Raw genomic sequence first — 189,356 nt, 5'->3', positions numbered from 1 at the left:
GGTTCGATTGTGACGGAACTGGTACGCAACCGGTTCGCAAACTGGTTCATAAACGGCCAAAAACCCTTATTTTAGTTGTTTTTAACTAAAAAAGAGGGGTTTGTTGGCTCCGACGGTAGGGGTCGAACCTACGACCAATTGATTAACAGTCAACTGCTCTACCACTGAGCTACGTCGGAACATGGGGGCGATATAGCAACTGGGTTTTGCGGCGTCCAGAGGGATTTCACTTAAAGTTGGAAAAAAATCATTCTGGCTTCATTTTCTAGAAAAACGACTGGAGATATCGAGCGGGTTTTCGCAAGAAATTTCGTTATTGTAATATAAATCAATGAGATGGGCGAAGGCGTTGCGGGCCGCAGCGAAAAGGAGCGTGGGCGGGGTGTCGTGGTAGGCTTTGGCGGTTATTTCAGTCACGCTCTGTGGTGTGGCGGTGAGTGCCGCGAAAATCTGGGCCTCGCGGTGTTTTCTATGGGCGAGGAGGGCGGTGAGTGTGGTTTCTGGCGAGTCGATTGGCGCGCCGTGGCCAGGGTAAAACCGCGAGAGGCCAATGTTTTGGAGACGGCGAAGCGAGGCACGGTATTGGGTTAAGTCGCCGTCGGGCGGCGAGATAAGCGTGCTGGCCCACCCCATGACGTGATCGCCGGAAAACAGCGTGTCTCCGAAACGAAAGGAGAGGTGATTACAGAAATGGCCGGGCGTGTGCAGGGCGGTGAGGGTGCCGTCAAGCCACGTGATGTCGGCGTTGTCCGCCAGATACATGTCGGGGGTGAAATCGAGGTCGACGCCTTCGCCTCCGGCCACGTTGGATGTGGCTGCGAGGGTCGCCATGCGGGCGGACCTACCGGCGGAACTGGTGCCATATCCCCAAACTTTGGTACCGACTTCAGCGGCAAGGATTGGCGCAAGCGGGCTGTGATCGAGGTGGCTGTGAGTGACGGCAATGGCGGCGACCTGCCGTCCGTCAATTGCGGCCAGAAGCGCCTTGAGGTGCGCTGCATTGTTGGGCCCCGGGTCGATCACAACAAGGCTGTTTTGCCCCACCAGATAAGTGTTCGTGCCCCAATAGGTCATCGCCGAGGGATTGGGCGCGAGGACGCGGGTTACATTGGCGGCGAGGGCATCGGGGGTGCCGATTGAGGGCTTCATAGGAGGGCTGGGCATTGGGGCTTTCTTCTCTGAAAGGGCAGGGGTAGAGTTTGGCATGAAATTTACTTGGCTTAAACGATATATGCCCCGTAGTTTGAACGGGCGGGCAACGTTGATCTTGTTGCTTCCTGTTGTCGTGGTGCAAATTGTCGTGTCGATTGTCTTTGTGCAACGCCTTTATGAAGACGTTACGCGGCAAATGACGGGAAACATTTCGATCGAGTTGCGTTTCTTGCTAACAGATATCAACGCAGCCCCCGATTTGGAGGGGGCGGAGAGCGTGGTTGCGGAATTATCGCGCGCGCTTGATTTCGCGGTCCTGCTGCCCGCGGCTTCAGAGCCGATCACTCGACGGGGGTATGTGGATCTGTCGGGGCGGCTGATTATTTCAACGCTTGAGAACAACTTTCCGGGGTTGATCCATGTTGATCTGCAGGAAGATCCGCGCCGCGTGCATGTCTGGCTGGACACTGATTATGGGCCAGCGAAGGTTATTTTTCACCGCAACCGTGTGTCGGCGCGCAATCCGCATCAATTGATCGTTTTGACCCTCTCGGCGTCGATTGTTTTGTCGATTATTGCGTATCTGTTTTTGCGCAATCAATTGCGTCCCATTCGGCGGTTGGCAAGGGCGTCGACGGCGTTTGGTAAGGGGCAGTCGATTAAATATCACCCTTCAGGGGCCTTAGAAGTTCGCGCGGCAGGGACGGCGTTTTTGAATATGCGCGCTCGGATTGAACGCCACCTTGAGCAGCGCACGTTGATGCTTTCTGGCGTGTCACATGATCTGCGCAGCCCCCTTACGCGGTTTAAGCTCGGGTTGTCGATGTTGGACCCGAATGAGGATGTGAAGGCCCTTGAGCATGATGTCGACGAGATGGAGAGCTTGCTGGATGCGTTTCTTGATTTCGTGCGGGCCGATGCGGGGGAAGAGGCCTGTGATACCGATCCGCTGGCCCTCATTAACGATATTGTAACTGATGCTCGTCGGGCGGGCATGGACGTCAAGCTGTTCAAAGTTGAAGGTGTCAGCAGTGGCTTGACGGTACGCCTAAGACCCGTTGCCGTGCGGCGGGCGATTGAAAATCTGGTTCGTAATGCGGTGCGCTATGGTGGGCGCGCGGAAATTCGTGTGGTCGCGACGGAGCGGGCGTTCCTGTTTTGCGTTGAAGATCCGGGGCCGGGGATTCCGCCCGTGCATCGGGAAGAGGCGCTAAAACCCTTTGCGCGGCTAGATCCCGCACGCAACCAAAACAAAGGCAGCGGTGTTGGCTTAGGTCTGTCCATTGCGTTTGATATCGCGCGTGCGCATGGCGGAAATCTGCGTCTGGGAGAGAGCGAACGTTTAGGCGGGCTTCAAGCCGACCTTGTGATTCCACGATAAAAAACGCTGCACCCACAGGGGGAGCAGCGTTTAATTTTTAAACGTATTCAATGTGTTACGCTTGGCGGACCACCGCGGCTTCACGTGCTCTAACTTGATTGCGCGCGGAATCGTAAGCGTGATCTTGGCTGTTTTCGAGGTGGGGAAAGAGGGTGTAAAGCTCCTTGCGCGCCTCGTCATCCGCCATACCAGACACCATACGTTCGGAGGGGTGGAAGCTTTCGGCTTCGATGCCGTCCGCATAAACGATCTCGTGGTTGTCAAACGCCATGTGAATATAGGTGACGGGGGCCGTTGGCCGCTCTTGGATGATAGTTGAGTCGTTGCAAAGCGTGAAGGCCGGAACCAGAACGCCTTCCTCGGAGCCAAACATCATTTCCGCCCGCCAATCGCGGACAAGAATACGGTGCTGGCGCGAAACGCGCAGATCTTGAGAGGGCAGGTCTTTGCCCAACGCGCCCTGTTTGATCAACACGGGACGCAGATTTTTATTGAGGTCCATGTGAACGGGCGGCAATTCTGTTGCCCCAACCCAGCGCACCTCTTGCACGCCATGGTCGCGCGTCACAACACGATTACCTGCAACCAAGGTTTCGATGGCAACTTCGCCCGTCGGGGTCAAAATCATCGTGCCTGGAGTGAAACAAATCACCAAGGCGATTTCGTGGACCGTGGTCACAACTTGCTCGCCGCTTCCAGGATTACTCGGGTCCTCTGCGAAGTAGGCTTCCACCGTGACTGTGATGTCTTGTGGGGATTGGAAGGCGGGGTCGAGGGTGTAATTCCCGATGGACCACCCTAATTGAGTCGACGTCACTTCTGGGTCGCCCTCATTGAATATGAGAACTTGTGTAAACGGATCGCCGTTTGCGTCGAGACCTTCGACAGTCACTTCAAAACGCAAGAAGTCGGCGTCGGTAAGTGGCTCTACAATGATTGCAAGGAGTTCTTCGCCTGAAAGGACTTGGTCGGCACCAGATGTGTTATCAAGTTGGTTCAGATCGTCGAGGCTTGAATTTCTGCCAACACCGATACCGCTAATCTGCGTGTTAAAACCGTTTTCGAGGTTGCTGGCCGCACCAGAAATATTCTGACCGCCCGGATAGGCTTCGCCGTCCGACAAGAAGACGAGAACGTTGGTGTCGGCTGGGTCAACGCCTTCGGCGGTCCATGCGTCTCCGACGGCATTTAAGCCTGCAACGTAATTGGTTTGTCCGTTAGAGCCCGCAGAGCCAATACTGGACAACGCATCAGTGAAGGCAGCGGAATCATTGAGGGTATACGTCCCAACGACGCGTGCACCCGAGGCATATGTGATGAGGGTTATCGAAATCTCGCTTGGATCATAACCTGCATCAACATAGGCATCAAAAAGTTCCTGAGCGGCGAAAATTTCGGCTTGAAGGATTGTCTCGTTACGCCCGTCGCCGTCAAAATCTGTACCGGAACTTCCAGAGGTCGACCCCGACGTATCAATCGCAATCGCAATATTGACCTGTTCGGTCACATTCGCACCAGTGAGGTTTACGGAAAGGTCAAACCCATCTTGGCCGACATCGCCGTTGTCTGTTGTTTGAAGTTGGGATGTTTGCACGACTGTAATTGGGTTGTTGCTGTCCGGGTCGATCACGGTGTCCGGCGAAGTTTGCTCGTCGTATGGCAGCGAGGTATCAACCATCGGTACTCTCCAATTTTAAAATACACTGAATGAATGCTAGCTAGCTACGCTCAAATGAATAATCGGTTGAGCAATGCATAAGTATTCATAAATACACCCCCCCTTACAGATCAGGAGGCTTTGGTATTTCTAGCAAGCTTGCTTTCCAACAAGCAAGCGTTTTGGAAGGCAAAACTAAGGCGTTAACCAAGGTATTTCCGGTTTAAACGCGTTAATCTTTGGTGATTGTGGGGATTGTCCCTTAGGGCGATACAATGGCGCAGTATTCGCGGCCTAGCCAAAGAATTCGGAGGCGCCTTTGATGCAGAAATATCTTAGACGGGAAGAATCAATCAAGAGCATGACCTGCCTTCCGAAGGCGGGGATGCGGCCCCGCAAGCGCTTTGCTGAGCTTTAGAAAGTTAGCTCGGAAAGAACCTCAGTGTTGCGGTTTTTTGGCGTAAAAAGGGCGGTCCAATTCGTGCATCATCCGTTGAAAATCGTTGATCGTGAAGGTATACTCGGCTACGAGAGAATTTTGGAAGTTCCTCATGTAAATTTTGTTCGAACCTAGATTTTCAGGGCATAAAGTTGGCAGAGAATCGTTTTATGGAAGGAATATTGGATATGTTTAGAGGCGTTTTAACTGATAAGTTCAACAAGCGGCGCATGCGCTCCCTCACCGCGGTTTGGCTCGGCGTTTTTGCCCTCGCAACGCCAGTAAGTGCGCAGAACTCAGACAGTGTCGACTTGGCCAAAAAAATGTCCAACCCGATTTCCAGCCTGATCAGTGTGCCCTTTCAATTTAATTCCAATTCTGGATACGGCCCAAATGAGGGCACGCAGAATTATGTGAATATTCAGCCGGTGATCCCATTTAGCCTGAACGATGATTGGAACGTGATTTCTCGCACGATTTTGCCCGTCATTTCCAACAATGGTAACATGCCCGGAGGCTCGGCATTTGGCCTCGGCGATACCGTGCAAAGCGTTTTCTTCTCTCCCAAAGCTCCGACGAGTGGTGGCCTTATTTGGGGGGCTGGTCCTGTATTCTTGTTGCCCACGGCGACGGAAGAATCCCTAGGTACCGGTAAATGGGGCGCGGGTGTAACTGCCGTCGCACTTAAACAGTCGGGCGCTTGGACCGTTGGGGGGCTAGGCAATCATATCTGGTCAGTAGCAGGTGATAGCGACCGGGCAGACGTGAATTCGACATTTCTACAGCCCTTCGTGTCCTATACGACCAAGAAAGCCACAAGCTTCACGTTGAACACGGAAAGCACCTATGATTGGGAAACAGAGCAATGGTCGGTTCCGATTAACCTCATGGTCAATCAAATGATCAAGCTGGGCAAAAAACAACCCGCACAAATCGGATTGGGTGTGCGCTATTGGGCGCAAGCGCCTGATGGCGGGCCAGAGGGTTGGGGCTTGCGTCTAAACTTTGCGCTGCTTTACCCAAAATAGACCTATGGGTTGACTGTGTCGGCAAGCTCGCCAGCTGTCGACACAGCGAATCCTGCGCTTAATATAGGCTTTCGCAGAACGAATTGCCGTTTCCCTTAGTGGTGGAAAACGAAGACTGGCGGAGGATAAAGGATGGCGTTTGGTAGGCCCGGCAGGTATTAAATGGCGGGGCGTAAGTCTTTGTATTTAAACAATTTAACAGATTGTTTTTACCCACTTTTTAAAAGTGGGTAATGTTGGTGGGAGGTTTTGTGGCCAAATTGGCTACTATTCACCAGATTTTTGCGACCTCTTTTTCAAACTCAATCATGCCTTTTTCCGCCAAATCCCTGCGCTTGTTCGTCTTTATATAGGTCCGGACCTGCTCGGCGCTCGTGTGGCCCAGAACTGACATGATTACGTCTTCTGACAGGCCAAGCTCGGCAAGTATCGTTCCTACAGATTTTCTTAGGCCGTGGGCTGTTCTGTCTTCCAAGCCCGCCTCTTTTGCCCAATGGCTAAATCTCATTGAGCAGCTTTTTTCTGAGTAGGGAGCGCCGTTGGCAGTCTGTAGCCAAATCAGGTCATTAAATTTGACGCCAAGTTCGGTGCGAAGCACGGGGCTGATCGGTATCTCAATTTCATTTCCAGTCTTTACCTGGCGACAGTTTAAGAACGTCCCTTTGACGTTTGTTCGTCCCATCACTCTCACATCACTTATGCGCTGCCCTGTAAAAAGCAGTATTGCCAAGCAAATTCGCGCGTTGTGTCCTTGAGGGTAAAAATCTTTCATTCTTTTCACGTCTTCAAGTGACCATACAGCGTGGCCCTGTGTCGCGCCGCTAGGAATTTTGACTTTGGCGGCTGGATTGTCCAACAGATAGTCGTTTTCGGCTTCTACGGCCCATGCAAAAACGGCGCGCATAGCTTTGACAAAGTTCCTTGCAGCAAAACGCCTCGATCCGAAGGTATCTCTAACATCTGCGATATCCTTCGCTGTGAGGCTAGAGGCTGACACTTCGCCATAAGCTCTGCAAAAGCGAGTGTAAAAATTTGATCGCTGAATCTGCGTGTTATGCGCCAGCGCCTTAAATGTGCCGCTCGCTTGATACTTTCTGATGAGCCACTCGATGCTATTAACTGTGACTTTTTGGGATGGCGCAATTTCGCCCTTTTCCCATTGGTTGAATAGCCAGAGGTATTCCTTCCGAAACTCGGAGGTTCCCTCTGCGTGTTTTAGGCGGGTCTTTGTGGACAGAGGGGGGCTGAAATACCAGCGAGAATTGCCGTGCCGATCCTTGTCCCTGTAAAGGTATTTTTGTCGCTTGGTCAAATCGGCATCCCGAAGTTCATCTTTTTGATTGGTTGACTCTCTTCTTGCATGGCTTTTTCCAAGTCAGAACGCAACCAATAGGTGCCACCCGAGTCTTTTTGTCCTTCTGGCCAATTTTCAAGTTCTACCGCTCGACGAAAGGCTGTTTCAGACATACCACAATAATGAGCAGCTGCCTTTGCCTTCATCCTAAACGGAGTGAAGTGAAAGTTCATTGTGCGCCTCCTTTCTCAGTTATTGCGCGGATTACGGCAACAACGGACTCTTATGCGGCTTGACCGTTCGGCGGTTTGGCAAGGAAACGCGTGGCAAGGGTGACTGCAAGAGCGAAGTCTTCGGGCGTGCCGAAGGATTTCAGGGTTTCGCAATGGGCGTGGACTGTTTTGCCGTCGATATCGGTGGGGCCACGCAGTGCGGCCCGGGCCTTCTCTACGCGCTCTTCCGTGTCGGCCAATCGACTGGCAGCGTTTATCCAGTTGCAAATTGCTTCGCCTATGAGGGTGCCAGTTCCTACTACCCCGAAAAGTTGCACAATAACCTGATTGCCCTTCTCGGGGATCACAGGCCAAGTGCCGCCCTGTTCGACAACCCAGCTCGCGAAATGAGAGGGGCGTTCATCATCGGTGCGCATTTGCAGTGAGCCAATACAGGTGCGGATTGTGAGGGCGTCGATCATGTGCGCAGCGCCGCTTCTTGAGCGCGGTAGGCGAGAAGTTCGCCGATGATGTCGGGCAGGTACATCGCGAGGGCGGCTTGGTCTTCCAAGGATATGACGCCGCACACACGCTCTGGGCCGCCTTGTGCGAGGGCTCGCAGCGCGGCGGCAGGAACGCGTTCTTCACTGCTCAGCGCTTTTTCTGGTGTCGCTAAGACCGCCTGCGCGGTGGCTCTGGGTAAATCGGCTAAAAACATAAAGACCTCCATCGGGTTGATGGAGAATGTTTTCCACAGGAGAACTTGCCAGTCAATCATTTTATTTTCTGACAGAAATCTTTTTTACTGATATTTGGTGTGAATCAAAAGGGCCCACAGTCCAGTGAGCCTTTTTGATTTAGTTCAGGTTTGAACTTGCCTAGTCGCTGGAAGTCAATTCGCGAAGGTACTTCTCGGCTGCAAGTAGCCCCTGAAACTCTTCTCCATTTGTTGAAACGAAGCCGTTTGCAGTTCTAATTATTTGGTATCCTTTGTAGGTCTTAATTGGCTGTCCAGACAGGTTGGTTGGACCCTTGGATGTAGCAGCGTTCGCTTTAGGTGTACTGTGGTCAAACTGCGCGACGGCCCGACTATTCGTTTGTTCAGATTTTAGAAGTAATACAATTTCTCTTGTGTTTTCGGCAGTCGCAATGACCGCAAAACTCATTTGGCTCATTGCAACAATTAAAATGCCTGCGACAGCAACTGATATCGTTGCAACTAGGCCCTGGAATCCGCTTGTTTGAAACCAAACCAATATTGAAGATGCTGCAAGGAGCCAGCCTATACCTGACGTTAATCCGAGTGCAATTTTTGCGGTACCAAAATTCTGTTCCATCAAGGCTCCAATTTTGTTTTTTGCTTAACGATTGTTCCTGATGTTCTAGTTGTTTTCACGCCAGCCAGTGTTTTCGTAGTGTCCTTTAATAATGGAGCGATTCCAAAGTGGTAGGCCGATAAAAAGACCGTTTGCAGTAAAAAAGCTGATAAAAGCCCAGCCCCATGCACCCTTTGCGGCATAATAGATAAAGCCAAACAAAAACGCCCAGAGACGATGAAGTCCGCCTAGTACTTTGCGTTCGACGCCGCTGGTTGCGTTGGTCATGTACATAATGTTCTCCGCTAAATTGTAATTACGTCTTCTTTTGAAATGTGTCGTCTTAATTTCGCGGCCCATTTTAGGCGCACGCCATATTCAGTTTGATTTGTATTGTTGGCGCTATGTAAGTCGAATGTGCCTTTTTCGCGTCCTAAAAGGATCTGTTTTACCAGAGCTCGTCCGTCTTCGGTTTCGCAAATTGAAACCTTACCGATTGCTGTTTCGTCGACCCCCCAGAAATGGCGGGTAAAGAGTAGAATGTCGGCGGATTGGATGAGTGGAACCATGGAGTCACCTTCGACTTCAACAGCGACGATATTGGTGGCTGGGAGATCGTCCGGGCACTCAATGTGAAATAGCCCGCCACCTTTAGCGTATGCGTCTACGAGTTCTACTGCGGCTCCAGCCCCAACGCGACCTGCTACGGCTATGGTGCGATCTTTCTGGTAGAGTGCCCCTATGTCCATATCAAGCGTGGTGGCAATTTTCTCTAATACTTCGAGGGATGGTGTTTTTTGGTTGTTGATTATGCTGCTGATATATCCAGGGGACATATCAAGAGTTTCAGCAAGTCGAGCTTGCTTCATGCCTCGCCGGTTTAGTGCTGATTTAATGTCGAGTTTCATACGGTCTATTTGACTTGAATTGCTTGGTCCGTCCATTAACTGAGAGAAAATGTTTTCTGTTGGGGAATAATTGTCTTGACTACTAAAGTTCCCTGACAGAGAACTATCTTTATGTTGAAGCATCATATCATCCAATCTGAGTTGTCACGCCAGCAATGGGCCACGCGATTGGGCGTGAGTAAGTCCTATCTCTCCATGCTGGAGAATGCGAAGAAAGTTCCTTCGCTGGTTCTGGCGGTAAAAATTGAAAATCTAACTGGCGGGAAAGTCCCCGCGGCAAGTTGGGTTTCCGATCCTGCCGTTGTTGGGGGCGAATAATGGTTGTTCAGGTTTCATTCTCAAAAGCTAGCGCAGGGCCGCATGGTAAGTCGTCAGGTTCTTGTTCCGGAAAGTTTTCCGAGCGTTCCGAGGTTCTGTCTTACAGGCAGGCGTTTGGGACTGTTTGGAGCGAATTGCTCCATGAGATGTTCGAAAGCCCTGTTGATGCCGCTCAGTTTTTTCGGGTGGATGCGTCGACGGCTGAAAAATGGTGGAAGGGGCTCAATGCTCCGCAAGGCTGGGTGATTGGTCGTGCTTTGGCGCATCCCAAGACCCGCGACGCCACGCTCAAAACATTGGTTGCTGCGCTATGATGCGGTTTTTGCTGAAGGTATTTAACGCCGAACTTTTGGCCGCGCTGCGCGTTCAGGCATTTGGAAAATGGTGGGCGTTTCGCGCTTATCGCCGTGCTGAAAAGGTCGAGGACCGCATTTCCGAGGGGGATGAATGATGGGTAGGGCGGCTGGACGGGCGAAGGACGCTAAGCGGGTTCGCGAAGAACTTGTTTTGCTGTTCATCGAGCTGCGGTGCAATGGGTGGTCCTGTCAGCGCATTGCCGACGCCTTTGGTTTTAAGCGCGGATACATCATAACTGCGACCAATTCTGTTAAAGTGGCCGACATTGCGCTTTGTGGTCCTTCCGTCGCGGAGGGTTACTGGTGACGGTGCGCGCGTTCCAAGAAATTACGATCGGCAATGCCCGGATGATCTATGGCGATTGTCGCGAGGTTTTACCCAAGCTCGGGGCCTGCGCAGATATGTTGTTTTGCGATGTTGCCTATGATTTGAGTTCAGGTGGCAACGCGCATCAATCCATGGGTGGTTTGTTTGCGCAGGACGCGTATGACAACAGCGGTAAGCTGATGCCAACCGTTGATTGGGAAGAACTTGGCGGGCCGTTTTTTCGCGCCTGCAAGCCAGATGCCGATGCCTACATCATGTCAAATGACAAGAACCTGTTTCGGGCCGGTGTTGCTTTTGAAGGGGCAGGGTGGAAGTTCCACAACCTTCTCGTTTGGGACAAAGTGCGTGCCACGCGCAATCGCTGGTACATGAAAAACCTCGAATTCACGATTTATTTCTGGAAGGGCAAAGCCGATCCCAAGGGCATTAACGATTGTGGGTCAAAGCAATCTTTCCAGTTGAACGCCAAAAAACTCACCAATCATCCGACCGAAAAGCCTGTCGAGCTGGCCCGCCACTATATCCTCAACTCCTCAAATCAAGGCGATCTGATTTTGGACCCGATGATGGGCAGCGGCACGGCGATCGTGGCGGCCATTCAATCGTCGCGGGGCGGTCTCGGGATCGAATGCGATTTCAAATGGTTTGAAGTGGCCTGCAACCGTGTTGCGGCTGCGCAGGATTTACCGCGCCCTGATCTTTCAGATTTCGTGATCGGTGAAAGGATTTTGGCATGAGTGTTGGCCTCGACCCTCTCCCGCCGAAATTTATCGCAGACGCCATCACCGTGGCAGGTGACGCCAAATTGGGCCGTCACGGCACGATTGCGCTGCTGCGTCTTGCGCGTGGGGCCCTGCGGGAAACGGCAAAAGGGAACGATGTTTCCGAGGCAATTTCCGAGTTTCTAGAAACGGTTTCAAACAATCCATTTGAAGCCGGTGAAAAGCTGCATTGCTTTCTGCTTGCTCAATTTCCAGCGCCCAACCCAGAGGCGCGCGAACCCCTCCATGATTGGCAGAAAAGGGCGGATTTAAGATGACGGAAAAGACACAAAAAGCCGAGCAACTTATGCTGTCGATGGCGGTGATGTTCGCCCTGCGCACGGTACCGCCAGAAAATCTCGCGATGTGGCTTGCTTGCCTGCGGGAAGTCCTTCCGAAGGTTGGGGAGACTAGCGAGGATATTATCGTAATTCGCTCCTATCTTGAGGCGTATATGAACGCTCAAGATGGCAGGGAAAGATCCTTGGCATTAGATAGTTTGGCCCTGCGCCTGCGGTCTTATTTCGAGCGCTCGTCTGCGGCGCGTTTGGAAAAGTTTCGAGATGAGTTAAGTGGCACAAAGGTATGAATATGCAAAACAAAACGCATTTCAAGCCGGACCCAAGGTTGGAAGAGGCAAAGGCCATTTCAACGGTTGAAGTTGCGCGGCGGCTGGAGGTGCCTAAGCTGATCGACAACGGCACTTGGAAGTCTGGACCCTGCTTCTCTTGCGGCGGGCGCGATCGGTTCAATATCCACAAGCAAGACGGCGGTTTCTTTTGCCGCCATAAATGCGGCGTTGGCGGAAATGACGGTATTGCGTTGGTCCAACAATTCCTCGGCGTTGATTTTCGGGCGGCCTTGACCTGGTTGTGCGGCGATAGCACGGCGGTTGTGGATCCAGCGGAATTGGAGCGTCGCAAAAAACGGCGTGAGGCCGAGGAATCCAAGGTAAAAGACTATGCTGAACGTGCGCGCATTCGGGCGCGGGCCGATGCGGATGCCATTTGGCGGCGCACGGTTCCTGCAAAAGGCACCTTGGTTGAGAACTATTTCGCGCTTCGTGGTTTGAATTTACCCGAAGTGCCAGCGGCCATTCGGTTTCTGCCGGATCATCCCTATGTCAAGAAAATGAACGGGCGATTTGAAACCTTGCACCGTGGCCCCTGCATGATCGCACGGATCCTTGACCCTCGGGGAATGGGCGTCGCGGTGCACCAAACATGGATCGATCTCTCAACGCCCAAAGGAAAAGCAGAAATACGTTTTGAGGGCGTCGATTACGTTGCCAAATTGGTGCGTGGTTCCATGAAAGGTGGCGTGATCCCTTTGCGAAAGCCAGTTGGCGCGCACACGCTGGTCATGGCCGAAGGGATTGAGACTACGTTGGCGGCGCTGGTGGCGGATTGCGTCCCTGATGCGGCCTATTTCAGTGGGATTTCGCTTGGCAACTTGTCCGGGCAAATGACCAAAGTGAAGGGCGTGGCGCATTCGGGGCAACCAAAACTGGATGACAAAACGGCGTTTGTACCTGGTCCATGGGTGCGGTCCCTTATTCTTGTCCAAGATGGCGATAGTGCGCCCAAAATGACCAGAGCAAAGTTAGAGGCCTGCATTCTACGTGCAAAGAGCCTTCGACCCGGCCTGCGCGGATTTATCGTCCACGCAGGAGTGGGCATCGATCTGAATGATTTACTACTTAGAGGGGCAGTCCGCGATGAATGACGGCATTGAGCAAGTTCGGGAAGTCTTCCAAGGCGCGGAAGAAGTTGGTGGCGCGGGCAATGACTCGACCGACTGGTCCCCACTAGAGGGCTTTGATGGCGGTGCGCGCGCGCCACGCCGCTCGATCGAGGAAATTCTGCCCGAGGGTTTTCCCATTATTCCACTGGGTCAGTCGGCTGGAAAGTTCTATTTCCTCTCGGCGCGGGGTGAAATTATTTCCCACGCGGCGGGCGCTTTGGGGATGCGCTCCAACCTTGTGGCCCTGATTTCGGGCGTCGATGATCCGATTTGGTGGCTTGGCAAGATTGCTATGCCCGGACCCAAGGACGATGGCTTTAAATCAACCACGGCGGCGGATGTTCTGATGGAGGCTGCGAGCTCGCTGCCACTCTTTGATCCCTCGATGCCGATGCGCAACTTTGGGACATGGCGGGCGGAAACGGGCATTCCCGTCGTGCATTTGGGAGAGACAATCCAATGCGGCAAGAATGAACCACGTCGCGGCCGGATGATCGGTAAGGCGCTTTATCCAGCGGTGCCCGCGCGCGCGTTCCCCTCGGACGTCAAGGCGTCGGCGGATGATTTGGACTGGATACGCGAGAGATTGCAGCGGTATTGGTCTTGGTTGGGCGACAATGATGCGGCCTTGATTATGGGGTGGATCGGTCAAGCGGCCTTGGGGCAGTTTCCAGATTGGCGCACCCATATGTGGATCAAAGGCAAGCAGGGCTCGGGAAAAACCACGCTGCTCGCCATCATTTCCGATCTGCTCGGTGGGATGTCGTCAGGTGTGCGCAACAGTACATCGGCGGCGGCCGTCCGACAGACCACCAACAGGCAAGCGCTCGCGCGGCTTTTCGATGAGGCCGAAACCGAAGGCGGTGCGGGGCAAATTGAGGAAGTGATCAAGCTTTTCCGTCTCATGTCTGGGTCCGAAGGGGCAAGTGTGGAGCGCGGAACCGCCGACCACGCGGGGATCCGCTTTGAATTGCACGGGGCAGGGCTGTTGGCTTCGATTATTCCAGGCGCCATGTCCCCACAGGATCGCTCGCGCTTTGTTATGTTGTCGGTAAACGAGGCTCCAAAGTCTGAATCGCCTGCCGATACGGCGGCCCGATTGAATGAGTTGCAGGTCGATGCAAAGGAGCTGGGTCCGAAGGTATGGCGGCGGATGCTCGATCTTGCCCCGCATCGATGGGACGAAGCCTTCCGTGTTTACAATAGTTTGGTGCAGCGGCTCGGCGCGCGCTCCCGATCAGGTGACACCATAGGCGCGATTTTGGCGGGTTGGGATCTCATGTTCTTTGACGACCCTGTGATTGACAAGAAAACGGGCGTTGCCAATCCCGATCGGATGGCCCGCGCCATCGAATTGGCACAACCTCTCATCGCTGTCGCATCGGAAGCAGAAGAGGAGGGCGAAGGCGAGAGATGTCTGCGCACTTTGTTTGCAGGGCTTATTCACAAGGATCATGGGGGTGTGGCGACGGTCAACGAAATCATCGAAAGTGCGATGAAAAACGGGACCACTGAGGACTATCAGGACAAGCTTCTGGGCCGGATTGGCCTGCGTTTCCTGAAGCGAGAAAAGAACACCCACGAACTGTTTATCGCCAACCCAGCCAACCCGCTCCTCGATCGGGTCTTTGCGGGCACGCGTTGGCGAGGCGGGGGGCACAGGGCGGCACTTGAGACGATTGCCTCGGTGTCACCGTCGCCGTCGCCCATTCGAGTGACAGGGCGGCCTACGCGTGGCTTGATCATCCCCAGTCGCCTGTTGCCCGGATTTGACGAGCCGGAGGTTGAACCCATTGATTTCTGAGGTGGCCCCATAAGCGTAACGTTTTCGACCTGACCGTTACGCTATCGTTACGGCAAGCGTTACGCATCCATCTAATTGAAAACATACGAGAAAAAGAAAGGGAACTTGGCAACGTAACGGTGTAACGGTGAAAACCGAATAGCCCCACTGTGGGTGCGCGCGTAAGGAGTATTCCTTTTGACCGTTACACCGTTACTTATAACTCTATCTTTATAAATAGAGTTATTAAAACAAAAGCTTAGCGGCGAAACGCTGAGCGTAACGATAGCGTAACGGTCGGCCTTTGAACGTTACGCTCAGATTTTTTGGCAAATGAGGCAGGGTGATACAATGGGGCACGTAACAATGACATTCGAAACACAGGCCGTCGCAAGCAAACGCCGTCTTTCAATCCAGCAAGCGCTGATCTGGACGTTCAGGGATGAATGCGCGTCCATCGATTTCGATGAGGTTGGAACCGAAACGGGCGCTAATGTTGGGTTGAGTATGGAAGCAAGGATGATCGAACAGGCGCGCCTTGGCTGTCGCGTTGATGGCGGCGGTCGATCTGATCCGCACCCGGATGCGGAATACATTTCTAGTACAGTTTCGGCATTGCCAATATCCGTTGGCGGGAAATGGATGGCTTGCCGGATTGCTGAGTTTGCGCGTGGGAATAGGGTTCCAGATTGGGGGCAAGGTCTAGCCCAGGTGATGTGTCCAGTTGAGATAGCTTTGAATCAACACGGCCAACACGCCAAGACAGCTGTTGCGCATTCATTTGATGCGTGTGGTTGGAGGCCTGAGGAACGGCGCACTCGGAAAGGCAAGATTGTTTTGGAGAATAGTCTTTGCTGCCCTGTGATGCTGCGTCCAACATCTTCGCAAATTGCAGCTTGGAGGCGTGCTTATTTGGATTGGTGGGGTGCGTTGTTAGAATTGGCTTCTTCATTTCGGGGATACATGGCGCTTTCGACGATCGACATCACCGATGCGATGCCGCCGATGACACCGTGGAAAAATAACGCTTGACGAAAATGTGCCTATATTGACATAGTGCCAACAGAATTATTGCGTCCACGGGAAACCGCTGGGCGCTTTTTCGTTTGCGGGGTGCGTTGTGATTTCAATTGATTTGGATTTGCGGGCAGTCGAACGGTCGTTTGATAAGTTGGAGCGTTCGCAGCTCCCCTTCGCGGCATCAATGGCAATCAATCAAGTTCTTGGCGAGATCAAGGATGCTGAACCGAAAGCCCTTGAGAAAGAGTTGGACAATCCAACGCCCTACACAAAGCGCGGCCTGTTCGTTTCCCGTGCCAATAAACGTAAGCTCAATGGCGTCGTTGGGTTCAAGGATAATCAAGCGGCGTATCTTCGGTATGCTGCGGGTGGCGGCAAGCGGTTGCCAGTCGGACGCGCGATTGTTGTTCCCGTCAAACAGCGGTTGAATAAATACGGCAACATGCCCAAGGGCGCATTGTCTCGTGCAAAGCTTCGCGGGGATACCTTTGCTGCCAGCAAGAATGATCCTCGCACTGCCCACTTGGCACCCGGCATTTATAAACGCGGCCTTACAGGAAAGCGGCGCAATGGTGGATCAGGGACAAAAGGAAACAACAGGATCAGCGGTTCGAGTAAGCGTTCGACCCTGACATTGTTGGCCGCGTTCCATTCATCGGCGCAGTATCGCAAGCAGCTCAACTTCGAAAAGCGTGGGGCGCGGCTGGTTGCAAAGAGATTTAGTCCCGTTTTGGCGGAGCAAATGAAGAAATCCATACGATCCGCGCGATAATAGGCGTTTGGGTCCTTCCCAGCCCTGATTTACATGCGGGTAATTCGCGCCCCGCGCTGTTTGCGTGTTTTCAAAAATAAAATCGTACAGATTAAGGTTGATGTTGTTGTTTGCGGCGGAGGCGCGGAATTGAGGTGCTTATGTCTTATCCCGAAAATATGAACGGTGATCGCACGACACTGGCGGAACCGCTTCTCAATAGATCGCAGATTGCTTCGATTTTTGACGTTTCGGAAAACACGATCGACAAGTGGCGGCAAAAAGGCATGCCAGTTGAGACTGAGGGTGGCAATGGTCGCGCGTACGAGTTTCTCTTCACCGATTGCAAAGCGTGGCGTGATGGTGAAATAGCCCGTGATGCGGCGGACAAATCCGCTGCTGACAAATTTGTCGCCCAACAGCGCATGGAATTTCTGGGCGTTAAGGTCGAAGATCGTCAGTACGGAATGACGCCGGCACAAATGCGTGACCTGTCCCAAGCAGAATTCCTTTGGATGAAAGCCGCAAGCGAGAGGCGGGCGTTGGTGCGAGTTGATGAGGTTTCTGACCTCATGGGCGAAATCTTTGTGCAGATCCGCGAGGGGTTGGATGGCTTCCCCGATTGGCTTGAGCGTGAGTTTTCTTTGGATGGCGATCAGGTGGAAATCGCGGTGGCTTATTGCGATCAGGTTTTGAAAAAAATGCAGGAGCAAATTGAATCGGCTCATTTGGTTGAGGGGGTTGAGGTTCCGCCTGTTGGGAGGTTGATTTAATGGTTGAGCTTCCCGCGCGGAAATTGGGCCAAGAGTTCACGCTCGGGCCTCTTCCGTCTTATACTTCAGCACAAGACATTCTGCGCACGTCGATTTCCTCACTCGCTCCTACGTCGCGCCAGCCCGTTTCCGAAGCGGCGCAAGAATATATGAAGGTGAATGCCAATGGTCGCTGGGTAGATTTTGATCCGTCGACCACGCCCTATGCGGTTGAGCCTGCAAATATGCTCAGTTCGCGCCGGTATCGTGAATGGATTTTGGCTGGCCCTGCGCGTGCAGGGAAAACAGTGATCCTTTTGCAGGGAGTTGCACATGGAATTGTTTGCGACCCTGGGGTGACGCATATCGTGCAAATGACAGATCGCGCGGCAGAGCTTTGGGTCGATGAAGAACTAACACCGATGATTGAAAACAGTCCGGCCTTGGCAAAACGTCAAGGCATGGGTGTTTCGGATCGGAATAAGATTTCTAAAAAGTTCATTGGCGGTGCCAAACTGACGATCGGTGTGCCAACGGTCTCCGGGCTTGCAAACCGCACGATCCGGTCCATCTACTTGACGGATTATGATCGGTTCAAGCTTTCTGTCGGCGGAGAAGGGGCTCCGTTTTATGTGGCGGCCAAGCGCACGGAGATTGCAAAATCGCGCGGCATGGCTGCGGCGGAGTCAAGCCCAGGACATGAGATCATGGATCCGGACTGGACGCCAAAAACGATCCATGAAGCTCCGCCCTGTGCGGGGATTTTGGACCTCTACAATGGCGGAACGCGGGGGCGCTGGTATTGGGATTGTTTGGATTGTGGCGAGGCCTATGAACCGCGGTTTGACTTGCTGCAATACGACAAGAAAGCCTCTCCCTTTGATGCGGGAGAGCAAGCGGAAATGAAATGTCCGCATTGCAAGGCGCTCTTGGGTTTTAGGCATCGCAATGAGGTGAACCGCAAAGGCTATTGGTTGCACGAAACAGCCGAGGGTGGGGTGGCGCGAATTGAGAGCGGCGACGTGCTGCGCTCGATGCGCGTTTCTTATTGGCTCAACGGCACGGCAGCGGCATTTACCACTTGGTCGCGGTTGGTGGAGAAATACGAAACCGCTTTGCGTGCGTTTAAGAAAACCGCCGACGATGAGGCTCTGAAAGTGACGATCAACACCGATCAGGGTTTGCCGTATCTATCGCGGGTTGCTTTGGATCAGGATCATTTGACTGAATCGGGGTTGAAGGCCAAGGCGCGGGTTTATCCGCAAGGGGTTGTGCCGTCCTGGGGCCGCTTTGTGGTTACGACTGTTGACGTTCAAAAGGGGAAATTTGTTGTTCAGGTCATGGCCTTTGGTGTCGATGGACAGCGTATCCCGATTGATCGCTTCGATTTGCATACTCCACCAGCGGATGCGCCTCGGTCCGGGGAGCGCACCTTAGATCCTGCAAGTTACCTTGAGGATTGGGAAGTGTTGCGTGAGCTGCTGACGCGGGCCTATCCGGTTGAGGGGGAAGAGTATGCCCTCAACGCGATGGCGGTTTGCTGTGACTTTCACGGCGAGCCGGGTGTTTCGGATAATGCCACCAAGTTTTGGCAGAAACGGCGATCAGAAGGTGAGGCGCAGCGCTTTTACATGGTGCGCGGTCACGGTGGATCAAAAACGGCGGATCGCGTTTGGTATAGCGCTCCGACCCGCAAGAGCGACGGCAAGAAGGCGCGAGATATTAAGTTGCTCAACATCGCAACGGATAAGCTCAAGACAACAGTTTATGCGGCCCTCAATCGTCCCGATGGCGGACCCGGCTCGCAGCTTGTGCCGGCATGGATGGCCCAAGAGCACGTCTTGGAATTTACCGCTGAGCAATTGACCAAAACAGGGTGGAAGAAGCGCCCCAATATGCTGCGCAATGAGGCTTTTGACTTGAGTGGATACGCGCAAGCCTATGCGGAATTTAAAGGCCTCAATCGACTGCGCCCGGATGCTTTGCCCTCATGGGCGGCGCATGGACTAACGAATGATTTTGCCGTGCCTCTTGAGGTCGCTGGTGAAGAGACGCCGATCAAGGCCAGTGCGCCGCCGATGCGCCGCAGAAAAATCAAATATTTGGAGTGATCTTATGGCGCTTTTCACGCAAGCGGATTTGCAAAATATTACTAAGGCGATTGCGAGCGGCGTTTTGACCGCAACGATCCATGGCGAAGCGGTTCAATATCGCAATCTCGCGGAGATGATCAAAATCAAAAATATGATTGAAGCGGATCTTGCTCCGGCGGGGTCCACAAGGCTTGGGTTTTCAACGCCTGTAGCTGGGCGGGGCGTATAATATGAAACATTTTTCTTCTGCGAATATGCTGGATCGTGCGGTTCTGGCCGTCTCTCCACAAAAAGGTTTGAGCCGGATTTCGGCGCGTTCAAAAGCGCGGATACTGATGAATTTCGATGCGGCCAGCAATGGGCCACGTCTGCGCAACTTCAAATCACCGGGCACGGATGCTGATGCCGCGTCGTCGGGTGGACGTCGCAAAATCCGCAATCGCTCGCGGGATCTTATTCGCAACGCGCCCTTTGCTACCCGTGCGCAATCGGTGGTGGTCAATAATGTGGTCGGTCGCGGCGTAATCCCGAAGGTTGCGGCGGAAAATGATGCGGATCAAAAGGCGGCGTCAGAAGCTATCCTTGGGCATCTGACGTCTAAAGATTTCGACAAATACGGTGATTGCAATATTTTCTCCCAACAGCGGCTTGTTATGGGCGGCGTGTTTGAAAGTGGCGAGATCCTCGCTGTACGTTATGATCGCCCGTCAACCTCGCGCCTTAAATTGCCCTTCCAAGTGGCGATACTTGAGATTGATTATCTGGATGATCGCTTGCAGGCATATGGTGGCAATGAAGTTGTTGATGGGATTGAATACGACGAAGAAGGTGTGGCGATTTTCTATCACATCTACCGCCAGCACCCTGGGTCTTTCTGGCGCCGCTTAACGATCAAGTCGGATCGGATTCCTGCGGATCGCGTTTTGCATATTCGCCGTCTTGATCGCGCCGGACAGAAGCGTGGTGTGCCTTGGCTCGCGCCAGTGATGCTCACGCTTGGCGAGATGCGCGACTATCAAGAAGCACAGATACTCAAACAAAAAATATCTGCGTTGTTTGCGGGTGTTGTGACTTTGCCGGATGACCAAAAGTTAGATGCCGACGAAAAAAAGGATTTTCTTTCCGGCATTGAGCCGGGATCTTTCTCGGTTCTAGAGCATGGTCAAACTGTCGATTTTAGCGATCCGCCAAAGGTCGATGATTATGATGCGGTTATGCGGCTGGGGCTGATGGCCGTGGCGATGGGCATAGGCATTACCTACGAAAGCATTTCGGGCGATCTATCGCGTGTGAATTTTTCCAGCATGCGGGCGGGTCGTTTGGAAATGGATGCCAACGTGGTGAGTTGGCAAACCCAAGTCATCCTCGATCAATATTGTGAAGGCGTGGCGCGATGGGCGCTCAATGCGTATCGGCTCCAATCATTAGGTAAAAGCGCAAGTCTTTCTTGGACGCCACAAGCGCGGCCTCTTGTCGATCCCAACAAAGAAATACCGTCGATGCTTAAGAGCGTCGAGGGTGGTCTGAAAAGCCGTGAGAGCTATCAGCGAGCCTGTGGTGACGATCCTGATCAAGTCCATCAAGAGCGCTTGGCGGATGCTGCGCGCGATGCGGAGGTTGCTCGGGCGACCGCTGTTGTTCCCGAAAACAAAGAAGGAAAAGTTAAATGAGCCGTCCAAATTTGATTACGAATGGAGCGATTCACCTCTTCGGAACGGTGATGAAGGACTCGTGGATTTACGACGACGACACGGGCTATTTCAGCTCTTTGATGTTGATCGACGCCCTCTCAAACTTCGCAGGCGATGTGACCGTGATGGTCAATTGTCAGGGCGGCGATCCTGAGGAAGGGGAAGCCATCCGCGCGGCGCTAATGGCGCATCCTGGCAAGGTCACTGTGAAAATTGCAGGTGCGGCACATTCGGCGGCTTCCCTGATGATCATGGGGGCTGATGATATCGAAATGTCAGCGGGTTCCACGATGCTGATCCACGATCCATCGGCGGATACTTACGGCAATGCTGCCGAGCTGTTGGGGGTTGTTGAGGCTCTCAATGCCTTGGCTGATGTTTACGCGTCTGTTTATGCCGCGCGCACAGGCAAGACCGCCGAAGAAATGCGCGCGATCATGGTGCAAGGTGTCACATTTACCGCCCAAACCGCCCTTGAGGCCGGATTGATTGACCGCATCACAGGCCTTGAAACTGTCGCGGCGGAGATGAAAGCCCCCGAAAAAACCGTCCATGAAGCGGCGATGGCGCTTTCCATGTCCGCTTTTGAGGCCGTTCTTTCTGCGAAACGCAAATTCGACTTGGCGGGTGGCGATGCTGCCGCGCCAGAACCAAACGGCGAAGCTGTTAACCCTGGGACCACAGAGGCCCTCAATTCCGGAGAACTTTCTATGACTAAACCAAATGGAGCTGCGCCAGTTGTTGTCGCACCAATTGCTGCACCTGACGTGCAGGCGATCACAATGCAGGCGCAAAAAGACGAGCGCGCTCGCGTTAAATCTATCCGCGAAATGTCCGCCCCTTTTGCTGCCGTAATGGCTGCGGGTGTGATTGATGGTCTGATTGATGATGGCTCAAGCGTTGATGACGCGCGGGTTGTGATCATGGATGCCGCTGCCCTTGCTCAACGTTCCGCCCCACGCGCGGTTATCACTCGCGACGAAGGCGACACAAAGATTGAGGGTATCGTGGGGGCTCTTATGCATGCGGCCGCACCTGCACGCCACAAGCTCGAAGGGCCTTCAATGGAGTTCCGCGGCATGCGGCTCAAATCGCTCGCGATGCATCTTGGCGGCACGACCGTAGGATTTAACCAAACGGATATGGTTAAGTCGGGCATGCGATCGGTTGCAATGACTGGCGGCGCGCATGGCGTTTCCGATTTCAGTTATCTCACGGCGCAAGTGATGAATCGCCTTCTGCGCTCCCAATATGATTTGGCGGCCCATACATGGCGCCAGCTTTCTCGCCAGCGTTCGGCTTCGGATTTCCGCAGCTTGTATTCGGTGAGCATGGGCACGGATCTCGCTCTTAAGCCTGTGGGCGAAAATGGCGAATATAAATCTGGTACGATCACTGATGAAGCCTCGGGCCTCAAGGTCACAAAATATGGCCGCGATATTAACCTGACGTTTGAAGCCATTATCAATGATGATATGGGGGCATTTGATCGTTTGCCAGGTGAGTTCGCGCGGAATGCGTCAAATCTTGAGGCTTCGATCATGTGGGAATTGATCCGCTCCAACGCGGTGATGGCGGATACTATTGCCCTTTTCCATGCGGATCACGGCAACTTGGCCGGTGCTGCCGCAATTAGTGCGGCCTCGGTTGGGGCCGGTCGCAAAGCGATGTTCGAGCAACGCGCCCCAGGGTCAACTGACAAAGATGATTTTGTACAAGTCATTCCGGATCTTCTATTCGTTCCGCCTGCGCTTGAAATCACGGCCTTGCAGTTCACAGCCCCAATCACCGCTGCGAAAAACGCCGATTCAAACCCTTACTCCAGCACGGTTACACCCGTCACTGAGCCCCGCCTTGGGGTTGCAGCTGGTGGCTCTGATAGCCGTTGGTATTTGTTCTCAAGTGCTTTGCCTCCTTTGGAGCACGCCTTCCTTGATGGCTATGAGGCGCCCACGATTACGACAAAAGAGGGGATGAACCCCGATGGCGTCAATATGGTCGCCCGCCATATCTTCGGCGGCGCGCCTGTCGACTTCCGTGGCGCATACCGCAACGGCTAATTCGACCTTGAAATACTGAGCAAAGGGGGCGCTTTTGAGTGCCCCTTTTGCGTTACCCCTTCGAAACTCTTTCCTCTAACAAAAGGCAAAATGATGAAAAATTATGTTCAAGCGGGGAACTCGATTTCCCTGACGGCCGCCGCCGCCGCCGCTTCTGGTGCTGGCGTTCTTGTTGGCTCCCTGTTTGGTGTCGCAAATAATGCCGCCGCCATTGGTGAGACAGTCACCCTCGTACGCAAGGGCGTGTTCACACTGCCCAAGGTTTCTGCTCAGGCATGGACTGTTGGCGTGAAAATCTATTGGGATGACTCGGCAAAGCTTTGCACCACAGTTGTAAGCACCAATAAACTTGTTGGCTGTGCTGTTGCTGTGGCTGCGGATCCGTCCGGCGAAGGCACGGTTCTGCTTGATGGCGCTGCGCGCTAAGGATGGCTCAAGGGCCGTTCTCTGGGATCGCCGGAGCGCTTACGGGCGTTTTTGGCGGTTCCGTTCAAGTCTCATTTATCGCAGGCGATACGCGCGAGATTGAGGCGATTTTTCGCAACTCTCCGACGCGCGTAGATACGCCTGGCGGGGTGCAAATCCTGACAAGCGAGCCAACTTTGCGCGCGCATCTGAGTGATGCAATCTTACTCACTGAGGGCGACCTGATCGACCCAGACGATGGTTTCTCTTACAGATTTCTATCGTATGAAAAGCCCGAGAGCCCAGCGGATGATCCCTTGGTTTGGTGCATTATCGAGGTGGCGGAATGAGTGCAACCCATGTGAATAAGCACGTTCGAAAACTGTTTGAAGCGGCTTTACTGGCGTCTCCTGCGACGATCTTGATAGGTGTGGACACGGTTCCTGTGGCGTTGCTGGACCGCGCACCGGCGGGTCTAAAAATCCCTGAGGACAAGTTGCCCGCGATCTATGTCTATGCCTCCGGAGAGCAGGTTCGGTCTGACGGACTGCAAACACACGAACGCAACTTGCAAATTGATGTGATCCTTTTAGCACGTGATGGTGTGGATCCGCGCGATCAATTGGATGATCTACAATTGCTGGTGGAAACGCGTATTTTGGCGGCCTCCGATCTGAATGCTCTTTGTCTCTCCGTCGATCTCTTGGGGGCATCTTTGGCCTCAGATCAGGGCCGCGTCATTTTTGGAGCCCGCACGCTTTCTTATGCTGTGGTGTTCCACGTCACGGCTTCCGATCCTTCGGTTTAGACCACCAGAAATCTCTCATAATTATTCTGATTTTTCCTGAGGCTCTCGGCCTTTGGTTTCGCGGGGTTGCGGTTTTCGCGACCTTTCATCTTCCTTAAAATGAAATGGAAAATAAAATGGCTTTCACAGTTGCAGGATCCGGCATGGGTTCGATCTTCTCTCTCGGCGACGGTATCCAAGGTGGATCAATCACCTATACCGATGTCGGCGAAGTGACCAACATCGACCCACCTTCTATCGGCTGGAATACAGACGACGCTACACATTTGCTTTCGACTAATAAGTTTGAAGAGGCAATAAAAACGACGATGACGTCGAGCGATGCCGGATTTGGGTTTAACTATGTGGCTTCGGCGAGTGACGTTCTTGTTGCGGCCGCCGTCCAAGGTGACGGTGACTTCCAATTGACCTACCCGAACGGCGTTAAGTTGCAATTTTCAGGCATCATTACTGAATTTAAGCCCGGCGCGCCTTCGACGGGCAAAATGGCGGGATCGATCACGATCAAGCCCACAAGCCTGCCAGTCTTCGTCGCGGCCTAAGAATATCGGCCCTGCAAATGTGGGGCCGATATCTTTCAATCCTTCTTCAAAATCTCAAAATAAGGGCCGAAAATCATGGCTAATTCTAAGCGCGGTATGATCGCGGTGAAATTCAAAGGCAAAGATTTTAATCTCGCCCTAACCACGAGCGCCATTTGTGCACTTGAGGATGAGGTTGATCAGTCTATCAACGAAATTCTGGCTCGTTTTCAAAATACAGACAAGCTTCGGATGAAAGAGATTTCCTCTTTATTTCGCGTGATGATGCTGAAAGAAAAGCCTGACGCAACTTTCGACGATGCCTGTGCGTTGGTGGACGAAATGCGTGGCAATCATCACGCCATCATGCTTTCGGCGGTTCAGGCTGCCTTTCCAGATCCAGTCAAGGGTGATCAGCCGGAAAAGTAGACGCGCCACGGCCTTGGGATTGGGCGGGGTTGCATCAAGATTTTATCAGCTACGGATTTTGTCCCACGCTGTTTTGGGAAATGACACCGCGCGAAGTCGTGCGGTGTTTTGATGCCGCGCGGGATCGTACCCGTTTGCAGTATGAGGCAAGCCTTTGGCAGGCATGGCACGCGGCGTATTTGGCGCGTGTGAAGGATTTCCCCGAATTCTCCGACCTTCTGCGCCCACGTAAAAAAGAACCCCAAGATGCTGCGGCGCAAACGTTAGCACTCAATCAACTATTTTTGGCCCTGGGCGGCAAGCCTGCGGATCTGGAAAAGATGAAGAAGGATCAACCCGATGAATGACCGGAATGTAAGCAATTTGCGGATTGGCTTGGGTGTGGATCCGAGGGAGATGAAAGCAGGATTGGCACGTGCGCAGCGGCATTTAAAGAGCTTCGCAGGCTTCGCCAAAAATATGGGTATTCTGAGCGCAGCGGCCTTTGGTGGTGCGGCGATTGGCTTGAGCGTGATGGCGAAAGCTGGCCTCGCGAATGTGGACGCACAGGCAAAAATGGCGCGATCTTTGGATGGATCGATTGACGGTCTGCGCGCTTTGCAGATCGCGGGTGAAGATGCTGGCGTGAGTGCCGAAGCTGTTGGCGCGGCGATGCAGAAAATGGGGGCGCGGCTGTCGGAGGCGGCGCGTGAAGGGAAGGGGCCTGCCCATGAAATGTTGCAAACCTTGGGGCTTGATGCGGAAAAGATGCTTGAACTGGACATCGATGAGCGTCTTGGTTTGATTGCCGATCGCGCAAAGAGTTTGGGGTTTTCAGCGGCACAAACCAGTGACGCCCTGAAAGAATTTGGGATCACTAATAAGGAAATGTCTTTGCTCGTTGTCCAGGGCGGCGATGCGATCCGTGCGGCGCGACAAGAGGTTGCCGATTATGGCATGTCTGTTGACGCTGTGAGTGCGGGCGCTGTTGAGCGTGCAAATGATGCCATGTCGCGGATGTCCATGGTTATGGAGGGTTTTCGCACGCAGCTCGCGGTTGCAGTCGCCCCTGCTCTTGAGGCGGCGGCGTTACAGTTTCGCGAGTTGGCGGCCTCGGGTGGTCCTTTGCAGGTCGCAGCAGGTGAAATCGCGGAGGCGTTTGGTGAATTGCTAGAAACTCTGGCTGATCCAGCATTTGTTGAAGCGGCGACGACATTTGGTGTCACGATTTTGCAGGCCGTGAGTGGGTTGGCGGACGTGATTACGTTCTTGGCGGATAACGCGGAAATCGCGGGGGCGGCGATGGTGGCTTTGGGCGGCGCGATGTTGTTCTTTTCGGGGCCGATTGGCCTTGCTATTGCGGCGGTCGCGGGCGGGTTGTTTTTGCTTTCCTCGGCTTTTGGCGATGCGGAAACGAGCGCCTCTGACGCGGATTTAGCGAGTGCGGAACTTGCTAAAACATTGGCAATTTTCACGAATACCAGTGCCCCGTTAGCGGGAAAAGCCGCAATTGATTTAGCCAACAACAATCGAATACTGGCGCAATCGGCCTACGAAGCGGCGGAGGCCGAACTTGCAAAAATAACATCTATGAACGCGGCCGCCGAAGCGCGGTTGAAAGAAGGCGGCGGCGTTATGCCCTTCGCAACGGCGGCGGGCTTAGATCTTGAAAATGAGGCGGCGGCGGCGTTATCCGCTCGGGCGGATGAATTGCGCCGCGCGAAGGCTGAATTGGAAAATGCTTTTAAAGTTGTTTCGGGTGGCCTGGTGGATCCTTCGGGCGTACTTGCCGCCCCTGGCCCTATTGTTGTCGAAGTGGAAACGCCGGATCCTGATATTCTCGCCGGCCAGCTTGATGCGCTTTTAGCGCGGATGGATCCGGCAATTGCAAAAACCAAGCAATACGACGCGGCGCTTGCCACCTTAAACGCTTCTTTGAACGCGGGCATAATTACGCAGGCGGAATACAACGCGCATATTGCAACATTGGATGCAAGTTTGAAAAGCGTGCCTACGGCGGCGGCGGCGGCGGTTGTGGGTGTTCAGGCTTTGCGCAAGGGCACGCTGGATGTGGCCGAGGAATCAAACGCGGTAAAGGATTCTTTCAAATCGCTCTTTGTCGCGATCGGGGATGGATCCCAAACCGCCGGCCAGGCTTTGGCGGGGTTGCTTGATAAATTAAATGATCTTTTGCTAAATTCTATGGCCGACAGTCTTTTGGGGAGTGATTTTGTCACGGGGATCTTTGACTCGATTGGCTTGAGCAAAAACGCGAACGGTAACGCTTTTGCCAATGGGCGGATCACGGCTTTTGCAAGTGGCGGGGTAGTCAATGGCCCGACATTTTTCCCCATGAATGGCCCAAAGACGGGTTTGATGGGGGAAGCCGGCCCCGAGGCGATTATGCCCCTCACGCGGATCGGCGGGAAGCTTGGCGTGCGCGCCGCCCCGGGAGGCGGCGGCGGAAACTCAAGTGTCAGCATTCATGTTGATGTAACCGGCGCGCGCGGCAACGCGGAAATTCAAGAAATGGTTTCCTCGGGTGTCAGCGCTGGCCTGCGCCAATATGACAGCCAAGTTTTGCCAAAGCGCGTGAACCAAATTTCAACGGATCCAAGGGGGATCGGCTAATGGCGATCACGTTTCCAATTTCATTGGCTAGTTTTTTTGATGGCCTGCGCGTGCGCTCTCGGGTGTTTAGCCTTGGCGAGGCTGTGGAAGTGAGCGAAACGGGCGGCGGCGAAGTATTGACCGCTGATTATGGCCCCCGGCTTTGGGGTGGCTCTATTGAGATTGTGCGGGCGGACGCCTCTATCCTGGCGCAGGCGATGGCGATGGCCGAAGTTTTGCGCGAGGCGGGGGGCAGTTTTTATATTTACGATAAGGCGCAACCCTTCCCCGCCGCCGATCTTGCCGGGGAGATTCTTGGCGCAACGGTGCCGACACTCTCGGCGATTGCCGCAAATAGAAAACAGATTTCATTGGCGGGGCTTCCCGCCGGTTATGTGGTTTCTGCGGGCGACAAACTCAGCTTTTCCTATGATGGCGGCCGGCGCGCTTTGCATAAGGTGATTGTCGGCGGCATGGCTACGGCGCTCGGCGCTCTGGCGTCTATCGAGGTGCGCCCGCATGTGCGGCCAGATGCGACGCTTGCTGTTGCTGTGAGCCTCGCAAAGCCCGCCTGTAAGGCGGTGCTGTTGCCGGGGTCTTATCAGGATGGATCGCGAGATTTAAGCCTCTCGGGCACGCCCTCCTTTTCTTGGGTGCAAACTTTAAGGTGATCTAATGCAATTTAATTCCGAAGCGATTACGCTTTTTAACTCGGGGCGGGGCATTGTCGCGCGCTGGTTGTTCTGGGTTGAGCCTAAGAACAGATCTACCGGCGCGATTGAAACGCTTGGCTTATGGACGGGCGAATATGATCGCACGTTTACAATCAACGGGCTTTCACGGTCTTACAGTGGCGCGGCGGGGCTGGTTGGTCAGTCTGACCCGACATATGAAACGGGCCTTGATGTGCGCACGCATACGGTGTCGCTTGGGCCTCTTTCGCCCGAGGTTGAGCAGCTTTTGCGCGGCTATGATACACGACTTGCGGCCGCTGAAATTCATCTTGCGATATTTGACCCGGATACGCTGGCGCTTGTTGATGTGGTGCGCACGTTTAAAGGCAGTTTTGACAGCGCGCCGATTACGACGCCAGAAGTCGGCGGCACGGCCACGGCAACAGCGGGGCTTGTGAGCGCGGCCCGGAATGGCACGCGCGGCCTTTCGCTCAAGAAGTCAAACGCGGCCCAAGAGTTGCGCGGCGGCGATCAATTTCGAAAATATGCGGATGTTTCGGGGAGTGTCCCTGTTTGGTGGGGCGGCGGTTAAAGCGCGCCCTATCCGACCGCGACCAGGCCCCGATTTTAGCCGTTAGCAGGGATCATAAAATGATTATTAGAAAACCAAATTGGCGCGCGGAATTGTTCGCCTATATCGCCTCTGCACGCGGCAAGAAGTTTCGGGCGGGGCGCAACGATTGCGCTTTGTTCTCGGCGGGGGCGGTCCATGCCATGACGGGCTTTGACCCTGCGCGGGGCTTGCGCAAGTATTCCTCGCTTAAGGGCGGGTGGGCGATGCTCTCTGAAATGGGCTTTGCCGATCATGTCGAATACGCGGCCAGCCTTTTCCCTGAAATTCCAGTTTTGCAAGCGTCGGTGGGTGACTTGGCTGTGATCAAGGGCGCGGATGATTTCGCAATCGGTGTTGTGCAAGGCCCGTCGATTTTTGTTCTCACACGGCAAGGCATGGGGGTGATCCCCCTCACACAAGCGGCAAAGGCTTTTCGCGTATGAAACTTTTACTCCCCATTGTTCTCGCAGTTATTTTCTGCGCCGCCCCCGCGCATGCCGGGCCGCTCCCCGCACTTATTGGGGCGGCTTTTACCGCCATTCAGGCTTCGACCATTGGGGCGTTTATTCTCAAAACTGTGGCAAGCATTGCCTTGTCTCGGATCGCGCAGGCTTTGCGCGGCAAGCCGCGCGCGCCGGGAATTAAAACCCAACACACGACCACGGGCGGGGTGCAGCCGCAAAGCTTTATTCTCGGGATTTACGCAACGGGCGGCAATCATATCGCCCCGCCGATGTCCCATGGCCAACATTTGGATTATTTAACCTATGTTATCGACGTGGGCGATGCGCCGAGCGGTGGCGTTAGCAGTATAGTGATTGATGGCGGCGCGGCGGCCTTTGGCGGCACGGCGCACGCGGATTATGGCCTTCCTGAAAATGGGAAATATGCGGGATCCCTTTGGCTAAAATCCTATGATGGAAGCCAAACGGCCGCCGACCCGGGGCTGATTAGAAACTATGGCGGCGCAAGCGAGCGGCCTTGGACTGCGGACATGATCGGCACAGGGATCCCTTATGTTATTATCACCGCGCGGCGGAATAATAACCTATTTCGTGGCGAACCCCAAATTCGCTGCATTGTTGAAGGTCTTAAGCTTTATGACCCGCGCAAGGATGGGTCGATGGGCGGCGTGGGTGCGCACCGTTTTGACACGCCTTCGACGTGGGAATTTACCCAAAATCCGCAAGTGATGATTTACAACATTCTGCGCGGGATTACCTTGCCGGATGGTTCAATTTGGGGCGTTCAAGCCGAGGCGCGGGATCTGGATCTTGCGACCTGGGCGGCGCGTATGAATGTTTGCGATGTGCTTGTGCGTGATGGGGATGGCCTTGATCATCCGCAATATATCGCGGGCATGGAAATCAGCGTGGATGAACAGCCGCTTGATGTGATCGATGAGATTTCAAAATCTTGCGGCGGCATGGTTGCCGAACTTGGCGGCGAATGGGTTTCGCAGGTCGGGGCGGTTGACGCCCCCCTTATGTCGATTTCCGACGAAGAAATATTACGCTCAAAGCCGCAAAGCCTGGACCCTTACCCGGGTCTTGCGGCGACATTCAACGGGGTTACGGCAACATTTCCTTCCCCCGAGGCCCTTTGGGAAAGCCGCGATGCCCCTGCGCGGTTTGATGCCGCTTGGGAAGCCTTAGACGGTGGCCGCCGCTTGGTCGCCGGCCTGAACTTGCACAATGTTCCGGCCCCTTGGCAGGTTCAACGGTTGATGAAATCCTATATTGAGGACGAGCGGCGTTTTCGTCGCCATACGATCACGCTTGGGCCTTGGGCTTTGCCTTTGGCCCCTTTATCTTCGATCTCTTGGACTTCGGCCCGCAACGGATACGACGAAAAGACGTTTGAAATTGGGTCGATGGTGATTAACCCCAAATCGCTCAATGTGACGCTTGAGCTGCGCGAGCGCGACCCGGGGGATTACGACTGGACCCCTTCGGATGAATTGGGCTTTGTGGATCCGTCGCCTGAAATTGAACCGCCGAGCGTTTTGGCTGTTGATGGGTTTGCAGCGCTTGGCGTAACCGTGCCTTATGGCTCGCAAGGCCGTGAACGCCCAGCTTTGCAGCTTACTTGGGATTCGGTGCCTTCGATCATCGATAATATTTCTTATATTGTGCGGGTAAAATCTAACGCTGAAATCGTTGCCCAGGGCAGTTTTTCCGATATTGACGCGGGAAGCCTCTATATCGCCGAGGGCATTATTGGCGGTATAGAATATGAGGCGCGCGTGCGGCCGATTAGTAACCGTCTGACCGCCTGGAGCGGTTGGGTTGCCGTGACCTCGCCTGATATCCGTCTCGGATATGTCGATCTAGCCCCTGCAATTGAAGCGGAAATCACCGCCGCGCAGGCCCAGGCTGATGCCGTTGCCCAAGGCGTAGTTACTCTACAAGGTGAGGTTACGGCGGTTCAGGACAATCTCGCCACGCAAATTGCAGCGAGTGATTTAGAGTTTGGAACGGTGAATTCTGAACTTGCCGCGACTGGGATTCTTGCCCAGGCCGCCGTTGCCGGGGGTGGTCTTATCACGGACCCATTCTTTGCAACCTTCGATGAATCTGAACCTGACGATTGGGAAAAGACGGGAGATATTGACCCTGTAGGCACCACAAATGAGGTGTTCCCACTTGGTAAAACTCTTACCGTGACAACCCTTCTAGGAGAGGATGGGGGAACCTACCTCAAGCACTCTGCAAGCGGCTGGACGGGCGGTATTGACCATGATGGGTATGTCGTTGAACTTACTTTTGAGGTGGCGGCTGGCGACCCTCAAAGTGCGGGGATGCGCTTATCGTGGATCGAACTTTCTTTTAAAAGCCATTATGTCAGCCTTCAAGACGCAAATAACGGCGTGGCGATCGAAGTTGGAAGGCTCTACACGGTCGCCTTTATTGTGGTTCGTCCCACAAGTGTCGGCAACCCTGTTACTGATATGGGGCTTTATCTCTACGGGAGTAAAGACAACTTTGGGGATGGTCTTAACCAGCCTAACACAACGAAATTCCACAGGTGCGCCATTCGGCCAGCCACTCCCGAAGAACTCGGCGGCGGGATTATTAACGCGGCGATTACGGCGGCGGTTAACACGGAAACACTTGCGCGGGTTAGTTCAGAAGCCGCTCTCGCAAATGCGACGCAAACCGTTCAAAGCAACCTTGATGATACTAACGCAACGGTATCCAGCCAAGCCACGACTTTAGCCGCGGTGGATGGTTTTGCCCAAGCTTCGGCGGGCCTCACAGTCACAACAAACGGCGGGAATATCGCGGGGTTTATCGCCACGTCCTTTTCCAACCCAAATGGATCGGGCGGATCCTTGCTTGAATTGCTTGGGTCGGTTGTGAAAGCGGGAACGATTGCCGCCAATAAACTGAGTGTCGGTTTCAACACCAACAGAATTGTGAACAGCAATTTCTTGGACGGTCTGACAAACTGGTTTTCTTGGGGTGGTGGGACTGCCCACTCGACAGGCTCCTATCAGGTTCGTGCGGCTGGTTTAAGTTATGCAGGGAAACTCTATCCAACATTTCAAATATCTTGCGGATCGGCGGGTCTTGACGGGTATCAAGTTTTCGAAAACAAGCCAGTAACATCGGCTGCGGGAATGGTTTCTTTTGGGATGCCAGTTTCCGCAGGTGATTGGGTTGAAGCATCTGCAAAATTATCAACGCATAGGTGTCGCCGCGTCATTCGTATTCGCTGGCGCGATTCTGATAACGTTTATCTTTCGGACTCTACGGTAGAAGATTTAAGCACAACAGGAATAATAGGGGGCGACTCCAACCCCGCCGACTGGCCTAAATATGGCGGTAAAGCGCAAGCGCCAGCTGACGCTGCTTATGCAACTTGGCAAATTATCAAATATGAAAATCTTGCGGGCACCTCAAGCTACGTCTTCGTCCATGAGCCAGTGCTATGTTTGACAACAGCCGACGCCACAGAACTGACAACATACAGTCCAGACGGAACCACGCTAATATCAGGCGGGGCAATCATTGCCGAAACGATCTATGCGTCCAATTTGAATACAGTTGATTTCGCCGCGACGGGCCTTTCTATGTTCGGTGGCGCTCTGAAAAGTACCAACTTCAACGGGGCGATTTCTGGCGACAATATCACAGGCGTCGGCACAACAGGGTGGGCGCTCGCTAAAAATGGCGAAATGATCCTAAATAATCTTGTGGTTCGAAATAGCATTGTCGGAGGCGCGGTTTCTAAAGGTGAAGATATGTTGGCATATATTAACAGCCCTGCGCACATAAGCTCTTTTGGCTCTCAGGTCGGCGCGACTGTTTCCTCTGGTGCGATGGGATCAAACGAACTTTGGATCATCGCTTTGCGCGGCGAATATCGGCACCAGAAATCGTTTTACGGGTCATACAATAGCGGCAATAACACAACTCCTTATTCAACTTATCGATCACAGCTAGAATTGTGGCAGCGGGAAAGATCAGTCGGCGGGTCTTGGGGTGGGTGGTACAAAAAAACGAACGGTGTCGATTCATCATCGACAACCGCTTGGTCAGTCTTTGAGCACTCTTATACGGTTATGGGAAAGGGGCTTGAGATGCAGTTTAAGTTGGTTTTTGGGTATGCTGGCGTCGATTCATCCGCTCCCCAATCTGGTGACCAATCTGGCTCTCCAGACGTCACCTATACTTGCATCCGAAACCTTGGACTTTCTGCAAAGGCGGTGGTGAAATGATTTTTGCGAAAATTGACCAAGTGTCGGGATGCGTTCTTAGTGCGCGTTTCACGAGTTACCCCTACACTCAAGCCGAATTGATTGAGGCTGGGCTTGTTGAGGTTGAAGGCTACTCGCTCGAATACCTTTCAACAGCCTACTTCGACGGTGCCGCCTTTGTGCCGCGACCTGAAACCCCTGAATTGGTGAAAGGGGCGGGCGGGTATTCAATGGAAAACCTGCCCGAGGGCACCGTGTTCACCGTCACAGATTTAAGCGACGGGGAGGCAATTTACACGACAACCTCAACTCCAGAAAATCACGCGGTTGAGTTTTCTTTGCCCGATGCGGGCCGGTATCAAATCGCGTTTGAAACGGCTGGCCTTTACATGGATCGGACTTACATTTTGGAGGTAAACAGTGCTTGAAATTAAAAGAACGGTTGTAAGCAAAGCGGCGCAAAAGGCCGCCGAAAATCGTGAAATTATGGACGCAATAAATTTGGAACGGGATCGGCGCATAAATCTTGGATTTGATTTCGCGGGCCAACATTTTCAAAGCGACCCCAAAAGCCTGTTGAATATTTCAGGGGCCGGGGCTTCGGCGGGCATTGCCTATATTTCTGGAAAACAAGCGGGCGATTATCGCTGGCACGGTGGCGATAGTGATTTTGCGTGGACGGTTGGCGACAACACGTCTTTTGTTATGGATGCGCAAACGACTTTCGCCATGTCGCAAGCGGCGATGGCGCATGTTGATTGGTTTATGAAGTCTAGCCGCGCCTTGAAGGATTTGGACCCGATCCCCCCTGACTTCGTAGACGATCAATACTGGTGAGCGCCCCGCGCGCCTTGCGGCCAATATAGCCTTCCCTTCCCCCTAAAAATTTAATGAGTCTTTTGCCCCGCCTGCGGGGGAAATTGTGACGAAAAAAGGATCTGCGATTTGGAACAATTCAGCGAAACGGAACGCGCGACCCTGGCCTCTGTGGCCGACATGTTTGCCGTAAAAAAGGACCGCGACGATTTTCGGGAATTGGTGCGCAGCGGCGCGACGGTGCGCGAAATGGTCCTGGCCTACCGCACGCAAAAACGCATGATTTCAACCCTTAAGGCGGTGGCCTCTTTGATCGCGGTCCTCGGGGCCGCCTATGCCGCCCTCAAGCAATTCGGTGTTTTCCCAAAATTATAATTTGAAAATTTGAAAGGTAAAAAAAATGAAACTAATACTAGGATGGCAGAAAGTTTTAACCGGGGCGTGGTCTTCGGTCTTGGCGATTATCGGCGCTTTGGCGATGGCGGCCGGCGCGGCGTGGGAATATTTCGCGCCCGAGGATCTCGGCTTGGAAAATTGGCAATATTTGGCGATCGCGTCTTTGCTTTCGGCGGGGGTGTCTGGTGCGCGGGTGACCCAGCAAGATGCCCTTGCCAAAAAGGTGGCGGAATATTTGAGCGCTACCGGCGGGGCGATCAAGCGGCGCGGCGTGGGGATCCTTGCAGCCAGTGCGGTGGCTTTGGCGAGTGCGGTGGGCTTTGTCGGCGGTTGGGAAGGCAAAGAGAACCAAGCCTATTGGGACAGCATCGGCAAGGTTTGGACGGTGTGTCATGGCGAAACGCGCGGTGTGGGGCAGGGGGATTACTACACCGATGCGCAATGCGCGGAGATGCTGGCCGAGGGGCTCCTTGAATTCGAGCGCCAGCTTGATCGCTGTTTGGCGTCGCCGGTGGAAATCCCCGTGAACACAAAGATCGCGATGATGGCCTGGTCTTGGAATGTGGGTGTCGGTGCTGCCTGTCGCTCCACACTGGTGCGTAAAGTGAACGCGGGCGATCTGCTGGGGGCCTGCCATGAATTGCCGCGCTGGAACAGGGCGGGTGGCAAGGTGATCCGTGGCTTGAGCAACCGGCGTGGGGCCGAACGCAAGCTGTGCCTCTCTGGGCTGGGGTGATGCGTCTTCCAAATCCTTGGTTCATTCTGGCCGTTTTGGCGGCGCTCAGTGGCATCTATGGGCTTGGGCGGGGCCATGGTGCAAAGGCGGCAATGCAGGACGTGCAGGCGGCGACACAGCGCAAAAACCTTGAGTTGTTCAACCTTGCCGAAAAAACATCCCGCATCGCCGCCGAACTCAACAGGGAACGCGCTGCGCGTGCAGCGCTTCAGGAGGATTTTGAATATGCAGCCATTGAAGCAATGGGGGCCGATCGCTGCGCTGTTGATGCTGACAGCGTGCAGCGGATCCGCGCCCTCTGGGATGCGCGCCCCTAGGCCTGATGCCGAGCTGCTCGCGCCCTGTGAAAAACCACGGCTCGCACCAGGTGCAAAGAGCCAAGCTCAAATGGAAATCGCGGTAGGGCGAATTGGCAATGATTTGATCACTTGCGCCGATCGGCATGGGGCGCTGGCGCAGTGGGCGATCGAGCATACTGCAATTGTTGGTCCTCGATAGAGCGACCGCAAAACGAGATACCCTCGCCTACGGGCGGGGGCGCTCGGTGTATCAGCACCGAACACCACGCGGCAAATATTCAAACCAACCGCGCCGACAATCCGATTAGAATATCGTCGCCCGACTCTCGCGAGAGCGCGCGACCTATATTTGAGAATCAATCATGAACACAATGACTAAGGTGCCCGCAGCTGCCCCTCGGCCAATTCCACTTGAAGCGCCTGTAATGAGTGCTTTCGTGGCCATTTCCTCGTTACCCTTCATCGATTCCTGACTTTCGAACTTTAGCACACAGTTCAACGGGCAGGATTAAAGAGAGAATACAATGAGCAGCAGGGATGAATTATTCTGGGAAAATCATCACTTCATCGCCGGTATTTCCGACCGTAAACGCGACAAATTTTGCGCCCTCGGTTGAGCTGACGTTATTGGCCACCATGTTCAGGTTTGGAATTTCATACGCCGCCTCGCCTGGAAGAAGTGTCAGCGCGTCAAGACCGTCAGCTTCAATCATGATCGAACCTTCGATCATATAGACGAATATGTGGCCAGGATGGAAGTGACGGTCGATAGTCCAGCCAGGGCCTACTTCGAATAATACAACATTCGACTCTTTACCGGCGATGTCCTCGAGCGGCATATTCAACAGCCCTGTTGTCACCATTTCGCCAGTTTCCAGTGCCGAGCTTTGAGTTCCGACAAATGAGAAAGCTGCCACGGTCGCGATTAATACTAAATGCTTACGTTTCATCATATTTCCCTCGTTTTATGGAATCATTGATTATTTTAACGTTATACCCACCTACGCTTTAAAGAGACTAAGACCATCGATCGATTTAAAGACACTAAGACCATCGATTATAGCGCAAAGCTCAGTAAAAGTCAAATATTCCAATCTGGTGAAGCTAAAGTGCTGTCAACGCCGGAGCTACAGAGTGCCTCAGACAGCATCAGGTTGGACTATCGGATACCGACCCTATCTTCCCCCCCTATGCTCAACCCAGAGGCAATGACAAAGCCTCCGCCATGCTCATGAAGCGGCTCCGCACAGTCATCCCAGACAAGAAGATCACCATGCACTCGCTGCGACACCGCATAAAGGACAAGCTGCGCAACTCTGGCTGTCCTGAAAGCCTCTCCATGGAAATCCTTGGACATGCCCAGGGCAGTGTCGCGGCCAACTATGGCTCAGGCTATGCTATCGACGTCATGCGGGAGGCGTTGGTGAAGGTTTGGTGGGAGTGTTGCTAAGTTGGGTGGGGGCAGCTACCGGCCCTTAGCGGTCCTTGACGTAAATTGCGACTAACGGCAGGTTAGAGCCATCTTTACCGCGTTTCTGCTTCGCGGCTATTGTCTGCTATCACGGTGGAGGCAAAAATGTTCAATATCCTCTCAGGTTTTGAACGGGGTCTGTGGAAGTATCAAACTACATCTTTTGCGGACGTGCCAAGAGGAGCCTTTGTTGAAATCGGTTTAGCGGAACATTTGACCAAACAACGTCATGAACTCGGGACGATTTGTTTGCCATGAGGTATTTGCAAACACCCCACAGACACGTTCTCTTACGGCATCAGGTGAACTTTGGCTTCGCTGCTCAATATATTCGAGCATCCTCTTTACTGTCGTTTTGGCCGCCTTCCTCTGTTCTGGGCCCGTCAAAGTGATGTCATATCCTGCAATAACAGGACCTATTATAATCTGATTGTCAGAAAACCTACGACGTAAGGCTTGTTCAAATGCAGCTTGATTTTCGTTGATGAAGGTCATCAATCCAACTTCTGGAGTGAAGGGCAAGTAGCTAATACTTCCATCAAGGCGTTGGAACTTTTCTAGTTGGGCATGATTGTTGTGAGTCCTCCACTGGACAAGGGTTTCAGTTCTGACGTCATCGTCTAATACTGCAATTTGCACCACATGCTGAGGCATGACCGAGCGATTTCTTTCGAGAAATGAAATCACCTCCTTAAAACCTCCCACAGGAACAGCCTTTACAGTGGGACGTTGAGTAGGGTCATTAAACTGCTCATCTGCGAACATCTCAAAGAATGCTGTTAGAGAATCACGCGCGAACGTGTCTTCCACATACAATAATATATCTGGAAGCGTCTCTTCGTCTGAAGCTATATTGCCAAGCGCGTAGGTAGGAAAACAGCCATAGATAGGTTTGACCTCGCCGTTATCTTGTTTTTCCAGATAAATTATTCTCTTCCGATTAACTGACTTCAAGAGCGTTACTGAATGGGTCGAAAAAATGATTGTTAGCGACTTGTTGCGAGCTTCTTCTTCCAGGTATCTCAGCAGGTTGACTTGAGCTCTAGGGTGCAAGGCCATCTCAAGCTCGTCCACAATTATCATGCTGTTGTTTGCAACATTCGTCAAAAGGCGCAACAACTTGAGAACACATAGCTCGCCTAGACTGAAGTGCTTCTCAGAATGGTAGGTCTTGGGAGTAGTATCCAGAGCCAGAACGAAAGCATCATTACCCGCTCCACGCGATAGGTTAATTGATCGTAGCTTTAAGAATTTAGTGGTTTCAAATATTCTATTTGCAGCGGCTTTGATACCATTATCAGCGCCGCGAATATGCTGAGTATCAAAATCTTCTGGTCTCGGCGTAAAACGCTCTGCTGAAGCCCCAATATATGTTACCGATGGGTAACCAAAACTCCCAAAAAGATTGGCGTTTTTTCTTGGTCTAGGTGTCCAGCGCTCACCCCTGTAAGCATACTCAACTGTCTCACCGTTGATCTCGTAAGTTATCGTTCCGTCTGAGTGATTGTCCAACCGTTCTGATCGAAGTGAAACTGGAAAATGAATCGGGAATGCGTTGGAGTGCCCAATACGTCGAAGACACGCTAACAAAGACGTTTTCCCCGAACCGTTGCTTCCAGTCAGTAGCGTTACTCCCCGATCTGGAATTTTGAAATGTAATCTATTTAAATTTCTCAGGTTTTGAATATTGATCGTGCCAGTCATGTGAAATCCTAAAGTGCGGCTTAATCTGAAATCTATTGCCCCTAACCATTACAGGAGCACACCCTTCGCGCAAGTAAGCCCCTAACGAAAAGGACCGTTTGTTGAACGCACTCAAAAGCTGCCATTGGCGCAGCCGCAGCGAACGGCAGCTCTCCGCCCTTAGTGTCGAATGCTGCGGTCGCATAAAGGTCTCGAGCCTAACTCAAGCATAGTTGTCGCGAACGGCCCAAACCGGTCGCTCGACAACCAGCTAGAATGCTGCGCTTGCAGCCCGCAGTGCGGACATTCACAACGCTCGCGAAACACGGCGGGAACTCGTTGTTAAATGTTGCCGTCTTTTGAGAAGGCCGCAACAAAGCGGGAGATCAGTCTTTGTCACTGGTCGGCCGGTTATTATCCCGCTAGGGTTGATCGCAACACTCCAGTGGTTTCAATTAAACATTTCAGGTCAGTTCTTTTATGAAGATCATAAAGCTAACAGTTGAGAAATTCCGTGCCGTAAGACTTTCTGAAATTGAGCTAAGCCAAGAAACCGCGCTTGTTGGGCAAAACAGTGCGGGGAAATCGTCCTTGTTGAGAGCGCTAAACGCGTTTTTCAATTTTCAAGAAGAAAAACTGCCGTTCCTAGAAGGTCGACACGCTTTTCAAAAAACAACGACGGCCATTATCACTGTTGGCTTTTCAAACGTGCCAGCCAACTGCGACCTTCCGCGCCTTTCTATAGGCGGAGATGAAATTCGAGCACGTCTGAAATATCGAAAGTCGGATACTTGGCAAATTTGTGACAACGGAAATTGGGTGACTGCGCCCAGCGATATGCACCAAAAGCTATCAGAGCATATTCGATATGTTTATGTGCCGATGCGCCGGGATCATGAGGTCTCAAGTTGGAGTGACACGGGCCTCCTTAAATCAGTTGTGGAGGCTTGGCTTGAGCAACACACAAAAAAGCGCGACACAATAAGCCCAAAGGTCACCGAACTGAGTGCGGCAATTCAACGGCAGGCGTTCAAAGGCCTTAGCAAGCAAATCCGCAATGTTACGCCACTGAACGGCAAGTTTTCCTTTACTTTGGAATATGATCCGGCCCCAAATTATTCGCTGCTTCTGCGAGACTTGGTGCTGCGCGTTACAGAGGGTGATACCACAGTTGATCTGGAAGATTGCGGAAGTGGCACGCAGAGCATGACCGCTTTTGGTTTATACTCTTACCTAGCGGAGTTGCAGGGCAGCACATATGTTTTGGGAATTGAAGAACCTGAGCAGAATTTGCACCCTCATGCTCAGAGAGAACTACTACAAAACCTACGAAAACTGCCCCTGCAAGTATTGTTTACGACCCATTCTACGGTAATGCTCGATGAACTAGATCATGAAGAAGTGGTTTTATGTCGGCGTACATCTTCCGCTACCAGGGGGGTTGAGGTCACAACAACTCAGATAAAAAGTGCATTTTGGGCGGGCCAAGGTTTTGATCGAGAAAGGTACTATCTTTTCCACCGGCAAAGAAATTCAGACTTCTTTTTTGCCAGCCATATTGTTTTGGTGGAAAGCCCCATTGACGGGGAGGTGATCAAATACATCCTTTCCCAGGAAGGCATCGATCAGTCAGCGTTCGCTGTTTCCATCTACAGCGTCGGGGGCGTCAAATCCCTGCCGTATGCTTACAAACTGCTTCGGGAATTAGGCATGAGTTTTTCTGTCGTTGTGGATAAAGACTACTTCATGCCATACCTAAATGATGAGAGAAAAACGAGCTTGGACCCACGCGGGTTTCCAAAGTATCGGAAAGAACTAAAGGTCGATTCACTACTAGACGCAATGCTACCCGATCTTGCTGACCAAGCTGAGTTGCTGGACAAATTCCATTCCAATCATTCAAGAGCTATGGAAATACTGGACGCAGTTGGTGTGTATTGTTTCCGCTGGGCGATGGAAGTCGATTTGGTTGCATCCAACACGGCGGAAACCCTCATATATACCCAATTGAATATTCAGCCTGCGGTTCAGACGACACTCGAGCTTTTGTCCAACAGAGGGAAATCATTAAAGCGGCTAGAAACAGTGTTGTCCGTACTTAGGCAACTGCCCAAAAAGAACTACCCACATTCCTATGCTCGTATTCGGAAAAGCCTTCCAAAGGTGATAAAACAGGCGACTTAGGCGAAGGATAGGCTGGATATGACTCCATCGAAAACACTAGTAATCCAGTCACTGGCCGAGATGTTGGCATGGTTTGGAAAAGGAGTTGGTAAGCTGTATCCGGCCACGGTCACAGGTGGCCAGATCTGAATATTCAGAAGACTAGCATCTGACATTATACCGTCCGCTATCGCTTTTTGTAGATTCTTGTTTGCATCAGCAGCGAAAGTCCGGTTTCCGCCCTTAAAGTCCAAATGTGCATGATGCAGCATTCGGGCCGCTTCCCCTTTCCATCACTGTCGCGAACGGCCCAAACCCGCCGCTCAGAACAGTTTCAAATGCTGCGGTGCAGCCCACCGAAGCGGACATTGACACGTTGCCGCAGCATTATTAGGTCGCTAGGTCTGCTAAGCGGACAAAACGACCTTTGGCCCAAATGGAACCAATGGCTGCTTTCGAGAAACGGGTATCTGAATGCCTGCAATTCTGACCGTTCAACAAACGGTCGTTTTTGGAAGACTCAAAACCGAAAACCGCACAAGTCGTGTTATGTTAAATATACGCTTGTTGATAGGGGGAAAACTGAACGCTGAGCGCCTGTCGTATATAACGTAAGTGGTCCGGCAAATTCGGATGGCGTGCTAAGGTGTATCCAACCCATTAATGAATGATTTTATTGTGCAAAGAGAAAATATAGAATTCCGGCTCCGACTATAAGTAAGATCACCCACCCAAATACAGAGTCATCGCTTGATGATGAAGGTTTATTTTGATGTTTTCGAATACTCCCTTCGCTTATTCCACTATGAGATTTCTCGAATTCAAGACGAATGCTGTGGTTACCAACCTTCAATTCTTGAGTTGCAGACTTAGTGGCCTCACCATCAGGGGAATTCAGGTGCTCAATAATTGTGGGAACATGTTCACGAGCACCATTAAGAACAGACAGCCGTTCGAATTTTTGCAAGTGATTAAGAAGTTCTTGCCTAACATTCACATCCCCCGCTGATAACCACTTAAATCTATTTTCAATATTTTCGGGGATCGCAAAATCCTCAATGACTTTATCCGCATGGTTACTAACTTCAGTAATGATCTGATCAATTGAGGTGTCGTAACCTACAGTGTAGGTTTTTTGGGACTTCGGGCCAAGGTTACGCCAGAGGCTTTCAACGAGCTCATACTTCTTCTTGATAGGCATTCTGGGCGGTAAGAGCTTGAATAAGCGCTCTGCAACAGTTCCACTCATCTTAACCTCTCCCGACCTCCACTTCGGGATTGCATTTTCGGCATACGATTTTGGGCTAGAACCATGTATCTGCCCGTACTCTTTCAAAATCAGATCAAGCTGAGGTTTTGAAAGCGAAAAAAAATAATCCTTAACGTCCTTGTCTGTTCCCCCTAACTCGTGGGAAAGCCGTTTTGCATCCTCGATATGCTGCAAGGCGCGTTCCATGCCAACGGATCGATGACGATAAGTGCTACGATGTCTAGAACGGCCCGCCATAACAGTTATTGCCTAAGAGCTGATAGAATTCGGGCAAAGATGCCCTTTTTTGAAGAATCGAATTTGACAACCACTTCACCTTTCGATGTGGCTAGAGACTTGGAAAAGTTGATGTTACTTCCGCTTCTGATCAGAGGCAGTAAACGCTCGACATTGGGCAGAACAATTGATCCAAAATCCTTCATTACTTCCTCGTGCTCTGTCTTATCTAATTTTAAGTGTGCTAAAAAATCTTTGAACCGTTTTTCAATCTGATCAATATCAAGATCGACTGGTATCGAAAATTTATTGGAGGCCATTTGTTATCTGCCAGCAAAAAGCGCAACAATGATGATGAGTGCTAATATTCCCCCAAATATATAGTATGGAGTCCAATCTTTCTCCCCTGTTTGCGAGCGCGCAAGTCGGCCAGTTTGAGCCTGGTCAGTGTTGCCCATAATTATTTCAGTGCGGCCTATCGACGTGTCTTGTGTATGCGTGATTGTTATGGAAGATCCGTCCTTGACTGCTTGGTTTGTTGTGTTCGAAAGAGAATTGAGTGTCGCGTGCAAAGCATCGACATCAACTTTCATGTCGTGCGCTTTAACGCTTATGTCGAGAACGCCTTTGTTATAGTCAGCAAGCAACTGAGCTCTTTCTTTGTCTGGAATTCCGGTAAGATCAATTTCATTCGCTGGACCAAAACTGATCTTGGTTGGTGTGTGTTCTACGCGAACTGCGACATCACGTGATTTGTCTTCGTTTTCATTGGTCATTCCATACCTCTTTCTTACAGTCTATCGCCAGCTCGCCAGCGTTGTGGCACTATATAGCGGCCGGCCCAAATTCCTCTTTTATCCTGTTGCGCCTGCTCCTCATAAGGAATGTATGCGCGCTCATAGCGTCGATAGGCAAGGGCCCATCCATTTGCGACCATCGTTGTTCCAACGTCAGCATCCTTCACAGAACAAGTGGCAACGATCCTCCCGTACCTGTCTCGGTCTCTCGGAGAGCACGAAATGGTATTTCCCCGGAGTAAGTTGTCCAAGAACTGGGTCGCATTCTTTCCGCACCTATAGAGCTGTCCATCTTTTTCGCACTTTTGGCCGGACTCAGGTGCATCGATTCCGTGTAGCCTAATACGAACACCTTTGACATCAATCGTGTCGCCATCAATTACAATTGCTGCACCTACAATCAAATCACTTTTTGATGGTGTGACGCTGGCTTCTGAACTTTTTGGCTTAGGGTGTAAAGTGGGGGCGTCTGTTGTGATCGCATTAGGGATTTTGACTTGATCATCATTCGTCACCACAAAAAGAACAGCTGCAACTGCGGTGGGAATTGCAATGGCTAAGATGCCAATACGTGTAGACTTCTCTTGGCCAAAACCGCGCACTCATGCATCCTTCTTAGAAATCAATTGACCGGAATATATAATAGAGGGGCCTTGAGTGAAGTCAACCGATACGGCACCGAATGGTTAGGTAATGTGTGTCAAGTAAACGACCGTCTATCTGACACAGCTAAACTTCCAAAAACCCTCCTTTTTGGCATATGCGCAAACCGTTGCGTTTTATGCAGCCAAAAACCCCATTCAAAACCCAAGCAGTTGTTGAAGGTTTTTGATTTTGCGACAGCGGCCACTCACTGCTTTGCAGAAAATCGGTAACATGGGCTCACTGCCGACCTTCGCTGCGTTTGCACATCGAAAAAACTGGGTCGCAGCCCCGAGTGTCCGCTTTCTTCAAGTTGCCCAATTTAGTTTGCGGGCGCAGCGAAAGTCCGGTTTCCGCCCTTGCTGACCCTGCTTGCGCAGGGCCCTTGGACACAGGGATCAAGATCAAGTCGCGGTTTATCACTTTTCTGATTTGTTTCCGTTGTGTCCTGATAATTTTAAAAGCTAAGTAATTGAATATAAATATATATCATTAGATTTAGGTTCTGGTGCGTTTAGGGGAATTCAGTTTGATGATAGCTACAGCCAATCTCCCATGGAACAAACCCTTCGCTTAGCCATTAGAGATGTTGTCATATATCGGCCTACACGGCGCGTGCATATTTATTGCGCTCGGGCGCTCCTCCTCACATCCAGCACTTCTCACAAAAATGGTTAGGGCTTCGGGGAGGGGCGTTGTCACCCCCACAATTGCAGCGAATTTTGTACGCAATATTCGTCCTTTTCGGCCGCAATGCGCGCAAGATATTTCAACCATTTCGTGTGGGAATTCTTCAGCGGTGATCATTGAGATGCTTTGTTTGCAGACTGCGATGAAAAGTGGGAAAGATTCTCTGAACGTTCATGGTGTTTTGAAGGATAAACATTTACCCACAAACCACCTAAGTCATTGTTTTTTTTGGCGTTTGGTGGGCCCGGCAGGACTTGAACCCGCAACCAAAGCGTTATGAGCGCTCTGCTCTAACCAGTTGAGCTACAGGCCCGCCTAGCGCTTTGAGTACGCATCCATGTGCTGCGGGTCAAGGAGGGATGATAACTTTTTTTATCTATTCTGCCTCCATTTTCCCAAGGTCATTAAATTCTTCATAAAATGGGGTGAACGCGCACGGTTTTGATAACGTTGCGTTTAGGAATGGCCATCATACCGCAAACTTAACCGGAATTGATCCGAAACAAGGGCGCTCGACGTTTGGGAACCTCTAGGAAGACAACATCGGGGAATGGAATGTGCAACAGTCTGGCTTTGTTGCGTAAAATACCTGCGCTGTTGATCTCTGTATAAAGTATCGCGTCGGACTATGTGTTTTCATAGTGAGTGTTGGTTTGTCTTTCACGGTTTTTGCCCAGATAAGACCCACCTTTTGGCGATTTCAATATGCCCGCCGTGGAAAAAATGCCTGTGGCGTCTGTGAACAAGATCTTACCCTTCTTAAAAGGAGCGCACAGGGATTAAATTTAGCCCCAAAGGATGATCGGAACGACGAAGTGATCTATCTTCCGATCAAGGCCGCATTTGAGAGCTAAAATCGCTTGGTTCAGAGGATCGCTTGGTGATCTATCTCAATCTGCACAATGGTGCCAGAAAGGCAAAGACCGATGCTTCTGCGACGAGGGACGTTATGGTTCTTTAAGGAAAAAGCGAGCCAGAAATCATTGAGTTTGCATTAGCCTAATAGCATTGGATTGAAGCGTCCGAACCTGCTGGATGGGAACATAAAATTCCCGCAGGGGAGATCGTTTTGAACATAGTCGCTTGCGAATCCGGTGCCATTGATGCTTTTTTCTTGGTGATCATCCCGCGGGAGATTAAACGCGGCCCGCATCGCCACGACTTTGGCCGCAAACGCACTCCACGTTGCAGTGGGATTTGGCGCCGATAGTACAAATGCTGTGGTGCGCAGCATCAATGACATCGCTGTTTTGGCACAGAGCGATGCGGATTTTATGACTTTGAGTGGTAAAGCTACCCATACAATTGATTCCACACCCGCGTCCTAAAGCGAAAACCAAAGCGATTTTCAGGGCGCGTTCTCTAGAGTGGGCCCTTTTTGTTAGATTGCGTCCGTTTTCCCTTCTCCTATTCCCTTTGCACCCCCCTTGCGGTAAAGCAGCGCCAACAGTGAAAAAGGGGCCTCCTATGTCAAATGAGAAAAACGGTCTGACCTACGCGGACGCGGGTGTCGATATTGATGCGGGCAATGCATTGATTGACCGCATCAAACCCGCCGCAAAACGGACAGTCCGCCCCGGCGTGATGTCTGGCCTTGGTGGCTTTGGCGCTTTGTTTGACCTCAAAGGGGCAGGGTACAACGACCCGATCCTTGTTGCCGCAACCGACGGTGTTGGCACCAAGTTGCGCATCGCGATCGACACGGGCAATATGAGCACAATCGGCATTGATCTTGTGGCGATGTGCGTCAACGATCTTGTTTGTCAGGGCGCTGAACCCCTGCTTTTCCTCGATTATTTCGCGACGGGCAAGCTGGACCTCGACGAAGCGACTGAGATTATCAACGGCATCGCCAAAGGGTGCGAACTCTCAGGCGCGGCTTTGATTGGCGGCGAAACGGCGGAAATGCCGGGGATGTATCACGAAGGTGATTTTGACTTGGCGGGCTTCGCCGTTGGCGCGATGGAACGTGGCACGGACCTGCCTGCGGGCGTGGTTGAGGGCGACGTCCTTTTGGGACTGGCCAGCGATGGCGTCCACTCAAACGGCTATTCACTTGTGCGCAAAGTTGTCGAAGTCTCGGGCCTAGAATGGTCTGACGATTCCCCCTTTGGCGAAGGCAATCTGGGCGAAGCACTTCTCGCACCAACCCGCCTCTATGTGAAACAATGCCTTGCGGCGATACGGGCAGGGGGCGTCCACGCTCTGGCGCATATCACCGGTGGCGGTTTGACCGAAAACCTGCCGCGCGTCTTGCCTGAAGGGCTTGGCGCCGACATCGATCTGAATGCTTGGGACCTTCCGCCCGTATTTAAATGGCTGGCCGCAACGGCGAAAATTGAGCAGTCAGAATTGCTCAAAACCTTCAACTCTGGTGTTGGCATGGTGCTCTCTGTTTCCGCGGACCGCGCCGAAGCCCTAACGGCCCTCCTCCAAGAGGCTGGCGAAACCGTCTATACCCTTGGCCACGTCACCAAGGGCGATGGCGTGCGGTATTCGGGTTCGCTTCTGTGAGTTTGCGCGTCGCGATCCTGATTTCGGGGGGCGGCTCGAACATGGTGTCGCTGGTTGAGGATATGCAGGGGGATCACCCTGCGCGCCCCGTTTTGGTTTTGTCCAATAATCCCAGTGCCGCGGGCCTCACCAAGGCTGCGAATTTGGGTATTGATGTGGCAAGCCTTGATCATCGCCCGTTTGGCAAAGACCGCCTCGCGTTTGATACGGCCCTTACGGAAATTCTTGAACGTGTGGCACCGGATGTCATATGCCTTGCCGGATTTATGCGCATTTTTACGCCGGAATTTACGGCGCGTTGGAACGGGAAAATGCTCAATATTCACCCGTCTTTGCTGCCGAAATACAAGGGTCTCCATACCCATGCACGCGCGATTGAAGCGGGTGACTCTGAGGCGGGATGCTCTGTGCATGAAGTCACGGCCGAGCTAGATGGCGGCCCAATTCTGGGCCAAGCCCGTGTGCCAATCCTTCCTAACGATACAACAGAAACCCTTGCCGCCAGAATTCTGCCGCTTGAGCATCGGCTCTATCCAGCGGTTCTGCGCAAGTTTATTATGGGCGATCATCATCGTGTGGATTTGACCTGAGCCACGCTCTCCCTTTTCATTTGCTTCACTCTTCCCTAAGATTGCCGAAAGTCTGGCAAAAACAAGAAAAAGAATAGCGTTTTATGATCACGATTACCACGACGAGCGAGCTTGCAGCCTATTGTGAACGCGCAGCATCCTTTCCTTATGTGACCGTCGATACGGAGTTTCTGCGAGAGCGCACCTATTATTCGAAGCTCTGTCTTGTACAGCTTGCTGTTCCCGGAGACGACGACGAGGTCGACGCTGTTCTTGTTGATCCACTTGCCCCCGATTTTTCGCTCGAACCGCTGTATGAGTTGTTTCGCAACGAGAATGTAGTCAAAGTTTTTCACGCGGCGCGACAAGATCTTGAGATCTTTTTTATCGAAGGCAACGTGTTTCCCATCCCGCTTTTTGATACCCAAGTGGCGGCGATGGTTTGCGGTTTTGGCGAGCAGGTCGGTTATGAAACATTGGTCCGCAAAATTGCCAAAGCCAACATCGACAAGACATCGCGGTTTACCGATTGGTCCCGTCGCCCGCTGACGTCGGCCCAGAAAACCTATGCGCTGGCGGATGTAACCCATTTGCGGGATGTCTATGAATTTCTGAGTAAAGATTTGAAAAAATCAAATCGTTCCAAGTGGGTAGAGGAAGAACTTGAAGTGCTTCTTTCGCCGGGAACTTATGTTGTACCTTCCGAGGACGCGTGGAAACGGGTAAAAACGCGCACCACAAGTGGGCGGTTTATGGCCCTTGTTAAAACCCTGTCCCAGTTTCGCGAAGAATACGCACAGACACGCAATATTCCCCGCAACCGTGTCTACAAAGACGATGCGTTGCTGGAGTTGGCCTCAACGAAACCCAGCAGCTTTGACGACTTGAGCGGATCGCGCCTTTTGCTACGCGAAGCGCGTCGGGGCGATATTGCGGACGGTATTTTGGCCGCTGTTAAAACGGGCCTCGTTCTTCCCGAAGACAAGATTCCAAAACCCGATCGCTCGCGCGAAAAACTGCAAGTGAATCCGGCGTTGGCCGATTTGTTGCGGGTCCTGTTGAAGGCAAAATGCGACCTGACTGGGGTCGCCCCTAAGCTGATCGCCTCATCCGCGGATTTAGACGTTATAGCAGCGGGTGGTCGCGACGTTAAAGCCTTGGCCGGATGGCGTGCCGAAGTCTTTGGGCAGGATGCAATGCGTCTGTGCCGTGGTGAAGTGGCCCTTGCCCTGAAGGGGCAAAACGTTGATGTGGTTGAACTTCTACCCAACTAGGCGGTTGGTCGGATAGGCCTATTGCGCGCGGCTAGAGCGAGAGTTTTGGGCCGCGACAATTTTTATCTCGTTCACACCGCGCAATTTGGCGGTGGAAATGAAATGCGCCACGATGACCTCTCGGGAAACCTCGGATGAAACGCGTTGTTGCCGGTTGGGTTCAAGAACGCGGAATTCATAAACCAATGTGGCACCCTCTGGCTTTTCCTCATTTCGGGGGAAAAGCTCCGCGTCAAAATAGCCTTGAGTTGGGGGAAGTCCAGTTGCATGCACAATGACGCCGCCTTGGGCGTTGACCACGGTTAAATTCGTAACTTGCGCGATAAGGTTTCGGTTGTCTTGGAGAACCAGATAGCCGTCTTCGGGAGCTAAAGTCGCAGCAATATCCTCACTTTGGCCCCAATTCATTGGGTTATAGCGCGAGTCCGATACTGAGGAGCAGGCGCCGGCGGCTAGGCCCATTGACACGATCAAATAGGTCGGAAATCTCATGCGTTGTCTCCTTTTTGCGTGTCACCCAGTTTGCACGCCGCTGTTTCTTCTGAGGTAGCCTACTGGAAGCCATTTGAAAAGACGCAACCCGATTTTGGAAAGGGGGCTGGACCTTTTGGGCGGCGGGTCTTACCTCAAAGGGAGGATAAGCAAGGAGTAAATATGGCCAGCGCTGCGTTTGAAGACATCGCCGAAACCTTTGAATTTCTCGACGATTGGGAGGACCGTTATCGGCACGTGATCGAGTTGGGGCGCGCTATGCCTGAACTTGAGGAAGTGTTTCGTGTCCCCGCGACCAAAGTGGACGGCTGCGCCAGTCAAGTCTGGTTGATGCCCGATGTATCGGGAACAGGACCCAAGGCGGTTTTTAATTTTCGTGGCGAGAGTGACGCCATGATCGTGCGCGGCCTCGTGGCAGTGCTGCATGCGCTTTATTCCGGCCTCACGGTGGCGGATGTTTTATCGGTGGATGCCGCAGCAGAGCTGGGACGGCTTGGGCTGGATGAGCATTTATCCGCACAACGCTCAAACGGTGTACGCGCCATGGTGGAACGTATTCGCGGTATCGCGCAAGCCACGCTTTAAACCTGCGCGAGTGCCGTTTCTAGTTCGCCATATCCTGTAAAACGGCGCTCAAATGCGAGCCCCAAACGCGCCGCGCAGAGCTTGGCTTTTTCGGTGAGGGCAGGGTCGTCGGTCTGGGCTTGATAAACCAGTTTTGTGTAATTCCCGAAATACATGTCGCGCAATTGCGGGTGGCGGTCGAGGCCCATGGGTTTGATTACGAAGGCATCGAATTGCCGCACGAGGAAGTCGGTGAGGTAGAAGGCAGTGATCTCGTCTGGGTGGGCGGCAAAGGCGTCGACGCCCTCAAAAAACGCGTAACAATGCGGGCCAGCAATCATTTCGACCCCCAGGGACGCACATTCTTTGGCCAAAAGTCCGCCCGTTCCACAATCGGCATAAACCACAAAAATATCATCGTATTGCGCCCGTTCTTCGATCACGACGCGTGCAACTTCGGCTGGGATTTTTTCGGGACGCAAGTGCAGGTTTGCGGGCAGGCAGCGCAGCGCGAGATGATCCCAACCATTCAGCCGTTTGAGCGCCAAAATTTCATGCGCCAAAGCCCCGCAAGCAATCAGGAGCACACGACCCGTGGCCAATACGTGTTCCTCCTCAGAGAGGGCTTCGTCGGTAGGGTTTGGGTTCTGCAATGTCATCGTCCTAGACGGACAGCGGTGCCGTAAAACACAACTTCGGACGCGCCGTTTTGGATCGCGGAGGTTTGCATCCGAACGCCGACGATGGCGTCCGCTCCCAAGGCTTGCGCGTCGTCGATCATGCGGTCTTTTGCTTGTTCGCGTGCACCCGCCAACAGTTGCGCGTATTCCTTAACTTCTCCGCCCACAATATTGCGCAAGGCCGCCGTTATGTCCGCTCCGACGTGTTTGGCTCGCACAGTTGAGCCCTTAACGAGGCCCAATACGTCTATAATCTCGCGGCCAGGAACGGTTTCGATGGTCAGAATAAGGGGGCTATTTTTCGACAGAGTCATAGTGGTCATCCTCCTTGTTCTTCACGCGATCTGAAATAACACGGTAAACGACATAGAAAACGAGCACCGTTGGAATGAGGAGCAGCATCCCGCCGGGCACCTGAACGCTCACCAGCATCAAGCTTGCCACGTAAACGGTCGCCGCGGCGGCGGAAATTACAATGACGAGAAGAAGGATCAATTTATCTAAAGGCATAGGGTCTCCAATCCCATTTAATATGGGGTCGAATGTTCAAAAAAGAAAGCCCCGCGCGTGAAGTCACCGGCGGGGCTTTGGAAATTGGGCAGGGGGACGAAACCTTTAGCCAGCCGAAGCCCGATTGTGTTTGCGTGCGATGAAGGTCTTTGCGGTTTCCACGGCGACAGCAGCGTCACGGCAATAGGCGTCGGCGCCAATGGCTTTGCCGAATTCTTCATTCAGAGGCGCGCCGCCGACAAGAACAATGTAATCGTCGCGAATACCGCGTTCGATCATCGTGTCGATCACGACTTTCATATAGGGCATGGTCGTGGTCAAAAGTGCGGACATGCCAAGGATATCAGCGTCTTCGCGTTTGAGCGCGTCAAGATAATCTTCGACGGGATTGTTGATGCCCAGATCGACAACTTCAAAGCCTGCACCTTCCATCATCATGCCGACGAGGTTTTTGCCGATGTCGTGGATATCGCCTTTGACGGTTCCGATGACCATTTTGCCCATTTTTGGCGCACCAGTTTCCACGAGGAGGGGTTTAAGGATGGACATGCCACCCTTCATCGCGCCCGCCGCAAGGAGCACCTCTGGAACGAACAAAATACCGTCGCGGAAATCATGGCCCACAACTGTCATGCCCGCCACCAAAGCTTTAGTCAGAATATCGTAGGGCGTCCATTTTCGTTCCAGCAGGATGTGCACCGCTTCTTCGATTTCTTCCTTCATGCCGTCGTAAAGGTCGTCATGCATTTGAAGGACGAGTTCGTCGTCTGGAAGTTCGCTTAGGATGATGTCTGCGTCGTCAGCCATGGGTCTACCCTATTCATAGGGCGCGAAATCGCGCGGTGTCTGCCCATTGATGGGCCTGCTTTACTGTCGGAACTTGGCATTTTGCGACATGCTTGGCGCTTGTTCCGACGCATCAGATTGGTTTTACGGAAGTTTAGGTCCGCGAACGGCGTCGAATACGCTCGGGTTTCTCTGAATCGTCGCCTGTGCCGTCTTTTGGCGAAGAAAAACCACCGAGGCTTTTGGTGATGAATTCCAGCGAGGGGCGGGGGCCACGTTCGCGGGTTTCAAGGGCTTCGCGCATGGCACGCAAGTGATCCGGCGTCGTGCCACAGCAGCCGCCAATGATCGTCGCGCCCGAGTCTCGTGCGAGGCAGGCGTAGTCGCCCATCAATTCAGGTGTGCCGTCATAGTGAATGTGGCCATCGTGGAATTTTGGAATGCCTGCGTTGCCTTTGGAAATAATCGGGGTGACGGGACCACGGGCGGAGAACCCTTGTACCGTGCGCAGAAGGTCCGACGCGCCGACACCACAGTTCGCACCGAAGGCCAGTGGCTGGTTTTCGATTTTCGCCACGATGTCCACCATATCAGACGAGGTCACCCCCATCATGGTGCGGCCTGCCGTGTCAAAACTCATGGTGCCGCACCATGGCATATCCGCCAGCTTAAAGGCTTCGGCCGCCGCGCGGTATTCTTCGGGGGCCGAGATGGTTTCAAGCCACAAAACATCCACGCCGCCTTCTTTGAGGGCTGCGGCTTGCTCGTGGAACATTTCCACCGCAAGCGCGTGGGTGAGGCTTCCGAGTGGCACCATGATCTCGCCCGTTGGACCGACAGAACCCGCTACGATCACGGGGCGCCCCGCGGTATCGGCCACGTCACGCGCAAGATGGGCCGCTGCGATGTTGAGTTCGGCGACACGGTGTTGTGCGTTGTGCAATTTCAAACGGCTGGCGTTGCCGCCAAACGTATTGGTGAGAAACAGATCAGACCCCGCATCCACGGCCCCGCGATAAAGCGCTTTGATTTTCTCGGGTTCTTCCACGTTCCACATTTCGGGCGCATCCCCAGAAGTGAGTCCCATGTTAAACAGGTTGGTGCCCGTGGCCCCATCGGCCAAAATCCAGTCGCGCTCCGAGAGCATGCGTTGCAGTGCGTTGGTCATGGGATCTGCCTTTCAAAAACACGTATAGCCCCACATTAAGTGGGGGGCTTGCGGTCAAATGCCAGTTTTTACGCCAAGGTGCAAATTCATTATCGTCATAATGTTTGTGAAAGGGTTTCAAGTTGTCGTTTTTCGCCGTTGCTTAAAGTGGTGGTGAGCGAGGTCGCCAAATTGGCGGCAGGTTGTTGCGCGAGAATAGCGCGTGTTACGTCAAATGCACCAAGGGCGAGACCGAGGCGATTGGGGCCCGCCATGTAAAGCGTCTCCCAATGCGGAGCAAAACTGGATTTGAATTGCGTGAGGCCTGCGCCGCCGGACAGGGTTCCCAACTTCCCCCAAAACCAATGCGCCAACCGTGAGGCCGAAGGCGCGGGTTGCCATGGCACGGAGGCGAGGGAAAGGCGGGGGATATTCTCAATCGCTGCAGTCTTGATCGCCTCAGCTACCAACGCATGCATGGTTCCGTCGGGGATGCTGCTGGCGTGGCGCATGAGGTCAAGCGTCCATTCCGCGGCCACCGTTGAAAAGCTTACGAACCCGACAAGACTGTCGTTTTTATAAGCGAGAAAACAGCGCTGGGTTTGCACATAAGCTGGATCATATATTCCCATGGTAAACCCACGTTCGCCGCCGTGGGTGGCGGACCATTCGCGCGCCACGCGCGTCATTTCGCCCAAAGTGAGATGAAGGTCTGCGTGATTAAACAGCGGCTTAAGGGAAATGCCTGCCTTTTGCGCTTTGCGTAATTTGCGGCGTAACTGGCTGTATTCTGGGGTCTGGAGGCAGAATTCGGAGGGCGTAAGCCATGCTTCACGGCTGACGGGGGTGACAGCCATGCCAAATTTGCGCGCCTCAAGCGCCATGCGGCCGCTGATTTTATACAAAAAGGGCAAGTGATTGTCAGCTTCGGCCATGTTCTTAAAGGACGCCAATAGGCTTTGCGGATGCGCCGCCACAAGAGGGTCGCCCAATGCGATGAGCGCCTGTCCACGAGACGCCGTGAGAAAACACCCTGCCGAATTCGGCGCATGCAGCAATGCTTTGTCGCCTTGGCGTAAAAGATTGGCTTCGGCGCGCGGGGCACTATGGATCAAAGCCTCGAGGCGCGAGGGAAACCATGCGATTCCGCCAGTTTGAGGCAGCATCCTTTTGTTTGGCTTGTTGCGCTGAAGGAATGGGCCGCGTGCGAGGGTTATCGCCCCCAAAAGCGCAGGTAAAGCATAGTAGAGCGTGCGATAGGCAAGGATCGCCCCAAGGAGCGGCTCTGCTGGCACAAAGGGCAGGAGCATGAGGAGCGTGACCTCAAAAGGGCCGACGCCCCCTGGTGTGCCCGACACCAATGCCACCCCAAAGGCAATAAGAAAGGCGGGGTAGAGCTGACTGAAACCAAGCTCAAGCGCGGGCGGAAGCAGAGCGAAAAGCGCACCGGACGCTGCCAAAGTATCTGCCGCTGCAAGGCCTGTTATTGCGAAAATTGCAGAGACACTTGGCCAGTTAAGCCTATGCCCTCTAAAGGAAATATGAGGTTGTAAAAGGGAAGCGGTAACGAGCGCAATGAGCCCGAGGGGCGGGAGCAAAAGGAGCGGGACAAGATACCCAAAACTAAGGTCTGCAATTCCAACGGGCAGAGGGAAAAGGAGCGCGGCGAAGGACATAACAACCGCCAGTCCTGCCAAAAACGAGACAGCGACAGCCGCAGAAATCTGTGTGGCTTGAAGGAAACTGATTTCAGGGAGAAGGCGCCAGCGTGTTAATGCACCGGTGAAAAGCCCAAATCCCGTGGTTTGCGAAACAGCAATTGCGGCGATTCCTGCGCGAGAAGCGATTTTATTGCCCACTTGTGTGCGAAAATGACGGTGGATAACGGCATCATACCGTCCAACCGCCCAGAAGCTCGCTGCGGTAGCAACGGTTGCCATTCCCCACTGTACGCCTGAGACAGTTTGCACGGCCGCCCAAATTTGTGAGACATCCAAGGCGACCATATTGTCGAGGAAAAGGGCAACGAAGCCAATCGCCAACACAATGGGGGCGGCTTGTCTCGCAATTTGGTGCCGCATAAAGAGAGTGGCTAGATTTTTGCGGGCCATCTTAGGAGGTGGCTCAAACGACATGGAATCTATCTTTGCCGTAGTTCCATTCGACCCTCGATCAATCGAAGTGTTCACATTGTTCCCCATCGCCGTCCCTTTTATCCACCGCTAGTAGGTGTAAGGGAACTATCTTAGGGGGGAGTTAACATATAGAATTGTAACAAAAAAAAACGCGCCACCTAGGGATAGGGGCGCGTTTAATTTTACTCGATTAGAAAGCCTATTTGACTTCTTTCAACACTTGGGTTTGCGCCTCAACCAAGCAACTCGCCATTTTTTCGCGCACAGCGGCTTCGGTCGCAAGGTCGCCCAAATCGCCAGCAACTTTGCGCACAACATCGTCATGGCCAGCTTCTTCGAAATCGGCTTTCACAACTTCGAGCGCATAAGTCGTTGCGTCATTGCCCGTTTTTCCAAGCAAGGCTGCGGCCCAAAGGCCAACGAGTTTGTTACGACGGGCGATGGCTTTGAACTGCATATCGGCGTCGTGAGCGAATTTGGCTTCAAAAGCGTTTTCGCGATCGTCAAATGTTGTCATGTTCTTTCCTCGGGCTTGTGTGCAAGGGTGTTAATTCGTTCCCCTAACATATGCCAACTCACGCGCAAAGCCGCAAGGGCGATGCGCAACCTTGCGGCAAAGCATCCCATGGCGTATAGGGCGCGAAGGGGCACAAGACTCACCTCACGTGCCAAACCGCAGCATCCGAAGATCGGAACCCGAATGGCACGTCGCACAAAGATTTACGAAGGCAAAGCAAAAACTCTGTATGAAGGCCCTGAGCCTGACACTTTAGTGCAGTATTTCAAGGATGATGCCACCGCTTTTAACGCCGAGAAGAAGGCTGTGATTGACGGAAAAGGTGTTCTGAATAACCGCCTGAGCGAATATTTTATGGTCGGTCTTGAGCAAATCGGCGTGCCGACTCACTTCCTCAAACGCCTCAATATGCGCGAGCAATTGATCCGTCGGGTCGAAATTATACCGCTCGAAGTAATCGTGCGCAATTTCGCTGCGGGCTCGTTTTCCAAGCGGATGGGAATCGAAGAGGGCACACCAATGCCGCGTCCGATTGTCGAGTTTTCCTACAAAGACGACTCACTTGGCGATCCATTGGTACCCGAAGAATACGTCATCGCTTTCGGCTGGGCCTCCCAGCAGGAGCTTGATGACATTGTCGCGCTTGCACTACGGGTAAACGACTTTCTGTCGGGCGTTATGTATGGCGTTGGCATCAAGCTGGTTGATTTCAAAATCGAACTGGGCCGCGTTTATGACGGCGATTTCATGCGCCTTGTTGTGGCCGATGAAATTAGCCCTGATAGCTGTCGTTTGTGGGACATCGAGACAGGCCGTAAGCTCGACAAAGACGTCTTCCGCCAAGATCTCGGCGATTTGGCCGATGCCTATACCGAAGTGGCGACACGTTTGGGCGTTATGCCCTCCAACGTGACGCACCCTTCTGGTAAACCGACGTTGATTAATTAAGCCTCTTCGAAAAATAAGGAAAGTTCTGCCATGAAAGCCCGTGTACATGTGATGCTGAAAAACGGTGTTCTTGACCCCCAAGGCGCCGCCGTGCGTCATGCGCTTGGCACCCTCGGATTTGAGGGTGTGAATGATGTGCGTCAAGGCAAAGTGATTGAACTTGACCTTGCCGATGGCACGTCTGAGGCGACGATCACTGAGATGTGCGACAAGCTGCTCGCAAATACTGTGATCGAAAGCTACACGATCGAGATCGCCTAATGCGCGCCGCGGTCCTTCGGGAATACAACGCGGATCTGTCTTTGGAAGAGGTCGCCGATCCGACCTGTCCCGAAGACGGCGTTGTGCTCGAAGTGATGGCCTGTGGCGTCTGCCGTTCGGATTGGCACGGGTGGGTCGGGGAACATCCTCGCGTCAAACCGGGCCAAATTCCGGGGCATGAATATTGCGGAACGGTTGTTGAGGCTGGTGCGCGGGCGAAATTCGCCATTGGGGACCGCCTCGTTGCGCCCTTTATTCTGGCCTGTGGTGCCTGTCCGTCTTGCCAGTCGGGACATCAAAATACCTGCCCAAATCAACGGCTTCCGGGGTTTATCGAACCCGGAGCCTTCGCACAATATATCGCCGTTCCTTTCGACCACAACTTAGCTATTTTGCCCGACACACTCTCTCCCACCGTCGCTGCGGGACTTGGGTGTCGCGTCACGACTGCGTGGCACGCGCTCACGGGGCGCGCCGCGGTACAGGCGGGCGAATGGGTTGCTGTGCATGGAACGGGGGGCGTTGGCCTCTCGGCGTTTCTGTTGGCTAAGGCCCTTGGTGCGCGGGTTGTTGTTGTTGATATCGTTGAGGAAAAACTCACCCACGCGCTCAGCCTCGGAGCGGACGCGGCCGTGAATGCCTTGGCGGGTGATACTGCCCTTGCTATCCGCGAGATTACAGGCGGCGGCGCGCATGTGAGCATCGAAGCCCTCGGCATCGAAGCGACCACAAACGCCAGCATCGAGTGTTTGCGGCCCTTGGGCAGACACGTTCAGGTTGGGATGCCTGTGGGCCATACCGCCAAGATGCAAATCAATATGAATGCTGTTTATATGGGCAATCTCGCCCTTTTTGGTACCCGTGGCATGCCATCGTGGCGCTATCCTAGCTTGTTGTCGCTTATCGAGAGTGGTGCCGTGGATATGACGCCCTTGGTTGCCCGTGAAATACCTCTTTCCTCCGCGAGTGACGAACTGCGCGCCTTTAACGGGCCAACCGCGCCCGGTGTGGCCGTCATTACTGATTTTACTGCCTAAAAAGGACCATCTGCCATGAAAGCTGCTGTCATTGTCTTCCCCGGTTCCAACTGTGATCGCGACCTTGCGGTGGCTCTGCGCGAAAGCGGAGCCGATGTGGAAATGGTCTGGCACAAGGACACAACCCTACCTTCTGGCCTTGATTTTGTCGGTGTTCCGGGCGGGTTTAGCTTCGGCGATTATCTGCGCTGTGGCGCGATTGCCGCGCAAAGCCCAATTTGCCGCTCTGTCGTAGATTTTGCCAATAAGGGCGGCCATGTTTTTGGCGTGTGTAACGGCTTTCAAATCCTTGCAGAAACCGGCCTACTTCCGGGCGCGTTGCTACGTAACGCTGGCTTGAAATACATCTGTAAAACCGTGCCGCTTGTCGTTGAAAACGCCGACACGCTGTTTACGCGCGGGTATGAGGCAGGCCAAGTAATCGATATTCCGATTGCCCACCATGACGGAAATTATACCGCCGACGCCCAAACCATCGAACGTCTTCAGGGTGAAGGGCGCGTTGCCTTCACTTATGGTGACAACCCCAATGGCTCTACGGCTGACATCGCGGGCGTGTTGAGCGAAAATAAACGGGTTTTGGGCATGATGCCTCATCCTGAGCGCGCTTTTGACGCCAGCCATGTTGGCACTGACGGACAAGCGTTCTTTCGCTCAATTGTGAGCGAATTGGTTAGCGCATAGACGCAACGTCTTGAGCCTTTACGGCGCAGGGGGTATCGTTGGCTATGGCTAAAGATGCGCCCCATTCACCCGATCCTTTAAGTGCTGTCCCGTCGATGGGGGGGGACGTTGGGCTGAGCCGTAGCACAAGAAGCGGTGCAAGTTCTGGGCTAAGATCTTCAGAAATCCCATTGAGGCGCGTTGCAAAAACGGGCTGGATGGCCCGTGGTTTGCTGATCCTTGCCATTGCCATCGGGGCGGGCATAATCTGGTCTACCAATACACTTTTGACCGAACGATATACCGAAACGACTCGCAGTCGTGCACAGGTGCGGCTCGCGCTTTATTCGGGCAATATTGTGGGCGAAATCAGACGTAGCGCTATTGTTCCACGCCTGTTGGCACGTGACCCTGTCCTGACGGGCGCGTTGAATTCATCCGACTTTACGCAGTCAAGTCAGCAGCTTATCACATATGCCGAAGAGATCGGCATCGCGGGTTTGCAATTGTTGGATGAAAGCGGACGTGTGGTTGCAGCCACCGACCGCAATCTCCTTGGGGGAAATGCGCGCAACTCTGAAGCCTTTGTCGCAGCCGTTCGCACGGATGGCGCGATTTTTGGCGTGTCCCAAAATGAGACGGGCGCGTCAAAATTCACTTATTCCCAGAAGTTAGTCTCCAACGGCACCCTTATCGGGGTTATCGTTGTGGATGTGGATTTACGCCAGTTTGAGGCCTCCTGGAAAGGGACAACGGATGCGGTGATCGTAACCAATTCCGAAGGAAATATCATCCTTTCAACCGAACCCCTTTGGCGTGGTTTGACCGAGAAAGAAGCCCTAAAAACCAAAAGTGCGCCGTCCGCTATCACTCGCGCTTTGAATGCAACTCGCGATTGGGCTGAGGTTGGTTGGGGCGATTTGCCCGTGGAAGCCTATCTTCAGGGTGAGGCCTTAATGCGCCAAGAAGTGCGGGTGCCGTTCCAAGGATGGAAACTCACCAGTTTCACCACATTTGCCTCGGTACGCGACAAGGTGAACGGTGTTTTAGCCCTCGAAATTATGGGCGGGGCGATTTTGATCGCACTTGGCTTTTACTTCACCTCTCGGCGCGCGCGCTTAAGTTCCGTGTTTTTCCAGAACGAGTCGGCGGAACTTCGCCAGCTAAACCAGCGCCTTCAGCGCGAAATTGCCGAGCGTGAGAAGGTTGAAAAACACCTCGATATGGCCGAACAAACCCTTGCTCAAAGCTCTAAACTCGCAGCCTTGGGCGAGATGTCGGCGGCGGTTTCGCATGAGTTGAATCAACCCCTCGCCGCGATGAAAACCTACCTCGCTGGGGCCAAGCTTTTGCTCCTCAGAAAACGTCCAGAGGAGGCCCAAGCCAGCTTCCAGCGGATCGACGATTTGATCGAACGTATGGGGGCGATTACCAAGCAACTCAAGAGCTATGCGCGCAAGGGCGGGGATACGTTTCAGCCCTTTGATATAAGGTCCGCGCTCTCTTCTGCCTTGTCGATGATGGAGCCACAACTCAAGCAACGGCACGTTCAAATTACCCGTACAATTCCACGCGATCCTGTGATTATTTTGGCCGACCAGATGCGTCTAGAGCAAGTCATTATTAACCTGTTTAGAAACGCCTTGGACGCGACGAAAACCGCCAAGAACCCACATATCGAAATCCTGTTAACCGTCGGCGAAACCGCCGTTTTATCGCTGCGGGATAATGGGCCAGGGATTGACGATCTTGACGCGTTGTTTGAGCCATTTTACACTACAAAAGCGCCGGGCGACGGTGTGGGCTTGGGGCTTGCTATCTCCAGCGGGATCGTAAACGATTTCGGGGGGCGGTTGACCGCTCGAAATGCCGCCAAAGGGGGGGCTGTATTTGAAGTGACGCTCCCCATATTAAATGATGAATACACATCAGCCGAGTGAGGACTAAATGGCCAAAGCCATGAAGATTGCCATCGTTGACGATGAAAAAGACATGCGTCAATCGATAAGCCAGTGGTTGGCTCTGTCGGGTTTCGACACTGAAACGCATGCCAGTGCGACAGAGGCGCTTAAATCTGTTGGGGCCGATTATCCCGGAATTGTTGTTTCCGACATTCGGATGCCTGGGATGGATGGGATGGCGCTGTTGCGCAAGTTGATGAGTATCGACTCGGGCTTGCCAGTGATCCTAATTACGGGACATGGCGATGTGCCTATGGCGGTGGAAGCGATGCGGATCGGGGCGTATGATTTCTTAGAGAAGCCTTTCAACCCTGATGTCATGACCGAAATGGCGAAAAAAGCGACACAGGCGCGTCGATTGACGCTTGATAGCCGTGCGCTGCGCCGCGAATTGGGCGACGGCGGAGCGGTGATGAAGAAACTCATCGGTGCTAGCCCCGAAATGGAGCGGCTGCGCGAAGATATCCTCGATCTTGGGCAAGCCGACGGCCACGTACTTATCGAGGGCGAAACGGGTACGGGTAAAACACTGGTGGCCCACGCGCTGCATGCTGTCGGATCCCGTGCTGGCAAGAAGTTTAAGTTGGTGTCCTGCGCCGCTTTTGAGGAAGAGGAACTGGCGCGGCGGTTGTTTGGCCCTATTGATGACGGCGGCAACCAACCGCTGGTCGAAGACGCGCGCGGCGGTACGTTGGTACTCGAAGATATCGAGGCTCTCAGCCAAGGGCTTCAGGCGCGTTTGCTGACGTTTATGAATGAACAGGGAACTCCCGCAGAAACGCGGATTATCGCGATTTGCAACTTGCAAGAGCAGGGGAAAACCTGTGAAGACGCCCTGCGGCCCGATCTGTTTTACCGCCTGTCTGCGTTGAAAATCACGTTGCCGCCATTGCGCCAGCGAGGTGAAGATATCTTGCTCCTATTCACCCGCCTGTCCGAACAATTCGCCGAAGAATATGGCTGTGACGCCCCGCAAGTGAGCGCACAAGAGGCCGCACAATTATTGCAATCGCCCTGGCCCGGAAATGTGCGCCAGTTGATTAACGTCGCTGAACGGGCGGTCCTGCAAAACCGTCGTGGTTCGGGCACCATTGCAAGCCTGTTGATGGCGGATAATGACGATGTGGCTCCGACGATGACCACCGATGGCAAGCCCCTCAAGGAATATGTGGAAGCGTTTGAGCGGATGCTGATCGACAATACAATGCGCCGCCACAAGGGTAGCATCGTGAACGTTATGGAAGAGCTTTGCCTTCCCCGTCGGACGCTAAATGAGAAAATGGCCAAATACACTTTGACCAGATCGGACTATATTTAAAGCACGTCCCAAATGCGGCAGAACGGGCTTTGATGTCAAGTCATTTACCGCCTTTGGGAAAGGGAATGAAGGGCGCGCACGCACAGGTTGTGTCGTGCGCATTTTCCCCATTGTCTTTTATCCCCAATACCAACTAGTATCGTTTTACGGCGGGCCGTCCAATGGGGACTGTACCGTACGGAGAGTTTCGCTGCGACCGGCGGGACGGGGCCATGGCTCTGACGACGGCGCAGACCGATTAGGCCGCAAGGCTGCAAATTTGCCCGTGAGGCCGCGAGCCGGCCCGGGCGCATGAACGGATGTTTATATCATTACTGATACAGAACATCGGAGCAGAAACGCGAATGAGATGCGACGGAAGACAGAGGCAAAGAGTTGAGGTCGGCATTGCCGGCCCCATAACTTTGCCATTTACCCGTGACGCATCCTTCGCCCAAATCAGACACCCGGCACGACGCACCGCCCTTATCGGGGGGCGTGTTTTGCACGCGTGCAAAGAGTTCAAATGGCTAAGAAAATGCTTATCGACGCCACCCACGCAGAGGAAACTCGCGTTGTGGTGGTTGACGGAACCAAAGTTGAGGAATTTGACTTTGAGGCCGAAAACAGACGCCAGCTAGCTGGCAATATATATCTTGCAAAAGTAACGCGGGTTGAACCGTCGCTTCAAGCGGCGTTTATTGATTATGGCGGAAACCGCCATGGTTTCCTCGCTTTCTCCGAGATTCATCCGGATTACTATCAAATCCCCATAGCCGATCGCGAAGCGCTTTTGGCCGAGGAAGCTGCCTATGCTAAGTCGCTTCAGGACGATGACGAGCAACCCGACCCAAAACGTCGCCGTCGTCGCCGGAGCGGAAAAGCCGCCGAAGCCAAGTCGGGCGACGCAGTTGAGACTAAAGAAATCACAGAAGACACGCCGAAAAAAGAATCCGACGGGCCATCTAGCATGGACGTCGTCGATTTTGGCGAAGACGACGACAGCCAAAACGCCGATGCGTTTGAAGGCAGCTCTCCGATGGAATTGGTGGCCGAAACACCGGTCGATACACCCGCGGCAGACGAACCCGAAGATGAAGACACATCGCCAGCTGTGAAAACAGACGCCTCGGACGAGGATGACTCGGATGATGGTGACGACGACGACGCGCCTTTGCAAGCGACCGACAAAGACGACAGTATCGAGTCTGTTGCAGATGAAGATGTGCAAGACGAAGTGCGAGCTCCGCGTAAATTCCGTCCACGGAAATACAAAATTCAAGAAGTGATTAAAGTTCGCCAAATTCTTTTGGTTCAAGTCGTGAAAGAAGAGCGTGGCAACAAAGGCGCCGCGCTTACAACATACTTGTCTTTAGCTGGTCGCTACTGCGTCTTGATGCCGAACACCGCACGCGGTGGTGGCATTTCTCGCAAAATCACAAATATAGCAGACCGCAAAAAACTTAAACAAATCGCGCAAGAGATCGATGTTCCAGAAGGGGCAGGGCTTATTGTCCGTACGGCTGGGGCCGAACGGACCAAGCCAGAAATCAAGCGTGACTATGAATACCTTCAACGTTTGTGGGAGCAAATTCGCTCTCTAACGCTTAAATCCATCGCCCCTGCCAAGATCTATGAAGAGGGGGATCTCGTCAAACGGACGATCCGCGACCTTTATAACAGCGAAATCGATGAGGTTTTGGTCGAAGGCGAAGCGGGCTATCGCGTGGCCAAGGACTTCATGAAAATGATCATGCCGTCCCATGCGAAAAACGTAAAACGCTACACCGATCCGTTGCCGCTGTTCGCGCGCTTTCAGGTCGAAACCTATCTCGCGGGAATGTTTAATCCGACAGTGCAGCTGAAATCGGGTGGGTACATCGTTATTGATGTGACCGAAGCACTTGTTGCTGTGGACGTGAACTCTGGTCGTGCCACAAAAGAAGGCTCAATCGAGGATACGGCCACAAAGACCAACCTTGAAGCCGCAGAAGAAGTGGCGCGTCAAGTACGCTTGCGCGATCTAGCAGGCTTGATCGTCATCGACTTCATTGACATGGAAGATCGCCGCAACAATGCAGCCGTTGAAAAACGGATGAAAGACAAATTGAAAACCGATCGCGCTCGTATTCAAGTGGGACGGATTTCTGGTTTCGGCCTTATGGAAATGTCGCGCCAGCGCTTGCGTCCGGGGATGCTCGAAGCAACCACACAACCTTGTCACCATTGTCACGGCACGGGCCTGATCCGCTCCGACGACAATCTCGCGCTCGCGATTCTACGACAGCTCGAGGAAGAGGGTGTCCGCCGTCGGGCGCGCGAAGTACTGCTCAAAGCGCCAGTGGGTATCATGAATTTCCTCGTGAATAATAAGCGCGAGCATATCGCGCAGATTGAAGCACGGTATGGTCTGTCTGTGCGCATCGAAGCTGACCCTTTCCTTGTCAGCCCAGATTTCAGCATTGAACGTTTCAAAACTGCTACGCGCAATTTGCGTCCTGTTGAAACCGCAGTTGTGTCTGCTGATGCTTCGTTGATGGATGATTTAGACGAAGAAATTGAAGCGCTGGAGGTCGAAGAAGAAGTTGTTGTGGCACCGGTTGTCGCGGAAGCTCCGAGTGACGGACCATCCCTAAACGAAGACGGAACCCCCAAGAAACGCCGTCGCCGCCGCCGCCGTCGGAGAGGTGGGAATGGTGGCGATGCCTCCAATTCCGAAGGCAACAATCGAGCCCCGCAAGACGCAAGTTCGGATGGCGAAAATACAGCGCCGACTGTGGATGCAACTTCTGGCGCGGATTCGGAAGCACCGTCGGTCAACTCTCAGGAGCAGGTGGCCGAGGTTAGCGAAGAAGCTTCAGGAAAGCGTCGCCGTGCCCCGCGTCGGAAGAAATCTGATGCGGTGGCTGAGGGAACGAATGAAACGGCTGTAGGCGACGTCGCAGCTTCGGAAACATCTCCAGAAGTTGAACCAGGCGGTTCACAAAGTGACTCAATTGATAATACCGTCAAAAAACCCGTGCGAAAACGTGCGCCGCGTAAAAAACCTGTGGTCGAAGCACTTGCCGATGCCAATCATGCCGAAGAAAGCAGTGACAATGTTGCACCTGTGACCGAACCTCCTTCGGAAACAGTGCAAGAGGTTGAAAAACCCAAAACACCTCGCAAACGCGCGCCGCGAAAACCAAAAGTTGCGGCTGGCGAGGAGAGTACTGCGGAAGTGGCGGAGGTGACTTCCGCGCCTAAACCGCCGCGTAAGCGCGCGAAAGCGGTTCCGAAAGCTAAGAAAGATACGATTGTTGAAGTCGTGTCCGAACCAGTAGTTGAAGCAACAAGTGAGAGTGCTGTTCTTGCAGAAAACGTTCCAGCCAAACCTAAGAAATTGGGTTGGTGGTCAGCCGGTAAATAGTGGTGGCTTGAGACATGAAATGACGAAAAAGGCCCCTAGTGATCTAGGGGCCTTTTTCGTCTACGCTGTCGCCCGCTAGGAGTTGGTTTGCGTTACCTAGTGTCATTTTCGTATTTCAAGTTGATATTTATTAGAACAGCGTCAAGTTACCTTCACCGTTGTTCTCTGTGGCCTCAAACGTATCCGCATCGTTCCCCTCAAGACGGCCGGTAAGGCTTGTGAGGCGAAGCGTTTCCCTCAATTGAATAGACGTAACATATTGTTCCGAGGTCCCATTGGTTGCATCTGATAGGAGGATCGACAGTTTGCTAAGGTCTTCAAGTTTCTGCTGCATCCGGTCCAAAGCCTGAAATTCTATGATTGGCACATCACACAAATCCGAAACCTGATCCATTGTTCTACCTAGCGCATGTTGAACTGAACTTGCGGATTCTGCGATTCCGGAAAGCTCAATAGCAACACGCCCCAGTAAGACACTCACATCGATATTTGCGTGTTCAAGGTCTTCGTTTGGTGTTTGGATCGTTGTGGTTTTCAAAGCTACAGTCGCCCTACAACGGCTTCTATGCATGCCCTCAGTTGGACTGGATCAAAAGGCTTTTTTAGAAAATTATTCATTCCCAATTGTTTACCCTTTTCAATGATCTCACGATCTGCACGTCCAGTAATCAGAATAAATCCGACACCTTTTGTTTTTGGTCCCTGACGTAATGCGTGTAAAAGGTGCAAACCATCCATGCCAGGCATGTTATAATCAGAAATGACAAGATGAACTGGCGAACGTTCTAAGGCAACAAGGGCAGCTTGCCCGTCTGCAACACTACCAACATTTCTAACGCCAAACCCATCCAAAGCCTGAGTGAGAAGCCCTCGACTTGTGGACATGTCATCCACAACCATGACGCGTAATTGATCTCTTAAAGACATGGCTTTTTCCTTTACCAATATTGCTCGTTTGCGACAGTTTGTCGTTTTAGGTAGTTGGACGAGGGCTTCGTCTGTAAATTGTCATGCCACGATTCTCGAAATCGGTGTTCGATGTTTCCGGAACGCGTTCAGAGTGCCCGACGAATAACCATCCCTCTGGCGCAAGCGCGTTTTGAAATCGTGGCCAAAGTTTGTTTTGAGTTTTGTCATCGAAGTAAATCACCGTATTTCGGCAAAAGATAATATCAAAACTTCCGGATATTGGCCATTTTTCCAATAAATTCAGTTCCCGAAACGTGGTTAGAGATAGCAGATCTGGGTGTGCTTGGAATTTTCCCAGCTCTGTCGAACTCGGGTTGTCGAAGTACTTTTTGCGGAGTTCTTGTGGAATTGCACTCAACTGCCGTTCATCGAATGTGCCATTTTTTCCAACAATCAAAACTTTCGGATCGATATCTGAAGCCAAAATTTTAACATCAAGGCTTGAAGCTTGCGGAAGGATTTCGAGTAGCGTCATTCCAATGGAATAGGCCTCCATTCCCACAGAGCAGCCTGCAGACCATATACGAATTCTGTTCCCAGCTTTGGCACGACGCGCTAGATCGGGAAAAACGTCGGTTTTCAAGTATTCAAAGTGATGATTTTCCCTAAAAAAACTCGAGATATTTGTTGTCAGCGCAGAAATCATGAGCCGCAACTCATTCTTTCCATCCGGAGATGAAACGAACTGGCAGTAGTCGTCAAAGTTTACGATATTGGTTTCGCGAAGACGTTTGACCAGCCGTGAAGATACAAGTGCGGATTTCGAAACTGGAAACACCAGCCCAGCTTCTTTGTGGGCCAGGGACGAAATAATCGCAAATTGGTCGGGAGTCATCCCGCCAACGTCGTCTGCAGCGCTGGGGTTAAGTGCGTTCATACGACCTCCAGCGGAGCTGAAAGTAATGCCGCACGCAAGTCTAGAACGCGTAGCATACGGTCGTCTACAATCGTCAACGCGCTTACAAAGTTTTGGTTTGCGTCAGCTGCCATGTCAGGAGGCGCTTGAAGTTCATCCGTCGTAACTGTGAGGATATCGGAAACCGCATCGACAAGGAGTCCAACGACTTCGTCCTCAGATTGTACGACGATAAACACATTTCGGGCCGAAGTTTCAGTCATGTTTTGACCAAGTCTCGCAGCTAAATCTATTATCGGAAGAACGGTTCCGCGCAGATTGATCACCCCGCGCACGAAGTGAGGCGAGTGTGGCAAAGGTGTTGCCCGTGTCCATCCTCTAATTTCTCGCACCGACATGATATCGACCGCATACTCCTGTTCACCAACTCGAAACGATAATAGTTCAAGTTCTGAAATAGTTTTTTCTGTTGCTGTATTTGTCATCTGATCTAACCTGCTAATTCGATTGGGGTTTCAGAGGGAACTGTACATCCTGATGCGCCCGAAACGATGTCAACGGGATCTAGAATGAGTGCAATTTGGCCATCGCCAAGAATGGTCGCCGCGGCAATTCCTGGGACGCGACCATATCCTTCTTGGAGGCCTTTGATCACGACTTGCCTTTGGTCCCTAATCTCATCGACGACTAAAGCCGCGCGGCTTCCATCTTCGTGGGCAATGAGGAGAACGATTGAACCCACGTAGTCAGCTTGCGGTTTGCGGTAGCCAAGTTCAGACCCCAAGTCGAGAAGGGGGACGAACCCATTTCGAACCCTAACGACCGAAGTGTGTGGCCCAAATGAGCTGATATCGCCTTCGCCAAGTGTGAGCGTTTCGTCAATTGTATTTAGAGGAATGACTAGCGTTTGACCGGCAACCTGAATGACCATTCCGTCCAAAACCGCCAACGTAAGGGGCAGGCTGATTGAAAAAGTGGTTCCAACGCCAGCAGTCGAAGTAATCGTAACGCGCCCACCCAGCGATTGTATGGCACTGCGCACAACGTCCATGCCAACTCCGCGACCGGAAAGGTTGGAAATCTGATCTGCCGTCGAGAAACCTGGGAGAAAGAGAATATTATCGATTTCACTATCGGTGAGTTGCGCGTCGTCGGCGACAAGCCCTTTGGCAATCGCCTTCTCGAGGACTTTGGGGCGATTTATGCCTCCTCCGTCGTCGCTGACATCAATGACCACGCGCCCAGAGCGATGGCGCGCCGAGAGTGAAATGACACCAACGCGGGGCTTCCCAGCGGCCAATCGATCTTGGGTGTTTTCAAGCCCGTGATCAACCGCATTTCGTATCATATGTGTTAAGGGGTCAGCCAGTCGTTCTATGACCGTTTTATCCACTTCGGTGCCTTCGCCAACAGTGTCTAAATGGACCTCTTTTTCTACGGCTGCCGAAGATTCGCGCACAATTCGTGCCATGCGCTGGAAAAGCGTTTTTACGGGCTGCGCGCGGATCATCATAACGCTGTCTTGAATATCCCGCGTGAGCTGTTGTAACTCGTCCAAACCTGTAAAAACGGGGGCATTCGAGGGAAGGCCAGCTTCGGCAACACTTTGCGATAGCATTGCTTGATTTATGACCAACTCACCAACTAGATTTACAAGACGATCCACACGTTCTAGGTCCACGCGCACGGTGGCACGGGGCTTGGTTGCAATTGCCGCGGTCTCCTCTTCTGGGCGGCGGGGCCCTTCTTGTGGCACAGGTTTGACATCTAGATTTGAAGGTGTGGAATCTACTACATCATCGGGGCTTTCAGCACTGGCAGGGGCTATTGGGCTCACCTGGACTGTGCTTGGAATCGGATCTTCAGCCTTAGAGGGTAACAGTTTGTCGACCTTGGTCTGTGAAGCATCTGTCGACTGGGAAACAATTTCAAGTTCAACGGGTAGGAGTTTTGTCGCTTCAATCGTGAGCTCGCAAATGTCTGCAACAAAATCAAAAGCTTCCAATATTTGCGCTTTGCTCTCATCAGTGACGAGAATAATGTTCCACGTTAGGTAATTTTCTTCCGCAGCAAGGTCTTCGAGGTCCGGGAGGTTGCTTTGATCCACGTTGATGGACATTTTCCCCATATTTCGAAGCGTTCGGAAAATGAAAATGGGCTCGTTACCAGTGGCGTAAAGCTCACTTGTTGGTGTGAACGAAATTTTATACGCGTTCAACGGGTCTTCGTCGGGTTGAGAAACAGTCTTTTCGTTGACGGTACCGTTGCAATCTTCCGGAACCACGTCGACAGGCAAATCGGAGATGTCGGGAAAGGCAACATCCGGCTCGTCAAACGCGGGAAGATCCATGTCCAGTCCCGGCAAGTCCAGTGAGAATCCAACACCAGTTGCGACAAAATCTGCGGGATCCATTTCCTCTTCTTCTTCCTCTTCGCCACCAATAAGGTCTAGAAGAAGTTCGAGAACCTCGTTTATGGGCGTTTTGTCCGTCTCTGTCGCATCCCGCGAGGCGCGAACGATGTCACTTAGGAGGTCTGCGGCGCGAAAGAATACCTTTAGCGCATCACCCTCCGGGGCAAGTGTGCCTGATCTAACATGATCTAGAGTGGTTTCGTATCGGTGGGCAAATCGAACCAACTCATCCAAGCCAAAAGCGCCAGCGCCGCCTTTGATTGAATGGACCGCTCGGAAAACGACATTGATCGTTTCGCCGTCGCTAGAGCCGTCCTCCATGGACATAAGCCCGTCCTGCAGCGCTTCAAGGAGTTCTTCACACTCTTGAAAAAACGCGGTGCGGATTTCCGCCATTGGATCAATTTGTTCACTCATAAGAAAATCCTTATCCGGTGACCATTTGTAAGGCGCGTACCAGCTTTGACGGGTCAAAAGGTTTTACAATCCACCCCGTCGCACCCGATGCGCGAGCGCGCGCTTTTAATTCCGGTGCGCTCTCAGTTGTGAGAACCAATATCGGGATTGATCGGCGCTCTGGTATTTTGCGGACCGCATCGATAAAGCCAAAGCCATCCAAGCGGGGCATATTGATATCAGTGATAATAGCGTCAGGGGTGAAATCCTCGAGAACTTCAAGCCCATGTTGTCCATCCTCGGCTAGAGTCGGTTCAAAACCGGCTTGGCGCAGGGCCAAACTGATCATGTCGCGCATGGTTCGGCTGTCGTCTACGGCTAGGATATTTAGGCTCACTTGCTGTTCTCCTCAAAAGATTCGGGCGTAAGGCCGCAAAGGGCCAATTGATCCACACATGCGTCGGTTGAATTCACGAGTTTTAATTCGTGACCTGCACCGTGCCATTCGGAAGCTGCTGAAAGTAGAACTTGTTGGCAAAGGGTGCCAAGGTGGGTCACTTGAGAGGCATCGACATCAATGTCAGCGCCGCGAAGGGACCGCAATCGATTGGCCAATGGCTCAGCATCGCTGAGACCTAGGCGGCCTTGCAATTGAATGCGGGCGGTCATAGCGCCGCACCATGTGAATGAAGTTTCGAGTTCGCCACGTGAATCCCCTGTTGTTCCGGTCGATGAAAACAGGTGTAGGGGATGGGTTGTTAAAAATAGCTTACTTCAAGGGGAGTTTCATTGGCTCAAATTTGAGAGATGTTGCGCACAGCCAATTAATGCTGCGTAATCGTCTTCAATCGCGGTGATGGAAAAATTGTCGACAAATGTAGAGAACCGCCCCTTGTCTCGGAATGCGGTCGAAAAACCATAGTCCGCGAGATAGGGCACCATGGCGCGCGACACGCCGCCCACTAAATAGATACCGCCAAATGGCAAATGGATGAGGGCAAGATCGCCAACAACCGCACCCAAAATGCGACAGAATGTGGTAAGGGTCCGGACGGCCAGAGGGTCATCCTTTGCTACAATTGAAGCCATAATTTCGGCAGCGGATTTTATGGTTTTCTGAGCAATTTCAGCGCTATACCATGCATATATCCTCTCAAGTCCGCGCCCGGAAATAACTTCCTCCACGCCGGGAAATCCGTGGGAGCTTTGCACGTAACGACTGAGGCTCAAGTCCGCTTCGTCGCGCGCAGGCATGGTAATATGCCCACATTCGGATGGGGTTACGAGACGGCCACCGGCGGTGTCGTATACGGCGGCTGCGTTAAATCCGGTCCCGACTCCAATCACCAATTTGGCGGCATTCGGTCCGGCTTCTTTGCCTGTTGAAATCGGCGTAAGTTCGGAGGATTTGAGATGACCTAAGGCGTGACCCTGCGCTTGAAGGTCATTCAAAATTGAAACAATTTCCGCGCCCGTCGCTGCCGCCAATGAGTCTGGTTCTATCGTCCAGTTCAAATTCGTCATGGTGGCGACGCGATCTCGAACCGGACCCGCCACGGCAACACACACGCCCGAACAGTCCACATTGCCCTGTTCGGACACATATTGTTTTAGGATCGTGATAAGGTCAGGGTATTTGGCATTGCTAAAACGCTGGATTGAGGCCTCAAGAACTCGTGTCCCTTCACTTAGGGCGACGCGCGTATTTGTTCCGCCGATATCGGCCAACAAAGAATAGCGGTTCGAAGCTGTCGTATGTGTCATCGTATGGCCTTTTATCCTGCGAGTGGGGTTTATCAACCGCGCACGAATTTTCAGGGATATCTAAGTCATTTGGTGAAAAGAAAATACCCCTGTTATTCGCTCCCGACTTTGCCTCATCCGCTTAGCGCTGTGGGGCAGGGCCCGTTGAGCTCCCAACCATAAGTTCTGCCTCCCAAAGCTCTTGCACAGGTTGGGTACTGCCTGATGTAATCGATTGCAAGAGAATTTTGGCGCATTGGCTGCCCGCGTCCCTGACAGAGGACCGTGTGGCGGTAAAGGTTGGGATGCTGTCGCCATTGCGCAAATAGGACAAATCATCGTCATGGGTCACCACCGATACATCGCGTCCTATCAAAAGACCCGCACGCCCAATCGCCCGCCGAATTCCAATCGCCATCAGATAGGAGGACGCGATGATAGCGGTCGGAGGATTATCGTCTGCGAGGAGTTTCCTGCTGATATCATAGCCGAATTGTTCCGTCATCTCCGTGCTAAACATCAGGGAGGGGTCGGGTGCGATACCGCGCGCCGAAATAGCCTCGACAAAGCCCGCGCGGCGGCGGGACGCAAAATCCATGGTTTCCAGCCCATTCAGTAAGGCGATGCGGCGGTGCCCTAAATCAAGCAGCAAATTGGTTGCCCGTTTAAAAGAGCGTGTATTGTTGATGTCGAGCCACGAATACCCCTTATCATTGCCCATCATGCGCCCATGCACCACAAATGGCAGGCCGATCTCCTGTAACAATGCAACGCGCGGATCGTCTTTTCTGGGGCCGTGTACGATGATCCCATCCACAGACCCACGCGCCGCCATCCGCCGATAGGCTTGCTCCTCATCATCGTCCTGAACAACAGATAACAGCATGTCATAGCCAGCATTTGAATAGGCGACCCCGGCCCCCGCGATGAAATCGCCAAAAATCGGGTTAACCATCTCGTGATTGTTGGACATGGGAATAACGTGTCCAATGGCCATTGCGCGCCCCGTTGCCAGACTTTGGGCGCGGGTATTAGGGCTGTAATGATGCTTGCGCGCCGCTGCCAGAACCTTAAGGCGCGTTTTCTCGCTCACCTCGGGATAGCCGTTTAGGGCGCGGCTCACCGTGGTTTGGCTGAGGCCAAGGATGTCAGAAAGAGATTTAAGGTTCATGGGTTTCTCAAAGCGCTTAGATTTAAGTTGGAAACGATAGACCTAAATTATTCCAAGGTCAAAGAAAACAAAAAACTTATAAAAATAAGGATATTTACCTGCATTGAAGTGGGATTTGTTCCCCGTTGACTTTTTGGAGAATTTGCGCAATTGTATTTTTCCCAAAGCGCTTTGGTTTTTACGATTCGACTTTTCATTCACTGTGGTCGTACCCTTCAAAAGCGCTTTGGAAAAAAAACAAAGCGCTCAGCGCTACTTGGGAGGAAGAAAATGAAACACAAATTGTTGACTGGTGCGGCCGTGATCGCACTCACCGCGGGGACGGCGCAGGCCGACCTTCTGTTTACGCCGGGCGAGGGGGATTTTAACTGGGAGAGTTTCGAAGCCCTTAAGTCCATGGATTTATCCGGTGAGACAGTGACTGTATTCGGCCCGTGGCTCGGCGAAGAAAAAGACCGTTTTGAATCCGCAGCGGCCTACTTTGAAGAGGCCACAGGCATTGACGTTCAGTATTCTGGTTCCGACAGTTTTGAGCAACAAATCCTGATCGATACCGAAGCAGGTTCCCCGCCAAATATCGCAATTTTCCCTCAGCCTGGCCTTGCGGCAAACCTCGCGGCCAAAGGCTTGCTTTCGCCACTTGAAAGCACGGATGCTGACTGGGTGCGCGAAAACTACGCGGCGGGTCAGTCTTGGGTTGATTTGGCAACTTATGCCGACAAAGACGGCAACGATCAGTTCTACGGCCTGTTTTATCGTGCCGACCTGAAATCGCTGGTTTGGTATGTGCCTGAGAATTTTGAGGATGCTGGTTACGAAATTCCGCAATCGATGGAAGAGTTGAAAGCGCTTTCTGAACAAATTGTTGCGGATGGCGGCACACCATGGTGTATCGGTCTGGGATCGGGGTCCGCGACCGGCTGGCCTGCAACCGACTGGGTTGAAGATATGCTTTTGCGCACATCGCCTCCTTCCGTCTATGACCAATGGGTTGCCAATGAAATCCCGTTCAATGACCCCGCGATTATTGCCGCGATCGAAGAATTCGGCGCATTCGCCCGCAACGACGCCTATGTTGCCGGTGGCGCAGGGACCGTGGCTTCCACGGACTTCCGCGATAGCCCCAAAGGTCTCTTTGAATCCCCCCCGCAATGCTATTTACACCGTCAAGCCAGCTTCATTCCCGCGTTCTTCCCAGAGGGCACGGTTATGGGGGAAGACGCTGACTTCTTCTACTTCCCAGCCTATGCCAGCAAAGACCTCGGCAAGCCAGTTTTGGGAGCCGGAACCGTTGCGACAATCACGCAGGATTCAAAAGGGGCACGCGCCTTTATAGACTACATCAAATCGCCCCTTGCTCACGAGATTTGGATGGCACAGGGTGGCTTCCTTACCCCGCACAATGGCGTGAATCCCGCTGTATACGAAAGCGATGCACAACGCAAAATGGGGGAAATCCTCTTGGGCGCGGATACCTTCCGCTTTGATGGTTCCGACCTGATGCCCGGTGCGATCGGCGCAGGTGTTTTCTGGACCGGCATGGTGGATTACACTGGTGGGAAATCCGCCGAAGATGTGGCCGCTGACATCCAAAACACTTGGGACGGCATTAAGTAAGCCTAACGCCCTCTTAGAAGGTCCCGCGTGAATGCGGGGCCTTCGCACCCCTGAATTCCCCCACTTTCTTTTATTGGCGAGGTCGCGATGGAACAGCTTTTCTGGGCCCTTTTTACCGTTGTAGCAGGCGTCTTTGGCTGTGTGGCCTATTACTTCTTCTCCAACTTTTTACTCGACTGGAAGTACCCCGCACGCGGTGTGAACGCGGGCCGCAATATCAACCGTGCATCAGCCATTCGCCCTTGGCTCTTCCTGTTTCCCGCCATCGCTTTGTTGGCAACGTACCTAGTCTATCCGGTTGTGATGTCGATCTGGCTTTCGCTGCATGATGCCAACGGCGAGGAATTTACTGGCGCTGATAATTACAAATGGCTACTGGTCGATACAAAATTCGCGGAATCCATGCAAAACAACATGTTATGGTTGGTTGTCGTGCCCGCTGCAGCCACGTTCTTTGGCCTTATTGCCGCCGCCCTTACAGACCGCATCCGTTGGGGGAATTTCGCTAAATCCCTTATTTTTATGCCCATGGCGATCTCATTTGTCGGGGCCTCGGTGATCTGGAAATTCGTCTATGATTACCGTGGCGAAGGCCAAGAACAAATCGGCCTGCTCAACGCAATCGTAACCTATTTTGGCGGCGCGCCACAGGCATGGATCACCCTGCCGTTTTGGAACTCTTTTTTCTTGATGGCCATTTTGGTGTGGATCCAAACGGGCTTCGCCATGGTCATTCTTTCGGCCGCCCTGCGCGGGATTTCCGAAGAAACCATCGAGGCCGCAATTCTGGACGGTGCCAGCCCGTTGCAGATATTTTGGAAGATCAAAGTCCCTCAAATCTGGGGTACAATCGCCGTGGTCTGGACCACAATCACCATACTTGTACTCAAGGTTTTCGACATCGTTCTCGCCATGACAAACGGCCAATGGGGCACACAAGTCCTGGCGAATTTGATGTTCGATTGGATGTTTAGGGGCCTCGATAATGGCCGCGCCAGTACGGTGGCACTCGTGATCATGATCTTGGTAACCCCGATTATGATTTGGAATATACGCAATGCACGTCGGGAGATTTCATAGTGGATAATATTGCTGGTGTGAAATCGCGACTGACGTGGGTCGTGAATCTTTCGGTTTTGGTGCTCGTCGTTCTCTGGACAATTCCGACTTTTGGTTTGCTGGTAAGCTCCTTTCGGGACCGTGATCAAATCTCGACATCCGGTTGGTGGACGTCGCTATCGGCGGGAGAGCGCAATCTAACGCTGCGCGGTGCTGACCCAGATACGGCCGTTGAGGACGGCGACGGATGGCTTATCTCGGGCAGTCTTTTTCCAGAACCCGCCGTCGTCACCGCCTTCGGGATCAACGCAAATCGCCCGACTGAATTCGCTCCCGGCGACGTCGCGGAACGGCAAGGGGCCTTCATTCGGGTTGACGCCGGCGGGGCCTATCAAATCACGTCGCTTGAGAAACCAACAGGCTCGCGGGGAACCCGCATTTTTGTAACCTCTCTTGAGCAACCCAAGTTTACTTTAGACAATTATCGTAACGTTTTGTTTTCAGAGGGAATAGGCCGTAGCTTTATCAACACGTTTACCGTGACAATCCCCGCAACGATCATCCCAATCCTCATTGCGGCATTTGCGGCTTATGCCCTTGCATGGATGGAGTTTCCGGGGCGATCGCTCTTGATTGCAACGGTCGTTGGACTGCTGGTGGTACCGCTTCAAATGGCTCTGATCCCGCTGCTCAAGCTGCACAATGAGATCGGAATTGGCAAAGATTATCTCGGTATTTGGCTGGCTCATACGGGCTTTGGCCTCCCCATGGCGATCTATCTTTTACGTAATTATATCGCGGGGTTACCGCGAGAAATCATCGAAAGTGCCCGCGTTGATGGCGCCACGGACTTCGATATTTTTCGAAAAATCGTCTTGCCTCTGTCCTTTCCAGCCCTCGCAAGTTTCGCGATTTTCCAATTCCTATGGGTGTGGAACGATTTGCTTGTGGCGACGGTTTTTCTTGGCAACAACGAAGATCAATTGGTGATGACGGGACGTCTGCGCGAACTTTTGGGCAGTCGAGGGGGGGATTGGGAAATCCTTGCCGCCTCGGCCTTTGTCTCCATTGCGGTACCGCTCGGCGTCTTTTTCGGGCTTCAAAAATACCTCGTCCGTGGGTTGCTCTCGGGCTCGGTCAAAGGTGGATAACATGAGCAAAGTTGAGAATATGATTCCGTCAGAAACAAATCCAGACTGGTGGCGCGGAGCCGTCATCTATCAAATATACCCGCGTAGTTTTCAAGACAGTACCGGCGACGGCATTGGAGATTTGCCCGGCATTGCCAATAGGTTAGACTATATTTCTAACCTCGGGGTCGATGCTATCTGGATCTCGCCGTTTTTCACCTCACCGATGAAGGATTTCGGATATGATGTGAGCGATTATTGCGATGTCGATGCGATGTTTGGCACGTTGAGCGATTTTGATGCGCTGGTCTCCAAGGCGCATTCTCTTGGTTTAAAAGTCATGATTGACCTTGTCCTTTCGCATACATCAGACCAGCACGATTGGTTCAAGGAAAGTCGGCAATCTACTGATAACCCAAAAGAAAACTGGTACGTTTGGGCCGACCCTAAGCCGGATGGAACACCTCCAAACAACTGGTTATCAATCTTCGGCGGACCTGCTTGGACGTGGGACGCGCGGCGTTGCCAGTATTATTTGCACAACTTTTTAACCAGCCAGCCTGACCTCAATTTCCATGAACCTGCGGTTCAGGAAGCCTTGTTGGATGTGGCGCGGTTTTGGCTTAAGCGCGGGGTAGACGGGTTTCGCCTTGATACCATCAATTTCTATTTTGCAGACAAAGAGTTACGCGATAATCCTGCGTTACCAAAAGAAGCGCGGAACGATTCAATTGCGCCTTCGGTGAACCCTTATAATCATCAAGAGCATATCTACTCCAAAAATCAGCCGGAAAACATTGATTTCCTTCGTAAATTTCGCGCGGTGATGGAGCCATACGGGGCCGCAGCAGTCGGCGAAGTTGGCGATGCGCAGCGTGGTCTTGAAATCATGGGGCAATATACGGCAGGCGACGACTTGATGCAAATGTGCTATGCCTTTGAATTCCTTTCACAAACTCCGCTGACTGCGACACGGGTTGCCGAGGTTTTGAATGAGGTCGAACGGGTCGCTTCGGATGGATGGGCATGCTGGGCCTTCTCCAATCATGATGTCGCACGCCATGCCAGTCGCTGGAACTTGTCGGAAGGGGCGAAACGCCTGTTTCCCATTCTTATCAATAGTTTGCGGGGATCGGTTTGCCTGTATCAAGGCGAAGAATTGGGTTTGGAAGAGGCAGACGTTGCCTTTGAAGACTTGCAAGATCCCTATGGAATCCAATTTTGGCCAGAATTTAAAGGGCGCGATGGATGTCGTACCCCCATGGTTTGGGAGCCATCGAATGCAAATGCGGGATTTAGTACGCACAAGCCGTGGCTACCGGTTCCTGCAGAGCATCTTCATTTGAACGCCTCCGCCCAAGCGCTTGATCCAGCATCACTTTTCAATCACTACAAGTCCGTTTTGGCCTTCCGCTCTAAGCTTTCCGCTTTGAAAGTTGGAACGCTTACCGATCTCGAAGCGAACGGTGACATTTTGACATTCAAAAGGTCTAGCAACGATATGGAAATCTTGTGTTATTTCAATATGGGCCAGGGTGCACACAAGATCGTTGCCCCCTCAACGGACTGGCAATTTATCGGGCAGGAAATCGGCCTCGCGCAGGATGTAAATCTCGCGCCATGGCAAGGTGCAATCTTGCGCCGCACGCACACATAGGAGGGGATAATGGCAGATCTCAAATTAACGAACATTGTCAAATCCTACGGCAATACGAATGTCCTCAAGGACATCAACCTGACCATTAAAACCGGTGAGTTAATTGTGTTTGTTGGCCCGTCGGGATGCGGAAAATCAACGCTTTTACGCATGGTTGCGGGGCTTGAGCGCATAACATCGGGGTCACTCGAAATCGACGGAACTGTCGTGAATGATGTGCCGCCAGCGGAACGTGGGATTGCCATGGTGTTTCAATCCTATGCGCTTTATCCGCATATGACGGTGCGCGATAACATGGCTTTTGCCCTCGGAATTGCCAAGATGCCAAAAGCGGAAATTAACATCGCCGTAAATAGGGCCGCCGAGAAGCTCCAGCTGACGGACTATTTGGATCGGTTGCCAAAAGCACTCTCTGGCGGGCAGCGGCAACGGGTGGCGATTGGACGGGCGATTGTGCGCGATCCAAAGGTATATTTGTTTGACGAGCCGCTCTCAAACCTTGATGCGGCCCTGCGGGTGGCGACACGGATTGAGATCGCCCAACTCAAGGAGGCGATGCCCGATAGCACGATGATTTATGTGACCCATGATCAGGTGGAAGCTATGACATTGGCGACGCGGATTGTGGTTTTGGCCAACAAGGGCATTTCGCAAGTTGGTACGCCACTTGAGTTGTATGAGCGGCCCGAGAACGAATTCGTGGCGCAGTTTATCGGCTCGCCCGCGATGAATTTGATTGCGGGCGAAATTGTCGGGACGGGGGCGCAGACCACGATTGCCTTGAGTGATGACACACGGGCGGTGTCCAATGTGCCAACACGTCCTGAAGATATGGGTAAGAAGGTTAATGTAGGGGTGCGTCCGGAGGACCTTGTGCCAGCGGAGGACATTCCAGTTTATAAGGGGTCGGTTGCCATCACTGAAGCGCTTGGCGAGGTCACATTGCTGTATTTCCATAAGGATGGCCGTGACGAGACCTTCGTCGCGAAATTGCCCGGAATTCAGCAGGTTTCAAAAGGGGCAGTCGTCGCATTAACCGCACCGCCCGAGAAAATTCATGTCTTCCACGAGGGGCGTTCGTTGCTTTATCGGGACTAGGGCGTCTTGTGTTACCGTAGTCGCTGTGGAAACCTCGGTTTTTTTCCGTGGAGATTCCCAATGACCACCACCAAAAACGAATTGATTGCCGCTCTGCGCCGTGACGAAACTTGCCTTGGATTGTGGGTCGGTTCCGCGAGTGCAACCGTGGCAGAGATCGCGGCGCAGGCTGGGTTTGATTGGGTGGTTCTAGACGGGGAACACGGCCCAAATGACATAACATCCTTGCGAGACCAATTGCGGGTTCTTCAGGGGCATGTTCCCGTCGCCGTGCGAGTTGTCACTGGCGCGGATTGGATGATCAAACAGGTTCTTGATCTGGGGTTTCAGACGGTTTTGGTGCCAATGGTGGAAACCGGCGCCCAAGCGCAGGAGTTGGCGCAAGCTATGCGCTATGCGCCGCAGGGGCGGAGGGGCGTTGGCGCCATGGTGGCCCGTGTGAGTGGCTATGGCGCGGATACGACCTATATGGCGAATGCGAACCAGGAGGTTGCGTTGATGGTGCAGGTTGAATCCGCCCGTGCGATTGAGAATATCGATGCGATTGCGAATACAGAAGGCGTTGATGCCGTATTTATTGGCCCCGCTGATTTGGCGACGGATATGGGACATGTCGGGGGATATGGCCCTGAGGCGATGCACCCAGACGTTATGGCGGCAATGACCCACGCCGCCGCGCGCATTCGGGCCGCGGGCAAGCCCGTTGGGATTTTCGCAGGGAACACGGACCAAATTGCCCCTTTCGCCGCTCTTGGTGCGCGCTTTATCGCGGTCGGAAGCGACGTGATTTTGATGCGCGAAGCCTTTGCAAGTCGGGCGGCGTTGGCCCGCGCGTCCCTTGGGAAATAGACCATCGACACGAAACCGCGCTTTAGGGGTTTCTAAATGTCCGGTTCCATGCGATATGGCCTCGTCAAACGAAGCATCCAAGGAGAATCCCCATGGAAATTCGCGAGGCTCTTACCTTCGACGATGTCCTACTTGTTCCGGCCGCCTCATCGGTGTTGCCGTCTACCGCTGATACCTCAACGTTTGTGACGAAATCTATTCGTCTTAACATCCCGTTGCTGAGCTCTGCGATGGATACGGTCACCGAGGATCGCATGGCGATTGCGATGGCCCAGGCCGGCGGGATGGGTGTTATCCACCGCAATCTTGATGTTGAGGAGCAAGCGCGCCAAGTGCGCCGTGTAAAACGCTTCGAGAGCGGCATTGTTTTCAATCCCATCACCCTGCGCGCCGAGCAAACGCTGGCCGATGCCAAGGCGCTCATGGAACGCTACAGGATTTCTGGATTTCCGGTTGTGGACGGTTCCGGACGGGTTGTTGGCATTGTGACCAATCGCGATATGCGGTTTGCAACTGACGATAAAACGCCTGTTTCGGCAATGATGACGGGTACGGATCTAGCCATCTTGCGTGAACCTGCTGACCTCGCAGAGGCGCGTTCCTTGATGCAGGCCCGCCGGATCGAAAAACTCCTTGTGACGGATAGCGACGGTAAATTGACCGGTTTGCTGACCCTCAAAGACTCCGAGCAAGCCGTTTTGAACCCAGACGCCACCAAAGACGATCTTGGACGGCTGCGGGTTGCTGCGGCGACAACAACGGGCGACGCAGGATTTGAACGCACGATGGCGCTGATTGATGCTGGAGTGGATATTGTGGTGATCGACACGGCCCACGGCCACTCTGAGGGTGTTGCGCGCGCTGTTGAGCGTGCGCGGGCCGTTTCAAACGACATTCAGATCATTGCGGGCAACGTGGCCACAGCCGAGGCAACGAGGGCCTTGATCGGAGCAGGGGCGAATGCCGTCAAGGTTGGGATTGGACCCGGTTCGATTTGCACAACGCGCATGGTTGCCGGTGTGGGCGTTCCACAACTTACTGCCGTGATGGATTGTGCGCGCGGGGCGGCCGAAAGTGGTGTGCCTGTGATTGCAGATGGTGGCATCAAATTTTCGGGCGATTTCGCCAAAGCGATCGCCGCAGGCGCAAGCTGTGCCATGGTCGGCAGCATGATCGCAGGAACCGATGAAAGCCCCGGCGAAGTCATTCTCTACCAAGGCCGTAGCTTTAAGTCTTACCGTGGCATGGGCAGCCTAGGCGCTATGGCACGTGGTTCTGCGGATCGGTACTTCCAGAAAGACGCCGCCAGCGACAAACTCGTGCCCGAAGGCATTGAGGGGCAGGTGCCTTACAAAGGAACGGCCAGCAACGTCATCCACCAGTTGGTGGGCGGGCTTCGCGCGGCAATGGGCTACACGGGCAATGCGACAGTGGAAGAAATGCGCCGCAATTGTTCCTTCGTAAAAATCACGGGGGCAGGCCTCAAAGAGAGCCATGTGCATGATGTACAAATCACCCGCGAAAGCCCGAATTACCGCATCGGATAAAGAGAAGGGCGTTTATGCGCCCTTCAAAATACGCGCCCATAGGGCCGCCTGAAAGGATACCAAAATGACACCTGGTGCACGCGTCGCTTCTGCGATTGAGATTTTGGATGCCGTTTTGGCGGGGGACCCTGCGGAAAAACAACTGACGACTTGGGCGCGCTCAAATCGCTATGCGGGGTCCAAGGATCGCGTGGCGGTGCGCGACCTTGTGTTTGAAGCCTTGCGTTGCAAACAGTCGTTTTCCGTCTGGGGCGGGGAGCAAACGGGCCGCGCAATTCTAACGGGGCTATTTCGTGCGCAAGGCCTTGATCCGCAGGATGTATTTACTGGCGAAGGTTACGCGCCCAAACCCCTCTCCGAGGAGGAATTGGCCGAAGGTCACGCGCCACAGGATCACGATGCACTCGACGTTCCCGAATGGCTCGCGCCTCAATTGCAAGCGGATTTAGGCGAAGACTTCGCACCTGTCCTGACGCTGCTTCAATCCCGCGCCCCTGTGTTTTTGCGGGTGAATTTGCAAGCGACCACACGCGACGCAGCGATTGCGGCTTTGGCCGCTGAAGAGATCGTGGCAAAGGCGCACGACTTGTCCCCCTCTGCCTTGCTGGTGACGAAAAATCCACGTCGTGTACAGAATTCCAAGGTTTTCGCAGAGGGCTATGTTGAACTTCAAGACGCGGCTTCGCAATTCGTCACAGACCAAATTCCCCTCAAAAACGGCGCACGTATATTGGACTATTGTGCTGGGGGCGGTGGAAAATCCCTCGCCCTTGCGGCGCGGATGCCCAAGGGCGCGGTCTCCCTCTTTGCCCATGATATCTCCCATCTTCGTATGCGCGATGTCCCCGTTCGGGCTGAGCGCGCAGGGGTTGAGGTCACGGTTCTGGAAACTGTCGAGGTTGCGCAAAACGCCCCCTACGACGTTGTCGTGTGCGACGTGCCCTGCTCGGGGTCTGGCGCGTGGCGGCGTGCGCCAGAGGGCAAATGGGCACTCACGCAGGAACGCCTTGATGAATTGACGAGTATTCAAGCGGAAATCCTTGCTAAAACAAAAGAGTACGTTGCTAAAAGCGGTGTCCTCGCGTTTTTGACATGCTCTCTGTTACGCGCCGAGAATGAGGCCCAGGTCGAGGCGTTTTTGGTGGCGAATTCCGATTGGAGATGTATGTCCCAAGAGCGGTTGACCCCCTTGGCTGGCGGAGATGGGTTCTTTGTTGCTATCTTGAAAAGGGCCTGAACGGGGCGCAATTTCGCAATAACGCAATTTTTTTGTGGTGATTGTTCACAAATTTGTATGGGGCAGCCATTTATTAATGCAAGCTTAACCAATCGTGCTTGATGCTGCATCAAGTCGAATCGAATTTGGGAGTTCCTTGTGTCAGAGAATGCGCTGTCGCCCGCCACAGCACAAAAATCGGCGTCCCTTCTGTCGATGCGAATGGTTCCGATTCTTATTGGATCTGGTGTGCTCGTAGTGTTGGGGTTTGTTGTTCCTGCACCTAAACTCGGGATCGCCTTTCTTGCTGCGGGTTTGACACTGGCATTTATGGCGTTGCTGCTGCATGCGAATACAATGCGCTCCGCACGCCGGCGCGCCAGAAGCGTAAAAGCCGTGGCGAAAGTTGTCCGCAACGAACCCTCGCCAAGCTTTCTTACTGGCCCAGACGGGGAGATTGAGTATCAAAATATAGCGGCGAATGAACGGTTTAGCTTCTGTACAGGCAGATCCCTCGCAAGCTGTTTTGGCGATCTGTTTGCAAACCCATCGTCGGTCGTCTTTCGCCTGCAAAATAAAGCGCTCGCCCTTGGCTCAGCGCGCGATGATATCGTGACGCGACGCGGGCATGTCCGTATTTCCGTACATCTATCTGGGTCGGATTTCTATGTGTGGCGCTTGGACGAACTCGCTGACCAATCTGGCTCGAGAGGCGGCGCCGAAGGTATGAGTTTACCCATGCTAACGGCGAGCAGGTCAGGAACCGTATTATTTATGAACGAATCCTTTCGCCGACTGGTGGGGGAGCGTGTGAAAACTCTGGATCGAATTTTCAATTCTTTGCCAGTTCGAAGCGGTATGGAAAACGAAATTACCACCCGAGAGGGCCCAATGCGGGCTGTTGTTGCGGAGCTTGAAAGCACCGGAGGTCGTAGAGAGATTTATATCTTGCCGCGTAACCAATCGAATGACCTCGTGACAGGAGATTGGCCGTTTTTCGACGATATCCCTGTTCCCTTGATGAAAATTACGTCCGATGGCTTGGTTGTGGCGGCGAATAAAAAGTCGCGAGACTTATTGGCAAGTGACATTCCTGAGCGCACCCCTCTTTCTGATCTTATGGAAGGTTTGGGGCGTTCAATCGTCGATTGGTTGTCGGAAGCCGCACAGGGGCGGGGAATGAACAATACGGAGTTTCTAAAAGCCAGAAATCCCGACAAAGAGGTTTTTCTTCAAGTGACATTAAGTCGTGTGATTCAAGACGGTGTTCCCCTTCTTGTGGCAGTTCTCAATGATGCGACGGAACTCAAAACACTTGAGGCACAGTTTGTGCAAAGTCAAAAGATGCAGGCGATTGGACAGCTCGCAGGCGGAGTAGCACATGATTTCAACAATCTCCTCACCGCGATTTCAGGGCACTGCGACCTGTTGCTACTGCGACATGACCAAGGAGATTCCGATTTCGCTGATCTGGTTCAAATCAACCAGAATGCCAATCGAGCAGCATCGTTGGTTGGGCAGCTTTTGGCATTTTCGCGCAAACAAAATCTAAGTCCAGAGACGATCGATCTGAGTGACACGCTTTCTGACCTTGCGCATCTTTTAAACCGCCTTGTAGGAGAGAAGGTCGTTTTATCTGTAACACATGATCCAGATCTTCAAACAATTCGTGCGGACAAAAGACAGCTTGAGCAGGTGCTTATGAACCTTGTTGTAAACGCGCGAGACGCGATGCCTGATGGTGGTGAAATTCGTGTTGAGACGCAAAGTCGCACGCTACGCGTCCCCCTTGAGAGAGATCGGGCCGTTGTTCCACCAGGAGATTATGTCATCGTTCGTGTTAGCGATGAAGGGGTCGGAATACCCGCCGATAGGTTGCCTAAAATTTTTGAACCCTTCTTCACAACGAAACGAACTGGAGAAGGGACGGGGCTTGGGCTTTCCACAGCCTACGGGATTGTGAAACAGTCGGGTGGGTTTATTTTTGTAGATAGCGTGGTTGGAAGCGGAACCTCGTTCACACTCTACTTCCCAGCATTTGACGGTCCCGTCGAGCAGCCAGTTGCCCCAATAATAAGGGATCAAAGCTATGTATCCAAAACGGGTGAAGGCGTTGTGCTCCTTGTTGAGGACGAAGCCCCCGTTCGAGCGTTTGCCTCAAGGGCGTTGCGTCTTCGAGGCTACACTGTGCTCGAAGCTGAAGATGCGGAATCGGCTCTGAAAACCTTGGAGGACAAAGAATTAACTGTTGATATCTTTGTGACCGATGTGATTATGCCTGGTATGGACGGTCCGAGTTGGGTGAAAATTGCGCTAAAAGACCGCCCAGGTGTTAAAGTCGTTTTTGTTTCAGGGTATGCTGAGGAGGATTTTTCCGACAATCAACGGCAAATACCCAATTCAGTGTTCCTTCCCAAACCTTTTTCGCTAAACGATTTGACGTCGACGGTTCAAAATCAACTCATTTAACGCCTTGCAACCTCCCAAACAGCAAACTCTTCTGCTCGCTTTCTTCGTAGCCTCTCCTCCATTTCGGAGGAGAGTACCGCACTGCCTTCTGGAGATTGATTCGTACGCGCGAGCGAGATACTGATGTTTAGACGGGCTTCAAGGAATTCAATTAGTTTGTCCAATTGCTCATATTGGAATAGATGCGTCACACCAATCGGCCCGTTATGGCGGGAAACAAAAATGGCCTGCGATCCAACGTTCGAATGGGCTGGTTTTCTATTTTTCAAGTAGCCTTCGACAAAGGTGTCAAAACTAATTCCGGCGGAACTATTGGGGCTACCGGCTAAATCTGGGCGGCTACGGTACCGATACCAACTCCCAAGCCAGTCAATCGGATTGCGAACAACCGCGACGGTTTCAATCTCTACATCAAAATTTTCAAGTATAAACGGCTTGATATAGGTATTAAATCGGACGAGTGGCATGTGTTTGAACATCGGCGGGTTGGTGATTCTCATATCCGCAATTGGCCCTAACGCCACTTCTATCGCAGAAGTTCCCGTCTTGGGGACTGCCAAGAAAACAAGTTTTTGTTTCCAGAAAACAAGCATTTAGACCCATCCTTTTCTCTCATTCTTTCTCGTAAACTACTCCTTAAGAAATTAAATAAATAGTGGTTTCAGTAAATTTGTATTGAAATGTTCTCACTTTGATCTCATAAGAGAACAAGAGGCGAACATTGTTGATGATTGCTGCCCGTGACGGGGTGTGAAATAAGGGACTGGAAAACATGGCAACGGCAGAGCTTTCAAAAATGAGCGATAAAAAATCTCAAGACAAGCAAAAGGCGCTGGATGCAGCGCTCGCGCAAATCGAGCGTCAATTTGGCAAGGGCGCAATTATGAAATTAGGCGCTGGGGCAATTGCAGAAATCGAGGCGTCTTCTACAGGATCCCTTGGTCTGGATATTGCCCTTGGCATTGGCGGTTTGCCAATGGGGCGGATCATTGAAATTTACGGTCCAGAGAGTTCCGGGAAGACGACACTGACGTTGCATTGCGTGGCGGAACGGCAAAAAACCGGAGGGGTCTGTGCTTTTGTCGATGCAGAGCATGCACTTGATCCAGTCTATGCAAAGCGTTTGGGGGTCGATATTGATGAGTTGCTGATATCTCAACCTGATACCGGTGAACAAGCCCTTGAAATTGTTGACACTCTGGTGCGTTCTGGCGCGGTTAGTATGGTCGTAGTAGATTCCGTTGCCGCGTTAACACCAAAATCCGAGCTTGAAGGCGACATGGGGGATAGTTCGGTTGGTGTTCAAGCCCGCCTCATGAGTCAAGCGATGCGAAAATTAACGGGATCGATTTCGCGCAGCAATTGCATGGTCATTTTCATTAATCAGATCCGTATGAAAATCGGCGTTATGTTTGGCAGCCCTGAGACGACTTCAGGCGGTAACGCGCTTAAATTCTATAGCTCAGTGCGTTTGGATATTCGCCGGACTGGGTCCGTGAAAGACCGCGATGAAATTGTTGGCAATTCGACCCGCGTGAAAGTCGTGAAGAACAAGGTGGCACCGCCCTTTAAGCAAGTTGAGTTTGATATCATGTTTGGTGAGGGGATTTCCAAGACAGGTGAGTTGCTAGATCTTGGTGTCGCAGCGGGTGTCGTCGACAAGTCTGGCTCATGGTTTAGCTACGGCGACGAGCGTGTCGGTCAAGGCCGCGAAAACGCCAAGGCATTCCTTGCCGATAATCCTGTGATTGCCCTTGAAATCGAAGATAAAATTCGAGCGGCTCACGGTTTGGATTTCGGTGAAAAGAAGACCAATGACAGTGAAGATATTCTCGAAGCCTAAATCGTCTAAAAATTGAAGTAAAAGGCCCGCTGAACGTTCAGTGGGCCTTTCTTCGTATGGACAGGGCGCGGGTGCACAGTTAAACCAAGGAAACCATGAAAAATCTGTCTGAAAGAGCGTGCCATGCCGAGCTTAAATGATATCCGATCCACTTATCTCGATTATTTCAAGGGCAACGGTCACGCGGTTGTTGACAGCTCGTCCTTGGTTCCGCGCAATGATCCCACGCTTATGTTTACAAATGCGGGTATGGTTCAATTTAAGAATGTGTTCACAGGCGTTGAAAAACGCGACTACTCCCGCGCCACCTCGAGCCAAAAATGTGTGCGCGCTGGCGGCAAACATAATGACCTCGACAATGTTGGTTATACTGCGCGCCATCACACGTTTTTTGAAATGCTCGGGAACTTTAGTTTCGGCGATTATTTCAAGGAAGAAGCCATTCCCTTCGCGTGGGATTTACTGACCAAAGAGTTCGGGATCGACAAGGATAAACTCCTCGTTACGGTTTATCACACCGATGATGAGGCCGCGAATATTTGGAAGAAATATGCGGGCCTGTCGGATGATCGCATTATCCGCATCCCGACGGACGATAACTTTTGGTCGATGGGCGCCACAGGCCCTTGTGGACCGTGTACGGAAATTTTCTACGATCACGGCGATCACATTTGGGGTGGCCCTCCCGGTTCACCAGAAGAAGACGGCGATCGTTTTATTGAAATTTGGAACATCGTTTTCATGCAGTTCGAGCAGCAAGAAAACGGCGACCGTTTGAACTTGCCCAAGCCGTCTATTGATACGGGCATGGGGCTTGAACGAATTGCGGCCTTGCTACAGGGCAGCCATGATAATTACGACACCGACTTGTTCAAAACGCTTATCGAAGCGTCGGCAAGTGTAACGGGGCAGGCGCCTTATGGTGACAAAAACGTGCACCACCGCGTCATTGCTGACCACCTTCGCTCGACGTCATTTTTGATTGCAGAGGGTGTTATGCCAAGCAACGAAGGGCGCGGGTATGTGTTACGTCGCATCATGCGTCGCGCCATGCGGCATGCGCATCTTCTGGGGGCTAAAGATCCAGTTATGCACCAGCTCGTTCCCGCTTTGGTGAGCCAAATGGGCGGTGCGTATCCTGAGTTGTCGCAAGGCCAAGCGATGATCCAAGAGACCTTGAAGCTTGAGGAACAACGGTTCCGGCAAACGCTTGATCGGGGCCTGAAGCTCTTGGACAATGAGATTTCAGGGCTTGCAGAAGGGGAAGACCTTTCCGGTGAATCCGCCTTTAAATTGTATGATACCTATGGATTTCCGCTCGATCTGACGCAGGATGCTTTGCGGGAAAAAGGCCGCTCGGTTGCCATCGAGGGCTTTGAAAAAGCCATGGAGAACCAGAAAACAATGGCCCGCGCCGCTTGGTCGGGGTCGGGCGAAACCGCAGACGCTGCGATTTGGTTCGAACTTGCGGACGCCCATGGCAGCACCGAGTTCTTGGGCTATGAAACTGAGGTCGCTGAGGGGCAAATACTCGCGATCGTTTCTGAAGGAGCCGCACAAAATGCGGCATCCAAAGGGTCCAAAGTTCAGGTTGTCGTGAACCAAACACCGTTTTACGCGGAAAGTGGTGGCCAAATTGGCGATACGGGGCTTTTGAAAACGGGCACTGGCGCGGCCAAGATCACCGACACACGTAAAATTGGCAGCTTGTTTGTTCATTCCGCAAACGTTTCTGAGGGCGAGATTTCCACAGGGCAGGGCGCGGAACTTCAGGTTGACCACGCGCGCCGTGCGTCTATTCGGGCCAATCACTCCGCGACACACCTGCTGCACGAAGCCCTTCGCGCTCGTCTTGGTGACCATGTGGCGCAGCGTGGATCGTTGAATGCAGATGATCGTTTGCGGTTTGATTTCAGCCACGGCAAAGCGCTTGAGGCCGAAGATCTTGAACAGGTGAGTGCCGAGGTAAATGCCTTTATCCGTCAAAACACGCCTGTGGACACACGGATTATGACGCCAGATGATGCGCGCGCCCTTGGCGCCCAGGCGCTGTTTGGCGAGAAATATGGCGATGAGGTCCGCGTTGTTTCGATGGGCGTTGCCGCAGGGTCCAAAAAGGGACTGTCGGGAAATACCTATTCTCTGGAGCTTTGTGGCGGGACACATGTGAAGCGTACGGGCGATATCGGTGCGTTTATCTTGCTGTCTGACGGGGCGTCTTCGTCGGGTGTGCGTCGGATTGAAGCTCTTACGGGCGAGGGTGCGTTGGCCCATATTCGCGAGCAAACTCAGCATCTTGGTGCTCTGACGGGGATGCTCAAGGCGCAACCAGCACAGGTCCCTGACCGTGTGAAAGCTTTGATGGATGAGCGCAAATCCTTGCAAAACGAAGTGGCACAATTGCGTCGTGAGTTGGCGATGGCAGGTGCGGGCGAGGCCGCAGAAGCGCGGGACGTTAACGGCGTTGCTTTTCTTGCGCAGGTTCTGTCGGGCGTCAGCGGCAAAGACCTGCCCGATTTGGTTGCGCAGTACAAAGTGCAGATTGGATCGGGTGTGGTTTTGTTGATCGCGGATGTGGATGGCAAAGCGGCGGTCGCCGCGGGCGTTACCGATGATTTGACAGACAAGATTTCCGCCGTGAATTTGGTACAGGCTGCCGTGGCGCATCTCGGCGGTAAGGGGGGCGGTGGTCGCCCCGCGATGGCACAGGGCGGCGGCAGCGATGTTTCGCAGTCGGACGCAGCAATTAAAGCGGCAGAAGCCGTAATTGGAGGATAATATGGGTGCTCTTTGGATCGCACATGTGAAGGTAACGGATGACGTTGCTTACGGGAAATATGCGGCTCTTGCAGGACCTGCGATTGCGGACCACGGCGGGCATTTTATTGCGCGCGGCGGCGCTTATGAGCAGCTTGAGGGCAATGATCGCTCGCGCAATGTAGTGGCGAAATTTCCAAGTCTGCAGGCCGCGCATGATTGCTATCATTCCGCAGCTTATCAAGAAGCGCTGAGCCATGCACGCAATGCAAGCGAGCGCGATTTGGTGATCGTAGAAACCACCGAGTAACCTAAAAACGCAAAAGCCGCGCATTAAGCGCGGCTCATGTGAAATTATTACGCGCGCAAACAGATGTTTGCGCGCGTTTTTGTTTGGCTTAATTCGTGCGCGCGTGACGCTTGCGCTCGTGGGGGTCAAGGTGGCGTTTGCGCATACGGACGGAGCTAGGTGTAACTTCAACCAGTTCGTCGTTGTCGATATAGGCAATCGCTTCTTCCAAAGACATGCGCACAGGCGTGGTCAAACGCACCGCTTCGTCGGTTCCGCTGGCACGAACGTTTGAAAGTTTTTTCCCTTTGAGCGGGTTCACTTCCAGATCGTTTTCACGGGTGTGCTCGCCGATAATCATACCGACATAGACTTCTTCCTGAGAGCCGATGAAGAATTTTCCGCGATCTTCGAGGTTGTAAAGCGCGTAGGGAACAGACGATCCGTTTTCCATCGAAATCAACACACCAGCACGACGACCTGGGATGGCGCCTTTGTGCGGTGCCCAGCTGTGGAACACGCGGTTCATAACGCCAGTACCACGAGTATCCGTGAGGAATTCGCCGTGGTAACCGATCAGGCCACGCGCAGGAACAAGCGCAATAATGCGTGTTTTCCCGTTTGTTTGGCGCATGTCGGTCATTTCACCCTTACGCACGCCCGTGATTTTTTCAATCACAGCACCGGAGTATTCGTCGTCCACGTCGATTGTGACTTCTTCGATGGGCTCATTACGAACGCCGTCGATGTCATTGAACAAAACCTGTGGGCGCGAGATTGAAAGCTCAAAGCCTTCGCGACGCATGTTCTCGATGAGGACACCCATTTGCAATTCGCCACGACCGGCGACTTCGAAAGCGTCGCCGCCCGGAGTGTCGGTTACTTTAATCGCAACATTGCTTTCGGCTTCTTTCATCAGACGGTCGCGAATGACGCGGGACTGAACTTTTTTACCATCGCGACCAGCAAGCGGGCTGTCGTTGATGCCAAAGGTTACAGTGATCGTTGGGGGATCAATCGGCTGGGCAGGGATCGCAACCGTAACGGACGCATCACACAATGTATCGGCCACGGTGGCTTTGCTCATGCCTGCGATGGAAACGATGTCGCCTGCGACAGCTTCGTCGATGGGCTGTTGGCCAAGGCCACGGAACGCAAGGATCTTGGTTGCGCGGAATTGTTCGATTTTTGTGCCATCGCCGGAAAGCGCAACAATTGCGTCGCCGGTTTTAAGCGTACCTGTTTCCACGCGGCCCGTAAGAATACGGCCAAGGAAAGGGTCGGCACCCAAGGTTGTTGCCAGCATCGAGAAGGCGAGGCCTGCATTGGCTTGTTGTGCGGGAGCTTCGACATGCTCAACGATTTTGTCGAACAGAGCGGAAAGGTCTTTGCGCGGACCGTCGAGGGATTTGTCACACCAGCCGGCACGGCCAGAGGCATACAAATGCGGGAAATCGAGTTGCGCGTCGGTCGCATCAAGCGAGCCAAACAGGTCGAAAACTTCGTCAAGGGCGCGGTCAGGTTCGCCATCGGGTTTGTCGACTTTGTTGACAACAACAATTGGCTTAAGGCCCAGAGCGAGCGCTTTGGAGAGGACGAATTTCGTTTGTGGCATAGGGCCTTCAGCCGCATCCACAAGCAAAACAACGCCGTCAACCATCGACAGAATGCGCTCAACTTCGCCGCCGAAATCGGCGTGGCCGGGGGTGTCAACGATGTTGATCCGTGTGCCGCGCCATTCAACAGAGGTTGCTTTGGCAAGGATGGTGATCCCGCGTTCGCGCTCAAGGTCGTTGGAATCCATCGCGCGTTCAGACGTCGCTTGGTTTTCGCGGTAAGTACCGGATTGTTTTAGAAGCTCGTCCACCAAAGTGGTCTTGCCGTGGTCAACGTGTGCGATAATCGCGATATTGCGAAGTTCCATTGGAGCCTGCCTTTAAAGATGAGTTGCGCGCGACGTAACCCGCCTTGCGTCAAAAGGCCACCCCTAAAGCGAAAGGTGGCAAAATACGCGGCGGATTATTGCGAAATAATGATGTGGAACGAGTACCCCCGCCGAAGCGGGGGCGCAAGTGCAATAAAGCTGGAAGCCTAAAGGGCGGCTTGCAGGTTCGCGTCAACTTTCTCAAGGAAGCCCATTGTTGTGAGCCAGCTTTGGTTTGGTCCGACAAGCAGGGCGAGATCTTTGGTCATGTGGCCGCTTTCAACGGTGTCTATGACCACTTTCTCAAGCGTTTCCGCGAAGGCCACCAGCTGTGCATTGTCATCGAGCTTGGCGCGGTGTTTCAAACCACCCGTCCATGCGTAAATCGACGCGATGGAATTGGTCGAGGTTGCTTCGCCCTTTTCGTGCTGACGGAAGTGACGCGTCACTGTGCCGTGGGCCGCTTCTGCTTCGACGATTTTGCCATCAGGCGTCATTAACTTGCTAGCCATTAGGCCGAGCGAGCCAAAGCCTTGCGCCACGGTGTCGGACTGCACGTCGCCGTCATAATTCTTACAAGCCCAAACAAAACCGCCGTTCCATTTCATCGCACAGGCGACCATGTCGTCGATCAAACGGTGCTCGTAGTAAATGCCTGCTTTTTTGAAATCCGCTTCGAATTCTTCCTCATAGACCTGTTGGAATAGGTCGAGGAAGCGCCCGTCATAGGCCTTGAGGATGGTGTTTTTCGTCGAGAGATACACGGGCCAACCCAGTTGCAGACCATAGTTGAGCGATGCGCGGGCGAAATCTATGATTGAGGAGTCAAGATTGTACATGCCCATGGCCACACCCGCGGCAGGCGCGTCATAAACGTCGCGTTCAATAACAGTGCCGTCGTCGCCGACGAATTTCATCGTCAGTTTACCTTTGCCCGGAAAGCGGAAATCGGTGGCTTTGTACTGATCGCCAAATGCGTGACGGCCAATGACGATGGGCTTTGTCCAGCCGGGAACAAGGCGCGGCACGTTTTTGCAAATGATCGGTTGGCGAAACACAACGCCACCCAGAATGTTGCGGATCGTGCCGTTGGGGGAGCGCCACATTTCCTTCAGGCCAAATTCCTCAACCCGCGCTTCGTCGGGGGTGATGGTCGCGCATTTGACGCCAACGCCATATTTCTTGATCGCTTCGGCAGAGTCGATCGTGATTTGGTCATTGGTGTCGTCCCGCGACATGATGCCCAAATCATAATATTTGAGATCAATATCGAGGTAGGGCAGGATCAACTTGTCTTTGATGAATTGCCAAATTATGCGGGTCATTTCGTCGCCGTCGAGTTCGACAACGGGATTTTCCACCTTGATTTTGGTCATGGGAGGCCTCTTGGTTAGGTGAGTCGGATTTGTGCCGCTTGTAGCTCAAATTTGGGGAAAGTCAAAGTGTGTATACTATTGTATACATATTTCAAAAACAAACGGCGACCCTAGCTTTGAAAACCATTAAGTCGCTATACTAGTCTTGAGTGACGAAGAAGTGTTCAACGCGGGCGCGGATATAAGTCCAAACCGTCGGCGCGCCGCGCGCGACTTTTGTGCCAACGCGTGCGTCGATTTGATCCAAAGTGACGTTATATTCGCGCCATGAACCGCCACCGGATGCCATATTCAGCGCCAGCGGCTGCACACGGTCGATGGATTTCCCAAAGATTGCGTCGGGTGTTTCGGCGGCTTCAAATTCATCCCACAACGCACGGAATTCAAGCGCCTGAGCGACGGGTAAAAGGGCAAAAATTCGATCTGCGGCCAACTTCTCCTTGGCCTCTTGCTCGGCGGCATCAAAATCACCGTGAATGGGGGTATCGCCCGCATCAATCTCGACCAGATCATGCAGAAGTAGCATTTTGACGACACGATTAATGTTCACGTCAGGGGCCGCATGCTCTGCAAGGACCATAGCATAAAGGGCGACGTGCCAACTGTGTTCACCAGAATTCTCAGGTCGGGAATCGTCGTGGATCGGTGTCGCACGCAGGATATTTTTCAGGCGATCGGCTTCTTCGAGAAAAGCGAACTGTTGGGCGAGAGACGAGGTATGCTTCATCAGGAACTAGGCCTTTTTGCCTCTTTGGCAAAATTCGAAAGGGTTTCAGTCAAAAACGCACGCCCACGCCGTTCCGCAAGGCGGATGCGGATCGACGTTAGGAAGGTTTCTTCAAGCGTCGCTGAGCTTTCACTCAGAACTTTCGCCACTTCCCTATAGTATTCGTTTTGACCCATCCTGTCGCCCGCATCAAGTGCGTCACGGGCGAGTTCGTCTGCGAGATCATCAAGAACACCCATGATTAACGGGTGTTCTCAGTTAAACGACGGCGTACATATGTGTCCACATGGCCGATCATCGTGTCCATATGTGGCTCTTCAAAGAAGTGGCCGGACCCTTCAAGTTCGGTATGGGTAATTGTGATGCCTTTTTGCTCGTGTAATTTGTCCACAAGCGCGCGTGTATCCGCAGGCGGTGCGACGCGGTCGGCGGTGCCGTTGATAATCAGGCCAGACGCGGGGCAGGGTGCAAGAAAGCTGAAGTCATACATATTCGCGGGGGGCGACGCGGAAATGAATCCGGTGATCTCAGGGCGACGCATCAAAAGCTGCATGCCAATCCACGCACCAAAGCTAAAGCCAGCAACCCAGCAATGTTTGGCGTTCGGGTTCATTGATTGTAAATAATCCAACGCACTCGCGGCATCCGACAACTCGCCGATCCCTTGATCATACTCGCCTTGGCTGCGGCCCACGCCGCGAAAATTGAACCGCAACACGGTAAAGCCCATTTTATAAAAGGCGTAGTGCATGTTGTAGACAACTTTGTTGTTCATCGTGCCGCCAAACTGCGGATGCGGATGCAAAATGATTGCAATCGGCGCGTCCTTTGGTCTTTGCGGGTGGTAACGGCCTTCGAGGCGGCCTTCGGGGCCGGGAAAAATTACTTCGGGCATGAGGGGTCCCTGTCTCTTTCTATTGCGTTTGATCTAAATTGCTCTGGCAATCTTGACGGAAAGCCTCAGGTAATTTAGAACAATTCTAACTATGGGGTCGATAGCGACCAAACGATCTTGTCTGACCTAAGGTGCGTACTGCCTTTCGTCAATGAAATACCGATTTTTGAGGCCAATCCGAGGTGAAGATATCGGAAACTGTTTGAAAAAGGGCGCTGTAACCCGAATTACGGCTAGGAGAGACCAATGAAATTGAGCACAAAAGGGCGTTACGCCATGGTTGCCCTCACGGACTTGGCGTTGCAACCTGAAGGGAAGCCGACGTCACTGGGCGAGATTTCGCGTCGCCAAGACATTTCCCTCCCTTATTTGGAGCAGCTTTTCGTGCGTTTGCGCCGCGCGGAGCTTGTGGTTTCGGTGCGCGGTCCTGGGGGCGGGTATCGTTTGGCGCGCAGTGCTGACGCCATTCGCGTGTCCGAGATTTTTGGTGCGGTGGATGAAACGGTATCTGCGATGCATAAAGGGGCGGGAGCCAGTGGTGGCGCGTCTGGTAGTCGTGCGCAAAGCCTGACCAACCGGCTGTGGGAAGGTTTGAGCGCCAACGTCTATGTGTTTTTACACCAAACACGTCTTTCTGATGTGATTGAGAATGGGGTGATCCCCTGTCCGGCGGTTCCGAACCTTCTTGAAGTCGTTGACGACGAGTAGGCGAGAAAATGCGGCACCTCAGAGTATATTTGGATTGGAATGCAACCGCGCCCCTCAGGCAAGAGGCGCGTGACGCGATGATTGCGGCGATGGATGTGGTCGGAAATCCGTCGAGCGTGCACTCAGAAGGGCGCGTGGCCAAGGCATTGGTCGAGCGCGCCCGCGCACAGGTGGCGGACCTCGCAGGCTGTGATCCGCAGGATATTGCCTTCACAAGTTCGGCGACCGAAGCCGCTCAAATGTGGTTTGCGGGAAAATCAGACCTAACGGGCGCTGAAATTGAACACGATGCGGTGATTGCACAAATTGAAGCGTGCGCGGGTTCTGAAATTATTCCTGTGGACCCCGATGGTCAGATTATTTGGGACAAAAACGCGCCGCTGAGTACCTTGCAAGTCGCCAATTCCGAGACAGGTGTTTTGCAATCTGCGGTCAAGCGACGCCCCATCGGGATGGTTGATGCAACACAGGTGATCGGCAAGGTTCCGTTCAACTTTTCAGAGGCTTATGCGCAGGCGGCTATTTGTTCTGGGCATAAGTTCGGAGGGCCGAAGGGGGCCGCGGCTTTGATTCTGGGCAAGGGTGTCGAGATCGAAAACGCGCTTGGGGGTGGCCAAGAAATGGGCCGCCGTTCGGGCACCGAGAATGTGATCGGACTCGCCGGATTTGGGGCGGCTGCACAGGCCGCAAAACGGGATTTGGACGCTGGAATTTGGGCGGAAATTGACAAACTTAGAAACATTCTAGAAAAAGCACTGGCAGAATCTGTGAAAGAGACTATTTTTGTCGGGAATAGGAGCGCGCGGCTTCCGAATACAAGTTGTTTCCTCACACCCGGTTGGAAGGGGGAAACGCAAGTGATGCAGATGGATCTTGCAGGGTTTGCCGTTTCGGCTGGCTCGGCGTGTTCGTCGGGAAAAGTCCGTGCGAGCCGAGTTCTTCGGGCGATGGGATTTAGCGATCAAGAGGCCTCGTGTGCTTTACGCGTTTCCATCGGGCCGAACACAACCGAGGATCAAGTGCTGCGTTTTGCAGAAGCTTGGACCGCAGCATACAAGCGCCACGCGGCGCGCAGATAAGGCCCTTTTGGGTGGAAATTCGCCCTCGGGCATAAGAAGTTAGGAGGTCCATTTTGGATCAGGTTAAAGTCAAAGACGGTGTAGAAGTTGAGACCGTTGACGCGGTAAATTCGCTAGCGGGCACATATAAACACGGCTGGAACACTGAAATTGAGATGGAATACGCTCCTAAAGGCGTGAACCCTGATATTGTGAAGTTGATTTCCAGCAAGAACGATGAGCCGGAATGGATGACCGAATGGCGCCTTAACGCGTTTGCGCGTTGGGAAAACCTGACAGAGCCGAAATGGGCGATGGTAAACTATCACGACATCGACTTCCAAGATATCTACTATTACGCGCGTCCAAAAAGCATGGAAGAAAAGCCAAAGTCCTTGGATGATGTCGATCCTAAGCTTCTGGAAACATACAAGAAGCTTGGTATTCCCTTGAAAGAGCAAGCGCTTCTTGCCGGTGTTGAAGCGCCAGAAGGCGAGCGCAAAGTTGCCGTTGATGCGGTGTTTGACTCGGTGTCCTTGGGCACAACTTTTCAGAAAGACCTTGAAAAAGTCGGTGTAATTTTCTGCTCGATTTCCGAAGCGATCAAAAAATACCCTGATTTGGTAAAGAAGTATTTGGGATCGGTTGTGCCGGTTTCGGACAACTTCTATGCGACGCTTAATAGCGCCGTTTTCTCGGACGGTTCGTTCGTTTACGTGCCTCCCGGCGTGCGCTGCCCGATGGAATTGTCCACATATTTCCGGATTAATGCCGAGAATACCGGCCAGTTTGAGCGCACATTGATTATTGCCGACAAAGGCAGCTATGTGAGCTATTTGGAAGGTTGCACCGCCCCCAAACGCGATGTCGCACAGCTTCACGCGGCCGTCGTTGAAATCATCATCGAAGAAGACGCCGAAGTTAAGTATTCCACGGTCCAAAACTGGTATCCAGGCGATGAAAACGGCGTTGGCGGTATTTACAACTTCGTAACGAAACGTGCGGATTGCCGCGGCGATCGTGCGAAAATTATGTGGACACAGGTTGAAACCGGTTCTGCGGTAACCTGGAAATACCCATCCTGCATTCTGCGCGGCAACGAGAGCCAAGGCGAGTTTTACTCCATCGCGATTGCCAACAACTATCAGCAAGCTGATACGGGCACGAAAATGGTGCACCTCGGGCGCGATACGAAATCACGGATCGTTTCTAAGGGCATTTCTGCAGGTAGGGCACAAAATACTTATCGCGGTCTTGTGTCGATGCACCCCAAGGCGAAAAATAGCCGGAATTTCACCCAATGTGACAGCCTGTTGATTGGCGACAAATGCGGGGCGCACACGGTTCCGTATATTGAAGTCAAAAACAACTCGAGCCGCGTTGAACACGAGGCGACCACCAGCAAAGTTGACGACGATCAACTCTTTTATTGTCGCCAACGGGGCATCGGCGAAGAAGACGCGGTTGCGCTTGTGGTCAATGGCTTCTGTAAAGATGTGCTTCAGGCCCTCCCGATGGAATTTGCGATGGAAGCACAGGCTTTGGTTGCGATCTCGCTTGAAGGCTCGGTTGGATGACCCTCGTATTTCGGCGCCATTCTTTTGGCGCCGTCGCTCCTAATTTAAACACTGCAATTTTGGCAGATTGAAGACTGATCCTTCGGTTTTCCGCCATCTCCTGCAATACTTGAAATGAGAATAAAATGTTAGAAATCAAAAACCTGCACGTCAAGCTTGAAGAAGAAGATAAGCAAATCCTTAAGGGTGTGAATCTCTCGATTGGCAAAGGTGAAGTCCACGCGATTATGGGGCCCAACGGCTCGGGGAAATCGACCACTTCCTATGTTTTGGCGGGTCGCGACGGCTATGTTGTGACTGAAGGCTCGATTGAAGTTGAAGGCAAGGATATGCTCGAACTTGATCCCGAAGAACGCGCCGCAGCGGGTGTTTTCCTTGCGTTTCAATATCCAGTGGAAATTCCGGGCGTAGGGAACATGACCTTCCTGCGCACAGCCGTGAACTCACAACGCAAAGCGCGCGGCGAAGAAGAACTGACCGCTGGGGAGTTCCTAAAAGAAGTTCGCATTCAAGCAAAAGCCCTCAAGATCGACGCAGAGATGCTGAAACGTCCCGTCAACGTTGGCTTCTCTGGTGGCGAGAAAAAGCGCAACGAAATTCTGCAAATGGCGATGCTGGCTCCTAAACTTTGTGTCCTCGACGAGACAGATTCTGGCCTTGATGTTGATGCGATGAAACTTGTGGCCGAGGGTGTAAACGCCCTTCGCGACGGCGAGCGCAGCTTCCTTGTGATCACCCACTATCAACGCCTTCTGGACCACATTGTACCCGACGTTGTTCACATCATGTCCAATGGTCGTATCATCAAATCAGGCGGCCCAGAATTGGCGCTTGAAGTTGAGAATAACGGCTACGCTGATCTTCGAGAGGAGGCCGAATAATGGCATTGGCCGCAAAAGTAGAAAGCGCTTTAGAGACCCGCCTTTCAGGTATCTCGGATGTGCTTCATGGATTTAGCAAAAGCGCGCGTGAAGCGGCTGTGGCGCGGGTGCGTTCCACAGGACTTCCTGTACGGCGGGACGAATATTGGAAATACACACGGCCCGATGCGTTTGTGAGCGTCGACGTTGCGCCCACAGGTCGTTTGAACCGTGATCCAAGCCCGTTTGCTTCGTTAAAACCCCTCACGCTAGTGTTCACGGACGGTATTTTTGATGCTGAGGCTAGCGACGATTTGGCGGGCGAAAACCTGACCATCGACCTTCTCTCCGCAAATACTGATATCCATTGGGCAGACGGGATTTACGGCGCGCTTGAGATTGCGGGCCAAACGCCCGTTGCGCGTCCTTTGGCAGCGCTTAATACGGCGATTGCACCCCAAGGCGCGCTTATTCGTGCCACTGGAATTGTCACGCGCCCCGTACAAATCAGCTATACTGCGAATGACGCAGAGGCCGTTTTGCACCATGTTATCAAGGTCGACGCTGGCGCAAGCCTGACGCTTTTGGAGACAGGAACAGCAGGGACGCGCAGCAATATCGTCACTGAAGTTGAAATTGGCGAAGATGCAGCATTCGATCATATCCGTCTTCAAGGGCGGGACCATGAGCGCACCTTGTTGAGCCATATCTTCGTGCGGATGGCTGCAAAATCCAGCCTCAAAAGCTTCACCCTGTCTGCCAACGGTGCGATGACGCGCAATGAATGCATCATCGAAATCATCGGCGACGAAGCCTCCGCACATGTGGGCGGGGCGGCAATGGGCGACGGCGCTGATTTCCACCAAGATGACACGATTTTCATTACCCATGATGCAGTAAATTGCGAGAGCCGTCAGGTTTTCAAAAAGGTGCTGCGCAACGGTGCGACGGGTGTTTTTCAAGGCAAGATCCTTGTGAAGGCCGGGGCACAGAAAACGGACGGCTATCAGATCAGCAAAGCGCTTTTGTTGGATGATGACGCACAGTTCTATGCCAAGCCAGAGCTTGAAATCTACGCGGATGATGTGGCCTGTTCGCACGGCTCCACAACGGGTGCGATTGACGACGAAGCTCTGTTTTACTTGCGGTCGCGTGGTATTCCATCCCGTCAGGCGCAGGAACTTCTGGTCTTGGCATTCTTGGCCGAAGCCTTGGAAGAAATCGCGCATGTTGGCGCGCGTGAAGTCGTGCAAGAGCAGCTAGAGCTCTGGCTGCGCAATCTGGAAGGCTAGCTGTGTCGCTGACCCGCGATATGATCGGCAGCTATCGTGCGCCGTCGCGCGCCTTTGCGCGGCAGTTGCGCGAAGGCGTCAGTGAATCGCGGGTTTTGGCGTATTTGATGATTGCTGTTGTGGTGATTTTCATTGCGCAACTGCCGCGATTGGCGCGCGAAACCTATCTTGATCCGTCGATTGAATTTGATGCGCGCGTTGGCGCGGCGATCCTTGGCTGGTTGTTTTTCATGCCGCTAGCTCTTTATGCTATCAGTTTTGTCGTCGTAATTTTGCAAAAGCTCATCCGCATGCAGGCCCATGGTTTCACCACCCGCATGGCGCTTTTTTGGGCGTTGCTAGTGTCGACTCCCGTGTGGCTGTTGCAAGGCTTGGTGGCTGGCCTTATTGGTAACGGTCCTGCGTTAACATCGGTTAATATCGTGTTAGCGGTTGTTTTTTTCGGAATGTTTGGTTTTTGTCTGCGGGCTGCAGCAACCTATTTAGGAGCGCTGGAAACGTGACCCGCATAGATATTCAAAACCTGCTCCTCCTGTTAGCGACCAAGCCTCGCGTGGGAATGCGGGTCGTCCTTGATCTCGGAATTCAGGGCAGGGTGCTTGTCCAACTGGCGGCACTCGTGTCTGTTTTGACTGGCATTATGGGCTTTGTTGTCACCCTTATTGCACCCGTTGCAGAAGGCGTGGTCGCGCCCACTCCCACTGGGTATGTCATTGTTGCGGCTTCCAATATCGTGCTGTCCACGATCCTGTTTTATTGGGCGGGACGAACCGTGGAGGGGACAGGCACGTTGCAAGATATAGCAATGGCAATGATCGCCCATCAAGGTTTTATGATGCTGCTGCCGCTCATTATTGCCCTCGCCTCGACCATCAGCCCAACTCTAAGCGGCATGACGCTTCTCATTGGTCTTCCATATCTCCTTTATCTTATGGCGGGCTTCCTCGCAGAAGCCCATAAATTGCGCAGCACTGGTATGGCGTTCCTATTGATTGTCGGTGTCCTTTTTGTTTTGTCGCTTGTTCTCATTTTCTTCGTTTCCCTGTTTGGGATCGTGCCGGCTTAAGGTTTGGACTTCACTATGTATGATATCGAAAAAATTCGTTCCGACTTCCCAATTCTTTCGCGGGAGGTGAATGGTAAACCGTTGGTTTACCTCGACAACGGCGCTTCGGCCCAAAAGCCGCAAGTGGTTATCGACACAATTGCAAACGCCTATTCGCATGAATATTCCAATGTTCACCGTGGTTTACACTATCTTTCTAATCTCGCGACCGACAAATATGAAGCCGTGCGTGGCAAAGTCGCACAGTTTTTGAATGCGCCGTCTGAGGACCACATCGTGTTCACCTCAGGCACGACCGAGGCCATCAATATGGTCTCTTATGCCTGGGCCGCGCCGCGTATGGAGGCGGGTGACGAGATCATTTTGTCGATCATGGAGCACCACGCCAACATCGTCCCGTGGCATTTTCTGCGCGAGCGGTTGGGGGTCAAACTCGTTTGGGTGGAAACCGATGAGACGGGGGACCTAGACCCTCAGGCTGTCCTTGATGCCATTACACCCCGCACAAAACTTATCGCAGTCACGCAGGTTTCCAATGTTTTGGGGACAGTTGTGGACGTCAAAGCGATCACCAAAGGTGCCCATGAAAAAGGCGTTCCTGTGCTCGTCGATGGCTCGCAAGGGGCCGTGCATGCGCCAGTTGATGTCCAAGATATCGGCTGTGATTTCTATGCAATTACTGGCCACAAGCTATATGGCCCGTCGGGTTGTGGAGCGATTTATATTCGCCCCGAACGTATGGCTGAAATGCGCCCCTTCCTTGGCGGCGGGGATATGATCCGCGAGGTTTCGCGCGACTGTGTGAGTTACAACGATCCACCTATGAAGTTCGAGGCTGGGACCCCTGCGATTGTGCCAATCATTGGGTTTGGCGCGGCTCTGGACTATCTCATGGACATCGGTATGGACAATATCGCCGCGCACGAAGCCAAACTTCGCGATTATGCGAATCTAAAGTTTGATGGACTTAACTGGCTGACAATCCAAGGAAATTCCGTGTCCAAGGCTGCAATTTTCTCGATGACACTCGCGGGCGCGGCACATGCACATGACGTCTCGACGGTTCTTGATAAAAAAGGCGTTGCTGTGCGCGCTGGCCACCATTGTGCCCAGCCACTTATGGCCTTTCTCGGCGTGACAGCCACCGCGCGCGCAAGTTTTGGTATGTACAACACCGTCGAAGAAGTTGACGCCCTTATCGACGCGCTCGAACTTTGCCACGACCTTTTGGGCTAAAAGATTGACGGTTCAGAGAGCTGGTTTTCCGAAATTCACTCAATCGAAAAAGCCAGATATTTTCGATTGCAGGGCGCGCATCAATGGCCTATGTAAACGCAAGGCGCACCCGTAGCTCAGCTGGATAGAGCGCTGCCCTCCGAAGGCAGAGGCCACTGGTTCGAATCCAGTCGGGTGCACCATATAAATAAGGGGTTTATTGCTCTTTTCGCAACCCCAAAAACTGATAGTTACGTTTAAGCTTTAACGTTTCGTTATTTCTTATGCTCCACAGCACCCAATGCAGACACCATAAAATCGCTCGAATGGTGGCCGTAAACCTTCCGTATCGTCTCGGCGCTGGTGGCAAAGTATCCGGCGCAGTCCCAAACGGTCGCGCCATTGTGTAGCGCCTAGGTTATCGACGTATGTTTCAACATGTGAGGCATCACGTGATAGGCCAGCTTAGACGGCTAGGCGAAGTATGGAGCCAGATCGAGGGCGTACAGCATTGAGGGCGGTACAATTAGGCAGATTGTTGGAGTCATGGCCGATGAAAGCTTTGGCGGTGTGGTTTTTTTTGTGGTCCAGACATAAGATCATCGTGCTGTTAACTTGTTCAGCGTCGAATTCCCTACACCAAATCTGATGAAACTTGAGGCGTGGTTGCGATGCACACTGCATCACGCCGAAACGCGTCTGTGTCTCGTCGCCATGCATAGGCAAAGATTGTTCGAACGGGTCCGGAAATAAACTAGGGCAAGTGCAGGTTGTTGGGCGTGGGTTGCCCTTCGGTGGACGTGATCAAAAAAAACTACAAAGCTTCCAACGCAAGCAAAGGCTACACCGATTTTATTGCGGATATCGATTTGGAGTTCCGCATTGCTTTCCAGTACGATGGATGGCTTATAGCATCTGTGCTTAGGAATAAAAGCTGTCGCCCGCTAACGCCATGAGGAGAAAGCGGGCGACAATATTGTTTTGGCTAGCCCAAGACTGTTTTCACAGCCCGCGCCGTTGCCGCAACAACGGTGTCGGCTTCTTCGCGGCTAAGGCAGAATGGCGGTGCGAACCCTAGGATATCGCCTTGGGGCATCGCGCGCGCAATCACCTTGTCTTGTGCCAACAAGGTTGCCGATATTTGCGGACCGATTTTATCAGCCGCATCAAAATACGTGCGGCTGTCCTTGTCTTTCACAAACTCGACCGCACAGAGCATTCCTTCGCCGCGCACGTCGCCAACATTGGCATGCCCAGACAGGGCTTCTTGCATCGACTTTTTCAAGTATGCGCCGATGGTGCCGGCGTTTTCGATCAGGTTCAGGTCATCAATCAGCTTGAGGTTTGCCACACCCGCAGCAGCTCCAATCGGGTGCGCAGAATAGGTCCAACCGTGTCCGATTGCGCCGTTCTCATCCGTGCCTTGCTCCAGAACTTTCCACACTTTGTCAGAGATGATCGAGCCAGAGAGGGGGGCGTAAGCCGAAGTCAGGCCTTTAGCGATGGTGATAATATCGGAATCCATCCCGTAGTGATCCGAGCCAAACATGGTCCCTAAACGGCCAAATCCAGTGACAACTTCATCGGCTACAAGCAGAATGTCATGCTTGCGCAAAACGGCTTGGATCGCAGCCCAATAGCCTTCTGGTGGTGGAACAATGCCACCGGTTCCCAGTATCGGTTCGCCAATGAAGGCTGCAATGGTATCCGCACCTTCACGTTCAATCTGTGCCTCCAATGCGGCCACGCAATGAGCCACAAACTCGGCTTCGCTTTGATCGAGATTGTCGCGGCGGAAGTAATACGGTGCTTCAGTGTGGATGACCTGCGACATGGGCAAATCGAATTTCTTGTGGAACAGGTCCAACCCCGTCAGCGATCCGGTCACAAGGCCCGATCCGTGGTAGCCGCGCCAGCGCGAGATGATTTTTTTCTTCTCGGGACGTCCAAGGATGTTGTTGTAATACCAGATCAATTTGACATTGGTTTCATTCGCGTCCGAGCCGCCCAAGCCGAAATAAACCTTGGACATATTCGAAGGGGCGCGATCAAGGATCATTTTGGAAAGCGTGATCGAAGCTTCGGTGCCATGGCCAACATAAGAGTGGTAATAGGCCAACTCGCGCGCCTGATCCGCAATGGCTTCGGCGATTTCCTGACGGCCATAGCCGACGTTCACACAGTAAAGCCCCGCAAACGCGTCGAGCATTTTGTTGCCGTCACGGTCTTCGATATAGACGCCTGAGGCGGTCTTGATCACGCGTGTTGGTGTTTCGCCGCGCGCGTGTTGTGCAAGATGTGTGGAGGGGTGAAAAAAGTTTTCCCGATCCCATTGCCCGAGTGTATCATTAGTCAGCATTTTAGTTTCTCCTCACGCCCAATTTCGGCATATGTATTTGATTTCGGTGAATTCTTCCATCCCCAATCGGGCGCCTTCGCGGCCCAATCCGGATTGTTTTGTGCCCCCAAACGGGATAGGGGCTCCTGTGACTTGGGTGCGGTTGACCGCCACCATGCCAAATTGTAATGCGCGGCTGACGCGATAAATTCGCCGCGGATCGTCGCTGTGCAGGTACGCAACCAGCCCATATTCGGTATCATTGGCGCGGGCCACCACCTCGTCTTCGGTCTCAAACGGCAATATCGCGGCAACGGGGCCAAAGGTTTCCTCGCGCAGGATCAGCGCATCGGCAGGCACATCCACCAGCACTGTTGGCTCGTAAAACAGCGGCCCTAAGACGTGGCGTTTGCCACCGCAAGCCAGCTTTGCACCTTTGGCGAGCGCATCGGCGACGTGCTCTTCCTGCTTTTGTACGGCCTTTTCGTTCATCAAGGGGCCAATGTCACAGTCATCCATGCCGATGCCAATGGTCATCGCTTTCGTCGCCGCCGTAAATCCCTCGCAAAATTCCGCATAGACGGATCGTTCAACATAGATACGGTTGGCGCCGAGGCAATCCTGTCCCGAGGTTGAGAATTTGGCCTTGATCGTCTCCTCCACAGCCGTTTTCATATCGGCTCCTTTGAACACGATGACGGGCGCGTGGCCGCCCAGTTCCATCACCAGTTTTTTCACCGTGTCGGCGGATTGCCGGTACAGCAATCGTCCAATTTCGGTTGATCCAGTAAAGGACAGCGCGCGCACGCGGGTGTCTTTTGTCCAAGGCTCCACAACCGTGGCCGCTTGGCCCGTTACGACGTTGAAAACGCCCGCCGGTATGCCCGCACGTTCGGCAAGTTCGGCCAAGGCCAGCGCGGAAAATGGCGTCTCACCAGAGGGGTGCGCTACAACGGTACACCCAACGGCCATGGCCGCTGCCGCCTTGCGAGTCAGCATGGCACAGGGGAAATTCCACGGCGTGATCAGGGCTGCGACGCCAACGGGTTCCAGCCAAACTTCGACTTCGGCCCCTTTCAGGTGGCTGGTTACGCCCTCGATATTGGGGCGCTTGGCCTCTTCTGCATAGAACTCGATAAAGGAAGCGCCATAGTTGATTTCGCCACGGGCTTCGGACAAGGGTTTGCCTTGCTCCAGAACGATAATGCGCGCGAGGTCCTCTTTGTGCTCGATCAACAAATCAAACCAACGCCGCAAAATCACCGAACGCTCTTGGGGTAACAGGCCCGACCACTGAGGAAACGCCTGCTGCGCGGCATCCACGGCACGCGCGGAATCATCCCCACTTAGCGAGGCAACGTCCCCTAGAAACGCTCCACTGGAGGGATCGGTTACGCAAAAGGTCTCGCCAGACTCCGCCGCGCACCATTTCCCATTGATATACGAAAAGCTGCGGACAAGCGCTTTGTCCTTAATTTCTGAGCGAGCGGAAAGGGCAGTTTTGGTCACGGGCGTTCCTCCTTCTGTTTCGCCACAAGCATGCAGGTTTGCCACAGAAGAAGTGACCAAAGTTTGAAGGGGCTACAGTTGAATTCTCTGCCAGTCGGACGCTATTCTTGCGAAAATAGCGCGGCCAAGGGGGGGATGCCCGTTCCCTTGACCGGTTTGGTTACAAAATAGGTGAAATACTGTGACAACCCGATGCGCGATTCCAGCATGGCATCAATCAACCGTTGATAGGAGTCGATGTCGCGCGTCACGATCTGAAGCAGGTAATCATGCCCCCCTCCAAGCGCCCAACAGCCGACAACTTCGTCATGGGTCTGGACCGCCGCTTCAAAGGCCTGAAAGCTGGCGGCCGTGTGGTCCGCGATCTGTGCCGCCACAAAAACCGTCACATGCGGCCCGAGTTTTTTAAGATTAATCTGGGCGCGGTAGCCATCAATTAACCCCGCCTTTTCCAGCTTTCTTAGGCGGTCCCAACAGGGAGTCGGTGACAGGCCGATGCGTTCCGCCAGAGCCGCTTTGGTGATCCGCCCCTCTTGCGACAGTATCCGCAAGATTTCCAGATCGCGATGATCAAGCTGCACGAGTATTCTCCGCTTTAGGTACACTGACATCCACGCCAATGACGGCCACGCAGTCGCCAGATTTAACCAATCCGGGAAAGTGCCGGCTGATCAGGATGCCGCCACGGCCCGCGCGATATTGCGTGGGCGCTATCCCCGTGCGATCGACGGGCCAAACTCGGGCCACGACATCGCCCTTGCTAACGATTTCGCCGAGATCGACAACAGGTTCGTGCATTCCGTCGGCCTCGCTAAAGATGAAGCAATCCCCATCCGGCACGTCGAGTTTTATGGTCGGGGCGATCTCCATCTCGCCTTGCAAAATACCATAATAAATCAGGATGTTGCGCAGACCTTTTTTAGCAATTGCATTGGATTTGGCCGAGGAAGACCCACCGCCCCCAAGCTCGGTCGAGACCAAAACTTTGCCCATATCTTCGACTGCAGTGTCATACATTCCCGCGTTGTCGATCTCCAAAAGCTGGACCGAATAGGGCGCGTTAAAGGCGTCCATTGCGGCAAAACAGGCGGCTTCATTTGCCTTGTCGTCCTGAATATGGGCGGCGGCAAAGGGCACAAAATCGAGGGTTCGACCACCGGAATGGAAATCAACCGCGACATCCGCAAGCGGCAGCAATGTGCGCTGAAAGTAATCCGCGATCTTTTCTGTCGGGGTGCCGTTGGGCCGCCCTGGAAAGGAGCGGTTCATGTTGCCCTTATCGATGGGCGAGGTGCGGGTACCCGCGCGAAAGGCAGGAAAATTGAACGCAGGCACAATGATGACACGACCCGAAACTTGCGCGGCGGTAAGCGTGACCGCCAATTCCTGCAAAGCAATCGGTCCCTCGTATTCATCGCCGTGATTTGCCCCCGTCAACAAGGCGGTTGGACCACTGCCATTTTGGATCACCGAAATCGGGATCATGATCGACCCCCACGCGCTGTCATCGCGGCTATAGGGGAGGCGCAGAAAGCCATGGTGGACGCCATCAGCATCCAATGGAATGGTCGCCGTGATTGGGTTTTTGATCATGGCCTAGTCCTTCACCAACATTTTGCGCGGTACATTCGACAGGCATTCAGGGCCATTCGCGCCGATGCGGATACTCTCGGTGATTTCAAAGCCCCAATCGTCCATCCACAAGCCTGTCATGAAGTGAAACGTCATGTTTTCCTCCAGAACCGTCTTGTCTCCGGGGCGCAACGACATGGTACGCTCGCCCCAATCAGGCGGGTAGGAAAGGCCGATGGGATAGCCCGTGCGGTTGTCTTTCACGATCCCGTATTTATTGAGCACAGCGAAAAAGGCCAGCGCAATATCCTCGCAAGTGTTGCCCGCGCGCGCCTTCTCAAGTCCCGCATCCATCCCCTCAAGTACGGCTTTTTCCGCGTCCAAAAACGTCTGGGTCGGCTTTCCTAGAAACACGGTGCGCGACAGCGGGCAGTGATAACGATGCGCAACCCCCGCAATCTCAAAAAACGTGCCTTCGCCGCTTTTCATCGGCGCATCATCCCACGTCAGGTGTGGCGCGGCGGCGTCTGGTCCGGACGGCAGTAGGGGCACAATCGCGGGATAGTCGCCGCCAAACCCCGCAACCTCGTCATAGCGCAAGGCCGCATCATAGATATCCGCGACCAGATCACATTTGCGCAACCCCGGTTCCACCTTGTCGAAAATCCGCTGGTGCATCTTTTCAACGATCTTGCCCGCTTGCCGCATATACCCCAATTCGGCCTCTGATTTCACGGCGCGTTGCCAGTTGACTAAAGCGTTGGCATCCACAAATTGCGCGTTGGGCATATGGGTTTGCAGTGCGCCATAGGCGGCGGCGGTGAAATAGTAGTTGTCCATCTCAACCCCCACACGCCCCTTGGCCAACCCACGATCCGCAAGTTGCGCCGACAGGTAATCCATCGGATGGCGCTCGGTCGATTGCACATAGTGATCGGGATAGCCGATGATGTTTTCAGGTGCCATAAAACAGGTCCGCAAAGCGCCTTTGCCATCCTGTCCGCGACCGAACCAAATCGGGTCGCCACTCAGGGGGACAACCACACATTGGTGGACATAAAACGACCAGCCGTCATAACCCGTCAGCCAGTTCATATTGGAGGGATCGGTCACGATCAGAAGGTCCAAATTGCGCTGAACCATTTCGGCGCGTGTCTTGCGAATGCGCTGCTGGAATTCGTCTTTCGAGAAGTAGAGTTTTGGGGGTGTCATAATGTAACTCCTTGAAAAGTCAGCTGTGAATTGTCGTTCCGGCATCTGCTGCACCGGCGCGCTCATAAGCCAGCGTGGCAATTGCTGTGTCCTGAACACCGGTGCCGGTCAGGTCGACAATCGTGATGTCAGAGGCCAATTGGCGGCCTGCTTTCTGGCCTGCGATAATCTCACCCAATTCGGGATAGCTGTTGGGATTTGTGACAGAGCCTGCGGCAATCGCAGGCCGCAACTCGCCTTGTTTGATCGACTGCGAGCGGCGGTCACAGATAAACAACGTCGCGGCGGGGATCACGTCTTGCGCCAGTTCGGTTTTGTAATCCGCGTCGGCGCCAACGGCGGTGATATGCTGGCCCGTACGCAGCATGCTGGCGTGAATTAGGGGCGTGCCCGATGGCGTGGTGGAGACCACGATATCGGCGGCCGTCATCACATCGGCGATGCTGCCGACGGTGACTTCAATCCCCAAACGCGCAGCGCAATCGCGGGCGCATGCGGCCGCTTTCTCTGCGTCACGGCCCCATATAATCGCCCGCTCAATCCCGCGTACCAATGTTAGCGCTTCCAGTTGCAGACGCGCTTGCGTGCCACTGCCCAGAATGCCCGCAACTTTGCTGTCCGCGCGCGACAGATGTTTGGCCGCAACCGCGCCCGCCGCCGCCGTGCGCACATCCGTCAGATAGCCGTTGTCCAGCAAAACAGCTTTGACAATGCCCGTGGTGGCGTCAAACAACACCATCAAGCCGTTCAAGCTGGGCAGACCCAATTTTGGGTTGTCGAAAAAACCCGGACTCATCTTGATCGCAAAGCTGTCGATCCCGGGCACATAGGCGGTTTTCACATCGACTTCGCCGTTATGTTCCGGCACGTGAAAGCTCAGGATCGGGGGCATCACCACGTCTTTGGTCGCCAACAGGTGAAACGCCTGTTCGATACAACTCACCGCATTCGCATCCAAAGAAATTGCGCGGCGTAGGTCGGCTTCAGTCAGGATTTTGATATCAGGCATCGGGGCCTCCTGTGTTTTGCGGCTTGGCAGAGACATCCACGTCCTCGCCATCAATCAGACGTTTATGCAGCGCCATATCAATGTTTTGGCCGCTGATCAGGGAAACGCAGGTGCCCGGATTGGTGATTTTGCCCGCCAAAAGTGCAGCAATACCCACGCTGCCTGAGCCTTCGATGACCTGTCGTTCCTCCCAATAGGCATGGCGGATTGCCGCCGCGATTTCGGCCTCTGTCACCAGCACCACATCGTCCACCAGATCGCGGGTCATTGCGAAAGTATAGGCATTTTCCAGCCCGATACCGCCCCCAAGAGAGTCCGCAAGCGTTGGTTTTTCTTCAACAAATATCGGCTTTCCCGCCTTAAGGCATTCATACATTGCCGCGCCGTGTTCCATCGAGATACCGACGACACGGATGGCCGGATTGACCGCCTTCATCACCATCGCCATGCCCGAAATCAAACCGCCACCCGAAAGCGGCACAAGCACGGTTTGCAGGTCCGGTGCCTGTTCCAGCATTTCCAACGCCACGGTGCTTTGCCCTGCGATAATATCGAGGTGATCAAAGGGCGGCAGCATGGTCATGCCTTCAGCGACCAACCGGTCCACTTCGACCTGCGCGTCATCCTGACTACGCCCGACAATGCGCACTTCGGCCCCGTGGGATTTGATGCCATCCACCTTGTTTTGCGGCACCAGTTCGGACATGCAGATGATACAGCGTACCCCAGCCTGCGCCGCCGCATAGGCCAATCCGCGTCCGTGATTGCCCGTGGATACGCCCACAATGCCCGCGTCTTTTTGAGCCTGCGAAAGCGATCGCACGGCATTGGTGGCTCCGCGTAGCTTGAAGCTGCCGGTGATTTGGGTTTGCTCTAGCTTGAGCGAAATATCCGCTGCGCAAAGCGCACTGAGTGAAGGGGAGGCGACCAGCGGCGTCTGCCTAATGCCGCTCGCGATCCGTTGGCGCGCGGCAAAACTGTCTTGGAGCGTGATGTGCGATGTCATTATTCGTACTTCCGTTTCGGTCTTAATGTTGGAAAAGGCGGCCATATCCGACCACGGGCTTTGTCGATCCGATTTCACGCAAACAGCGCCAGATCATCGCCTGATTGGAGGTTACAACGGGCTTGCCGATGCGCGCCTCAATCCGCGCGATACAGACAGCGGCCCGTAGGCCCGTGCAGGACAAAAATAGCGCGTCGGCATCGGGATCCATCGCAGCACACGCGGCCTCGATGATAGTGTCCTCCGATAGACGTGCAATCTCGCGGTCGTCGTCTACGCCCAGACAATTGGCGCGCACCACCTCCGGGCCGTGGGACGAAAAATACGCAACCACCGCGTCCGAGATATGCGCGGAGTAGGGCGTCAGGACGCTGATTTTGCGCGCCCCTAGAGCCTTGAACGCTTCGAGCGCTGCGGAACTTGGCGTGACAAATGGTGTGTCTGGCTTGCCCGCATTCAGATATTCCCCAACGGCGTCATTGCCCAAAACCACCGAGGCGGCGGTGCAGCCATAGGCGATGACATCCATTTTTTCATCGGGCAGGATTTGGGCCGCGGCCTCGGTCAGTCGCGGACCCGTGGCGAGCAGATTTTCCCTTGTGCCGGGGTTTTGGTAATCGATGCGATTAGCATAAACTCCGATGTCCGCGGGATCACATATCCGCGAAAAATCAAGTTCAGTGGTGTGATCTGTCGCCAGAACAACAAGCGCAATCCGCTTTTTGACGGGGCGTGCATCCATTTCAATTGGGACGGCTGACACCGTTGAGGTCACATTCATTGGCATTTTATTTTCCTAAACAACCATAACAGGGCAGGCCGCAAGCCCCGTGACTTTGTGGGAGACACTGCCCAGCAGATATCCTTCGAATGAGCCAAGTCCACGGCTGCCGATCACGATCAAATCGTTCTGATGCTCTTGGGCAAAGCTGACAATGACCCGCGCGGTCGGACCGGATTTCACAAAGGCTCTGACGTCGGTGTACCCAGCTTTAGCCGCAATCGCTTTGCCGTTTTCAGCGACCTCTTTTGCATGGCCGCGCATGATTTCATCCAGATTGCCGGTTTGATCGGCGCCTACCATAGAAATCGACGCCTCAAGCATCGAATGGTGGCGATAGACGGTCAGGAGTGTGAGCGAACACTCCCCACAAATTGCGCGTAATTCCAAAGCCTTGCGCAGGGCGGTTTGTGCCCCTTGCGAACCGTCAAAGGGGACAAGGATTGATTTAAACATCTTAAACTCCTTGTTATTTTGAAAACGCGAGGTCGCGCAGGAACAGGGCGATCTGAGGGAAGTAGATTAGCGCAACCGCAACACTCAGCAGCATGAAAATAAACGGCGGCGTGCCGCGAATGACTTCGATATAGGGACGCTTAAAGACAGCCATCGCCGTAAATATATCGCAGCCAAACGGCGGGGTCGCCGAGCCAATGGCCACCTGCAACGTGATGATTGTGCCCACGAGGACAGGGTCAAGGCCAACCGACTTCACTACGGGTGCAAAGATCGGCACCAGAATAAGGATCACCACAATGGGATCGACAAACATACAGCCGATGAAAAAGGCAATCGAGATCACAAACAACACGCCAATCGGGCCCATGTCGGAAATGCCAACCGCACTGAGAATTTCCTGTGGAACCTGCGCGAACGAGATCACCCAAGAGAACGCCGCCCCAGCCCCAACGAGGATAAAGACAACCGCAGTGATCAGCCCTGTTGATTTCGCGGTTTGATACACGTCGTCCAGTGACATGGAGCGGAAAATAACGACCTCAAGGATCAACGCGTAGAGCACACAAGCCGCCGCCGCCTCGGTCGGGCTAAAGATCCCGCCATAAATTCCGCCTACGATGATAATTGGAAAACCCATTGGCCATAAGGCAAGCCGCAACGTGCGCGCGCGCTGACGCCAAGTTGCCTTTGGCTCGGTCGGGACATTGTTGCGGATCGCGTAAATGTAGCTGTAGATCGAAAACATAACGAGGATCAGCAGGCCCGGCCCAATGCCCGCAATAAACAGCTCGGCAATGGAGGTATTGGACACAACGCCGTAAATAATCATCCCGATCGAGGGCGGGATAAGAAACGCGATGTCGCTTGCATTCACGATCAGGGCCAGCACGAAACTGTCCTTGTAACCAGCTTCTAACATACGGGGCCGTAGGGGCGAGCCAATGGCAACAACGGTTGCCTGAGTTGATCCTGAAACCGCGCCAAACATGGTACAGGCGGCGGCCGTCGAGATTGCCAGCCCGCCGCGGATGTGGCCAACAAAGGCCATGACGACATCAATCAGACGCCCTGCCGATTGGCCGCGGGTCATGATGTCAGCGGCAAAAATAAACATCGGTACGGCAATTAAAGACGCGGGGCGGATACCGGCCAGCATTTGCTGCACCATGGTTTCCATCTGCCCAAAGCCGTCAAACATCATCAGAAACCCGATGAACGCGCCAATAATCAGCGGGATCATCATCGGGAAACCCAACAACAAAAGCACGATCATGACGCTGAAAATAGTCGCGGCCATCTGGCGGTCTCCTCAGATTTCGATTTCTTCGTCGTCATATCCCTCGAGCACATAGGTCGAGAGGTAGATGTCTTTTGACGTGAGATTTTTGATTGCAGTCAGCAGATATTGGGTGCCGGTCATGAAAAAACCCACGGGCGCCCAGACCAGAATGACCCAGACCGGAATTTGCAACGAGGGAAGAATCCGCCCGCGCGAGGCCTGAGTGCCGATATATTTGACGGCGTAATAGCATAGCAGATACATAAACAACGCCGTCACCAACGAGATAATCACCATCAGAATTTTGCGCATGCGCGGTGGCAATGCATCATAGATTGCGGACATTCGGATGTGGCGACCATGGCGCGCCGCATAGCTGATGCCCGCGAAAGTAATGAGGATAATCAGTATCCGGTTCAGCTCTTCGGAGAAAAAGATCGAATTCCCCAGCAAAAAACGCCCGACCACATTGGCGATTGTATTGGCCGCCATAAGCAGCACGCCGGTTGCAAGGAGGAAGGACTCGGTGCGGCTGATTGCACTGTCAATCACCCCTAAAAATCCGGGCAAACTGGACTCGTGCATTGCGCGTTTTGGTTGATTGCTCATCATGCTACCCCTGATTGCATGTGCGTTACTGAGCGAGAGGACCCTCGCTCAGTAACATCTTGTCCGTGACGCGTCTTAGTTCGCAGTCGCGGCCAAATCATCTTTTAGCTGCTGCAGGATTTTCGCACCGCTATCACCGGTCATTTCGATGAAGGCCGCTTCGACTTGCACGGCAGCCTCTTTAAAGCAGCTGCGCTCGTCTTCGGTCAAAACCGTGACGACCATTTCCGGCTTGGCTTCCATAATTTTAGCCAGTTCGATATCGGCAGCTTGCGCTTGATAGACCACAGTGTGATCATAAGCAGCGGATGCGGCACTCTGCACGACCAACTGATCGTCTGCACTCAGACCGTCATAGAAGTCTTTGTTCGCCATAACGGCCGTGGTGAAATTATTGTGGCCAGCATAGGTGATGTAGTCAGTAACTTCAAAAATCTTGGTAGAATACAGGAAGAATGTTGGGTTTTCTTGGCCCTGAATGATGTTGGTTTGCAAACCGCCATAGACTTCACCCCAAGGCAGGGGGGTTGGCGTCGCGCCAAAGGCTTTGTAGCTTTCAACCAGCAAGGGGTTGGTCATGACTCGGAACTTAACTTCGTTTAGATCGGCGCAGGTATTGACTGGTTCCTTGGTCGTCATGGCAACTTCGCCTTCGGGGAACATATTCAATAACTCAAGCCCTTGATCGGCATAAAGCGGCTTGAACATGCCGTTGATCGCTTCGCTCTCGCGGTAAAAACGCGCCAAATGCTCTTGGTCGGTTGGCAACAGATACGGAACAAAGAAAACTTGGGCTTCGGGGATCAAAGAGCCGGTAAAACCAGGTGATTGGTCCACGAATTGCAGAATTCCATCCTGTGTTTGCTCCATGATATCGGCCGATTCACCAAGCGTACCATAAGGGAACAATTGGACCTCATGATCCGAATTCGCTTCGATCTCGTCCTTGAATTTTTGTGCGTAAACGCCCTGCACGTCGGCCATCGACTCTTCAAAGGCATAGCGCCAAGTTTCGGCCAAAACACCGCTGGGTGCGGCAAGAGTCAAGCTTGCTGCAACGCAGGCCTTTAGTGTGAATTTTGCGGATTGGGTCATCGTAATCTCCTAAACCTCAGTGACATCAGATTTTCATCTGTGTCAGACTTGAGGTAGATTGTCCTGCAAGTCAATTTCTTTATTGTTGCAGGACAATTCTAGTAGGTTAGGGGCGGCAGGGCTGCATGGGGGCGGGCAAGCATTCCGGCTAAAAGATTTAACGCCTGTTTGAAGCGCTCATGGTCCTGTATACTGCCCAAGGACACCCGCACAGCATTTTGCGACGCGGTCTTTGGGGTCAGGAAAGGCGTATCTGGGGCGACAGAAATACTTAGTTCCCGCGCATAGGCGACGAAGCTATCGGTCGTCCATCCTTCGGGAAGTTTCAGCCAAATATGAAGTCCAGAAGCGTGTCCGCTCCATTGCATCCCGTGCAGCGCTTGCTTTGCAATCTCATAGCGTTTGCAAAGTTCGGCACGCTGCCACATCGCCAATTCCAGAGCCGTTCCATCAAGCACCCAGCGGCTTGCCAACTCACACATCAAGGGCGTGGCCATCCAGCCAAACACAACAATACGGCTCGTTAGGGCCGGAAGCAGATGATCCGGCGCAACAAGATAGCCCGCGCGCAGGCCGGAAATGGTGCATTTTGTAAAGGACGTCAGATAGATGGAACGCTCTGGTGCGAGGGCCGTCACAGGAGTTGGGCGGTCTTTTACAAGGGGGCCAAAGGTATCGTTTTCGATGATGTACAGGCCAAATTTTCGCGCCACCTCCACAAGCGCGCGGCGCCGCTCTTCTGGTACCATCACGGCTGTTGGATTTGCCAGTGAAGGAAACAAAAACAGTATCTTAGCTTCTTTTTCCCGACAATATTCTTCAAGCGCATCAGGGCGAATTCCGAATTCATCGGTCTGAATGCCGACCAAATTTAGACCAAGATAAGAGCATCCTGAAACTAGCATGTGATGGGTAATATCGTCCGCCAGCACCGTGTCCCCGGGGCGAGTTAAGGCAGACAACGCAGCAGACATGCCATGACTGACGCCGTTGGTCATAATGATTCTATCGGGCGATGTGTCTACGCCACAAATTGACAACCATTTCACGCCGGTTTCCCGATGGGCATCGTGCCCGACGTTTGGGCGGCAGGATAAAAATATCGAGGGATCCAACTCGTCTGGGAGTCGGATCAAGGCTTTTTGGAAGCGATCAACATGCAGCTTGCTGAACATTGGGCGCGATATTGAAAGGTCAAATCCATTGCGCCCTTCGGACTTAAGTTTGAAGGGTTGGTCTTGGGTCACATTGGGATCAAGAACATAACTGCCACGTCCCACATGCCCGTCAATCAGGTTTTGCCGCCGCAAAGTTTCATACGCCTTGCTAACCGTGTGAACACTAAGACCAAGCCGTTCTGCCATCTTGCGATGGGTCGGCAACTGCTGGCCTTTTTGCAATTTACCGTCAGAGATCGCATGTGCTATTGCCGAGGCAAGGCCAGTATGCAGCGGATGTTGGAGAGTCGCGGGGTTGGGATACCATATTGTCATGCGACAATCCTAAGGTGATTTCATTGACGATACAATCCCCCGTAATTCTGCTCAAACTTCGTGATATTTGATACCAGCCTCGTAAAGTGCAGGACCGCCATTCACCATGCCATTACCTCAACAATCTTGTCGGTTGCGATGGGCCCTATGCGCCGCAAGGATTGGATCAAGTGACTGTGGGCCGCCTAAGTACTTCAATAAAATGGCGAACAATGATTGCGGGGTGACCAAAGGCCTTAACCATAACATCGCTTCCTGACCATTTTTATGTTTTTTGAACAATAAAATGAGGTGTTGTTAGGTTCCTGTCGCTGAAATGGCTAAAAATTTCGACGCACGCAGCCTCTTAACTTGGAAAGATTTTTGCCATTTCCCGATCAAAATGTGCCCAAGTCATCGTTGCTTTGTTGCCCGCGTAGCCATTATAGAACGATTTTCCCGTTGATGTTGGGAGCCCTGCCCAGATTTTAGCCATATTATGCATAAAATCATGGCGCTCTATTTCGCCCTCGCTAAAGGCGTTGAGGCCTGCTTCTACGAGGAGTACATCCGCCAGTTGATCTTGGACCTCAGCCGAAAATACTGCACGCTCATTCACTCCCAAAAAATCGACCAGACGTTGGAGAGTTGCTGGAATAAACTGATACCGGCCAATCGCGTGATTTTGGTTTGGTGTTTGTTCGATCCAGTCGAAAATTTCCGCAAGCGTCATGTCTGTCGGCTTTTTTGCAGGCCGAAGCCGAGCGCCGTGTTGAATGGCATCGTAACCTTTTTTGCCAGCTTCCGCTTGGCCGATGACATGGCGTATTCCTGTGGCTTGAAGGGCGTATTTGCTGAGTTGAACCTCTCGCTCGATCTTGTTTTCTTTGACAGAGTAGGGGGCAAATAAACTGGTGGCCCGACGTCCGGCGAAAAGGCTGGCCGTACTGAGCGGTTCATCGGGGCCGGAAGTTAAGCTACTTAGTTCAAACAGAGAACCGCTGCTTTGGGGCAGGGTGGAAACCCGAAATAGGGACGCCCTTTCGGCAAAAACAGGGGAGAAAAAAGCCGTTATAAACAACAGCAAGACGCCGGTGGCTAGGGATCGTTTCACGAACATTAAAACCTCAATTTAGAAGCTGGTATCTGGCTAACCCTAGAGTCAATGTGTTGATATTTTGTTGCCGAGATTTTCAATGCGGGGTTTTGGCACGGCCCATGCGAGAAGTTTGTCTCACGCACGTTTTCTTTTCTGCCAGTACTCGCTATGGTTCCTTAAATTCCTTTCTTCGTTAAAAACGAGGAGCAAAACTGGAAGACCATAGCGATGAAACAAGTCCGCAAGGCCACGACCGATGAAGCCCTTATTAAGCAGTTTTTGGAAAATGGGGGAAATGTCAGTGTTGGGAAAACAAAACCCTTGCCCAGTGAGCTTGGGATCAGCAACAACAGTTGGAACGTCAAGCTGACCAAAGAACAAAAGGCTGCGAAGCGCGGAAAATAAGAAAGTTTCTCGCCACGTTGTTTGGCGTTCAAGGAAAAGTCACATGATAGTCTATGGAATTAACACCTGCACAGATAGCCAGAAGGCCATCAAAACCTTGGAAGCTGCGGGCAAAGAGGTAAATTTTCGCGATATCCGCGCGAACCCAATGAGCGAAGCAGAATGGGCCGAATTAGTCGGCGAGTTTGGTGATCGTTTGTTGGATAAGAAGTCAACGGAATGGCGCGGCCTGAGTGATTGGTTGAAACATTCCGAAGCGGAAGATCAATTGGCCGCCAAACCCAAATTGATGGTCAGTCCCGTTATCCGCGATGGCGAAACCTATTATCTGGGCTGGGATCAGGCCGTGCAAGACGCGTTACTTTGACGGGGCCGCCCATCAAGTTACGTTTTTTGCCCTGCCGCATCCACAATAAACGCGACGATGTTCTCTTGAATGTCGACCTCTTGCGCGTTGATTGCCTGATCTAATGCCTGAAAAAGGCGCCGGTTTGCGTTCAATTGGTCGATCAGCGACAGAATGATCGGCAGGGCTTCGTCATTGACCTCCATATCATCGTTGAGGTCGGCAATGAGTTGCAGACGCGCGAGATCAAGGTCGTCAAAGAGGGGGCCGCTTTGCCCCGTGGCGGGGGCCACCCACGCTTCTTGAACGCAAATCCGGAGCCGCGTGACACTCAATCCTTGGACTTTTACCAGAACTTCCGCTTCGGTCATCATTTCGTTTCTCCCTTCCAGCCAGCCCGCGCGCTATACCCACCCGCCTCGCGCATCTCCTCCATGGCACTCACGAGGCTTTCGCTGATCTCGTCGGGCAGGACAATCTTGAGCGTCACCAATTGATCGCCGATTTTACCTTTGCCAGACGGGGCCCCGCGCTCCTTGATGCGCATAACGCGCCCGCTGCTTGAACCAGCAGGAATGCGCAATTTTACGCGGCCCTTTACCGTCGGAACTTCCACTGATGCGCCCAAAACCGCCTCGTCAATCGAGATGGGAAGGTCGAGAAGAATATCATCTCCGTCGCGGGTGAAAATGACGTCGGGTGCTACAGATATTTCAATCAGAGCGTCCCCTGCAGGGCCGCCGTTGATCCCGGGTTGACCGCGCCCCGCAAGGCGCAGGGTTTGCCCTTCTTTGATGCCAGCGGGGATCGAAACTTCAAGTTTACTGCCGTTGGGTGGCGTCAATTGTTGTTTGGCACCCGTGATTGCGTCGCGAAAACTAATGGTCAGGTGAAAGCGCAAATCGCCCCCGCGCATCGGCATATTCGCCCCTTGCCTGGCGCCGTATCTAGGGTCGCCCCCAAAGGCGCGCGAGAAAATATCGCCAAAACCGTCGAAGTTCCCCTCGGGTTCATAGCGGTGCCGCGGGCCGTTTGACGAGAAATCCTTATAGAAGCTTCTGTCCGGTTTTTCCGCACCCGAGGCGTCGATTTCCCCCGCATCAAAACGGCGCTTTTTTTCCTTGTCCGTGAGGAAGGTATAGGCTGCGGAAATCGCTTTGAACCTGTCCTGACTGGCGGCATCTCCCACGTTGATATCGGGGTGCAGCTTTTTGGCTAGGGCGCGAAAGGCCTTCTTGATTTCCGCATCGGTTGCCGTGGATTTGACGCCAAGCTCTGCATAGGGGTCTTGAATTGTTTTTGACACGTTGTGAGCCTTATTCGTAATTTTGCGCAATGAGATCAGGCAAATAAGCCGCCTCAAGCCGCTTTCACGTTGTCGCCTAGAGATAGGACGCGGCAACTTTCATATACAAAAAGCCTATACACAAATTTATCAAGGGTCTATGCGCTTTTTGGCGTCCAAACCCCGAACAAAAGCGGCAAACTTACGCCAATGCGCGCGTAATCATTACCCCACTCCACGCCGAAAACCCCGTCAGAACGCCGCCCCATATCATATCGACGGCCACCTGTTGCAGCGACCAATCCCGTAAGGTCGCGTAATTGGTGAATTCATAGGTTCCATAGGCCAAAAGCCCCAAGGCCACCCCGCCAATCAGCGCCGCCGTCGGGTCTCCTGCTCGCAGGGCAGGGACTGAAACAAACCACAGCAACCCAACGATATACCCCATATAAAACACAAGGGCGGGACCCACCCGAAATGGGTCGGCGAAGAGATGGGCAATGTGGCGCTCAAAAACCGGTTTTATCAGTAGGCGCAGACCAATGGCGTCGAGCGCGAAAAATATTACCGCTGTTGAGAGGTAAAGGATCGTGATTTTCATGCGTTTGCATCCTTTAAAAAGGGGCGCACCATCCGCAAGCCTAGACCTGCGATACCGACGGAGGCGAGGGAGATGACGACCCAGTTTGGGCCAGACAGGTTTGCGACAACGACCCAGATCAGGGCCCAAATAACGGCGACGGGATAGCCCCATTCGCGCGGACGGGCCGCCTGCACGGAGGCAGCAACGGCCAACACGCCAGCGAGGCACAGGATTGCGGCGGTTTGTGCGGAAAGGAGGCCATATCCACCAAGCAAGACGCCAATCGCCACGCCCGTCGCCGCCGTGAGCCAGCCCGCATAAAGCGCAACGGGTCGTCCTTTTAGCCAAGGATCATTTGGGCCCGCGCGTAGCATTGCAAAGATCGCAGTTACGGCCATTGCAATGATCATCACCGTGGCCCAATGGGGCGAAACATTGGCGACAGCAATCCAAAACGTCCCAATAACGAGGCTTACAGCCAGCCACGGCCGCATCGGGTGCCAGTCTTGCGAGTCCGGCGCGCGCCAGACACCGTAAGCTGCGCCAGCAATCAGCCAGAGGTAAATCACCCCCCAAATCGAAAACGCATAGCCCGAAGGCTGAACAGGTGGGTCGATTTGCGGGATCGGAAATTGTGCGGGTGTGAAGCCGTTGAACCCGATTGTCGCCAAGGGGGACAGGGCAAAGGTCAGCGTGGCACCTAAGACCAAAGCGGCAAGGGTTTTGGACTGTTTCTGGGTCATTGGGTCAACCGTCGGGTCAGGGGCAAAGCGGCCCAATAGGGAAGGGCGCTCAGCAGTTTCAGAACATAGGTAAAACGGCGCGGAAAGTGGATTTCAAAGCGGCCTGTGTTGAGGCCGTCAATGATCGCACAGGCCGCTACTTCCGGTGTTACGATGGCAGGCATGGTGAACGTGTTGCGCTGGGTGAGGCGCGTTTCGACAAAACCGGGGCTGATGAGGCGCACGTCAAAACTTCCCGCAAGTTCCGCCCGCAAGGATTCCGCCAGATTGATCACGGCTGCCTTTGTTGCAGAATATATCTGACCCTGCGGCAAACCGATATAGCCCGCGACAGATCCGCAAAGCGCCAGTTGCCCCCCTGCGCGCAACAGTCTTGGCGCGATTTGGGCAACATGAAAACTCCCCGTCAGATTGACGGTAACGATTTGCGCCGCGCGCTCAGGCGAGAGGTCAGAAATCTTCCCCGGATCATAAAGAGCAGCCAAATGGATCACACGGTCCAAGGGCGTAAACGTGGCGATCTCCTTGGCCGCTTTCTCCAAGCTCGCCCGATCCCCAACGTCCAGCGGCACGATCACGTGGTCTGTTCCAAGGCTTGCCGCCAACTCCTGCAACTTGTCCTCTGATCGCGCTGAAAGGATCAACCTTGCGCCGCGCCCCGCCCATTCACGGGCCAAGGCCGCGCCAATACCGTCGCTCGCACCAATAATCCAAATCGTTTCGGGCTTAGGCATGCGCCAACTCCACTTGAACGACATCGGTTTGCCCGACGGCAAAGGACGCCGCGCAAATGCCGAGGTAGAATTGCCAATTGCGCAGGAACCCGTCATCAAAGCCCATCTTGCGAATGCGTTCCGATTTTTGGTTCAAACGGTCATTCCATACGGCGCATGTCCGCGCGTAATCGGACCCAAAGTTATAAACGTCCTTTACGACCAACCCCGCCTGCCGCGCCTGTTCGGAAATGACCGCGTTGGACAACAGCATTCCGCCGGGAAACGTATAGTGGCGTATATAGTCAGAGCCCCGCTGGTAGGTATCGAAATAGCTGTCTGGCACCGTTATCGCTTGGATCATGGCACTGCCGTTCTCGGCCAAGCGTGCTTTGAGTGTTGCGAAATAGGTTGGCCAATACTTTTGCCCCACCGCTTCAATCATCTCAATCGACACGATGCTGTCAAACGTCCCTTGGCTGGCGCGATAGTCTTGCAAGAGGATGTCCGCCCGCCCGTCAAGGCGCGCATCCGCGTAGCCTTTTTGGCTCGGAGAGATCGTCAGCCCCGTGACATGGCGTCCGCTTTCGGCCGCCCGTTCGGCAAATCCACCCCAGCCACAGCCGATTTCCAGCACGCGCTCGCCTTGCCCCAGACGATCAAGAATACGGTCATATTTGCGGTTTTGCCCACGGGTTAAATCCGTGTCGCCCTCCGAAAAAAGTGCGGAGGAATAGGTCATGCTTTCATCCAGCCAAAGCTGGTAAAATTCATTGCCAACATCATAATGGGCGCGGATATTGCGTGCCGCCCCTCCACGCGTATTGGCCCGCATCAAACGATCCACCACGCGAAACTTCAGGCTGTTCCAAAAGCCCGCATAGGCGTAACCGCTGAACTGTTCCATATTGAGCAGGGCGATACGGGTTAGGTTTTCGACAGAAGGCGTATCCCACAGACCTGCCACATAGGTCTCGCCCAGTCCAATATCGCCGCGCCACGCAAGGGCGGGCACCACTGACCAGTCGTGGATTTGCATCTCGGCTGCAGGGGTGCCCGCGCCAAAATCGTAAACTTCGCCCTCTGGTGTACGCAGGCGCAAACTGCCCGTGGTGATGCGGGCGCAGGTGTCCAAAAAATCGTGTTTCACACGCTTACTAAGAAAAAGCATCAGGTTACCTCGGTAGTGGGGGGAGCGGGACGGGTGCGATATTTTGCGCCTTTAAGTTTTAAACGCAGGGCTTGCCAGTGGATCAAGATCATTGTGCGCAGGGCGCCAAGCGGGCGGCGCAGACTTGCGTTGATGAGGCGTGCATTAGTCATCGGCACGCGTGGTCCCGCCAGACAGGCGACAACGCCCTCATCGCCGTTACGATGCAAAATGCGGATTGAAATTTTCTCTGCGCGGATATCAAAACTGAATTCATAGGTGCCCGCGACCTCTTGAAAGGGGGACACATGCAGGGCTTTCGGCGTGGTAATCCGTGTGTCGGCGGTGATGGGGGACAGGTCGGGTTGATGGCACAAATAGGAGTGACGGTCGCCAAACGGGGTCGAGACTTCGGCAATCGCGGCGATCATATCCTTGCCCTCCAGAACTAACCAAAAGCTGACAGGGTTGAAAATATAGCCCAAGACTCGTGGCTGTGTTAACAAGAGAATCCGCAAATGCGGGCGGGTTAATCCATGTGCCGCCAAGATGTCGCGTACCCATTTTGCGCCGGTCCCTGCCTTAAGTGGGCCACCGTGATCCCGATCATACACCGACATGAGGTTGAACCGATTGCGCGAGAATAACTTCGGCTTCTCCTGCATGCCCTCCGCATCAATGAGCACATAATCGACGGTATATTTGAAGCGATGCGCTATCGCGCCGCGACGGGTATGGGTGGTGACTCCTTTGATATATTCGGCACCTGTGGTCATGCGTATTGCCCAACCATTTTGCGCGCAATACGGGCTGCACTGGCGAAACCATCCTCGTGGAACCCGTGGCGCGTATAGGCGCCCGCGAACCACGTGTTATTGTCGCCTTGAATCGCGTTGAGTTGGCGTTGCGCCACCAAGGCGGGACCGTCAAACACCGGATGACGAAAGGTTTTTTGATCATAGATCAAGTGGTCAGGCACGGGATCAATCGGGTTTAACGAGACAAACAGTGGGTCGCTCTCAGGGATATTCTGCAGGCGGTTCATCCAATAGGTGACGCCAATGCGGGGCTCGGGTTGTGTTGTGTCAGCCTTGTAAACCCAACTCGACCATGCGGCTTTGCGGGTGGGCATTTGCGCGGTGTCGCGGTGCAGGATCATTTCATTGTCCTGAAACTGGATCGCAGAAAGCGCTGCGCGTTCTTGGGGTGTTGGCTGTTCAAGAAGGCGCAGGGTTTGGTCGGAATGACAGGCAAAGATGACCTGATCAAACGGCGCATGTGGTCCTGCAGCGCTGTTGATAATAACCTGCCCCCCCTCACGGCGCACGCTTTGCACAGGCGTTTTGGTACGTATGGCAACTCCGCGACCGCGCAAATAGTGTTCAAGACGACGGACATACTCGATACTTCCTCCGTCCACCGTCCACCATTGGTGTTGGCCAGAGGTACTCAAAAGCGCGTGGTTGCGAAAAAACTGTACCAGAGTGCGTGCGGGAAAACCGCGAATATCGGAGGGCGAGGTAGACCAGATCGCACCACAGAGCGGCATCAGATAGAAGTTTTGAAACCATGGCCCGAGGTTAAGCCCATCCATCAAGTCGCCAATTGTGGTGCTGTCGTCCTTTGCCAGCGCCTCGGCCTTGGCGTTAAATCGCAAAATATCGCGCACCATGCGAGCAAATCCAGGACGCAGCAGGTTTTGCTTCTGGGCTACGAGCGCGCGCAGATCGCGCAGCCCGTATTCGATGTTTCCGCCATTGATCGACGCGCCAAAACTCATGTCGCTTTTGATAACGGGCACGTCCAAGTCCTGAAACATCCGCGTCAGATGGGGGTAGTTGGCGTAGTTGAACACAATGAACCCACTGTCCACGGGCTGATCGCCATTTTTTCCCGCCATTACTGTACGCGCGTGGCCGCCCAACTTAGGGGCAGCCTCAAACAGGGTGACCGCATGATGCGGCGACGATAGATAAGCGGCCGCGAGTCCCGATATGCCACCGCCAATAATGGCAATGCGCAGGGGACGGATTTTTGGGGCATCAAATGACATGTTCTCTCCGAGCAATTTATTGAACTGTATACGTGTGAGAATTTTTTTGGATCAAAAATGATCTAATTTTCATTTGGCTTCGTAATGTGGTTATGATGATAGAAACGATTCATAAAAAACCCGCAACGCGGAGTGCAAATGCCGCGCAGCGAAAGGTCATGAAACTGGTGACACAAACGCCTGTCGACGTCTCTGAGCCAGTCTCTGAGCAAACCGTGTGGATGATCGCGATCCGCGATACACGCGATCGCGACGCGTTTGCGCGGTTATTTGACCATTTTGCGCCGCGTCTTAAAGGGTTCATCGTCCGGTCGGGAACCTCGTCGAGTATGGCGGAAGAGATCGTACAGGACGTGATGTTGACGGTTTGGCGCAAGGCCGACATGTTCGACCCGCATCGCGCACAGGTGTCTGCGTGGATTTATCAGATTGCCCGCAATCGACAAATTGACGTGATCCGCAAAGAGCGGCGTCCGTTGCCCGAAGAACTCGGCGAAGATCCCGGGTCAGAGCCAGACGCGAGCCAGATTTTGGCCGTCGATCAAGAAACCCAGCGTATCCGGCAAGCCCTAACGAAGCTCAAGCCCGATCAACGTGACATCATCCAAAAAGCCTATATGGGCGAGCTGACCCATCAGGAGATCAGCGCTCAAACCGGCCTGCCGCTTGGCACAATTAAATCGCGTATCCGACTTGGTCTGGAACGCCTACGGCACGAATTGAAGGAACTACGTTAAGATGACCTCAATCCACCATCATACCCCCGACGCCATGCTGAACGCTTACGCGTCCGGCAACTTACCACATCCGTTTGCAATGGTCGTAGCGGCGCATGTGTCGATATGCCTCGAGTGTCGCGCGGCGCTTGAGGCGCATCAGACTGTTGGCGGAGCGCTTCTCGAAACCACCGACGTTGCCGATGTGTCGAGCAGCCTAAAAGCGGATATCATGGCGCAGCTTGACGCGCCCGCTCCCGTGGAACCTACCTACACGCGTAGTGGCGTTTACCCGGGGCCTGTGATGGCCGCGCTCAAAGGCAAACCGCCACGCTGGAAATCCTTGGGGCTTGGGGTGCGGCAATGCATCTTGTCTGCGGATAAAGAAGGCTCAACGCGGCTCCTTTATATCCCTTCAGGGCGGGCCGTTCCCGATCACAGCCATAGCGGCATGGAGCTGACTTTGGTTTTGCAGGGGAGCTTTAGCGACGAGACGGGGCAGTTTGGTGTGGGCGATCTTGAAATTGCTGACAGCGATCTTGAGCACACGCCCATCGCAGGGGCTGGTGCGCCCTGTATCTGTCTTGCAGCCACGGACGCACCCTTGCGGTTCACGTCGTTTGTGCCACGCTTGCTCCAGCCGCTTTTCCGCATTTAGCGCGAAAACTATATTGCCGTTAGGGAAAAATCCATCAGGCAATCTGGTGGATTTTTTTATTAAAACAATAGCTTGCGGCGTTAATTTCATGTGAAGTTTAAAAGTGATCCAGTTCCGATTTTTCTCCGTATCAATAATACGAATGCAAATTAACACAGGACGATTTAAGTCCAGTATATGGAGAGACAGAATGAAAACGACATTGAAAGCCACAGTCACCGCCCTTGCTCTTAGCCTTGCCGCAGGCACTGCGAATGCCGCTAATATCGTTGAGATTGCCGCTGGAGATGAGCGCTTCACGACCCTTGTGGCCGCCGTTCAAGCGGCTGGACTTGCGGAAACGCTCTCGGGGCCTGGCCCCTTCACAGTTTACGCGCCGGTGAATGATGCTTTTGCCGCCTTGCCCGAAGGCACAGTTGAAACATTGTTGATGCCCGAGAACAAAGGCCAGCTCACAAACGTGCTGCTTTACCACGTGGACGACCGCAAATTGACCGCCAATATGATCCCCACGGGCTCGACATATTTCGCACCTATTTTGGACAGTGAACGCCTGTGTATCACTGCGGGAAGTGACGGCGTTATGATAGCGGATGGAACTGGCGAAATGGCGAATGTAATCATCGCGGATATCATGGCCGACAATGGTGTGATCCATGTGGTTGACAAAGTGTTGCTGCCCGGCACGCGTCCAGCCTGCAACTAAAGCAAACCCCGTGGTGCGCGTCTTAAAAAAGAACGCGCGCCACGTATCTTTTTGCGGTAGGTAAACCTATGAGACTCGGCGATGAAATCACAGTGAACGATCGTTTTCAGACAGGGTATACCTATGCTCTTTCTGCGCCTGTTGGGGCGGAATTTGCCGATGATTTCAACCCTGTCTATACCCCGCAGAAAATGCTTGAAATGGGGGTTTTCGAGGGGCGCTACCTGAATGATTGCACGCAAGAGTTTCCCGCGGCGTGGTTTGAAAACGCCAAGATCAGCTCAAAACCGGACCCCGCTTTGAATTATTTTGGGATCAAAAGCCGACAACCGCTTTCTGTTTGGCAGGAAAAGGGTTGGATTTATGGCCCTGATCCTCGCGGTTGGTTTCAATGGTATTGTCGGTATTTCCTTGGCCGACGTGTTGAGGACATTGATCGCATTCAAATCAAACGATGGCGTGGATTTGCACGCCATGCAGGCCAAATTCGCGCCAACTGTTACCCCGGAGATATTTTTTGTCGCCCTCGGCAACGGCAAGCATTATTGCAGTGGTCCTATGATCCGCTACTCTGATCGCTCTGGGATCGTAATTGTTTGATATCGCGTATTTTCAGGGTTTATACCCCACGTAATCCTCTCAATATGATCCTTAGCTAGAGTCATCTAGGTTCCGGTCCGTGAATCAAATGCTCGCGAGACTTTCAAAATTAGTGTAAGAGATAGCACATGAATATGTGAAACGGGCATACCCGTCTGTGAGGTAAATTCACGGCAAGCGACCTCTAATTCAATTTGGAGGGATTTTAAAAATGACCAATATTATTAAATTAGACGGCACAGAAAAGATTTTTGCATCAGACGTGATCGAAGCCCTTGCCGGGTCCTTGCGCGGCAGCGTCTTTTCCCAAGGTGCCGTAGAGTTCGACGAGAGCCGCACGTTATGGAATGCGATGGTCGACCGCCAACCCGGTCTTGTTATTCGGGCGATGGGGGCGAGCGACGTGCGCGCTGCCGTCAATTTTGCGCGTGAAAACAACCTGTTGCTCGCCATTCGTTCCGGTGGGCATCAGATTGCCGGACATGCCGTAGCCGAGGGCGCGTTGCTTTTGGATCTGTCGCATATGCAAAGTGTCCACGTGGATCCGTTCGCAAAAACGGCCCGTGTGGAACCGGGGGCTTTGTTGTCTGACGTCGATAAGGAAACCCAATCACATGCCTTGGCCCTGCCTACGGGTATCAACTCCACGACAGGGATTGCGGGGCTAACTCTTGGTGGTGGATTTGGCTGGATCACGCGCAAATTCGGGATGACCATCGACAGTCTTCTGTCCGTTGATATCGTCACCGCGGATGGCAGTTTTTTGACGGCGAGCGCGGATCAAAACGCTGATTTGTTTTGGGCGGTCCGTGGGGGTGGCGGCAACTTTGGCGTTGTTACTTCCTTTGAATTCCGCCTGCATGAAGTGGGGCCTTCCGTGCTGGCAGGTCTGATCGTGCATCCGCTTGAAGATGCGCCATCCTTGCTGCGCGCCTACAACAAAATCGCGGGTTCCGCGCCTGACGAGTTGACCGTCTGGGTTGTTATGCGCAAAGCGCCCCCTCTGCCGTTTCTCCCTGAAGACTGGCACGGCAAACCGGTGCTTGTCTTTGCAGCCTGTTATATTGGTGATGAAGCCGATGGTGGAGAGTCCCTCAAGCAATTGCGTGGGTTGGGAAATCCGATTGCGGATGTGATCGGCGAGGCACCCTTCGTGGGGTGGCAAACCGCGTTTGATCCTTTGCTCGCGCCCGGCATGAGAAACTATTGGAAGAGCCATGATTTCAATGAGCTTTCTAGCGACGCCGTGTCGGTGCTTCTAAAGGCCATCGAAACATTGCCCGATCCAAACAGCGAAGTTTTCATTGCGCATGTCGGCGGTGCTATGGCGCGGGTTGCCGAAGACGCCACGGCCTATCCTCAACGATCCGCGCATTTTATCATGAACGTTCATACCCGATGGGCGGATGAGTCTGGTGATGCCACCTGTATCGGATGGGCGCGGAAATTATTCGACGACACGGCGCAATACTCGACCGGAAGTGTCTATGTGAACTTCATGCCCGATGATGAGGTGGGGCGAGTAACGGGGGCTTACGGGAGCAACATGGAGCGATTGGGCCATGTGAAGGCCAAGTATGACCCAAAAAACCTGTTCCGCCTCAATCACAACATCAAACCCACTTCCGCATCCCGCGCGGCTGAATGAGGGTAAAATTCCATAAAATACGCACCAGCATAAAGGATTGATGATGACGGATACTCCAGAAGAAAGCCTCGATCCTGCGAATTGGGCGGATATGCATAAAACGGCGTCGCGGATGATTGACGACGCCGTTGCCCATGTTGAGGGGGTGCGGGAGCGTCCGGTTTGGCAGCAAATGCCGCAATCGGTGCGCGATGGTTTCCTCACGCCTGTGCCCATGGAACCCACGCCATTGGACGCGGTTTATGACGAGGTTCTGTCAACGGTTTTCCCCTATGCGATGGGGAATATTCACCCACGGTTTTGGGGCTGGTACATGGGATCGAGCAATTTTACAGGCGCGCTGGCTGATTTTCTGGCGGCCATTGAGGGGTCCAACCTTGGCGGAGGGGATACAGCGGCAGCCCAAGTTGACCGGCAAGTCGTGAACTGGCTCAAGGAATTGATGGATTTTCCAGCGTCGGCGAGTGGGACATTGACCAGTGGCGGGTCGATGGCAAACATGGTGTGCCTGACGGTTGCGCGCAACAAAATGGCGGGCGTCGATGTGCGCGAGGAAGGGATCACGGCCCTGCCCAAACCGCTGCGATTTTACACCTCAGATCAGGTCCATAGCGCTAGCCAGAAGGCGTTGGAAGCCCTCGGCCTTGGTCGACGCGCCCTGCGGGTGATCCCTTCGGACGCCAACTTTCGGATAAGCATACCCGCGTTGGAACAGGCCATCCAAGAGGATCGTGCTGCGGGGTGCGAACCCGCCTGTGTAATTGCCACGGCGGGCACCACAAACACCGGCGCCATTGACGATATGCAGGCCATTGCAGCGCTGTGTCAGCGGGAAGGCATGTGGTTTCACGTGGATGGCTGTATTGGCGCCTTGATCAAAATTGCCCCCGTTAATCGAGCAATGGTGGACGGGATTGAAAAAGCGGATTCCTTGGCCCTTGATCCGCACAAATGGCTACATACACCGTTTGAAGCGGGGTGTGCTTTGGTCAAAGACGCGCAGTTGCATTTCGAAACCTTTGAGTTGCATGGCGAATTTCTGGAAGAAAAACCGCGCGGTATCGCGTCGGGTGGATTCCTCGCGGATTATTGTTTCGAGTTGTCGCGCGGCTTTAAGGCGTTGAAAATATGGATGTCGCTAAAAGAACATGGGGTGGAGAAATTTGGCCGTCTAATTGATCAGAATATTGCGCAAGCCGCCTATTTGACGGACCTCATCCACACGGACTCGCATTTGGAACTCATGGCACCGACGTCGATCAATATCGTCTGTTTTCGATATCGTAATGCGGCGGGCTCGGATGAGGACCTCAAGGCGCTGAACACCGAAATCATGCTCCGCCTGCAAGAAAGCGGGCTGGCAGTACCGTCCGACACCACGGTGGGCGGACGGCATTGTTTGCGTGTGGCGATCAACAATCATCGCACCAAACGACAGGACCTTGATTTGTTGGTGCGAGAGGTCGTTAAGTTAGGACAGGAGCTTGAGTTGCCTGCGCCTTAGTCGCTTCCGCGCGCGCCCCATGTGTCCGAAAGGCGATAGCCTTCGGGCCAAGGATCAGTGGGGTCGAGCATATGTTGGTGGATGCCCGTAATCCATGCTTGGCCCGAAATTTCGGGCACAACGGCAGGGCGGGAACCGACCGTGGTTTCGCTGACGATGCGGCCCGTAAAAGTTGAGCCAATGACTGACACCGCCGTTAATGTGTCGTCCAATCCCATCTCGCCACGGGCGTGCAAAACCGCCATCCGCGCCGAAAGGGCTGTGCCCGTTGGCGAGCGATCGACCTTGCCCGGTTGAATAGCAACCGCGGCACCTGCGCGTAATTCATTTCCGTCGCGTGTCACGGGACCCGCAAAAAGGCAGAATGAAAAATGCGTCCAGTCGGGATTGTCGGGATGGTGAAACGCCAGCTTTTCATTGGCTGCATTGGTGATGCGCACGCCAAGGCAGGCAATCTCATGCGCTTCTTCGGCGACCAATGACAGGCCCATCGCTTCAGAGTCGACAATCACAAAACTATCGCCGCCATAGGCCGTATCGACCCGCAATGTACCAAGGCCATCGACCTCCAGTTCGACGTCCAGATCGGCCGCAAAGCTGGGCAGGTTTTGCACGGAAATCTTCTCGGCCTTGCCGTTTTTACATGTCGCGCGCACCTTCACCAACCCACCGGGCGCTTCAAGCACCAGTTCGGTGACAGGCTCAATCATCGGGATAATCCCGCTTTCCAAAAGTACGGTCGAAACGCAGATCGAATTGGAGCCGGACATCGGGGGCGTGTCTTCGGGTTCCATGATGATAAAGGCCGCATCGGCGAGCGGGTTTTTCGGTGGTACCAATAGGTTTACATGGCGAAACACGCCGCCGCGTGGTTCATTTAGCACGAAATTGCGTAGGGTTTGGTCCTTGGCGATCCAACGGCTTTGCTCCCAGAGCGTCTCACCGGGGGGCGGGGTCACGCCACCCACAATCACGTCGCCAACTTCGCCTTCGGCATGGGCCGAAATCACATGGATGGTTTTTGTACTGCGCATTTTTGGGACCTTAAGGTTGAGGCGTAAGCCAGTCGGGGAGAGTGTTGGGCGCTTGGCCTGTACAGGCGGCGCGGGCGCAATCGGCGAGCGAGCCAAACCGCACTTCGCGCCCACAAAGACCTGGCGCGTAATGCGCGTATTTACCAGAATTGGTCATCAAGGTTTTGGCGCTTGGGGGGAATACGGGTTCGGAAATCGAACACCAGCAAATATCCGGCACGACTTGGACGCCTGCGGCCTCAAGGATGGCCAATGTGCCGTCCGCGCGGGCTTGGGTGAGGGTGTCGTGGCCCAAAGTGACAATAACATCGGTTTCGTTGTGACGATGTTTCCCCTCAAGAAGTTTCGCCAAAGCGTGGCATTCAGATAGCGAGAAATGGGGGCTGCCAAAGGCCACGAGATCGATTTGGGCGGGGCCGGGATTGAACTGTTTCCAAATCCGCGCAAGGTCAGGGAGGCCCGCGTACACGGTTTCGGCGTTAGGGGAGATCATCGTGGATTCCGGCGTAATGCCTGCTACATGCATCATCGGCGCCGCGGAGGTGGTGCCAAACGCAGCGCACATTGCTTTGAGATAGTCCTCATTCGGGGAAAGGTTTTCCAACCCTGTCAGAACGGGGATACATTCAGGGGCCAAATGTCCGGCAAGATATCCCAGCATCGGCCAAAGGGAGTCATCGTGCTGCGCGGGGAGGGATATTTCGATGATCCGAAGGGCGGCGCGGTGTTCATCAAGATAGGCACCAGACAAAGGAGCGCGGCCTGTGAGGGCGATGCAAAGATCAAAGAAATCGGGGTGTTTCACTGTGCGCGCGGCCAAAACTGTATTGGCATAGACCACGGCGTTAGATTCCGCCCATGCGATCATTTCCCCAGCTTTGGGGGTGGTGTCGAGCAAGTAGGGTGCGCAAGTGAAACTGGGGCGTGCGCCCATTTTCACATAGGCATCGGCAAGGCGGCTTGCGGGCAGGCCAAAGTCGGGCGGGATGCCCTGCGCGCGCCAATTGGCATGATCCACAGAGATGGCATTCATCGTAGTTGGCACCCGTACTTGCGCGCCCATATTGGCCACTTTTTCCGCGAAAACCAGATTGGCGGGGCTGGCGTAAATACAGCCGTCGATGTGCACTTGGGTCACGTCGATCAAACTTGTGGCCCCTTGCAGGGCTGCCATGGTGACGATGGTTTGCATGGCCATTTTGGGCGCTTCGCCGTCGGCACCTGCAAGCATGGCGCGGTCGCCGTCTGAGAGGTCAAGCGCGACGTCGGCCAAGGGGGACAGCGGGATTGTCAGGTTTGGCGCGGTGATTTCGGTTGGCGAGATTTGCGCGGTGGCGGCTTGGGACAGGGCTGCGAAATCTGCCGCGTCCAATTGTGCGACGGGGACGTTCATGTCAAATAGCTGCTGTGCGATCAACGCGCCGAGGGTCAAAACATCCTCATGGTCGCGGAAAATAAACGCGGCAGGGGCGTGGCCGTTTTGGATCAATTCAAGCACCACGCCAGAGCCTGTGCAAGATCCGCGACTGGTGGGCATCAGCACGATTTTCCCCGCGAGGGATTGGCGGTGCCACGGATGATGTGCGTCGATGACGACGCCTGTGGAAGCATCAACGCCGCCCCAAAAACTAAGGCCTTCTTCGGACGCCAAAACGGGTCCGTTTGCGTGTCCGGCAAGGATGCTGCGTGTCATAAGTACTTTCTATTTAACCACAAAACCATGCGCGAAGGGGTCGCGTTCATCGTCTATGAATATTGTATTGATGCCCGTTACGCGGGCCCATCCGGCAATCGACGGGATGATCGCAGGCTTATCTGCAACCGTTGCCGCTGCCTCGACGCGGCCCTTGAAGAGCGAGCCGATGATGCTCTCGTGGATAAAATCATCGCCGACGGAGAGTTTGCCTTTTGCCGCCAATTGCGCCATGCGCGCGGAGGTTCCTGTGCCGCAGGGCGAACGGTCGATCGCTTTGTCGCCATAGAAAACCGCGTTGCGTGCGCTGGCTTCTGGATGCTGTGCCGCGCCCGTCCACAGGATATGCGATAGACCGCAAATCGAGGGTTTTTCTGGATGGGTAAATTCGTATTTTTCATTCAATGCTGTGCGAAGTTTTTGGCTAAACCCCACCAACTCGCCTGCGGAAAAATCGGCCATATCATTGAAATTTTTCTGCGGATCGACGATGGCGTAAAAATTACCGCCATAGGACACATCAACAACAACTTCGCCTAGGCCTGCGACGTTGGCCGTAAGCCCTTCGGAATGCAGGAAACTCGCGACATTGGTCAGGCGCACTTCCTCGATAAACCGCCCGTCCTGAACATAGGTCACATCGACCCGACCGGCAGGGGTGTCTAGCCGCAGCACGCCCGCCGTTTCGGGGCGGATCAAACCGTTTTCCAGCGCGATTGTGACGGTGCCGATGGTGCCGTGGCCGCACATTGGCAAACAGCCAGAGGTCTCGATAAACAACACCCCGACGTCACAATCCTCGCGTGTGGGCGGATAGAGGATCGCGCCCGACATTTGGTCGTGGCCGCGTGGCTCAAACATCAAGCCCGTGCGGATCCAGTCGTATTCAGCCAAGAAATGCGCGCGTTTTTCCAGCATCGTGTCGCCGGGTAATTGCGGCGCGCCACCGGTTACAAGGCGCACGGGGTTGCCACAGGTGTGGCCGTCAATGCAAGGGAAGGTAAATTGGGTCATGCGATGCCTCTAAAAACGCGCAGGAGAGAACGGGGATAGGTCCATCGCGGGGGCTTTGCCAACGAGCAAATCCGCGATGATTTCAGCAGTGCCCGCCGATTGGGTCAATCCAAGATGCCCGTGGCCAAAAGCACAAATCACATCAGGGCGTCCAGGCAGGGGGCCGAGAGCCGGAAGAGTGTCGGGGAGCGATGGACGGAAGCCCATCCACTGTGTGCCACCCGTGGTTTTTAACGCAGGCATGAATTGTTTGGCTTTGGTCAGGAGCGCTTCTGCCCGCTTATAATTTGGTGGAAGTTTCAATCCGCCCAGCTCAACCGCTCCGCCAACACGGATGCCGGTTGTCAGCTTGGAAATTACAAAACCATGGCCGCCGAACGTCACGTGGCACCGCAGATCGACCGCGTCTGGGGGCAGCGTGGTGTTATAGCCGCGCTCGGTTTCAAGCGGGATTTTGACACCACCCGTCCGCGCAAGGTGGTGCGAGAACGCGCCCGCCGCAAGGACGATTTTGCCGGTCATTTTTCCGACACTGGTCTGCACACCGCCGTCAACCAAACTCGTGGCTTCGGCGATTACAATTTCGCCGCCCTTGGCACGGAACTGCTCGGCAAGCGCGAGGGTGTATAGCTTGGGGTCGGAAATCGAGTACCATTCCGGCGTGAATGTTGCATGGGTGAACCGCGCATGAAGACCCGGTTGGACCTCAGCGATTTCGTCGCCTATGAGGTGACGGAAGGGGATGTCGGCGTCTTCACGGACCTTCCAGCCCGGCAGGCTGGCTTCAAACTCGGACCGCCCCTCATAAACCAGCAATTGCCCGTCGTGGTGCAGCATATCCATCAAACCGTTGTCGCGCAAAAATGGTTTGAGCGCGCGTTTTGAAATCGCGTTCAATTCCGTCAAAGCAACCGTTGATGCGCGCACTTCTGCGGGCCAACTCGCGCGCCAAAATCTGTACATCCATGGTGCGATTTTCAACGCGTATTGAGGCGGGATCGACAGGGGGCCTAACGGATCGAGTAGCCATTTCGGAGCTTTGCGCATAACTTTTGGTGAAGCCAGCGGCAGGATTTCGGGAAAGGCAAACGCGCCAGCATTGCCCGCAGAGGCCCCCGCAGAGGGGCCTTCACGATCAATCACACGGACAGTAAGACCCCGCGCTTGAGCTGCCAAAGCAATCGAGAGACCGACTACACCGGCGCCAACCACCACGGCATCTTGGGTGCTCATTAGCGTACGCTCGAAAGAAACTTTTGCGTTTCCGCATGCTGTGGCGCGTCGAAGAACTGTTTGGAAGGCGCGATCTCGGCCATAACTCCTTGATGAAAAAAGGCGACCCGATCCGAAACATCGCGGGCAAAACCCATTTCATGCGTCACGCAAATCATCGTCATACCCTCGTCTGCAAGCAGTTTCAGCGTGTCCAACACCTCTCCCACCAATTGCGGATCAAGCGCGGATGTCACCTCATCAAATAACATATATGCAGGCGACATAGCTAGAGCGCGCGCAATCGCCATACGTTGCTGTTGGCCACCGGAAAGCCGTCCAGGATAGACCAAGAGTTTCTCGGCCAAGCCAACATGCGTGAGGTGTTTGACGGCGATTTCTTCGGCTTGTTCGCGCGACATTCCCAACACTTTGCGCGGGGCCAAAGTCACGTTTTCCAACACGGTGAGGTGGGGGAAAGAGTTGAACTGTTGGAACACAATACCGATATTGCGGCGCAGTTTGTTAAGGTCGGTGGATTTTGCATGCACCTCAATCCCATCCACAAGGATGCTGCCGTGGCTGATCTGTTCCAAACCGTTGATACAGGTCAGGAGCGTCGATTTTCCCGAACCAGAGCCGCCGATAACCGACACAACTTCTCCTTTTTGAACCGTCAGGTCTATGCCCTTAAGCACTTCCAATGGACCAAAGGATTTACGAACGTCTTTAATCTCAATCATTCTCACGCCACCTTTTTTCGAGTTGGCTTCCAAGCCGAGCGATGGGGAAGCTTAGGGCAAAGTATATAACTCCTGTGACCATCAGGATGAACATAGGTTCTTGCAGGCGGGTCACAAGGATCTGGCTGGCGCGCAGCAGTTCGATGATGCCCAGCCAGAGGACCAATGAGCTGTCTTTCAAAACGCCGAGGGTAAGGCCAATCCAGCTTGGAAGGGCCACCCTAAGCGCCATTGGGAACACGATTTGCGTCATGTCTTGGCCCCACGACAGACCCAACGAGCGCGCCGCGCGACGTGTGACCATCGGAACCGCATCAATTGCGCCGCGCACAATCTCGGTGCAATAGGCCGATGTATAGAGCGCCAAAACGACACAAGACGTGGCGAAGGGCGGCATATTTAGGCCCGCGATCGCTTGGAACGCATTCGCCAAAACCAACTGGATCAGCAACGGCACAGAGCGAAATATATCCAAGACAAAGATTATAGGCAGGGCGGCCCACGTACTTATATGGGCGCGAAGGACGCCAAAGAACAGCCCCATAAGTGTGCCGCCCGTCACAGCAAAGGCCGTGACCGCCAGTGTCATTCCTGCGCCTTTAGCGAGGAACATCAGGTCGTTAAGGTTTAAACCGGTATCAAACATGGTACTCTCCTTAATACCGGAACATGCGCCATGCGATCAGCCGTGCGCCAATCGTCACCGCTTTTGCAATGAAGTAGTAGAACACAGCCGCAAGGGTAAAAATCTCAAACGTGCGAAAGCTTCTCACGTTGATATCTTGGGTTACGCCAGCGAGGTCGGTGTTCATTCCTACGGTCACGCCCAATGAGGTCATCAGGATCGCCCAAACCATTTGGTTGGTGGTGGGCAAGAAAGCGATGCGGAACATTTGCGGCATCACAATCAGGCGGAAGGCCTGAAGGGGGCGCATCCCGAGGGAACGTGCCGACCGCGTTTGGGTGTCTGGAATGGCGCGCAGGGCGCCGCGAAATGTCTCGGCCAAATAACCCGCATTATTGAACGTAATCCCAGCCAAAAGCGCCACGAAGGGGCTGAGGTGGATGCCAAAACTTCCCAATCCGAAATGCGCCATGTAAATCTGGAAAAGGGCAGGCGTGTTGCGTGCCACCTCGACCCATACTGTCGCGGGCGCATAGATCAGCTTGGATTTTGAATTGCGCGCAACGGCGAGGATGACGGCCAAAAGGATACCCATGACCATCGACAAAAGGGCGATCTCAAGTGTGACCAAAGCTCCGTCAAATAATTGCGGAAGCTTTTGCAGCGCCTGACGCCATTGGAATGTATAGTTAAACATCGCGACCCTTTGTGTGGGAGCTTGCGGGAAAGCAAGGGGGCCCGAAGGCCCCCCGCCGATTTAACGGTAAACGTTAGGAACAGTTAGTTCAGGTGCGTCGCCGCCAACCCATTTGCCATACAGCTCTTGATACCGTCCTGTGCGGACTTGTTGGTTAATGAAGAGATCAAGATAGTTCAGCAGGCCGTACTCGTTACGCAGCGCGATAAGGCCTACGTAATCAATGGCATAAGGCGCGTCGCCTTTGATAGTTAGGCCTGGGTATTTGCCCGAAGCAACGATGGAACCAGCCACAGTTGAAGTCACAACCGTCGCGTCAATTTGGCCTTGCGAAAGGGCAAGGAACACGTCTGCTTGGGATTGGTATGGACGGAAGCTACCTTCGCCCCATTCTTTGACGTTGTCCTCAAGTGCGATGCCTTCGAAGGTGCCGCCAACTGAACCAACAGTTTTGCCTTTCAAGCCGTCAAAATCTTCAACACCAGCATCTTCGCGGGTCAAAACAACGTTTGTGAAGGCGAAATAGGGGATCGTGAAGCCAGCGGTTCTTGCGCGCTCAAGCGTGTCAGAAGTGGAGGCAACCCCAACATCAACACGGCCCGAAACCAAGGCTGGAATACGGTCAGGGAAGGGTGTTTCAACGATTTCTGCTTCTACGCCGAGTGCCGCTGCAAGGTCATTGCAATAGTCGACGTCAAAGCCGATTGGGTTGTTGTCCGCATCGCGTGACCCCATTGGTGGGAAATCCAACACCACAGCACAGCGCAGCGTGCCAGATGCCATGATATCGTCCAATTTGTCCGCGTTTGCCGGTGAAGTAAGCGCCGTTGCAGTCAGCAGGCTTCCAATAATCAACGAAGTTTTCATTTGTCGTTCTCCCGTGGTGGCATTGTTTTTTGATTCGTCTGTGAGGCGACTATGGTTGTGCATTTTACTTGAATCAACTAAAAATATTATTTGTATTTAATTAGTATACTTAACGGGCGCGACTTGTCGATAAAGGCCGTAGAGCGCCCTGTTTAAGGGGCGAATCGACCTCGTTTGCGCAAATGAAATGCGAACTCTTCGACAGGAATGAGAAAGTGACGGGGGAGGTGACTTGCTAAGATTATCCTCTATGTATACAAATTATATACAATTGGCGACCCGCCTTTGTCTGAAATATCCGCGACGCCATCTAATGAAAGTAAGGACTACCAAAATGACCGACGCAACGACCCTCACCGCCCAAGAGTTGAGCGGATTGATCGAAGAGATATTCCTCAACGTTGGGTTCTCGGTCACACAGGCAGGCCCCTTGGCGCGCGTGATTTTGGCGGGAGAACAGGATGCGTGTAAATCACATGGCATCTATCGGATTGAGGGCTGTTTGCGTACGTTAAAGCAGGGAAAAGTGGACCCACAAGCGACGCCGAAATTGCAACAGGATGCCTCCGCAATTGTTCGGGTCGACGCCAAGGGTGGCTTTGCCAATGCAGCGTTCGAGTTGGGCGCGCCCGTGCTGGCGGAACGCGCCCATAGCTTGGGGTTAGCGGCGCTTGTGATCAACGATTGCACCCATTTTTCCGCGCTTTGGCCAGAGGTTGAGGCGCTCACCGATCTTGGCCTTGCCGCGATTGCGATGTGCCCAAGTTACGCGACAGTTGCGCCAACGGGCGGCACAAAACCTTTGCTCGGCACCAATCCGCTGGGCTTTGGTTGGCCCCGCAAAGGCGCGCACCCCTATGTGTTTGATTTCGCCACCAGCGTCGCGGCGCGCGGCGAAGTTGAGTTGCACCGTATCGCGGGGAAACCGCTTCCCGAGGGCTGGGCGATGGATGAAAACGGCACGCCCACAACCAATGCCACGCTGGCTTTGGAGGGGGCGATGCTGCCCTTTGGCGGCCACAAAGGGTCGGCCATTTCCACCATGATCGAATTGCTCGCGGGGGTGATGATCGGCGATATGACCAGCCCCGAAGCCTTGGAGTTTCTGGGAGCCACCAATATCGCGCCGCGCCACGGCGAACTGATCATTGCCTTTAGCCCCGAAAAATTTGCCGCAGGCCGCGGGGGCGCGAGCTTGGATCGAGCGGAAACCCTGTTTGATGCGATCCTTGGTCAGGGGGCGCGCTTGCCGTCGCAACGCCGCTTTGCAGCGCGGTCCGAGTCTCAGGCTAATGGCATTCGCTTGACGGCCGAAGAGGTGGCTTTGTTGGAACGCCTGCGCAAAGATGGGTTGAAGGCCGTCTCTTAAATCCTTTTCCATAAACGAAAAAAGGCCCGCGAGGCTCTGCGGGCCTTTTTGATTTGAATGGGGCGCTGTAGCTTAAAGAACAGCGCCTGCAAGTTTGGACCAATCGGCATACCACGCGCGGAACAGCTTGAGTTGGGCTTCGACAAAACCGCGTTGGCTGTCCGAAAGCGCGTCGCTCTCATTGAAATGCAGCGTGTATTCCGCGTCTCCGTTCAAAACCATCATATGTTTGAAGAACAACACCAAGTCGGCACCTTCGTCAAATTTCGACAAAACGTTAAGCGCGGTTTCCAACTCGGTTGCGCGTTGGCGTGACAGTGCGTTGCCTTTGGCGGCATCTTGGCTCAGGGCGACCAGATTCAAGACTTCGGAGGGGAGGACGTTGCCGATACCCGTGATCGCACCTGTCGCGCCGCAATTGACGAAACCATGCACAACAGCGGTGTCGACACCGATCATCAGGCTCACGTCGTCGTTGCCGCTGGTGATGTGTTCTGCCGCATAGGACAGATCATCATAGCCGCCGAACTCTTTGAAACCAATCAGGTTTTTGTGATCCTTGCGTAGTTCAAAGAACAGGTCCGCGCGGGTGGCAAAGCCATAGTGGGGGCTGTTGTAGATCACGGCGGGGAGGTCGGGGGCCGCGGCCAAGATGTCTTTGAAATGTGCTTTTTGTGCCGGCATAGAACCGCCACGCGACAGCACGCGGGGGATAACCATCAGGCCTTGGGCGCCGACTTTTTGCGCGTGGGCCGCATGGGCAACCGCCAGTTTCGTGTTCACAGCGCCCGTGCCGACGATCAAGGGAACACCCGCTTTAACGAGGCGCTCAACGCCTTCCATCCGCTGTGCATCCGTCAAAAGCGGCCAGTCGCCCATCGAGCCACAATACACCACCGCCGACATGCCCGCCGCGAACAGTTCTTGTCCCTTTCGGACCAAAGCGTCGAAATCCGGGGTGCGGTCGGGGGTGCAGGGCGTCATCAGGGCCGGAATGGTTCCGGAAAAAATGGGGCGGGTCATTGTGATCTCCTAAAGTGTCGTGCGCGTGCGGGATTAGATTTAAAGGCGCAGCGCATAGAGTTTGATTCTATATCTTGAGCGCGATAATACGTGTTGGATTTTATTTGTCGACAAGTTTTGTTCTAGAGTCGAACAATCGTCATTACTCTTGCTCCAACGAGCGGGTTCCAATATCCTTCTTGTGTACAAAAAGGATTCATCATGACAAAGTCAGACGCCATCAAGAAACCCGACCGAAAACGCGGGTCTGGAGTGAAGCATGTGTACGATGTTTTGCGCGATGAAATCATCGATTTGGTCCTGGAACCGGGCAGTCCAATTGACGAAATCCAACTGGCGGAACGCTTTGCGATGTCGCGCACGCCGATCCGAGAAGCACTGGTCCGCTTGTCCGTGGAGGGGTTGGTGACCACGTTGCCAAATCGCTCGACCGTGGTGTCCAATATAAATTTCCTCAAGCTGCACACGTTTTTTGATGCGCTTACGTTGATGTACCGCATGACCACGCGGTTGGCTGCAGAGTACCACACGCCAGAGGATTTAGAGATTATCCGCGCGCATCAGGCCGAGTTTGAGCGCGCCGTTAAGGACCAAGACGCTTTGGCGATGATAGCAACAAATCGCGAGTTCCATGCGGCCATCGCGGTGGCGGGGCAGAACGTGTATTACGAAGGGCTTTTCCTGCGGCTATTGGATGAGGGGCGGCGGATATTGCGGCTGTATTACTCGTCTTATCAGGATCAACTTCCGCCACAATTTGTCAGCGAGCACGAGGGCATGATCGACGCGATTGCGGCAGGCGACGTTGAGCGGGCCGACGAAGTCGCACATGCGCATGCGGACCAAATCGTCGCTCAAATTCAAAGGCTTATCTCAAACGATCGCCGTGTAAAAATCACCCTTTAGGATGAGGGAGGCGCCCTCAATGCTCCTCCCTCATCTGGTCTACTTCTTCTAGTGTTTTCCCAAGCACCGTAAGGAGCATCTCCACGTCCTCGGCGTCTATCGTTAGAGGCGGGCGTATCTTGAGAATATTGTCAAATGGCCCCTCGCAACCGATTAGAATACGGTGCGCGCGCAGGCGGTTTTTGACATATTCGGCAATCTGAGTAGCGGGAGCGCGACTCTCGGGATCCCACACCAAATCAACGCCGATAAACAGGCCATAGCCGCGCACATCGCCAATCACGTCGTGGCGTAGTTGCAGCGCCGCCAACCCGTCAAACAGCCGCGCGCCCATCACGCGCGCATTCTCCATCAGGCCCTCATCGTCAACGATATCAAGGACTTCTTTGCCCATGCGACAGGACAGCGTTGAGCCGCCGAAGGTCGAGAAATACTCCGGCCCCTTGGCAAAAGCTTCAGCAATTTGGCGGGTGGTGACGACCACACCGAGGGGGTGGCCATTGCCGATTGGCTTGCCCAAGACCACAATGTCGGGCACCGCGTTTTGTTGCTCAAACCCAAAGTAATAGTCACCCAATCGCCCCAATCCCGTTTGCACTTCATCGGCGATACACACACCATCAGCCGCGCGAACCCGTTGATAGACCGCCGATAAATAGCCTTTGGGCGGGATGATTTGGCCGCCAACGCTGGGGAAGGTTTCGGCGATGAAGCCTGCCAGTTTTCCGTCGCGTTTTTTGATAGCCGCAAGGGCGTCGTCCACAAGGGCGGCAAATTTCTCGGCTCGATCTGGATCGTCGCGGTGATAGCTTCCGCGATAGTCGTCGGCGACCTCGACCAATTGCACCCAATCGGGTTGGCCTACGCCGCCCTTGGCGTTAAATTTATAGGCCGAAATGTCGATCGCGCCGGTGGTATTGCCGTGATAGCCATGATCGGGCGTTATCATGTCTTTGCCACCCGTTTTGGCGCGGGCAAGCCGCAGGGCGAGTTCGTTGGCTTCGGACCCAGAGTTGACAAAGAAGCAGACCGACAGGCTTTTTGGCATTTTCGAGATGATTTTTTGCGCAAATTCGGTCTGGGCCGGATGCAGATACCGCGTGTTTGAATTTATCCGTTTGAGTTGGTCCGCCGCGACGGCCTGAATGCGGGGATGGGCGTGGCCCACATGCGGCACGTTGTTATAGGCGTCCAAATAGGGGCGGCCCCATTCGTCAAACAGATGGTGTTTCCAGCCGCGCACCAGCATCACAGGATCGGCATAGCTTAGACGCAGATTGCGGCCAAAAAGGCGGTCGCGCTCAGCCTTAACTGCGTCTTTGTCGGTGGGGGTGAAGACCACTTTGGCGTCAGGTAAATTCATCAAAGCAGCGGGATTGGGACAGATCGCCCCCCACAGATACATCTCGTCCGGGTCCGCGACACCGGGCCAATCTTCGCCCATGCCATCGGTCGAAAGGGCCAGTTGGAAATGCACATGCGGTGCCCAGCCACCTGATTGCGTCACATCGCCAAGACGGGCAAAAGCCTCGCCCTTTGCAAGGGTTTGGCCGACCTGCAAAGTCTCAAGAACTTCGGGATTAAGGTGGCCATAAAGTGTGAAGAACGCGTCGCCATTTGGGGTCTCGTGGCGCAGAATAACGACGCCGCCATAGTCCAGATGAGCGGTGCGATTTTCAACCACATGAACTGTGGCTTTTATCGGTGCATGCAGGGTGGTTTGGGCAGGAGCAAAGGCATCAATCGCCAAATGCACCGAACGCCGATTTGAGGCTTTCCATGGTCCACGGCGAAACGCGGGGGCGGTATAAATCAGGCGGGGTTCGTTATAATAGCCAAGCCAAATGCGACCGTTATCCTCATATTCCTGCCCAACCAAGGCGGCTTCAGCCAACGGAAGGTCAAACGGATTTTGCGGCCATGTGGAGTGTTCCACCGAAAGCGTACCCATCGGGGCCCGCGCCAAATCTTCGCCCATAATGGAGGCAAAACTCCCGCGCTCTTGATCGAGCCACGCCTGAACGCGGGGCGCAGCATCCGTGATCGGCAAACCGCAGGCCGCGCGCAGACGTTTGCCAATCAATTCTTCGTTCACCGCGCCTGCTTCCAGAAAATCCCACGCGGGTTTCTGGGAAATGACAACATAGGGATCATGCGGGTTTTCGAGCGCCATTTGGGTTGAGTTCACCACGCTTACAGCAAGGCGCATGCGCAACAGCGGCCAGATCAGATCGACCTCTTTAGAGGTGAGCGGGTAGGCGGCGTGATAGCCCGCAACCAGTGCGGCCAAGGCCTGTTCGGGGTCCGCTTGGCCCAACACCATATAGGCGCCCGCAATCGCGAGGTCGCAAATGCGCGGGCTGGCGCAGATGTCGCCAAGGTCAATCAATCCCGTCACATGGGGGGGCTTCGTTAGGGTGCCGCCGACGATGACGTTATAGTCGTTCACGTCGTTGTGGATGGCGACGTGGGGCAGGGATTTTAGCGCCGGTTTGATGGTGGAAAATGCGGCCAGAATGTCACTGATGAGTGCGCGGCGTTTGGGCGCGGTGATCCCCTCAAGATGGTCCGAAATCCAATCGCCTTGGGTCAAATTCCATTTGAAATCACGCGCAAGTGCTGGGTGTTTAAAATCGGCCAGCGCGCGGTCCATTGCCCCAATGGCATGGCCCAAATCGCGCAATAATGCGACGGACTGCGGGCGGAAATTGGCATAGGTCCGCCCTTCGGCTTTGCGCAACACCCAAACCAGACGCTTGGCGCCTGCCTCGTCTGGCACCGCGGCAAAAAATTCCCCTGAGTGGGTTGTTATCACATCGGGAACGGGGACGTCTGGTGCATTATGCGCGATGTGATTGAACGCGCGGCATTGGAGGTCGATGAAGTCGACGGGGCAGCCAATGCGCATGACTTTGAGCACGTAATCTTGTGTTCCGGTCGCCAGAAAGTTGAGATCCAACTCGCCGTCAAGCGGGGTTACGGTGGCGTGTATGCCCCAAATATCTCGCAATACGCTTTGCCAATGATGTGTCATATTGTGCCCGTTCGCTCTCAAGGTGTTATTTTTTGCGACGAATCGAAAAGCCGCGCGGCTCCGATTGAATCACTCTCAATTAGGGGGAAACTTGTTGGAAAATCAAAGAACAAATCTTGAACGACCACGGTGCGCAGTGGATGTTTGCGCCTCTTGGGTGGAATTTTGTGCCATTTCATGGGGGGATAAAAATGTCGATCTGCACTCGTTTAGGGTTATGATACGAGACGTTTTCGATCTGAGTTTTCGCGCTAAAGGTTCGGCTTTTGAGGTTATAGTAAAAAAATTATTGTTGACAAAAATCTTTATGCTAATAGCCTCGCCGGACTAACAAAATTCCTTGGGGGGAGGTCGGTTTGTGAAGGCTGAAAGGCGCAAGGACGCAAATGAACTCGGAGCGCGTATGCGTCGCCAGCGGCAACGTCTTTCGATGACGTTGCAGCAACTCGGGGCCGCATCCGGTGTTTCCGTTGGATATATCAGCCAGTTGGAACGCGGAAACGCGACACCAACCCTAGGTACGCTTTCCCAAATTGCCGCAGCCCTCAACGTTGACCTCGACTATTTCATCCGCAAGCCGCAAGTCGCCGATAGCTTGACGCGCGCAGGCAGTCGTCCACGCTTCGCCACGGCCGGGTCCTCTATTGAATACGAACAGATCGGTGCGGATTTTCCGGGGCACGAGCTGACGTCTTTTGTGATGAATGTTCCCGCAGGATATGAATCCGAACTTGTGAAACACCTCGGTGAAGAGATCATTTATATTCTGGAGGGCGAGATTTCGCAGATGGTCGGTGGGCGCGAGTATATCATGTCGACCGGTGATAGTTTGCATTATCTTGGGGAGAAACCGCACAGTTGGTCCAACCGCACCCAAGAGCCCGCACGGATTCTTTGGGTGGGACGAATGCACTATAAAAAGTCCGACCAAATTCCACAAATGGTCCCTGATATCACAGAGGACCTTACCAATTCTGACCCCGAAAAAACGATAGCATAGGGGCTGAAATGCGGCTGGAAAACCATGCCGCCAAAAACACTAAAAACGACAACCAAAGGGAGATACAACCAAATGACTTTTAAGTACAAAATCGCCACTGGGCTGCTTATGGCCACGATGGGCACCGCGGCTTCCGCGCAGTCGCTTGTCTATTGCTCAGAGGGTTCCCCCGAGGGGTTTGACCCAGCGCTTTTCACGGCTGGCACAACGTTTGATGCGTCCAGCCACCCCCTCTATAACCGCCTGACAGAGTTCAAAGTCGGTACCACCGAAACAATCCCTGGACTTGCCGAAAGCTGGGACGTTTCTGAAGATGGGAAAACGGTCACTTTCAACTTGCGTAAAGGTGTGAAGTTTCACAGCAACGATCAGTTCACCCCCACACGCGATTTTAACGCCGACGACGTGATCTTTACGTTTGATCGTCAGGGCAACGAAGAAAACCCATACAACACCGTTTCCGGCGGAACATGGGAATATTACGGCGGCATGTCGATGCCAGACTTGATTGAAAGCATCGAAAAAGTGGATGATTACACCGTTGTATTCAACCTCACGCGTCCAGAAGCGCCGATCATTGCCAACATGGCGATGGATTTTGCGTCGATCGTTTCCAAAGAATATGCGGATGCGATGTTGGAAGCTGGCACACCAGAAATGTTGAACCAAGCGCCAATCGGCACTGGTCCGTTCTCGTTCCAAGCCTACCAAAAAGATGCGGTTATCCGCTATCTGCGCAACGACGATTATTGGGGTGACAATGCCAAAGTTGAATCGCTGATCTTTGCGATCACACCTGATGCTTCTGTGCGTTACCAAAAAGTTCAGGCGGGCGAATGCCATGTTATGGCCTATCCAAATCCCGCAGATGTTCAGGCGATGAAAGACGACAGCGGTGTTGTCGTTATGGAGCAAGAAGGTCTTAACGTGGGCTATCTCGCGTATAACACAATGGTTGCGCCCTTTGATAATGCCAATGTTCGCAAGGCGTTGAACATGGCGGTCGACAAACAGGCAATCATTGATGTTGTGTTCCAAGGGTCTGGCCAAATTGCCAAAAACCCGATCCCACCAACAATGTGGTCCTATAACGACGCAATTGAAGACGATAATTATGATCCTGAAGCCGCCAAAGCGATGTTGGAAGCCGAAGGTGTTACTGATCTGAAAATGAAGATCTGGGCGATGCCTGTTCAGCGTCCCTACAACCCCAATGCACGCCGCATGGCGGAACTTATGCAGGAAGACTACTCCAAGATCGGTGTCGATGTTGAGATTGTGTCTTACGAATGGGGTGAATACCTTGAACGCTCAAAAGCCGAAGACCGTGATGGTGCCGTGCTCTTGGGTTGGACAGGCGACAACGGTGATCCCGATAACTTCCTTGCTGTTTTGCTCGGATGTGACGGTGTTGGCCAATCAAACCGTGCACAATGGTGTAACGAAGAGTTTGATGCGTTGATTCAGCAAGCGAAAGTTCTGCCAACACAGGCCGAACGTGCCAAGCTTTATGAAGAAGCACAGGTCATTTTCAAGGATCAAGCGCCTTGGTCGACAATCGCGCACTCGGTCGTCTTTATGACTATGCGTCCAGAAGTTGAAGGCTATGTTGTTCACCCACTTGGTGGCCATATCTTCAACCAAGTTGGCTTGTCGAACTAAGCTCTCTAAGCCCTTGGGGTGGCACGTAAATGTGCCGCCCCTGCCACTCACTTACCGTCCCTCTCATTTACCGTCGGAGCATCCCTTTTTGTCACACCCTCTGAACGATCGCCTATCCGCCTATGCCACTGTCGCCGCCGAGCTTGGTGTTGATGCCATCGCGCTGGTTCCTGGCCCAAATTTCACCCGTGTGGTTGAGCACAGTTTTATGAGCCACGAGCGGCCATTTGTACTTGTTGTTCCCGCAAACGGACCCGCCGCCGCCCTTGTGCCAAATCTTGAACTGGGCAGTTGGGAGCTTGTTGGTTTTGATGGCGCGGTCTTTGATTGGCGCGATCAAACGGGATATGACGAAGCTTTTGCCGGCCTGATGACCCATCTCAACATTTCGTCGCTCGCGGTAGAAGGGCAGGTCATGCGCGTCTTTGTGCATCACGCGTTGAAAAAGGCGCAGCCCGATCTGAAAATCCTCGATGGGGAGCGCGAAATCTCCGCGCTACGGATGCTCAAAACGCCTGCCGATATCGCCACCCTTCAGGAAGCCATCGACATTTCGGAACGGGCCTTGCACCGCACGCTCGCATCCGTAAAACTTGGCCAGACCGAAAAGCAGATCGAACAAACCCTCGTGCAAAATCTGTTTGCCGAAGGGGCCGATGATCTCTCGTTTGCGCCGATTGTTGCCGCAGGCGATGGCTCTGCACGGCCCCACGCCAAGGCGCGTTCCGACTATCACGTCAAAGCGGGCGACGCGTTATTGCTCGATTTTGGTGCCCGCAAGAACGGGTTTGCCGCCGATATTACCCGCACCGTTTTCCTTGATCACGTGACCGAGGAGGGGCGCGCCGTTTATGACACCGTGTTGCGCGCCAACCTTGCTGGCCTCGCAATCTCACGCGCAGGCGTCACCGCGCATGAGATTGATGATGTGGTCACCAGCGTGCTCGAAGCCTCGCCCTATGGCGATCGCATCCGCACAAAAACCGGCCACGGGCTTGGCCGCGAAGTGCACGAAGCCCCTTATATTATGCGCGGCAATCACGTGGCCCTGCCCGCAGGGACCGTCTATACCAACGAACCCGGCCTGTATGAGATCGACAATTTCGGTGTGCGCATCGAAGATGACATTCTGATCACAGAAGACGGATACCAACTCCTCACCCATTTCCCCAAAGAACTCATGGTGTTGTCATGTTGAACTATGTTCTAAGCAGACTACTGACATTCATACCAACGTTCATCGGCGTTACGCTGATTTCCTTCGGCTTTATCCGTGCCTTACCGGGCGATCCTATTGTGGTTATGGCGGGCGAACGCGGTATATCCGACGAGCGTTATGCGGAACTTTCTGCGCAGTTTGGTTATGATCGGCCCATCTATGAGCAGTTTTGGGACTACCTCGTTGGGGTGCTTCATGGCGATTTAGGCACTTCGTTTGTGACCAAAAAACCGGTGTGGGACGAGTTCTTCTCGCTCTTCCCTGCCACCCTCGAACTCTCGCTTTGTGCGATGATTTTTGCCATGGCTTTGGGATTGCCCGCAGGCGTGATTGCCGCGGTAAATCGCGGAAAATTCTTTGACCGTGCGCTGATGTCCACCGCTTTGGTCGGGTATTCCATGCCGATTTTCTGGTGGGCGCTTTTGTTGATCATCGTCTTCTCAGGCATGCTGCAATGGACCCCCGTTTCGGGCCGTATCGACCTGATCTATTACTTTCCCAACCCGACGGGCTTCATGTTTATCGACAGCCTTGCCTCGGGCCAGAAGGGCGCATTCATCTCCGCCGTCCGACATTTGATCTTGCCGACAATCGTGCTGGGAACCATCCCGCTTGCGGTCATCGCGCGCCAAACGCGCTCGGCGATGCTCGAAGTCTTGGGTGAAGATTATATTCGCACCGCCCGCGCCAAAGGCATGTCCCCTGGGCGGATCAACGGCATTCACGCGTTGCGCAATGCGTTGATCCCAGTCGTCACCGTCATCGGCCTGTCCGTCGGTACTCTTCTTGCGGGCGCGATCCTTACGGAGACGATTTTTAGCTGGCCGGGAATTGGCAAATGGATGGTCGACAGCATTTTCCGCCGCGACTACCCCGTAGTTCAGGGCGGCCTTCTTTTAATCGCCGTTATGGTCATGATCGTGAACCTCACCGTTGACATGCTCTATGGCATCATCAACCCTAAGATCAGGAAACGCTGATGGACGACGCCCTCTCTGTTGAGCCAGAAACTGCCGTGGAACGCCCCGGTCAGTTGCGCGAATTCTGGTTCTATTTCCGCGAAAACCGTGGTGCCGTGATTGGCCTCTATATCTTTGCGGTCTTCGCGTTTCTCGCTCTATTCGGCCCATGGGTCGCGCCCCATGACGCCACAGAGCAGTTCCGTGCCGCGATCTTACAGCCACCCGTCTGGCAAGAAGGCGGCACATGGCAATTCATTCTTGGCACCGATCCTTTGGGCCGCGACATGCTCTCGCGTCTCATCGTTGGGGCACGATATTCGTTCTTTGTTGGCGTCGTCGTGGTCAGTATTGCCGCGTCGGGTGGCATCCTGATGGGCCTTATTGCGGGGTTTGCCCCCAAATGGCTCGACAGCATCATCATGCGGATTATGGACGTTATCCTTGCGTTTCCGTCGTTACTTTTGGCGCTGGTGCTCGTTGCCATTCTCGGCCCATCCTTGACCAACGCGATGATCGCCATCGCTATTGTTCTGCAGCCACATTACGTGCGCCTGACCCGTGCCAGCGTGCTGTCAGAACGTCAAAAAGACTATGTAACCTCGGCGCGCGTCGTCGGGGCTGGGTATTTCCGGCTGATGTTTGTCACAGTCCTGCCCAATTGCCTCGCGCCGATTATCGTCCAAGCGGCGCTGTCCTTTTCGACTGCTATTCTTGACGCGGCGGCGCTTGGGTTCCTTGGGATGGGCGCACAGCCGCCAACCCCAGAATGGGGCACCATGTTGGCCGAAGCGCGGGAGTTTATTCTGCGGGCATGGTGGGTTGTGACCTTCCCGGGTCTTGCGATCCTTGTCACGGTTTTGGCCATCAATCTGATGGGCGACGGTCTACGTGATGCGCTCGATCCTAAACTGAAGCGGAGCTAGACCATGGCCCTTTTGCACATCCGAAATCTGAGCGTGTCTTTCGCCACAACTTCAGGTCAATTCAAAGCCGTTGAAGCCGTGGATCAAGACGTCGCTACCGGTGAAATCCTCGCCATCGTGGGCGAAAGTGGCTCGGGAAAATCAGTGTCGATGTTGGCCGTGATGGGCCTGTTGCCTTGGACGGCCACGGTGACCGCAGACGAGATATCCTTCGACGGCCATGACCTGCTGACAATGGATCAACGGGCGCGGCGCAAGATCGTCGGCAACGACCTCGCGATGATCTTTCAGGAGCCGATGTCCTCGCTCAACCCGTGTTTTACAGTGGGCTGGCAGATCAAAGAAAGTTTGCGCGTCCACCTCAAGCTTGATCGAAAAGCCCGTCATGCGCGGGCTGTGGAGTTGTTCGAGCAGGTGGGTATTCCTGATCCCGAGCGTCGCCTTTCTGCCTACCCACATCAACTGTCGGGCGGCATGAATCAGCGGGTGATGATCGCGATGGCCATTGCCTGCAAACCCAAGCTTCTGATTGCGGATGAGCCAACAACTGCGCTCGATGTGACCATTCAAGCGCAAATTCTCGACCTGCTTGCCTCCTTGCGCGACGAGACGGGAATGGGCCTTGTACTGATCACCCACGACATGGGCGTGGTTGCGGAAACGGCGGAGCGAGTGAGCGTGCAATATGCGGGCCAAAAGATCGAAGAACAGCCTGTGCAACCGCTGTTTGATACGCCACATCACCCTTATACGGCGGCTTTGCTCGATGCCTTGCCGGAACGCGCCACAGAAAAACGTCTGCCCACAATTCCGGGCGTCGTTCCGGGGCAATTTGATCGTCCCTCAGGCTGTCTTTTCTCACCACGCTGTAAGTTCGCGAACGCGAAATGTAAGGCCGAAGCACCGACGCCCCTTGGCCTTGATCTGGGCTACGCGCGGTGTTTCTACCCTCTCAACTCTGAAGAAAGGGCTGTATCATGACGACCCCTGTATTGATCGCCAGCGCCCTTGAACGCCACTATGAAGTCAGCAGCGGCATGTTTCGCAAACCCAGCATTCTAAAGGCCGTTGGGGGTGTCGATTTTGAACTTTACGCGGGGAAAACACTGGCCATTGTCGGCGAAAGTGGTTGCGGGAAATCCACCCTCGCGCGCCTCGTTACGATGATCGAAGAACCCACCGCAGGAAAGCTGACCCTTGATGGCAACCCGATGTTACCTGAGGATTGGGCGGATTTGCGAAAATCGGTGCAAATTGTGTTTCAGGATCCTTACGGTTCGCTGAACCCACGTCAGCGCATTGGCGCAATTCTCGAAGAACCATTGAAGATCAACAATAAATCCATGCCCAACGAAGAACGCGAAGCCAAGGGGCGTGAAATGTTGAGGTTGGTCGGCCTAAGACCCGAACATTACGACCGCTACCCGCATATGTTTTCGGGTGGCCAACGCCAACGTATCGCAATTGCCCGCGCGCTGATGCTTGATCCAAAAGTGCTGGTGCTTGATGAACCCGTTTCCGCCCTTGATCTCTCGATCCAGAGCTCGATTTTGAACCTGTTGATGGACCTACAGGAACGCCTGCAGCTGGCTTATATGTTCATCAGTCACGACTTGGGCGTTGTGCGCCATGTGGCCGACGAAGTTATCGTGATGTACCTTGGTCGCGCGGTGGAAAAGGGCAGCAAAGAAACACTGTTCTCAAACCCTCAACATCCTTACACCGTTGCCCTGATGTCGGCCGCCCCTCAGGCCAATCCGTCCAAGGCAAAAAAGCGGATTAAACTCATGGGGGAGTTGCCGTCGCCGCTCAATATTCCCGACGGTTGCCCCTTTGCGCCGCGGTGTTGGAAGGTGCAGGATCGGTGCCGTTCCGAGCGGCCGGAGCTTGGCGGTGATGCGCATAGCTCGGCGTGTTTCTTTCCGGAACCCTAAGGTTCGTCGCGACCCGCGCGCATAACAACTTGTTTTTATCCCATGCCTTAATCCTCCGAATTGCGAGGACCTTAAGGCATGGTCGTGCATTACAAAATCAAAGTCGCAAACTGCGCAAGTTGGGTGTTGACCTTACCCTTACTGGAACCCTCATCACTACTCCAAAGAAGCGAATCAAGGAGACTGAAATGGCGGACGAAAATATTGTGACCTTATCCATCGAGGGGATGAGCTGCGCGTCGTGTGTCGGTCGGGTTGAAAAATCCCTGAAGGCGGTTTCTGGTGTGTCATCGGCCGCTGTTAATCTTGCAAATGAGACGGCGCAAGTGCAGTTTTCGTCTCCCGCTGACCTTGCGGTTTTGACGCAAGCCTTGGAGGGCGCGGGCTATCCTGCAGTGACGGCTGAGATTACTTTGGAAGTCGAAAGCATGACCTGCGCCTCTTGCGTGGGGCGTGTCGAACGGGGGTTGAAAGCGGCGACAGGTGTTTTGGATGCCTCGGTGAATTTAGCCACGGAAACGGCAACGCTGCGATATATCGTTGGAGCAACAACGCCCGCCGATTTGGCGCGCGTGGCAACTGGCTTGGGGTATCCGGCCAAAGTTAAAGCGGGGGTGGACACGGAGAAAGCAGATCGCAAAGCCGCCGAAATTTCGCGTCTTGGGCGGTTGACGTTGATTGCCGCGCTGCTTGCTTTACCGGTTTTCATCCTCGAAATGGGCAGCCATGTCATTCCGGGAATGCACATGTGGGTCGAGCGCACAATCGGCCTGCAAACCAGCCGCATTGTGCAATTTCTCCTAACGACTGCTGTTCTGCTTGGACCGGGATTACAGTTCTATACCAAAGGCTTCCCGCTGCTTCTTAAAGGAAAGCCGGACATGAATTCACTGGTGGCGTTGGGCACCTCGGCGGCCTACGGGTTTTCATTGGTTTCGACATTTGCCCCAAAATTACTGCCTCAGGGAACTGCGAATGTATACTTCGAAGCGGCCGCTGTTATCGTTGTTTTGATCTTACTCGGACGCTGGCTTGAGGCCCGCGCCAAGGGGCGCACAGGCGAAGCAATCCGCAAACTTGTGGGGCTGCAAGCCAAAGAAGCGCGGGTGGAACGCAATGGCGTGGTCGTTGAGTTGCCCATTGACGAGATCGCCGTGGGCGACGTCATCCATCTGCGACCCGGTGAAAAGATCGCGGTCGACGGCGAGGTTTTGAGCGGCACGTCCTATGTGGATGAAAGCATGATCACTGGCGAACCCGTGCCCGTGGAAAAATCCGAAGGCGCAATGGTCGTCGGAGCGACGGTCAACGGGGCAGGGGCTTTGACCTTTCGCGCGACGAAAGTTGGCGCGGATACCATGCTTGCGCAGATCATCGCGATGGTCGAACGAGCGCAGGGAGCCAAACTGCCGATCCAAGGCGCGGTCGATAAAATTACCGCATGGTTCGTGCCTGCTGTGATCGCGGCGGCGGCCGTCACGATCGCGGTCTGGTTGATCTTTGGTCCGTCGCCTGCGTTGAGTTACGCAATTGTCGCGGGGGTCGCGGTTTTGATCATCGCCTGTCCCTGTGCGATGGGATTGGCGACGCCAACGTCCATTATGGTGGGCACGGGGCGCGCCGCTGAAATGGGCGTGTTGTTTCGCAAAGGCGATGCGTTGCAATCCTTGCAAGAGGTCAAAGTTGTGGCGCTTGATAAGACGGGAACATTGACGGCGGGACGCCCTGAATTGACCGATTTGGTGATTGCAGCCTCGTTTGTAGAGTCCGAAGTTTTGCGCCTTGTGGCCGCTGTGGAAACCCAGTCTGAACATCCTATCGCCGCGGCCGTCGTGCGGGCTGCGACCACGCGCAAGTTGGACATTCCTACCGTAGACACGTTTGCCTCGATCACCGGTTTTGGGGTCAGTGCGAGCGTGGAAGGCCACAACATTCTGGTCGGGGCGGATCGCCTCATGCGGCGTGACGGGATCGACATGGGCGATTTCGCCGATACCGGCGCGGCGCTTGGAAAAAAAGGACGCACACCGATTTATGCCGCTGTTGACGGACGGATTGCCGCCGTCATTGGTGTGTCAGATCCGATCAAGCCCACCACCCCCGCCGCCATTGCCGCGCTGCACGAATTGGGCCTGACTGTGGCGATGATTACGGGCGACAACCAAGGCACGGCCGACGTGATTGCCCGTGAGTTGGGAATTGATATCGTCGTGGCCGAAGTCTTGCCCGAGGGCAAAGTCGATGCGCTTAAAGCCTTGCAAAAAAAGGGGAAACTGGCGTTTGTGGGCGACGGAATTAACGACGCACCCGCCTTGGCCCAAGCAGATGTGGGCATCGCGATAGGCACGGGCACGGATGTGGCCATTGAAACGGCGGATGTGGTTTTGATGTCAGGAGACCTGATTGGTGTGGTCAATGCATTTGATATTTCGGGGCGGGTGATGCGCAATATTCGCCAGAACCTGTTTTGGGCGTTCGGCTATAATACTTTGCTCATCCCTGTGGCCGCTGGGGCCTTGTTCCCGGCGTTTGGCGTGATGCTCTCACCCGTACTGGCGGCGGGTGCTATGGCGTTTTCAAGCATTTTTGTGTTAAGCAATGCGTTGCGGTTACGGTGGGTCAAGCCTGCGGTCGCAACGACCACACCCCCGCAAGCATCTGCGCTTGTCCCCCGCAAAACTGCTCAAGCGGCGTGATCTGGAGGATCTTATGAACCTGAATATCGGCGATGTTACTAAACACACAGGCCTGCCTGCGAAAACCATCCGTTACTATGAGGATATCGGTCTTGTGCGGCCTTTGCGCGACACCAATAATTATCGGGTTTTTCGCGAGACAGACCTGCATAAACTGACCTTTTTGGGGCGCGCGCGGGCGTTGGGATTTACCATCGGCGAGTGTCGCACGCTCTTGGCGCTTTATGAGGACTCGGGCCGCGCGAGTGCCGATGTAAAGGCGATTGCGCAACAGCATTTGCAGGAGATTGAGGCTAAGATTACCGACCTTCAGGCGATGCATGCCACCTTGACGCATTTGTCAAAGGAATGCGCGGGGGACCACCGCCCTGATTGCCCGATTTTGGAAGGGTTGAGTGGTCCGGCCTTGAATTAAACGCCATCTGGAAATTCGTGCGTTTTGGGATGTGCATGTTCGTTTTTTACGCAAGATCCGTGAACCATTTGTGGTTTACGGACTTGATATCTTCGATATGGATTAAAATGCGAGACAGGTGTTTCGTGATGGCCTCGGCGGCTGCATCCGCATCGCTTTCGGAAATGGCTTTAAATATTTCGACATGTTCTTTTAGGACAAATTCTTGCGACGAGGAGTCGAGAGTGAGCATGCGAACGCGATCCATGTGCGCTTTATTCTCAAGGATAAGGTCCCAAACATATCCAACACCGGCAAGATTGCATATTTCGCGGTGAAATTGGTCGTCCAGCAAGTGAAATAGCTCGCGATCCTGCGCATCATAGGCGGCCCGTTGTTTTTCTATCAGGTTTGACAGGACGTTTATCCCCACGTCGGTGCTTTTCTCGCAGGCGGTTCTACAGGTATGTATTTCCAATGCCGTGCGAATAAACCTTGCGCGCAAAACGGCTTTTTCTGAAATTAAACTGACTTTTGTGCTGCTTTGCGGGCGGATAGAGAGGAAGCCGAGCTTTGCCAAACGTTTGAACGCTTCGCGCACAGGTTGACGTGACACGCCCATTTTCTGTGCGACGTCCGTTTCGGAAATCTTCGTGCATGGGGCGAGTTTAAGCGTCAAAATTTGATGCTGCAATGCGTCGAAAACTTGGTCGGCGACCGTAGGAACGCTCGTCGGGCGAATTTGCGTCAGGGGAAGGCCATCGTCAATCTGCCGCTCTGAGTCATCCATGTCCTTAGCCTTCCGGTGGGTATGTACTTGGTTTCATCTTACAGGATCAGGCTTCGGGTGCAACTTGGATATTAGTTGACTAACTGATTCTGCCAAACTAGGTTATTAGTTGACTACTCGATTCTCATCGATGCAGTCTTGAGGGCGGTAAGTTCGTGTGACGCGATTTTGCATAAGAATATTGGGGAGTGTTTTCATGGGTTTATTGGACAGTAATCGTTTGTTCCCGCTTGTGCCTTCCGTACGAAAAATTGCACGAGATCTTTATGATACCGTCCGTGATTTGCCAATCATTAGTCCGCATGGTCACACCGACCCCCGCTGGTACGCCGAAAACGTAGCCTTCGCCGATCCCGCCCAATTGTTTGTGACGCGCGATCATTACGTGTTTCGGATGCTGCATTCTCAGGGCATTGCCCTTGAGGATTTAGGCGTCCCAACCGAGGATGGTGGCGCTATCGAGCAGGATTCCCGCAAGATCTGGCGCCGGTTTGCCGAAAACTATCATCTGTTTCGCGGCACGCCGTCGCGCCTCTGGGTCGACCACGCATTTCAAGAGGTTTTCGGTGTTGCTCAGCGCCTGTCGGCGTCTACGGCGGATGGTATTTACGATCACATCGCTGAATGCCTCACGCAGGATGCGTTTCGGCCACGGGCTTTGTTTGAGCGCTTCAATATCGAGGCGATTTCGACCACAGAAAGCGCGATTGACGATCTGCGCTGGCACAAGATGATCAAGGACAGCGGCTGGCAGGGCAAGGTCGTGACGTCCTATCGTCCCGACGCGGTGATTGATCCAGACTTCGAAGGCTTTGCGCAGAATGTCCAAATCATGGGCGAGATGGCGGGCGAGGACACGACAACATGGACGGGCTACCTTGCGGCGCATCGCAATCGTCGCGACTATTTTAAAAGTTTCGGGGCCACGTCGACCGATCATGGTCATCCGTCCGCGCGCACAGAAGATTTCCCACCGGATCAAGCTGCCGCCCTTTTTGACAAGGCGCTCAGAGGCGTTTGTACCCCAGAAGAAGCCGATGCGTTTCGCGGGCATATGTTGACCGAGATGGCGCGGATGAGCCTTGACGACGGGCTGGTTATGCAAATTCATCCAGGCTCCCTGCGCAACCATTCCAGCCAAGTCATGGCACAGTTTGGACGCGACAAGGGCTTTGATATTCCAAAACGCACCGATTATGTCACCGCGCTGCAACCGCTTCTAAACGCCGTTGGTGGCAACCCAGATTTGACGGTGATCGTGTTTACCTTGGACGAGACCTCGTTCTCGCGCGAACTTGCACCCCTTGCTGGCGTCTATCCCGCGTTGAAACTTGGGCCGCCGTGGTGGTTCCTTGATAGCTACGAAGGCATGATGCGTTTCCGCCAAACGGCGACGGAAACGGCTGGTTTTTACAACACAGTCGGGTTCAACGACGACACCCGCGCCTTTTGTTCTATCCCCGCACGCCACGATGTGGCGCGGCGAGTGGATTGCGCGTTTCTCGCCACGTTGGTCGCTAGTGGGCGGCTCGACGCGGACGAGGCACCAGAGGTTGCTTACGACCTCACATATCGGCTTGTAAAACAAGCTTATCGGCTCTGAGAGCCATTTCCAGGGAGGAAAACAATGACTTACACAAAAACACTCGGGGCAGTGCTCTTGGCAAGTGTCGCGATGGCTTCGGCTGCGACGGCTTGTGAAATCACATTCCGTTCATCGGACACGCATCCTGACGGCTATCCTACAGTTGCCGCCGTAAATGCGATGGGCACCATGCTCGAAGAACGCTCTGATGGGCGGCTTTGCATTGAAGTGTTCCACTCGGCGCAATTGGGCGAAGAAAAGGACACGATTGAGCAGACACAGTTCGGCGTGATCGACATGAACCGCGTTTCGCTTGGGCCGTTCAACAACATCATTGAAGAAACGCAAGTGCCTTCACTGCCTTACATTTTCCGCTCGGTCGCGCATATGAACAAAGTGATGGATGGTCCAGTTGGACAGCAAATCCTCGACGCATTCTCTGCGCATGATCTTGTCGGACTCGCGTTTTACGATGGCGGTTCGCGCAGCTTTTACAACTCCGAAAAACCCATCAACTCGATGGAAGATCTGGCGGGTATGAAATTCCGCGTCATGCAATCGGACATGTTCGTAGACATGGTTTCCGCCTTGGGTGCAAACGCGACACCCATGCCATACGGCGAAGTTTACTCTTCAATCCAAACGGGTGTGATCGACGGCGCCGAGAACAACTGGCCATCCTACGACAGCTCGGGTCACTTTGAAGTTGCGAAATATTACACCCTTGACCAGCACCTGATCGTGCCTGAAGTTTTGGTCATGGCGAAGTCGTCATTCGACATACTTACCAGCGAAGATCAAGCACTTGTCCGTCAAGCGGCCCGTGATTCCGTCCCCGTCATGCGCGAACTTTGGATCGCCCGCGAGAAGGAATCCGAGGCGCGTGTGCGTGAAGCTGGTGTTGAGATCATCACCGACATTGACAAGACACCCTTCATCGCTGCGATGGGCCCAGTCTATGAAAAATACGTAACGTCTCCGACTCTTCAAAAGATGGTTGCTGATATTCAAGCCACTGAATAACGCTCCAGCGACCCGCGTTTTTTGCGCGGGTCGCATCCAAAACCATCGGGAATAAACGCGTGCAAAATTTAATGAAAACCGTTGCCATAACCACGGGCATCATCGCCCGTTTGGCGCTTTGGGTGGCTGGAATCGGTCTGGTGTTGATGACGGCATTGATCGCCGCTCAGGTCTTCTGGCGCTATATCTTAAACGATAGCATTATCTGGACCGAACCTGCGTCGGTGATGATAATGGGGTGGTTTATCTTTCTTGGTGCGGCCGTGGGCATTCGCGAGGGCTATCATTTGTCCTTTGATGTGATGCTTTACATGGTGTCGGAAAAGACCAAACTTTTCCTCTATTCCCTCTCGGATATTGTGGTTTCTGGCTTTGGCATCGGCATGATCTGGTTCGGCTGGCAATTGGCAGAAAAGACGGCTGGCAATAAGCTGCCCAGCCTTGGAATTTCGGGGGCCTTTGATTTTGCACCCATCGTTGCGGGGGGGGCTCTTGTTACCCTGTTCTCGTTTGAACGTGTTGCGCGCCGCGCAGCCGGATTACCGACCGCCCGTTTTGGCGACGACGCCGTGGAGCAATAATAATGGAACTTTACGTCCTTTTTGGAACTTTCGTCTTTTTGCTTTTGATTGGCACGCCCGTGGCCTTTTGTCTGGGGGTTTCCAGTTTTGCCACCGTCGCCTATCTGGGCTTGCCGCCAGTGGTGGTTTTTCAACGCCTGAATTCGGGTGTGTCTGTTTTTGCTTTGATGGCCATTCCCTTCTTTATTTTCGCGGGAGATCTGATGGTGCGGGGCGATATCGCGCGGCGGCTTGTTGCCTTGGCGGGCGCTTTTGTCGGCCATTTTCGTGGCGGGCTGGGGCAGGTCAATGTGCTGTCCTCGGTGATGTTTGGCGGTGTGTCCGGCTCGGCGGCGGCGGATGCTTCCGCGGTGGGCGGCCTGATGGTGCCCCAGATGAAAGAACGCGGATATGACGTTGATTATGCAGTGAATATCACGGTTGTAAGCTCGATCATCGCGCTGCTTTTGCCACCGTCACACAATATGATTATCTACTCCATCGCCGCCGGTGGAAAGATATCCATTGCGGATTTGTTTACCGCTGGGATCATTCCGGGCTTTTTACTGGCGTCTGTGCTGATGATCGCCGCGTGGTGGGTCGCCGTGCGCAAGGGGTATCCCGTGCAACCGTTCGAGGGTTTCCGCATGATCGGGACATTGTTTGTCTCGGCGGCTCCGGGGCTTATCCTTGTGGCGATCATTTTCGGCGGGGTACGGTCGGGTATCTTCACAGCCTCTGAATCCTCAAATGTCGCCGTGGTTTATGCGCTGCTTGTGACTTTCTTTGTCTATCGCAGCCTAAGTTGGCATGACTTTGTCGAGGCAACATTCGCCGCCGTGCGCACCACCGCAATGGTGCTGATGGTGATCGGATGCGCGGCCTCTTTTGGCTGGCTATTGGCCTATACCAAGGTGCCCGCGTCCATGGTGGCGCTGTTGCAGGATTTCTCGGACAATCCGATTGTCATTCTGTTGATGTTGAACCTGATCCTACTGCTTCTCGGCACGTTTATGGATATGTCGCCGCTGATCGTGATCACCACGCCGATTTTCCTGCCTGTGGCCACGGCCTTTGGCGTTGATCCCGTACATTTTGGCGTCATCCTGATTTTGAACCTCGGTATCGGGCTGTGTACGCCCCCCGTCGGAGCGGTTTTGTTCGTTGGTTGCGCGGTGGGAAGAATCCCGATCTGGGATGCCGTGCGCACGATTTGGCCCTTTTATGGCGCGGCGTTTGGCACTCTGATGCTTGTCACTTACATTCCGGCGCTGTCGCTTTGGCTGCCGTCCCTCTTTCACTAAAGGATACTTATGACATACCCTGTTATCCCCGCGGACCTCGGCGTTACCCGCCAAGTTCTGGCGGAAAATCCAGATATGATGGTGGTCGCCTTCCGCTTTAAACATGGAGCCGAAGGTAAATTGCACAATCATCCGCATGTTCAATCGACCTATGTAGAAGCGGGACGTTTTGCTTATACAATTGACGGCGTGGAACATGATCTGCGGCCGGGCGACAGCCTTGTGATCCCGTCAAACGCCCAACATGGCTGCCTGTGCCAAGAAGCAGGTACCCTCATTGATACCTTCACACCGCGCCGCGACGATTTTCTCTAAAACGAAAGATTTCCACATGCTCAAGACACAAACCCGCTACGCCATTGATCCTGCAACGGCCAAAACCTTGGACACAGACAAATTGCGCGAACATTTCCACGTTGGTGACCTGTTTGCCGATGGCGAAATCAACCTCGTTTACAGCCACTATGACCGTCTGATCCTCGGCTCGGCCGTTCCTAACGGGGGCACCCTCACACTGGATCATGTCGCAGAAACCGGCACAGCGTCGTTTTTAGATCGGCGCGAATTGGGGGTTCTAAATATTGGCGAAACGGGCGAAATCACCGTGGGTGGCGAAACCTATGTGATTGAGAATGGCGAAGTTCTCTATGTTGGTATGGGGGCAGGGGTCGTTGAATTTGGCGGTAATGGCCGCTTCTACGTTCTCTCGGCGCCTGCGCATAAAACCTACCCGACCAAGCTGATCAAACTCGCGGATGCACGTCGTGTTGAGTTGGGCGCGCGCGAAACCGCCAATGAGCGTGTTATCATTCAGCTTTTGCATCCTGAAGTCTGTCAGAGCTGCCAGTTGTTGATGGGCTATACCCAGTTCGTCGAAGGGTCGGTATGGAACACGATGCCGTCGCACACACATGACCGCCGGATGGAAGCCTATCTCTATTTCGAACTTCCGAAGGAAAGCCGCGTGTTCCACATGATGGGCGAACCGTCCCAGACACGCCACATCATTATGGCCAACGAAGAAGCCGTAATCAGCCCCCCGTGGTCGATCCATTCGGGCGCAGGTACCGCGTCTTATACATTCTGTTGGGCAATGGCGGGCGACAATGTTGACTTCACCGATATGGATATGGTTGCCATGGCGGATCTGCGGTGAGGTAGTATCTCGCTCTTTAAGCCAAATGAGTTGTTGGAGGGGAGCGGGCGTAAGGTTGCCCGCTCCTTGACTATTGAGATAACGGCACGGCCCCTGTGACGCCCATCCACCAAATCAACCCATTTGTTGTGAAAAACGACAACATAACGGTAACAATGAACGCCGTTGCGCAAACCTGCTCCGCTCCATATTTGGCCCCGAGTATCGGATAGATCGACAGCATCGGCACCGCTGCGAACAAGACGGCAGTCAATACGAATTCCTGCGCAAGCCCCGGCCACAACGACAGAACCGCAAATACCAGCGCCGGATGAAGCACGAGTTTGCCAACGCTGATCGCCGTCGTGCGCCGCCAAAACGGGCTGAGGTTGAATCGAGCGACGATCCCGCCAACGACGAACAGGGCGATGACAGGCGCAACTGACGCAAGCATCTGAATTGTTTTGATTAAGGGCTCTGGGAGGGGCAGGCCGATGCCACGAACCGTCAATGCTGCGATGATCGAAAGAACGAGTGGATTACGGATAAAGCTTCGAAAGGCGCGGTTGGCGGCAGCGGAGAGTGTTGTGCTCCCCTCCAACGCGACATCGGCCGAAATCATAGCTAGAGGAATAATAACTGCGTTTTCAACGATCATGATCCAGGCCAGCACGGGCAACGCCGTCTGCGGAAAAACCATGCTGGCGATAGCAAAGCCGATGAACCCGCTGTTGGAATTAGCTATTCCCAGACCGTGCACCCACGCTTCGGGCGCTCCCTGTTGAAAGATCCGGCGCATAAGTCCATAGCCAATAAACAGCGCAGCCAAAGATGCGAAGAGGTATCCAAGGATAACGCCCCAATTCAGGGCCTCAGCAGAGCCCGATGCGGTCAAGGCGCTAAAAATCAGGGCCGGTAGACAGACTCTGACAGTGAACTGACTCAGCGCATTGATCGTATCAGGGGGCGAATACCCAACACGAACGGTCACATAGCCCAGTAAAATGATTAAATAGATTGGGAGAGTAACCGCGAGGATCGCCAACATCGTTAACTGCCCATATTCTGCTGGTAGCCAATCACAACAGCACCCAGGACCATGTCCACAACACGACCTCGAACGCCTCTCTGGCCCTCTTCGGTGAACAGTCGGTTGCCGAATGACGCAGCGAACGTCGCTTTGTTGGAAACGTTGTAGAAACTCGCGGAGTTGGTCATCCAGTGCAGTTCGAGCGGATCGACGTCATCGCGCAGCACACCGGCAGCTTTGCCACGCGCACAGACGTCGGCCAGCTTGTCGATGATGGCCCTGTTCAGGGTCGGAATGATTTTGGATTTCTGAACGTGTTGCGCGTTGTGAATATTCTCGATCATCACCAGCCGGATAAATTGCGGATTGCTCACATGTGTATCGAATGTCGCTTCGGTCAATCTGCGCAGAGCCAAGACTGGCTCCAGATCGGCAACATTTAGCGCCTGTTCAGTTTCGCGCAACGAAGAATAAACGTGTTCGAGGACGCTCTTGTAGAGCCCCTCCTTATCATCAAAGTAATAGTAGATCATGCGCTTGGAGGCCTCGGTACGGCGCGCAATCTCGTCAATGCGGGCACCAGTAAGTCCGTGCGCTGCAAATTCCTCTGTTGCGACCCTAAGAATGTCGGCCTTTACCGCATCGGGGTTTTGTTTCCAGTTGCTTTTGCGCTTGTTTGGAGTTGGATCTTTTAAATGGTCCATTTAATCCTCATTTCGGCTTCCCTGTTTGCCAAGGCTAGCACGTATTTAACCAAACAGTACATTGCTGTCGCGTTGCGGCCGAACAGAGGAGAGCTTCGGCAGGTCTTAAACACCTCGGGAGGACGGAAATGTCGCGTAAACGTCTTGGCGCAGCCGTTGCGCTTGGATGGCCTGCAACCGCCGCATTCAGAAGATTTTTTTGGGCGGCTCTTTCGTCACGCAAATTATGCGCAGCGGCATTCCGGGTGACGCCGTCACTGTCATCATGATCAGTGCACGGGTCTCGGCCAACGTCTTCATGCTGATTTTCGGTCTCACCGGTATTCGCGTCTTCACAAAAATCGCCGAAATGCCCCGCGGGCTTTTAGTCCTGCTGATCATGCTGTTCGCCATCGTTTTGGATACTGGGCCTTGGCGTTCTTGGTTATTTCATGAAGCATTTCAGCTACCCACTGGGTCCCGTAATCCTTAGTGTCATCCTCTCGCGACTGTTGGATGACATCCGCATTGGTGATGGTCATCAGTTTCGCAACGGCAGAGAGTTTGCAGCATGGCTGGGCGTTGGCATGACCTCGCTTGTCCGGCAGCCCAAGACACCCCGCCGAATGTCCTAGGCGCAATTGCCCGCTAACTGTAAGGGACTTGGCTTGCGGAACTCATCATCGTTTGGCAGGCGATGCTTGCATCGCTGAGAGAAGAGCGGGAACACATGATTGCTTCTGGAAAATGCACAAATCAGACTAAAAATATCGCGGTGCGCCGCCCTTCGCTGACCACCATCAACTCTCAGGTGTTGCTCCCTTGAGGCGCTTTTGAGTATTGACTATTGGCCACTTCTGCCGACTTGATGAGGCATTATTTTATAAAGTGTGTGATAGTGAAAAAACTTATTTGTGCATCTATCTTGGCCCCGTTTCTTGTGACCTTTGCGGGAGCTGAAGAGAATTTGGAACTTGATTCAATGGTGTCGGACAATCTTGTCGCGACGCTTTATCATGAATTCGGACATGGCGTGATTGCGCTGTGGGACCTCCCAATTTATGGCCGCGAAGAGGACGCTGCCGACAATTTGTCGGTCCTGATGATCGACCGACTTTACGACTCCGATGTCTCTGAAGACGTCATACGCTCTGTCGCTATGACATTTGCTGCGTCAGCCGAGACGGGTGACGCTGATTTCCCGTATTGGGATGTCCATGGAACCAATTCGCAACGTTTTTACAACACCGTTTGCATATATTACGGCCTTGATCCAGAGAACCGCCAAGCATTTGCTGGTGAAATGGACCTGCCGGAAGATCGCGCCGACGGATGCGAGGACGAGGCACTCCTCGTCACCAATTCTTGGGGCGCAATCCTCGACGAAATGGAGGAGAATGGCCCAGGGGATAGTTTCTCCTATCGCGGCAGCGAGAAGGATGATCCGTTTTTGGCGTCTGTCATTCAGAGCGAAGTTGACGCCCTCAACGCGATGTTATCGATGGACTTTGAACTTCCGGTCATCGCTGAGGACTGTGGAGAAACGAACGCGTTTTTTAGCAGCGATACAGGTGGCGTAACAATGTGTACGGAGTACGAACCATATACGCGGGACCAACTCAGCCAGATGTAGCATCGGGTTTGCATGGCGACATGAGCGCGCCACCAACCTTCGCTGCAAAGTTCTTGATCCTAACATTCCGGACAATAATCCCTTGCCACAACGTTCATGCCAAAAATGGTCGCTTTTGACCGCCCAAGGTGCTGGCACGCCAGTCGGTCATTGACGACACCTGACATTCGGAACGGTTCAGAATGCCGCACATAGGCCTCAAACCTGCCGTTAGCTGCACCTTACAGCAATGGCAGCATTGGGCCGAAGCAGGCTTTCGGGCAATCACTATATTGGCGTATCACTCTGCTGAGGGCTCGCGAGGCTCGATTTCTTGGGATGGTAACAACGCCTCATAATACTGAGGCGTTGTCGAAGTATCTGTTCTCAATACTACGTTTTAGCCACTTGCAAAAACCCCACCGGCTTCTGTTGCAGTCATTGTCATTGGCAGGTCTTGAGTTGCTTGCGCTCGAATTTCAGCGATTTTCGCTTGTGCCGCGTTCGCGGTTGCTTCGTCTGGGTAATCAGTAACAACGCTAAAAGATAATTCGCCAGTTCTGAGCATTTCAACACGAGATGCTCCTTGCGACATGATAAGCGGTACATATTTATCTCGCGCAATCGCTTCGAGTTCGTCATTCCATTCAGTTGTCGTCCAATGTGATATCGAGGTATAAGCCATAGTCTTCTCCCATCAAAAATTACAGTCCGAACAGATTTGCATAGTTCAATTGATTGGCAAAACTATATCTCAAACCGTCGGTAGGTGCGCTGTCCCTTGCCCATTCATTTCAAATCGCAGCCGCTAAGACAAAGCAGGCGCACGGAGGCGCTCACCTTTTTATGGGGGATGGGCGAGCAGCGAACCCCAATCCATCATAAGCGACCAGTAGAAGTTAGCTGCCATTTTTCAAACCGCGTGCTAGGCTTATAGTCATTAGTTAATTAGAGGTTGATATGTCTAAATCGGATTACGAAAAAATAGAGGGTCGCCTCCACGGCGAGCAACCTGTGCAGGAGCAAGAAGACAATATGCTTCTCCGTTTGCTTTACATGATACTTATCGCGATTATGACGAGCATCGCCCAAACAATACTTGGCGCAGCGACAGTCGTGCAGTTTGTTATCATGCTAATTAACAATAAGCAGCCGAATGAGCGTTTAGCCGAATTTGGTACCGACTTAGGAGTTTGGTTGGCTAAAGCCGCTCGTTTTCAAACCGCAGCAAGCGAAGTTAAACCATGGCCGTGGACTGAACTCGATTGAACGTTAAAAAATGCCGCTTGAAAACAATTTCTAGCTTACGCTTTTGGTGGAGGAGCTGCGAGGTTATGCTACCGCAGCATTCGTCACTAAGGGCGGTTTGCGGACCTCCACTGCGCGAGCAAAACACATCCCATACAATATCAGTATCTCCTCGTGCAATGTAGGATTATTGTCGGCCCAGTACATTCATAATTCAAGCGCTCCCAATTTAATCACCAAGCACCAAATCAAGTGCAATGCCGTTTTGGTCAAAAGCGTGAATTTCTGTCGGAGCGAAGGATAAACTGACGTTGTCACCAGGTTTAAGGTCCGAACTTCCATTGATACGCATCGTAATTTGCCCCGCATCCGCGCATGAAACGATCACAAACGTGTCGGCACCCAAGTATTCAAGCACATCCACTGTTCCCTCAAGATCACCGCGTCCTGCGGCGGCGAGTTCGATATGCTCGGGCCTCACACCGATAGAAACCGCGGTTTTCGGAACAGAAATAGTCGGGAGCGTCGACGCTGGAACAACATTCATCCGAGGAGAGCCAATGAATTGGGCCACAAACAGGTTGCCCGGCTTTTCATAAAGCTCTCTTGGGCTGCCAACTTGTGCAATTTTTCCAAAGTCCAACACGACAATCCGGTCGGCCAAGGTCATGGCCTCGACTTGGTCATGAGTCACATAGATCATTGTGGATTTCAGGGTCTGGTGCAACTTCGCGATCTCGTACCGCATTTCTACCCGCAGCGACGCATCGAGATTTGACAAAGGTTCGTCGAATAAAAACGCCGTCGGGTCGCGCACGATTGAGCGCCCAATTGCAACCCGTTGCCGTTGCCCCCCCGAGAGGTCCTTTGGCCGGCGATCCATATAGTCATCCAGCTTTAACACGCGCGCAGCTTCACCGACTTTTGCGTCGATTTCGGCCTTTGGAAGACCCGCTGATTTAAGCGGAAAGCCAACGTTATCGCGCACCGACATATGTGGATAAAGCGCGTAGGATTGAAAAACCATGGCCAGCCCGCGTTTGCTGGGAGGTTCGGCGGTCGCGTCACGATCTCCGATCATAATCTGGCCGCGCGACGTTTCCTCAAGCCCTGCGATCATCCGCAAGAGTGTGGATTTCCCGCATCCAGAGGGTCCAACAAAGATGACAAACTCGCCTTCCTCAATGGACAGATCGACCCCTTTGATGACCTGCACTTGGCCAAACCACTTTTCAACGTTTTTCAGTTCGATTGATGACATTATGCAGCCCCCATCAGTTTTGCCTTTGGATCATGTCTGGCCCAAGCCAACCAGATTGCTGCCGTCCAAGTAAAAGCGGCGCCGCCGCAAGGTGTGGCGTCAAGCGGGTCGAAATACTCATAAAAACCATGCAGGCGGATGAGTTCCTCTGTCTCGCGGCGCAAACGTTCTTCTAAATCGGCACGACCTGACCTCGCTAAACCAATTGAGAGTAGCGCATTAACCACCGGCCATGTCGGGCCCCGCCAGTATTTGCGAGGATTAAAGATGTCAGCTTCGGGGTCCGCAGAGGGGATTCCATAGCGCACGGCATCCCAAACGCGCATCAAGTTTGCTTCCAATTTATCGTTTTCAGCCCCTGCCAGATAGGCAAGAAAGGCACCTGACCCAAGGATATTGGCAAATTCACCCGTGCGCAGGTTTTTGGCATCATAAGCGCCTAACTCTTCATTCCAAATCGTCGGCAGGGCGGCCCGCAAAGCACTGGCCCAGCCCTCTATTTCTGAAACATCTTTTCCAAGGGCGCGCCCCATTTCGGCGAGGTCTTCGTGGGCGCGCAGCAAGATAAAGGTAATTCCAGGGTCCGCCATCAGGAACGGTCCATCCGCGACGATTTTTTCATCGTTCCAGCCCGCGTCGCGGCCGAAATTCACCATCGTGATATAGCGGTCATAGTCTTCTTTGGTCGGGCGCATTTCAGGGTCGACATGGCCGGTATCCCGCCGCGTATACGGCCCCGCACCTGATCCATCGACTCCCGCCATTCCCTTATCCCAATCGGGGCAATTGTCACGACCACTTTCCCACGGGTGGGTAATCGCCGCCGCGCCGTGTGTACAACGAACTTCATGCCACCAGCGATGCCAATTTACGAGTTTTGGATAGAGCGCCTCTAGGCGGTTTTTGCCCACAGCTTTATCCATTTCCCAGACCCGTCGCACCAAGATTGCCGCGACCGGTGGTTGCGAGATTCCCGATGTTGCTGGCGTTTGATGGGTGCCCCAAACATCGGGGCCGGGGAAGTATCCCGGATCGGGTTTATGAAAAATAATGTGGGGAACCATGCCGCTGTCCCATTGGCTTGCCATTAGCGTGTCAAACTCGTCCCAAGCGCGGGGCTGATCGAACGTTGCAAAGCCCCAAGCCGCAAAAGCGCTGTCCCAATTCCACTGGTATGGGTACAGCCCATGCGTTGGCAAAGTATATCCGCCCTGATCGTTCTGGCGCAAAATATTGCGTGCGGTTTCATCGAGATCCATGTCTATCCCTTCACTGACCCAGCGGTCAGCCCTTTCGTCATAAAGCGTTCTAATCCAAGGAACAAAGCCATGATCGGAACCGTCGCTATGACCGACCCCGCCATGAGGTGTTGCCGTGGAATTTCGGATGAATTGAGGGAGGCTATCCCGCGTGTGAGGGTGAATTTCGAGGGATCATCCAACAGCATAAAGGCCAAAAGAAATTCGTTCCATGCGATCATGAAAACATAAAGGGAGACCGAGGCCATTGCGGGCAGTGAAAGTGGCAGCGTGATCTTCCAAATCACGGCCAGTCGCGAGAGGCCATCCATCAATCCCGCTTCTTCTATCTCGGCAGGCAATCCGCGAAAATACCCTTGCAGCATATAGAGGGCCACAGGGATCGTTGTGACCGGATAGATCATCACGATCCCAAAGATCGAATTGCGCAGACCAGTCATAGAGAAGGCGATATAAATCGGCAGCGCCAAAACGATCATGGGAACCATATAAATCAACAGGATCGACCGTGAGAACGCAGCGCGCCCTTTAAACCGCAAACGCGCGACGGCATAGGCCCCCGGAATTGCGAACGCCAAGGTGATAAAGACCGTTAGAACGGAAATGAAGAACGAATTAAACAAGTAGGTCCCGAAATTGAATTGTGTGAACAACTCGTCATAGGAGCGAAAAAGGTCCATTCCTTTTGACAAATCAATCGAAAAATCCAAAGGATTCTGGATCAGCTCTGATTGGTTTTTCAGGCTTGTCATCACCATGACGTAGAAGGGGATCAGCACGATCGCGGTAAAGAAAATATAGCCAAACCCTGTTAAAAACCGAATAATCGCCCCCTCGAACTCATGGCGCGTCAGCATGCCCGGCACAACTTCAGTTAGGATCAGAGCGAGCGAAGTCGCAAAGCCCACGCCCAACACTATAGCGCCAAAAGCCCGTGCAAAACCGCTGGTTTCGGGGCCAGTGAGCATGGGGCCTATGCCCAAAACCACCAGCACAAAAATGGCAATAGCACAGGACAGGAGAACGATGCGGCCACGGCCAAAAGCCACCAATGCGCCGCCCCCCAAGGCTCCCCAAGCCAACGAAAGCAGGATGCTGGGACGAAAGGCCTCTCCAGTCGCAAATGACATCGTGACCGCGACCGTAATGGACAGAACCACCATCCAAAGCGCTCCTAAGACTGGGCCTGTGAGATATCCGCGTCGCATCATAGCCCTTCCTCCTGACTGATGTATTTGAAGAATAAGACCGAGAACATGAGCAAACATCCAAAGATGACAACGGCCACCGCCGCACCCGCCCCGATATTGGAAATGGCAAAGGCCTGTTCGTAAACATTAACGGTCAGTGTCCTCGTTCCAGCATTGCCGCCGGTTAAAAGGAAAATGTCGTCGAATTTGTTGAAGGTCCAAATGAACCGCAACAGGAACAAGACACTCAGAATGCCCAAAAGCTGCGGCACACTTAGATACCAAAATTGCTGAAACGGGCTGGCGCCGTCCATATCAGCGGCCTCATACATATCGGTGTCGATGCTTTGCATGCGGGCGAGAATGAACAGGAACGAGAGTGGGAAATACCGCCAAACCTCAAAAACCGTGACCATAATCAAAGCCAAGGGGCGATCGCCAAAGAAATTGATTGCTTCGCTGGTAACGCCCATCTGTAACAACAACGCATTAGCGGACCCCGAGAACGGGTCAAAAAGGATCAACCAAGCGAAGGCCACAGCAATGACAGGCGCGACATAAGGGAAAAGGTATAACCCCCTTAAAATACCTTGACCCCTGAAGGATTTATTGAGCAACAGCGCCGCAAACAGGCCGACAAGCAAAGCGCCTATAGTGCCGAAAACAGTATAGAAAAGGGTGACCCAAAGGACCTCAAAGAACTCTTCCCCGTTGAAAACGCGGGCAAAGTTATCAAGTGTGAAGGAGCCATCCGTTAGAACATTGGAGGAGACGCCCGTTGTGATCGCGGGGCTATCTTGAGGTCTTAGCGCGATGGTGAGGTAGGTTCTTCCAACAGTCACCGGAATTGACAAAGTCTCGCGATGTTTCGGCTCCCAATCGCCGAGATCACATTCAAGCTTGCGCCCCTCGAGCGAACAGCGGGCATCCAAAGACTGAACTTCGAGACCTTCAGGAACAATGTCTGAAAATGTAACGCCTTTAATGGGTTGATCTTGCGATGAATTGCGTAACCGGTAGCGAATGGTGGCCGCATCACCAATTGCTGCATAATCGCCCCGAATGTCTTCTCGCAACACAACTTCTGGCGCGCGCAAATCTGCTAGTTCAACCGGCTTAACCGAGATCCAGAAGATAGCAAGCAAAGGCAAAACAACAACGAGTGCGATCGCGATGATTGTTGGGGACAACAGCCCCCAAGCAAGCCTTGCTTCGCGTTTGGCCAGCGGTCCGGTGCCGGTTGGTGGAATAGCCCCCGCCATAATCACAAGTCTCCTGTTTAGCTGTTTTGCGGAAATCGTTTTGGTGCGGGGCCTCGCAAAAGGACGCCCCGCGCATAGTGTCGTGAAGTCCTATTGCACTGCTGCAATAGCCTCGTTGAGGGCTGCAACAGTCGCTGCGGCATCCCGTTCGCCATCAATGAATTCCCGCACATAGCGGTTGATGACTTGGCTGTTGATGATTGCCGAGGCCGCAGAAAGCTGGCCATCGGCCACACCCCAACGTTGAGCCACATCCAGACCACCCACGATCTCTTCGATCATGGCTGCGTCATAAAGCTCGCCCAAGGGGGCTTTGCGATCGACTCCAACGTCAAGTGTAGCCCAAAGATCGGCAAACTCGGTTGGGTTTTCGGCGGTTCCGCGACGAACAGGGAACTTGCCTTCAGGGGCAATCGCAAGCGTGGAGCCATAGCCTTCGTTCATCGAATATTTGACAAACTCCATCGCGGCATCGGTGGACGCGTCAGAGGTAATACCGAAGTAGCGCACATCTCCCCAAGCTGCGCCATCTGGGTTCGACGGGCCCGCAAAATTAGTTACGATCCCCGTTCCAGCGGCCAAATCACGCGATGTTGGGTCGTCGTTTACGGTGGGTGGAGCGCTGTCGCGCAAACCAGCCAATTCGTCGAGGATGAAGGGCGACCAGATGATCATTGCCGCGTTGCCGCTAAAATAGAGGCTGCGCGATTGATCCCAGTAAAGATCACCCGGAGGGGAGGCTTCGGCGATCGCTTTGTAGAATTCGAGCACCTCGATTGTGGCGGCTTCGTCCAAGGCTTGAACGCCATCTGGTCCAACTGGGGAAACGCCATTGGCCAAGAACACATGCTCCAGAACCTGACTCATAAAATTCTCGTCAATCTTGGTTGCGGCAACAAAACCGTACATCGATGGAGGGTTGTGAAGCGCCTCAACGGCAGCAAGAACATTCGCGTAGGTGTTTGGAGCTTCTAAGCCCGCGGCCTCAAACAGATCCGCCCGATAAACCAGCATCTGTGTCCAGCCATCAACCGGCACGGACGCATAACCACCATTAGCTGCAACCATTTCCAAAGCGCCCGGAGCGAATGTACCAACACCGAGTTCCTCAACAACATCTGTCGCCACGTCGGTATCAAGAATACCCGCATCGGCCCATGGGGCGGCATACTGTAAGGGGTGATAAATCACGTCAGGCAAATCGCCCGCGGCGAATGCGGCAGTAGCGCGTGTACCGAGATCATTCTCAGAAACGGGGATAACCTGAACTGTGTGTCCAGATGCCTTGGCAAAGTCTGCTGCCATTGCTTCTTGGCGTGCAAGCCGTTCGGGCTGCTCTTCTGTTGTCCAGAACCGCAACTCGTCAGCCTGTGCTGCGAATGCGCTAAGGATCAGTGTCATTGCGACGCCAGACCTCATGATAGATTTACTGTTAAGTTTCATTGTCTTCCTCCCATTAATATTGTCGTTTGTTTATTTTATTTGCGTTGGAGCGGGCCCCGTAGACCCGCGGTTAAGAAAAGTTGCCGAGACCGTTTCGCGTAAATCCTCTGGGTTTTCACCACGAATGCGCCTTATCAAAAGCGCCGCAAGCCGCTCTCCTGCGGCGCGATTGTCTACTGAAAACGTCGTCAAAGGCGGTTGAGCATAGAAGCCTTCAGGGATGCCATCATAGGCAATCACCGAGACGTCGCGGCCCACCCTGAGATTTAGCTTGGCGGCCGCGCGGTATACCCCCAAAGCCGCAAAATCAACGGCGCATAGCACTGCCGTTGGTGCGTTGCTTTGAGACAAAATCTTCGTTCCGACTCTCTCGCCGTCCTCGATCGTTACCGCGTCGCCATCCATTAAATCAGGATCGACGGCCAGCCCCGCTTCGGCCATACCGTCGCAAAAACCTTTTTGGCGCAGAGGCGCATAGGCATATTGAGTGCCGCCGTTTATAAACGCGATCCGTTGATGACCGAGCGCCGCAAGATGGCGCACCGCATCGTGCATTGCGTCTTCCCCACGGACATCAAACCAACAACAGCCATCCGGATTTTCTTGGCGGCCATATAAGATGAAAGGCACACCAGAATCCCGAAGCAGTTTTACGCGCGGATCGCGAGACATTGCACGCGGCAAAACAAATCCATCTGACTTGCCGTCTCGCAACAGGGCGCGGAATTTTTCAATCATTTGCGCGTTGCTGTCTGCGGTTGCCACCGTCAATGTCCAACCTTCCGCGCTCGCCCCGTGAGAAAGCCCCGCAAGAAACTCCGCCAAGAAGGGTCGCTGTGCATCATGGTCAGAAAACTGCAGAACCAATCCGAGCGAACGCGTGCGCCCCGTCTTAATTGCCTGCGCATGACTTAACGGTTGGTAGTTCATCTTTTTGGCCATGCTTTTCACGCGCAATTGGGTGGCCTCAGAGATATCAGGGTATCCATTCATAGCCCGAGACACGGTGGACTTGGTCACGCCAAGCGCGTTTGCCATGTCGGAAATGGTGATGTGCTTCGCGGCACGGTCACTCAATAAGTGTACCATAAATTTGTCCTCCCACGAATCAAGCTGATTTACGAAACCGGTTTCGGCAAGGGAAAAATTGCATTATCTTCGAAAGAGAAGCCACGTGACTCTGCCAAGGTGTCATTGCGAACAAGACAATGGGACACTTCAAAAAGTTTAACTTTTCGGCGACCTATCGCTAAGATCCAACATGCCGCAACGCAGAATTTATTGTGCTGTTGAACGGCGGCTCTGGGCCGTTCGTGATGGTGATAGGAAAGGGAAGTGGCACGAATGCTGCGGTCGCAAAAACTCGTCAGGAAGGGCGGAAAGCGGAAGTTTGCTGCAACTTGCAGCAAGTCTGCTATTGGTTTTGGTGCTTACCAGCAGACGAATAATTATCAACAGGCAGACCACTCTCTATTGGTTCTTCAGGCAAGCTGCAGTGCCAGCCCAGATTTCGTGATAGCGTTTCAAAAAATGGGGTAGGATCAATTTGCTGACTTTCGTCGGTCACGGCATTTAGTCAATAGGGAGAATTAGAATGACGACAGTTATTATGACGCACAACGTTGAAAATATGGAGACCTGGCTCAAGGGTGGACACAACCGGAAACCCGCCTTCGACAAATTTTGCAAAAGCTACAAGGTCTTCAAACACACAGAGGATGATCGGGTTTCTATCGTATGTGAAGGTGCAGATATTGCGACGATGAAACAGGTGCTTGGCAGCGCTGAAGCAACCAAAGCCAAGGAAGCGGACACCGTGGTCGACCCGATAGACGTTTTTGTCGAGATTGAAGGTGGCGATTAAGGCGAATCTACTTTCGTGCTCGATGCATGGTCTACAAGTAGAAAAAGCCGGCTCTGAAAAAAGGATTTTGGAAATGAAGCGCCGGCAGGCTTGGAATGCCAAGGTGAAGTGGACAAGTTTAAGTATCAGTAGCGACCTCCAAATGTGACCACGACAGTTTGGATTTTCCACGAAAACTACTTAATCAGAAGACTTGGGAGATGTTATCATTTCAAATCGTTGGTTGATCCTTGCTGTACTGTTTTTCGCAAGAACGGCGATGGCCTTTCAATTTCAATCTGTGGGGGCGCTTTCGCCTCTCATTATTGAAGAGTACGGCATCAGCCTTGCTGATATAGGTCTTCTGATTGGTCTTTACTTAGCCCCGGGCGTGGTCGTTGCGATCCCAGGAGGCGCAATCGCAGGGCGGTTTGGAGACAAACGCATCGTTGGCCTGAGTATGGTTCTGATGCTGATCGGCAGTGCGTTGATCAGCTGGGGAGCCGGTTGGGAATCGTTGATCTCTGGCCGGCTTATCGCCGGAATAGGTGGCGTTGCTTTGAATGTGGTGATGACCAAAATGGTGGTAGACTGGTTCGTCGGCCGCGAGATTTCAACAGCCATGGGTATTTTCATTAATTCATGGCCCGTCGGTATCGCGCTGGCCCTCCTAACTTTACCAAGAGTTGCGGCTTCGGGCGGACTAGAGCTTGCATGGATATTGGTGTTGACCACGACTGCAATTTCCCTTGCCCTGTTTCTCGTATTTTACAGCTCACCGGAAGAGGCTCCGGTTGCGCCCACAAGCATCAAACTGAAAAAACTACCACTCTATGCACTACTGTTGGCAGGTTCGGTCTGGGCATTCTACAACACGGCGCTGGCTATGGTCTTTAGCTTTGGACCAGCTCTTCTAAGCGAGAGAGGTTTACCTCTCACCTCAGCCAGCTCGATGACGAGCTTATTCATGGTCGTCATTGCAGTGTCGATTCCTATAGGAGGGTTCGTGGCCGATCGAACGGGCCGGCCAAATACAGTGATAATTATCAGCCTCCTAAGCTACACAGTTCTGGTGCCGATGATACTTTTCTTGCCCGTTGCAACAGTGCCCGCCAGTTTTCTGATTGTTGGCTTTTTCTTTGGCCTCGGCGCAGGGCCGATTATCAGCTTACCCTCAACGGTCCTTTTACCCTCCGTTAGAGCGTTCGGAATGGGCGTTTACTACACCTTTTATTATGCAGCAATGATGGCGGCCCCGCCATTGGCTGGTGCACTTGCCGACAAAGTTGGCAGTGTAGGAATAGTATTCGTTCTGGGAGCTGCGTTGATCGTTGCCAGTATGGTGACGTTAGGGGGCTTTAAGCGCGTCAGTTCCGCTTCGCCCTTGGACTAATATACATCGATTCAAATGGATACAGCGGAGCGTGGCACAAAGCCTGCTTACGATCTTCTAATAAGACAGGTGGTAAGTTTGGACGCAGAACGGCCCGTTGCTACTAGATACTCAGAAGTCAAATTTGGATCGATAAAAAGCTCCTTTGGAAAACATTTGTGAAAGAACAGGCCTGCAACTGACTGCTCACCTAAGAAACATCTTGGGGCAACTATTGGTCCTTGGGTTGCCATTTGAAGTTGCGTTCTAGGAAGGAAAATATTCATGGAGCGGATTGGAATTATTGGATTGGGCCGGAAGAAAAAATAGTTACCAAGGGCTGGAAATCCTTGCGGACCTGGGGACCTGCACGGATGACGCCATCTCTCGTGATATTCTTAATGGTCAAGGAAACTAATCAGTGTTCCCAGCTAACTTGTTCGTGATCCTAGAGGCGCTCTGCAATAATCGCTTGAATGCGCCCTAAGTGAGGGGCATGGATTCCTGCCTTTTCACGTTCGGTGACCGTATTGAGCACATAGTCAGCCATTTAACCCACATATCCGACAGCCGTTGCGAGAATGCGCGCGAGTTCATCTTCAGGCGGCTCTTCTTGATACAACAGAAAATCCCTGCACGCCGCGAAGGCAATGGCGGCCGGGTTCCCACGGCATCTCGTGTCTGGGCCAAGACAAAATGAACGGCGCCAGCCCTGCACCAAGCTTGTTCGCTGATCCGCGACCTCCAGATCAGCGATCCAACGGCAAAAACCCAAAGTTCATCTGGCTGGTGCATCTGAGATTAAATCTGCGCTGCGGTTTTGTGATAATAGCCCTCTTTCGGATCCGATATGCGCACAGGGCCGCGCTCTTCCACGCGCGAGGGCTATTTATCGACAAGTTCGCGGCTTAATCTTAGCTTGCGGCGCATATTTCATCTCTTCCAGATTATATTACCGTACCGCTAAGAAACGTTACCTAAGGTTCGTCTCCATACAGACTTCAATCTCCCCATATTCGGGAAAATCCAATGGATTTTCCACAACGACAAATCCCGCGCTGCGGTAGATACTTTGCGCGCTCGTCAACGAGGGATGGGTTGATAGAACCAACCTGCGATAGCCCAATTTGCGCGCAGTTGCGATGAGTTCAGTAAGCAATGCGCCCCCAACGCCCTGACCCCGCGCCGTAGTTTGCACGTACATGCGTTTGATTTCGCTAGTTTCGGTGTTAAATCGACGCAAACCGACACACCCGCGTCATCTTTAAGGGTGGCCAACAGCAGGCAACCCGTTGAGGGGGGCGTAATTGCCGGGAAGTGTAGAAATCTCCTTCTCCAGACCCCTGAAAGTAGCGGCATTGCGGGCATCCTCAGATTTCGCGAATGCCCAATCGGTAAATTCTCGAATTAGATTTTGAACGTTTTTGATCTCGTCTTTCGTGGAGGCGTGTCTGATAATACCATTTCACTTTCCAGTTTTTAGCTCAAAGGCAGCGTTCAAGACAATTGAGCCAATTTGAAGTGGCAAGTTTAGTGATCAGGGCTTTGTCATAGCCATGTGCACTTAGGGCCGAGAGAAAGTTTGGAACGCCAGTAACGTCCCCAATGAGCTTAGGTACGATACAACCGTCAAAATCTGATCCAAGGCCAACATGGTCTTCTCCCAAATGTTCGATCAGATAATCCATGTGTCGGATCATCGGTTCCCAATCCATTTCGGGCGAGGCCTTTCCGTCGTCACGAATATAGAAAGTGGCGTAATTGAAGCCGACCATTCCGCCAGTCTCGCGAATTTGCGCCAATTGCCGATCCGTCAAATTGCGCGGAGATTCACAACACGCATAGGCGTTGGAATGTGTGGCGACCAAGGGGCGTTGTGAAACCTTTGCCACGTCTTCAAACCCAGCTTGGTTCATGTGTGAAAGGTCGATCATGATGCCAAGCTGGTTGCACAGACGCACGAGGTCTTTGCCTTTTTCGGTCAACCCGCCGCCAATATCTGGCGAGCCCGGGAATTTCATGGGAACCCCTTCTCCAAAAATGGTCGGGCGGCTCCAAACGGGACCAAGCGACCGCAGCCCCATATCGTGGAATAAATAGAGCGCGTCGAGGTCGGGGCCGATTGCCTCCGCACCTTCCATATGCATGACGCCCGCGATGACATCCTTTGACATCGCCGCGCGTATTTCAGAGGCGGTACGGCAAACTTTGAAGTCGTCGGGTGCTGCGCGTTCCATCCGATGCAAAAGGCCCGCCATGGTTAGAGCCATCGGCTGGGCTTGGTCGTGTGACATCAAGGGGGGCATGGGCAACTCATAGGGTGGGTTTGCCATGAGGGCCGCAAAGTCCGGAGGTGGCCCGGCTGAAATAGGGGGGACGAATATTGCAAATAGACCGCCTGAAAACCCGGCATTCTTCATCCTCTGAAGATCAAGGTGTCCTTTTCCAGTCTTGCCCAGCCAAGTGTCTTCACGCGGTTCTGGTGTAAACATCAAGCGAAGAAGGAAATCGTTGTGTCCGTCAAAAAAGGGTATGATGTCGCGCATGAATTGTCTCCGTTTGAAATGGATTACTGTGTTTTTATGTGGTTCTGAACGTCATCGAGAAGTGTTGTGCACTCTTCTTCGACGATGCCAAGAGCATCGAATTGCCCGACAATGTTTTGTAAATACTCAAGGCTTGTGCCCAAAATCCCCGTCCCAGTACTGATAAATTCTATCTGCTCAGAGCGGCAAAGGTTTGGCTGGATATTCTCGGCGCTATGGTCCGCGATGAAGGCGAGTACACGGATGGGTTTGCCGTCAACCATTGCCGTCACAAACTTTGGCAAATATCCCGGTCCGACCATTTCCCGCCGCCATAGGATTTCTATTTCGGCGTCAACCTTTTCCCGGGCAATGTGGTAAACGAGGCCTTCACACCCATCTCCTGTGTCGAGGGCGGCAAACAGGCCCGGCGTTTCCACGGTTCCGCGTGCGCCCCAGACATCCTTAAGCACAAAGCGACGCGCATATTCTGTAACCCGCGCGCGACGCACCTCATCGAATATAAACGCAGGATCCCACATGAGCGACCCATACGCGAAAACCCAGAGATCAGAATCGCCGTGTAAATCAAGAACTGCGTTGCGTGAAGCTGTGCGATATTCGTCGGTGTAGAGCTTGTCGAGGACCCAAATAAGTTCTGGATACTTCGTAAAAACTTCTTCCGGTTTGAAATTCCGAAAGAAAGATTTCAGCGGATCACCAACCTTATCGCGTAATTCAGGGTGGTGAATGAAGGGGTCTGGTTCTGAATACATTAATTGTCCTCGCTTTTAAAAAACGGGCATCTGTTTCAGGTTGAAGCGAAGCCAAGTCAATAAGCAAGCTTTTTGGGATAAAAACTTTGCGCTCTCCAGTCAAATTCCGTCTGCTAAAAACCCCCGCTGAGAAGCGCGCTGAGTGTGTCGGGTCGATAAATTGAGGCAACTCCGCAAAGCATACCTAATGCCAAAATAGCGTTGCGGCAAAGCGTCAATGCCTGCAATGACGGACTGCGCCGCAACATTTGGAATTCTCGCTAACGGCGGCTTTGGGCCGTCCGCGTCGAACGGCCCAAACGTTTAAATTTCAATGGCTTCGGCGATCGCCAGAGTATCATCAAGTTCGTTACCCAAATATCTGACGGTACTGTCCATCTTTGTATGCCCCAACAGGAGTTGAACGGCGCGCAAATTGCCCGTTTTCTGGTAAATTTGGGTGACCTTCCTGCGCCGCATTGAATGGGTGCCGTAGGTGGTCACTTCCCACCCACGCCGACAACCCGAAGTTGACACGGCATCGTATCACAAAATGCGGCGCCGCATCCGAGGTCCGTTTCGAGCTCAAATTGACCGATGCTGCGCAGCGCACGACTGTCCGCGATTAACTTTCTGCATGGATGAATAGCTTGCGAAGATTACCCAGGAGGGTAACTTTGTCTAACGTGTTCATGGAGATTTTATGTTCCAATAATGTGGGGAGGCAAAGCGCCCTCCCGGTGCAAATTCAAATCAAGCTAACGCCCCGCTTAATTGTCGCAGGCGAATTGTATTTTGCAAATTAGTTAATCTACACATTGTGGCGCGAGCTTTGCCCGTGCCCAGAGCATGAAGGTTAAAACAATGACACGGGACTATACCCAACTTCTGTCACCTTCGGGTGCCGATAAACTTCCAAAACGCGAGCCTTCGCCAACGGAAAAACTTGGCTGGAAATCTTTCTTTAGCCAGCAAACCGGCATTGACGACATGACCGATATGCCGCCCGTTCGGGTGGTAGAAGTCCACAGAACCGGCCTCTATATATTGGGTGAGGGCCTTGATACTGTTATCCCACCCGGACCTGAGGCAACGGTAGGTGATTGGTTGCTTTATGATCAGCATCACCCATCGGATAGCAAGGTCTTGGACCGCAGCAGCGTGTTTGAACGTCGTGCGGTCGGATCAGATCGTAAACTGCAATTGATTGCTGCCAATGTGGATATGGTTTTCATTGTGTCGTCCTACAACAGGGATTTTTGACATCGCGCGGCTTGAGCGCCATGTTGCTTGGCGTTTGACGCAGAGGTTAGTCCCTTGATATTGCTAAAGAAAACTGATCTTTGTGATGATCCAACCCCCTACGTGGCCGAGGCAAGCGCAATTTCAAACCGCGTGCTGGTCTAAGCGCTTGATGTTTTGAGCGCGGCGCCAATTGCCAAGCTTGCTCCATGGTGCAAGTTGGGGCAAACGGTTGCGTTTCTTGGCTCGTCTGGTGTCGGGAAATCCACATTGCTCAATGCCCTCTTTATGGTTGGTGTTGCTGATACGGCGGCCATTCAACGTGCTTTGGGGCGCGGAGAGATTGATTCTGCTAGACTTGCGCGATGGAACAAATTGGCTGCGGAAGGGCGTTTTAACTCTCCCGCAATGGCCGAACGTAAAAGCGCCGACAAATTGCGTCACAAAATGATCAACTCGATTCAGCAAAAACCAGAAAGGAAGACAATGATCCGTAAATACAAAACCGAAGACACCGAGGCCCTGATCACCATCTGGGATCATGCGGAACCACTCGCCCATCCGTTTTTATCGGCTGACGTCAGGGGGCAAGTGCGTGAAGACATGCGTAATATTTATCTGCCAAATGCCGAAACTTGGGTATTGGAAAACGGCGGAGCGCCCGTTGGTTTTATTGCTATGATCGACAAAGAAATCGGCGGACTGTTTCTTGACCCATCTCAACAAGGCAAGGGCATGGGCCGCCAAATGGTCGATCATGTGGTGTCTTTGAAGGGACCGCTTACAGTGGAAGTGTTCAAGGACAACAAAATAGGGCTGCTGTTTTACAAACATTATGGTTTTGAAGTGGTCGGCGAAGGCGCTTTTGATGCCTCCGGTGATGAAACTTTCAAGATGGCGATGCCGACCTCGTAACAGTCGTGAGGAGGGCAATGTTTACTATTGCTCTCCACAGTCACCCGAAACATCTGGGTGAATTGTCCACTGGCAGGACGACCAACATTGGTCCGAGCTGTAGCGATGGCTCCGTTTGAACCCTAAGCTATCTCGTATCTTGAGGTAACCAAGCCCGATGGAAATGACGTCGGCTCTAAAAGGTGCAGGTCAATATCGGAATCCAAAGCGCCGAACATCCGTTTGCCTTCACCGATAAGGATCGGAACAACAGTCAGGGTCATATCGGCGATCAATCCTTCGCGCATGAGGCTTTGGATGATTGTACCACCGTCGATATAGGCACGTTTCCAGCCTTGCTCTGACAGGGACACCATGAGTTGCCGGGGCGCGCGTGCAACAAACCCATCGAGACTCACCGCCATAAACATATGACCTGTTGTTATTGCAATTCTCCTGAGCGGGCATGAGATGCCCTCATATTTATAATGCTCATTAAGGCAAGCCGCATGTAGCCCAAAGGTAGCTTCGTTCTGCGTAGTTGACGTTGGTGTTCATCGCAGCGAATGGACCCTCCGAGCCCACTTTGACTGATGCTGCGCGTTGTACAAATGTCTGCTAAGCGTTCTATGAAAGCTGATCAGTTTAATATCGTTTCCATTGCCCCTCTACCAATTCCGGCAGGCCCTAGTTGGCGGGCACGATACTCGGCATCTCGTAGGCCTTGAACGCTTCGACGTCAGGGCGGTAGGCGCGAAGTAGAAAACTCCAGCCATCGTCAGGGGTTGCGACGTAATTGGGGGCCAACTTCCGGCAATCTTCGGCGCCAAAGGCTACCTTGAAAGAACCATCATCGTTGGTGGTGACACCGCGGCTGGAACTCACGATGTTATCTGTATTGGTCATCAGATATTTTTCGGGTCCATACATCGTGATCGAATAAAAGGCTTTGACTTCAACTTTGGGAAAAGTCGCCGTGTAGCACGTACCGCCCTTGGCGTCCTTGGGACCACCACTGGCGTACATGGCGTTCTCGTTGGCCGAAAGGCCCCATGCACCAGCCGTGACATAGGTGAAGAATTGCCAATCCTTGACGTCCTCCACACGTTTCACCATTGCACCGAATGAGTTCGGGAGTTTGGAATACTGAACCAACAGGGCATTGCGCACTGTCGTGAGCGTTTTCTTGTCAACATCGGGCAGCTTACCGCCTGTCGCCGCGCCGGTGATCTTGTATTTCGGCTGATACTCTTTCGTTATCTTTGCAACGTCTTCCGCTGTGCCGTCGGTTCCCATCCGGACACCAACAGCCACAAAATCTGTGGCAAAGTCACAGGCTTTATAGGTCTGTGTGCCACCGCCATAGACGTAGAATGGCGTCATGTGATCTTCGGTGATGATCTGGGTCGCAATGAAACGGTCCCCCACCTCCGGCAATTCCAGCGTAAAGCCATCTTTAGCGTTCACCACGGCGATTGAATAGACCGTATCGAGGTTCGGCGACACGACCCAATGGTCGGCGGCCTTGGTTAGGCCCTGAAAGTTGAAAAACTCGTTCATGCTCGCGCGGCCAAGGAAGTCCGCAAAGAACGAGTTGCTTTCCGCGTTGATGTATTCGGCGGGGCTCATGCCGTAATCCCTTGGATTGGTTGCCCATTTCGAGCTGTCGATATCTGGAATTTCTGCGGCTGCGGCGCTGGAAATTGCAGCTAGTACGGCGGATGTCAGGAGGATTTTCATTGTGAATAACCTTTGGCTGAATGTTATTAATGCGAAGTGGCGGAGCGTCGTTCCACATGGTCAGTTGGTCACTTACTCAGAGGCTGGTGACTTCCAACCTCCATTGAACGCTTCTGCCGGAGTGGTGCCGTGAGTGTAAAAGGCCGGCGCAAAGAAGCCCACCGACATCATATCCGCAGCAAATCTGAGTTTTGATAAGCACGTGTCAAATATCCCATTAGATTTCCCTCTACTGAATATTCTCCGCAAACACGCCGATCAAGCGCATAGAAAGAGGCGGCCTCAACGAGCGACCGCTTGGGGCAGCGAATGACCGCTTCTCTAATTGGGTAATTAGGTCAAGCTCTTTTTCCTTGTTGTTTTGAGTCTTTGTCACTCATCCGGGTCACGCTTCGCTTCGCAGTCTTTTTTGATGTTCGAATGGCATCGCTGCAAGCATATGTCGGATCGGCAGTGGAGAGCCCCGTTTTCCGGCGCGCTTCAAGATGCGCAGCAGACATTTTCGGCTTCTTCTATTACCTGACAGGGCATGTTTACATGCCTGAGAAGGCACGAACCTCGTCCGGTGAGGGACGACCCCGTTAGGATTGTGGGTTGGCGTTCTAGATCATGCCATGCCTCCCACTTGGTCCTGACGAAATTCTGTGCCATCGATCCACATGCGGTGCATTAGGACGGCCAACTTACGTGCGACAGCTACGACGGCGCGGCGACGCCCTTTGGTGCGCATCAATCGCATACCCCAAGATTTAATCTGGGAGTTTGCCATCGTTCGCATAAGTAGCGCATTCGCCGCTGCATATAGAACAGCCCGAACATCTCGATCACCAGCCTTGGATATCCGCCCTGGATTGTCATGCTCCCCTGACTGATATCTTCGCGGTGTAAGTCCAAAGTGTGCGCCAACGGTGCGGAATCTTTTAAAACGGGTTGGTTTATCGACCGCCGATTTAAAGCTCAACGCAGCGATTGGACCGACGCCAGGAATAGTCATCAATTTTATGCAGACATCATCTTGACTGGTGGCCCTCTTAACGCGCCGATCCAGTTCTAAATAATGTTGATACAGAGCGACCCTGGCATCGAGCAAGGGCACGAGAGCATGTGCCAGAACGTCATCGATCTCGATCATCGGCCGTACAACGCTGTCGAAGCTACCATGCTTAACTGTTTGAGGAAGGCGGACGCCAAATACCTTCAAAAGCCCACGAACCTCATTGGCTAAATCCATGGTCTTCTTCGGCAAGGCTTTGCGTGTACTTAACAACGCGCGAAGCCCATGGGCCTCACGGCTTTTCATATGGACAGGACTAAACCAGCCAGTGCGCAATATTTGCGCGATGCCTCGAGCATCTGTTTTGTCGGTCTTATTTCTCATCGCTGACAGAGCAGCGCACACTTGGCGGGCCTCCATGTAGACAACATCAAAACCTTCATCGCGCAGGCCAAAGAAAAGATGCTGGCTCATTGATCCAGCCTCAAAGCCAACACGTTCAATCGGATGTGGGAATGCCTCAAGGCATTCGGCGATATCACTGACCTCACAAGGCAGTTCACGTTCGAACAGCACCGTTCCTTTACTGTCCACAATGCAAAGCGCACAGGATCGCAACGACACATCTAATCCAACATAATATTCGATCACCTATCTCCCTTGTTCACAGCTATTCTGTGATCTTAGTGGGAGCTTGGCCTAAAAGCGAAAGGCTGCCCAATTACATATGCTTTCCGCCCATTTCTGCCTGGGGTCCTACCGGCCCAAACCTGCCTTTCGCAAAGGGCCGCCACACCGCAGTTCAGCGTCCCCAAAGCGGACATCGGCGCTTGTTACACCGATGTCCGCTATTGTTTTTGATACTTCCTACGGATGTTCAAGGCCGTAAAAGCGCTACATGCTAGGCGTCTAAGATTGTGGTTACCGTTTCACGGAAGAAATCCATAACGCCGTCGGTCTCATGTGAAATGATATAAGTGAGGCTGGTGACGTCGCGTTGCCGCACGCCGTAGAAGAAGCGCTGATTGAAATGGGTCAAGTGCCAGCCATCTCCCAACACAAAAGTTTCTACACTTAGCGCCTCGGTGCCTTTTGGGAAAACCTCCCGACCTAGCCGCTCGATCATGGCCATCATGCCTTCGCGGGAAGTCGCTTGTTGCCAACTGGTATCCGTTTCGTCGCGAAAATGATCGATACGGAAATCAATGACGTCTGAAATCAGTTCGAACATCGATGGATCACCAGCAACGAACTTGGTGAGTACTTTGCCGATGGCGGTCGTCTCGGGTTTTACGGGGGTCATATGCATATTCAAACGCTCCTATTTGCTGTCATGAGGCGTATATACGGCGACCTCTAATAGAAGGTAATTGCTATTCTGTTTGGTTGTTGTATAGCTAATGCCTATGGTAGAATTAAACACACTGCGTTATTTTTCGAGCGCATTTGAAACAGGGACGTTCAGCAAGGCCGCACGCCTCAATGGTGTCAGTCAGCCTACAGTGTCTGCGGCGATCCTGAAGCTGGAAGACCGATTGGGGATGCCTCTGTTCCAGCGTTCGAAATCAGGGTTGGTGCCAACGGCACTTGCCCGCAAGCTTTATTACGACACTGTGGATAGCGTGAGCCACCTCTCGACGCTGGAGAGCCGTCTGCGGGACCAACCCCAGAAGATCGTTCGAATCCACTGTGCTCCTGACATGCTGATTCACGGGCTTGCACCGGGCTTGCACAGTTTGCGCCGGAGCATAGCGAACCTGACCTTTCGTTTCACTGAGGACCCGGACGACTGCGATCTCGCGTATGTGTCGGATAAATGCGTCCCGAGCACACACGAATTTATTCCTACCGCGGACGAGGCGTTTCGCATTGCCGTTGCGCGTTTCCATCCCTTCGCCGGGATGTCCGGCATCCGTCTCGCTGATCTTCAAGGCGAGCCTCTGATCCACCGGCCATATTGTCCGAATGCCGATCGCATGGATCTGGCTACGATTCAGACTTCCGCTGCAGCGCAAGCGATGAACGATCCGCAGCTGCTTGATCTGGTGGCCGCTGGCCTAGGCATCGCCTTTGTGCCGCAGTCACACGGAGATAGCCGCGAAAACATCATAGTGCGTCCGCTGATTGATGCGGATGCTGGGTCTCGGAGGATCGGGGTTTCTCATCGCAAATCCGCCTTCTCTGCAAATTTGGCCGAGAGGTTGACAACAATTGCTCCGTCGCAAAATCTGGAAAACCCGATCTAGTTCACTATTTAGGTTTGTGAATGTACTGGTTGAGGATACCCTGAATGATTATCAATAGACATTCACCTTAACCGACATTCTGCTGGCGAAGCCATACTGCTGCTGTTCGCTGAGCTTGCATGGAGTCCAAATTGCAAATTTCCGAGTCATGTCGAATGTCCGGATTAACAGATGCCATTCTTCGGCATGACATGAAGGTAATTTACACGCGCACTTCGAAAAGATGGGCTTCCTGCGGCACAATGAAGACATTGTTGACAGCATATTTTTCAAGCCTAACGGCAACATCTTCGACAACTGCGCGCGTAACGGCTTCACCTGAATCGCTTAAGTCCTTTTCCACAGGCAACGCCATAATCTGTTCGAAAAGATTTTCGAACCGCCGTTCAAGTACAATTTTTTGATGGGCCTCAATGACGAAACCGACTTCTTCAAAAAGTTCCGTGATTACATCCGCATCGCGGAAAGAAAATGGCGCTTTTGCTTTGTTAGATGCAGCTTCGCCAACATGATCGGCTAAAGCTTCGGACAGCGCTCCGTTAAACGGTGAAACCGCACTCCAGCAGGTTAGTTTGAGTTTTCCACCCGCTTTGAGCACGCGCCGAATTTCCGCCAGCGCTGCTGGCTTGTTTGGGAAAAACTGTAAGCCCTGTTGACAGAAGGCCAAATCAAAGCTTCCATCCTCGAACGGAAGTTCGCAAACATCAGAAGCAACATATGCCGCATCATGGGCATCCGACGGATGGCGTAGTCTCGCCAAGTCAATCATTGTTTCATTCAAGTCTGCGCCAACAATGCGGCCATCCCCAAGAAGACGTTTGGCAATTTCGCGTGTGAGAGCCCCCGTACCGCATGCGATATCAATAATATGCGCACCTTCTGGTAAAGACATTTTATCCAACGTAGCCCGCGCCAATGGCGCAAACATCGCAGGCACACTATGACTGTCATATTTTTGCGCTGCCGCATGTGTTAAGCGAAATTTGTCCATTTCAATCCCTCTTGTCCAAGATGTCGACAGGTTCCCGCGTGTAGGTAACGTACCATAAGCGACCGGACTGCGTTCCAATTTTTTAGGGGGCACGTTCGCGAGTTTTGTTCAAATCAGCTTCTAAAACGTGCAAAAGCTAACATTTTAGGACTCGGCTGGAAGTGGCGTTTTGTCCGGAGGCTGTGTAGAAACCCGGCTGATCTTGGTGCCCTTAAGAGTTTTTGACGTTCGTGTCCATTTTGGCACGATATCGTTATTCCGCTACCCTGATGGATCATGGTGGCGCTCAGGACAGTCTTCGGCCTATC

General features: G+C 53.3%; 188 protein-coding genes, 3 tRNA genes and 1 pseudogene. 101 read left to right on the top strand and 91 right to left on the bottom strand.

Translation table 11 applies throughout. The annotated features are described in order from the left end of the window. Nucleotides 1-104: 104 nt before the first annotated feature. Nucleotides 105-179 (bottom strand) — tRNA-Asn (locus AB9F27_RS12750). A gap of 79 nt (nt 180-258) precedes the next feature. Next, nucleotides 259-1,164, bottom strand: coding sequence for an MBL fold metallo-hydrolase (locus AB9F27_RS12745; protein ID WP_335586646.1), 906 nt, complete (start codon nt 1,162-1,164; stop codon nt 259-261). Between the two features lie 40 nt (nt 1,165-1,204). On the opposite strand from AB9F27_RS12745, the gene AB9F27_RS12740 reads away from it, so the two are divergent. Then, nucleotides 1,205-2,533: an ATP-binding protein gene (locus AB9F27_RS12740; RefSeq protein ID WP_335586647.1), complete on the top strand. Its 1,329-nt coding sequence runs from the start codon at nt 1,205-1,207 to the stop codon at nt 2,531-2,533. 55 nt (nt 2,534-2,588) lie between these two features. Here AB9F27_RS12740 and AB9F27_RS12735 read toward each other — a convergent pair whose 3' ends face one another. Then, nucleotides 2,589-4,211 carry a Hint domain-containing protein gene (locus AB9F27_RS12735; RefSeq protein ID WP_335586648.1) on the bottom strand — a complete coding sequence of 541 codons (1,623 nt, stop codon included), beginning with the start codon at nt 4,209-4,211 and terminating at the stop codon, nt 2,589-2,591. 606 nt (nt 4,212-4,817) lie between these two features. Here AB9F27_RS12735 and AB9F27_RS12730 point away from each other — a divergent pair. Continuing rightward, on the top strand, nt 4,818-5,657 hold the full coding sequence (locus AB9F27_RS12730; protein ID WP_335586649.1) for a transporter: 840 nt from the start codon (nt 4,818-4,820) through the stop codon (nt 5,655-5,657). 271 nt (nt 5,658-5,928) lie between these two features. On the opposite strand, the gene AB9F27_RS12725 is transcribed toward AB9F27_RS12730, so the two are convergent. From AB9F27_RS12725 to AB9F27_RS12695, 7 genes are all read right to left on the bottom strand, one after another. Next, on the bottom strand, nt 5,929-6,969 hold the full coding sequence (locus AB9F27_RS12725; RefSeq protein ID WP_369757789.1) for a tyrosine-type recombinase/integrase: 1,041 nt from the start codon (nt 6,967-6,969) through the stop codon (nt 5,929-5,931). Next, nucleotides 6,966-7,184: a hypothetical protein gene (locus tag AB9F27_RS12720; protein WP_369757788.1), complete on the bottom strand. Its 219-nt coding sequence runs from the start codon at nt 7,182-7,184 to the stop codon at nt 6,966-6,968. Before AB9F27_RS12720 ends, AB9F27_RS12725 begins: the two co-directional genes overlap by 4 nt. A gap of 50 nt (nt 7,185-7,234) precedes the next feature. Beyond that, nucleotides 7,235-7,645, bottom strand: coding sequence for a hypothetical protein (locus tag AB9F27_RS12715; protein WP_369757787.1), 411 nt, complete (start codon nt 7,643-7,645; stop codon nt 7,235-7,237). Next, the gene (locus AB9F27_RS12710; RefSeq protein WP_369757786.1) at nt 7,642-7,941 is read right to left on the bottom strand and encodes a hypothetical protein; all 300 of its coding nucleotides are present in this window, start codon (nt 7,939-7,941) and stop codon (nt 7,642-7,644) included. Before AB9F27_RS12710 ends, AB9F27_RS12715 begins: the two co-directional genes overlap by 4 nt. Nucleotides 7,942-8,041: 100 nt before the next feature. Next, nucleotides 8,042-8,500, bottom strand: coding sequence for a hypothetical protein (locus AB9F27_RS12705; RefSeq protein ID WP_369757785.1), 459 nt, complete (start codon nt 8,498-8,500; stop codon nt 8,042-8,044). A gap of 45 nt (nt 8,501-8,545) precedes the next feature. Then, complete coding sequence (locus AB9F27_RS12700; RefSeq protein WP_369757784.1) at nt 8,546-8,767, bottom strand: hypothetical protein; 222 nt, start codon at nt 8,765-8,767, stop codon at nt 8,546-8,548. A 17-nt stretch (nt 8,768-8,784) separates the two neighbouring features. Beyond that, nucleotides 8,785-9,510, bottom strand: coding sequence for an XRE family transcriptional regulator (locus AB9F27_RS12695; protein WP_369757783.1), 726 nt, complete (start codon nt 9,508-9,510; stop codon nt 8,785-8,787). Here AB9F27_RS12695 and AB9F27_RS12690 point away from each other — a divergent pair. From AB9F27_RS12690 to AB9F27_RS12535, 32 genes are all read left to right on the top strand, one after another. Beyond that, a complete protein-coding gene (locus AB9F27_RS12690) occupies nt 9,499-9,705 on the top strand; it encodes a helix-turn-helix domain-containing protein (RefSeq protein ID WP_369757782.1) in 207 nt (68 codons plus the stop codon). The genes AB9F27_RS12695 and AB9F27_RS12690 overlap by 12 nt on opposite strands. Continuing rightward, complete coding sequence (locus tag AB9F27_RS12685) at nt 9,705-10,019, top strand: hypothetical protein (protein ID WP_369757781.1); 315 nt, start codon at nt 9,705-9,707, stop codon at nt 10,017-10,019. Before AB9F27_RS12690 ends, AB9F27_RS12685 begins: the two co-directional genes overlap by 1 nt. Further along, nucleotides 10,016-10,156 (top strand): hypothetical protein, encoded by a 141-nt coding sequence (locus tag AB9F27_RS12680; RefSeq protein ID WP_369757780.1) that lies wholly within the window; start codon nt 10,016-10,018, stop codon nt 10,154-10,156. The genes AB9F27_RS12685 and AB9F27_RS12680 overlap by 4 nt, the downstream gene beginning before the upstream one ends. Next, nucleotides 10,153-10,368, top strand: coding sequence for a hypothetical protein (locus tag AB9F27_RS12675; RefSeq protein WP_369757779.1), 216 nt, complete (start codon nt 10,153-10,155; stop codon nt 10,366-10,368). The genes AB9F27_RS12680 and AB9F27_RS12675 overlap by 4 nt, the downstream gene beginning before the upstream one ends. Continuing rightward, a complete protein-coding gene (locus AB9F27_RS12670) occupies nt 10,365-11,126 on the top strand; it encodes a site-specific DNA-methyltransferase (RefSeq protein WP_369757778.1) in 762 nt (253 codons plus the stop codon). Before AB9F27_RS12675 ends, AB9F27_RS12670 begins: the two co-directional genes overlap by 4 nt. Continuing rightward, nucleotides 11,123-11,428 carry a hypothetical protein gene (locus AB9F27_RS12665; protein ID WP_369757777.1) on the top strand — a complete coding sequence of 102 codons (306 nt, stop codon included), beginning with the start codon at nt 11,123-11,125 and terminating at the stop codon, nt 11,426-11,428. Before AB9F27_RS12670 ends, AB9F27_RS12665 begins: the two co-directional genes overlap by 4 nt. Further along, nucleotides 11,425-11,739 (top strand): hypothetical protein, encoded by a 315-nt coding sequence (locus tag AB9F27_RS12660; RefSeq protein WP_369757776.1) that lies wholly within the window; start codon nt 11,425-11,427, stop codon nt 11,737-11,739. The genes AB9F27_RS12665 and AB9F27_RS12660 overlap by 4 nt, the downstream gene beginning before the upstream one ends. Before the next feature lie 2 nt (nt 11,740-11,741). Continuing rightward, entirely contained in the window at nt 11,742-12,875 is a 1,134-nt protein-coding gene (locus tag AB9F27_RS12655; RefSeq protein ID WP_369757775.1) for a hypothetical protein, read from the top strand. Beyond that, nucleotides 12,838-14,697, top strand: coding sequence for a hypothetical protein (locus AB9F27_RS12650; protein ID WP_369757774.1), 1,860 nt, complete (start codon nt 12,838-12,840; stop codon nt 14,695-14,697). Before AB9F27_RS12655 ends, AB9F27_RS12650 begins: the two co-directional genes overlap by 38 nt. 345 nt (nt 14,698-15,042) lie before the next feature. Continuing rightward, nucleotides 15,043-15,708 carry a hypothetical protein gene (locus AB9F27_RS12645; protein WP_369757773.1) on the top strand — a complete coding sequence of 222 codons (666 nt, stop codon included), beginning with the start codon at nt 15,043-15,045 and terminating at the stop codon, nt 15,706-15,708. Nucleotides 15,709-15,796: 88 nt separating this feature from the next. Continuing rightward, on the top strand, nt 15,797-16,468 hold the full coding sequence (locus tag AB9F27_RS12640) for a hypothetical protein (RefSeq protein WP_369757772.1): 672 nt from the start codon (nt 15,797-15,799) through the stop codon (nt 16,466-16,468). Nucleotides 16,469-16,608: 140 nt separating this feature from the next. Continuing rightward, the gene (locus tag AB9F27_RS12635; protein WP_369757771.1) at nt 16,609-17,220 is read left to right on the top strand and encodes a DUF1441 family protein; all 612 of its coding nucleotides are present in this window, start codon (nt 16,609-16,611) and stop codon (nt 17,218-17,220) included. Continuing rightward, a complete protein-coding gene (locus AB9F27_RS12630) occupies nt 17,220-19,310 on the top strand; it encodes a phage terminase large subunit family protein (protein ID WP_369757770.1) in 2,091 nt (696 codons plus the stop codon). Before AB9F27_RS12635 ends, AB9F27_RS12630 begins: the two co-directional genes overlap by 1 nt. Before the next feature lie 4 nt (nt 19,311-19,314). After that, entirely contained in the window at nt 19,315-19,521 is a 207-nt protein-coding gene (locus AB9F27_RS12625) for a phage head-tail joining protein (RefSeq protein ID WP_369757769.1), read from the top strand. A gap of 1 nt (nt 19,522) precedes the next feature. Next, a complete protein-coding gene (locus AB9F27_RS12620; RefSeq protein WP_369757768.1) occupies nt 19,523-20,962 on the top strand; it encodes a phage portal protein in 1,440 nt (479 codons plus the stop codon). Then, nucleotides 20,959-23,043: an ATP-dependent Clp protease proteolytic subunit gene (locus tag AB9F27_RS12615; protein WP_369757767.1), complete on the top strand. Its 2,085-nt coding sequence runs from the start codon at nt 20,959-20,961 to the stop codon at nt 23,041-23,043. Before AB9F27_RS12620 ends, AB9F27_RS12615 begins: the two co-directional genes overlap by 4 nt. A gap of 93 nt (nt 23,044-23,136) precedes the next feature. Beyond that, entirely contained in the window at nt 23,137-23,469 is a 333-nt protein-coding gene (locus AB9F27_RS12610) for a DUF2190 family protein (protein ID WP_369757766.1), read from the top strand. 2 nt (nt 23,470-23,471) lie between these two features. After that, nucleotides 23,472-23,798 carry a hypothetical protein gene (locus AB9F27_RS12605; RefSeq protein WP_369757765.1) on the top strand — a complete coding sequence of 109 codons (327 nt, stop codon included), beginning with the start codon at nt 23,472-23,474 and terminating at the stop codon, nt 23,796-23,798. Beyond that, nucleotides 23,795-24,256 carry a hypothetical protein gene (locus AB9F27_RS12600; RefSeq protein ID WP_369757764.1) on the top strand — a complete coding sequence of 154 codons (462 nt, stop codon included), beginning with the start codon at nt 23,795-23,797 and terminating at the stop codon, nt 24,254-24,256. Before AB9F27_RS12605 ends, AB9F27_RS12600 begins: the two co-directional genes overlap by 4 nt. 116 nt (nt 24,257-24,372) lie before the next feature. Beyond that, nucleotides 24,373-24,798 carry a phage tail tube protein gene (locus tag AB9F27_RS12595; RefSeq protein WP_369757763.1) on the top strand — a complete coding sequence of 142 codons (426 nt, stop codon included), beginning with the start codon at nt 24,373-24,375 and terminating at the stop codon, nt 24,796-24,798. A 96-nt stretch (nt 24,799-24,894) separates the two neighbouring features. Next, on the top strand, nt 24,895-25,206 hold the full coding sequence (locus AB9F27_RS12590) for a GTA-gp10 family protein (protein ID WP_369757762.1): 312 nt from the start codon (nt 24,895-24,897) through the stop codon (nt 25,204-25,206). A 29-nt stretch (nt 25,207-25,235) separates the two neighbouring features. Next, the gene (locus AB9F27_RS12585) at nt 25,236-25,553 is read left to right on the top strand and encodes a hypothetical protein (protein ID WP_369757761.1); all 318 of its coding nucleotides are present in this window, start codon (nt 25,236-25,238) and stop codon (nt 25,551-25,553) included. Further along, entirely contained in the window at nt 25,546-27,816 is a 2,271-nt protein-coding gene (locus AB9F27_RS12580) for a hypothetical protein (protein ID WP_369757760.1), read from the top strand. The genes AB9F27_RS12585 and AB9F27_RS12580 overlap by 8 nt, the downstream gene beginning before the upstream one ends. Further along, on the top strand, nt 27,816-28,466 hold the full coding sequence (locus tag AB9F27_RS12575) for a hypothetical protein (RefSeq protein WP_369757759.1): 651 nt from the start codon (nt 27,816-27,818) through the stop codon (nt 28,464-28,466). The genes AB9F27_RS12580 and AB9F27_RS12575 overlap by 1 nt, the downstream gene beginning before the upstream one ends. A gap of 4 nt (nt 28,467-28,470) precedes the next feature. Continuing rightward, nucleotides 28,471-29,061, top strand: coding sequence for a hypothetical protein (locus tag AB9F27_RS12570; RefSeq protein WP_369757758.1), 591 nt, complete (start codon nt 28,471-28,473; stop codon nt 29,059-29,061). Nucleotides 29,062-29,120: 59 nt separating this feature from the next. After that, on the top strand, nt 29,121-29,525 hold the full coding sequence (locus tag AB9F27_RS12565) for a DUF6950 family protein (RefSeq protein WP_335585111.1): 405 nt from the start codon (nt 29,121-29,123) through the stop codon (nt 29,523-29,525). Then, a complete protein-coding gene (locus AB9F27_RS12560; protein WP_369757757.1) occupies nt 29,522-33,805 on the top strand; it encodes a hypothetical protein in 4,284 nt (1,427 codons plus the stop codon). Before AB9F27_RS12565 ends, AB9F27_RS12560 begins: the two co-directional genes overlap by 4 nt. Further along, on the top strand, nt 33,802-34,212 hold the full coding sequence (locus tag AB9F27_RS12555; protein WP_369757756.1) for a hypothetical protein: 411 nt from the start codon (nt 33,802-33,804) through the stop codon (nt 34,210-34,212). Before AB9F27_RS12560 ends, AB9F27_RS12555 begins: the two co-directional genes overlap by 4 nt. After that, nucleotides 34,205-34,621, top strand: a complete 417-nt coding sequence (locus AB9F27_RS12550) for a DUF4376 domain-containing protein (protein WP_369757755.1) — start codon at nt 34,205-34,207, stop codon at nt 34,619-34,621. Before AB9F27_RS12555 ends, AB9F27_RS12550 begins: the two co-directional genes overlap by 8 nt. A 108-nt stretch (nt 34,622-34,729) precedes the next feature. Beyond that, a complete protein-coding gene (locus AB9F27_RS12545) occupies nt 34,730-34,975 on the top strand; it encodes a hypothetical protein (RefSeq protein ID WP_369757754.1) in 246 nt (81 codons plus the stop codon). Between the two features lie 25 nt (nt 34,976-35,000). Next, nucleotides 35,001-35,732: a lysozyme gene (locus AB9F27_RS12540; protein WP_369757753.1), complete on the top strand. Its 732-nt coding sequence runs from the start codon at nt 35,001-35,003 to the stop codon at nt 35,730-35,732. Then, nucleotides 35,732-36,049, top strand: coding sequence for a hypothetical protein (locus AB9F27_RS12535; protein WP_369757752.1), 318 nt, complete (start codon nt 35,732-35,734; stop codon nt 36,047-36,049). Before AB9F27_RS12540 ends, AB9F27_RS12535 begins: the two co-directional genes overlap by 1 nt. Nucleotides 36,050-36,573: 524 nt before the next feature. On the opposite strand, the gene AB9F27_RS12530 is transcribed toward AB9F27_RS12535, so the two are convergent. Next, complete coding sequence (locus AB9F27_RS12530; RefSeq protein WP_369757751.1) at nt 36,574-36,984, bottom strand: hypothetical protein; 411 nt, start codon at nt 36,982-36,984, stop codon at nt 36,574-36,576. 320 nt (nt 36,985-37,304) lie between these two features. On the opposite strand from AB9F27_RS12530, the gene AB9F27_RS12525 reads away from it, so the two are divergent. After that, nucleotides 37,305-37,481 (top strand): hypothetical protein, encoded by a 177-nt coding sequence (locus AB9F27_RS12525; protein ID WP_369757750.1) that lies wholly within the window; start codon nt 37,305-37,307, stop codon nt 37,479-37,481. A gap of 222 nt (nt 37,482-37,703) precedes the next feature. Here the strand turns inward: AB9F27_RS12525 and AB9F27_RS12520 are convergent, their stop codons facing one another. Next, the gene (locus tag AB9F27_RS12520; protein WP_369757749.1) at nt 37,704-39,206 is read right to left on the bottom strand and encodes an AAA family ATPase; all 1,503 of its coding nucleotides are present in this window, start codon (nt 39,204-39,206) and stop codon (nt 37,704-37,706) included. Nucleotides 39,207-39,665: 459 nt separating this feature from the next. Between AB9F27_RS12520 and AB9F27_RS12515 the strand changes: the two genes are divergently transcribed. Then, nucleotides 39,666-41,369: an ATP-dependent endonuclease gene (locus tag AB9F27_RS12515; RefSeq protein WP_369757748.1), complete on the top strand. Its 1,704-nt coding sequence runs from the start codon at nt 39,666-39,668 to the stop codon at nt 41,367-41,369. A gap of 652 nt (nt 41,370-42,021) precedes the next feature. On the opposite strand, the gene AB9F27_RS12510 is transcribed toward AB9F27_RS12515, so the two are convergent. The 5 genes from AB9F27_RS12510 to AB9F27_RS12490 all read right to left on the bottom strand — a co-directional run bounded on the left by AB9F27_RS12510 (nt 42,022) and on the right by AB9F27_RS12490 (nt 45,276). After that, nucleotides 42,022-42,804 (bottom strand): hypothetical protein, encoded by a 783-nt coding sequence (locus AB9F27_RS12510; RefSeq protein WP_369757747.1) that lies wholly within the window; start codon nt 42,802-42,804, stop codon nt 42,022-42,024. A 56-nt stretch (nt 42,805-42,860) separates the two neighbouring features. Continuing rightward, nucleotides 42,861-43,154 carry a hypothetical protein gene (locus AB9F27_RS12505; RefSeq protein WP_369757746.1) on the bottom strand — a complete coding sequence of 98 codons (294 nt, stop codon included), beginning with the start codon at nt 43,152-43,154 and terminating at the stop codon, nt 42,861-42,863. Between the two features lie 3 nt (nt 43,155-43,157). Then, on the bottom strand, nt 43,158-43,610 hold the full coding sequence (locus tag AB9F27_RS12500) for a hypothetical protein (protein ID WP_369757745.1): 453 nt from the start codon (nt 43,608-43,610) through the stop codon (nt 43,158-43,160). A gap of 14 nt (nt 43,611-43,624) precedes the next feature. Next, on the bottom strand, nt 43,625-44,233 hold the full coding sequence (locus AB9F27_RS12495) for a thermonuclease family protein (RefSeq protein ID WP_369757744.1): 609 nt from the start codon (nt 44,231-44,233) through the stop codon (nt 43,625-43,627). Nucleotides 44,234-45,199: 966 nt separating this feature from the next. Continuing rightward, nucleotides 45,200-45,276 (bottom strand) — tRNA-Ile (locus tag AB9F27_RS12490). Nucleotides 45,277-46,430: 1,154 nt separating this feature from the next. Here AB9F27_RS12490 and purM point away from each other — a divergent pair. The 3 genes from purM to rnd all read left to right on the top strand — a co-directional run bounded on the left by purM (nt 46,431) and on the right by rnd (nt 49,320). After that, the gene (gene purM, locus AB9F27_RS12485; RefSeq protein WP_335586651.1) at nt 46,431-47,477 is read left to right on the top strand and encodes a phosphoribosylformylglycinamidine cyclo-ligase; all 1,047 of its coding nucleotides are present in this window, start codon (nt 46,431-46,433) and stop codon (nt 47,475-47,477) included. Then, entirely contained in the window at nt 47,474-48,067 is a 594-nt protein-coding gene (gene purN, locus AB9F27_RS12480; protein WP_039003181.1) for a phosphoribosylglycinamide formyltransferase, read from the top strand. Before purM ends, purN begins: the two co-directional genes overlap by 4 nt. Before the next feature lie 83 nt (nt 48,068-48,150). Then, nucleotides 48,151-49,320 (top strand): ribonuclease D, encoded by a 1,170-nt coding sequence (gene rnd / locus AB9F27_RS12475; RefSeq protein WP_335586652.1) that lies wholly within the window; start codon nt 48,151-48,153, stop codon nt 49,318-49,320. Between the two features lie 18 nt (nt 49,321-49,338). On the opposite strand, the gene AB9F27_RS12470 is transcribed toward rnd, so the two are convergent. Continuing rightward, entirely contained in the window at nt 49,339-49,812 is a 474-nt protein-coding gene (locus tag AB9F27_RS12470) for a hypothetical protein (protein ID WP_335586653.1), read from the bottom strand. Between the two features lie 162 nt (nt 49,813-49,974). On the opposite strand from AB9F27_RS12470, the gene AB9F27_RS12465 reads away from it, so the two are divergent. Further along, nucleotides 49,975-50,397: a SufE family protein gene (locus AB9F27_RS12465; RefSeq protein WP_335586654.1), complete on the top strand. Its 423-nt coding sequence runs from the start codon at nt 49,975-49,977 to the stop codon at nt 50,395-50,397. Here AB9F27_RS12465 and AB9F27_RS12460 read toward each other — a convergent pair. From AB9F27_RS12460 to AB9F27_RS12430, 7 genes are all read right to left on the bottom strand, one after another. Beyond that, nucleotides 50,394-51,035, bottom strand: coding sequence for a DUF1638 domain-containing protein (locus tag AB9F27_RS12460; protein ID WP_369757743.1), 642 nt, complete (start codon nt 51,033-51,035; stop codon nt 50,394-50,396). The genes AB9F27_RS12465 and AB9F27_RS12460 overlap by 4 nt on opposite strands. Beyond that, on the bottom strand, nt 51,032-51,370 hold the full coding sequence (locus AB9F27_RS12455) for a YbjQ family protein (RefSeq protein ID WP_335584445.1): 339 nt from the start codon (nt 51,368-51,370) through the stop codon (nt 51,032-51,034). Before AB9F27_RS12455 ends, AB9F27_RS12460 begins: the two co-directional genes overlap by 4 nt. Continuing rightward, nucleotides 51,351-51,566 (bottom strand): hypothetical protein, encoded by a 216-nt coding sequence (locus tag AB9F27_RS12450; protein ID WP_039003187.1) that lies wholly within the window; start codon nt 51,564-51,566, stop codon nt 51,351-51,353. The genes AB9F27_RS12455 and AB9F27_RS12450 overlap by 20 nt, the downstream gene beginning before the upstream one ends. Before the next feature lie 105 nt (nt 51,567-51,671). Further along, the gene (locus AB9F27_RS12445) at nt 51,672-52,373 is read right to left on the bottom strand and encodes a B12-binding domain-containing protein (protein ID WP_335584447.1); all 702 of its coding nucleotides are present in this window, start codon (nt 52,371-52,373) and stop codon (nt 51,672-51,674) included. Between the two features lie 133 nt (nt 52,374-52,506). Further along, nucleotides 52,507-53,520, bottom strand: coding sequence for a betaine--homocysteine S-methyltransferase (bmt, locus tag AB9F27_RS12440; RefSeq protein WP_335584448.1), 1,014 nt, complete (start codon nt 53,518-53,520; stop codon nt 52,507-52,509). Nucleotides 53,521-53,615: 95 nt separating this feature from the next. Next, a complete protein-coding gene (locus AB9F27_RS12435; protein WP_335584449.1) occupies nt 53,616-55,634 on the bottom strand; it encodes a phosphatidylglycerol lysyltransferase domain-containing protein in 2,019 nt (672 codons plus the stop codon). 199 nt (nt 55,635-55,833) lie between these two features. Next, entirely contained in the window at nt 55,834-56,151 is a 318-nt protein-coding gene (locus AB9F27_RS12430; protein WP_335584450.1) for a DUF1476 domain-containing protein, read from the bottom strand. Nucleotides 56,152-56,334: 183 nt separating this feature from the next. Here AB9F27_RS12430 and purC point away from each other — a divergent pair, with 183 nt between their 5' ends. The 7 genes from purC (at nt 56,335) to AB9F27_RS12395 (ending at nt 65,727) form a co-directional block, all read left to right on the top strand. Then, nucleotides 56,335-57,099, top strand: a complete 765-nt coding sequence (gene purC, locus AB9F27_RS12425; protein WP_039003191.1) for a phosphoribosylaminoimidazolesuccinocarboxamide synthase — start codon at nt 56,335-56,337, stop codon at nt 57,097-57,099. A gap of 30 nt (nt 57,100-57,129) precedes the next feature. Next, a complete protein-coding gene (gene purS, locus AB9F27_RS12420; protein ID WP_039003192.1) occupies nt 57,130-57,360 on the top strand; it encodes a phosphoribosylformylglycinamidine synthase subunit PurS in 231 nt (76 codons plus the stop codon). Next, nucleotides 57,360-58,397, top strand: a complete 1,038-nt coding sequence (locus tag AB9F27_RS12415; protein WP_335584451.1) for a zinc-dependent alcohol dehydrogenase family protein — start codon at nt 57,360-57,362, stop codon at nt 58,395-58,397. Before purS ends, AB9F27_RS12415 begins: the two co-directional genes overlap by 1 nt. Before the next feature lie 15 nt (nt 58,398-58,412). Next, on the top strand, nt 58,413-59,081 hold the full coding sequence (purQ, locus tag AB9F27_RS12410; protein ID WP_335584452.1) for a phosphoribosylformylglycinamidine synthase subunit PurQ: 669 nt from the start codon (nt 58,413-58,415) through the stop codon (nt 59,079-59,081). Nucleotides 59,082-59,278: 197 nt separating this feature from the next. After that, entirely contained in the window at nt 59,279-61,000 is a 1,722-nt protein-coding gene (locus tag AB9F27_RS12405; protein WP_082802356.1) for an ATP-binding protein, read from the top strand. A gap of 7 nt (nt 61,001-61,007) precedes the next feature. Continuing rightward, a complete protein-coding gene (locus AB9F27_RS12400; RefSeq protein WP_039003195.1) occupies nt 61,008-62,339 on the top strand; it encodes a sigma-54 dependent transcriptional regulator in 1,332 nt (443 codons plus the stop codon). Nucleotides 62,340-62,844: 505 nt separating this feature from the next. Continuing rightward, on the top strand, nt 62,845-65,727 hold the full coding sequence (locus AB9F27_RS12395; protein WP_335584453.1) for an Rne/Rng family ribonuclease: 2,883 nt from the start codon (nt 62,845-62,847) through the stop codon (nt 65,725-65,727). Nucleotides 65,728-65,857: 130 nt separating this feature from the next. Here AB9F27_RS12395 and AB9F27_RS12390 read toward each other — a convergent pair whose 3' ends face one another. From AB9F27_RS12390 to AB9F27_RS12350, 9 genes are all read right to left on the bottom strand, one after another. Next, nucleotides 65,858-66,265: a hypothetical protein gene (locus AB9F27_RS12390; RefSeq protein ID WP_039000836.1), complete on the bottom strand. Its 408-nt coding sequence runs from the start codon at nt 66,263-66,265 to the stop codon at nt 65,858-65,860. A 2-nt stretch (nt 66,266-66,267) separates the two neighbouring features. Next, nucleotides 66,268-66,654 carry a response regulator gene (locus tag AB9F27_RS12385; RefSeq protein ID WP_039000835.1) on the bottom strand — a complete coding sequence of 129 codons (387 nt, stop codon included), beginning with the start codon at nt 66,652-66,654 and terminating at the stop codon, nt 66,268-66,270. A gap of 46 nt (nt 66,655-66,700) precedes the next feature. Then, on the bottom strand, nt 66,701-67,573 hold the full coding sequence (locus AB9F27_RS12380) for a protein-glutamate O-methyltransferase (RefSeq protein WP_335584454.1): 873 nt from the start codon (nt 67,571-67,573) through the stop codon (nt 66,701-66,703). Next, nucleotides 67,570-68,037, bottom strand: coding sequence for a chemotaxis protein CheW (locus AB9F27_RS12375; protein WP_039000833.1), 468 nt, complete (start codon nt 68,035-68,037; stop codon nt 67,570-67,572). The genes AB9F27_RS12380 and AB9F27_RS12375 overlap by 4 nt, the downstream gene beginning before the upstream one ends. 5 nt (nt 68,038-68,042) lie before the next feature. Beyond that, on the bottom strand, nt 68,043-70,382 hold the full coding sequence (locus AB9F27_RS12370) for a chemotaxis protein CheA (RefSeq protein ID WP_335584455.1): 2,340 nt from the start codon (nt 70,380-70,382) through the stop codon (nt 68,043-68,045). A 10-nt stretch (nt 70,383-70,392) separates the two neighbouring features. Continuing rightward, nucleotides 70,393-70,758, bottom strand: a complete 366-nt coding sequence (locus tag AB9F27_RS12365) for a response regulator (RefSeq protein WP_039000832.1) — start codon at nt 70,756-70,758, stop codon at nt 70,393-70,395. Then, nucleotides 70,755-71,030, bottom strand: coding sequence for an STAS domain-containing protein (locus tag AB9F27_RS12360; protein WP_335584456.1), 276 nt, complete (start codon nt 71,028-71,030; stop codon nt 70,755-70,757). The genes AB9F27_RS12365 and AB9F27_RS12360 overlap by 4 nt, the downstream gene beginning before the upstream one ends. A 117-nt stretch (nt 71,031-71,147) precedes the next feature. Continuing rightward, on the bottom strand, nt 71,148-72,125 hold the full coding sequence (locus tag AB9F27_RS12355; protein ID WP_335584457.1) for an ROK family protein: 978 nt from the start codon (nt 72,123-72,125) through the stop codon (nt 71,148-71,150). Between the two features lie 121 nt (nt 72,126-72,246). Next, nucleotides 72,247-73,275 (bottom strand): substrate-binding domain-containing protein, encoded by a 1,029-nt coding sequence (locus tag AB9F27_RS12350; protein WP_335584458.1) that lies wholly within the window; start codon nt 73,273-73,275, stop codon nt 72,247-72,249. Nucleotides 73,276-73,545: 270 nt separating this feature from the next. Here AB9F27_RS12350 and AB9F27_RS12345 point away from each other — a divergent pair, with 270 nt between their 5' ends. From AB9F27_RS12345 to AB9F27_RS12305, 9 genes are all read left to right on the top strand, one after another. Continuing rightward, nucleotides 73,546-74,892: an ABC transporter substrate-binding protein gene (locus tag AB9F27_RS12345; protein ID WP_335584459.1), complete on the top strand. Its 1,347-nt coding sequence runs from the start codon at nt 73,546-73,548 to the stop codon at nt 74,890-74,892. Between the two features lie 87 nt (nt 74,893-74,979). Further along, nucleotides 74,980-75,972 carry a sugar ABC transporter permease gene (locus AB9F27_RS12340; protein WP_335584460.1) on the top strand — a complete coding sequence of 331 codons (993 nt, stop codon included), beginning with the start codon at nt 74,980-74,982 and terminating at the stop codon, nt 75,970-75,972. Next, entirely contained in the window at nt 75,972-77,102 is a 1,131-nt protein-coding gene (locus tag AB9F27_RS12335; RefSeq protein WP_335584461.1) for an ABC transporter permease subunit, read from the top strand. Before AB9F27_RS12340 ends, AB9F27_RS12335 begins: the two co-directional genes overlap by 1 nt. Nucleotide 77,103: 1 nt before the next feature. Beyond that, nucleotides 77,104-78,738: an alpha-amylase family glycosyl hydrolase gene (locus AB9F27_RS12330; RefSeq protein ID WP_335584462.1), complete on the top strand. Its 1,635-nt coding sequence runs from the start codon at nt 77,104-77,106 to the stop codon at nt 78,736-78,738. 9 nt (nt 78,739-78,747) lie between these two features. Then, nucleotides 78,748-79,836, top strand: coding sequence for a sn-glycerol-3-phosphate ABC transporter ATP-binding protein UgpC (locus tag AB9F27_RS12325; RefSeq protein ID WP_335584463.1), 1,089 nt, complete (start codon nt 78,748-78,750; stop codon nt 79,834-79,836). 60 nt (nt 79,837-79,896) lie between these two features. After that, a complete protein-coding gene (locus AB9F27_RS12320) occupies nt 79,897-80,685 on the top strand; it encodes an HpcH/HpaI aldolase/citrate lyase family protein (RefSeq protein WP_335584464.1) in 789 nt (262 codons plus the stop codon). A gap of 92 nt (nt 80,686-80,777) precedes the next feature. Continuing rightward, complete coding sequence (gene guaB / locus AB9F27_RS12315; RefSeq protein WP_335584465.1) at nt 80,778-82,232, top strand: IMP dehydrogenase; 1,455 nt, start codon at nt 80,778-80,780, stop codon at nt 82,230-82,232. A gap of 64 nt (nt 82,233-82,296) precedes the next feature. After that, nucleotides 82,297-83,469 carry an RsmB/NOP family class I SAM-dependent RNA methyltransferase gene (locus AB9F27_RS12310; protein ID WP_335584466.1) on the top strand — a complete coding sequence of 391 codons (1,173 nt, stop codon included), beginning with the start codon at nt 82,297-82,299 and terminating at the stop codon, nt 83,467-83,469. Nucleotides 83,470-83,664: 195 nt separating this feature from the next. Beyond that, the gene (locus AB9F27_RS12305) at nt 83,665-85,917 is read left to right on the top strand and encodes an ATP-binding protein (protein WP_369757790.1); all 2,253 of its coding nucleotides are present in this window, start codon (nt 83,665-83,667) and stop codon (nt 85,915-85,917) included. Here AB9F27_RS12305 and AB9F27_RS12300 read toward each other — a convergent pair. After that, the gene (locus AB9F27_RS12300; RefSeq protein ID WP_335584467.1) at nt 85,914-86,510 is read right to left on the bottom strand and encodes a gamma-glutamyl kinase; all 597 of its coding nucleotides are present in this window, start codon (nt 86,508-86,510) and stop codon (nt 85,914-85,916) included. The genes AB9F27_RS12305 and AB9F27_RS12300 overlap by 4 nt on opposite strands. A gap of 179 nt (nt 86,511-86,689) precedes the next feature. Here AB9F27_RS12300 and recA point away from each other — a divergent pair, with 179 nt between their 5' ends. The 3 genes from recA to AB9F27_RS12285 all read left to right on the top strand — a co-directional run bounded on the left by recA (nt 86,690) and on the right by AB9F27_RS12285 (nt 90,827). Further along, complete coding sequence (gene recA, locus AB9F27_RS12295; protein WP_335584468.1) at nt 86,690-87,760, top strand: recombinase RecA; 1,071 nt, start codon at nt 86,690-86,692, stop codon at nt 87,758-87,760. A gap of 123 nt (nt 87,761-87,883) precedes the next feature. Further along, a complete protein-coding gene (gene alaS, locus AB9F27_RS12290) occupies nt 87,884-90,538 on the top strand; it encodes an alanine--tRNA ligase (protein ID WP_335584469.1) in 2,655 nt (884 codons plus the stop codon). Nucleotide 90,539: 1 nt separating this feature from the next. Continuing rightward, nucleotides 90,540-90,827 carry a DUF1330 domain-containing protein gene (locus AB9F27_RS12285; protein ID WP_335584470.1) on the top strand — a complete coding sequence of 96 codons (288 nt, stop codon included), beginning with the start codon at nt 90,540-90,542 and terminating at the stop codon, nt 90,825-90,827. Nucleotides 90,828-90,915: 88 nt separating this feature from the next. On the opposite strand, the gene typA is transcribed toward AB9F27_RS12285, so the two are convergent. From typA to AB9F27_RS12260, 5 genes are all read right to left on the bottom strand, one after another. Next, nucleotides 90,916-92,730, bottom strand: a complete 1,815-nt coding sequence (gene typA, locus AB9F27_RS12280) for a translational GTPase TypA (RefSeq protein ID WP_039000814.1) — start codon at nt 92,728-92,730, stop codon at nt 90,916-90,918. A 167-nt stretch (nt 92,731-92,897) separates the two neighbouring features. Beyond that, nucleotides 92,898-94,106, bottom strand: coding sequence for an NADP-dependent isocitrate dehydrogenase (locus AB9F27_RS12275; RefSeq protein WP_335584471.1), 1,209 nt, complete (start codon nt 94,104-94,106; stop codon nt 92,898-92,900). Between the two features lie 139 nt (nt 94,107-94,245). Then, complete coding sequence (locus AB9F27_RS12270; protein ID WP_335584472.1) at nt 94,246-94,833, bottom strand: HD domain-containing protein; 588 nt, start codon at nt 94,831-94,833, stop codon at nt 94,246-94,248. Then, a complete protein-coding gene (locus tag AB9F27_RS12265; RefSeq protein WP_335584473.1) occupies nt 94,833-95,072 on the bottom strand; it encodes a hypothetical protein in 240 nt (79 codons plus the stop codon). Before AB9F27_RS12265 ends, AB9F27_RS12270 begins: the two co-directional genes overlap by 1 nt. Before the next feature lie 2 nt (nt 95,073-95,074). Further along, nucleotides 95,075-95,728, bottom strand: a complete 654-nt coding sequence (locus AB9F27_RS12260; protein ID WP_039000809.1) for an alpha/beta hydrolase — start codon at nt 95,726-95,728, stop codon at nt 95,075-95,077. Nucleotides 95,729-95,974: 246 nt separating this feature from the next. Between AB9F27_RS12260 and AB9F27_RS12255 the strand changes: the two genes are divergently transcribed. The 9 genes from AB9F27_RS12255 (at nt 95,975) to AB9F27_RS12215 (ending at nt 103,707) form a co-directional block, all read left to right on the top strand. Then, the gene (locus tag AB9F27_RS12255; protein ID WP_039000808.1) at nt 95,975-96,436 is read left to right on the top strand and encodes an Rrf2 family transcriptional regulator; all 462 of its coding nucleotides are present in this window, start codon (nt 95,975-95,977) and stop codon (nt 96,434-96,436) included. 8 nt (nt 96,437-96,444) lie between these two features. Then, nucleotides 96,445-97,515 (top strand): cysteine desulfurase family protein, encoded by a 1,071-nt coding sequence (locus tag AB9F27_RS12250; protein ID WP_335584474.1) that lies wholly within the window; start codon nt 96,445-96,447, stop codon nt 97,513-97,515. Between the two features lie 50 nt (nt 97,516-97,565). After that, nucleotides 97,566-99,071, top strand: a complete 1,506-nt coding sequence (gene sufB, locus AB9F27_RS12245) for a Fe-S cluster assembly protein SufB (RefSeq protein ID WP_039000806.1) — start codon at nt 97,566-97,568, stop codon at nt 99,069-99,071. Between the two features lie 125 nt (nt 99,072-99,196). Continuing rightward, complete coding sequence (gene sufC, locus AB9F27_RS12240) at nt 99,197-99,952, top strand: Fe-S cluster assembly ATPase SufC (protein WP_335584476.1); 756 nt, start codon at nt 99,197-99,199, stop codon at nt 99,950-99,952. Beyond that, nucleotides 99,952-101,223 carry a Fe-S cluster assembly protein SufD gene (sufD, locus tag AB9F27_RS12235; protein ID WP_369757742.1) on the top strand — a complete coding sequence of 424 codons (1,272 nt, stop codon included), beginning with the start codon at nt 99,952-99,954 and terminating at the stop codon, nt 101,221-101,223. The genes sufC and sufD overlap by 1 nt, the downstream gene beginning before the upstream one ends. 2 nt (nt 101,224-101,225) lie before the next feature. Continuing rightward, a complete protein-coding gene (locus AB9F27_RS12230; RefSeq protein WP_335584478.1) occupies nt 101,226-101,726 on the top strand; it encodes a YIP1 family protein in 501 nt (166 codons plus the stop codon). After that, nucleotides 101,723-102,289: a YIP1 family protein gene (locus AB9F27_RS12225; RefSeq protein ID WP_335584479.1), complete on the top strand. Its 567-nt coding sequence runs from the start codon at nt 101,723-101,725 to the stop codon at nt 102,287-102,289. The genes AB9F27_RS12230 and AB9F27_RS12225 overlap by 4 nt, the downstream gene beginning before the upstream one ends. Before the next feature lie 15 nt (nt 102,290-102,304). Beyond that, nucleotides 102,305-103,525 (top strand): cysteine desulfurase, encoded by a 1,221-nt coding sequence (locus AB9F27_RS12220; RefSeq protein ID WP_335584480.1) that lies wholly within the window; start codon nt 102,305-102,307, stop codon nt 103,523-103,525. A gap of 105 nt (nt 103,526-103,630) precedes the next feature. Continuing rightward, nucleotides 103,631-103,707 (top strand) — tRNA-Arg (locus AB9F27_RS12215). Between the two features lie 782 nt (nt 103,708-104,489). On the opposite strand, the gene AB9F27_RS12210 is transcribed toward AB9F27_RS12215, so the two are convergent. The 14 genes from AB9F27_RS12210 to AB9F27_RS12145 form a co-directional block, all read right to left on the bottom strand. Next, the gene (locus AB9F27_RS12210) at nt 104,490-105,863 is read right to left on the bottom strand and encodes an aspartate aminotransferase family protein (protein ID WP_335584481.1); all 1,374 of its coding nucleotides are present in this window, start codon (nt 105,861-105,863) and stop codon (nt 104,490-104,492) included. A 12-nt stretch (nt 105,864-105,875) separates the two neighbouring features. Further along, complete coding sequence (locus tag AB9F27_RS12205; RefSeq protein ID WP_335584482.1) at nt 105,876-107,351, bottom strand: NAD-dependent succinate-semialdehyde dehydrogenase; 1,476 nt, start codon at nt 107,349-107,351, stop codon at nt 105,876-105,878. 101 nt (nt 107,352-107,452) lie between these two features. Beyond that, complete coding sequence (locus AB9F27_RS12200) at nt 107,453-107,932, bottom strand: Lrp/AsnC family transcriptional regulator (protein ID WP_335584483.1); 480 nt, start codon at nt 107,930-107,932, stop codon at nt 107,453-107,455. Further along, nucleotides 107,922-108,944, bottom strand: coding sequence for a N(2)-acetyl-L-2,4-diaminobutanoate deacetylase DoeB (gene doeB / locus AB9F27_RS12195; protein WP_335584484.1), 1,023 nt, complete (start codon nt 108,942-108,944; stop codon nt 107,922-107,924). The genes AB9F27_RS12200 and doeB overlap by 11 nt, the downstream gene beginning before the upstream one ends. Before the next feature lie 3 nt (nt 108,945-108,947). After that, on the bottom strand, nt 108,948-110,135 hold the full coding sequence (doeA, locus tag AB9F27_RS12190) for an ectoine hydrolase DoeA (protein ID WP_335584485.1): 1,188 nt from the start codon (nt 110,133-110,135) through the stop codon (nt 108,948-108,950). A gap of 19 nt (nt 110,136-110,154) precedes the next feature. Beyond that, nucleotides 110,155-111,144, bottom strand: a complete 990-nt coding sequence (locus AB9F27_RS12185) for a cyclodeaminase (RefSeq protein WP_369757741.1) — start codon at nt 111,142-111,144, stop codon at nt 110,155-110,157. Further along, nucleotides 111,137-112,150 (bottom strand): hydroxyectoine utilization dehydratase EutB, encoded by a 1,014-nt coding sequence (gene eutB / locus AB9F27_RS12180; RefSeq protein ID WP_335584487.1) that lies wholly within the window; start codon nt 112,148-112,150, stop codon nt 111,137-111,139. The genes AB9F27_RS12185 and eutB overlap by 8 nt, the downstream gene beginning before the upstream one ends. A gap of 22 nt (nt 112,151-112,172) precedes the next feature. Then, the gene (eutA, locus tag AB9F27_RS12175) at nt 112,173-112,937 is read right to left on the bottom strand and encodes an ectoine utilization protein EutA (protein ID WP_335584488.1); all 765 of its coding nucleotides are present in this window, start codon (nt 112,935-112,937) and stop codon (nt 112,173-112,175) included. Nucleotides 112,938-112,946: 9 nt separating this feature from the next. Then, nucleotides 112,947-113,387: a universal stress protein gene (locus AB9F27_RS12170; protein ID WP_335584489.1), complete on the bottom strand. Its 441-nt coding sequence runs from the start codon at nt 113,385-113,387 to the stop codon at nt 112,947-112,949. A gap of 13 nt (nt 113,388-113,400) precedes the next feature. Then, the gene (locus AB9F27_RS12165; RefSeq protein WP_039000786.1) at nt 113,401-114,687 is read right to left on the bottom strand and encodes a TRAP transporter large permease; all 1,287 of its coding nucleotides are present in this window, start codon (nt 114,685-114,687) and stop codon (nt 113,401-113,403) included. Between the two features lie 12 nt (nt 114,688-114,699). Further along, the gene (locus tag AB9F27_RS12160; RefSeq protein ID WP_335584490.1) at nt 114,700-115,281 is read right to left on the bottom strand and encodes a TRAP transporter small permease; all 582 of its coding nucleotides are present in this window, start codon (nt 115,279-115,281) and stop codon (nt 114,700-114,702) included. Between the two features lie 72 nt (nt 115,282-115,353). Continuing rightward, complete coding sequence (dctP, locus tag AB9F27_RS12155; RefSeq protein WP_335584491.1) at nt 115,354-116,373, bottom strand: TRAP transporter substrate-binding protein DctP; 1,020 nt, start codon at nt 116,371-116,373, stop codon at nt 115,354-115,356. Between the two features lie 98 nt (nt 116,374-116,471). Next, a complete protein-coding gene (locus AB9F27_RS12150; RefSeq protein WP_335584492.1) occupies nt 116,472-117,866 on the bottom strand; it encodes a PLP-dependent aminotransferase family protein in 1,395 nt (464 codons plus the stop codon). A gap of 346 nt (nt 117,867-118,212) precedes the next feature. Next, the gene (locus tag AB9F27_RS12145; protein ID WP_335584493.1) at nt 118,213-118,959 is read right to left on the bottom strand and encodes a hypothetical protein; all 747 of its coding nucleotides are present in this window, start codon (nt 118,957-118,959) and stop codon (nt 118,213-118,215) included. Nucleotides 118,960-119,172: 213 nt separating this feature from the next. Here AB9F27_RS12145 and AB9F27_RS12140 point away from each other — a divergent pair, with 213 nt between their 5' ends. After that, entirely contained in the window at nt 119,173-119,349 is a 177-nt protein-coding gene (locus tag AB9F27_RS12140; RefSeq protein WP_039000781.1) for a hypothetical protein, read from the top strand. A gap of 43 nt (nt 119,350-119,392) precedes the next feature. Beyond that, nucleotides 119,393-119,716 (top strand): ArsC/Spx/MgsR family protein, encoded by a 324-nt coding sequence (locus AB9F27_RS12135; protein WP_335584494.1) that lies wholly within the window; start codon nt 119,393-119,395, stop codon nt 119,714-119,716. Between the two features lie 17 nt (nt 119,717-119,733). Here AB9F27_RS12135 and AB9F27_RS12130 read toward each other — a convergent pair whose 3' ends face one another. From AB9F27_RS12130 to AB9F27_RS12095, 8 genes are all read right to left on the bottom strand, one after another. Further along, nucleotides 119,734-120,069: a hypothetical protein gene (locus AB9F27_RS12130; RefSeq protein ID WP_335584496.1), complete on the bottom strand. Its 336-nt coding sequence runs from the start codon at nt 120,067-120,069 to the stop codon at nt 119,734-119,736. After that, nucleotides 120,066-121,001: a DnaJ C-terminal domain-containing protein gene (locus tag AB9F27_RS12125; RefSeq protein ID WP_335584497.1), complete on the bottom strand. Its 936-nt coding sequence runs from the start codon at nt 120,999-121,001 to the stop codon at nt 120,066-120,068. The genes AB9F27_RS12130 and AB9F27_RS12125 overlap by 4 nt, the downstream gene beginning before the upstream one ends. Nucleotides 121,002-121,182: 181 nt before the next feature. Further along, nucleotides 121,183-121,581 carry a DUF2177 family protein gene (locus AB9F27_RS12120; RefSeq protein WP_335584498.1) on the bottom strand — a complete coding sequence of 133 codons (399 nt, stop codon included), beginning with the start codon at nt 121,579-121,581 and terminating at the stop codon, nt 121,183-121,185. Beyond that, nucleotides 121,578-122,306 carry a TspO/MBR family protein gene (locus AB9F27_RS12115; RefSeq protein WP_335584499.1) on the bottom strand — a complete coding sequence of 243 codons (729 nt, stop codon included), beginning with the start codon at nt 122,304-122,306 and terminating at the stop codon, nt 121,578-121,580. Before AB9F27_RS12115 ends, AB9F27_RS12120 begins: the two co-directional genes overlap by 4 nt. Beyond that, entirely contained in the window at nt 122,303-123,040 is a 738-nt protein-coding gene (locus tag AB9F27_RS12110) for an SDR family NAD(P)-dependent oxidoreductase (RefSeq protein WP_335584500.1), read from the bottom strand. Before AB9F27_RS12110 ends, AB9F27_RS12115 begins: the two co-directional genes overlap by 4 nt. Beyond that, nucleotides 123,033-124,190, bottom strand: coding sequence for a cyclopropane-fatty-acyl-phospholipid synthase family protein (locus AB9F27_RS12105; RefSeq protein WP_335584501.1), 1,158 nt, complete (start codon nt 124,188-124,190; stop codon nt 123,033-123,035). Before AB9F27_RS12105 ends, AB9F27_RS12110 begins: the two co-directional genes overlap by 8 nt. After that, a complete protein-coding gene (locus AB9F27_RS12100; protein ID WP_335584502.1) occupies nt 124,190-124,945 on the bottom strand; it encodes a DUF1365 domain-containing protein in 756 nt (251 codons plus the stop codon). The genes AB9F27_RS12105 and AB9F27_RS12100 overlap by 1 nt, the downstream gene beginning before the upstream one ends. Beyond that, nucleotides 124,942-126,222 carry an NAD(P)/FAD-dependent oxidoreductase gene (locus AB9F27_RS12095; protein WP_369757740.1) on the bottom strand — a complete coding sequence of 427 codons (1,281 nt, stop codon included), beginning with the start codon at nt 126,220-126,222 and terminating at the stop codon, nt 124,942-124,944. Before AB9F27_RS12095 ends, AB9F27_RS12100 begins: the two co-directional genes overlap by 4 nt. Nucleotides 126,223-126,380: 158 nt before the next feature. On the opposite strand from AB9F27_RS12095, the gene AB9F27_RS12090 reads away from it, so the two are divergent. The 6 genes from AB9F27_RS12090 to AB9F27_RS12065 all read left to right on the top strand — a co-directional run bounded on the left by AB9F27_RS12090 (nt 126,381) and on the right by AB9F27_RS12065 (nt 132,054). Then, nucleotides 126,381-126,959 carry a sigma-70 family RNA polymerase sigma factor gene (locus AB9F27_RS12090; protein WP_052274650.1) on the top strand — a complete coding sequence of 193 codons (579 nt, stop codon included), beginning with the start codon at nt 126,381-126,383 and terminating at the stop codon, nt 126,957-126,959. Nucleotide 126,960: 1 nt separating this feature from the next. Then, nucleotides 126,961-127,596, top strand: coding sequence for a ChrR family anti-sigma-E factor (locus AB9F27_RS12085; protein ID WP_335584504.1), 636 nt, complete (start codon nt 126,961-126,963; stop codon nt 127,594-127,596). Between the two features lie 190 nt (nt 127,597-127,786). Next, the gene (locus AB9F27_RS12080) at nt 127,787-128,302 is read left to right on the top strand and encodes a fasciclin domain-containing protein (RefSeq protein WP_335584505.1); all 516 of its coding nucleotides are present in this window, start codon (nt 127,787-127,789) and stop codon (nt 128,300-128,302) included. Between the two features lie 68 nt (nt 128,303-128,370). Beyond that, complete coding sequence (locus tag AB9F27_RS12075; RefSeq protein WP_335584506.1) at nt 128,371-128,877, top strand: hypothetical protein; 507 nt, start codon at nt 128,371-128,373, stop codon at nt 128,875-128,877. Nucleotides 128,878-129,113: 236 nt separating this feature from the next. Next, nucleotides 129,114-130,550 (top strand): FAD-binding oxidoreductase, encoded by a 1,437-nt coding sequence (locus AB9F27_RS12070; protein WP_335584507.1) that lies wholly within the window; start codon nt 129,114-129,116, stop codon nt 130,548-130,550. A gap of 43 nt (nt 130,551-130,593) precedes the next feature. Next, on the top strand, nt 130,594-132,054 hold the full coding sequence (locus AB9F27_RS12065) for an aminotransferase class V-fold PLP-dependent enzyme (RefSeq protein ID WP_335584508.1): 1,461 nt from the start codon (nt 130,594-130,596) through the stop codon (nt 132,052-132,054). Here AB9F27_RS12065 and AB9F27_RS12060 read toward each other — a convergent pair. From AB9F27_RS12060 to AB9F27_RS12025, 8 genes are read right to left on the bottom strand one after another with little or no spacing between them, the layout of a single operon-like run. Next, nucleotides 132,051-133,088, bottom strand: a complete 1,038-nt coding sequence (locus AB9F27_RS12060) for a trans-3-hydroxy-L-proline dehydratase (RefSeq protein WP_335584509.1) — start codon at nt 133,086-133,088, stop codon at nt 132,051-132,053. The genes AB9F27_RS12065 and AB9F27_RS12060 overlap by 4 nt on opposite strands. Before the next feature lie 10 nt (nt 133,089-133,098). Further along, a complete protein-coding gene (locus tag AB9F27_RS12055) occupies nt 133,099-134,781 on the bottom strand; it encodes an aconitase X (RefSeq protein ID WP_369757739.1) in 1,683 nt (560 codons plus the stop codon). A 9-nt stretch (nt 134,782-134,790) separates the two neighbouring features. Next, nucleotides 134,791-135,795, bottom strand: a complete 1,005-nt coding sequence (locus AB9F27_RS12050; protein ID WP_335584511.1) for a 4-hydroxyproline epimerase — start codon at nt 135,793-135,795, stop codon at nt 134,791-134,793. A gap of 9 nt (nt 135,796-135,804) precedes the next feature. Further along, entirely contained in the window at nt 135,805-137,028 is a 1,224-nt protein-coding gene (locus AB9F27_RS12045) for an FAD-binding oxidoreductase (RefSeq protein ID WP_335584512.1), read from the bottom strand. Next, nucleotides 137,028-137,750, bottom strand: a complete 723-nt coding sequence (locus AB9F27_RS12040; RefSeq protein WP_039000760.1) for an amino acid ABC transporter ATP-binding protein — start codon at nt 137,748-137,750, stop codon at nt 137,028-137,030. The genes AB9F27_RS12045 and AB9F27_RS12040 overlap by 1 nt, the downstream gene beginning before the upstream one ends. Continuing rightward, nucleotides 137,743-138,396, bottom strand: a complete 654-nt coding sequence (locus tag AB9F27_RS12035) for an amino acid ABC transporter permease (protein ID WP_039000904.1) — start codon at nt 138,394-138,396, stop codon at nt 137,743-137,745. The genes AB9F27_RS12040 and AB9F27_RS12035 overlap by 8 nt, the downstream gene beginning before the upstream one ends. A 10-nt stretch (nt 138,397-138,406) precedes the next feature. Further along, on the bottom strand, nt 138,407-139,072 hold the full coding sequence (locus AB9F27_RS12030; RefSeq protein ID WP_335584513.1) for an amino acid ABC transporter permease: 666 nt from the start codon (nt 139,070-139,072) through the stop codon (nt 138,407-138,409). Between the two features lie 60 nt (nt 139,073-139,132). After that, nucleotides 139,133-139,939: a transporter substrate-binding domain-containing protein gene (locus AB9F27_RS12025; protein ID WP_335584514.1), complete on the bottom strand. Its 807-nt coding sequence runs from the start codon at nt 139,937-139,939 to the stop codon at nt 139,133-139,135. A 334-nt stretch (nt 139,940-140,273) separates the two neighbouring features. Between AB9F27_RS12025 and AB9F27_RS12020 the strand changes: the two genes are divergently transcribed. Continuing rightward, nucleotides 140,274-141,308: an Ldh family oxidoreductase gene (locus AB9F27_RS12020; RefSeq protein ID WP_335584515.1), complete on the top strand. Its 1,035-nt coding sequence runs from the start codon at nt 140,274-140,276 to the stop codon at nt 141,306-141,308. Nucleotides 141,309-141,380: 72 nt separating this feature from the next. Here the strand turns inward: AB9F27_RS12020 and AB9F27_RS12015 are convergent, their stop codons facing one another. After that, nucleotides 141,381-142,331, bottom strand: a complete 951-nt coding sequence (locus AB9F27_RS12015) for a dihydrodipicolinate synthase family protein (protein WP_335584516.1) — start codon at nt 142,329-142,331, stop codon at nt 141,381-141,383. Between the two features lie 201 nt (nt 142,332-142,532). Between AB9F27_RS12015 and AB9F27_RS12010 the strand changes: the two genes are divergently transcribed. Then, on the top strand, nt 142,533-143,237 hold the full coding sequence (locus AB9F27_RS12010; protein WP_335584517.1) for a GntR family transcriptional regulator: 705 nt from the start codon (nt 142,533-142,535) through the stop codon (nt 143,235-143,237). 16 nt (nt 143,238-143,253) lie between these two features. On the opposite strand, the gene AB9F27_RS12005 is transcribed toward AB9F27_RS12010, so the two are convergent. After that, nucleotides 143,254-146,292, bottom strand: coding sequence for an aminotransferase class III-fold pyridoxal phosphate-dependent enzyme (locus AB9F27_RS12005; RefSeq protein ID WP_335584518.1), 3,039 nt, complete (start codon nt 146,290-146,292; stop codon nt 143,254-143,256). A 337-nt stretch (nt 146,293-146,629) separates the two neighbouring features. Here AB9F27_RS12005 and AB9F27_RS12000 point away from each other — a divergent pair, with 337 nt between their 5' ends. From AB9F27_RS12000 to cueR, 9 genes are all read left to right on the top strand, one after another. Continuing rightward, the gene (locus AB9F27_RS12000; protein WP_335584519.1) at nt 146,630-147,271 is read left to right on the top strand and encodes an XRE family transcriptional regulator; all 642 of its coding nucleotides are present in this window, start codon (nt 146,630-146,632) and stop codon (nt 147,269-147,271) included. Nucleotides 147,272-147,343: 72 nt separating this feature from the next. After that, entirely contained in the window at nt 147,344-148,933 is a 1,590-nt protein-coding gene (locus tag AB9F27_RS11995; RefSeq protein ID WP_335584520.1) for an ABC transporter substrate-binding protein, read from the top strand. A gap of 88 nt (nt 148,934-149,021) precedes the next feature. Beyond that, nucleotides 149,022-150,131, top strand: a complete 1,110-nt coding sequence (locus AB9F27_RS11990; RefSeq protein ID WP_335584521.1) for a Xaa-Pro peptidase family protein — start codon at nt 149,022-149,024, stop codon at nt 150,129-150,131. Then, nucleotides 150,125-151,132: an ABC transporter permease subunit gene (locus AB9F27_RS11985; protein WP_039000892.1), complete on the top strand. Its 1,008-nt coding sequence runs from the start codon at nt 150,125-150,127 to the stop codon at nt 151,130-151,132. Before AB9F27_RS11990 ends, AB9F27_RS11985 begins: the two co-directional genes overlap by 7 nt. After that, the gene (locus AB9F27_RS11980; RefSeq protein WP_335584522.1) at nt 151,132-152,037 is read left to right on the top strand and encodes an ABC transporter permease subunit; all 906 of its coding nucleotides are present in this window, start codon (nt 151,132-151,134) and stop codon (nt 152,035-152,037) included. The genes AB9F27_RS11985 and AB9F27_RS11980 overlap by 1 nt, the downstream gene beginning before the upstream one ends. Nucleotides 152,038-152,040: 3 nt before the next feature. Further along, the gene (locus AB9F27_RS11975; RefSeq protein WP_335584523.1) at nt 152,041-153,018 is read left to right on the top strand and encodes an ABC transporter ATP-binding protein; all 978 of its coding nucleotides are present in this window, start codon (nt 152,041-152,043) and stop codon (nt 153,016-153,018) included. Continuing rightward, the gene (locus AB9F27_RS11970) at nt 153,015-153,971 is read left to right on the top strand and encodes a dipeptide ABC transporter ATP-binding protein (RefSeq protein ID WP_335584524.1); all 957 of its coding nucleotides are present in this window, start codon (nt 153,015-153,017) and stop codon (nt 153,969-153,971) included. Before AB9F27_RS11975 ends, AB9F27_RS11970 begins: the two co-directional genes overlap by 4 nt. Nucleotides 153,972-154,159: 188 nt before the next feature. Continuing rightward, nucleotides 154,160-156,667 (top strand): heavy metal translocating P-type ATPase, encoded by a 2,508-nt coding sequence (locus AB9F27_RS11965; RefSeq protein WP_335584525.1) that lies wholly within the window; start codon nt 154,160-154,162, stop codon nt 156,665-156,667. Between the two features lie 19 nt (nt 156,668-156,686). After that, nucleotides 156,687-157,082, top strand: coding sequence for a Cu(I)-responsive transcriptional regulator (cueR, locus tag AB9F27_RS11960; RefSeq protein ID WP_335584548.1), 396 nt, complete (start codon nt 156,687-156,689; stop codon nt 157,080-157,082). A gap of 46 nt (nt 157,083-157,128) precedes the next feature. Here the strand turns inward: cueR and AB9F27_RS11955 are convergent, their stop codons facing one another. Beyond that, on the bottom strand, nt 157,129-157,851 hold the full coding sequence (locus tag AB9F27_RS11955) for a GntR family transcriptional regulator (RefSeq protein ID WP_335584526.1): 723 nt from the start codon (nt 157,849-157,851) through the stop codon (nt 157,129-157,131). A 196-nt stretch (nt 157,852-158,047) separates the two neighbouring features. Here AB9F27_RS11955 and uxaC point away from each other — a divergent pair, with 196 nt between their 5' ends. The 6 genes from uxaC to kduI are packed head-to-tail and all read left to right on the top strand — an operon-like array spanning nt 158,048 to nt 163,479. Beyond that, complete coding sequence (gene uxaC, locus AB9F27_RS11950; protein ID WP_335584527.1) at nt 158,048-159,454, top strand: glucuronate isomerase; 1,407 nt, start codon at nt 158,048-158,050, stop codon at nt 159,452-159,454. A 24-nt stretch (nt 159,455-159,478) separates the two neighbouring features. After that, nucleotides 159,479-160,459, top strand: a complete 981-nt coding sequence (locus tag AB9F27_RS11945) for a TRAP transporter substrate-binding protein (RefSeq protein WP_335584528.1) — start codon at nt 159,479-159,481, stop codon at nt 160,457-160,459. 59 nt (nt 160,460-160,518) lie between these two features. Continuing rightward, the gene (locus tag AB9F27_RS11940) at nt 160,519-161,040 is read left to right on the top strand and encodes a TRAP transporter small permease (protein ID WP_335584529.1); all 522 of its coding nucleotides are present in this window, start codon (nt 160,519-160,521) and stop codon (nt 161,038-161,040) included. Nucleotides 161,041-161,042: 2 nt separating this feature from the next. Next, a complete protein-coding gene (locus AB9F27_RS11935; protein ID WP_335584530.1) occupies nt 161,043-162,323 on the top strand; it encodes a TRAP transporter large permease in 1,281 nt (426 codons plus the stop codon). 9 nt (nt 162,324-162,332) lie between these two features. Continuing rightward, nucleotides 162,333-162,638: a cupin domain-containing protein gene (locus tag AB9F27_RS11930; RefSeq protein WP_369757738.1), complete on the top strand. Its 306-nt coding sequence runs from the start codon at nt 162,333-162,335 to the stop codon at nt 162,636-162,638. Between the two features lie 16 nt (nt 162,639-162,654). Next, nucleotides 162,655-163,479 carry a 5-dehydro-4-deoxy-D-glucuronate isomerase gene (kduI, locus tag AB9F27_RS11925; protein ID WP_335584532.1) on the top strand — a complete coding sequence of 275 codons (825 nt, stop codon included), beginning with the start codon at nt 162,655-162,657 and terminating at the stop codon, nt 163,477-163,479. A gap of 70 nt (nt 163,480-163,549) precedes the next feature. Here kduI and AB9F27_RS11920 read toward each other — a convergent pair whose 3' ends face one another. Further along, nucleotides 163,550-164,506 carry an AEC family transporter gene (locus AB9F27_RS11920; RefSeq protein ID WP_335584533.1) on the bottom strand — a complete coding sequence of 319 codons (957 nt, stop codon included), beginning with the start codon at nt 164,504-164,506 and terminating at the stop codon, nt 163,550-163,552. A gap of 2 nt (nt 164,507-164,508) precedes the next feature. Further along, nucleotides 164,509-165,192, bottom strand: coding sequence for a TetR/AcrR family transcriptional regulator (locus AB9F27_RS11915; RefSeq protein WP_335584534.1), 684 nt, complete (start codon nt 165,190-165,192; stop codon nt 164,509-164,511). 166 nt (nt 165,193-165,358) lie between these two features. Here AB9F27_RS11915 and AB9F27_RS11910 point away from each other — a divergent pair, with 166 nt between their 5' ends. After that, nucleotides 165,359-165,664 carry a hypothetical protein gene (locus tag AB9F27_RS11910; protein WP_335584535.1) on the top strand — a complete coding sequence of 102 codons (306 nt, stop codon included), beginning with the start codon at nt 165,359-165,361 and terminating at the stop codon, nt 165,662-165,664. Nucleotides 165,665-166,069: 405 nt separating this feature from the next. Then, nucleotides 166,070-166,804, top strand: coding sequence for a DUF4344 domain-containing metallopeptidase (locus AB9F27_RS11905; RefSeq protein ID WP_335584536.1), 735 nt, complete (start codon nt 166,070-166,072; stop codon nt 166,802-166,804). 379 nt (nt 166,805-167,183) lie between these two features. Here the strand turns inward: AB9F27_RS11905 and AB9F27_RS11900 are convergent, their stop codons facing one another. After that, nucleotides 167,184-167,468: a hypothetical protein gene (locus tag AB9F27_RS11900; protein ID WP_335584537.1), complete on the bottom strand. Its 285-nt coding sequence runs from the start codon at nt 167,466-167,468 to the stop codon at nt 167,184-167,186. Nucleotides 167,469-167,743: 275 nt separating this feature from the next. Between AB9F27_RS11900 and AB9F27_RS11895 the strand changes: the two genes are divergently transcribed. Next, complete coding sequence (locus AB9F27_RS11895) at nt 167,744-168,052, top strand: DUF4389 domain-containing protein (RefSeq protein ID WP_335584538.1); 309 nt, start codon at nt 167,744-167,746, stop codon at nt 168,050-168,052. Between the two features lie 208 nt (nt 168,053-168,260). On the opposite strand, the gene AB9F27_RS11890 is transcribed toward AB9F27_RS11895, so the two are convergent. The 6 genes from AB9F27_RS11890 to AB9F27_RS11865 form a co-directional block, all read right to left on the bottom strand. Continuing rightward, a complete protein-coding gene (locus AB9F27_RS11890; RefSeq protein WP_335584539.1) occupies nt 168,261-169,292 on the bottom strand; it encodes an ABC transporter ATP-binding protein in 1,032 nt (343 codons plus the stop codon). Then, nucleotides 169,292-170,551, bottom strand: coding sequence for an MGH1-like glycoside hydrolase domain-containing protein (locus AB9F27_RS11885; RefSeq protein WP_335584540.1), 1,260 nt, complete (start codon nt 170,549-170,551; stop codon nt 169,292-169,294). The genes AB9F27_RS11890 and AB9F27_RS11885 overlap by 1 nt, the downstream gene beginning before the upstream one ends. Before the next feature lie 2 nt (nt 170,552-170,553). Further along, the gene (locus AB9F27_RS11880) at nt 170,554-171,759 is read right to left on the bottom strand and encodes a carbohydrate ABC transporter permease (RefSeq protein ID WP_335584549.1); all 1,206 of its coding nucleotides are present in this window, start codon (nt 171,757-171,759) and stop codon (nt 170,554-170,556) included. Further along, entirely contained in the window at nt 171,759-173,003 is a 1,245-nt protein-coding gene (locus tag AB9F27_RS11875) for a carbohydrate ABC transporter permease (RefSeq protein ID WP_369757737.1), read from the bottom strand. Before AB9F27_RS11875 ends, AB9F27_RS11880 begins: the two co-directional genes overlap by 1 nt. Before the next feature lie 90 nt (nt 173,004-173,093). Beyond that, entirely contained in the window at nt 173,094-174,446 is a 1,353-nt protein-coding gene (locus AB9F27_RS11870) for an extracellular solute-binding protein (protein ID WP_335584542.1), read from the bottom strand. 30 nt (nt 174,447-174,476) lie between these two features. Beyond that, nucleotides 174,477-175,535 carry a substrate-binding domain-containing protein gene (locus tag AB9F27_RS11865; RefSeq protein ID WP_335584543.1) on the bottom strand — a complete coding sequence of 353 codons (1,059 nt, stop codon included), beginning with the start codon at nt 175,533-175,535 and terminating at the stop codon, nt 174,477-174,479. A 505-nt stretch (nt 175,536-176,040) separates the two neighbouring features. Here AB9F27_RS11865 and AB9F27_RS11860 point away from each other — a divergent pair. Together AB9F27_RS11860 and AB9F27_RS11855 are read left to right on the top strand one after the other, a co-directional pair. Further along, a complete protein-coding gene (locus AB9F27_RS11860) occupies nt 176,041-176,310 on the top strand; it encodes a hypothetical protein (protein ID WP_335584544.1) in 270 nt (89 codons plus the stop codon). A gap of 193 nt (nt 176,311-176,503) precedes the next feature. After that, the gene (locus tag AB9F27_RS11855; protein ID WP_369757736.1) at nt 176,504-177,682 is read left to right on the top strand and encodes a CynX/NimT family MFS transporter; all 1,179 of its coding nucleotides are present in this window, start codon (nt 176,504-176,506) and stop codon (nt 177,680-177,682) included. 952 nt (nt 177,683-178,634) lie between these two features. On the opposite strand, the gene AB9F27_RS11850 is transcribed toward AB9F27_RS11855, so the two are convergent. From AB9F27_RS11850 to AB9F27_RS11835, 4 genes and pseudogenes are all read right to left on the bottom strand, one after another. Then, nucleotides 178,635-178,904, bottom strand: a complete 270-nt coding sequence (locus AB9F27_RS11850; protein WP_369757050.1) for a GNAT family N-acetyltransferase — start codon at nt 178,902-178,904, stop codon at nt 178,635-178,637. Nucleotides 178,905-179,145: 241 nt separating this feature from the next. Next, complete coding sequence (locus AB9F27_RS11845) at nt 179,146-180,207, bottom strand: dipeptidase (protein ID WP_335584545.1); 1,062 nt, start codon at nt 180,205-180,207, stop codon at nt 179,146-179,148. Between the two features lie 23 nt (nt 180,208-180,230). Next, nucleotides 180,231-180,962, bottom strand: a complete 732-nt coding sequence (locus AB9F27_RS11840; RefSeq protein WP_369757735.1) for a gamma-glutamylcyclotransferase — start codon at nt 180,960-180,962, stop codon at nt 180,231-180,233. Between the two features lie 303 nt (nt 180,963-181,265). Then, a pseudogene (locus AB9F27_RS11835) lies at nt 181,266-181,454 on the bottom strand (integrase); the annotation flags it as partial. Nucleotides 181,455-181,805: 351 nt separating this feature from the next. Between AB9F27_RS11835 and AB9F27_RS11830 the strand changes: the two are divergent. Next, nucleotides 181,806-182,204 (top strand): hypothetical protein, encoded by a 399-nt coding sequence (locus AB9F27_RS11830; RefSeq protein ID WP_335586973.1) that lies wholly within the window; start codon nt 181,806-181,808, stop codon nt 182,202-182,204. A 156-nt stretch (nt 182,205-182,360) separates the two neighbouring features. Then, nucleotides 182,361-183,098: a GNAT family N-acetyltransferase gene (locus AB9F27_RS11825; protein WP_369757734.1), complete on the top strand. Its 738-nt coding sequence runs from the start codon at nt 182,361-182,363 to the stop codon at nt 183,096-183,098. Nucleotides 183,099-183,220: 122 nt separating this feature from the next. Here the strand turns inward: AB9F27_RS11825 and AB9F27_RS11820 are convergent, their stop codons facing one another. The 4 genes from AB9F27_RS11820 to AB9F27_RS11805 form a co-directional block, all read right to left on the bottom strand. After that, complete coding sequence (locus AB9F27_RS11820) at nt 183,221-183,502, bottom strand: dihydrofolate reductase family protein (RefSeq protein ID WP_369757733.1); 282 nt, start codon at nt 183,500-183,502, stop codon at nt 183,221-183,223. Nucleotides 183,503-183,764: 262 nt separating this feature from the next. Next, the gene (locus AB9F27_RS11815) at nt 183,765-184,817 is read right to left on the bottom strand and encodes a DUF1214 domain-containing protein (protein ID WP_369757732.1); all 1,053 of its coding nucleotides are present in this window, start codon (nt 184,815-184,817) and stop codon (nt 183,765-183,767) included. A gap of 607 nt (nt 184,818-185,424) precedes the next feature. Then, on the bottom strand, nt 185,425-186,462 hold the full coding sequence (locus AB9F27_RS11810) for an IS110 family transposase (RefSeq protein WP_335586971.1): 1,038 nt from the start codon (nt 186,460-186,462) through the stop codon (nt 185,425-185,427). 250 nt (nt 186,463-186,712) lie between these two features. Continuing rightward, the gene (locus AB9F27_RS11805; protein ID WP_335586970.1) at nt 186,713-187,120 is read right to left on the bottom strand and encodes a hypothetical protein; all 408 of its coding nucleotides are present in this window, start codon (nt 187,118-187,120) and stop codon (nt 186,713-186,715) included. 97 nt (nt 187,121-187,217) lie between these two features. On the opposite strand from AB9F27_RS11805, the gene AB9F27_RS11800 reads away from it, so the two are divergent. Then, nucleotides 187,218-188,057, top strand: a complete 840-nt coding sequence (locus tag AB9F27_RS11800) for a LysR family transcriptional regulator (protein ID WP_335586969.1) — start codon at nt 187,218-187,220, stop codon at nt 188,055-188,057. Between the two features lie 202 nt (nt 188,058-188,259). Here AB9F27_RS11800 and AB9F27_RS11795 read toward each other — a convergent pair whose 3' ends face one another. Then, nucleotides 188,260-189,048 carry a methyltransferase domain-containing protein gene (locus tag AB9F27_RS11795; RefSeq protein ID WP_335586968.1) on the bottom strand — a complete coding sequence of 263 codons (789 nt, stop codon included), beginning with the start codon at nt 189,046-189,048 and terminating at the stop codon, nt 188,260-188,262. Between the last annotated feature and the right edge of the window lie 308 nt (nt 189,049-189,356).

This window comes from Falsihalocynthiibacter sp. CO-5D18, assembly GCF_041205445.1.
Lineage (GTDB): Bacteria > Pseudomonadota > Alphaproteobacteria > Rhodobacterales > Rhodobacteraceae > Falsihalocynthiibacter > Falsihalocynthiibacter arcticus.
The sequence above is the reverse complement of the archived record's forward strand: the minus strand, read 5'-3'. Positions and strand labels throughout refer to the sequence as shown.

Excerpts from the sequence above, each read along its gene's own strand:
- AB9F27_RS12745 (WP_335586646.1), bottom strand. The coding sequence starts at position 1,164 with ATGCCCAGCCCTCCTATGAAGCCCTCAATCGGCACCCCCGATGCCCTC.
- AB9F27_RS12740 (WP_335586647.1), top strand. The coding sequence starts at position 1,205 with ATGAAATTTACTTGGCTTAAACGATATATGCCCCGTAGTTTGAACGGG.
- AB9F27_RS12735 (WP_335586648.1), bottom strand. The coding sequence starts at position 4,211 with ATGGTTGATACCTCGCTGCCATACGACGAGCAAACTTCGCCGGACACC.
- AB9F27_RS12730 (WP_335586649.1), top strand. The coding sequence starts at position 4,818 with ATGTTTAGAGGCGTTTTAACTGATAAGTTCAACAAGCGGCGCATGCGC.
- AB9F27_RS12720 (WP_369757788.1), bottom strand. The coding sequence starts at position 7,184 with ATGAACTTTCACTTCACTCCGTTTAGGATGAAGGCAAAGGCAGCTGCT.
- AB9F27_RS12715 (WP_369757787.1), bottom strand. The coding sequence starts at position 7,645 with ATGATCGACGCCCTCACAATCCGCACCTGTATTGGCTCACTGCAAATG.
- AB9F27_RS12710 (WP_369757786.1), bottom strand. The coding sequence starts at position 7,941 with ATGATTGACTGGCAAGTTCTCCTGTGGAAAACATTCTCCATCAACCCG.
- AB9F27_RS12705 (WP_369757785.1), bottom strand. The coding sequence starts at position 8,500 with ATGGAACAGAATTTTGGTACCGCAAAAATTGCACTCGGATTAACGTCA.
- AB9F27_RS12700 (WP_369757784.1), bottom strand. The coding sequence starts at position 8,767 with ATGACCAACGCAACCAGCGGCGTCGAACGCAAAGTACTAGGCGGACTT.
- AB9F27_RS12690 (WP_369757782.1), top strand. The coding sequence starts at position 9,499 with ATGTTGAAGCATCATATCATCCAATCTGAGTTGTCACGCCAGCAATGG.
- AB9F27_RS12695 (WP_369757783.1), bottom strand. The coding sequence starts at position 9,510 with ATGCTTCAACATAAAGATAGTTCTCTGTCAGGGAACTTTAGTAGTCAA.
- AB9F27_RS12685 (WP_369757781.1), top strand. The coding sequence starts at position 9,705 with ATGGTTGTTCAGGTTTCATTCTCAAAAGCTAGCGCAGGGCCGCATGGT.
- AB9F27_RS12680 (WP_369757780.1), top strand. The coding sequence starts at position 10,016 with ATGATGCGGTTTTTGCTGAAGGTATTTAACGCCGAACTTTTGGCCGCG.
- AB9F27_RS12675 (WP_369757779.1), top strand. The coding sequence starts at position 10,153 with ATGATGGGTAGGGCGGCTGGACGGGCGAAGGACGCTAAGCGGGTTCGC.
- AB9F27_RS12665 (WP_369757777.1), top strand. The coding sequence starts at position 11,123 with ATGAGTGTTGGCCTCGACCCTCTCCCGCCGAAATTTATCGCAGACGCC.
- AB9F27_RS12660 (WP_369757776.1), top strand. The coding sequence starts at position 11,425 with ATGACGGAAAAGACACAAAAAGCCGAGCAACTTATGCTGTCGATGGCG.
- AB9F27_RS12655 (WP_369757775.1), top strand. The coding sequence starts at position 11,742 with ATGCAAAACAAAACGCATTTCAAGCCGGACCCAAGGTTGGAAGAGGCA.
- AB9F27_RS12650 (WP_369757774.1), top strand. The coding sequence starts at position 12,838 with ATGATTTACTACTTAGAGGGGCAGTCCGCGATGAATGACGGCATTGAG.
- AB9F27_RS12645 (WP_369757773.1), top strand. The coding sequence starts at position 15,043 with ATGACATTCGAAACACAGGCCGTCGCAAGCAAACGCCGTCTTTCAATC.
- AB9F27_RS12635 (WP_369757771.1), top strand. The coding sequence starts at position 16,609 with ATGTCTTATCCCGAAAATATGAACGGTGATCGCACGACACTGGCGGAA.
- AB9F27_RS12630 (WP_369757770.1), top strand. The coding sequence starts at position 17,220 with ATGGTTGAGCTTCCCGCGCGGAAATTGGGCCAAGAGTTCACGCTCGGG.
- AB9F27_RS12625 (WP_369757769.1), top strand. The coding sequence starts at position 19,315 with ATGGCGCTTTTCACGCAAGCGGATTTGCAAAATATTACTAAGGCGATT.
- AB9F27_RS12620 (WP_369757768.1), top strand. The coding sequence starts at position 19,523 with ATGAAACATTTTTCTTCTGCGAATATGCTGGATCGTGCGGTTCTGGCC.
- AB9F27_RS12615 (WP_369757767.1), top strand. The coding sequence starts at position 20,959 with ATGAGCCGTCCAAATTTGATTACGAATGGAGCGATTCACCTCTTCGGA.
- AB9F27_RS12610 (WP_369757766.1), top strand. The coding sequence starts at position 23,137 with ATGAAAAATTATGTTCAAGCGGGGAACTCGATTTCCCTGACGGCCGCC.
- AB9F27_RS12605 (WP_369757765.1), top strand. The coding sequence starts at position 23,472 with ATGGCTCAAGGGCCGTTCTCTGGGATCGCCGGAGCGCTTACGGGCGTT.
- AB9F27_RS12600 (WP_369757764.1), top strand. The coding sequence starts at position 23,795 with ATGAGTGCAACCCATGTGAATAAGCACGTTCGAAAACTGTTTGAAGCG.
- AB9F27_RS12595 (WP_369757763.1), top strand. The coding sequence starts at position 24,373 with ATGGCTTTCACAGTTGCAGGATCCGGCATGGGTTCGATCTTCTCTCTC.
- AB9F27_RS12590 (WP_369757762.1), top strand. The coding sequence starts at position 24,895 with ATGATCGCGGTGAAATTCAAAGGCAAAGATTTTAATCTCGCCCTAACC.
- AB9F27_RS12580 (WP_369757760.1), top strand. The coding sequence starts at position 25,546 with ATGAATGACCGGAATGTAAGCAATTTGCGGATTGGCTTGGGTGTGGAT.
- AB9F27_RS12575 (WP_369757759.1), top strand. The coding sequence starts at position 27,816 with ATGGCGATCACGTTTCCAATTTCATTGGCTAGTTTTTTTGATGGCCTG.
- AB9F27_RS12570 (WP_369757758.1), top strand. The coding sequence starts at position 28,471 with ATGCAATTTAATTCCGAAGCGATTACGCTTTTTAACTCGGGGCGGGGC.
- AB9F27_RS12565 (WP_335585111.1), top strand. The coding sequence starts at position 29,121 with ATGATTATTAGAAAACCAAATTGGCGCGCGGAATTGTTCGCCTATATC.
- AB9F27_RS12560 (WP_369757757.1), top strand. The coding sequence starts at position 29,522 with ATGAAACTTTTACTCCCCATTGTTCTCGCAGTTATTTTCTGCGCCGCC.
- AB9F27_RS12555 (WP_369757756.1), top strand. The coding sequence starts at position 33,802 with ATGATTTTTGCGAAAATTGACCAAGTGTCGGGATGCGTTCTTAGTGCG.
- AB9F27_RS12540 (WP_369757753.1), top strand. The coding sequence starts at position 35,001 with ATGAAACTAATACTAGGATGGCAGAAAGTTTTAACCGGGGCGTGGTCT.
- AB9F27_RS12535 (WP_369757752.1), top strand. The coding sequence starts at position 35,732 with ATGCGTCTTCCAAATCCTTGGTTCATTCTGGCCGTTTTGGCGGCGCTC.
- AB9F27_RS12530 (WP_369757751.1), bottom strand. The coding sequence starts at position 36,984 with ATGATGAAACGTAAGCATTTAGTATTAATCGCGACCGTGGCAGCTTTC.
- AB9F27_RS12525 (WP_369757750.1), top strand. The coding sequence starts at position 37,305 with ATGCACTCGCTGCGACACCGCATAAAGGACAAGCTGCGCAACTCTGGC.
- AB9F27_RS12520 (WP_369757749.1), bottom strand. The coding sequence starts at position 39,206 with ATGACTGGCACGATCAATATTCAAAACCTGAGAAATTTAAATAGATTA.
- AB9F27_RS12515 (WP_369757748.1), top strand. The coding sequence starts at position 39,666 with ATGAAGATCATAAAGCTAACAGTTGAGAAATTCCGTGCCGTAAGACTT.
- AB9F27_RS12510 (WP_369757747.1), bottom strand. The coding sequence starts at position 42,804 with ATGGAACGCGCCTTGCAGCATATCGAGGATGCAAAACGGCTTTCCCAC.
- AB9F27_RS12505 (WP_369757746.1), bottom strand. The coding sequence starts at position 43,154 with ATGGCCTCCAATAAATTTTCGATACCAGTCGATCTTGATATTGATCAG.
- AB9F27_RS12500 (WP_369757745.1), bottom strand. The coding sequence starts at position 43,610 with ATGACCAATGAAAACGAAGACAAATCACGTGATGTCGCAGTTCGCGTA.
- purM (WP_335586651.1), top strand. The coding sequence starts at position 46,431 with ATGTCAAATGAGAAAAACGGTCTGACCTACGCGGACGCGGGTGTCGAT.
- rnd (WP_335586652.1), top strand. The coding sequence starts at position 48,151 with ATGATCACGATTACCACGACGAGCGAGCTTGCAGCCTATTGTGAACGC.
- AB9F27_RS12470 (WP_335586653.1), bottom strand. The coding sequence starts at position 49,812 with ATGAGATTTCCGACCTATTTGATCGTGTCAATGGGCCTAGCCGCCGGC.
- AB9F27_RS12465 (WP_335586654.1), top strand. The coding sequence starts at position 49,975 with ATGGCCAGCGCTGCGTTTGAAGACATCGCCGAAACCTTTGAATTTCTC.
- AB9F27_RS12460 (WP_369757743.1), bottom strand. The coding sequence starts at position 51,035 with ATGACATTGCAGAACCCAAACCCTACCGACGAAGCCCTCTCTGAGGAG.
- AB9F27_RS12455 (WP_335584445.1), bottom strand. The coding sequence starts at position 51,370 with ATGACTCTGTCGAAAAATAGCCCCCTTATTCTGACCATCGAAACCGTT.
- AB9F27_RS12450 (WP_039003187.1), bottom strand. The coding sequence starts at position 51,566 with ATGCCTTTAGATAAATTGATCCTTCTTCTCGTCATTGTAATTTCCGCC.
- AB9F27_RS12445 (WP_335584447.1), bottom strand. The coding sequence starts at position 52,373 with ATGGCTGACGACGCAGACATCATCCTAAGCGAACTTCCAGACGACGAA.
- bmt (WP_335584448.1), bottom strand. The coding sequence starts at position 53,520 with ATGACCAACGCACTGCAACGCATGCTCTCGGAGCGCGACTGGATTTTG.
- AB9F27_RS12435 (WP_335584449.1), bottom strand. The coding sequence starts at position 55,634 with ATGTCGTTTGAGCCACCTCCTAAGATGGCCCGCAAAAATCTAGCCACT.
- AB9F27_RS12430 (WP_335584450.1), bottom strand. The coding sequence starts at position 56,151 with ATGACAACATTTGACGATCGCGAAAACGCTTTTGAAGCCAAATTCGCT.
- purC (WP_039003191.1), top strand. The coding sequence starts at position 56,335 with ATGGCACGTCGCACAAAGATTTACGAAGGCAAAGCAAAAACTCTGTAT.
- purS (WP_039003192.1), top strand. The coding sequence starts at position 57,130 with ATGAAAGCCCGTGTACATGTGATGCTGAAAAACGGTGTTCTTGACCCC.
- AB9F27_RS12415 (WP_335584451.1), top strand. The coding sequence starts at position 57,360 with ATGCGCGCCGCGGTCCTTCGGGAATACAACGCGGATCTGTCTTTGGAA.
- purQ (WP_335584452.1), top strand. The coding sequence starts at position 58,413 with ATGAAAGCTGCTGTCATTGTCTTCCCCGGTTCCAACTGTGATCGCGAC.
- AB9F27_RS12405 (WP_082802356.1), top strand. The coding sequence starts at position 59,279 with ATGGCCCGTGGTTTGCTGATCCTTGCCATTGCCATCGGGGCGGGCATA.
- AB9F27_RS12400 (WP_039003195.1), top strand. The coding sequence starts at position 61,008 with ATGGCCAAAGCCATGAAGATTGCCATCGTTGACGATGAAAAAGACATG.
- AB9F27_RS12395 (WP_335584453.1), top strand. The coding sequence starts at position 62,845 with ATGGCTAAGAAAATGCTTATCGACGCCACCCACGCAGAGGAAACTCGC.
- AB9F27_RS12385 (WP_039000835.1), bottom strand. The coding sequence starts at position 66,654 with ATGTCTTTAAGAGATCAATTACGCGTCATGGTTGTGGATGACATGTCC.
- AB9F27_RS12380 (WP_335584454.1), bottom strand. The coding sequence starts at position 67,573 with ATGAACGCACTTAACCCCAGCGCTGCAGACGACGTTGGCGGGATGACT.
- AB9F27_RS12375 (WP_039000833.1), bottom strand. The coding sequence starts at position 68,037 with ATGACAAATACAGCAACAGAAAAAACTATTTCAGAACTTGAACTATTA.
- AB9F27_RS12370 (WP_335584455.1), bottom strand. The coding sequence starts at position 70,382 with ATGAGTGAACAAATTGATCCAATGGCGGAAATCCGCACCGCGTTTTTT.
- AB9F27_RS12360 (WP_335584456.1), bottom strand. The coding sequence starts at position 71,030 with ATGACCGCCCGCATTCAATTGCAAGGCCGCCTAGGTCTCAGCGATGCT.
- AB9F27_RS12355 (WP_335584457.1), bottom strand. The coding sequence starts at position 72,125 with ATGACACATACGACAGCTTCGAACCGCTATTCTTTGTTGGCCGATATC.
- AB9F27_RS12350 (WP_335584458.1), bottom strand. The coding sequence starts at position 73,275 with ATGAACCTTAAATCTCTTTCTGACATCCTTGGCCTCAGCCAAACCACG.
- AB9F27_RS12345 (WP_335584459.1), top strand. The coding sequence starts at position 73,546 with ATGAAACACAAATTGTTGACTGGTGCGGCCGTGATCGCACTCACCGCG.
- AB9F27_RS12340 (WP_335584460.1), top strand. The coding sequence starts at position 74,980 with ATGGAACAGCTTTTCTGGGCCCTTTTTACCGTTGTAGCAGGCGTCTTT.
- AB9F27_RS12330 (WP_335584462.1), top strand. The coding sequence starts at position 77,104 with ATGAGCAAAGTTGAGAATATGATTCCGTCAGAAACAAATCCAGACTGG.
- AB9F27_RS12325 (WP_335584463.1), top strand. The coding sequence starts at position 78,748 with ATGGCAGATCTCAAATTAACGAACATTGTCAAATCCTACGGCAATACG.
- AB9F27_RS12320 (WP_335584464.1), top strand. The coding sequence starts at position 79,897 with ATGACCACCACCAAAAACGAATTGATTGCCGCTCTGCGCCGTGACGAA.
- guaB (WP_335584465.1), top strand. The coding sequence starts at position 80,778 with ATGGAAATTCGCGAGGCTCTTACCTTCGACGATGTCCTACTTGTTCCG.
- AB9F27_RS12310 (WP_335584466.1), top strand. The coding sequence starts at position 82,297 with ATGACACCTGGTGCACGCGTCGCTTCTGCGATTGAGATTTTGGATGCC.
- AB9F27_RS12305 (WP_369757790.1), top strand. The coding sequence starts at position 83,665 with ATGCGAATGGTTCCGATTCTTATTGGATCTGGTGTGCTCGTAGTGTTG.
- AB9F27_RS12300 (WP_335584467.1), bottom strand. The coding sequence starts at position 86,510 with ATGCTTGTTTTCTGGAAACAAAAACTTGTTTTCTTGGCAGTCCCCAAG.
- recA (WP_335584468.1), top strand. The coding sequence starts at position 86,690 with ATGGCAACGGCAGAGCTTTCAAAAATGAGCGATAAAAAATCTCAAGAC.
- alaS (WP_335584469.1), top strand. The coding sequence starts at position 87,884 with ATGCCGAGCTTAAATGATATCCGATCCACTTATCTCGATTATTTCAAG.
- AB9F27_RS12285 (WP_335584470.1), top strand. The coding sequence starts at position 90,540 with ATGGGTGCTCTTTGGATCGCACATGTGAAGGTAACGGATGACGTTGCT.
- typA (WP_039000814.1), bottom strand. The coding sequence starts at position 92,730 with ATGGAACTTCGCAATATCGCGATTATCGCACACGTTGACCACGGCAAG.
- AB9F27_RS12275 (WP_335584471.1), bottom strand. The coding sequence starts at position 94,106 with ATGACCAAAATCAAGGTGGAAAATCCCGTTGTCGAACTCGACGGCGAC.
- AB9F27_RS12270 (WP_335584472.1), bottom strand. The coding sequence starts at position 94,833 with ATGAAGCATACCTCGTCTCTCGCCCAACAGTTCGCTTTTCTCGAAGAA.
- AB9F27_RS12265 (WP_335584473.1), bottom strand. The coding sequence starts at position 95,072 with ATGGGTGTTCTTGATGATCTCGCAGACGAACTCGCCCGTGACGCACTT.
- AB9F27_RS12260 (WP_039000809.1), bottom strand. The coding sequence starts at position 95,728 with ATGCCCGAAGTAATTTTTCCCGGCCCCGAAGGCCGCCTCGAAGGCCGT.
- AB9F27_RS12255 (WP_039000808.1), top strand. The coding sequence starts at position 95,975 with ATGAAATTGAGCACAAAAGGGCGTTACGCCATGGTTGCCCTCACGGAC.
- AB9F27_RS12250 (WP_335584474.1), top strand. The coding sequence starts at position 96,445 with ATGCGGCACCTCAGAGTATATTTGGATTGGAATGCAACCGCGCCCCTC.
- sufC (WP_335584476.1), top strand. The coding sequence starts at position 99,197 with ATGTTAGAAATCAAAAACCTGCACGTCAAGCTTGAAGAAGAAGATAAG.
- sufD (WP_369757742.1), top strand. The coding sequence starts at position 99,952 with ATGGCATTGGCCGCAAAAGTAGAAAGCGCTTTAGAGACCCGCCTTTCA.
- AB9F27_RS12220 (WP_335584480.1), top strand. The coding sequence starts at position 102,305 with ATGTATGATATCGAAAAAATTCGTTCCGACTTCCCAATTCTTTCGCGG.
- AB9F27_RS12210 (WP_335584481.1), bottom strand. The coding sequence starts at position 105,863 with ATGCTGACTAATGATACACTCGGGCAATGGGATCGGGAAAACTTTTTT.
- doeB (WP_335584484.1), bottom strand. The coding sequence starts at position 108,944 with ATGATCAAAAACCCAATCACGGCGACCATTCCATTGGATGCTGATGGC.
- doeA (WP_335584485.1), bottom strand. The coding sequence starts at position 110,135 with ATGACACCCCCAAAACTCTACTTCTCGAAAGACGAATTCCAGCAGCGC.
- AB9F27_RS12185 (WP_369757741.1), bottom strand. The coding sequence starts at position 111,144 with ATGCCTGATATCAAAATCCTGACTGAAGCCGACCTACGCCGCGCAATT.
- eutB (WP_335584487.1), bottom strand. The coding sequence starts at position 112,150 with ATGACATCGCACATCACGCTCCAAGACAGTTTTGCCGCGCGCCAACGG.
- eutA (WP_335584488.1), bottom strand. The coding sequence starts at position 112,937 with ATGCCAATGAATGTGACCTCAACGGTGTCAGCCGTCCCAATTGAAATG.
- AB9F27_RS12170 (WP_335584489.1), bottom strand. The coding sequence starts at position 113,387 with ATGTTTAAATCAATCCTTGTCCCCTTTGACGGTTCGCAAGGGGCACAA.
- AB9F27_RS12165 (WP_039000786.1), bottom strand. The coding sequence starts at position 114,687 with ATGGCCGCGACTATTTTCAGCGTCATGATCGTGCTTTTGTTGTTGGGT.
- AB9F27_RS12160 (WP_335584490.1), bottom strand. The coding sequence starts at position 115,281 with ATGATGAGCAATCAACCAAAACGCGCAATGCACGAGTCCAGTTTGCCC.
- dctP (WP_335584491.1), bottom strand. The coding sequence starts at position 116,373 with ATGACCCAATCCGCAAAATTCACACTAAAGGCCTGCGTTGCAGCAAGC.
- AB9F27_RS12150 (WP_335584492.1), bottom strand. The coding sequence starts at position 117,866 with ATGACAATATGGTATCCCAACCCCGCGACTCTCCAACATCCGCTGCAT.
- AB9F27_RS12140 (WP_039000781.1), top strand. The coding sequence starts at position 119,173 with ATGAAACAAGTCCGCAAGGCCACGACCGATGAAGCCCTTATTAAGCAG.
- AB9F27_RS12135 (WP_335584494.1), top strand. The coding sequence starts at position 119,393 with ATGATAGTCTATGGAATTAACACCTGCACAGATAGCCAGAAGGCCATC.
- AB9F27_RS12130 (WP_335584496.1), bottom strand. The coding sequence starts at position 120,069 with ATGATGACCGAAGCGGAAGTTCTGGTAAAAGTCCAAGGATTGAGTGTC.
- AB9F27_RS12120 (WP_335584498.1), bottom strand. The coding sequence starts at position 121,581 with ATGAAAATCACGATCCTTTACCTCTCAACAGCGGTAATATTTTTCGCG.
- AB9F27_RS12115 (WP_335584499.1), bottom strand. The coding sequence starts at position 122,306 with ATGACCCAGAAACAGTCCAAAACCCTTGCCGCTTTGGTCTTAGGTGCC.
- AB9F27_RS12110 (WP_335584500.1), bottom strand. The coding sequence starts at position 123,040 with ATGCCTAAGCCCGAAACGATTTGGATTATTGGTGCGAGCGACGGTATT.
- AB9F27_RS12105 (WP_335584501.1), bottom strand. The coding sequence starts at position 124,190 with ATGCTTTTTCTTAGTAAGCGTGTGAAACACGATTTTTTGGACACCTGC.
- AB9F27_RS12100 (WP_335584502.1), bottom strand. The coding sequence starts at position 124,945 with ATGACCACAGGTGCCGAATATATCAAAGGAGTCACCACCCATACCCGT.
- AB9F27_RS12095 (WP_369757740.1), bottom strand. The coding sequence starts at position 126,222 with ATGTCATTTGATGCCCCAAAAATCCGTCCCCTGCGCATTGCCATTATT.
- AB9F27_RS12090 (WP_052274650.1), top strand. The coding sequence starts at position 126,381 with ATGAAACTGGTGACACAAACGCCTGTCGACGTCTCTGAGCCAGTCTCT.
- AB9F27_RS12085 (WP_335584504.1), top strand. The coding sequence starts at position 126,961 with ATGACCTCAATCCACCATCATACCCCCGACGCCATGCTGAACGCTTAC.
- AB9F27_RS12080 (WP_335584505.1), top strand. The coding sequence starts at position 127,787 with ATGAAAACGACATTGAAAGCCACAGTCACCGCCCTTGCTCTTAGCCTT.
- AB9F27_RS12075 (WP_335584506.1), top strand. The coding sequence starts at position 128,371 with ATGAGACTCGGCGATGAAATCACAGTGAACGATCGTTTTCAGACAGGG.
- AB9F27_RS12070 (WP_335584507.1), top strand. The coding sequence starts at position 129,114 with ATGACCAATATTATTAAATTAGACGGCACAGAAAAGATTTTTGCATCA.
- AB9F27_RS12065 (WP_335584508.1), top strand. The coding sequence starts at position 130,594 with ATGACGGATACTCCAGAAGAAAGCCTCGATCCTGCGAATTGGGCGGAT.
- AB9F27_RS12060 (WP_335584509.1), bottom strand. The coding sequence starts at position 133,088 with ATGCGCAGTACAAAAACCATCCATGTGATTTCGGCCCATGCCGAAGGC.
- AB9F27_RS12055 (WP_369757739.1), bottom strand. The coding sequence starts at position 134,781 with ATGACACGCAGCATCCTTGCCGGACACGCAAACGGACCCGTTTTGGCG.
- AB9F27_RS12050 (WP_335584511.1), bottom strand. The coding sequence starts at position 135,795 with ATGACCCAATTTACCTTCCCTTGCATTGACGGCCACACCTGTGGCAAC.
- AB9F27_RS12045 (WP_335584512.1), bottom strand. The coding sequence starts at position 137,028 with ATGAGCACCCAAGATGCCGTGGTGGTTGGCGCCGGTGTAGTCGGTCTC.
- AB9F27_RS12040 (WP_039000760.1), bottom strand. The coding sequence starts at position 137,750 with ATGATTGAGATTAAAGACGTTCGTAAATCCTTTGGTCCATTGGAAGTG.
- AB9F27_RS12035 (WP_039000904.1), bottom strand. The coding sequence starts at position 138,396 with ATGTTTGATACCGGTTTAAACCTTAACGACCTGATGTTCCTCGCTAAA.
- AB9F27_RS12030 (WP_335584513.1), bottom strand. The coding sequence starts at position 139,072 with ATGTTTAACTATACATTCCAATGGCGTCAGGCGCTGCAAAAGCTTCCG.
- AB9F27_RS12025 (WP_335584514.1), bottom strand. The coding sequence starts at position 139,939 with ATGAAAACTTCGTTGATTATTGGAAGCCTGCTGACTGCAACGGCGCTT.
- AB9F27_RS12020 (WP_335584515.1), top strand. The coding sequence starts at position 140,274 with ATGACCGACGCAACGACCCTCACCGCCCAAGAGTTGAGCGGATTGATC.
- AB9F27_RS12015 (WP_335584516.1), bottom strand. The coding sequence starts at position 142,331 with ATGACCCGCCCCATTTTTTCCGGAACCATTCCGGCCCTGATGACGCCC.
- AB9F27_RS12010 (WP_335584517.1), top strand. The coding sequence starts at position 142,533 with ATGACAAAGTCAGACGCCATCAAGAAACCCGACCGAAAACGCGGGTCT.
- AB9F27_RS11995 (WP_335584520.1), top strand. The coding sequence starts at position 147,344 with ATGACTTTTAAGTACAAAATCGCCACTGGGCTGCTTATGGCCACGATG.
- AB9F27_RS11985 (WP_039000892.1), top strand. The coding sequence starts at position 150,125 with ATGTTGAACTATGTTCTAAGCAGACTACTGACATTCATACCAACGTTC.
- AB9F27_RS11980 (WP_335584522.1), top strand. The coding sequence starts at position 151,132 with ATGGACGACGCCCTCTCTGTTGAGCCAGAAACTGCCGTGGAACGCCCC.
- AB9F27_RS11975 (WP_335584523.1), top strand. The coding sequence starts at position 152,041 with ATGGCCCTTTTGCACATCCGAAATCTGAGCGTGTCTTTCGCCACAACT.
- AB9F27_RS11970 (WP_335584524.1), top strand. The coding sequence starts at position 153,015 with ATGACGACCCCTGTATTGATCGCCAGCGCCCTTGAACGCCACTATGAA.
- AB9F27_RS11965 (WP_335584525.1), top strand. The coding sequence starts at position 154,160 with ATGGCGGACGAAAATATTGTGACCTTATCCATCGAGGGGATGAGCTGC.
- AB9F27_RS11955 (WP_335584526.1), bottom strand. The coding sequence starts at position 157,851 with ATGGATGACTCAGAGCGGCAGATTGACGATGGCCTTCCCCTGACGCAA.
- uxaC (WP_335584527.1), top strand. The coding sequence starts at position 158,048 with ATGGGTTTATTGGACAGTAATCGTTTGTTCCCGCTTGTGCCTTCCGTA.
- AB9F27_RS11945 (WP_335584528.1), top strand. The coding sequence starts at position 159,479 with ATGACTTACACAAAAACACTCGGGGCAGTGCTCTTGGCAAGTGTCGCG.
- AB9F27_RS11935 (WP_335584530.1), top strand. The coding sequence starts at position 161,043 with ATGGAACTTTACGTCCTTTTTGGAACTTTCGTCTTTTTGCTTTTGATT.
- AB9F27_RS11930 (WP_369757738.1), top strand. The coding sequence starts at position 162,333 with ATGACATACCCTGTTATCCCCGCGGACCTCGGCGTTACCCGCCAAGTT.
- kduI (WP_335584532.1), top strand. The coding sequence starts at position 162,655 with ATGCTCAAGACACAAACCCGCTACGCCATTGATCCTGCAACGGCCAAA.
- AB9F27_RS11920 (WP_335584533.1), bottom strand. The coding sequence starts at position 164,506 with ATGTTGGCGATCCTCGCGGTTACTCTCCCAATCTATTTAATCATTTTA.
- AB9F27_RS11915 (WP_335584534.1), bottom strand. The coding sequence starts at position 165,192 with ATGGACCATTTAAAAGATCCAACTCCAAACAAGCGCAAAAGCAACTGG.
- AB9F27_RS11910 (WP_335584535.1), top strand. The coding sequence starts at position 165,359 with ATGGCCTGCAACCGCCGCATTCAGAAGATTTTTTTGGGCGGCTCTTTC.
- AB9F27_RS11900 (WP_335584537.1), bottom strand. The coding sequence starts at position 167,468 with ATGGCTTATACCTCGATATCACATTGGACGACAACTGAATGGAATGAC.
- AB9F27_RS11895 (WP_335584538.1), top strand. The coding sequence starts at position 167,744 with ATGTCTAAATCGGATTACGAAAAAATAGAGGGTCGCCTCCACGGCGAG.
- AB9F27_RS11890 (WP_335584539.1), bottom strand. The coding sequence starts at position 169,292 with ATGTCATCAATCGAACTGAAAAACGTTGAAAAGTGGTTTGGCCAAGTG.
- AB9F27_RS11885 (WP_335584540.1), bottom strand. The coding sequence starts at position 170,551 with ATGGATCTCGATGAAACCGCACGCAATATTTTGCGCCAGAACGATCAG.
- AB9F27_RS11880 (WP_335584549.1), bottom strand. The coding sequence starts at position 171,759 with ATGCGACGCGGATATCTCACAGGCCCAGTCTTAGGAGCGCTTTGGATG.
- AB9F27_RS11875 (WP_369757737.1), bottom strand. The coding sequence starts at position 173,003 with ATGGCGGGGGCTATTCCACCAACCGGCACCGGACCGCTGGCCAAACGC.
- AB9F27_RS11870 (WP_335584542.1), bottom strand. The coding sequence starts at position 174,446 with ATGAAACTTAACAGTAAATCTATCATGAGGTCTGGCGTCGCAATGACA.
- AB9F27_RS11865 (WP_335584543.1), bottom strand. The coding sequence starts at position 175,535 with ATGGTACACTTATTGAGTGACCGTGCCGCGAAGCACATCACCATTTCC.
- AB9F27_RS11860 (WP_335584544.1), top strand. The coding sequence starts at position 176,041 with ATGACGACAGTTATTATGACGCACAACGTTGAAAATATGGAGACCTGG.
- AB9F27_RS11845 (WP_335584545.1), bottom strand. The coding sequence starts at position 180,207 with ATGCGCGACATCATACCCTTTTTTGACGGACACAACGATTTCCTTCTT.
- AB9F27_RS11840 (WP_369757735.1), bottom strand. The coding sequence starts at position 180,962 with ATGTATTCAGAACCAGACCCCTTCATTCACCACCCTGAATTACGCGAT.
- AB9F27_RS11830 (WP_335586973.1), top strand. The coding sequence starts at position 181,806 with ATGACACGGGACTATACCCAACTTCTGTCACCTTCGGGTGCCGATAAA.
- AB9F27_RS11820 (WP_369757733.1), bottom strand. The coding sequence starts at position 183,502 with ATGGCGGTGAGTCTCGATGGGTTTGTTGCACGCGCGCCCCGGCAACTC.
- AB9F27_RS11815 (WP_369757732.1), bottom strand. The coding sequence starts at position 184,817 with ATGAAAATCCTCCTGACATCCGCCGTACTAGCTGCAATTTCCAGCGCC.
- AB9F27_RS11805 (WP_335586970.1), bottom strand. The coding sequence starts at position 187,120 with ATGCATATGACCCCCGTAAAACCCGAGACGACCGCCATCGGCAAAGTA.
- AB9F27_RS11800 (WP_335586969.1), top strand. The coding sequence starts at position 187,218 with ATGGTAGAATTAAACACACTGCGTTATTTTTCGAGCGCATTTGAAACA.
- AB9F27_RS11795 (WP_335586968.1), bottom strand. The coding sequence starts at position 189,048 with ATGGACAAATTTCGCTTAACACATGCGGCAGCGCAAAAATATGACAGT.